Origin of the sequence: Kitasatospora sp. NPDC092286 (assembly GCF_044755565.1) — a bacterium.
Lineage (GTDB): Bacteria > Actinomycetota > Actinomycetes > Streptomycetales > Streptomycetaceae > Kitasatospora.
Genome location: NZ_JBIVRD010000001.1, coordinates 1 through 222,489 on the forward strand (window position 1 = coordinate 1; position 222,489 = coordinate 222,489).

Consider the following 222,489-nt stretch of genomic DNA (forward strand, 5'->3'; position numbering starts at 1 on the left):
TCCAACCCCGGAACAATCCGAGGCCGGGGATGTCAACATATCTGGCGTTGACTTTTGGCACGCTGTTGAGTTCTCAAGGAACGGACACTTCCTTCAGTCCGCCTTCCAGCGGGCCCTCCGGGCGCTTCGTTCTTTCGTGTTCCCAGCTTATCAGATCCGCGCTGCCGGTTTGACCGGCGTTTGTTTCTCTGAATTCCCGCTGGGGGGATTTCCTTCACTTCGCTCCGAAGCTTATCAAAGCTTTCGGTGTGCTCAGTTCCGGAATTTACCTCGTCGGAGGGAGCGCATTCGTAAAACACGCTGGCCTCGTTCGGCGGTGTCGTAGACACTAGCGCCCGAGCCCGACCGTTGTCCAGTCGGTCTCAACCGTTCAAACCTACTAGCCCACCGCCACCACGTCAATGGTTTTGCTGGGATGTGAGAACAGTACCAGGTCAGAGGCCTGTGGATCACATCGGCTCAGGCCGCGACCGGCTGCAGGTCCGCCCGGTCGGCCGCGTCCAGATCGCCGGTTTCGCCGGCCGCGGCGGCCTTCCGGCCCAGGACGAGGGCGTACAACAGGAACGCCACCTCCGCGGCGGCTCCGATCGCGATACGCGCCCAGGTGGGAAGGCCGGACGGGGTCACAAAGGCTTCCAGGACACCGGAGACGGCCAGAACGGTCGTCAGGCCGATGGCCATCCCGATGATGGACCGGCCCTGTTCGGCCAGCGCCGTCCCGCGGGTGCGCGGGCCCGGGTCGATGATCGTCCAGCCGAGGCGCAGGCCCAGGCCGCCGGCCACGAAGACGGCGGTCAGCTCCAGCAGGCCGTGTGGAATGAGCAGGCCGAGGAAGACGTCGAGCCGGCCCGCCGAGGCCATCAGGCCGATGCCGAGGCCGAGATTGAGGACGTTGGTCCACAGCACGAAGAGCACGGGGATGCCGAGCGCGATGCCGTAGAGCAGGCACTGCACCGCGATCCAGGCGTTGTTCGTCCAGACCTGCGCCGCGAAGGAACCGGCCGGGCGGTCCGAGTAGTACGCCTCGTACTCGCCGCCGGGCCTGGTCATCTCCCGCAGCGTCTCCGGCGTGGCCAGGCTGTTGCGGACCTCCGGGTGCGCGGCCACCCACCAGGCGACCACGGCGGTGGCGAGCAGAGAGAGCACGGCGACCGGCAGCCACCAGCGGCGCGAGCGGTAGAGCGCGGCCGGGAAGCTGACCGTGTAGTACCGCGCGACGTCCCGCCAGCCGCTGCTGCGGCTGCCCGTGACCGCGTCGCGGGCCCGGGAGACCAGGCTGGTGAGCCGGCCTTCGAGCGTGGGGTCGGGCGCGGCGGCCTGGACCTTGGCCAGGTGGCCGGTGGCGCGTTGGTAGAGGGTGACGAGCTCGTCGGCCTCCTCACCACTGAGCCGGCGGTTCCTGGCGAGGGCGTCCAGCCGGGCCCACTCCCCCTGGTGGGTGGCGACGAAGACGTCCAGGTCCATTCGGCGGCTCCAGGGTCGGCGCGGGGCGCGCGGGGCAGTCGGGTGCAGGTGCGGCCCAGCATGCCAGCCGACGGGGCCGCCCCGGCCGCCGGGACCTCACTTCCCGCACGGGTGCGCGGCCCCGTATGTTGACGACTGCAGATCGGGGTCGTGGGGGACGATCCGACGGACGTCCCCTCCCCCACGGACCACCAATGGGAACGGACGGGTGTCTTGAGCGACCTGGTGACGGGTGAGGCGGTCGTCCTCGGCCTGCGCACGGCGAAGCTTCCCAGCAGGGCGCTGGCCATCGCACTGGACCTGATCGTGCAGTCGGCCGCACTGGTGCTGTCGTCCCTGATCCTGGGCATCGTCCTCACCGGGCTCGACAGCGCGGCCTTCGCCGCCCTCACGCTCGGGCTGCTGGTGTTCTTCATGGTCGCCCTGCCCGTCATGGTCGAGACCCTCACCCGCGGACGTTCGCTCGGCAAGGCCGCCCTGGGCCTGCGGGTGGTACGCAGCGACGGCGGGCCGGTGCGGTTCCGGCACTCGCTGGTGCGCGGCCTGGTCGGCTTCTTCGAGATCGTCGCGCTGAGCGGGGTGCCGGCCGCGATCTGCTCGGCGGTGTCCTCGGACGGCAAGCGACTGGGCGACATCTTCGCGGGGACGCTGGTGGTCCGCGAGCGGGTGCCGGGCGGCGGCGCCGCGACCGCCCTGCCGGTGGTGCACCCGCAGCTGTTGCAGGCGATGGGCGCCGAGCTGGTCGCGATGGATCTCTCCGCCGTGCCGGAGCCGCTCTGGCTGGCGGTCCGCCAGTTGCTCGGGCGGATCGGCGAGCTGGACCCGGCGGTGGCGCACCAGATGTCCGCCCGGCTCGCCGACGACCTCTCCGCCCGCACCGGGCACCCGGTCCCGTACGGGCTGCACCCGGCGGCCTACCTCGGTGCGGTGCTGACCGAGCGGCAGCGCCGGGAGTGGACCAGGGCGCAGGGCCACGCGTCGTACCGGCAGCCGGCCCCGGCCGCCCCCGCGACACCCACCGCCCCTGCGGCTCCCACGGCGCCCAGCGCGACCGGGGCCCCTGCGGCGCCCGCCCCCGCCCCACCGCAGTCCCCCGGCACGGGCTTCGCCCCGCCGGCCTGACGCCCCGGGCTCAACCGCTCGGCCCACCGCCGCTCAGCCCCCGAACTCGGCCGGCCAGGCGTTCGGCGGCGACGCCAGCTCCTCCAGCTCGACCCCGGCGGCCGCCAGCACCACGTCCCCCGCGAGGTGGACCACCTGCTGCTCGCCCGTCTCCAGGTCGGCCACCTGGTACCGCTCGACCAGCAGCGGCCCCGAGTCGGTCCGGTGCGTCTCCACCCCCTCCAGCAGCCACCCCTGGTCGAAGGTGCGCGGCGCCAGCACCGGTTCGGAGAACGCGACCAGCCGCACCCGCGCACTGGCCCCCTCCCCCAGCCGTAGCAGCCGGGCGGTCGCGACCAGGAAGGCCGGCGAGCGCCCGGTGAAGCCGTGCGCTCGGTCGTGGCCCTCCGTCGCATGCTCCCCGGCCGGGTCCGCCGCGTCGGTGCGCACCCACGCCACCCCGTCGACGGCCCCGCCGCGCACCTGCCAGCCGCCCGCCCGCAGCTCCATCCGCAGCGGACGGCTGCGCGAGTCCAGCGTCAGGTCGACGGTGCCGACGACCTGGCCGTCCGGCCCGTACGTCTTGGAGACGTACCGCCAGCCGGCCGGCCCGGGCGCGCAGCTGAAGCGCTCCTCCCCGAGCAGCACGTGGTCATGGGTGTCGTGGAGCGAGTACCGGCCGTTGGGCATGGTCCGAAGCCTACGTGGGCGGTCCGGCCCGGTCGGCATGCAACGTTTACGGCGGGTGCCCGCATTAGGGGGGTGGGCGGCGCGGATCCGCGCCTCCGATCCGGAGGAAGGGGGGCGGGGATGGCGGGGCAGGCACGCGAAACGGAGTTCACCGAGTACGTGGCGACCAGGAGCGGCTGGCTGCGCAAGGTCGCCTATCTGCTGTGCGGGGACTGGCACCGCGCGGACGACCTGGTCCAGGAGAGCGTGACCAGGCTCTACATCAACTGGCCACGGGCCGGACGGATGGAGAACCTCGACGGCTACGCCCGCAGGGTGCTGGTCAACATCTTCCTGGCCGAGCAGCGCTCGCCCTGGTGGCGGCGGACCACCCGCAGCGGCACCGACCGGGAGCTGGACGCGGCCGCCGTCGGCCCCGACCTCGACGCCTCTCTCGACCTGCGGCAGGCCCTCGCCACGCTGCCCCCGCGCCAGCGGGCCACCGTGGTGCTCCGCTACTACTGCGATCTGACGGTCGACCAGGCGGCCGAGGCGATGGGCTGCTCGTCGGGCAACGTCAAGAGCCAGACCTCGCGCGGCCTCGCGACGCTCCGGCACACCCTCGCCGCCCTCCCCGTCGCCACCGAGAGGACGCCATGACGACCGACGAGCCTCGCGACCTGACCGAGCAGCTGATCGCCCTGGCCGACCAGCCCGCACCGCCCACCGCCCTCGACACCGCCTGGGCGATCGTCCAGGGCCGGGCCCGGCTGCGCCGCCGGCGGCGGGCCGCCGTCGGGGCTGCGGCCGCCGCCACGGTGGTGGCCCTGGCCGCCTCACTGCTCCTCCAGGCGCCCGGTGGCGCCCCGGCGCCCGCCGTGCCGGTCGTCTCCCCGTCACCGCCCATGACGTACCTCGGTGCCGATCCGCTCACCACGGAGGTCCAGTTCGGCTGGCTGCCGGACTGGGTCGGCGGCCGGACCGGCATCAGCTACAACCCGCCGGACGCCGAGATCATCGGCCCGTCCGACGCCGACGGCCACATCGCGGCCCGGGGCAAGGGGTCCGATGCCCCCCAGATCCTGCTCTCGCTCTACCCGGCCGGGTCCGAGCCCGTGGAGAAGGATCCGGGCGGATGGCCACTGGCCGAGGAGGAGGCCCCGCCGGTCAACGGGAAGAAGGCCTACTGGGCGCTCCCCCTCAGTGACCGGGAACCCAACGCCGTGATGCTGCGCTGGCTGACGCCCTCGGGCCGCTGGGCGGAGATCACGGCCCACGGCGGCCGGCCGGAGGACGTCTCCCGGGACGTCCTGCACCGGGTCGCGGCCGACGTCCGGTACGGGCACTGGGACGTCCCCCTGCCGCTGCGGATCACCGACCTGCCCGGCGTGGTCAAGGTGGCCGAGGCGCGCCTCCTGCGGTCGGATCCGGGCACGGACGACTGGTCGTTCGATCTGGTGCTCCGGGTCGACGGCCGGACCCTCGCGGTCACCCTGAGGCCGGACGTGCCCGGGCCGAGCCCCACTCCCACCACCCCCGGCAGCTACGGCCGCTACGTGCCGCTCTGTTCGGTCGACCGCGGCGTGCGGGTCTGCGCCCAGATGACGGAGGACCCGCCGCCGTCGCTGGAGCGGCTCGGCGGCGTGCCGGCGGTGCTCGACCGCATCCAGGCGCTCGGGCTCGACGACAGCACCTGGGTCACCGACGTCCTGCGCTGACACCCGCTGAACGCGGCCGCGGCCGGCACCCCTTGAGCAGGGGCACCGGCCGCGGCCGTCGGGTCAACGGATCAGTAGCGGTACTGGTCCGCCTTGTACGGGCCCTCGACCGGGACGCCGATGTAGTCGGCCTGGTCCTGGCTCAGGGTGGTCAGCTTCACGCCCAGCGCGTCCAGGTGCAGCCGCGCGACCTTCTCGTCCAGGTGCTTCGGCAGCACGTAGACGCCGATCGGGTACTGCTCGGTCTTCGTGAACAGCTCGATCTGGGCGATCGTCTGGTTCGCGAAGGAGTTGGACATCACGAACGACGGGTGGCCGGTCGCGTTGCCCAGGTTCAGCAGACGCCCCTCGGACAGCACGATGATCGTCCGGCCGTCCTCCTTGCGCCACTCGTGGACCTGCGGCTTCACCTCGGTCTTCACCACACCCGGCAGCTTCGCCAGACCGGCCATGTCGATCTCGTTGTCGAAGTGGCCGATGTTGCCCACGATCGCCTGGTGCTTCATCCGGGCCATGTGCGAGGCCATGATGATGTCCTTGTTGCCGGTCGTGGTGATGAAGATGTCGGCCGTCTCCACCACGTCTTCCAGCGTCGCGACCTGGTAGCCGTCCATCGCGGCCTGCAGCGCGCAGATCGGGTCGATCTCGGTGACGATCACCCGGGCGCCCTGGCCGCGCAGCGACTCCGCGCAGCCCTTGCCCACGTCGCCGTAGCCGGCGACGACCGCGACCTTGCCGCCGATCAGCACGTCGGTGGCGCGGTTGATGCCGTCGATCAGCGAGTGCCGGCAGCCGTACTTGTTGTCGAACTTCGACTTCGTCACCGAGTCGTTGACGTTGATCGCCGGGAACAGCAGGTTGCCGTCACGGTGCATCTCGTACAGGCGGTGGACGCCCGTGGTGGTCTCCTCGGTCACGCCCTTGATCGTGGCGGCGACCTCGGTCCACTTGTTCGGCGTCTCGACCAGGGTGCGGTTGAGCAGCTCCAGGATGATCCGGAACTCGTCGTTGTCCGCGGTCGACGGGTCCGGCGCGGCCCCGGCCTTCTCGAACTCCACACCCTTGTGGATCAGCAGCGTCGCGTCGCCGCCGTCGTCCAGGATCATGTTCGGGGTCTTGCCGTTCGGCCAGGTCAGCGCCTGCTCGGTGCACCACCAGTACTCGTCCAGGGTCTCGCCCTTCCAGGCGAACACCGGCACGCCCTGCGGGTTCTCCGGGGTGCCCTCCGGACCGACCGCGATCGCCGCGGCCGCGTGGTCCTGGGTCGAGAAGATGTTGCACGAGCACCAGCGGACCTCGGCGCCCAGCGCCGTCAGGGTCTCGATCAGCACCGCCGTCTGCACGGTCATGTGCAGCGAACCGGTGATCCGGGCGCCGGCCAGCGGCTGCGAAGCGGCGTACTCCGCGCGAATCGCCATCAGGCCGGGCATCTCGTGCTCGGCCAGCTGGATCTCCTTGCGCCCGAACGGCGCCAGGGAAAGGTCGGCGACCTTGAAGTCACCGGTGATGTCGGTCGACATACGTCTGCTCCTCGCTGATGGGGTGGGGCATGGCCACGGTCCTGGAGTGCGTTGCGGCACGGCGGGGCTGCACGGGTGCGCGGCAACGCCGGGGTGCCCGGTCCGTGGAGGACCGGCTCCCTGCTGCGCAGCACAAACCGTCGGAGGACCTCTCTCCCTCGACCGGCGGGCACCCGCACGAGTGCGGACCGCCGATCGACCGCCATCAGCAGCGACGTTCTGGCTCTGGTGACGAATCTACACCGGCGGTCCGGACGGGCGGCTCGGGATGACCGTTTTTCGGCCTGGGGAGGCCCCGCTCTCCAGCGGAACGAGAGCCCGGCCCAAGGACTTTGGGCGAAATATCGTCAGTGCGCCGTGAGCCCCGGGCCGCCGGGGGTGGCCGCCGGGTCGTCACCCTGGGCGGCCTTCTCGGCGCTGTAGACGTCCGGTTCCAGGTAGATCGCCCGGGCGATCGGGACGGCCTGGCGGACCCGTGCCTCGGCGGCGTCGATGGCCTCGGCCACCTGGGCGGCGGTGTCCTCCGCGTTCACCCCGATCTTGGCGGCGACCAGCAGTTCCTCCGGGCCCAGGTGCAGGGTCCGCATGTGGATGACCCGGGTGACGGAGTCGTGGTCCACCAGCGCCTCGCGGATCCTGCGGACCGAGTCCTTGTCGGCGGACTCGCCGAGCAGCAGCGACTTGGTCTCCAGGGCCAGCACCACGGCGATCACCACCAGCAGGATGCCGATGCAGAGGGTGCCGGCGCCGTCCCAGACGCCGTCCCCGGTGATCACGGTGAGCGAGACGCCCAGCAGCGCGAGCACCAGACCGATCAGCGCGCCGGCGTCCTCCAGCAGCACCACGGGCAGCTCGGGGGCCTTGGCGGTACGGATGAACTGCACCCAGCCCTGCCCGCCCTTGGCCTTCGCCGACTCGCGCATCGCGGTCAGGAAGGACCAGCCCTCCATCCCGATGGCGAAGAGCAGCACGCCGACCGCCCAGTACCAGGAGTCCAGCTCCTCCGGGTGGCTGATCTTGTGCCAGCCCTCGTAGATCGCGAACAGACCGCCGACGCTGAACAGCACGATGGCGACCAGGAAGCCGTAGATGTAGCGCTCGCGGCCGTAGCCGAAGGGGTGCTCCTCGTCCGCCTCCCGGCGGGCCCGCTTGCCGCCGATCAGCAGCAGCACCTGGTTCCCGGAGTCGGCGACCGAGTGCACGCCCTCGGCCAGCATCGAGGAGGAGCCGGTGAAGCCGAAGGCGGTGAACTTGGCCACCGCGATCGCAAGGTTCGCGGACAGGGCCGCGACCAGTGCCTTGGTACCGCCTTCGGTGCTCATGCTGAGGAGGGTCCCTCCGTCGGGGGGCCGTCCACACAGCCCGCGCTCCGCTCCGCCGGATCCGTCCCGGTCGGAGTCGTCGAGCGCATACGGTACCGGGCCACCGGGAACGGCCTCAGGACTGCACCGCCGCGAGCCCCAGGTAGACGGCGGCGAAGTCGGTGAGGGCCACGAGGTCGGCCAGCGCGTGCAGCGGATCGGGCCGGGTGCTGGCGTACTCGGTGAGCCGGACGTCGTGGGCGGCGGCCAGCCGGTGCGCCCGGGAGGCCCCGAACCCGCGCGGGCCCTCGTCGTCCTCCGGCACCTCGACCGGGCCGCCGCCGTCCTGCTCGCCGGGATCACCGGGACCGCCCGGACCACCGGACCCGCCCACACCCCCGGGGACGTGGCGCAGCAGCAGGACCTGGAGGTGCAGCGGGTCCGGCTCGTCCACCCGGTCGCGGAAGAAGTCGTCGGGGTCGGCGCCCGCGCCGAGCTGGCCGGTGAACATGCCGCGGTGCGCGGTGAGCACCTGCGGCAGCGGCCCGGCCAGCGCCGGGCGCCCGGCCCGGTCGGCGAGCTGGGCGGCGAACCGGCCGGCGGCGGCCCCGGCCACCGGCCCCTCGGCCCAGAGCAGCGGGACGGTCCCGGCCAGCCGGGCGGCCAGGCTCTTGGCGGGGTTGGTGTACGCGGCGGCGTCCGGGCGGCAGCGGACGGCGGTCGCGTCGAGCAGGTCGGCGGTGGCCGGCAGCGCGTCGTACGGCAGCTGGGTGACCCCGAGCTTCTGGGCGAGCGCGAGCAGCGGGGTGAGGTGGGCCCAGAGCGCGGCCGGGTCCTCGGCCGGCAGGTCCGGCTCGGCGGACGGTCCCGGCGGCGTCTCGGCCTCGGGGAGGTTGGACGGCACGTACGGCAGCGGCAGCGCGCGCACCTGGAGGGCGGCCTCGGCCAGCGGGCTGCCGGCGGGGGCGGTGACGACGAGGGCGCAGCCCCGCGCGTACGCCTGCTCGGCGAGGCCGATCAGGCCCCGTTCGCCGCCGTCGGCGGAGCTGATGACCAGCAGGTCCAGCGGCCCGACCCAGCCGGGGAGCTGCCAGGCCAGCCCGGCGGTGAAGACCGGCGGCGCGGTGGCGCGGTCCACCCGTGGCACGGCCGCGACGTCGGTCGGCGGCAGCGGGGCGACCAGGCTGGCGGTGCCCGCCAGGACGGCGAGGATCTCGCCCGCCGTCAGGGCGCTGCCGTGGCCGGCCACCAGGACGGCGCGCGGACGGCCGTCCGGGCGGAGCCGGTCGACGCCGGCCGCCTCGGCGAGCCGCAGCGCGGTGCGGACCCGGGCGCCGGAGCCGGCCAGGGCGAGCAGGGCCCGGTCGTGGTCGGCGCGCTGGAGGGCGGCCGGGTCGTCGAGCAGGGTGTCGTCGAGCATGCGGCGGGCCTCCGGCTGCTGGCTGGGCGCTGCGGGCTGAGCGGTGGTGCGGCCGACGGGTGCGGGCGTCCGCTCCCGGACCGTCCGCCCCGAGGTGTCCGCCCCAAGGATCAGGCCGGGCGGCGGGCCTCGTCCACCAGCAGCACCGGAATGCCGTCCCGGACCGGGTACGCCAGGCCGCAGGTCTCGCCGGTGCAGACCAGTTCGGGCTGCTCCTCGGTGCCGCCCTCGGTGAGCGCGGCCCGGCACTGCGGGCAGACCAGGATCTCCAGCAGGAAGGATTCGAGCTTCATGAGGTGTCGGGCTCCAGATCTCGGGGGTGGCACGGCGGTGCCCCGGCCAGGAGGAAACCCTACCGGCCGGGGCACGCGGGTTGTGCGTCAGGCGCGGACGATGGCGAGCACGCCGTCCCGCAGCTCGGCCATCCTGGCCGGATCCCTGGCCTCGACGTTGAGGCGAAGCAGCGGCTCGGTGTTGGAGGCGCGCAGGTTGAACCACCAGTCGGGGCCGGCGACGGTGAGGCCGTCCAGCTCGTCCACGGTGGTGCCCTCCAGGCCGGCGTACGCGGCGCGGACGGCGGCCGAGCGGTCGGCCTGGTCGGCGACGGTGCTGTTGATCTCGCCGGAGGCGGCGTAGCGGTCGTACTCGGCGGTCAGCGCGGAGAGCGTGCCGTCCTGCCCGCCGAGGGCGGCCAGCACGTGCAGGGCGGCGAGCATGCCGGTGTCGGCGCGCCAGAAGTCGCGGAAGTAGTAGTGCGCGGAGTGCTCGCCGCCGAAGACGGCGTCGGTGACGGCCATCTCCTGCTTGATGAAGGAGTGGCCGACCCGGGTGCGGACCGGCTTGCCGCCGAGCTCGCGGACCACCTCGGGGACGGTCCAGGAGGTGATCAGGTTGTGGATGACGGTCGGCTCGTCCTCGCCGGCGGCCTTCGCCCGGGCGATCTCACGGACGGCGACCAGCGCGGTGATGGCGGACGGGGAGACCGGCTCGCCGCGCTCGTCGACGACGAAGCAGCGGTCGGCGTCGCCGTCGAAGGCGAGGCCGAGGTCGGCGCCGGTCTCGCGGACCTTGGCCTGGAGGTCGACCAGGTTCTTCGGGTCGAGCGGGTTGGCCTCGTGGTTGGGGAAGGTGCCGTCCAGCTCGAAGTACATCGGGACGAGCTCGATCGGCAGGCCGTCGAAGACGGTGGGGACGGTGTGGCCGCCCATGCCGTTGCCGGCGTCCACGGCGACCTTGAGCGGGCGGATCGTGCTGAGGTCGACCAGGCCGAGCAGGTGGTCGGCGTAGCCGCGCAGGGTGTCCTGCGCGGACAGGGCGCCGGGCTTGACGTCCACGGCCGGGACGGTGACGGTGTCGTCCTCGCCGGTCCAGGACTCGACCAGCTCGCGGATCTCGGCCAGGCCGGTGTCCTGGCCGACCGGGGCGGCGCCGGCGCGGCAGAGCTTGATGCCGTTGTACTGGGCCGGGTTGTGGCTGGCGGTGAACATCGCGCCGGGCAGGTCGAGCTTGCCGCTGGCGTAGTACAGCTGGTCGGTCGAGCAGAGGCCGATCTCGACGACGTCGGCGCCGTAGGAGGCGGCGCCCTCGCCGAAGGCCCGGCTCAGGGACGGCGAGGAGGGCCGCATGTCGTGGCCGACCACGATCGCGGTCGCTCCGGTGACCTGCACGAACGCGGCGCCGAAGGCGCGCGCGAGGGTCTCGTCCCACTGGTCCGGGACAAGGCCTCGTACGTCGTACGCCTTCACGAGCTGCTTGAGGTCGCGCACTGCGGCTCCACCCTGGTCTCTGTCTGATCGGTGTGCGTGTGATCGGCGGGCTGGTCGCCCCCGGTCACGATAGGTCGGGGTACCGCGCCGTTCGGTCGGCGGTAGACGGGCAGCGTACCGGGGCCGGACCAACGGTCCGTGCGCGGTGTGGTCCGGGCCGGGCGTCAGTTGTCGGGCGAGCGCAGCACGCGGAGGTGGCCGCGGCGGCTGCCTTCGATGGATTCGCCTGCGGGCCCGCGGCCCTGACGGGGGGTCTGCGGGCGGGCGGCCTCGCGGACGGCGTTGGCGAGCGCTTCCAGGTCGTCGCTGCTGCGGCGCAGCGGCCCGGCCTCGGCGGCGAGCCGGACGACCTCCCAGCCGCGCGGGGCGGTGAGCCGCTCGGCGTGCTCGGCGCACAGGTCGTAGCAGTGCGGCTCGGCATAGGTGGCGAGCGGGCCGAGCACGGCGGTGGAGTCCGCGTAGACGTACGTCAGCGTCGCGACGGCCGGCCGGCCGCACGCGGTCCGCGAACAACGACGTACAGAGCTCACGAGGGTGGACGGTACCGCACTCCCCGCCGGGGAGCGAAGACCGCCTGCCCGGAGGGTGTGCCGTGTCGCGCTCCGCGCGCCCGTCCGTGCACCCGTCGCCCGGCGCTATTCGCTGTCGGAGTGGTCCACTTCCGACCGTCCAAGGACTACCCTCGGCAGTGATATGGACAGCTCTGCACCGCAGTCATCGACGGGGCCCTCGCGCCGCCCCCGGCACCGCGACCGGCACGGCAGGGGCCTGCGCGGCCCGCTGGCGCCGCCGCAGGTGCCGATCTCGCTCACCCGCTCCGAGTTGTTCGACGACTACGTGCGCGAGTCGGTGGAGCGTCTCGAACGGCGTTGGCCGCAGTTGATCGAGGTCGAGTTCGCCGTCCAGGAGGTGCCGCTGCACGAGGCGGACGGCCCGGACCCGGACGGCGGGGTGCCGCTGGGCCGGGTGTCGCCGGGCCGGCAGGGGCGCAAGAGCCAGATCGTGGTGTACCGGCGGCCGGTGGAGATCCGGGCGAAGTCGCGGGAGGACCGCGCGGCGCTGGTGCACGAGATCCTGATCGAGCAGGTGGCGGAGCTGCTGGGGCTGTCGCCGGACGCCATCGACCCCCGCTACGACGAGGACTGACAGCGCGAAGGGGCGGTACCCGGGTTCGTCCCGGGTACCGCCCCTCGGTGTCGCGGGGTGTCGCGGGGTCAGCGCAGCACGACGTCCGGGTCCTGGGCGGCCTGCGGGACCTTGACGCTGCTGCGGTCGTCGCGCAGGGCCTGGACGGTGAACATCGGCACGTCCTTGGTGGGGATCGCGAGCATCCGGGCGGCCACCACCGGGCCGCCGGAGACGGTCTCCACGGTGAGCGCGAAGCCGCCGTTCAGCCCGCCGGGCTCGGGGGCCGGGAGGGCGACCGTGCCGCCGGGCGGGACCTCGACGTCCTTGGTGGCCGGGGTGCCGCCGCCGGTGCCCGCCGAGGCGGTGACCCGGACGGTGGCGGCGTCACCGGTGGAGGTGAGGAAGAGCGTGGACGCGCCCCCGCCGCGGTTGTCGGCCACGGTGGCGCGGGCGCCGACCGGCACGGTGCCGGTCAGCCAGGCGGCGTCCGACTTGCCGTTCTGGCCGGTGCGGTCGATCCGCAGGCCGGCCACGACCGGGGTGGGGTGCTTGTCGTCGCTGGGCGAGAGCCGCAGACCGGCCACCTCGTCGCGGGTGATCTTGCCGAGGTCGACGGCGGCCACCATGCCGGCCTTGACGTGGATGGACTCGTTGCTGGCCGGGGTGAACCAGCCGTTCTTGCCGGAGAGCTCGATCTTCAGGTCGGCGTCGTCCTCCGGCGGCGCCCAGACGATCAGGCGGGCGGCGGCGGTGTCGGCGGGCAGGCCGGGGAGCACCTGGGTGGGCGCCGGGTCGGCGGAGGCGGGGATCCAGTCGGCGCCCTTGCCGCCGTCGGCGGCGTGCAGGGCGGCGCCGATCCGGCCGCTGCGGGCGACCACGTGCACGGCGAGGTCGGTGACCGCGCCCTTGCTGATGGTCGGCAGCAGCACGGACTGCGAACTGCCGGGAGCGACGGTGATGCCGTTGGCGGCGTCGTTGTCGATCAGGCCCTTGTCGCCGTACAGCTTGATGTCCACGACGGCGGCGGTCGACTCGGTGTTGACCAGGCTGACGTAGTCGGTGCGGTCGCCGGCGGTGCTGGCCCCGGCGAACCAGAAGCCGGTGCCGGCCGGGGTGCAGGTGATGCCGGACAGGCCCAGGCCGCGCTGCTCGGTGACGGTGGTGGTCTGGGTGACGGTGAAGCCGGGCGCGAAGGCGCCGGTGGCGACGGCCCCGGCACCGGGGGCGGTGTCGCCGTTGGCGGCGGGGGCGGCCACGGGGGTGCCGGGCTTGGCCAGGTTCAGCCGGGCGTCGGCGGGAGCGCCGCCCTTGTCCGGGCCGCCGGACGCGGCGGGCGCCGGGGTGGCGGCCGTGGTCGGGGCGGCGGACGGCGCGGCGGTCGGAGCGGTCGCGGGGGCCGCCGCGTCGGCCGCCCAGCCGGCTCCGCCGGTGGCGGCGCCGGTGCCGGGCGGGGTGTACGCGGTGAGGGTGGTCGAGCCGGTCAGGCCCTGGAGCGGCTGCGGGCAGACCACGGCCGTCCGCTCGACCTGCGCGGTACTGGCGGTGCCGCCCTGGTCGGCCTTGGCCGGCGCGGCCGGCGGGCGCAGCTCGGCGACCCCGAAGACCACCGCGAGCACGGCGGCGGCGGCCAGGAACGACTGGGTGGTCTTCGTTCCCCCCGAGGCCCGGGAGGGTCCGGAGGACCCCGACGACCCCGGGGCCCCTGCGGCCGTCCGGGCGGAGCCCGAAGATCCGGCGGACCCGGCGGCCGCGGACTGCTCCGGGGAGAGGTCCGGGGCCCGGCCGTCGACGGCCTCGGCCTTGGGCTTCTTCTTGAAGGCGGGCTTCTTCATCGCGGGTCAGCTCCCCGATCCGTGGTGGTGCGGGTACCGGCCCGGCCCGTTGGGGTTGTTCGGATCATTCGGGTCGTTCGGGTCGTAGTAGGGCTCGGCCTGCGGCTGCCCCGGTACCCACGGCTGCTGCTCGGCCTGCTGGTAGGGGTCGTAGGCGTACTGCTGGTCCTGCTGCTGGTAGGCGTCGTAGCCCGGCTGGCCGCCCTGCGGGTAGGCCTGCGGCTGGTAGCCGTCCTGGCCGTACCCCTGGCCCTGGCCCTGGCCCTGGCCGCCGTACGGGGCGGCCGCGGGCTGCTGGGCGGTGTAGGGGTCGTAGCTGTACGGGTCGGCCTGCTGGTACGTCTGGTACGGGTCGGCGTACGGCTCGGCGTCCTGGACGGCGGCGGCCGCCTCGACCGCCTCGACCGGCGCCTCGCCGGTGGCCTGGTGCGGGATCGCACCCGGCCGGCCCTCGTACACCCCGCCGTCGTCGGGGCCGCCGTCGCCGCCCTCGCCGCGTTCGGCCATCCGGCGGGCCCGGCGGCTGCCGGGGGCGGGCGCCTGCGCCTGGGCCGCGGCGGCCAGCGCGGCGGCGGCCACCACCTCCTCGGGCAGGTCGTCGTCCTTGTGGCTGCGGCGGCCGGGCAGGGCCAGCACCAGGACGGTCAGGCCGAGCAGCAGCTGGGCCCAGATCCAGCCGGTGTGCAGCAGGCTGCCCTCACGGGTGACGACCAGCTTGCCGCCGGCGGCCGGGAGCTTGAAGCCCTGCGCCCAGCCGTCGACGGTGGTGGACTCCAGCGCGGTGCCGTCCAGGGTGGCCTTCCACCCGGGGACGGCCGCCTCGGCGAGGCGCAGCACCCGGCCCTCGGGGCCGGCCGGGACGGTGGTGTCGAGGTCGCGCTCGCCGGAGGGGACCACGACCGGGCCGGTGCCCGGGGCGGTGATCACGGCGCGGGTCGCGGGGGTGCCGCTGACCTGCCAGAGCGCGGCGGCGCCGTCCTGGTTGACCTTGACCAGGCCGGGGGTGGTGTCCAGGACGTCCTTGAAGGTGGCGATCACCGGCTGGTCCACCAGCACGTAGGCGATGCCGTAGCCGGCCAGCGCACCGGCCTGGTCGGCGCCGGAGCCGGCCAGCAGGCTGCCGACCATCTTGTCGAGGCCGCTCCCGGTGCCGGTGGCCGGGTCCACGGTGGACTCGGCCTGGCCCAGGGTCAGGCCTGCCCCGCGCACCAGGGCGTAGCGGACGGAGCCGCCCTTCGGGTCGCCGGTGACGAGCAGGGTGCGGGAGCGGTCGGTGGTGCCGGCCTCCTCCGCGATGAAGGCGGGCACCTGGGCGGACTGGGCGCGGTGCAGCGGTCCGGCGGCGCCGGTGACGGCCCACCAGATGCCGGTGCCCAGCGGGGCGAGCACGGCGGCGGCCACCACCAGCGCGGCGACCGGCTGGCGCCAGCCGAAGGCGATGCCGGCCACCCGGGCGTTGGCGCCGTCGGCGCCGATGGCCGCGGCGGCCAGCAGGGCGATGCCGGCGAGCAGGGTGGCCGGGCCTGCCCAGGCGGGCACGGCCGGGCCGCCGGAGGCGGGGGTGACGGAGGTACCGGCCACCACGACCGCGAAGACCATCCCGGCGCCGGCGGCGCCCCAGGCGGCGAGGACGGCGCGGCGGCGGTCGGCGCGCAGCAGGGCGGCCAGCGCGGCGAGCACCACGCCCGCCGACAGCCAGACCGGCGGCACCCCGGCGCCGCCGGGGTTGACCAGCACCAGGCCGAGCGCGTCGGCGCCGCTGCCGTGCAGTCCGGGCAGGCCGGCCTCCAGCAGCAGCCGCTGGGGGTGCGAGAGCACCTGCAGCGACCAGGGCGCGAGCACCAGGACCGGCACCCCGAGGATCAGCAGGACGCGCAGACCGAGCAGGCGCAGCGCGTCGAGGCCGGAGCCGAACGCCCCGCCGCGGACCACCGCGATGGCCAGCATGGCCAGGCAGAGCGGCACGGCCAGCGCCCAGACCAGCGGGACGAACGCGGTGGCCAGGGTGAGCAGCAGGACGGTCATCCAGGCGGGGCGCCAGCCGGGCCGGGCGCCCTTGGCGGCGGTCTCGGCGCGGATGCCGAGACCGGCGGCGATCGCGGCGGCGCGGGCCAGCGGCGGCAGCAGGACGGCGAGGACGGCGGTGCCGATCCGGCCCTGGGCGAGCGCGCCGGTGGCGGCGGGCAGCAGGGCGTAGGTGGCACTGGCCCAGGCCCGGACCAGCTTGGAGTCGAGCAGCGGCCGGGAGACCAGGTAGGCGCTGACGGCGGCGAGCGGCACCGAGAGGACGACCAGCAGGGTGACCGCGAGGTCGGCGTGGTCGAACAGGATCCAGGAGAGCACCGCCAGCACCCCGAGGTACGGGGGTGCGGCGGCGGTGGATCCGGTGCCGACGGGGTGCCAGGCGCCGGCGTACATGTCCCAGAGACCGGAGGCGCCGTCGGTGGCGGGCAGCAGGGCACCGCCGAACAGGGCACCGCCGCCGAGCAGGCCGCGGCAGGCGATCAGGGCGAACACCAGCAGGGCGGCGAACAGGACCGGCGCCGGGCGCCGGGCCAGCTTCTTGATCAGCGTGAACTGCTCGACGACCAGGTCCTCGGACTCCTCGTCGCCCGGTCCGGCCTCGACCGAGCCGTGCCGGCCGGCCCCGGCGTCGTCGCCGCCGCCGATGCCGAGCGCGCCGACCACGCCCTCGACGGCGAGCCGGGCGGTGGCCCCGGGCGCCGGGAAGAGCGTCCGGTCGTCCAGGGCGTCGGCGGCCCGGGTGCGGGCGCGCCGTTTGCGGGCGGCCAGCAGCCGGGGCAGCCGGATCAGCTCGTGGCCGAGACCGGCGAGTTCGTCGAAGGCCTGCTTCGGGTCCTTGCCGAGCAGGTTGGCGACGACCCGCAGCAGGGTGCCGAGCACCAGCCGCAGCAGGACGTAGGGGAAGAGCAGGCCCCTGGTGTTGGAGAGCAGGGTGAAGACGGCGCCGGCCTTGTCCAGCCGGTGCGGGTGGGAGGGGCCGCAGTCGATGGCGCGGCGCTCGCGGCTGGCGGCCTCGGCGTGCCGCAGCACGGCGTCGGGGGCGACCACCACGCGGTGGCCGGCGGCGTTGACCCGCCAGCAGAAGTCGGTGTCGTCGCGCATCAGCGGCAGGGCCCGGTCGAAGCCGCCGAGCTCCTCGAAGACGTCGCGCCTGACCAGCATGCCCGCGGTGGAGACGGCGAGCACCGGGCGGACCTGGTCGTGCTGGCCCTGGTCCTGCTCGCGGCGGTCGAGCCCGGTCCAGCGGCGGCCGGAGCGGGCGATGGTGACGCCGACCTCCAGCAGCTGGCGGCGGTCGTACCAGCTGCGCAGCTTGGGGCCGACGACGGCGGCGCTGGGGGTGGAGTCGGCCACCTGGAGCAGTCGGCGCAGCGCGTCGGTCTGCGGTTCGCAGTCGTCGTGCAGCAGCCAGAGCCACTCGACCGGCTGGGTCTCGCGGGGGCCGCCGCGGCCGAGGTCGTCCTCGTGGCCGAGCGGGTCGCCGAAGTCGTCCCAGCCGCCGGTGACGGGGTCGTAGCCGGAGGGGTCCAGCCGGTACGGGAGGTCGTCCGGGCGCAGCGGCGCGGCGCCCGCGACGGCCTCGCCGACGGCGGTGCCGAAGCCGGCCCGGCGGCCGAGGATCAGTGGGCCGCTCTCGGGGAGCCAGTCGCCGAGGGTGTCGGCGAGCAACTGCGGAGAGTTGTCGGTGGAGCCGGTGTCGACGGCGAGCACGCGCTGGACCTGGCGGTCCTGGCCGAGCAGGCCGGCGAGGGCCTGCGGCAGCCAGCGGGCGCCGTCGTGCGAGACGATCACGGCGGTGACCAGGTGACGCGGATAGGCGGGCGGCCTGGCAGCGGTGAAGCCGCTCTGGTGGCTGTAGACGGTCATCGCGTGCGCGGGCCCCAGTTCTCGGTGGACACAGCCGGTGAACGGCAACCGGATGGCGCACCACACTAACGGCTCTCGATGGCCTCGTTGTTCGCGGTGTCCGTGCAGAGGCGGTACGCCCGGTCCGGCGGGGATGTCCGGAACGCGAAAGCGCCCCACCAGCACGGTGAGGCGCTCGTCCTGCTGTGCGGTTGTCGAAGAGTCAGAGAGGGTCAGGGGCCGACCCGGTCAGACCGCGCTCTTCTTGAGCCGACGGCGCTCGCGCTCGGAGAGGCCGCCCCAGATGCCGAACCGCTCGTCGTTGGCGAGGGCGTACTCCAGGCACTCGGAGCGGACCTCACAGGCGAGGCAGACCTTCTTGGCCTCGCGGGTGGAGCCGCCCTTCTCGGGGAAGAAGGACTCCGGGTCGGTCTGGGCGCACAACGCGCGCTCCTGCCAACCGAGTTCCTCTTCGTCCTCCTCGATGCCGTCACCGATCAACAGCTCAAAGAGCTCGCTCATGTGGCGCGCCTCCTCTGCCCCTATTGGCGTCCCCGTGGTTGCCGTTGCCTCGTGCGGCGGACGACACGAGTGAAATTACAGTTGCGTCACTCTGGCTCAGTCAAGCCGAGCTCTGGTATTGGGGCCAGGATTCACTCCCCGGCACCAAGCCATTACGAATAGTGTACATATCTGGACACATCGGACTTACCGCCCGAACGCCTCGGATACCGAGGAACCATCCGCAACCATCCGCCGAGTGACACACGGTCATCGCCACAGGTCGGTCATCGGGCTGCCTTCCCGGCGATCTTCCCATCGAAACATAGAGGGTGATTTATCACCCCATCCGGTGGTTCGTGACTGATCTCGCCCGAATGTCCTAGCTCCCGAGTTGACACCGCCCCTAGGGATGCGGTCTCCTTTGTCCCATGTCAGAGTTCGCCAGCCCCCGGAGCGGTTCCGCGCTCCGCCCTGCCGTGAACTCCTGTTGTCGCCTCTGTTCCTGCTGTATCTAGGCGCCCGCAGTCCCACCGCGCGCCGCCCAGGAAGCACAGAGGCCGCCCGCGATTCCCACCCCAGGACATCCCGGATCCGGCTGATCCCCTGACGAACCAGCCGTATACGAGGACGACTCCCGTGCGTATGACCCGCATCCGCAAGCGGAACCGCGACCGCAACAAGCTCGCCCGCCGAGGCCTCGCGCCGACCACCCCGGCCCCCGCGCCCGGCGCCCGCCCCGCCCGCCGCTGGGCCGACGGCCTCAGCGACGTCTCCATCGCCGGCGACCCGCTCGCCTTCCCGCACCTGGCCCGCACCGATCTGCCCGGCCACCCCACCACCGTCGCCGGCTACGCCCAGCTGGCCCGCGAGATCGCCGCCGACCGCGCCCGCTGGGAGCCGCTGGTCCGCTACGACGCGCTCACCCGCTGGTACGCCCGGCTGGAGACCGGCCCCGGCTACGAGGTCTGGCTGCTCAGCTGGCTGCCCGGCCAGAGCAGCGGCTTCCACGACCACGGCGAGTCCTCCGGCGTGATGACCGTCGTCCAGGGCGAGCTGGTCGAGCGCTCGCTGACGCACGCCGGCGAGGGCGCGCGGACCCTGCGCCCCGGCGGGCAGCGGGTGTTCTCCTCCGGCTACCTGCACGAGGTGGTCAACGGCTCGCTGGAGCCCGCGGTCTCCATCCACGTCTACACGCCGGGCCTCACCGCGATGAACCAGTACGCGGCCACCGCCGTCCCCGAGCAGCAGGCCGAGCCGCGCACCCAGGCGGGCGCCGACGCCCACTGACGCCACGCCGTCGACCCGGCCGACGGACCGGGCTGACGGGCAGTCGGACCGTGGCAGGATGGGCGCATGCGCATCGTGGCACTGGCAGGCGGAATCGGCGGAGCGCGCTTCCTGCGCGGACTCCGGGAGGTCGTCGGCCCGCAGGACGAGATCACCGTCATCGGCAACACGGGCGACGACATCCACCTCTTCGGCCTCAAGGTCTGCCCCGACCTCGACACCGTGATGTACACCCTCGGTGGCGGCATCCACGAGGAACAGGGCTGGGGCCGGGCCGACGAGACCTGGTCGATCAAGGCCGAGATGAAGGAGTACGGCGTCGGCCCCGAGTGGTTCGGGCTCGGCGACCGCGACTTCGCCACCCACCTCGTCCGCAGCCAGATGCTCACCGCCGGGTACACCCTGAGCCAGGTCACCGAGGCGCTCTGCGTGCGCTGGAAGCCGGGCGTGCGGCTGCTCCCGATGAGCGACGACCGGGTCGAGACGCATGTGCGGATCACCGACCAGGACGGCACCCGGGCGATCCACTTCCAGGAGTACTGGGTCCGGCTGCACGCCGCGGTGGCCGCCGAGGCGATCATCCCGGTCGGCGCGGACACCGCCAAGCCCGCGCCCGGGGTGCTGGAGGCGATCGCCGCCGCCGACGTGATCCTCTTCCCGCCGTCCAACCCGGTCGTCTCGATCGGCACCATCCTCGCCGTGCCCGGCATCCGGGCCGCCGTGGCCGCCGCCGCCGCGCCCGTGGTCGGGCTCTCCCCGATCATCGGCGGTGCGCCGGTGCGCGGCATGGCCGACAAGGTGCTGGCCGCCGTCGGCGTCGAGGCCACCGCCGAGGCGGTGGCGCTCGACTACGGCTCCGCGCTCCTGGACGGCTGGCTGGTGGACACCGCGGACGAGGCCTCGGTCGCCGCGGTCGAGGCCGGCGGCATCGCCTGCCGGGCCGTCCCGCTGCTGATGACCGACCTCGCGGCCACCGGTGAGATGGCCCGGGCCGCGCTGGCGCTCGCCGAGCAGGTCCGCGCGTGAGCCTGCGGATCCTGCCCGTCACCGGTCTGCCCGAGGTCGAGGCCGGCGCCGACCTCGCCGCGCTGATCGCCAAGGCCGACAGCTACGAGGACGGCGACATCCTGCTCGTCACCTCGAAGATCGTCAGCAAGGCCGAGGGCCGGCTGCTGCACGCCGCCGACCGCGAGGCCGCGATCGACGCCGAGACCGTCCGGGTGGTCGCCCGGCGCGGCCCGGTCCGGATCGTCGAGAACCGCAACGGCCTGGTGATGGCCGCCGCCGGGGTGGACGCCTCCAACACCGCCCCCGGCACCGTGCTGCTGCTGCCCGAGGACCCGGACGCCTCCGCCCGCGCGCTGCGCGCCCGCCTCCAGCACCTCACCGGGCGAAGGCTCGCCGTCGTCGTCACCGACACCTTCGGCCGGCCCTGGCGCGACGGTCTCACCGACGTCGCCATCGGCGCCGCCGGGCTGTCCGTCCTGGAGGACCACCGGGGCCGGACCGACAGCCACGGCAACGAACTGGCCACGACCGTCACCGCCACCGCCGACGAACTCGCCGCCGCCGCCGACCTGGTGAAGGGCAAGGCCACCGGCGTCCCGGTCGCCGTCGTCCGGGGCCTGGCCCGGCTGGTCACCGCCGAGGACGGCGAGGGCACCCGGCCGCTGGTCCGCCCGGCCGCCGACGACATGTTCCGGCTCGGCACCTCCGAGGCGCTGCGGCAGGCCGTCACCCTGCGGCGGACCATCCGCTCCTTCACCGCCGAGCCGGTCGACGGGGCCGCCGTCCGCCGCGCGGTCGCCGCCGCCGTCACCGCGCCGGCCCCGCACCACACCACCCCCTGGCGGTTCGTCCTGCTGGAGTCCGCCGTGGCCAGGACCGGGCTGCTGGACGCGATGCTCGCCGCCTGGCGGCGGGACCTGCGCGAGCTCGACGGCTGGGACGACGCGAAGATCGCCCGCCGCACCGCCCGCGGCGACGTCCTGCGCGACGCGCCCTACCTGGTGGTCCCCTGCCTGGTGATGGACGGCTCCCACGACTACCCCGACGAGCGCCGTGCCACCGCCGAACGTGAGATGTTCACCGTCGCCATCGGCGCCGCCGTGCAGAACCTCCTGGTCACCCTGGCCGGCGAGGGCTACGGCTCCGCCTGGGTCTCCTCCACGATGTTCTGCCGCGACACCGTCCGCGCCGCCCTGGACCTCCCGGCCGGCTGGGACCCGATGGGCGCCATCGCCGTCGGCCGCCCCGCCGAACCCCCGCGCGACCGCCCCGCCCGGCCCGCCGACGCCTTCATCGAGGTGCGGTAGGGCTCAGAGCCGGCGGTACACATCACGACGGTTGCCCACGTGCACGACGAGAATCACCAGCACCTCGCCGTCGATCTCGTAGATCACGCGGTAGTCGCCGGCTCTCAGCCGGTAGAGACCGTCGTGGCCACTCAGCTTCTTGACGTCAGGACCGTCGGTGCAGGGGTCGTCTCCCAGCGCGGTGAGCGCGGTGAGGATCCGCAGCACCTCGACCTGGCCGATCGTGCGCAACTGGCGCTGGGCATGCGTGGTGAAGCGGAACGCGTACTTCACACGGCGCTCCCGGCGGAGCCCGGGGGCGAGTCGAACAGGTCCGCCAGCAGCTCGCCCATGCTCACCGTCGGATCGCCCCGGTGCTGCTCGGCCTCGCGGGCGGCGAGTTCGTCCGCGGCCTCCTCTACGGCGTCGAGGATCTCGATGGGTACCACCGCCCCGACGCGTTCGCCCTTGCGCGTGATCACGGTGATCTCGCCGGCCTCGGCCCTGGTGACGACCTCGGCGAGGTGGGCCCGGGCTTCACGGATGCTCAGTGCGTCAGCCATGCATCGAGCGTACACCCGCAGGTGTACACCAGAGGTTCCGTCGCCTATCGCCCCCGGTGGTCGTTGGGGGTCAGGCGGGGGCCGTAGCGGGGGGCGTGGGAGGCGGTGGCGAGGAGGAGGCGGCAGAGCCGGTGGCGGTGCGGGCGGTAGGGCTCCAGCAGGGCGAGCATCTGGGCGTCGTCGCTGCGGGGGCGGCCGGCCAGGGCCCAGCCGACCAGGTTGGGGAGGTGGTAGTCGCCGACCGAGACCGCGTCCGGGTCGCCGTTGCTGCGCTGGAGCGTCTCGGCGGCCGTCCAGAGGCCGATGCCGGGGACGGCGGTGAGCCGGGCGAAGGCGGCGTCGTGGCCGAGGGCGGACGCCTCCTCCAGCCGGGGTGCCAGCCGGACGGCGCGCTGGACGGTGGCGGAGCGCTTCGGGTCCACCCCCGCGCGGTGCCACTCCCAGCTGGGGACGAGCGCCCACTCGCGGGCCGACGGCGCCACCCGCATGCCCTCGGCGGGGCCGGGCGCCGGGGTGCCGAAGTCCCGCAGCAGAGTGCGCCAGGAGCGGTACGCCTCGTCGGTGGTCACCTTCTGCTCCAGGATCGCCGGCACCAGCGACTCCAGGACCAGGCCGGTGCGCCCGAGCCGGAGCCCGGCCGCCCGCCGCCGGGCCTCCCGCAGCGGGCCGGGCGGCAGCACCAGGCCCGCCGGTTCGTCCTCCGCGCCGAGCAGCGCGGGCAGCCGCTCCAGCAGCCAGTCGGCGCCCGGCCCCCAGGCCCGCGCCTCCACCTCGCCGTCGGCCGGGCGGGCCAGCACCCGCAGCGTGCCGACCCCGGCCGGGGTGCGGGAGGCCCGCCAGATCGCGCCGTCGCCGGTGATCCGGTACGCCGGGTCGGCGGGGCCGCGCCGCAGTGGCAGCAGGGTGCGGGCCGCGTCCAGCGGGAAGCCCGGCCGCCAGCGCCGTACCGCCTCGCCCGTCACCGCCGTACGCCTCCTCCGCTGTCCCGCCCCACCGCCTTCCCCGACCATGGGGGTATGAACGATACGCGGCTGCCCGAACTGTCCCCCGGGGACCGGAGCGCGGTGCGCGCGCTCTACCACCGGGTGCTGGAGGGCTGGAACCTGCGCGACGGCCCGGCCTTCGCCGGACCGTTCGCCGAGGACGGGGAGGTGATCGGCTTCGACGGCACCCGGCACAGCGGACGGTCGGTGATCGCCGCCGAGCTGGGCCGGCTCTTCGCCGACCACGCCACCCCCGAGTACGTGGCGAGGGTGCACCGGGTACGGGCACTCGGGCCGGGGGTGGCGCAGCTGGACGCCGTCGCGGGCCTGGTCCCGGACGACGCCGAGGACCTCGACCCGGCGCTCAACGCCCTGCAGACGGTGATCGCGGTCAACGCGGGCGCCGGCTGGCGGATCGCGCTGCTGCAGAACACCCCGGCCCGCTACGACCTGCGACCGGACCTCGCCCGGGAGCTGACCGCCGAGCTGCGCACCCTGGTCGGGCGCGGCCCGGGGCCGGGTTAGCCCGCAGCCGGAGCAGGAACAGGAGCTGCGTCCGGAGCTGGAGCAGGAACCGGGGCCGAGTCCGGAGCAGGAGCCGGGCCCGAATCCGGAGCCGGGACTGGGTCCGGGGCGCCGTCGGTGTGCTGGAGACGGGCGGCCGCGGCACGGATACCGGGGAGGCGCTCGTAGAGGACCGAACCGGGGCACTCGGTGTTGAAGCCGTCCCGGTGGCCGGAGACGGCGTCGAAGTCGGCCTTGCTGCCCTTGGGGTAGCGGCTGGCGGAGGACGCGGAGACCAGCTGGACGCGGCCGGCCGCGTCCTGGCCGGTGAGGCCGAGCTTCCAGGCGGCCGTCCGGGCGATCCCGTCCAGCAGGGGTTCCGGCGGGACGTCGGTGGTGAACGTGCCGATCGCCGCGACGCCCGCCGAGTCGGTGTTGAAGCCGAGGGTGTGCGCGCCCCGCACGGGCAGGCCGACGCCGCCCGCCCGGCCCTCGTAGACGGTGCCGCAGCGGTCCACCAGGAAGTTGTAGCCGATGTCCCGCCAGCCGTTGCTCTGTACGTGGTACTGGTACAGCGCCCTGATCACCCGGGGCGCGTCGGCGCAGTCGTACTCGGTGGCGGTGGCGGTGTGGTGGACGAAGACCGCCCGGACCGGGCCGGTGTAGACGAAGCCCTCTTCCCGCAGCGACTCGTCGGCGCCCCAGCCGGCCCGGGTGACGACGGTGGGGCGGGGGGCCTGGTGCCCGTCCGCCGGGCTCCCGGGCAGCACCTGGGCGGTGGCCGCGTCCGCGCCCTGCCCGGGGTCGACCAGTTCGACCCGCAGTCCGGGCGGCGGCCCGGCGGGGCCCGGGACGACCTCGACCGCGACACCGTCGCTCGGCCCGGTCCAGAGCGGCGCCGTCGCACCGTGCGGCGGCCCGTCGGGGCCGTCGGCGCCGTCCGTGTCCAGGTCGTGCCAGCCGCTCCAGGCGCCGGTGGCGGCGGACCGGACGCGCACCCGGACCGAGCCGTCCGCGAGCGCCGCCGCGGGGCCGTCCCAGCCGACCCCGAGCAGCTCGAACGGCCGGGTGGCGCGCGCCGCGAGGCCGCGTCCGGCGGGCCCGGCACGCCCGGTGGCCCCGGTGGATATCGCGGTCAGCGGGAGCGAGGTGACCGAGCCGCCGCCGGCCGGGGTCCGTGGCCGCGGGGCCGGTTCGGCGGCGGCGGTGACGGGCTGGAGGAGCAGGACGGCGGTGCAGCCGGCGAGAGCGGCGGCCGGAAGATGAAGGGTCATAGAAGGGATGTTCACCGCAAACAGACAGTGTCGCCACGTCACTCCCACCCGGCCCGCCTCCCCTCCCGGTGGCCCACCCGAAGGCCGTAGGCTGGGGCGCACCATGACTGCGCATTTCGCTGCCGATGCCCGAACCCCCGTCGAGCTGCTGCACGCATACCTGCGAGGTGGCACTCCCTCAGTCGACCCCGCCGCCCCGCTGGTCACCTTCTACGACGACGCGACCGGCGAACGGGTCGAGCTCTCCGCCCGGACCTTCGACAACTGGGTGGCCAAGACGGCCAACCTGCTCCAGGACGAGCTGAACGCCGGCCCGGGCGACCGCGCCGCCCTCCTCCTGCCCGCCCACTGGCAGAGCGCCGTCTGGCTGCTGGCCTGCTGGTCGGTGGGGGTGGCGGCCGTCCCGGGCGGCGAGCCCGGCACCGCCGACCTGGTGGTCAGCGGCCCGGACGGCCTGGCCGCCGCCCACGCCTGCGAGGGGGAGCGGGTGGCCCTCGCCCTGCGCCCGCTCGGCGGACGCTTCCCCCAGCGCCCGGACGGCTTCCTCGACTACGCCGCCGAGGTGCCCGGCCAGGGTGACCGCTTCGCGCCGTACTCCCCCGTCACCCCGGACGCGCCCGCGCTGGAGACCGAGGTCGACGGGCTGCCGCTGAAGCTGACCGGCGAGCAGACCGTCGCGCTGGCCCGCGAGGGCGCCGTCCGGCTCGACCTGGGGCCCGGCGACCGGGTGCTGTCCACGCTCTCGTACGACGACTGGACGGGCCTGGAGGCCGGGCTGCTCGCGCCGCTGGCGGCCGGCGCCTCGGTGGTGCTCTGCCGCAACTCGCAGGACCTGACCGCCGAGCAGTGGGAGAAGCGGGCGGAGTCCGAACGGGTGACACTGCGCCTCGGGTAACCCCCGGGTCCGGCCCGGCGGGTAGGGATCCCTGCCATGGCCGAGGACGACACCGAGCACCCCCCGACCGAGCGCCCCCCGCCCGGGGCCTCCCCGACCCCGGGCCTCCCCGACCCGGACGCCCCGAAGCCGGACGTCCCCCGGCCGGGCTCCCCGACCGCACCCGGACGAGGGCGCCGGCGGTGGCTGATGATCACCGCCGGCGCCTTCGCCTTCCTGCTGGTCGCCTCCGGCGCGCTGCTCTGGATCGCCTACCGCAAGCTCGACGGCAACATCGGCACCGACACCGCCACCGACCGGCTGCTGGCCCAGCTGGAGGCCGAGCGGCCCAGCCGGACCGCCGGGGCCAGGGGTGCCGAGAACATCCTGCTGATCGGCAGCGACGACCGGACGGGCGCGAACGCCTCGTACGGCGAGGCCGGCGGCCGGCGCTCGGACACCACGATCCTGCTGCACCTGGCGGCGGACCGGAAGCACGCGACGGCGGTCTCCATCCCGCGCGACGTCATGGTCACCGTCCCGGCCTGCGAGAAGCCGGACGGCACCCGGAACAAACCCGGGCTGATGCAGTTCAACTGGGCGTTCGAGATCGGCGGCGCGGCCTGCTCGATCCGCACCGTCGAGCAGCTGAGCGGCATCCGGATCGACCACCATGTGATCCTCGACTTCACCGGCTTCAAGTCGATGGTGAACGCCGTGGGCGGGGTCGAGGTGTGCGTCCCCCAGCCGATCCACGACAAGGACGCCAGGCTGGACCTGCCGGCCGGGCGGCTGACCCTGAACGGCGAGCAGGCGCTCGGCTACGTCCGGGCCCGGGAGACCCTCGGCGACGGCAGCGACACCCAGCGAATGGGGCGTCAGCAGCAGTTCCTGGCGTCGCTGATCCGCAAGGCGCAGTCGCAGGGCGTGCTGCTGAACCCGGCCAGGCTCTGGCCGGTGCTGGACGCCGCGACCTCCTCGGTGAAGGCCGACGGGGGCCTCTCCTCGCTGGGCGCGCTCTACGACCTCACCCAGGACCTGCGCGACATCCCCTCGGCGAACGTGGTGTTCCTGACCGCGCCGCGCCGCCCGTACCGCTTCGACTCGGACCGGGACGAGTTCGTGCAGCCGCAGACCACCCAGCTGTTCACCACGCTGCGCGACGACCGTCCGGTCGTCGTCCGCCCGCCGGGCTCCGTCACCGCCCGGGGCACCGGACCCGCCACCGGACCGGGCGCCGGGGCGACCGCGTCCGCCGCAGCCGGCTCGGACGGGACCGCCCAGACTGCCGAGGCGTCAGCCGACCCGTCCGCCTCGCCCACGTTCGAGGGACGCACCGCCGATGTGGACGCCTGCGCGGCGCACTGACCCGCCCGGCACCGGGCACTGATCGCAGGTCAGGGTCACTCTTTTGTGTGCGGATCATTCCTTCGAAGGCTTTCGAGGGAAATTCCCGGACCCTGATTTACCTGGTGAATTGACGCCCGGGAACATGGCGGAGATCACATCAGGAACAATTCCCCCACGCGACTCGTCTAGTGTGTCCGGGTCGGCGCGCGGCATCCGCGCACCGGCCCGTGGACCGGTCGGAGGGAGGGAAGCCCCGTGCAGCAGGACCAACAGGAGGTCGACCCCGCCGACCAGTGGGTGCTCGATCCGGAGACCGGGCAGTACCGGCTCGACCCCGCCGCCGCCATCCCGCCGCAGCGCCGCCGGAAGCCCGCCCCGGAGCCGTCGGCGGCCGCCGCACCCCCGCCGGGCCGTCGCGACGGCGGCGGCCGGGCCGCCCACCGCAGGGCCGGCGCCGCCAAACGGAGCCGTCGGCGGCGGGTGCTGAAGTGGACGGCCGGGATCGGCGCGATGGTCCTGGCGGCCGGCTGCGGCGGCGCGTACTACGTGTACCAGCACCTCAACAGCAACATCACCGCCGTCAAGGTGCAGCTGGGCAGCGAGGAGGAGCGGCCCAAGGCGGCCGGCGACGCGCTGAACATCCTGGTGCTCGGCACCGACAGCCGGGAGGGCCTCGGCCGCGAGTACGGCGACGAGGGCAGCGCCGGACACGCCGACACCACCCTGCTGTTCCATGTCGCCAAGGACCGCAGCAATGCGACCGTGATCAGCATTCCGCGCGATCTGATGGTGCCGATCCCGGAATGCCAGAGCGGTGACGGCAAGAAAATCCCGGGCTCGACGCGCGCGATGTTCAACACCAGTCTCGGTCAGGACGGCCGTGACCCGGGGTGCAGCTGGAAGACCGTCGAGAAGGTGACGGGCATTCGGGTCGACCACTTCGTGATGGTCAACTTCGAAGCCGTGAAGACGCTCTCCACCGCCGTCGGCGGGGTCGAGGTGTGCGCGGCCAAGGACATCAACGACCCCGACTCGCACCTGAAGATGAGCAAGGGCCGGCACGTGGTGCAGGGCGACGAGGCGCTGGCCTTCGTCCGCACCCGGCACGCCGTCGGCCTGGGCGGGGACCTCACCCGGATCCCGCTCCAGCAGCAGTTCATCAGCTCGATGATCCGCGCCATCAAGAGCGGCGACACCCTGACCAACCCGGCCAAGCTGTGGAAGCTCGCCGACGCCGCCACCAAGGCGCTCACCGTGGACTCCGGGATCGGCAGCGTCGACAAGCTGAAGGACCTGGCGCTGGACGTCAGCAAGGTGGACACCAAGAACATCACCTTCGCCACCGTGCCGGTGCTGGACGACCCCAAGGACAAGGACCGGCTGGTGCTCAAGCAGCCGGACGCCGGGCAGCTGTTCTCGATGATCGCGAACGACCGCTCGCTGACCGAGACGGCCACCCCGGCCGCCCCCGCCACGCCCGGGGCCGGCGCCCCGACCGCCCCCGCCCCCGGGCCGACGGCCACCACCCCGGCCGTGGACACCAAGGGCCTCCGGGTGACGGTGCGCAACGGCAGCGGGACGCCCGGGCAGGCCCAGCAGGCCGTCGACAAGCTCCAGGCGAAGGGCTTCACCAGGGCCGCCACCGGCGCCAACATGCCTGCCACACCGGCCAGTTCGGTGTCCTACCCGGCCGGCCGGTCGACCGAGGCGGCCGCGCTGGCCGCCGCCCTCGGCCTGCCCGCCGACGCGGTCAGGGAGGACCCGAAGGCCGGCACCAGGGACGCTCTGGTGCTGGCCCTCGGCAAGGACGTGCTGGCGGCTCCCGCGAACCCGGCCGCCGTGCCGACCGAGGCACCCAAGGACCTTCAGCGCGTCCAGGCCGACGACACCGACGCCTGCGCCAAGTAGGCCGCTCGGGCCTCGGCGAGGAGGCCGCCCGTCTCCCGGCACTCCTCGCCGGTGCGCGGGCAGCGCCAGCGGCCGGGGCCGTCGGGCTCCAGCGGCTCGCCGGCCCGGCCGACCCACTTGATCCGGCGGGCCGGTACACCGGCGACCAGGGCGAAGTCCGGGACGTCCCGGTGGACCACGCCGCCCGCCGCCACCAGCGCCCGGCGGCCGGCCGTCACCCCGGTGACCAGGACGGCGCGGCCGCCGGCCGAGCAGCCCTCGCGGAGCGTCACACCCTGGGCGTGCCAGTCGTCCCCGCGCTTCAGCCGGCCGTCCTCGACCACCGACCGGGGGTGGAGGTCGTTGGTGAGCACGGCCGCCGGGCCGATGAACACCCCGTCCTCGGCCATCGCGGGTTCGTGGACCAGCGCGTGGTTCTGGAGTTCGACCCGGTCCCCGATCCGCACGCCGGGGCCGACGTGGGCGCCGCGTCCGATGACGCGGTCGGCGCCGATCACCGCGTCCTCGCGCACCTGGGCGAGGTGCCAGACCGTCGTCCCGGCGCCGAGCACCGCCCGTCCGTCCACGTCCGCGCTCGGCTCGACACGGGCACCGACGACGGACCCGCCCTCAACTGTCCCCATGGCGACCGACGGTAGCGCCGGGCGGCGGGTCAGGAGGGCGGGTCGGTGGGGTCGGCCGGACTGCGGCCGGCCGGGCTGCGCCGGGTCAGCGGCCCTCGGTCACCACGTCCGTGGCGGACGGGGCGCGGCTGCCGATCACCCGGCGGGCCAGCGAGCTCGGCGAGGTGAGGAAGCCGAAGCCCCAGCTGAGGTGCATGGTCGCGAAGGCCACCGGCAGCATCGCCTTCGCCTTCGGCGCCAGCCCGCGGCCCTCGACCAGCGCGCCGCCGACGATGCCGAGCAGGTAGGCGCCGGGCACCGCGAGGAAGACCGGGTGGACGGCGGCACCGAGCACCAGCCCGAGCGTCACGCCGACGAAGGCGGCCGGCGGGGCGAGGTAGCGGAGGTTGACCGAGCCCTTGTGGTAGCGGGTGACCACCCGGCGCCAGCGGCCGTAGTCCTTGTACTGCTTCGCCAGCGCCCGCACGCTCGGCCGGGGCCGGTAGGTGACCCGCAGCTGCGGGGTGAACCAGACCAGCCCGCCGTCCTGGCGGATGCGGTAGTTGAGCTCCCAGTCCTGGGCGCGGACGAACTCCTCGTTGTAGCCGCCCAGCTTCTCCAGCACCTCGCGCCGGAACACCCCGAGGTAGACGGTGTCCGCCGGGCCGGCCAGGCCTCCGGTGTGGAAGGCGGCGTTGCCGACGCCTATCTTCGAGGTCATCGCGGCGGCGACCGCGTTCTCCCACTCGGTCTCGCCCTCGGCGTGCATGATGCCGCCGACGTTGGCGGCCTCCATCTCGCCGAGCAGCCGGACCGCGGTGGTGATGTACCCCGGGGTGAGCAGGCCGTGCCCGTCGACGCGGACCACGATCGGATGGCTGGAGCCGCGGATCGCGGCGTTCAGCCCGGCGGGGGTGCGGCCGGTGGGGTTCTCCACCGTCCTGACCCTCGGGTCCTCGGCGGTCAGCTCGGCGGCGATCTGCGCGGTGCGGTCGGAGGACGGACCGAGGGCGATCACCACCTCCATCGGCCCGGCGTAGTCCTGTTCCAGGATGTGCCGGACGGCCGTGCGCAGGTGTCGTTCCTCGTTGAGCACCGGCATGATCACGGAGACCGCCGGCAGCTCCTCAGCAGCCTTGGTGTTCATCGGGGCCAACCGTACCGGTGCGGGCGGGTCGCCGTCTTGTCCCGGTCTGGGCGGCTCCTCGTACCCCTCGCTGAAGGAACGTTTCGCCAATCAGGCCCACCGTACTACCCACCCCCGGCGCGCCCTCACCCGGCCTAGTGCGAGCCACCCCTACCATCCGAGAGATGCCCGTCTCCCCCCTCTCCGCCCGTCCCCGGCGGCGCCGCTCCTGGCCCCGCCGGCTGGCCGCAGGCATCGCCTTCGCCGTCCTCACCACCTCCTGCGGCGGCTGGGCGGTGCTGCACGGCCTCGGCTCGATCGACCGGGTCGACGCCTTCGGCGGCGACCAGGCCAGACCGGCCGACGACGGGGCCACCACCTTCCTGGTGGTCGGCACCGACGACCGCTCGGGCATCCCGGAGAAGACCCTCAAGGAGGTGCTGCACGCCGGGGGCGAGTCCTGCCGCTGCACCGACACCATGATGATCGTCCAGCTCGCCAGGGACGGCGCCCGGGCCAGCGTGGTCAGCATCCCGCGCGACTCCTACGTGGACATCCCCGCGCACCGCGACCCGGCCACCCGCAAGGAGGTGCCGGCCGGCAAGGGCAAGATCAACGCCGCGTACGGGATGGGCGGGCCGCAGCTCACCGTCGCCACCGTCGAGCAGAACACCGGGCTGCGGATCGACCACTACCTCCAGGTGGACTTCGCCGGGTTCGTCTCCGCCGTGGACGCCGTCGGCGGGGTGCGGGTCTGCACCGCCAAGCCGCTGAAGGACGAGTACTCCGGGCTCGACCTGCCGGCCGGCACCAGCACCCTGGACGGCGCCGGGGCGCTCAAGTACGTCCGCGCCCGGCACGTCGACGGCAGCTCCGACCTCGGGCGGATGCACCGGCAGCAGCGGCTCGTCGCCCAGCTGATGCACCAGGTGACCAGCGGCGGCACCCTGCTCAACCCGGTCCGGCTGGCGCGGGTCACGGACAGCCTGCTGGGCTCGGTCAAGGCCGACAAGGACCTCACGGCGGACGAACTGATCACCCTGGCGACCAGGATGAAGGACCTCTCGGCGGGCAAGGCGGACTTCGCCACGGTGCCGCTGGCGCAGCTGGACCACCAGGTGAACGGCTGGGGCTCGACGGTGCTCTGGGACCAGGCGGGGGCCAAGGCCCTGTTCGACGCCGTCCGGGACGGGCGGCCGCTGGACGAGGCGGTTCCCACGGCGGCGCCCACCGCCGCCCCCACAGCGGTTCCCCCGACGGCCCCCGCCACCGCGCCGGCCGCCAAGCCCGCCGTGACGCCCGAGCAGGTGCACGTCCAGGTGTTCAACGCGGCCGGGACCGCCGGGCTCGGCTCCCGGGTCGACGGCGACCTGCGACGGGCGGGCTTCGCGACCACCGGCGCGCCGTCCAACGCCCCGGCGGGCGGGCCGGCCGCGCGGACGGCGATCCGGTACGACCCGCGCTGGGACGAGTCGGCCCGGACGCTGGCCGCCGCCCTGCCGGGCGCCGAGCTGACGGCCGTCGCGGGGCTCGGGCCCACCCTCCAGGTGTACGCGGGCACCGCCTACCAGACGCCCCCGAGCCCCACCACCGGCCCGGCCGCCGGCGCACCGTCGGTTCCCCCCGCTCCCCCGGTGCCCTCCGCCGCCACGACCGTGACCGCCGACAAGGCGGCGGACATCCTCTGTCCCTGACCGCCCCGGATCGCCCCGACCTCCCCGACCGTCCCGGCCCGGGCCGGACACGCCGCGGGGGCCGGATGCGGTGTCGCACCCGGCCCCCACGGTCCCCCGTCCCCCCGGTTCCCCCCGTTCCCCCTGCCCCGCCCATGCCCTCCCCGGCGCTGTCCCCCGGCCGGGAAGGCCCCCCGTGGCGGGGTCAGTCCGTCGCGATCGCCGCGAGGACGTTCATCCGCCCGGCCCGGAAGGCCGGGACGAGAGCGGCCAGCAGACCGATGACCACCGAGGCGGCCAGCGTCGCGACGATCGTGCCGACCGGCACGGCCAGCGTCGCCAGCCCCTGGTCCTTCAGCACCTGCTGCCCGGTGATGCCCCAGGCCAGGCCAAGGCCGGTGCCGAGGACGGCCCCGAACAGGGCGATGACCACGGACTCCAGCCGGATCATCCGGCGCAGCTGGCGGCGCGAGAGGCCGATCGCCCGCAGCAGGCCGATCTCCCTGGTCCGCTCGACCACCGACAGCGCCAGGGTGTTGACCACGCCGAGCACCGCGACCACGATCGCCAGGCCGAGCAGGCCGTAGACCATGTAGAGCAGGGTGTTGACCTGGCCCTGCACGAGGTCCTTGTAGCCGGCCTGGTCCTTGATGCCGAGCTGCGGGTACTCCTTGAGGGAGTCCTCCAGCGCGGCGAGCGTCCTGGTGATGTCCGCTCCGGCGGCGGCCGTGCCGTAGACCGAACTGTCGAGCGGCAGCTCGGCCGCCGGGACGGCCTTGGCGACGGTGTCGATGGCCACGAAGACGGCGCCGTCGAAGAGCGAGCCCTTGGCCAGCACGACCCCGACCGGCAGCGACTGGACGTGGCCCTTGGCGTACTCGACCTTGATGGTGTCGCCGACCTTGAGGTTGCGCTCCTTGGCGTACTCCTCGCCGACCGCCAGCGAGCCCTGCTGGACCGAGGCGGCCGTACCGGACGTGACCGGGAGCCGGAAGTCGTCGGTGAAGCGCTCCGACACCGCGGCGAGGAAGGACTTCGTCGTGTTGCCGTCCGGCGTGGTGAGCTTCGCCGGCATGTTCTTCTGCTCGGTGACGTGGTCCAGGCCGGGGGTGTTCCGCGCGGCGGTGACCATCTCGGCGCTGAGGCCGGTCCGGCCGCCCGAGATGATGTAGTCCGCGCCGACCGACTTGTCGATCTGCTCGGTGGAGGACTTGACCATCGAGGAGGTGAACACCGAGGCGCCGATCACCAGCGCCAGCCCGATCATGAGCGCGCCGGCGGTGGCACCGGTACGCCGCGGGTTGCGCATCGCGTTGCGCTGGGCGAGCTTGCCGGACGGGCCGAACAGGGCGGGCAGCAGCGCGCCGAGCACCCGGATCACGGCGGTGGCCAGCAGCGGGCCGAGGACGACGAAGCCGAGCAGGGTGAGCAGGACGCCCAGGCCCAGGTACGCCCCGCCGGTGGCCGCCTTGTCGGCCTTGGCGGCGAGCACCAGCAGTCCGCCGCCGCCCGCCGTCAGGACGAGGCCGATCACCGTGCGGACGGTGTTGGACCGGCCCTCGGCCGGGGTGCCGTGGTCGCGCAGGGCGGCGATCGGTGCGATCCTGCTGGCCCGGCGGGCCGGGAACCACGCCGCCACCAGGGTGACCCCGACGCCCAGCAGGTAGCCGTACACCACCGCGTCCGGCCCGATCTGCAGGTCGTCGGTGTTGAGGTTCATGCCGACGGCCTTCATCAGCTGCATCAGGCCGACGGCGAGGCCGAGCCCCGCGCCGATGCCGATGGTGGAGCCGAGCACGCCGAGGATCAGCGCCTCCACCAGCACCGAGCGGTTCACCTGCTTGCGGCTGCCGCCGACGGCGCGCAGCAGCCCGATCTCCCGGGTGCGCTGGGCGACCAGCATGGAGAAGGTGTTGACGATCAGGAAGCCGCCGACCAGCGCCGAGACGACCGCGAAGCCGAGCATCGCGTTCTTCATGAAGCCGAGGAAGGAGCCGATGCTCTTGTTGTTCTCCTCCTTCTGCTCCGCCGCCGTCTTGATCTGGTAGCCGCCGCCCGTCGTGCCGGCCGCGTCGGCCTTGAGCTGGTCGTTGCTGCGGCTGCCGTCGCCGAAGACCTCGACGGAGGTGTACGCGGTGGTGCCGAGCAGGACCTGCTGCGCGGTGGCGGTGTCCAGGAAGGCCAGCGCCGCGCCCGGGTTGGTGGTCTTGAAGGAGACGATGCCGACGATGGAGAAGTCGTGCTTGCCCTCGACGGTGATGACGCGGAGCCTGCCGCCGAGGCCGAGCCCGGCCTTCTTGGCCGTGTCGGCGTCCAGCACGATCTGGTCGGGGCCCTGCGGCGCATGGCCGCTGGTGACCTCCACCGAGCTGCGCGGGGTGTCCGTCCAGCTGCCGGTCAGGGTCGGCGCACCGCTGGTCGGGCCGACGGCCTTGTTGGTGACCGGGTTGACCAGGGTGGCGTTGGCGATCATGATCTGGCCGATGGCCTGCTTCACGCCGGTGGTGGCGGCCACCTTCTGGACGACGTCCACCGGCAGGGTGGCGGTCCTGCCGCGCGCGTCGTCGTCCTCCTCGCCGTCGAGGCCGGTCTTGGCGGGCTGGACGGATATGTCGGAGGCGGTCGAGGCGAAGAGCCGGTCGAACGTGCCGGTGGCGGTGTTGGAGAACACCAGGGTCCCGGAGACGAACGCGACCGACAGGACGACCGCGATCAGGGAGAGTGCCATCCGCCCCTTGTGGGCGAAGAAGCTTCTCAGTGAGGTCTTGAGCAGCATGGTTCCGGTTCCCCGCTCAGCTCGTGCGCTTGCCGTCGAAACGGCGCATGCGTTCGAGGACGGAGTCGGCGGTGGGGGCGTACATCTCGTCGACGATCACACCGTCGGCGAGGAACAGCACGCGGTCCGCGTAGCCGGCGGCGACCGGGTCGTGGGTGACCATGACGATGGTCTGGCCCAGTTCGTCCACCGAGCGGCGCAGGAAGGTCAGCACCTCGGCGCCGGCCCGGGAGTCGAGGTTGCCGGTGGGCTCGTCGCCGAAGATGATCTCGGGGCGGGCGGCCAGCGCCCGGGCCACCGCGACGCGCTGCTGCTGGCCGCCGGAGAGCTGGGTCGGACGGTGCTTGAGGCGGCCCGCCAGGCCGACGGTCTCCACGACCTGCTCCAGCCAGGCGGTGTCCGGCTTGCGGCCGGCGATGTCCATCGGGAGCGTGATGTTCTCCAGCGCGTTCAGCGTCGGGAGCAGGTTGAAGGCCTGGAAGATGAAGCCGATCTTGTCCCGGCGCAGCCTGGTCAGCTGCTTGTCCTTCAGGCCGGTGATCTCGGTGTCACCGATCCAGATCCGGCCCTCGGTGACGGTGTCCAGGCCGGCCAGGCAGTGCATCAGGGTCGACTTGCCGGAGCCGGAGGGGCCCATGATCGCGGTGAAGCGGCCGCGCTGGATGTCGACGTCCACCGCGTCCAGCGCGGTGACCCTGGTCTCGCCCGAGCCGTAGGCCTTGGTCACCTGCCGGGCCGAGGCCGCGACACCGGCGTCGCCGGCGGGAAGCTGGGGGTCGTACACGGCTGCTGCTGCCGTCGTCACTGAAGTCTCCTAAGAAGTGGGCCCACCCGTTGCCCCCAGCCTCGCCGCCCCCGCCTGTCCTGCGACATGGCGGAGGCGGTAGTCCTCGACCGGGAGTTAGCACCACCCATCGCGTGTGGCCGGCTCCGGTTCCGCTGAGCCTCGCCCTCGTTCGCACGAGTGGGGATAAGGACAACGTTAGGAGCGGCCCGCGGATCACTCGTCATCCGCCGGGATGAAGCGGCCCAACCGGAGATGTACGGGGAGGGGCGCCCCTCCCCCTAGGGGTAGCGGCGCCCCTCCTCAGGGTCGGCCCGTACGGGAGAATTCCTGACGGTGCGTCAATTCTCCTCAGGCGGTGAGGGCGGGTGCGGCGAGCCGCTCCAGCGCGGTCGCGAACGCCTCGACCACCGGCGTGAGCAGCACGTCCGTCTCCCGCTCGATGGTGGTGCCGCCGTCCTCCCCGACGGTGATGTGGCGGTCGAGCACGAACCAGCCCTGGGTGATGTGGCCGGCGCCCATCGAGCTGAGCACCGGGCGCAGCGCGTAGTCCACCGCCAGCACGTGCGCGGCGGAGCCGCCGGTGGCCAGCGGCAGGACGGCCTTGCCGGTCAGCGCGTACTGCGGCAGCACGTCGAGCAGGGTCTTCAACAGGCCCGAGTAGGCCGCCTTGTAGACCGGGGTCCCGATGACCACGCCGTCCGCCCGCGCGAACAGTTCGGTGGCCGCGACTATGTCGGGGTGGGAGAAGTCCCCCGAGAGCAGGGCGTGCGCGGGCAGGCTGCGCACCTCGAACGGGACGACGTGGTGGCCCCGGGCTTCGAGCCGCGCGTCGACGTGGCGCAGCAGGCGGGTGGTGCGGGAGGTCGCGGACGGGGAGCCGGAGACGGACAGGACGGTGGCCATGGGGTTCACCTCGGGGCAGGAAGCGGGGACGGCGCTACGACGGCGGAGCGTCGGGAAGGACGGAAACGGCGCAACGCTGAAGCCGCCGCAAGGCGGCGGCGGAGCGGGGAGGACGGAGAGGGTTCGACGGGCGCGCGTCAGCCACGACAGAGGGAGCAGGACACACGCTGAAGGTCGACGTGACGCCGACGCGTGAGAGTCCATCGCTGATCCATGGCAGTCATGCAAACACGCAGCGTTCCGGCCGGTCAAGGATCGTTCCGGCTGGTGAACACAGGGTGAGACGCATGGTGAGACGGCCACGGCCGCACCGGGCCGGGCCGCGGACCCGGTCGGGGCCCGGCCGCGGGCGCTTCGGGACGATGCGGTGGAACGATCCGGCCCGTGCATCAAAACCGCTACAAGGGGCCTGGTGGGGGCCCCGGGGGGAGTCACCGCGGCCGGCGTCGGGCATCCTCTCCCACATGAACACGTGGCAGGAGGGCCGCCCGGGGGGCGGCGGGAACCCGTACGGCGGCGGCAACGGTGGTGGCGGCGGCGCGTACGGGCGCGGCGGCGGCTCGGGGGCCGAGCCGCCGCTGCCGTCGTCGCTGAACCCGCGCGGCCCGGGCGCTCCGGCGCCGCGCCGGCCGCAGCCGTCCGGGCAGCCGGCCCGGACGCCCGCGCAGTCGCCGGGGGCCCCGCAGGGCTACGGGCCGCCGCCGCAGGGGTACGGGCAGCCGGCCCGGCCCGGGGGCGTACCGCCGCAGGGTCCGGGGGCGCCCGGCCGGCCTGGTCCGGGCGGCCCGGGCGGCCCGGGCGGGCCCGGCGGTCCGATAACCCCGGGCGGCACCCGGCCGCCCGCCACCCCTGGCCCGTCGCGCTGGCCCCGGCGCCGCATCGTCAAGTGGTCGGTCTTCGGCGTCCTGACCGCCCTGATGGTCACCTCGGTCTCCACCTGGTTCTGGGCCGACTCCAAGCTGAACCACGAGAACGTGCTCGCCGACTACCCCGGCCGCCCGGCCGCCGGGAAGGGCACCAACTGGCTGATCGTCGGCTCCGACAGCAGGGACGGCCTCTCCGACTCCCAGGAGGAGGACCTGCACACCGGTCACGCGGGCGGCAAGCGCAGCGACTCGATGATGATCCTGCACGTCGGGGACAACGGGAACACCCTGATGAGCATCCCCCGGGACTCCTGGGTGCCGATACCGGAGCACCCCGGCGACAACGGAAAGACCGTCAAGTCGTCGACGGCGAAGATCAATTCGGCCTTCGCGGCCGGTGGCGGCAGGCTGCTCACCCAGACCGTCGAAACGAACACCGGCATCCACATCGACCACTACGCCGAGATAGGCTTCGCCGGCTTCGTCGGCATCGTCGACTCGATCGGCGGCGTGGACATGTGCATCGAGCAGGACGTCAAGGACAAGGACTCCGGCCTCGACCTCAAGGCCGGCTGCCAGAACCTCACCGGCACCCAGGCCCTCGCCTTCGTCCGTCAGCGCCACCAGATGGCCGACCAGGACCTCGGCCGCATGCGCAACCAGCAGAAGTTCCTCGGCGCCCTCGCCAAGCAGGCCGCCTCCCCCCTCACCGTGCTCAACCCGTTCACCTTCTACCCGCTGGTGGACTCCGGCCTCGGCACCCTGATCGTCGACGACGACGCCGGCCTGACCGACCTCGGCTCCCTCTTCCTCGCGATGAAGGACGTCAACGGCGGTGACGGCAGGAGCATCACCGTCCCGATCGCCGACCCGAACTACCGCACCAACACCGGTGAGTCCGCGGTCAAGTGGGACACCGCCAAGGCCAAGCAGGTCTTCGACGCCTTCAAGAACGACACGGCGGTCCCCGAGTTCAAGTGACCGCTCCCGGGTCCGGGTGACCGGCAGACGTGACGCCGGGTGACCGCACGGACACAATGGGTGGATGCCTCTCGTCACCGCGCTCATCTACCGCCGCCGCCACCGCCTCCTGGGCCGCCTGGTCCAGGAGGCGCTCGCCCTGTACGGGGTGGAGGTGCCCGCGGCGGTCGACATCGGGCCCGGGCTGGCGGTGTTCCACCGCGGCTTCGGCACCGTCCTGCACCCGTACACCACGCTCGGCGCCGGTGTGACGCTCTACAACGGCGTGACGATCGGCCGGGCCGACCCGTGGGTGCCGCAGGAACTCAGCGCGATGCGGCGGGTGGTGGTCGAGGACGGCGCGGTGCTGTGCGCGGGCGCCAAGGTGGTGTGCAAGGCGGGCGTGCTGACCGTCGGCGCCGGCACCGTCGTCGGCGCCAACGCCGTCCTCACCCGCTCCACCGGCCCCGGCGAGATCTGGGCGGGCGTCCCGGCCCGCAAGGTGGGTGTACGCGAAGGGGTCTGGGCCCCGGCCGCCACTCCCTGACCGCACCCCGCGCCCCGGGCCGGCCCGCACGGGACGGTCGGCATGCGGCGGGGCGGGCCCACCCCAGCGGACCCGCCCCGATCACCGGACGCGGCCTCGGACCCGAGGCCCGGGGTCACTTGATGTAGACGCTGGCCCCGAACTCGAAGGTGCGCTCCTCGCCCGGGCGGACGATGCCCAGCACCCGGCCCCGGCAGTCCGCGTGCTCGTAGACGTAGGCGACCTCGTTGGTGTCGTTGGTGACCGACAGCGGCCAGCGCTCGCTGTCGTAACAGCCGCTCGGGTTCTGGTACCGGTGGCCGCTGACGTACAGGTTGCCCGACGCGGCGAGGGCGGCGGCGGGGACGGCCAGGGCCATCGCTCCGGCCGCGGCGAGGGTGGCGCACACGGTTGCGAGACGTCGCATGGTCGATACCTCCGGGGAAGGGGTGACGAAGGAACGGGGGCTCCCGTCTTCGTGGCAGTCCGTACCCGGGTCGCCACGTTCCGAAAGCACAGGTCACCCGCACGCGCATCTCGAACCCGGGGACGTACGGCCGACCGGCCCACCGGCGGCGCCCAGCCAGTGCCCAGGCGGTGCCCAGCCCGTGCCCAGGGAGGGATTACCGGCTGGTCCGTATGCAATTCACCAAAACGGGGGAATTGCTTATCCAGAAGTTTGCCGAGTTCCCGGGTGACCGTCCGGACGGCCAATCGGCCTAACCCTCCACCTGTGCGGGGAATGTGAACTTCCATTCGATTTTTCGTGCGGTTCCAGTGTGTCGTCCGCGTGTTCACACGCCGAAACACGGTCCCCACCTGCGGATTCACCAATTCGGCCGAGTGGCCGACTCCCCCAGGCCAATGGTCGGGATGGATGATGAGAATTTCCTTTGGTCTCGCCATTTCCGCATCCGCGCACGCCCGGGGCGAGTCATGGTGAATGGGCGCGGCATCCGTCCGATACCCCCATCGAGATCGTCGCGCGCTGCCGCTCCCGTGCGGGGGAACGGCTCATCCGCGTCGTCATTCTGTACACGGATCTGAGGAAGAAACTCCTATGGACGCACACGAGAACACGGGCGGGGCGGGCACCTTGCGCCGACCCGCGCCGGGCCGTGCAGCCGGCTGGCCGGTGGCCGAAGCGCCGGAGCCCCGCAGCCTGCTGGACATCCTCGCCAGAACCGCCGGAACCCACCCGCACGCGCCGGCGCTGGACGTCGGCGGAACGGCCCTCGACTACCGGGCGCTGCTGCACGAGGTCGAGCGGTTCGCCGACCGGCTGGCCGCGCACGGCATCGGCACCGGCGACCGGGTGGGCGTCCGGGTCCCCTCGGGCACCGCCGACCTGTACGTGGCGATCCTGGCCGTGCTGCGGACCGGCGCCGCCTACGTCCCGGTCGACGCCGACGACCCGGACGAGCGGGCCGAGTTGATCTGGCAGGACGCCCGGGTCTGCGCGGTGATCGGTGCGGGCAGGCAGCTGACCGCCGATCCGCGGTGCGCGCCCGGCGGCCGGCCCGGACGCCCCTCCCCCGCCGACGACGCCTGGATCATCTTCACCTCCGGCACCACCGGCCGGCCCAAGGGCGTCGCGGTCACCCACCGCTCGGCCGCGGCCTTCGTGGACGCCGAGGCCCGGATCTTCCTGCGGGAGCGCCCGCTCGGCCCCGGCGACCGGGTGCTGGCCGGTCTCTCCGTCGCCTTCGACGCCTCCTGCGAGGAGATGTGGCTGGCCTGGCGGCACGGCGCCTGCCTGGTGCCCGCGCCCCGCTCGCTGGTCAAGGCCGGGACGGACCTCGGCCCGTGGCTGGTCGAGCGCGGCATCACGGCGGTCTCCACCGTGCCCACCCTGCTGGCGCTCTGGCCCGACGAGTGCCTGGACGCCGTCCGGCTGGTCATCGTCGGCGGCGAGGCCTGCCCGGCCGAGCTGGTCGAGCGGCTGGCCGCGCCCCACCGCGAGTTCTGGAACACCTACGGCCCCACCGAGACCACCGTGGTCGCCACCGCCGCCCGGCTGCTGCCCGGCGAGCCGGTGCGGATCGGCGCCCCGCTGGACGGCTGGGAGATCGCCGTGGTGGACGCCACGGGCCACCCGGTGGGCTGGGACGAGACCGGCGAGCTGCTGATCGGCGGCGTCGGCACCGCCCGCTATCTGGACCCGGCCAAGGACGCCGAGAAGTTCATCGCGCATCCGCGGCTCGGCAGCGCCCGGGTGTACCGCAGCGGCGACCTCGTCCGCAACGACCCGCGCGGCCTGGTCTTCGTCGGCCGCGCCGACGAGCAGGTCAAGCTGGCCGGCCGCCGGATCGAGCTCGGCGAGGTGGACGCCGCGCTCCAGGCGCTGCCCGGGGTCCGGGCGGCCGCCGCCGCGGTGCGGACCACCCCGGCCGGGGGCCAGCTGCTGGTCGGGTACCTGGTACCGGGCCCGGGCGGCACGCTCGACCTCGCCGCCGCCCGCCGCACCCTGCTGGAGCGGCTGCCGCAGTCCCTGGTACCGGTGCTGGCGGTGCTGGACGACCTGCCCACCCGCACCTCCGGCAAGGTCGACCGGAACGCGCTGCCCTGGCCACTCGCCCCGGCCGGCCCGCAGCCGGAGGCCGGGCCCCGCCCGGACGGCACGGCCGGCTGGCTGGCCGGGCAGTGGGAGGCGCTGCTCGGCCAACCCGTGGGCGCCGACGGCGACTTCTTCGCCCTGGGCGGCACCAGTCTGGCCGCCGCCAAGCTGGTCTCCGTGCTGCGCGCCCGTTACCCCGACGTCTCGGTCGCCGACCTCTACGCCCACCCCACCCTGCCCGGTCTCGCGGCCCGGCTGGACGAGCTGGGCGGCGGTCCGCACGAGGAGCGCCGGGTGCGCCCCACCCCGCTGCGCGCGGGTCTCTGGCAGACCCTGGTGCTGGCCGCGCTGTTCACCCTCGGCGGGCTGCGCTGGGTGCTGGCCCTGGCCGCGCTCGACAACCTGACCGGGGGCAACCTGACCTGGGCCCCGAAGACGTCCTGGTGGCTCGTCATCACCGGGCTGCTGCTGCTCTCCAGCGCGCCCGGCCGGATGGCGCTCGGCGCCGGTACCGCCCGTCTGCTCACCGCCGGTCTGCGGCCCGGGAGTTACCCCCGGGGCGGCGCCGTCCACCTGCGGGTGTGGACGGCCGAGCGGGCGGCGGTCGCGTTCGGGGTGGCCGGTCTCTCCGGCACACCGTGGGCCCGGCACTACGCGCGGGCCCTGGGCTGCGAGGTCGGCGAGGGCGTGGATCTGCACACCCTGCCGCCGGTGACCGGCCTGGCCCGGCTGGGCGCGGGCTGCACCGTCGAGGGCGAGGTCGACCTGGCCGGCTGGTGGCTGGACGGCGATGTGCTGCACCTCGGAACGGTGGAGATCGGCGAGGGCGCCCGGATCGGCACCCGGTCCACCCTGATGCCCGGCGCCCGGGTCGGGGCCGGTGCGGACATCGCCCCCGGCAGCTGCGTCCTGGGCGTCGTCCCGGCGGGCGGGTTCTGGCACGGCTCCCCCGCCCGGCCCAGCACCGAACCGCGCCCGGCCTGGCCCGCGCCGAACGGGCCGCGGCTGCGCCGCCGCGCCCGTTCCCGCCGCTGGGACCTGGCGTACGGGCTGGGGCTGCTCGGCCTCGGCCTGCTCCCGGTGGTCGCCGCCGCCCCCGCGCTCGTCCTGCTCTACTCGATCATCGACGGTGACCGCACGCTCGGCGGCGCGCTGATCCAGCTCCTGCCCGCCAGCGTGCTGCTGACCGTGGTGACGGTCGCCTGCTACGCCGGACTGGTGGCGCTGCTGGTCCGGCTGTTCAGCCGGCCGATCCGGCCCGGCTTCCACCCGGCGCACGGCAAGGTGGCCTGGTGCGTCTGGGCGGTCAGCCGGCTGACCGACACCGCGCGCCGCTCGCTCTTCCCGTTCTACGCGAGCCTGTTCACCCCGGTCTGGCTGCGGATGCTCGGCGCCAAGGTCGGCCGCCGGGTGGAGGCCTCCACCGTGCTGGCGCTGCCCGGGCTGATGCAGGTGGACGACGGCGCGTTCCTGGCCGACGACACCCTGATCGCGCCGTTCGAGCTGCGCGGCGGCTGGCTGCGGGTCGGCCCGGCGCGGGTCGGGCGCCGCGCGTTCGTGGGGAACTCCGGCATCGTCGGCCCCGGCCGCACCCTGCCCGACCACGCCCTGGTCGGCGTCCTCTCGGACGCGCCGGTGCGCAGCCAGCCCGGCTCCTCCTGGCTGGGCCGCCCCGGTTTCGCCCTCCCCCGGGTGGCGGACGCGGGCGAGGACAGCCGCACCTACAACCCGCCGCGCCGGCTGGTGCTGGCCCGGGCGGCGGTGGAGCTCTGCCGCTTCATCCCGCTGGCGCTCGCCGTCGTCCTCGGCAACCTGGTCTTCGGTGCGCTCCAGGAGCTGCGGGACCGCTACGGGCTGGCCGTCTCGCTGGCCGGCGGCGGCGTGGTGCTGATCGCCGCCGCGATCGCCGCCTGCCTGGTCACCACGGTGGCGAAGTGGCTGCTGGTCGGGCGTTTCAAGGCCGCCGAGCACCCGCTCTGGTCCAGCTTCGTCTGGCGCAACGAGCTGTACGACACCTTCGTGGAGGATCTCGCCATGCCGTGGGGCGGGCAGACGCTGACCGGCACGCCGTACCTCAATTTCTGGCTGCGGAGCCTGGGTGCCGAGATCGGCCGCGGGGTCTGGTGCGAGACGCACTGGCTGCCGGAGAGCGACCTGGTCGCGGTCGAGGCGGGCGCGAGCGTCAACCGGGGCACGGTGCTGCAGACCCATCTGTTCCACGACCGGGTGATGCGGCTGGACGCCGTGCGGCTGCGGGCGGGCGCCACCACCGGCCCGCACAGCATCGTGCTGCCGGGCTCGACGCTGGGCGCCGGCACCACGGTCGGGCCCGCCTCGCTGGTGATGCGCGGTGAGAAGGTCCCGGACGGGGGGCGCTGGCTGGGCAACCCGATCGCCGCCTGGCCGGCGGCCGCGGCCACCGCCACGGCCGTGGCGGAACCGCCGGAGACGCCGCGTCGGGCCGCGGCGGAAGCGGAGTACGTCAGGGTGCGGTAGTCGTCACGGACGGCAGGGCGCACCGGGTGTCGGCCGCCGTACGCGTTCCTCGCGTACGGCGGCCGACGGCGTTCCGGGGCGGCCGCGGGCCGGTCGCCGGGCCGGTCGCGGGCGGCCCTGGTCATCGGGCGGGGCCGTCAGGACGCCGGGCTCTCCGCGCCCTCGACGTCGGCGAGCAGTTTGCGCAGGAGCCCGTCCAGGGCGGCCCGTTCCTCGTCCGAGAGGGCGGAGAGCAGCGCGGTCTCGTTGGCCGCGTGGTCGGTGAAGGCGGCGTCCACGAGGGCGCGGCCGGCCACGGTGAGGGCGATGCGGACGCTGCGCCGGTCCGCCGGGTCGGTGCGGCGTTCCACCAGGCCCGCCGATTCCAGCCGGTCGATCCGGCTGGTCATGCCGGCCCGCGACATCAGCAGCAGCGCGGCGAGTTCGGAGGGCATCAGTTCGTACGGGGCGCCGGAGCGGCGCAGGGTGGCGAGGACGTCGAACTCGCCGCGCCGGAGGCCGTGTTGCTTGAACACCTCTTCGACGGCCCGGCCCGCGAGCAGCGCGAATCGGCCGAGGCGGCCGACGGTGCCGACCGCCGCCAGGTCGAGGTCCGGGCGCTCCCGGCTCCACTGGTCGAGCATGACGTCCACGTGATCCATAGGGGCATATTATTCGATGGGAGATAGTTAGACGTAGTACTATCAGCCAGGGAACTATCGGAGCGCTCACTGTGGGGAGAGGCCAATGACGTTGATCGGACCGGAAGCCGTGGTGGTGCGGGGCGACGAAGCCGAGACCGTCGGAATGCTCGGCGGCAAGGGGCGGCTGCTGGCGGACTCCAGCGCCACCGGCGGCGCCCTGAGCACCCTGCGCGTCACGCTGGGACGCGGAAAGGACGGCGCCACTCCGCACTACCACGGGGGTTCCTCGGAGCTGTTCTTCGTCGTCGACGGCTCGGCCCAGGTGCTGGTCGGGAACGAGGTGGTCACCGCCCGGAGCGGCGACCTCGTGGTGGTGCCGCCCCATCTGCCGCACGCCTTCGCGGCGGCGCCGGACTCCGGGGCGGACCTGCTGATCGTGATCACCCCCGGGGTGGAGCGCTTCGACTACTTCCGCCTGCTGGAGCGCATCCGCGCGGGCGAGGCGACGGTCGAGGAGCTGCTCGCCAAGCAGGACCTCTTCGACAACCACTTCCTGGAGTCGCCGAGTTGGCGCGACGCCCGGGAGGAAGCCGCCCGGTCCGAGCCGTAGACCGCCCGGCACCGGGCCCGGCCCGACAACAGGGGAGGAACCCCGTGACCGACACCCGCACCATCACCAACCCGCCCGGCCTGCACGACCCGACGCCGTTCGGCTACAGCCACGCCGCCTCCGCGCCCGGCGAACCGGTGTTCATCGGCGGCCAGTACGCCTCCGACGCCACCGGCCAGGTCGTGCCCGGCGACTTCGCCGCCCAGGTGGAGCTCGCCCTCGCCAACCTGCGCACCGCGCTCGCCGGGGTCGGCCTCGGCTTCGAGCACGTCGTCCGGCTCGGCTCGTACATCGTCGACCACGACCTGGAGAAGCTGGCCGTCCTCGGCAGGGCCCTGGCCGGGGCCTGGGGCGACCGGCTGCCCGCGCAGACGCTCAGCGGGGTCGCCTCGCTCGCCCTGCCGGGGATGCTCTTCGAGATCGACGCGGTCGCGGTCCGGCCGGCGGCGGCGGGCTGACCCGCCCACGCGAAGGGGTCCCACCGGTCGGTGGGACCCCTTCGCCGTGCCGCCCTGGTCGGCCCGGCGTCGTTCGAGTCGGCGCAGACCGCTCACATGGCCCGGGTCGCCGCGCGCAGCCGTCGTTCCACGGCGCCGGGGTCGTCGCTGAGGAACAGCACCCGCAGGGACGGGCCCACGTCGGTGGCGGCCGTGTCGAGGACCTGGAGCAGGATCGTCAGCTCGCGGACCGGCTCATCGACGAGGACGGCCTCGGCGCCGCTCACCAGGATCAGCAGCCCGGCCGGGTCCGACTGCCGGGGCGGGTAACGGGTGTCGGCGAGGCATTCCTCGAAGGCGTCCCAGTTGTGGCCGAAGTAGGCCGGGAACGCCAGGGCTTTGGCCCACTCGTTGAACAACTCCTGTTTGGTCCGGCAGAGTTCGCCGCGTACGCGGTGCGAGTGGACGGCGCCGCTGGTGCACGGGTCCGCCAGGCCGGCCCACGGACGGCCCGGCAGGAGGTCCCACCGGGCGGCCGCGAGCAGGTCCAGCGGGGTCGGGTCGGTCATGCGATGGCGCCCGTACGGTCGCGGAGGGCGGTGGTGGCGGTCAGCATCCGCCCGCGATCTCACGGAAGTTGTCGTAGTGGTCGTCGGTGTACCAGACCTGCCGGGTGTCCTCGTCGCGGATGATCCGCTCGGCGTCGCGGTGGGTGGTCGGGGTGGGACGCGGGTTGACATCGTACTCGTGGTACTGGCCACCGGCCGGGAGGTCGCCGCTGCGGTTGCCGTACGGGTTGCCGCCGCGGATGTACTCGGGGCCGGGGATCCGGTAGTCCACCGGCCTGGCGGTGGTGGGCCAGTCGAGGTCGCGCCAGATGGCGCAGGCGCGGCCGACCTGCGCCGGGAGGTCCTCCACCGACAGCGGCGGGTAGATGGCGTCGGCGGGTGCGAGGACTGGAGCGACAGCGGGCGCGGCCGAGGCGGGCAGCGCGGCCGCCGCCGGGAGGGCGGCGAGGGCGAGGGAGAGCACCAGCGCTGCCTTGGCCAGTCGGCCGGCCCGGACGGGGAACGTGGTCATACGGGGGTACCTGCCTTGGGATGGAGGTGGGTTGAGGCCGAGAGAAGGAGTACCGCGCGGGGGTGAAAGCCGGTGGGCGACCACGCCGCGCTCAACGGGCTACCACCCGACCGGGTGATGGGCGGGACACCGGTGACTTCGGCCTGCCACTCCGGGAGACCTCGCTCCCCGGGGGCCGGGGCAGGGTGACGCCTCGCCTTCGGAACGGGGGGGGCGGGCGGGATCACCGGAGGCGACCGTCCGGCTGCGGGGAACAGCGGTGCCCCTCGTGGGAGCGTCGGAGACCTGGCGGTTTCCAGACGAATGAGTCCGAAGTCAGGGCTTCAGCGGCGGTCGCCGAGACTGGCGACCACGGCGTCCAGTCGACCCATGGTGTGGGCCACGCCGAGCCCGTCCATGTAGTCGCGGACATGGACGATCCGGCCGTTGCGGACCCGGAGCACCAGGAGGCCGGGAATGCTGAAGGTCTGGCCGGTGGTGGCCACGGTCCCGGTGACGACCTGCTCGACGGTGATCACCTCGGGGTCGGTGCTCTCGTGCACGGCGACTTCGTGGATCTCCCTCGGCTGCGCCGGGCTCGCGCCCCAGGCCGCCCGGTAGCCCGCGCGGACCTCTTCGCTCCCCTGGTAGCGCGCGGGCATGCCGGGGGACAGGAACGGGAACTCGTGGACGGCGTCGACCGCGTACAGATCGGCCAGGTCGTCCGCGGACTTGTCCAGCATCGCCCGCTGGTAGCGGGCCAGGACCTCACGAGGGCCGGGGCTGGTGGAGGTTGTGTCCGGCATGGCGGTCGGGCTCCGTTCGGTCAACGCGCGGCCGGGCTCATACGAGCGACAGGCCGGGACTTCGGGCGTACGGACGTGGCGAAGGCCCCCAAGATCCGGTTGTGACGCCCGACTTGGAGACCCTCTTGACCCCACTTTATGTGAAGGCCGGCGACGGGACCGGAGGAACTCGACGGACGGGACGACCACCCCGGCCCAGCGACTCCGAACTCATCTGCCCGGCGGTGGCACAGCCCCTGCCCGGCTACTGACTCCGCGTCTCCTGCCGGCAGGAGATGATGAACCGCAGCAGGTGTTCATTGACCAGGCCGGGGCGGTCCAGGTTGAGTCCGTGGCCGGCCCGTTGCACGATCTCGGCCCGGACTCCCGGGATCAGCGCGGTGACCCTCTTGAGGGCCTGGCGCGGCCGGAGGAGGGCGCTGCGGCTGCCCAGCAGGACGAGGGTGGGCAGCTCGATGGAGCTCAGCTCCGCGTCGGTGAACGGCCTGGCCGCGGGGCGGGTGTTCGGCTTGTAGGTCCGCATGCCCAGCATCAGGGGGGCGATCATCTCGGGCGGTGAGCCGAGTGCGGGGTTGGCGAGCAGGCGCCCCAGCGCGGGGCGGAAGCGCCGTGGGGCGAGCATTCCGAACAGGCCCCCGATCATGTGCGCGTAGAACCGGGCGGGGACCTTCTCGATGCCACCCGGGTCCAGCGGTGCGATCGAGGCGAGGCGCTCGGGTGCGTGGACGGCCTGGTTGAGGGCCAGCCACCCACCGTAGGACAAGCCGACCAGGTGGATCTTTTCCAGTCCGAGGCCGGCGAAGACCTCGCCGAGCCAGGCGGCGTTCTCCCTGGATCCCGTTGCGACGGCGCGCTGAACGCTGCGGCCGGGGTCGTCCAGCGTGTCGATCGCGTAGACCGGGTGGTGCTCGCCCAGGGCGGCGATCTGCGGGTACCAGTTGGACGCGTGTCCGGCGTGGCCGTGCAGCAGCACGATCGGTTCGCCGGTCCCGGGCCCGTAGTGGTGGACGTGGACGGTGCCGTAGGCGGTTTCGACATCGAGTTCCCGGCGGGGGCGTGGCCACAGTTCCATCGCCCGGTCGTATGCCTCAAGGAACTTCGTCCGGGCTTCCTCGCTGACGAAGTGTCCGACGCCTGTCCTGGTCATGATCCCTCCCGGTGCACGAAACAACAGGGCTTGATGGTATGTTTGTACCATAAAAATATTCGAAGGAGGTCCGGTGCCGAAGCTGGTGGATCACGAGGAGCGGCGAGCCCACATCATCGACGCCCTGCTCCGCACGGCGGCGGACACCGGGCTGCATGCCGTCACCATGCGGTCCGTCGCGATCGAGGCGGGTGTCTCGGTGCGGCTCGTGCAGTACTACTTCGACACCAAGGAACAACTCCTGCTCGCCGCGATGACCCGCCTGGCCGTGCGCATGGGCGAGCGGGTCCGCGACCGGGTGAGGACGGCCGGGCCCTCGCCGGCTCCGCGCGACATCGTCGAGGCGGTCCTGCTCGAAGCCGTACCGACCGACGAGGAGAGCCGGACCTTCCACCTCGTCCACACCGAGTACGCGGTGCTCTCCGTCACCGACCCCGCACTCGCCGGCCGGTCGTTCCTCGCGGCGCCCAACGAGATGGAGGACTTCCTGGCCGGCCGACTGACCGCCGCCCGACAGGCCGGCGACACCGATCCGCGCCTGGACGCCCGCCAGGAGGCCGTCGTCCTCATGGCGGCCTCGGCCGGCCTCGGCCTCAGCGTCCTGCTCGGGCAGCGGACGGCGGACGACGCGACCGCCGTCCTGCACTACCACCTCGGTCGGCTCTTCCCCGGTTCACAGGCCTCCGACGACCGTGGCACAACAGCCATGTGAATCGAAGCGATCTGCGGCTGCGCCGCGTGGGCGCGAGTGACCAGAAGCGATGCCGTAGGCCGGCAGCCGGGCCGGAAGACCCCGGCTGCCCGCCCGTTCGGACGATGGGTCAGACCATGGCGAGCCGGCCCACCAGCAGCTCCACCCTCCGCTCGGCATCCGCCGGCGGCAGCCGTCCCGCCCGGGTCAGGGTGGCCAGCCCGTGCAGGGCCGCCCAGAACACCTCGGTGAACAGTGCCGGGTGGACGCCGTCCCCGGCGACCTCGCCGAGGCTTTCCAGCAGGGCGGCGAAGGCGTCCTTCAGCGGCTCCGGGGTGTCCTCGTGTGCGAACGCCAGGCCGCCGTCGAGCTGGAACATGGCGTCGTAGACCGCCGGGTTGCGCTCGGCGAAGTCGAGGTAAGTGCGGGCGAGGGCGGTGACCCGGGTGCGAGGGCCGTCCGCGGCGGAGGTCGCGGCCCGCAGCGCCGCGGCCATCTCGGCGGCACCCTCGAGGGCGACGGCGCCGATGATCTCGCGCTTGCCGCGGAAATGGCTGTAGAGGACGGGCTGGCTGTATTCGATGCGCTCGGCGAGCCGGCGGGTGGTGACCGCGTCCCAGCCCTGCTGCTCGGCGAGTTCGCGGGCCGTCGCCACGATGAGGCGTTCGCGCTCCGCCCGTTCGCGCTGCTTGCGTTCCTGTACCGACATGGCTCGATCCTAGCATCGCTAGACAAGCAAGCGGCAGCAGTACTAGCGTTGCCTCATCAGCTAGCAACACTAGATGCCAGGAGGGGTCATCATGCTCAACGCACTCGAGGTGTTCACCATCGTGGTCGTCGGCCTGATGGTGGGGGTGGAGTTCTCCGTCGCCTTCGTCATCAACCCGATCCTCAACGCACTCCCCGGTGACAGTGGCCAACTCGGCCGCGCCCACGGGGCCCGGATGCTCGGCGCCGTGATGCCGGTCTGGTACATCGGCTCGCTCGTCCTCGTCGCGGTCTGGGCCATCGCCGGATGGCACCACCACGGCACCGGCCTCGTCGTCACCGCCGCCGCGCTGCTGATCCTCAGCGTGATCATGTCGCTCCTGCTGCTCGTCCCGATCAACAACCGGGGCAAGACGTGGACCCCCGAGAACCGGCCCGAGGACTGGAAGGAGCAGACGAACCGCTGGAACCGCTTCCACTACGTCCGCGTTGCCGTCATCATCGCCGCCTTCGCCCTGCTGGCCGCCGCCCTCGTCTGAGCCCGCGGGCCAAGACCGCGCAGGTGGTGGCACTTCCTCTACTCCGTGGGCGGTGGCCGACGATTCGCACGGATCCACACCGCCCGCGGAACCCAGGACCCCCTCTACCGGAGGTTCTGCCTCTATCGTGATCGCGACTTCCGCGAAAGCCAGGTCGTTCGAGAACCCCGGGCGACGCCTACGGAGTTGTCGAGGACGCCGACAGCGCCGACACCTTCATCCCGCCCGGCGAGGAACTGGAACCACAGACGCAAGCGTGACCGAGCGCTGTCGCCTTTCACCTTCACGGCCCGTCACGTGGGTGCCGACTACCGTGATGCAGGGCCTCGGGCTCCATGTCGCTTTCTCCGCTGTCGCGTCATGACGATGGCAGTCCTGACGCCCTGGCTCACTCCGTCACGGGCAGGCACTCGGCGAGCAGGTCGACGACGTCGCGCCAGGCCCGTTGCGCGTGCCGCGGGTGGTGGCCGACGCCGGGGAGCACGGTCTGGTCGACCGGCGGGTGGTGGAAGGCGTGCTGGGCTCCGCCGTAGACCACGAGGCGCCAGTCGACGCCCGCGGCCTGCATCTCGGCGGCGAAGGCGTCCCGTTGCCCGGCGGGCATGATCGGGTCCTCCGATCCGACCCCGGCCCACACGGGGCAACGGATGCGCGCCGCCTCGCCCGGTCGGCCCGTGGTCAGTGCGTTGACCGTCCCGATCGCCCGCAGGTCGACGCCGTCGCGCCCGAGTTCCAGCGCGATGGCGCCCCCGGTGCCGTAGCCGATGGCGGCGATCCGGTCGGGGTCGGTCCGCGGTTCGGCACGCAGCACGTCGAGTGCCGCGTGGCCGATGCCCCGCATCCGGTCGGGGTCGGCGAGCAGCGGGGTCACGTGCGCCAGCATCTCCTGCGGGTCGGTGAACCAGCGCCCGCCGTTGATGTCGAAGGCCAGTGCCACGTAGCCCAGTTCGGCGAGGGCGTCGGCCCGGCGGCGCTGGAAGTCGTTCAGGCCCGGCCCCTCGGGCCCGATCAGGACTGCGGGCCGGCGATCGGCACCGGCGGGGAGCGCGAGGTGCCCGATCATCGTCAGGCCGTCGGCCGGGTATTCGACCGTGTGTGTGGTGACCGTCGTCATGAGACCGGACTGTAGTGATGGTCGGGCCCGGTCGGGCCGGTCTTCACTATCGGCAGAACAACACGGGTGTGGGCCCATGGGTGGGCGCGGTGGAAGGCCCTGGTTCCGGCGGAGAGCACACGGGCGAGGTCATCGTCCGCACCTCCCCGGCGAAGCGCGCCAAGTTCCTCCAGGGCGTCGAGGCCGGCGAGTTCGGCCACCACGCCGACCCCGACGCCTGACCCGCACCACCACGAGCACCGCGTCATGAGCCGATCCGCCCGGCTCCGCCATGGCCGTCGGGGCCGGACGGACGACCGGCGGACCCCTCGTGGGGCGAGGGGCCCGCTCGACCGGGTGGATCAGACGGGTATGCCACGGGTGGTGGCTCGGGTCGCGGGCTTGGGGTCGTCGGTGGCCGCCTCCTCGACGTCGTGGACCTTGAGGGCGGTGATGACGCCGAGGACGACGGTGAGGATGGCGAGGGCGAGGAGGACCGCGAAGGCGGTGGCGACGAGGAAGCCGGTGGTGCCGGGCCTCATCGGCGGATTCCGAGGACGCGGGTGCCGAGGTGGGCGGCGAGGCCGTGGAGCAGTTCCTCGGCCTGGTCACGGGTCAGCGGGAAGGCGAGCTGTTCGCCGGGGCCGGCGTGGACGTCGAGGTCAACGGCCAGGCGGAGCTGGACGGTGGCGTCGGGAACGTGCTCGACGGTGAGGTAGGGGACGGTGGTGCGCTCGACGTGCACGGCCTGGGTCGAGGAGGTGGCGAGGGGGATCACGACTCCCACGGGTCACCGCCCCGACCGGCGTCGAGGAGGAGGTTCAGGAGGTTGAGGAGAGTCGTGGACGGCGCGGTGCCGAAGTTGACGAGGACCCGGCCGTCCATGGTCCGGTCCGTGCTGGCGGACGGGAAGATGATGCCGAACTTGCGGCCGCGCTCGTGGACTTCGGCGATCAGGCTGGTGATCTGGGCCTCGGTGTAGACGCGGGTGCGCGGGTCGGTGGGCTTGATCGGGTGGCGGCCGCGGCTGTCGTTCACGCGGCGGCGTCCAGCTCGAACCAGACGATTTTGCCGTTCTTGCGGGGCGTGGTGCCGAAGCGGTGGGTGAGCTCGCGGACCAGGTGCAGGCCCCGGCCGGACTGCGCGTACGGGTCGGTCGGCTCGCGCGGCTCGGGCAGCACGGGGTTGTCGTCGCTGACGCAGACGCGCAGGCTGCGGCCTTCGAGGAGGAGGATGACGACGGTCGGCGCGGGGCTCCCGCCGTGCTTCCACGCGTTGAAGTACAGCTCATGGAGGGCGAGTTCGGCGTCGTAGATGGCGCCGTCCGGCCATCCGGCGAGGGACATCGCGTCACTCAGCTCCGCGCGGGCGGCGGACCAGTCGGGCGGTTCGGGCAGGTTGAAGGCACGCATGGGAGACCTCCGTGGGGGTTTGGGATGAGTGCGCGTCGGCGGGCTCATCGCCGTGAGCCAGGCCAGGGCGTGACTGGTTGAGGCCACGCGTGGCTGCTCTGCGGTGCCTGGGCAGCAGGTACCTACCGCCCTTGAAGCAGGCATTACTGACGGTGCATCGGGTGCCGACGGAGACTGACGCTACAGCAAGAGTCCCGCATGTGAGACTCATACGCCCAAACATCACCCGTAAGTGGTGACTAGGAGACTCTTGGTGGACCAAAGCTCCCGCCACGCGGCACACTTGCCTCACATCACGTAAGGACGGAACCAATGCCGCCACGCCGACACCCGACGCTGAGGCAACGCCGACTCGGCGCCGAGCTGCGCAGGATCCGCGAGGCTGCGGCACTCAGTGGTCCCCAGCTCGCCAAGATTCTTGACATTGATGTGAGCCAGATCAGCCAGATGGAGAACGGAAAGGCTGGCGTCAGTCGCCAGAGGATCCGAGCAATCGCTGGAGCCTGCAAGTGCCTCAACGATCCACTCATCTACGCACTGGGCAACATGACACAGGACCGGACGAAGGGTTGGTGGGAGGAGTATCGCGGCCTGCTTCACAGCACCTTCCTCGAATCAGCCGAACACGAAGACTTCGCTGCGGGGTCCATGAAGGTATGGTCGACAACATTCCTTCCAGGACTGTTGCAGACCGGCGACTACGCAAAGGGGGTGTTCGGTCGGAAAATCCCAAGCCTCACGGTCCATGAGATCGACCTGCACACTGCCTTCCGAACGCAGCGCAGAAGCATTCTTATGCGGAACCCACAGAAGAAGATCGAGGCATACCTCAACGAGTCATGCCTCCACACGCGGTTCGGCGGCACCAGCGTGCTGCGGCAGCAACTGAACTGCTTGATCGAGGACTCCCATCGGGAGAACATCAGCATCCGCGTGGTCCCCTTCACCGTTCACACCCACCCAGGGCCCACCGAGAGCTTGATCTACAGCTTCGGCGACATTCCCGAGCTTGACACAATTGAAATTGACACCTCTCGAGGCCCCGCTTTCTTCGATTCCCCAAACGAGCTTGAGAGCTATCGAGCCATCTTCAACCGCATCGAGATGGCAGCCCTCAGCGAAGAGGAGTCGCGCAACCTAATCAGCGAGACGGCTCAAAACCTGAAGGATTGAGATGTTGCAGACCGATTGGCAGAAGTCTTCCTTTAGTAGCGCCACCGACACCTGCATGGAAGTACGAACCGCGGGTGAGGTTGTCGAGCTACGAGAATCCGTCACCGGTGACGTCATCGTTCAGACCACTGCGGTGAAGTTCGCCAAGTTCCTCCAGGGCGTCAAGGCCGGCGAGTTCGACCACCACGCCGACTTCAACAGCTAGCCCGCGCCCACCCTGCGGCCCCTCACTCGTCCGAGTGAGGGGCCGCTTCACTTTGTGTATCACACTTGATTCACTACGCACGGTGGCCATAACGTTGCAGCACGCACAGGCCGCTGGGCTCGTGTGATTCCTTGGGCGCTTCATGCCCTGCCCCGCGAGATGCAAAGGATTAAAAGATGATCAGTTCCGACTGGCAGAAGGCTTCCTTCAGTAGCGCCACCGACACCTGCGTAGAGGTGCGCACCGCCGACGGCGTGGTCGAGATCCGCGAGTCCGACACGGCCGAGGTCATCGTCCGCACCACCCCGACGAAGTTCGCCAAGTTCCTCCAGGGCGCCAAGGCCGGCGAGTTCGACCACTACGCCGGCTTCAACAGCTGACCCGCGCCCGCCCTGCGGCTCCTCACTCGTCCGAGTGAGGAGCCGCTCCGTTTGTGTATCACCCTTGATTCACTACGCACGGTGGCTCTAACGTTGCAGCCCGCACCGGGCGCTGGGCTCGTGTGCTCCCTTGGGTGCTTCATGCCCGCCCCAACAACCTTGAAGGGTTAGGGATGTCCGGCATCAACTGGCAGAAATCCTCGTTCAGCGGCTCGGGCAACGACTGCGTGGAGGTGCGCACCGTCGACGGCATAGTCGAGATCCGCGAGTCCGACACGGTCGAGGTCATCGTCCGCACCTCCCCGACGAAGTTCGCCAAGTTCCTCCAGGGCGCCAAGGCCGGCGAGTTCGACCACCACGCCGATCCCAACGCCTGACCCGCACAACGCCCGTGGGCTCCTCACCAACCGGTGAGGAGCCCACGATCAACCCTCACCCCTCCTCGGAAAGGCGCAGCCCCGTCATGTCCGACGCCCCACCCCTCGACATGCTGCTCGCCAACGCCCTGAGCGCCACCCACTACGCCGTCTCCACCGCCTTCACCGCCCACGCCGAACGCCACCACCTCTCCACCCAACTCCCCTCAGCCCCGGATGACTTCGACTGGCCCCAGCTCGAACACTTCATCCACCATCTCGGCTTCGAGGCGGACGAGTCCGACGCCGTCCTCTCCCTCTATCGCCTCCTCACCGCCGTCCAGCGCATCGCCTACCGCGAAGCCGCCGGCCGCAACAGCACCTGGCACCCCACCCGCCTCCACCCCCGCCCCCACTGACACAGGAAGTCGGCCCCTCCGACTTCCCACTTCGTTCAGCTCCGGTAAGGGCCGCTCTACGGCAGCACCTCGTCGGCGCTGCGCGGTTCCGTGCGCTCCTGACGATTGAGCCGGTGACGCACGATGGAGGAGCGGCGGTAGACCTCCTTGCGCGCCCGCATGATGCTGCCGAGGGGCGCGTGTGCGGCCGTCACCCGCCACGGGGTGAAGGAGAGCGCGTCCATCCTCCTGAGGTTGTCCTCGTCCGAGATGTCCTGCTGCGGGAGGCGCAGCCTGGCCACGGTGACGAACGGGGACAGCTGCTCGGGCCACTCGACGGTGACGTCCTCGACCGGCATCCGGTCCAGGCCGGTGCAGAGCTGCACCTGGATGTCGAACGCGTACGGCCGGTCCCGCAGTTCGGAGACGAGAGCCGGCCGGAAGACCTCTGCCGCCGAGGTCAGGTCGAGGGTGCGCTGGACCACGGCGGCGGCGGAGCGGGGGTCGGGGGCGATCCGCACCTTGGCGATGTGGTCACCGTGCCGGACCGCACCCATCGTCCAGTAGGTCGACAGCAGAATGTTCACCAGGGGCCGCTGTGCCACGGTGAGGAAGGCCAGGAACTCGTCCCACGCCCAATCGTCCTGGTCCAGCGTGCCCATGCCGGTCACGAAGTCGTGGTAGAAGCGATGCCGGCCGGGCGGCCCCTCGGCGAAATAGGTGGGCGCTTCGAGGAAGAGCTCCTGGATGAACAGGTAGTGCTCCACGGTGTTGCAGAAGAAGACCGGCGCGTTGATGAGCGCGTAGTCGAAGGTGCGGGTGTCGGGCTCGTCGTCCAGGAGGGTCGGGCCGCCGACGTCGAAGATCTTGAGCGCCAGTCCGGTCGCGCGGCCGAGTCGCGCGTCGGCTCCGGTATGCGGTGAGCCGTTGGAGAAGCGCAGCAGCGCGTCGTGCCGCCCTGGTGTCGCGTAGATGCCCTGTGCGTACTCGGCGGGGACCCCGTCGAGGATCTCGACTTCTCCCCTGACGAGTCCGTACCCCTTGGCGTGGGCGTCACGCACCGCAAGGCCGGTGCCCTCGGCTGTGACCGACTCGGTGATGTACCGCTCCGTCTTCCCGATCACTGTCCGGAGCTTGTCGTCGAAGTCGGGTTCGGCGACCTCGACGTCCGCGGTGTAGGGGATGAACCGTGATGACATGAGTCGACCACTTCTCATCGGCGGCTCCGCCCGTGAGAGCGGCGCCTGACGTTCGGAGCCGGAGCCGTACGACGCACACGGCCGCCGTCGGCCCGCGGGCTCGGCGATTGCCCGCAACCTCTGGTCACCACCAGCGTAGGCACGGCCGACAGGCTGCCGCGCGGTGAACACGGCCGCCCGGCTCGCCTGTTGTTGATGTCGCGCGGCCTGCCGAGGCGGTCGATGATGTCTGTGGAGGGGTTCTCCACCCGCCCGGCGCGCGTCCGGGTAGCTCACGGAGGAGTTTGGCGGGGGCGGCTCGGCCGAGCCCGGCCGGTCGGTTCATCCCTGATCGCCGCCCGGAGGACGCCATGGGCAAAGTTCTCGGTGATGTGCTGGGCCTGGCGGCCGGTGTCGCGATCAGCCCGCTCCCGATCATCGCCGTCATCCTGGTGCTGGTCACGCCACGAGGACGGCTCAACGGACCGCTGTTCACCATCGGCTGGATCGTGGGGCTCTCCGCGGTGGGCGCGGTGATGCTGGCGATCGGCGGGTCGGGCGGTGCCTCCACCGGGCACCAGCAGCCGGCGGCCTGGGTGGGCGGCCTCAAGACCGGGCTGGGACTGCTGCTTGTGCTGTTCGGTGTGCGGCAGTGGCGTCGGCGCCCCACCGCCGCCACGGAGGCGCAGCTTCCGAAGTGGATGGCGGCGATCGACCGCTTCACACCGATCAAGATCACCGGTCTCGGGCTGGCCCTGTCGGCGGCCAATGTCAAAAACGCCTCGCTGACCATCGCCGCAGCATCCTCGATCAGCGCGGCCGGGCTGCCCGTCGGGCAGCAGGTCGCATCGCTGGCGGTCTTCGTGGTCATCGGATCCCTCGGACTTCTGGCCCCACTCGCGGTCCTGCTGTTCGCGGGCGAGCGGGCGACGAGCGTGCTCAGCAGCTGGAAGGACTGGACCGCCCGGCACAACGCCGCCGTGATGGCGGCCCTGTTCTTCGTCCTCGGGGCGAAACTGCTCGGCGACGGCATCAGCATCCTCGTCTCCTGACCGCGCGGACGGCCGGTGACGGGAATTCCCACTTCCGGCGAATAGACCCCTCACTGGTTGCGGTTGCACGGTCGTTGGGACGGTCATACGTTGGCGAGGCACGAGGATTCGGACTCCGGGAACAGGCGCGAATAAGGAGGGACACCGATGGCTGCGACAGAGACAAGCCAGCCGGAGCGGCCAGGCCTGAAAGATGGGGTGTGCAGCGAATTCACCGTCTGTACCAAGATCAAGCCGGGCCACGCGGATGCGCTGCGCGAGACGCTCGCCAGTATCAGGAACGCGTCCGAGGCGAATCGAGCGGCGCTGCAACAGATCGGCACATTGCACGACGCGCGGCACGTGATATTCGACAACGACACACGGTTCATGTTCGCCAGCGTCTTCGACGGGTCCTGGGACACCTACATCGACGACTTCGCCACGACGGTCGTCGGGAATAACTTCGACAAGGTCTTTTCGCACTCGGAAGGATTCCCCGGCGTTGCCGACCCCAAGGCGAAGGAGTGGTTTGTCGCCCACCAGGCGCCTGCGCTCGCCTTCATCAGTTCCTACCCCGAACTCACCGTCAAACAGATCTGGAAGAATCAACGCGTGAGCGAGGCGTTCCAGGAAGTGCTCGACACCCCCGAGTTCCGGGCGGCGCTCGACAATCCGGCCAACGCGGCACTGCTGGCCACGCCGGCCTTCCAGAAGCTGCTCGACGAAGCCGCGGGCTGAGGCCTGCGAAAAGCTCACGCCCTCCGCGGCCCGGCGCCCCGAAACAAATGCCGTGCTGGTGTCTCCCAGCCAGGCTATTACCCATGAAGACCTACCAGGGAGACACCGCAATCATGGACTCGGCGACAAGCAACAGCGTGCCCGGTGTGAGTCTCGATATCGACGACATCCAGAGTGGAGCGCTCCATCCCCGGCCGGCGCCGTACGTGGGCAGGTTCTTCTTCCTCCGCGTCGACGACCGCCATGCCGGGCGTGCCCTGCTGCGGTGGCTGCTCCCGGCGATCGGTGGTGGACTCCCCGGTGCCGACCCGAATCAAGACGCCTGGGTCGCCGTGGCCTTCACCTACCAGGGACTACGAGCCCTCGGGGTGCCCCAGGACTCCCTCGACAGCTTTCCCCTCGCGTTCCAGCAGGGCATGGCGGCGCGCGCGGACGTGATCGGCGACACCGGCGAAAGCGATCCGGCCCATTGGGAGCCACCGTTCGGAAGCCCCGATGTTCATATCGTGCTGAGTGCGCTCTCACCCGATGGGGCACGTCTGGAGAACGCGCTGAAGCGAGCCCTCGCCGCCCAGAAGGAGCTGCCCGGTGTCGAGGTGATCTGGCAGCACGAGGTCCACCAGCTCCCCACCGGGCGCACCAACTTCGGCTTTCGCGACGGAATCAGCTATCCGAGCATCGAGGGAAGCGGCATCCCCGGCTCCAATCCCCGGGAAACCCCCGTCAAGGCCGGCGAGTTCATCCTCGGCTATCCCGATGAGACCGGCAATCTGCCGCCCATGCCGCGGCCGGAGGTCCTGGGGCGCAACGGAACCTACCTGGCCCTCCGCAAGCTCCACACCAAAGTGGCCGCCTGGCGCCAGTACTTGCGCGCGAACACCTCCAGCCCCGAGGAGGAGACGCTCCTGGGGGCGAAGATGATCGGGCGCTGGCCGAGCGGGGCGCCGCTGACCCTCTCCCCGGAGCACGATGACGCGGCCCTGGGCGCGGATCCGCGCCGCAACAATGATTTCCTCTACCGGAAAGACGACGACCGCGGCTTCAAGTGCCCTGCCAGCGCGCATATCCGGCGCGTGAACCCGCGCGACTCCACCATTGTCGGGGAGGCCCGGCTGCACCGCATCATCCGCCGCGGCACCAGCTACGGCCCGCCGCTGCCGGAGGGCGTGCTCGAAGACGACGGCGCCGACCGGGGCCTCATCGGGGTATTCGTCTGCGCCCACCTGGACCGGCAATTCGAGTTCATCAAGTCCGAGTGGGTCAACGACGGCAACTTCATCGGGTACCCCGGCGAAAAGGACCCGGTGGCCGGCCATCACGACGGGACGGGCAGCGTCACCATCCCGGAGCGGCCCATCCGGCGCCGCCTGCGGAACCTGCCGAGCTTCGTCGTCACCCGGGGCGGCGAGTACTGCTTCCTGCCGGGTCTGCGCGCCCTGCGCTGGCTCGCCGAGCTCGAGAACTGAGCGCCCTGACCGATCAGCTCTTCCGTCCCCGGACAGCCGGCCCACTCGGGCAGCGAAGCCCGTCACGTCGGCCCCGTACGGGGCCCGTGATCACCGACCTGTCGTGGCGATCTTGTCGTGGCCACCGTGTCAACAGGTCGAGCAGGCCGGTCGCGGAACGGAAGACGGTAACTCCAAGGGTCTAGGAACTCGGGGTCCGTCTCTGTTTCTTTTGGTGTGTGGACCGCCCGAGGGCCGAAGTGGGCGGGACAGCCCGGCGGTCAGGGCCGCCGCGGTGCCGTTGTCCCTGAACCGCCGTCTCGGTCCCGCCCCGCTTGACCGGGTTCGGTTTCGTCGGACGCTCCGGGGATCCGACAACGGTGCAGCGCGCCGACAACGAAGCGAACCCAGTCCAGTTCCTCGGACTCCCCCGGCCCCTGCTGCGTGACGAGGTGCAACCGCCCCCAGACTCCCGCCCGGCTCCACTGGTTGAAGCGCCGGTAGACCGTCTGCCAGTGCGGGCCGAAGACCGGGGGCAGCTCCCGCCACGTGCAGTTCGCCGTGACCACGAAGACGATCCCGGCCAGCACTTCACGGTCCCCGGCCCTGCGTCGGCCGCCGCCCTGCGGCCGGGCCACCTCCACCGGAGGTACTACCTTCACGAACGATTCCCACAGCTCATCGGGGACCAGGCGTGCAACGAGACTCACCACGCCCTGCTCAAACGACTCGAAGAGCCATAAGAAACGGCACTCGCCGAGCAGCTTCCGAGGCCATGAATAGTGTGATCTTCGAGCGGACTGAGTCATGCCCTTCGGTCTGCCGCAAAGTTCTGACCCCCACGGACACAAGAGGATGGCAGCAATGTCCGAAATCATCAATGTGCTGATCGCGTTCAATGCCGACGACATCATCAAGGACTACCCGAACCCGTCTCAGAAGTCGTCCGACCCGACGCCGATCGACGAGGCCGACAAGTACGTCTACATGATGGTCAAGACGAAGAACGTCTATTCCGGCCAGACCGGCGCCAAGCTGGACATCAGCGCAGAGGTGGGCGACCTGATCCGGTGGCGCGAGACGACCTACTCGTTCGACTCCGAGTACAGCGTCCTGCTCTACCAGTACGAAGGTGACAGCAAGCTCCTCAGCAAGCCCGAACCCACGTCGACCGAGGCCAACCTTCCCTTCCCGACCCCGACCCCGCAGGACTCGGCCCACTTCGACCCCCAGACGGTGACGGGTCACTACTGGTACGCCAACGTGAAAGCCAGCGGCGAGGGCAACTACCACTTCTACTTCCAGCTCATCGACAAGAAGGGGAAGCCGGTGGGTTACTTCACCTGGGACCCCTACCTCCACATCGAGAAGTGAGCCCTCCGCCCGGCCCGGCCGGCTCGTCCGGCCGGGCCGGGCGGCCTACCGGAGCCGTCGGTCCGCCCACAGAAAACCGGCGCCCAAGAACGTGAGCGTGGAATGCCAGCGAAAGCAGGAGGATCCGTGGAGCCAAAAAAAATTATCGACATTCTCGCCATGTTCGACACTCGTGCGATCCTCGATACGAATGAGGAACATTCCCGCGATGCCGAATATCCGACGAGAGTGGCCCCCGGGTACGTCCACACGGTGAGCCCTGGGGTCGAATTCACCCGCCTCTCCGAAGGAGAGCTCTACATCGGCGTACCGCCCGGCAGTTTTGCCAGGTGGCGTGAGACCGCACTTCCGTTCGACGAAGAATACAGCGCCCTGATGTACCGATGCATCGGCGACAGCGAACTTGTCGACGGGTTCGACCCTCTGGTGTACCTGGTTCGCCAGCCGCACCCGCAAAGCGGCGACGGGGAGAACGGAGAATTCGACACAGATATCGTGAAAGGCCATGCCTGGGGAATGCGGGTCGCCGGGATCGGCAGCGGTGACTTCGAGTTCCACTTCCAGGTCGTCAAAGGCCGGGAAGAAGTGGTCGGCTACTTCTCCTGGCCGGTGAACATCACGTTCATGGGGACCCCTGCCCCGGCCTGATCGGGAGGTGACCACGGTCGCACGCCGGGCAGGGACGCCCTGCGGACGGGCACACCCCCTTGTGGCACATCGGACGGAGCTCCGGAACAGAGCCGTGACAAATGGCTGACAGCCTTTCAATCGCCACCGTCCGGCCAGACTTCAGGGGATGACCAGCATGTCCTTCCGCCTCCGCGGCGCCCGCTCCGCAGCCCTCACGCTCACCGCCGCCTGCGTCCTGACCCTGGCCGCCTGCGGGCCCGACAACTCCCCCTCGGACACCGGCGTGACAACGGCCGCGGCGGCCGGCGCCGGCAGCGCCCCCGCCGGGGCGGCGCCGGACACCGGCACCCCCGCCCCGAGTGCCGGCGCCGGCAAGCCCGCCACGCCGAGCGGGACGAAGAAGCCGTCCGCCGCCCCCACCACGGCGGCCTCCGGCAAGGCCGGCAACGGGACCGCGCCGGCGTGCACCACCGCCATGGTCAAGCTCACCGCGAAGACCATGGCCCGGCCGATCAACCACTTCATGCTCGAAGTCACCAACACCTCAAGCACCAGCTGCGACCTGTACGGCTACCCCGTGATCCGCTTCAGCGAGGACCAGCAGGCCGTCTCCCCGGTGAACGAGGAGAGCAAGCCGCAGTCCCTCGTCCGCCTCCAGCCCGGCGCCACCGGCTACGCGAGCATCCAGACCTCCAGCGCCGCCTCCGCCAACAAGGGGGAGGCCGTCACCTCCTTCGGCGTCCACCTCCAGGGCGCCGACCCCGACGCCGGCACCTCCGGCGCCCCCGCCAAGGTCGCCGCCCCCGGCGGGAAGCTCACCGTCGACTTCGAGAACGTCCGCCTCGGGTACTGGCAGAACGACGCCGCCACGGCCGTCGCGACCAGCTGACCTCTACGGCTGCGCCCGGGTCGCCCCCGGGGCGGGGAGCGCGACGTCGGCCCGGCGCGGGTCGGGCTCGTAGGGGATCACGTCGGCCGTTTCGACCGACCAGCGCAGGACGGCCTCGCGCAGGCGGGCCTCGGTACCGGCGTGCTGCGGGCGGCCGGCGAGGTTGGTGCGCTCGTGCGGATCGGTGGCGCGGTGGTAGAGCTCGGGCTGCTCGTACAGGCGCCAGACGTAGGTCCACTCCTGGTCCCGTACCGCGATCGCCTTGCCGACCAGCGCCGGGTCCTCGTGCTGCAGTGCGGCCTTCCGGTCGTAGGGGAACGGCGCCTGCTCCAGCTGCGGTTCCTCCTCGACGGTGAAACCGCCCTCGGTGAAGGCGTACTGGCGGTGCGGCGCCGCCGAATCGTGCAGCAGCGGTACCAGGCTGCGCCCGAAGTGACGGTGCGGGGCCTGCACTCCGGCCAGTTCGAGGACGGTGGGCAGGATGTCCACCAGCTCCACCATCCCGTCGCAGACCTGGCCCTCGCCGAGGCCGAGGCCGGGGCCGCTGATGACCAGCGGGTCCCGGGTGATGCAGTCGTGCATCGCGGACGGGAACTTCTCGATCAGGCCGTAGTCGCCCAAGTACTCGCCATGGTCGGCGAAGAAGAGCGTGACGGTGCGGTCGGCGGCGCCGGCCCGCTCGACGGCGGACATCACCCGGCCGAGGTGGTGGTCGAGGCGCGAGACCATGCCGTAGTACGTGGCGGTCACCTCCCGCCACTGCTCCGGTTCCACCCGGTCGAGCCCGTAGCTCTCACGGATCGCCCGCATGTAACGGGGCTCGCCGGCCGGGTCGCCCGGCGGCACCGGGTCGGGGACGGCGTCGCGGCCGTACTGGGAGAACCAGGGATCCTGCGCCTGGAACGGGCAGTGCGGCGCGACCAGCGGGAGGAAGAGCACCCAGGGCCGGGCGGGCGGCTCCCGCAGCCACTCCTCGGCGGTGCACACCGCCGCCTCGTCGAAGTCGGTGCCGTCGTCGTCGGGCAGCCGGCCCTTGTAGAACAGCCGGGACCAGATGCCGTCGGGGTAGGGGCGGCGGTAGTCGGAGGTCGGCGGGGCGGCGAAGCCGTACTCGTGGACGCTCTCCTCGGCCACCCCGGGTGCGAAGGTGTCGCCGCGCGCACCGGCGAAGGCGAGGTGGTAGCCGGCGTCCTTGAGGATGCGCAGCAGGTTGGGCTCGTGCGGCTTGAGCAGGTGGGTGAGGGTGCGGTGGCCGGCCGTGTGCGGGTACCAGCCGGTGAGCAGGGAGGCCCGGCTCGGGGAGCAGACCGGGTGCTGGACGTAGGCGTTGTCGAAGCGGGTGCCGCGGGCGGCGAGCGCGTCCAGGTGCGGGGTGCGGACGAGGGGGTTGCCGAAGGTGCCGAGGGCGTCGGCGCGCAGCTGGTCCGGCATGAAGATCACGAAGTTCGGGCGCTGGTCCATGGGCCGTTCCTTGGTGCTGGGGTGGTCGGCGTTGACACGTGTCACCGCCGGAGTGCACCGCCAAGGTGACACGTGTCAACGACACCGGCAAAGCCCCTCAGCCAGCTTTCACCTGGTGTTTTCCGGCATCCACGCCCGTTCACCAACTGTTCGGGTGACACGTGCCGCAGCATCGGTTAGGGTGCGCGCATGACCGCGTACGACACCGCCGACCACGAAACCCCCCGGGTCGGACGGCGGCCCACCAGCGCGGACGTGGCCCGGCTCGCCGGCGTCTCCCGGGCCACGGTCTCGTACGTCCTCAACGGCCGCTCCGAGCGCCCGATCGGGGAGCAGGCCCGCCTGCGCGTCCTGGCGGCCGTACGGGAACTCGGCTACACCCCCCACAGCACCGCGCGCACGCTCCGCTCCGGCCGCAGCGATCTGGTGCTGGCCCCGATGCCCCGGCTGCCCATGGGGCCGACCCGGCACCGGTACTTCGAGGCGCTCAGCCAGGAACTCTCCCGGCGCGGCCTGAACCTCCTGATCCACGGCGACCGGAGGGCCGAAGGCGTGGACGGCGCCAGGGCCTGGGCCCAGCTGCGCCCGGCCGCCGTCGTCGCGGACGCGGACCGCTGCCCGCCCGAGGCCGCCGCGTTCCTGCGCCGCGCCGGAGTGGACGCCGTCCTGCTGACCGGCCCGCGCGCACTGCCGTACGCGCCGACGCTGGTGGTGGCCGGCGCCGCCGTCGCCGAGCTGGCCACCCGTCACCTGATCGACAGCGGCCGCCGCCGCCTCGCCTGCCTCGTGCCCGGGGGCGACATCGCCGCCGTCGGCCGCGCCCGCTTCGAGGCCGTCACCGCGGCCGCCGGAGCCGCGGGCGTGCCGGTCCAGCGGGTCGACTGCGAGCTGGACGACGGAGCCCTCGCCGCCGCGGCGGCCGCCTGGCGCGATCCGGCCCTGCGCCCGGACGCCGTCTACGCGTACAACGACGAGTTCGCCCTGGTGCTGATCCAGGAACTCAGGGACGCCGGGCTCGACGTCCCCGGCGACATCGCCGTGGTCGGCTCGGGCAACCTGCCGCTCGGCGCGGCGCTCCGGCCCGCACTGACCACGACGTACTACGACCCCACCGACACCGCCGCCGCCGTCGCCACCGCGATCGAGCACCTGCTGCAGGGCCCGGGCGGCCCGTCGGTCACCGGCCCCCGCCCCCGCCTCCTGGTCCGCGCGTCCGGCTGACCGCCCGACCGGCCGACCGCGCGGCCGGGCCACGTCGGGCCGGGCCGCGTCGGGCCGGGCCGCGTCGGGCCGGGCCGCGTCGGGCCGGGGTCACAGCGCGGCGGCCCGCCCGCGCACGAGGAAGTTCTGCACCCCCAGGCCCGACGACCGGCACGGCCAGAACGAGGCCGGCGTTCGTACTCTGCATGTCAACTCCCCCTTGTGGCACCGTGCTTCGACGGCAGCCCCGTGCCACCCATTGTGCCCGGAAGCCGATGGGTGGCACGCGACCGGGGCGGCTCCCGCCGCGTTGCCGATCACGGGGGCGCACGGGCGTCACCGCCCACCGGTGCGCCGCACAAGAAACCCGGAATCGCCGTGTCCGCCGCACGCCAACGGGTATGGATCGGCCACCAGAACGGTTCGGACCCGAACCTGCCGATCCGACCCCTCGGGGTGAACGCATCAACACACCGGCACACCCACGACCAGCGGATTCGCCCACCAGCCCGGTTCCACCACCTACCCTGCACACCACCCGCGGGGGCCGCACCGAACCGGTGAGGGCCCCACGGGAGACCCCGCCCCTCCTCGGAAAGGCGCAGCCCGTCGTGTCAGACACCCCAGCCCCGCCCCTCGACCTGCTGCTCACCAACGCGCTAGCCGCCACCCGCTACGCCGTGGCCACCGCCTTCACCGCGCACACCGACCGCCATCTCCTCCCCGCCCTGCTCCCCCCGGCCCCCGACGACTTCGACTGGCCCCAGCTCGAAGCCTTCATCCACGAACTCGGCTACGAGGCCGACGAGTCCGATGCCGTCCTCTCCCTCTACCGCCTCCTCACCGCCGTCCAGCGCATCGCCTACCGCGAGGCCGCCGGCCGCAACAGCACCTGGCACGCCACCCGCGTCCACCCTGCCCGCCCGTCCGGCCCGGACCCGGCTTCCGTCTCCTGAGAGGCTTGGGCCATGTCCGAGAAGCGTTCACAGACCACGACACTGGCAGAGATGATGGCCGCCCTGCCGCCGGCCCGGGACTCGTACGGCAGGGGCATCCCGTCCCCCGCCGGTCGTGAGGAGTTCGTCGACGACACCGGTCAGCGGTGGCGGAAGGTCCGCGGCCCGCTCCAGCGGAATCTCGCCAAGCGTCTGGCACTTCAGGCCGACGAGATGATCATCGGAGAGGGCGGTGGAGGGCACTTCCGCCATGTGCCTTCCACCGGCCGGGCCACGACCTGGCACGCGATCAAGAACCTGCTCGGTGCCACCTGTACGCCGAGCTACCGCCCGTACGAGTTCGCCTCCGGGGACGGCCGGACGCTCCTCTACGTCGAGGAGAGCTGCTGAGCCCGCCCGCCCCGGCCGGCCGCCCGCGATCCGGCCTCAGCCGGTGGCCGCGCACGTCTCGGGCTTCTCCTCCTGCAGGTAGTGATGCTTGATGAGGTTCTCGGGGCTGAACTTCTCGCCCGCGTCCTTCAGCTCCTTCGGCGTCAAGGCCGGGTCCAGCCACTGCTGGACGCCGTTGCCCGGCTGGGCGTACGCCGCCGCGATGTGCCCCTCCTGGACGCTGAACGGATTCAGCACCGAGAAGCAGTGGTACCCGCTCGTCGGCTTCTGGTCGACCTCGTAGTCGAGGCTCTGCGGTGTCAGCGACCGCTGCGCGAAGGAGGTCCCCGCGTCGGCCAGGAACCCGCCGGAGTTCTCACCGAAGCGATCGAGCAGCTTGCCCGTGGGGAGCGAGACCACGGTCTCGTCGAACTTGTCTCCGTCGTCCCTGAAGCCGTTGTTGGCCGGGTACTTCCAGTTCAGGCCCTCCCGGTACCACTTCAGGAAGTCGTCGGGCGTCAACCCCCCGAAACGCCGGTAGTCCTTGAGCAGCGCCGCGACCGGCTGCCCGGCGGGCAGGGTCGCGGGGCCCAACTCCTTGAAACCGCAGTAGTACTTCTTGAGATCGTCCGGCGTCGGCCGGTCGGCCTCCCTCGGGCAGTCCTGGGGTGCCGGGTCGACCATGGCCGTCGCGGCCGCGCTCTCGGTGGCGGCCGCCCCGGTGACCAGCAGGGCGGCCGCCAGGGAACAGGCGGCCAGGGCGTTGCGTCGCATCTACTGCGTCCTCTCGACGGGGAGTTGACGACGCGACAGGACGGTTGTGCGGCAGCCGCGTCGGCACGGAAGCTACACGCCGCCGACGCGGTGATTCGCAGACGAAACGCTGAAAGGGTGAACCCCTTCACCCCTTTGGTCCTGAGCAGAACGGCGAGGCCTCGCCGGGGCCCCCTTCCGGCGCGCGGCGGAGGCACCTGCCGTCACGTACCGTGCACCCGTGGTGACGGTTCCGCGTCGCCACGCGACCGCCGGGCACGACGGCGTGACCGCACTCCCGTGCGCCGCCTCGGCAGGAAGGGACAGCATGCGAGGCAAGAGGTTCTGGCCGGCCGCCGCGGCGCTGGCGCTGGCCGCGCCCACGGCCGTACCCGCCACCGCGGCGGTGCGTGGCGGGGACCACTACACCTGGGTGGCGCTGGGCGACTCCTACACCGCCGGCCTCTTCACCGGGCGGCGCGACGACCACCCCGACGGATGCGAGCGGACCCCGGGCTCCTACCCGGACGTGGTCAACCGGCGGCTCCACGCGTACCCCCCTGAAGGGCTGTTCGTGGAGCTCCGCGACGTCAGCTGCGGCAACGCGGCGATCCCGCACCTCACCAGGGAACCGCAGACCCCGATCGGCCGGGGCGCCGGCGTGGACGACCCGGCGGAGCCGGCCGGCGGCTGGCCGCAGGTGCCACCGCAGATCGAGCGGGCCGGGATCGACGACCGGACCGACGTCGTCACCGTCGGGGTCGGCGGGAACAGCCTGCCGTTCGGCGAGCTGATCACCCGATGTCTCGCGCTCGGCGCCGCCGACGGCCGGGGGCAGCCCTGCCGGGACTACTACGAGAACCCGCCCGCGGGCGTGAAGAGCGTCGCGGACCGCCTCGACCGGATCGAGGACGACTACGTCACCATGCTCGGCGACGTCCACCGCAAGGCCCCGAACGCCAAGGTGATCACGATCGGCTACCCGTCCCTGCTGCCCGCCGACCCCGGTGAGTGCGGCTACGGGGACCCCACCGGGACGTCCACCCTCGCGCGGGCGGACATCCCCTGGCTGCGGGAGCTGGAGCAGCGCCTCAACAGCACCATCCGGGCCGTCTCCGGCTACTTCGGCGACCGCTTCGTCGACACCGACACCGCGAGCCGGGGCCACGACGCCTGCCGGGCCGCCGAGGTGAAGTGGCTGGAGGGGTTCTGCGGCACCGCGGCCCCCGGGAACGACTGGCCGGCCGCGTCCTGCGCCGGCCTCGCCCCGGGCCGGCGGCAGACCTTCTTCCACCCCAACGAGCAGGGCCAGCGCGCGATCGCCGAACTCGTCGAGCCCGCCGTCCGCCAGGCGCTCCTCGACGGCTGACCTTCGACGCCGCTCAGTCGCCGCTCAACCGTGGCGCGCCGCAGCGGACTTCTGCCCCAGCAGCACCGCCTGCGGCCACTTCCGCCCCTCGCACACCAGCCGCGCGGTGACGGCGATCCCGGCCTCGCCCAGCAGTTCGGCAAGGCGATCGGGCTGCGACAGGTAGACGTCGTAGGACACCGCCCGGCCGAACGAGCGCTCCGGGCGCAGGTGCTCGTCACCGACGTGGAACCCCACCAGCAGGTGGCCGCCCACCGCCAGGACCCGGCGGAACTCCGCGAACACCACCGGCAGGACCTCCGGCGGCGTGTGGACGATCGACCACCAGGCCACGATCCCGCCGAGTCCGCCGTCGGGGAGGTCCAGGGCCGTCATCGAGCCCACCTCGAACCGCAGGTCCGGATACGTCCGGCGGGCTATCTCCACCATCCTCGGCGAGAGGTCCACCCCGAACACGGCCGCACCGAGCGCGGCCAGGTGCGCGGTGACATGGCCGGGACCGCACCCGAGGTCGGCCACCGGCTGCCCGCCGTAGGCCTCCACCAGCTCGGCGAACCCCGCCAGCATCGGGCGGCCCACCCGGTCCTCCGCGAACAGCGTCGTCACGCGCGCGGCATAGTCATCGGCGATGCCGTCGTAGGACGAGCGGGTGGCAGCCAGTTGCTGTAAGTCCGTCACGCTGGAGGAGCATAGTGTCCGCACGCGGGTCGGGCCCGGCCGGTCCGGCGGCCCCGGAAGCGGGCCGACCGCCGTGGAAACACCGCCGCCCCGGAGGGGAAGGTCGGCCCAGCCGACTTCCTACTCCGGGGCGGTGCGGAAAGCAGCGCGCGAGGCGGTACTCAGGCGACGATGCCGGACTCGGCGATGGTGATCTTCGCCTTGGTCCTGCCGCTCTGCGAGCCCAGCGACTCGATCTTCGTGACCAGGTCCAGGCCCTCGACGACCTCGCCGAAGACGACGTGCTTGCCGTCCAGCCAGTCGGTCACGATGGTGGTGATGAAGAACTGCGAGCCGTTGGTGTTGCGGCCGGCGTTGGCCATGGACAGCAGGCCCGGCTTGGTGTGCTTCAGCTTGAAGTTCTCGTCCGCGAACTTCTCGCCGTAGATGCTCTTGCCGCCGGTGCCGTCACCGCGGGTGAAGTCGCCGCCCTGGAGCATGAAGCCCGGGATGACGCGGTGGAACGAGGAACCCGCGTAGCCGAAGCCGTGCGCGCCGGTGGCCAGCTCGCGGAAGTTCTTGGCGGTGGTGGGCACGACGTCGTCGTACAGCTTGAAGACGATGCGGCCCGCGGGCTCGTCGTTGATGGTGATGTCGAAGAAAACGTTGGAAGCCATGCAGGGATCATGGCACGGCCGGATCCCCGACGCGCGACAGCCCCGGGGAACACCCCCACGGCGTCGTGGCGTGTACGCCACCGGCGAACACCGGGGGCAGACGGGCCGCGCGCACGGCCGGCGCGACCGCGGCAGGACCGGGCGGCCGGGAGTCGGCCGCCAGCCACGCCAGGCAACCGTACGCCAGCGCGGCCAGCGCCACCGCCGCCAGCAGCACCGGGGCGACGGCCCGCCCCCGGAGCGCGGCCGACGCCAGAGCCCACACCGCGAGCGCGACGGCCGGTACGCCGAACACCATCGCCGGGAGCTCCACGGACAGCAGGCTCAGGTCCCGCTCGCCCTCGAAGCCGCCCCGCAACCCCGGCCGGGCGCCGTACAACCACACCCCGAACCCGGTCACCGCCCCGGCCGCCGCCACCAGGCAGCCGGCCCCGGCCGACCGCTCCGCACGCTTCCCCATGCCCTGGTGGACGCACACCCCTGCGGGCGGGTTCCGGGTCGGGGCTTCCGGGTCAGGGCTTCCGGGCCAGCAGGTACGCCTGCGGGGTCTTCTCCACCCCCGCGACCGGCTCGCGGACCAGGCGGGCGGCGATCCCCAGGCCGGCCGTCCGGGCCAACGCGGTGATGTGGTCGGGCTGCTGGCGGCGGAAGTCCAGCGCGACCGGGTGGCCGAAGGGCCGCTCGACCCGGAGGGGCTCGTCGCCGACCTGGAAGGCGAGCAGCAGATGGCCGCCGGGGGCGAGCACCCGGTGGAACTCGGCGAACACCTCCGGCAGGCGGTCCTGCGGGGTGTGGATGATCGAGAACCAGGCGACGGCCCCGGCCAGGGCGCCGTCCGCGAGGTCCAGGCCGAGCAGCGACCCCACCTCGAACCGCAGCCCCGGGTGGGTGCGGCGGGCCAGCGCGACCATCCCCGGCGAGAGGTCGATGCCGGAGATCTCCAGGCCGAGCCCGTCCAGGTGCGCCGTCACCCGGCCAGGTCCGCAGCCCAGTTCGGCCACCGGACCGCCGCCGGACGCCTGCACCAGCTCGGCGAAGGACGCCAGCATCGCGCGGTCCAGCGGCTTGACGGCCAGCTCGTCGCGGTAGCGGTCCGCGTAGTCGGCGGCGATGGCGTCGTAGAACGCCCGGGCGGTGGTCAGGAACTCCGGCTCGGTCACGATCCGGCACCCTACCCCCGCCGGACAAGCCTTAACATCACCTCGCATCGATCATCCATCTCGCCCAGGGGGAACGGGACATGAGCGCAACGATCGGCCGGGTCGGGGTCTACCTGGCCCACCCGCGGCCGGGCAGCTTCAACCACGCACTGTACGAGGCCGTGGTGGACGAGCTGCGCGGGCGCGGGTGCGAGGTACTGGCGCACGACCTGTGCGCGGAGGGGTTCGAGCCCGTGCTGACCGCCGAGGAGACCGGGACGGTCGCCGACGCCGCCGACCCCCGTGACCCCCAACTCGCCCTGCACCGGGCCGAGGTGGCCACGCTCGACGCGCTGGTGCTCGTCCACCCCAACTGGTGGGGCATGCCGCCCGCCGTCCTCACCGGCTGGGTGCAGCGGGTGCTCGCCCCCGGCGTCGCGTACAAGCTGGGCACGGCGGACGGCGAACCGGCCGGTCTGCTCAAGGCCGGGCGGGCGCTGGTGCTGAACACCTCCGACACCCCGGAGGCGCGTGAGCGGGGCGAGTTCGGCGACCCGCTGCACCGCATCTGGGCCGCCTGCGTGCTCCCCTACGTCGGCGTCGACGACATCCGCCGCGTCGTCTTCCGCACGGTGACGGACTCGACCGGGACCGCCCGCGCGGCCTGGCTCCGCCAGGCCCGGCAGGAGGCGGCCGCCCTGATCGGCTGAGGCGGTCCCGGCCCCCGGTCTCAGGGCGCCGGTGTGAAGACCAGCGAGGCGTTGTGCCCGCCGAAACCGAAGGAGTTGGTCAGGGCCGCGGTCAGGGCACCCTTCCGCGGTGCGCCCGCGACCACGTCCAACTTGACGGCCGGGTCGAGGGTTTCGAGGTTGAGCGTGGCCGGGACGACGCCGTCGCGCAGGGCCAGTACGGCGGCCAGCGCGCCGATCGCGCCGGCCGCGCCGAAGAGGTGGCCGGTCATCGACTTGGTGGCGGTGACGGCCGGGTGGAGGCCGATCGCCTCGGTCACCGACTCCGCCTCGACCAGGTCGCCCAGCTGGGTGGAGGTGGCATGGGCGTGGACGAGGGCGATGTCCTGCGGGGCGAGACCGGCCTCGGCCACCGCCCGCCGCATCGCGCGGACCTGGCCCTCGGCCGCGGCCGCCGTGATGTGGTACGCGTCCGAGGTGACCGCCGCACCCGCGAGGGCGGCATGGGCCCGGGCCCGGCGGGCGGCGGCGAACCCGGCCCGCTCCAGCACGACGACCGCCGCGCCCTCGCCGATCACGAAGCCGTCCCGGTCCACGTCGAACGGCCGGGACGCCCGCGCGGGCTCGTCGTTGCGCGTGGAGTGCGCCTTGGCCTGGGCGAACCCGGCGAGCGGCAGCGGACAGACACATGCCTCGGCGCCCCCCGCGACCACCACGTCCGCCCGTCCGAGGCGGATCAGGTCCAGGCCCATCGCGATCGCCTCCGCGCCGGACGCGCAGGCGCTCACCGGGGTGTGCGCGCCGGCCCGGGCGCCCAGTTCGATGCTGACCCAGGCCGCCGGACCGTTCGCCATCAGCATCGGCACGGTGTGCGGCGACACCTTCCGCACCCCGGACGCCTCCAGTACGTCGTCCTGCGCGAGCATGGTGGTCGCCCCGCCCGTCCCGGTGCCGATCACCACGGCCAGCCGTTCCGGGTCCACCTCGGGCGCGCCCGCGTCGGCCCACGCCTGCCGGGCGGCGACCAGCGCCACCTGTTCGCAGCGGTCCATCCGCCGGGCCCGCACCCGGTCCAGCACCTCGGACGGCTCCACCTTCAGCCGCCCGGCGATCCGCACCGGCAGCCCGGCCGCCCACTCCTCCTCGATCGCGCGGATGCCCGACTCCCCGGCCAGCATCGCGGCCCAGGTCGAGGCGACGTCCCCGCCGAGCGGCGTCGTCGCCCCGAGCCCGGTGACCACCACGCGATTGGTGTCAGCAGTCATCGAACGAACCTCCTGTGGTTGTGGAGATTGTGGTAGAGATACAACCCCCCGCCCGGATCGGTGCGGGGAGCGATCGACTCACCAGCCACTCTGCCAGGGAGTTGGTGACCACTCGGGGGTGTAAGCCAACCGATTCGACTAGGGCAGCCTTGTAGGTTTCTTCTAATTCCCGAAGTGAGTGCCCCGGCCGGCCGGGTCAGTTGACGTCCGTTCCCAGGGTGTCGCCGGTGCGGTGCTCCTGGAAGTACCGCGCCATCCGGTCGTTGCGCATCGCCTCCCAGAGCTGGGCGGCCGCGCGCTCGTCGAGCGCCGTCCTCCCCCGGCGGCCCGAAGATGCCGAGCCCCTCCCGCCGGGGCCCGGCGGGCTCGGCGGGCTCGGCGGATTCGTCCGTGCGCTCGGGCTTCGGATCCATGCGCGCACTGTGCCGTCCGTCACAGCCCACGCGCGGGGGTAATGCCGGGATCGCGCCGCCGCCCGCCCCGCCCCGCCCGAAAACCGCGCCGTCGGCGGCCGAAACATCGGTGCTGGCAGGACGGCCCGTAGGGGCGGATAGCATCGGTGCTCGCAGGTCATGTCAGTCCAGGTCGAGATTCCGCAAAGGGGAACCAGTGACCCTCCGCATCTCCGTGATCGGTACCGGCTATCTCGGCGCCACCCACGCCGCCGCCATGGCGGAGTTCGGCTTCGAGGTCCTGGGCCTGGACATCGACCCGGAGAAGATCGCCACGCTGACCGCGGGCCAGGTCCCGATGTACGAGCCGGGCCTGTCCGAGCTGCTGCTCAAGCACGTGGCCGGACACGAGGGTTCGACCGGCCGGCTGCGCTTCACCACCTCCGCCCAGGAGGCCGCCGAGTTCGGCGACGTGCACTTCGTCTGCGTCAACACCCCGCAGCGCAAGGGCGAGTTCGCCGCCGACATGAGCTATGTCGACGCCGCGATCGATGCGCTCGCCCCGCATCTGACCCGCCCGGTGCTGGTGGTCGGCAAGTCCACCGTGCCGGTCGGCTCGGCGGGCCGGCTGGCCGAGCGGCTGGCCGCGCTCGCGCCGGTCGGCGAGGGCGCCGAACTCGCCTGGAACCCGGAGTTCCTGCGCGAGGGCTTCGCCGTCCAGGACACCCTGCGCCCGGACCGCATCGTCGTCGGCGCCCGCAGCGAGCGCGCCGAGCAGTTGCTGCGCGAGGTGTACGCGGACCCGATCGCGGCCGGGGTGCCGTTCATGGTCACCGACTACGCCACCGCGGAGCTGGTCAAGGCCGCCGCCAACTCCTTCCTCGCCACCAAGATCTCGTTCATCAACGCGATGGCCGAGGTCTGCGAGGCGGCCGGCGCCGATGTCACCCAGCTGAGCACCGCCCTCGCCTACGACGAGCGGATCGGCGGCAAGTTCCTCAACTCCGGCCTCGGCTTCGGCGGCGGCTGCCTGCCCAAGGACATCCGCGCGTTCATGGCCCGGGCCGGCGAGCTGGGCGCCGACCAGGCGCTGACCTTCCTGCGCGAGGTCGACTCGATCAACATGCGGCGCCGCTCCCGGATGGTCGAGCTGGCCCGCGAGCAGTGCGGGGGCGGCTTCCTCGGCCGCCGGGTCGCCGTTCTCGGCGCGGCCTTCAAGCCCGACTCGGACGACATCCGGGACTCCCCCGCGCTCAACGTCGCCGCCCAGATACAGCTCCAGGGCGCGCAGGTCACCGTGTACGACCCGAAGGCGATGGACAACGCCCGCAAGATGTTCCCCGGTCTGGCCTACGCCGGGTCTCCGCTGGAGGCCGCCGAGGGCGCGCACGTGGTGCTGCATCTCACCGAGTGGAAGGAGTTCCGCGACCTCGACCCGGCCGAGCTGGGCGCCGTGGTCGAGGAGCGCCGGCTGCTCGACGGACGCAACGTCCTGGACGCCGCCGCCTGGCGCGCGGCCGGCTGGACGTACCGGGCGCTGGGCCGTCCGAGCTAGGGCGACGGGTCCGGGCGGGAATCCCCCGCCCGGACCCGTCGTTGGCAGCGGCATGACGAGCTACGGCGACGAAGCGACGGTCCGCGACATCCTCACCGCCAAGGGCGACACCTGGGCGGTGGTGGGCCTCTCCAGCAACACCGCCCGCGCGGCGTACGGCGTCGCCCAGGTGCTCCAGCGCTACGGCAAGCGCATCGTGCCCGTCCACCCCAAGGCCGAGACGGTCCTCGGCGAGCCCGGCTACCCCTCGCTCGCCGAGATCCCGTTCCCGGTGGACGTGGTGGACGTGTTCGTGAACTCCGCCCTGGCCGGCGAGGTCGCCGACCAGGCGGCCGCCGTCGGGGCCGGGGCCGTCTGGTTCCAGCTCGGCGTGGTCGACGAGGCCGCCTACGAGCGGACGACGGCGGCGGGCCTGGCGATGGTCATGGACAAGTGCCCGGCCATCGAGATCCCGCGGCTGGGCTGAGCCCCCCTCCCACGGAACGCGCCTACCGCACCGGCACCGCCACGTCGCAGACCGGCTCGGCCGGCGGTGCGGTGGCGACATGGCCGAAGTAGACCTCGCGGGCCGGGCCCGCGGCCTCCAGGCCCCGCTCCGCCACGGCCTGGTAGACCGCGTCGTAGGCGCCGAGGATCTGCGGGTACTCGATCTGGGCCCGGGTGAGCCGGGCGTACAGCTCGCGGTGGGCCGGCTCGACCCGGACGGCGGCGGACCGCCCGGCGAGCGCGGCGAGCGAGGGGTCGATCGGGACGCAGACCTCCACCGGGCCGTCACTGTCCTCGCTCACCTCGCCGTGGAGGACCACGAAGGGCGCGGCGTGGACGCCCCCGTGCGCGTCGGCGACGGCCTGCAGCCGGCCCGACGCGGCCGGGATCCACTCGGGCAACTCACCCACCCTGATGTGCCGTTGCTCGCTCAGTACGGTCTGCTCGGGTACCTCGCGCTGTTCGATCCGGTGCATGCCCCGGCTCCCCTCTCCTCCTGACAGACGGATGCGGAGGTACACCGCCAGCTCCCGCTGCACGGCGATCCGGCGCTCTACGGACGCCCAGTAGTCGGCCAGCCGGTCGGCACCGGCCGGGCCGTCCCCGGCCGCCAGCACTCCGGCGACCTCGGCCAGCGGCATGTCGAGCCGTCGCAGCAGCACGATCAGCCGGGCCCGGGCGACCTGGTCGTTCCGGTAGAACCGGTAGCCGGTCCCGGCGTCGACCCGGGCGGGCGGCAGCAGTCCGAGGCGGTCGTAGAGTCGCAGGGCCTTGAGCGAGAGCCGTGACCGGCGGGCGAACTCGCCGATGCCGAGCAGGGGTTCCGAGGTGTCCTCCACGCCGGTCACGCTCCCGTCTGCCCCAGGGGCAGGGTCAAGCCGCTGGGAAAAAGGGCCTAGCCGTCCAGCTGGGCGATGGTGGCGATGGACGGCCGCCGGGTCTCCCGCAGCCCGGCCGCGACGGCCTCGGCGTCGCGGAGCACGCGCACGGCGTTGTGCCAGGTGAGCTTGGCGAGATCGCCCTCCGACCACTTGCGGCGCAGGAGTTCGGCGATCAGGTTGGGGTAGCCGGCCACGTCGTCCAGGCCCTCGGGGAGGAAGGCGGTGCCGTCGAAGTCCCCGCCGATGCCGATGTGGTCGATGCCCGCGACCTCGCGCATGTGGTCGAGGTGGTCGGCGACGGTCGCCGGGGTGGCGACCGGGCGCGGGCTGGTCTCCTCGAAGGCGCGCTGGCAGGCCATCCCGGCCGGGGTGGTGTCCAGGTGGTCGAAGCCGTGGGCGCGCATGTTCTCGTCGGCGGCGACGGTCCACGCTATGGCGGCGGGCAGGATGAACTTGGGGACGAACGTGGCCATCGCCACGCCGCCGTTGGCGGGCAGCTGGGCGAGCACGTCGTCGGGGATGTTGCGCGGGTGGTCGCAGACGGCGCGCGCGGAGGAGTGCGAGAAGATCACCGGCGCCTCGGTGACCCGCAGCGCGTCCCGCATGGTGTCGGCGGAGACGTGCGAGAGGTCGACCAGCATGCCGAGCCGGTTCATCTCCCGGACGACCTCCTCGCCGAACCGGGTCAGGCCGCCGGCCACCGGCTTGTCGGTGGCGGAGTCGGCCCACGGCAGGTTGTCGTTGTGGGTGAGCGTCATGTACCGGACGCCGAGCGCGTGCAGGGCCCGCAGGGTGGCGAGCGAGCAGTCGATGGAGTGGCCGCCCTCGGCGCCCATCAGGGAGGCGATCCGGCCCTCGGCGCGGGCGGCCTCCATGTCGTCGGCGGTGAGGGCGAGCCGGAGCCGGTCGGGGTAGCGCCCGACCAGGGCCCGGACGAAGTCCATCTGCTCCAGGGTGGCACTCACCGCGTGGTCGCCGGCCAGGCCGGCGCTCACGTACACGGACCAGAACTGCGCGCCGACCCCGCCCGCGGCGAGGCGGGCGAGGTCGGTGTGCAGCCGGGCGCTCTGGTCGGCGGCCAGGTCGAGCGCGTCGAGGTCGTAGCCGGCCTGCTCGCGCATCGCCCAGGGGAGGTCGTTGTGGCCGTCCACCACGGGGGTGGTGCGGAGGACGGACCGGGCCCGGTCCAGCAGGACGGCGGAGTCCAACAGCTCAGATGTCATACGAGCTGTTCTATCCGATTTGACTACTTTCCAAAGCCGAAGGACGAGGACCCGGCCACCTTGGCCCGAAGCTTCTTGCCCTTCTCGGTGGCCTGGCTGTTCAGTTCGGTCTGGAAGTCGGTCATCCGCTCGGCCAGCTCCGGGTCGAACGCGGCCAGCATCCGCACCGCCAGCAGCCCCGCGTTGCGCGCACCCGCCACCGAGACGGTGGCCACCGGCACACCGGCCGGCATCTGGACGATCGACAGCAGGCTGTCCATCCCGTCCAGGTAGCGCAGCGGCACCGGGACGCCGATCACCGGCAGCGGGGTCACGGAGGCGAGCATGCCCGGCAGATGGGCCGCGCCGCCGGCGCCCGCGATGATCGCCTTCAGCCCGCGCTTGTGGGCGTTCTCCCCGTACGCGATCATCTCGTGCGGCATCCGGTGCGCGGAGACGACGTCCACCTCGTACGGGATCTCGAACTCGTCCAGGGCCTTGGCCGCGGCCTCCATGACGGGCCAGTCGGAGTCCGAGCCCATGACGATGCCGACAACAGGGTTGGTCATTCGGTGATCGTTCCTCGCAGGTAGGCGGCCGCGTGGCGGGCGCGCTCGCGGACGTCGTCGAGGTCGTCCCCGAAGACGTTGACGTGGCCGACCTTGCGGCCGGGCTTCACGTCCTTCCCGTACATGTGGATCCGCAGACCGGGGTCGCGGGCCATGCAGTGCAGGAAGGCGTGGTACATGTCCGGGTAGTCGCCGCCGAGGACGTTGACCATGACGGTCCACCGGGCGCGCGGGCGCGGGTCGCCGAGCGGCAGGTCGAGCACGGCCCGCAGGTGGTTCTCGAACTGCGAGGTGACCGCGCCGTCCTGGGTCCAGTGGCCGGAGTTGTGCGGCCGCATGGCCAGCTCGTTGACCAGGATGCGGCCGTCCCCGGTCTGGAACAGCTCGACCGCGAGGTGGCCGGTGATGTCCAGCTCGCCCGCGATCCGCAGGGCCAGCTGCTGCGCCTCGTCGGAGAGCGCCGGGTCGAGGTCCGGCGCCGGGGCGGTGACCTCGGCGCAGACGCCGTTCTCCTGGACGCTCTCCACCACCGGGTAGGCGACGGCCTGGCCGCTGGGCGAGCGGACCACGTTGGCGGCCAGCTCGCGGACGAAGTCCACCTTCTCCTCGGCCAGCACCGGGACGCCCGCCAGGAACGGCGCCTGCGCCTGCCGCTCGTCGTCGACGACCCAGACGCCCTTGCCGTCGTAGCCGCCGCGCACGGTCTTCAGGACGACGGGGTAGCCCGTGCCCTCGTTCGCGAACGCGGTCACATCGGCCGGGTCGGCGACCAGGCGGTGGCGCGGGCAGGGCACGCCGATGGAATCGAGCGTGGCCCGCATCACGCCCTTGTCCTGGGCGTTGACCAGCGCGTGCGGGCCGGGCCGGACGGCCACGCCGTCGGCCTGCAGGGCGCGCAGGTGCTCGGTCGGCACGTGCTCGTGGTCGAAGGTGACCACGTCACAGCCGGCCGCGAAGCGGCGCAGGGTGTCGAGGTCGCGGTAGTCGCCGAGGACGACCTCGGAGACCACCTGCGCGGCGGAGTCCTGGGGCGTGTCGGCGAGGAGTTTGAACCTGACCCCGAGCGGGATGCCCGCCTGGTGTGCCATGCGGGCCAGCTGCCCACCGCCGATCATGCCCACCACTGGAAAATTCGCATTGCCCGGGGAAGTCACCCCGCCAGGATATCCGGGCCGGTGGGAGCCTGTGGAACCGCTGTCCCGGGCGGACCGCCGCCCCGGGAGCCCGGACGATACCCGGGCCCTGGGGGCTGAGCCGATCGGTGGAAGCGGGTAGCCTGGAGCGCTAGGTCCTGGTACGCGTGGTCTGATCATGTGCGTGCACGCAGGGCTCAGGGGCAGCCGCGCAGCCGCGCCGGACCCCCTTCGTCCGCAGGCACATGGAGGCAGCCCGGTATGGCGACGACCGCAGCGTCGAACCCCTCGCTGGCGCAGAGACTGCGCGGCCTGTCGGGCGAAGTGGTGAAGTTCGGCATCGTCGGCCTGAGCGGAGTGGTGGTCAACTTCGCCGTCTTCTGGGTCTGCATCAACGGCCTGCACCTGGCCTCGCTGCGGTCCAACATCGCGGCCACGCTGATCGCCATCGCCACCAACTACCTCGGCTACCGCTACTGGCTGTACCGCGACCGCGACGCCGCCTCCCGCAAGCGGGAGATCACGCTGTTCCTGCTCTACAGCGGCATCGGGATGCTGATCGAGACCGGTGTGCTCGGGTTCTCGGTGTACGTGCTCGGCCTGGACTCGCACTTCGAGCAGCTGGCCGCCAAGGTGGCCGGGCTCGCGGTCGCCACCGTGTTCCGCTTCGTCTCCTACCGGACCTGGGTCTTCAAGGCGCTCCCCGAGCCGGCCGCCGAGGCCCCGGCGGACCAGGTCCAGAGCGCGGGCACGAGCAAGGGCAAGGGCCGGGCCACCGAGGTCGTCGCGCAGGCCGAACTGATGCTGGCCGCCGAGCAGATCCGGTACGCCAAGGCCGAGTAGCCGAGCAGGCCCGGCACCCACCTCGTCTCGTTCGGCCGCCGCGTTCAGTCCTCGCGCTGGCTGCGGCCGAGGAAGATCGCGAACACCGGCGGCCGCAGCGAGAGCAGTTCCAGCCGCCCGCCGTCCGCCTCCGCGAGGTCCCGGGCGACGGCCAGCCCGATCCCGGTCGAGTTGCGGCCGCTGACCGCCCGCTCGAAGACCCGGTTGCCCAGCTCCGGCGGCACCCCGGCGCCCTGGTCCTGGACCTCGACCACCACCGACGTCCCGGAGGTCCGCACCCGCAGGGTGATCGTCCCGGCGCCGTGCATCAGCGAGTTCTCGATCAGCGTGGCCAGCACCTGGGCGACCGTCCCCGGGGTGCCCACGGCGGTGACCCCGCGCAGCCCCTCCACCTGGAGCACCCGGCCGGTGCCGCGCAGCGACGGCCCCCACTCCTCCACCTGCTGCTTGACCACCTCGTCCAGGTCGAAGGCGACGGCGGTGGGGCTGCGCGGGTCGCGCTGGGTGGTGAGCAGCCGCTGGACGACGTCGGTGAGCCGCTCGACCTGCTGGAGGGCGATGGTGGCCTCCTCCTTGACGGTCTCCGGATCCTCGGCGAGCGCGGTGATCTCCTCCAGCCGCATGGAGAGCGCGGTGAGCGGGGTGCGCAGCTGGTGGGAGGCGTCGGCGGCGAGCCGGCGCTCGGCGGTGAGCATGCGGGCGATCCGCTCGGCGCTGACGTCCAGCACCTCGGCGACCCGGTCGAGTTCGGGCACCCCGTAGCGGCGGTCGCGCGGCCGGGGGTCGCCGGAGCCGAGGCGTTCGGCGGTCTCGGCGAGGTCGGTGAGCGGGCGGGCGAGCCGCTTGGCCTGCCAGACGGCGAGGGCCACGGCGGCCTGGACGGCGAGCAGGGCGACCACGCCGAGCAGCAGCAGCATGTTGGCGATCTCGTGGTCGACGGCCTCGCGGGACTGCTCGACGATGACGGTCTCGCCGCTGTTGCCCTTCTCGACGGCCTTCAGCAGGTGGGTCCCGGCCGGCCGCACACCGCTGGAGACGGGGGGCTGGCCGGGGATGTCCACCTCGACGTAACTGCCGTCGGTGACCTGGTTGGCGAACTTGTCGCCGGTGACCGGCTCGCCCGCGGCGAGCCGGTTCTCCACCAGGGCGAGCACCCGGACGGCGGCCGCGTCCACCCGGTCCTGGGCCGAGTTGACGATGGTGCGCTTCTCGACCAGGGCGAGCGGAACGCAGAACACCACGACCACCACCAGGACCACGCCCAGCAGCGAGTTGATCATCCGGCGTTTCACGCTGCCGCTCCCGTGGTGTTCCGCTCCGTCGGCCGCCGCCCCGGCCGCTGTGCCCGTACGGGGCTAATTCTTCTCGAACCGGAAGCCCACGCCGCGCACGGTGGCGATGTAGCGGGGGTTCGCCGCGTCGTCGCCGAGCTTCTTGCGCAGCCAGGAGATGTGCATGTCCAGGGTCTTGGTGGAGGTCCACCAGGTGGTGTCCCAGACCTGCCGCATGATCTCCTCGCGGGTGACCACCCGGCCGGCGTCCCGGACCAGCACCCGCAGGAGCTCGAACTCCTTGGCGGAGAGGGTGAGCTCCTCCTCGCCGAGCCAGGCGCGGTGCGACTCGATGTCGATCTTCACCCCGTGCGCGCCGGTGGTGAGCTGGTCGACGTTGCCGCGCCGGAGCAGGGCCCGGACGCGGGCGAGCAGTTCGGCCAGGCGGAAGGGCTTGGTGACGTAGTCGTCGGCGCCGGCGTCCAGGCCGACCACGGTGTCCACCTCGTCGGCGCGGGCGGTGAGCACCAGGACGGGGCAGCTCTTGCCGTCGGCGCGCAGGCGGCGGCAGACCTCCAGGCCGTCCATCTCGGGCAGGCCGAGGTCGAGGACGACGAGGTCGACCTCCTCGGTGAGTCCGGCGGCCAGTGCGGTCGGACCGTCCTCGCGGACGAGCACCTCATAGCCCTCACGTCGCAGGGCCCGGGCGAGCGGTTCGGAGATCGCCGGATCGTCCTCGGCGAGCAGCACACAGGTCATAAGGGTGATGGTAGTCCGCCGGGGTATCCGCGACGGCGCTGTGAAGTAGTTCACAGACAGTGATCATCAAACGGAAGGAGATCATCCGACACGCCCGCCCGCAGAACCGCTTCTTCGTCGAAGAATCCACCCTCCAGGCTTGAATCCAAAGGAATCTGTGCGGTCAAACCATGGATAGCTCAAGGGAATCTGTCGCAAGCTTTACCATCGCCATACCTTATTCATGGCTTTTGTCATCTGATGGCGCCAAATATCGCCACGTACAGTGGTTAGGTCCCCGTCCAGCCTCCCACCCATTGGCGGACGGGCCGCACAAGAGCAAGGAACCACGACCCATGGCGTCATCGACTCTGGAGGCCGGCGTACAGCGGCCGTCCTCCCCCGGCGGCAAGACCTTCCTGGGACACCCCCGCGGCCTCGCCACCCTCTTCATGACCGAGATGTGGGAGCGCTTCAGCTTCTACGGCATGCGTGCCCTGCTGGTGCTCTACCTGGTCGCCGAGCACGGCGACGGCGGGCTCGGCTACGAGGCGGCCGTCGGCGCCGCGATCTACAGCGTCTACAACGCCATGGTCTACCTGCTCGCCCTGCCGGGCGGCTGGATCGCCGACCGCTTCTGGGGCGCCCGCAAGACGGTGGCCGTCGGCGGGTCGATCATCATGGTCGGCCACTTCCTGCTCGCGGTGCCCGTCACCGCCTCGTTCTTCGCCGGCCTCGGCCTGATCGCCGTCGGCTCCGGCCTGCTCAAGGCCAACATCTCCACCATGGTCGGCCACCTCTACGACGGGCCGACCGACCCCCGTCGCGACGGCGGCTTCACGATCTTCTACATGGGCATCAACGCCGGTGCCTTCTTCGCGCCGCTGGTGATCGGCACCGTCGGCCAGAAGGTCGACTGGCACCTCGGCTTCGCCCTGGCCGGCGCCGGCATGGCCCTCGGACTGATCCAGTACCTGCTCGGCAGCCGGCACCTGAGCCCGCGCAGCAGCACGGTGGCCTCGCCGATCTCCGCCGCCGAGAAGTCCTCCGTGCTCCGCAAGGGCATGTTCTGGCTGGCCCTGACCGGCGTCTTCTTCGGCGTCGTCGCGCTGACCGGCAACTTCAGCGTCGGCTGGGTGATCTGGCCGCTGTCCGTCGCCGGCATCGGGATCCCGGCCTTCTACTTCGCCCGGATCAAGCGGGACAAGGACCTGACCCCGGACGAGCAGTCCAAGATGAGCGGCTACATCTGGTTCTTCGTGGCCGCCGCCGTGTTCTGGATGATCTACGACCAGTCCGGCTCGACGCTCAACATCTTCGCCAGGGAGTCGACCTCCTCGACGCTGTTCGGCACCGGCTTCCCGTCGAGCTGGTTCCAGTCGTTCAACCCGCTCTACATCATGGCGCTGGCCCCGGTCTTCGCCTGGCTCTGGGTCTGGCTGGCCCGGCGCGGCAAGAACCCCAGCACCACCATGAAGTTCGCCATCGGCCTGCTGCTGATCGGCACCTCCTTCCTGGTGATGATGCTGGCGATGGCGGCCGCCTCCGGCGGTGCCAAGGTCACCCCGCTCTGGCTGGCCTCGGTCTACCTGATCCAGACCGTCGGCGAGCTGACCCTCTCCCCGGTCGGCCTCTCCGTCACCACCAAGCTGGCGCCGCCCAAGTACGGCAGCCAGATGATGGGCATCTGGTTCCTGGGCGTCACCGCCGGTGACTGCGTGGCCGCGATCATGCAGCTGATGGTCGGCAAGGGGACGGGATCCACCTGGTACTTCGCCAGCCAGGGCCTGCTGGCGGTGCTCGCCGGTGTGGCGCTGGCGATGTACCGCAAGAAGGTCGTCCGGCTGATGGGCGACATCCACTGACGGCCCCGGCCGGCCACTGACAGCCCGCTCGGGCCCCACGAACACCCGCCCCCGGGGCCGGTGCGCGGTCCCCGGACCCGCGCACCGGCCCCGTCCGAATACCGGGGACAGGCCGCGCCCGGGCGTGCCATGGTGTCAGGCATGCCGACCGACACCCTCCCCCGCCAACTCGCCCGCACCAGGCGCTTCTCCCTCGGCGCACCCACCCACCCCACGGTCTCCGCCGACGGCCGGACGGTCCTCTTCCTGCGCAGCCGGGCCGGCGACGACCCGCTCACCCGGCTCTGGGCGCTGGACACCGACAGCGGCGGGGAGCGGCTGATCGCCGACCCGGCCGCACTCGGCGACGCCGGGCAGGACGTGCCGGAGGCCGAGCTGATCCGCCGCGAACGGGCCCGGGTCTCGTCGAGCGGCATCACCGACTACGCCACCGACGCCACCGCCCGGCTCGCCGCCTTCGCCCTCGGCGGCGCGCTCTGGCTCGCCGACACCGCCGACGGCACGGTGCGGCGGATACCCACCGCCACCGAGGTGTACGACCCGCGCCCCGACCCGGCCGGGCGGCTGGTCGCCTACGTCGGTGGCGGCGCCCTGCGGGTGGTCGGCGCCGACGGCACCGGCGACCGCGCGCTCGCCGAACCGGAGGGCCCCGAGGTCACCTACGGCGTCGCCGACCATGTCGCCGCCGAGTCGATGTACCGCACCCGGGCACACTGGTGGTCGCCGGACGGCACCCGGCTGCTGGTCGCCCGGGTCGACAACAGCCCGGTGTGCCGCCTCCACCTGGCCGACCCCGCCCACCCGGCGCGCCCGCCGCGCGTCCTGCGCTACCCGCTGGCCGGCACCGCCAACGCCGATGTCGGCCTCTGGCTGCTCGGCCTGGACGACACCCGCACCGAGGTCCGCTGGGACCGGACGGCCTTCGAGTACCTGACCGCCGCGGGCTGGGACGGCCACGGCCCGTACGCCGCCGTGCAGAGCCGCGACCAGCGCACCGTCCGCACCCTGGCCGTCGACCCGGCCGACGGCGCCACCCGGACGCTCGCCGAGCGCCACGACGAGCGCTGGGTCGAGCTCGTCCCCGGGCTGCCGGTCCGGACCGGCTCCGGTGCCCTGGTCGACTCCGCCGACCTCGGCGACACCCGTCATCTGACCCTCGACGGCGAGCCCGTCACCCCGCCCGGCCTCCAGCTGCGCACGGTGCTCGGCACCGAGGGCGAGCAGGTGCTCTTCACCGCCTCCGCCGAACCCACCGAAACCCACCTCTGGACGTACGACCCCGCCACGGGCGCCCGGCAGCTGAGCAGCGCGCCCGGCGCACACACCGGCACCCGGCGGGCCGGCACGCTCGTACACACCGCCCGCACGCCCGACACCCCGGGCCCTCGCAGCACCGTCCACCGCGCCGGGCGCCCCACCGCCGAGCTGCGCTCGCACGCCCAGCCGCCCGTCCTCACCCCCCGGCCCGAGCTGCTCCGCCTCGGCCCCCGCGAACTGCGCGCCACGCTCTTCCTGCCGACCGGCCACCGGCCGCAGGACGGCCCGCTGCCGGTCCTGCTCGACCCGTACGGCGGGCCCGCCGGGCAGAAGGCCGTCCGGGCCGGCGGCTGGTCCGACCTGATCTCCCAGTGGTTCGCCGAGCAGGGCTTCGCGGTGCTGGTCGCGGACGGGCGCGGCACCCCGGGCCGGGGCCCGCGCTGGGACAAGACCGTCTTCGCCGACATCGCAGGACCCGCCCTGGACGATCAGGTGGAGGCGGTGCACGAGGCCGCCCGCAGCCGCCCCGGCCTGCTCGACCTGGACCGGGTCGCGATCCGGGGCTGGTCCTTCGGCGGCTTCCTGGCCGCGCTCGCCGTGCTGCGCCGCCCGGACGTCTTCCACGCCGCCGTCGCCGGCGCCGCCCCCACCGACCAGCGGCTGTACGACACCCACTGGAAGGAGCGCTTCCTCGGCCACCCCGACGAGCACCCCGAGCGCTACGAAGCCTCCTCGCTGATCGGCGACGCGCCGCGCCTGGAGCGCCCGCTGCTGCTGGTGCACGGCCTCGCCGACGACAACGTGCTGCCCGTCCACACGCTGCGGCTCTCCTCCGCCCTGCTCGCGGCCGGCCGCCCGCACGAGCTGCTCCCGCTGAGCGGGACGACCCATCTGCCGACCGACGAGACGGTGGCGGAGAACCTGCTGCTGCACCAGCTGGACTTCCTCCGGCGCAGCCTCCGGCGCTGAGCCCGGTCCGCCCGGCCCGGACCTCCCCCGGCTCAGACCTCCCGGACCCCGGCGCGCCAGACGGCGGCGGTCAGCGGGACACCCGGGCGGTAGGCGAGGTGGACGTGCGAGGGCGCGTCCAGCAGCTGGAGGTCCGCCCGGGCGCCCACGGTGACCGTGCCGACATCGGTGCGGCGCAGCGCGTGGGCGCCCCCGGCGGTGGCCGCGTACACGGCCTCGTCGGGGGTCATGCCCATCTCGCGGACGGCGACCGCGACGCAGAACGCCATCGAGCTGGTGAAGCTGGAGCCCGGGTTGCAGTCGGTGGAGAGCGCGACGACGGCGCCCGCGTCGAGCAGACGGCGCGCGTCCGGGTAGGCGGCGCGGGTGGAGAACTCCGCGCCGGGCAGCAGGGTGGCCACCGTCGCCGAGCCGGCCAGCGCGGCCACGTCCTCGTCGGTGAGGTGGGTGCAGTGGTCGGCGGAGGCCGCGCCCAGCTCCACGGCGAGCCGCACGCCAGGGCCGTAGGAGAGCTGGTTGGCGTGCACCCGGGGGGTGAGGCCGCGCTGGATGCCGGCGGTCAGGACCGCCCTGGCCTGGTCGCCGTCGAAGGCGCCGTTCTCGCAGAACACGTCCACCCAGCGGGCGTACGGCGCGCAGGCGTCCAGCATGTCGCCGGTGACCAGGTCGACGTACCCGGCCGGGTCGTCGGCGTACTCGGGGGCCACCACATGGGCGCCGAGGTAGGTGGTCTCGGCGGTGTAGGAGGCGGCGATCCGCAGTGCCCTGGCCTCGTCCACGACGGTCAGGCCGTAGCCGGACTTGCACTCGATGGTGGTGGTGCCCTGGCGCAGCGCCTCGCGGACGAACCGGGCCAGGTTGGCGTCCAGTTCGGCGTCGGTCGCGGCGCGGGTGGCGGCCACCGTGGTGCGGATGCCGCCCGCGCTGTAGGCCTGGCCGGACATCCGGGCGTTGAACTCGGCGGTGCGGTCGCCCGCGAACACCAGGTGGGCGTGCGAGTCGACGAAGCCGGGCAGCAGGGCCCGCCCGGCCGCGTCGTACCGCTCGTCGGCGGCGGGCGCCCCGGCGGCGGGCCCGACCCAGGCGATCGTCCCGCCGTCCACCACCACGGCCGCGTCGGTGAGCAGGCCGAGCGGCCCGGTCCCGTAGCCGGGATCGTTGGTGACCAGGCTGCCGATGCCGGTGATCAGGGTGCTCGGGATGCCCGGGGTGATCGAAGCGGCCGGGGTGCTCGAAGCGGGAGGGGTGCTCGGGGTGCTCAAGGCGGAACCTCTCGGAGGGGGTCACGGTCCCGGGGGCGGGCCCCCGCCCGCCCCCGGGAGGTTCAGGGGGTCAGCAGCTCAGCGCGGCGATCGAGGTGCGCAGAGCACCCGGGACGTCCGGCACCAGCTGGTGCACACCGTCCCTGACCACGTGTCGGCCGCCGACCACCAGGTGCCGCACATCGGCGGCCGAGGCGGCGAAGACCGCGATCTCGGCGCCGAGCCGGGGCGGCGGCCCTGCGGTGCGCACCGAGTCCAGCCCGATCACGGTGAAGTCGGCGAGCGCGCCGGCCTCGATCCGCCCGGCCTCCGGCCAGCCGAGCGAGGCGTGCCCGTCCTCGGTACCGGCCCGCAGCAGCGCGTTGGCCGTCCAGTGGCCCCGGGTGCGGGTGCGCAGCCGCTCGTTCAGCTCCAGCGCGCGGGCCTCCTCGAACGGGTCGACCACCGCGTGGCTGTCGCTGCCGAGGGTGACCGGGCAGCCGGCCGCGGCCAGTTGGCGGGCCGGCCCGACACCGTCCGCGAGGTCCCGCTCGGTGGTGGGGCACATGCAGATGGTGGTGGAGGAGTCGGTGAGGAGCTTGATGTCCTCGTCGGTCAGATGGGTGGCGTGCACGGCCGAGGTGCGCGGGCCGAGCACCCCGTGGTCCGCGAGCAGCCGGGTCGGGGTGACGCCGTGCGCGGTGAGACAGGCGTCGTTCTCCGCGGTCTGCTCGGAGAGGTGGACGTGCAGCGGGGCCCGCCGCATCGACGCCCAGCGCGCGACCGTGCCCAACTGCTCGGCGGGCACCGCCCGGACGGAGTGGATGGCGGCGCCGATCCGGGCGTGCTCGCGCGGCTTGAGGGCGTCCGCCCGCTCGGCCCAGGCGTCGGCGTCACCGTCGCTGAACCGGCGCTGGGGCTTGGTCGGTTCGGCGCCGAAGCCCGACGACAGGTAGCAGGTGTCCAGCAGGGTGATCCGGATGCCGGCCCGGGCGGCGGCCTCGATCAGTGCCTCGCCCATCGCGTTGGGATCGTCGTAGCGGGCGCCGCCGGGCGCGTGGTGCAGGTAGTGGAACTCCCCCACCGCGGTGATCCCGGCCAGCGCCATCTCCGCGTAGGCGGCCGTGGCGAGCGCCAGGTAGTGGTCCGGGTCGAGCGCCCCGGCGAACCGGTACATGGTGTCCCGCCACGTCCAGAAGGTGCCGGAGCCGACCTGGACGTTGCCGCGCAGCGCCCGGTGGAAGGCGTGCGAGTGGGCGTTGGCCTGGCCCGGCAGCAGCAGCCCGTCGAGCCGGACGGCGCCGGGCGGGCAGGGCCCGCTCTCCGGCGTCACCCCGGTGATCCGGCCGCCGGGCCCGGTGGCGATCAGCACGTCGGGTTCGACCACCGGCCCGTTGACGTGCGGCAGCCAGGCGTACGGGGCCCAGTAGGTTACTGACACGCCAGGTCCTCCAGGACGTCGGCCAGGGCGGCGACCCCGGCCAGGCAGTCCGCCTCCTCGGCGTGTTCGGCCGGGGAGTGCGAGACACCGCTCGGGTTTCGTACGAACAGCATGGCGGTCGGAACGGCCGATGCCAGGATTCCGGCGTCGTGTCCCGCGCCGGTCGGCAGGACGGGGGCGGCGCCGCCGTCCCCGCCGATGACCCGCGCGAGCCGGTCGCGCAGCGGCCCGTCGAAGTCCACCACCGGCGTGTACGACTCGCGGGTCAGCTCGACCCGGACGCCGTCGCGGTCGCCCCGCTCGGCGGCGGCCCGCTCGATCTCCGCCACCAGAGCGGTGAGGGTCGGCTCGTCGGCGGCGCGGGAGTCCAGCCAGCCGCGCACCAGCGAGGCGATCGCGTTGGTGCCGTTGGGCTCGACGGCGACCTTGCCGAAGGTGGCCAGCGCGCCCGCCAGCCGGGCCTTCTTCCGGGCGGTGAGCACGGTGTTGGCGTAGGTCAGCATCGGGTCGCGGCGGTCCTCGATCCGGGTGGTGCCGGCGTGGTTGGCCTCGCCGTGGAAGTCGAAGCGCCAGCGGCCGTGCGGCCAGATCGCGCTGGCCACCCCGACCGGCCGGTCCTCGGCGAGGTGGCGACCCTGCTCGACGTGCAGCTCGACGAAGGCGCCGATCCTGGCCAGCCGGTCGCCGTCCGCGCCGATCGCGGCCGGGTCGTGGCCGGCCCGTTCCATCGCGTCGGGCAGCCGGACGCCGTCGGCGTCGCGCAGCTCGAACGCGGCCCCGGGCGACAGCACACCGGCGGTGAGCCGGGAGCCGATGCAGGCCACGCCGAACCGGGCGCCCTCCTCGTCGCCGAAGTTGACGATCGCCAGCGGCCGGGCCAACTCGGTGCCCCGGGCGCGGAGTTCGTCGAGTGCGGCGAAGGAGGAGACCACCCCGAGCGGGCCGTCGTAGGCGCCGCCGTCGGGGACGGAGTCCAGGTGCGAGCCGGTGACGACCGCGCCCGGGCCCTGCGGATCACCCAGCCAGGCCCACTGGTTGCCGTTGCGGTCCAGCTCGTAGGTGAGGCCGCGGGCGCGGGCCTGCCCCTCGAACCAGTCCCGGCACTCGGCGTCGGCGGAGCTCCAGGCGAAGCGGCGGTAGCCGCCGGAGGCGGCGGAGCGGCCCACCGGGAGCAGCTCCGCCCACATCTCCTCGAAGCTCGGGGGCTTGACGGTCACAGCGCACCCGTCGGGCCGTGCTCGTGCATGGGGACGCGCACCCCGCGCTCGTCGGCGACCTCGGCGGCCCGGTCGTACCCGGCGTCCACGTGCCGGATCACGCCCATGCCCGGGTCGTTGGTGAGCACCCGGCGGATCTTCTCGCCGGCCAGCGGCGTGCCGTCGGCGACGGTGACCTGGCCGGCGTGGATCGAGCGGCCGATGCCGACGCCGCCGCCGTGGTGGATGGAGACCCAGGACGCGCCGGAGGCGACGTTGACCATGGCGTTGAGCAGCGGCCAGTCGGCGATCGCGTCGGAGCCGTCCAGCATCGCCTCGGTCTCCCGGTACGGGGAGGCGACCGAGCCGCAGTCCAGGTGGTCGCGGCCGATCACGATCGGCGCGGACAGTTCGCCGGACGCCACCATGTCGTTGAACCGCTCGCCGGCCTTGTCGCGCTCGCCGTAGCCGAGCCAGCAGATCCGCGCGGGCAGGCCCTGGAAGTGCACCTTCTCCTGGGCCATCCTGATCCAGCGGTGCAGCGACTCGTTCTCCGGGAAGAGGTCGAGGACGGCCTTGTCGGTCTTGTGGATGTCCTGCGGGTCGCCGGAGAGCGCCGCCCAGCGGAACGGGCCCCTGCCCTCGCAGAACAGCGGCCGGATGTACGCCGGGACGAAGCCGGGGAAGGCGAACGCCCGGTCGTAGCCGGCCAGCCGGGCCTCGCCGCGGATCGAGTTGCCGTAGTCGAACACCTCGGCGCCGCGGTCCAGGAAGCCGACCATCGCCTCCACGTGCCGGGCCATCGACTCGCGCGAGCGCTGGGTGAACTCGGCGGGCTTCTCTGCCGCGTAGGTCGCCATGTCGTCGAAGGCCACGCCCAGCGGCAGGTAGCTCAGCGGGTCGTGGGCGCTGGTCTGGTCGGTGACGATGTCGATCGGCGCGTCCATCGCGAGCAGCTGCGGGAACAGCTCGGCGGCGTTGCCCAGCACGCCGATGGAGAGCGGCTGCCGCTTGTCGCGGGCGGCGGTGGCCAGTTCCAGCGCGTGCGAGAGGTCCTTGGCCTCGACGTCCAGGTAGCGGTGCTCGATCCGGCGGGCGATCCGGGACGGGTCGCAGTCGACGCAGATCGCCACGCCGCCGTTCATGGTGACGGCCAGCGGCTGGGCGCCGCCCATGCCGCCGAGCCCGGCGGTGAGGGTGATGGTGCCCGCCAGGGTGCCCCCGTAGCGCTTGTTGGCGACGGCGGCGAAGGTCTCGTAGGTGCCCTGGAGGATGCCCTGGGTGCCGATGTAGATCCACGACCCGGCGGTCATCTGCCCGTACATGGTGAGCCCGAGGGACTCCAGCCGCCGGAACTCCTCCCAGTTCGCCCAGTCCCCGACCAGGTTGGAGTTGGCGATCAGCACCCGGGGCGCCCACTCGTGGGTCTGCATCACACCGACCGGGCGGCCGGACTGGACCAGCATGGTCTCGTCCCGCTTCAGCCCCTCCAGCGTGCGCACCATGGCGTCGAACGACCGCCAGTCCCGCGCCGCCTTGCCGGTGCCGCCGTACACCACCAGCTTCGACGGGTGCTCGGCCACCTCCGGGTCGAGGTTGTTCATCAGCATTCGCAGGGCGGCCTCCTGCTGCCACCCCTGCGCCGTCAGCGTCGTACCCCGCGCCGCGCGCACCTCACGCGGCCCGCCCGTCTGCTGCTGCACCATGCTCCCGGCCTCCCTGCGGATGAATTCATTCAGTTTCTACCTGGCTGAATATATCCAATCACTCAGCCTCTGGCCAGGGTTGAGACCGAGGGCATCGGGAGAATTCAGAGCACTCCAGAGCACTCCGCGCACCACCGTGATAGGGTATGCAGCATCGTCGCGCAGAGAGGGGAGACACGCCATGCCGCAGGTCGAGATCGACATCCAGACCGCCCGAGCCCTGGAGTTCGCCGCCCGGATGGCCGGCGTCACGCCCGGCCAGGTGGTCGCCCGACTGGTGGCCGACGCCAGCCTGGCCGCCCCGGCGGCGCGGCAGAACGCGCCGGTACCGCCCGGCGACAAGCGCGTGGCCGTCCACGCGACGTACGAGGGATTCCTCACCAAGGCCCTGTTCGACCCCGAAACCAGCCGCGTGGACATCACTTCAGGCCCACTGGACGGCACCTCGCACAAGACGCCCAGCTCGGCCGCCCGGGCAATCGTCCAGCACTACAACCCGGACGTCTCGGGTTCGAGGAACGGCTGGTCCTTCTTCACCCTCAGCGACGGCAGCAAGCGTCCACTGCAGAGCATCCGGCGCTGACGCAGCACAACCGCAGGCCACGCGCCGGAGGTGTCCCGCACGAGCACCCGTCGCGATGATGCTTGATCCGCAGGATCGCCCGGCGCGGCCCGGGGCGGAAAACAGCAGTGCCCCGGGCGGCATGCACGCAGAGGCGACCCGGGGCTTACCCGCTCGACGGCAGCACCGTCCTCCGGGACCTGAAGGGTCCCGCCGTCCATCGGGGGGCCTTGTGAACACCGGCGAACGGCCGACCTGGATGCTTCGAAGCCTTTCGGAGCCACGGCTGGAGCCCCATGCGCCGGCCACCGGTGCAGGGGAGGAGGCCGCCCGGCTGCACCGGTGGAACATCGAGGTCTCCGCAGCCTTCTACGGCGCTGCACTGCCTGGAGGTCACGCTCCGCAACGCCCTGCACGGCGCAAGTGCGAGCGCCGGATCCGCCACAGGCAGGTGACGGCCGACGACGTTGTCGCGGAGCTCTCGTTCGGGTTCTGGGTGAAGCTGCTCTCCGGACGGCATGCCCGGACGTTCTGGGTTCCCGCGCTCCACCGGGCCTTCCCGAGCGACATCGGGCGCCGTGACGACCTGCACCGGAGGTTCGTCACCATGATGCGGTTGCGCAACCGGATCAGCCACCACGAACCGATCCACCACCGCCACCTCGAAGCCGGCCACGCGACGCTCCACCATCTGCTCGCGTGCCTCGATGCCGAGCCGGCTGCCCAGGCCTTGCGGCTGGACAGGGTCCCGGCCGTCTTGAAGCAGCGCCAGGACACGTGCCCGGGCCTGCGTCCACCGCGGTTCTGACCGAAACGCGATCGCCCGCACGCCCGCCTCCGGGCAGGTCTCAGGCCGCCTCGTCGCCGTCCCAGTCGATGCCGATCTCGGCGAGCCAGCGGCGGTCGGCGGCGTCGGGGGTGGTGGCGGTGGCCGGCGGGCGGGGCGGCCGGGGGATCTCCTGGACGGGACCGAGGCCGTACCTCTCGGCGGCCTCGGCGGCGCGGGCGTCGGGTTCGATGACGCCGACGTGGACGGCGCTCTCGTCCCCCAGGTCGAGGACGGTCAGTTCGGGGTCGGGCAGCCGGCGCAGGGTGACGCGCCGTCCGCAGGTCGGGCAGGACCACTCGTCGGCGCCCGAGGCGAGCCGGCCGACGAACTTCATCTCGTGGATCACGCGCATCACAGGTTCCCCCTGCCGATCGGCCCTGGGTACGGGCCTGTTGACAGGATTCCCGCCGCGCCCCGGGGGCTACTCCAGAAAGAGCCCACGAGCCGTCGCCGACTGCTCGATGGCCTCCAACCGGGCCTCGGCACCGGGGAGTTCGTCGCACATGCGCTGGAGCAGCACCCGGCCGAGCATCATCGGCGCGCAGGCGGTGTCGAAGACCAGGCCGGTGCCGACGGCGGCCGGCAGCATCAGGTCGGAGAGCTTGGCGACCGGCGCGAAGGCGCTGTCGGCGACGGTCAGGACGGTCAGCCCGCACTCCCGGGCCACCGCCAGAGCGTCCATCAGCTCGCGCGGGTAGCGCGGCAGGGCGAAGCAGAGCAGCGCGCTCGCCCCGCCGGCGGCGGCCTGTTCGATGCGGTCGGCGAGCATGCTGCCGCCCTCGTCGAGCAGCCGGACGTCCGGGTGCACCTTGGCCGCGAAGTAGGCGAAGCCGCGCGCCTGGGCGGAGGCGGCCCGCAGGCCGAGCACCGGCAGCGGCCGGGAGGCGGCGAGCAGCCGGGCGGCCCGGGTGACCGGCTCGGGGTCGGCGAGGAGTTCGGCGAGGTGGCGCAGGTGCTCGATCTCGGCCAGGACGGCCTGCTGGTGCTCGTTGCGCACCGCGTCGTCCGGGCTCTCCGGCGCGGCCGGCTCGCCGGCACCGAGTTCACGCAGCTGCTTGCGCAGCGCCGGGTAGCCGTCGTAGCCGAGCGCCACCGCGAAGCGGGTGACGGACGGCTGGCTGACGCCGGCCAGTTCGGCGACCTCGACGCTGGAGAGGAACGGCGCCTCGGTGGCGTGCCGGACCAGCGAGTGGGCGATCCGCCGCTGGGTGGGGGTCAGCCGGTGACCCTCGAACAGCTGGAGCAGCCGCGCGGAGGGGCCGACCGTGCCGGTGTCGTCGGTGGCGGTCATCAGCGGTACCTCCGGATGCGAGCTGTTCGGACGACGACTGTGCAGCAGTGCGCCGCCACTGGCAAAGACGTCTCGTACGCCGGGACGGCCGGTGAGACGCCCCGGCGGGCGGACGAACCCTCGGGGTAACCCTGATTTCTCCCTGAACCCGCCCGGATTACCTGGCGAACCGGTGGACCGGCCCGGCCGCCCGGGCGCACGCTGGTGGCCATGGACACTCGCCAGGACGAACTGAGGCGCGACCTCGACGCCACCCTGCAGGCGCGCAAGGAACTCGGCAAGGAGTACGAAGCGGAGCTGGTCGACTCGTTCCTGTCCCGGCTGGAGTCCCGGCTGGACGCCCGCCTCGACACCCGGCTGGAGCGCCGGCTGGCCGAGCGGCTCGACGAGTCCGGGATCGCGGAGCGCCCGCGCCGCCGCCCGTCCGGCCGCTCGAACTCGAAGCTGCCGCTGGCCTCCCTGGTGCTGGGCATCCCGCTCACCGCCATCGCGACCGGCGGCCCGGGGAACGGCGTCATGGGCCTGATCGTCTGCTGGGCGGGCATCGTCGGCGTCAACGTGGCCGCCGCCATGGGCGACCGCCGCGAGGAGGCCAGGGCCAAGCGGTCGCGGGACGACTGGGACTGAGGCGGGGCCACCGGCCCCGCCTCCGCTCCCGTCCGCCCCGCGACCGCCACGGCTCAGGCCAGCGGCCCGGTGACCTGCTCGACCGCCCGCACCAGCCCGCCGGAGGCGACCAGCGCGGCGGCGGCCTCCAGGTCCGGCGAGAGGAAGCGGTCGCGGCCCGCGCCGCCGACCCCGGCCGCCCGGGCGGCGGCCAGCGCGGCGGCGGTGGCCGGGGCCACCGTGCCACTGGCGTCGGCCTGCTGACGGATCTCCAGCGCGCGGGCGGCGGCGGTGAGTTCGACGGCGAGGATCCGGCCGAGGTTCTCCACCGACTGGCGCAGCTTGCGGGCGGCGGACCAGCCCATCGAGACGTGGTCCTCCTGCATCGCGGAGGACGGGATCGAGTCGACCGAGGCCGGCACCGCGAGCCGCTTGTTCTCGCTGACCAGCGCCGCCTGGGTGTACTGGGCGATCATCAGGCCGGAGTCCACGCCCGGGTCGTCGGCCAGGAAGGCCGGCAGCCCGTGCGAGCGGGCCTTGTCCAGCAGCCGGTCGGTGCGGCGCTCGGAGATCGAGCCCAGGTCGGCGGCGGCGATGGCGAGGAAGTCCAGCACGTACGCCACCGGGGCGCCGTGGAAATTGCCGTTGGACTCCACCCGGCCGTCCGGCAGCACCACCGGGTTGTCCACCGAGGCGGCCAGCTCGCGGGAGGCGACCAGCCGGGCGTGGGTGAGCGTGTCGCGGCCCGCGCCGGCCACCTGCGGGGCGCAGCGGATCGAGTAGGCGTCCTGGACGCGCGGCGCGTCGTCCTGGTGGTGGCCGGTGAGGCCGGAGTCCTTGAGGACGGCCAGCATGTTGGCGGCGCTCAGCGCCTGGCCGGGGTGCGGGCGGATCGGGGCGTGCAGCTCGGGGGCGAGCACCTTCTCGGTGCCGAGCAGCGCCTCCAGGGTCATCGCGGCGGTGATGTCGGCGGTGGTGAACAGGCGCGACAGGTCGGCGATGGCCATCACCAGCATGCCGAGCATGCCGTCGGTGCCGTTGATGAGGGCCAGGCCCTCCTTCTCCAGCAGCTCGACCGGCTCGATGCCGGCCGCGGCGAGCAGTTCGGCGGCGGGGCGCTCCACGCCGTCCGGGCCGGTGGCCACGCCCTCGCCCATCAGGACGAGCGCGCAGTGCGACAGCGGCGCGAGGTCGCCGGAGCAGCCGAGCGAGCCGAACTCGCGGACCACCGGCGTGATGCCGGCGTTGAGGATCGCGGCCATGGTCCGCGCGACCAGCGGGCGGACCCCGGTCCGGCCCGAGGCCAGCGTCTTCATCCGCAGGAAGACCAGTGCCCGGACCACCTCGCGCTCCACCGCGGGCCCCATCCCGGCGGCGTGCGAGCGCACCAGCGACCGCTGCAACTGGGCCCGCAGCTCGGGGCTGATGTGCCGCACGGCGAGCGCACCGAACCCGGTGGAGACGCCGTAGACGGGGCGCGGCTCGGCCGCGAGGGCGTCGATCCGGGCGCGGGCGGCCGCCATCTCGGCGATCGCGTCGGGACCGATCTCGACCCGGGCGTTCCCCCGGGCGACCGCCAGCACGTCCTCGGCGCTGACGTCGGCCTTGCCGACCTGGACGAGCGGCGCGTCGGGGGCCACAGCACTGTGCATATCCATATACACCATCACATCAGGTGAATGAAGATATGACAACCGTCCTGGCTCATCATGGAACCCCCGGCCGGCGGCCGGTCAGGAACCCCAGGCAGGATTCTCGGACACCGGGGCCGTTGACGCACGCTGGTGGCCACGGGACCGTACGGAGGTGGAGGTGCCATGACGCGAGCGACGGCGCGGCGGCGGGTGGTGCGGCTGCGCGGGGACGGGCGCAGTACGCGGCCGGACGCCCTGGCGGCGGAGGAGCCGCTGGAGATCCGGCTCGGCGGCGAGCCGCTGACGGTGACCATGCGGACCCCGGGGCAGGACTTCGACCTGGTGGCCGGGTTCCTGGTGGGCGAGGGCCTGGTCCACACCGCCGACGAGCTGGCGGCGCTGCGCTACTGCGCCGGGACGGACGAGGCGGGCGCCAACACCTACAACGTGGTGGACGCGACCCTGCGCACCCCCGGGGCGCTCCCGCTCTCCGCGCACCGCAACCTGCTCACCACCAGCGCCTGCGGCCTCTGCGGCCGCGACACCGTGGACGCCGTCCGCACCCACGTCCGCCACAAGGTCGCGGACGACCCGCTCACCGTCCCCCCGGCACTGCTGTACGGGCTGCCGGACCGGCTGCGGGAGGCGCAGCGGACCTTCGAGTCGACCGGCGGCCTGCACGCCGCCGGGCTGTTCGACCCGGCGACCGGCGAGCTGCTCTGCGCGCGCGAGGACGTCGGCCGGCACAACGCGGTGGACAAGGTGGTCGGCTGGGCGCTGCGCGCGGGCCGGCTGCCGCTGGCCGGGCACGTCCTGCTGGTCAGCGGCCGGGCCTCGTTCGAGCTGACCCAGAAGGCCGCGCTGGCGGGCGTCCCGCTGCTGGCGGCCGTCTCGGCGCCGTCCTCCCTCGCGGTGGACCTGGCCGAGGAGCTGGGTCTGACCCTGGTCGGCTTCCTGCGCGGCGAGGGCGCCAACGTCTACACCCGCCCCGACCGGATCAGCTGACCCCTCCCGCGCCGCCGCCCGGCAGCCGCGCCTCGACCAGGTCGGCCGCGCGGGCCGCGCCGCCCTACCCCGGGGGCGGCGAGGCCGGGCCGGAGAGGGCCACCGCGACGAGCGCCCGCATCGCGGCGGTGACCTGCCCCAGCGGCAGCGTGGCGTCGTCCGCGAACAGCTCGACCAGCCAGCCGCCGGCCGCGTTCTGCCCGCCCGCCGCGACCATCCCCCGGTAGCCGGAGACCACCAGCATGGCCTCCTCGGCCGGGTCGTTCCCCGCCGCCCCGGAGCGCAGCGCGAACGCGCCACCGCGCACCGCCCGCCGGGTCATCGGGTAGTGCCGCAGGTCGAAGACGGCGTCCGGGGCCTCGATCTGGGCCCGCTGGGTCTCCGCCCGGCTGCTGCTCGGCCCGCTGGTCATCCGGTAGACGGCGTGCCGCACGGTCCGCATCAGCTGCGAGCCCGGCGGCACGTACGAGACCCACCAGCCGACCGTGTCCAGCAGCCGGGCCGAGGTCTCGGCGACGACGACCAGCTTGCCGATGGTGTCCGCGGGGTGGATCGCGCGGACCGAGCCGTGCTGGTCCAGCGCGGACAGCACGGCGGTGAGCAGCTGGCCCGGGTCCGCACTGTGCGCGGCGCCCCGGAACCGCCGCCGGTCGCCCGCCCCCGCCCGGCCGGCGTGCCGGCCCCGCCCGTCGGCCCGGTGGTGCGGGTCGGCGGCGTCGGCGAGCAGCACGGTCGGGTCGGGCGAGAAGCCGGGGCCGTGGCTGCGCCCGGCCACCACCGGGTGGGCGGCGCGGGCGGCCTTGGCTCGGTACTGGGCGGCGTCGGCGAGCCGGAACAGCCGGTCGGGGGTGGTGACCGGGCCGATCGAGTCCCCGGTGGAGGCGACCCCGCAGGCGACGCCCTCGCCCTCGGCCAGCGCCAGCGCCCGCGCGCACAGCTCCTCGGCGACGGCGACCACCTCGTCGGCCTTCTGGCCCTCGACGAGCAGGCAGAACTCGTCGCCGCCGAGCCGGGCGGCCAGGCTGCCGGGGAGCTTGGCGGCGGCCAGCGACAGCTGGTGGGCGAACCGTTCCAGCAGCCGGTCGCCCATCTCGTGGCCGAGCTGGTCGTTGACCCGCTTCAGGCCGTTGACGTCGCAGACCACCAGCGAGACCACCGTGTTGTCCCGGTTGTGCGCCTCCAGCGCGCTCTCCAGCCGGGCGTCCACGGCCCGGCGGTTGGCCAGGCCGGTCAGCGGGTCGGAGAAGGCCAGCTTGCGCAGGTCGGCCAGGCGCTCGGTCTGCGCGAGACCGGCCGAGACCTGGGCGGCCAGCAGGGTGGCGTAGTCGGCGTCCGCCTCGGTGAACTCCGGCTGCCCGAGCGTCCGCGCCAGGTACAGCTCGCCCCAGGCCTGCCCGTGCAGCACGATCGGGGCGACCACGCAGCAGGCCCGCCCGCGCCGGCGCAGCGCGGCCGCGCGCTCCTGGCAGTACGCGCCCGCGGTCGGGTGCGAGTGCCCGGGGTGCGGGATCGAGTTCTCGGCGGTCTGCACCCAGGCGCGGGGCAGCCGGCCGGTGGTCCAGCGCTCCTCCAGATAGGTGACGATCTCGGGAAAGTCGGCCACCGGGTAGGACTCGTCCTCCGGCAGCTCCTCCTCCCCCGGCGCCAGCTCGCCGTGGTTGACCAGCACCCGCAGCCGGCCGGACTCGCGGTCCCAGACCGAGACCGCCGCCATGGTGGCGCCGAGGGCCTCGGTGGCGCGGACGGCCGCCGCTCTGACGGCCTCCAGCGGGGTGAGCGCCCCCGCCATGTCCTGGGCGAGTTCGACCACGGACGTCAGCCGCAGATCGGGAACGACGGGCGGCTGCGGCGCCCGGTCGACGTCGCGGTCCGTCACGATCGCCTCACTGCTCACCGGCTCGCCTCGCTCCCTGTGCTCGGTCCTGCTCGGCCCCCGGGGCGCCCCCTGCCGAGCCCCGCACCCATCCGGCCGCTTGCACCAAGACTATGGCGGTTTCGCTCGGTTATGCCCCGTTTGCCCGGATCGGTCCGCCAGGCCGTACGGGTTTCAGCCGTACGGATACCCACCGGCCGACCGCCGTCCGGCCATCACCGGGCCGGCGTCCGACCGTCACCCGGGCGCCGTCCGAGCAACATCCGCCCCCTTCCTACCCCGGTCCGGCCGCGAGCCCACCTGCGTCCGCGCGGCAACCGTCACCCGTCGGCCACCGGCCGTCCCCGGGGCGGGCCGCTACGGCTGGGTGCGCGGGCGCCGCGACAGCAGCCAGGGCTCGACCAGCCCGAGCCCGCGCACCGGCCGGCGCCACATCGGCTGGAGGTTGAAGCGGTGCCCGGCGTCCGGCCCGGGCACCGGCAGACCAGGGGCGGGCATCCCGGCGGCGGCCGACAGGGCCTCGGCGAGCCCGGGCCCGTCCGCGTCGGCCGGGGCGACGCTGCCGTGCTGCTCCAGCGCGGTGGCGAACTCGCCGTCGATCAGCACCGCGTCCTTGGGCGCGATCGAGGTCAGCCGGCTGGCCAGGTTGACGGTGGTGCCGAAGACGTCGCCCATCCGCGAGGTGACGGTGCCGAAGGCCATGCCGACCCGCAGCGCGGGGATGGTGTCGTTCTCCGCCAGCGCCTCGATCAGGCTGAGCGCGATCTCGGCGGCGGTCACCGGATCCTCGGAGACGTAGAGGATCTCGTCGCCGAGCGTCTTGATCACCCGGCCGCCCTGGCCGGCGATCAGGTCGGAGCAGGTGTTCTCGAAGGTCTCGACCAGCTCGCCGAGCTCCTCCTCCTCCAGCCGGCGCGACAGCCGGGTGAAGCCGACCAGGTCCGCGAAGCCCACCGCCAGCCGGCCGCTGGTGATCTCGGTGTCCTCGGCGGCCTGCACCACCCGGCCGGTGACGGCGGCCAGCTGCCGGCGCCAGACGTACACCAGGAACTGCTCCAGCTCCGGCAGCAGCAGCTCGACCAGCGGGTACGCCACCTCGGCCCGGGTCAGGCCGGGCTCGACGGACTGGGTGAGGTTGTCCAGAAAGGTGTCCATCTGCCAGCCGGCCAGCCGGGCGGTGGTCTGTCCGGTGGAGCGTGCCACCTGGATCGCCATCGTCTCGCTGAGCAGGCCCGACTCCACCAGACCGGCGAGCCGGCGCAGCGCGATCACATCACCGTCGGTCAGCGCCCGGGACTGCCCGATGTCCGGGAAGCCCATCGCGCGCCAGAACCGGGTGGCCAGCTCCATCGGGACGTCGGCGGCCCGCGCGGCCTGGTACGGGGTGTAGCGGCGTGGCGCGTCCAGGATCAGGCGTTCCAGGTCGAGCGCGACCGTCTGGTCGTGGGTGCCCGCCGTACCGCCGTTGCCGCCGTCCTCTGCCACCGGTCCGTCCCCGTGCGGTTGCCGCACTTGCCTCGTGTCCTGCCTGTCCGGGGGCGCGCCCGCCACCCGGCGGGCAGTGGCGCGCCTCACACTGCTGCCAGGTGGAATGTTCGCACGGAATCGCTCGATCCGGGGCATCAGCCCGGGTCAAGGAGAGGTGAAGACTGCCGCTCAGCGCGGCTCGGGGCGCACATGGACGACGTCCCCCGCGCCCACTGCGCGGCGCGCGCCGTCGGGCGTCCGGACCACCAGCCGGCCGTCGCCGTCGATCGCCACCGCCTCGCCGAGCAGCTCCCGGTCGCCCGGCAGCAGGACCTTCACCGGCCGGCCGAGCGTGGTGCAGCGGTCCGTGTACGCGGGCAGCAGGCCGCTGGCGTGCGGGTCCCCGGCGGCGGCCGTCCACTCCGCGTACAGGTCGGCGAACTCGCGCAGCAGCGCGCGCAGCAGCGTGGCCCGGTCGGTCACCGCGGCCCCGGCCAGCGCCAGCGAGGCGGCGGTGGGGACGGGCAGCTCGGCCTCGCGCAGCGAGACGTTCAGGCCCAGGCCGGCCACCACCGCGCCGCCGCTCAGCTCGGTCAGGATGCCGCCGAGCTTGCGCTCCGTGCCGTCCACGACCACCTGGAGGTCGTTGGGCCACTTGAGGCCGACCTCGACCTCGGCGACCCGGCTCAGCGTGCTGGCCGCCGCCACCCCGACCAGGATCGGCAACCAGCCGTACCGTTCGACCGGTACCCCGTCCGGGCGAAGCAGGACGGAGAGGAACAGCCCCGACCGGGTCGGCGCCGTCCACTGCCGCTCCAGCCGCCCGCGCCCGGCGTTCTGTACCTCGGCGACCAGCACCGCGCCCTGCGGCGCGCCCGCCCGGGCCAGGGCGGCCAGGTCGTTGTTGGTGGAGCCGGTCTCGGCGACGACGTCCAGCGAGGTCCAGAACCCGCCCTCCCTGACCAGGTCACGGCGGAGCGCCCCGGCGTCCAGCGGCGGCCGGTCCAGATCGGTCCAGGGCGAAGGACCGCCGTGCCCGAGGCCGCGCAGACCACTGCGGCGGCGGACGACGGGCTCACGCGGTGCATCGTTGGCGTCGGTCATGCGGGAAACCCTAGGTCCCCTAAAGGCCGTAGGCCGCCTTATCGTCCCGCAGAACGCGCGTTAACACACTGTGTCGATGGCCATAACGGGAAACGCCACGCGCTGGCTACGCTACCCAACGGTAGTTCGTTGTGCCGCCCTGCCCTCAAGCGCGAGTCCCGTGCGGACCTGCCCGCCACTGAACAGGACGCGGCCCATGGATCAGGGAGAGCCACCCGATGACCGAGGCGCCGTACGACCCCCACTCCACCGCCGGCAAACTCGCCGACCTGCGGCGCAGGATCGACGAGGCGGTGCACTCCGGCTCCGCGAAGGCCGTGGAGAAGCAGCACGCCAAGGGCAAGCTGACGGCCCGTGAGCGGGTCGCCGAGCTGCTGGACGAGGGCTCCTTCGTGGAGTTCGACGAGTTCGCCCGGCACCGCTCGGTCAACTTCGGCCAGGAGAAGAACCGGCCGTACGGCGACGGCGTGGTCACCGGCTACGGCACCGTGGACGGCCGCCAGGTCGCCGTCTTCGCCCAGGACTTCACCGTCTTCGGCGGCTCGCTCGGCGAGGTCTTCGGCGAGAAGATCGTCAAGGTGATGGACTTCGCGCTGAAGACCGGCTGCCCGGTCGTCGGCATCAACGACTCCGGCGGCGCCCGGATCCAGGAGGGCGTGGTCTCGCTCGGCCTGTACGGCGAGATCTTCCGCCGCAACGTCCACGCCTCCGGGGTGATCCCGCAGATCTCGCTGATCATGGGCCCCTGCGCGGGCGGCGCGGTCTACTCCCCCGCGATCACCGACTTCGTGGTGATGGCCGACCAGACCTCGCACATGTTCATCACCGGGCCCGACGTGATCAAGACCGTCACCGGCGAGGACGTCGGCATGGAGGAGCTGGGCGGCGCACGCACCCACAACACCAAGTCCGGCAACGCGCACTACCTCGCCTCGGACGAGAAGGAGGCGGTCGAGTACGTCAAGAGCCTGCTCTCGTACCTGCCCCCCAACAACCTCTCCGACCCGCCGTCGTTCCCCGAGGAGGCGGACCTCACCGTCACCGACGAGGACCTCGAACTCGACACCCTGGTGCCGGACTCGGCGAACCAGCCGTACGACATGCACACGGTGATCGAGCACATCCTCGACGACGGCGAGTTCCTGGAGACCCAGCCGCTGTACGCGGGCAACATCATCACCGGCTTCGGCCGGGTCGAGGGCCACCCGGTCGGCATCGTCGGCAACCAGCCGATGAACCTGGCCGGCTGCCTGGACATCGCCGCCAGCGAGAAGGCCGCCCGCTTCGTGCGGACCTGCGACAGCTTCAACATCCCGGTGCTGACCTTCGTCGACGTGCCCGGCTTCCTGCCCGGCACCGGCCAGGAGTGGAACGGCATCATCCGCCGCGGCGCCAAGCTGATCTACGCCTACGCCGAGGCCACCGTCCCGCTGATCACCGTGATCACCCGGAAGGCCTTCGGCGGCGCGTACGACGTCATGGGGTCCAAGCACCTGGGCGCCGACCTCAACCTGGCCTGGCCGACCGCGCAGATCGCCGTCATGGGCGCGCAGGGCGCGGTCAACATCGTGCACCGGCGCGAGATCGCCGAGGCCGAGGCCGCCGGGACCGTCGAGACCAGGCGGGCCGAGCTGCTCGCCTCGTACGAGGACACCCTGCTCAACCCGTACCTGGCCGCCGAACGCGGCTATGTGGACGCCGTCATCGCGCCGAGCGACACCCGTCGGCACATCGTGCGCGGCCTGCGGGCGCTGCGCGGCAAGCGCGAGGTGCTGCCGCCCAAGAAGCACGGAAACATTCCGCTGTAGCCCGAGTCGCGAGAGGATTGAGCCATGGCCCCGATCCACGTGCTGCACGGGCAGCCGACCCCCGAGGAGCTCGCCACCGTCCTGGCGGTGGTCCAGGCCCGGGCCGCCGCCGCGCAGGCCGCCGCAGAGGCGGCCCGCCGCGCCGGTGTCGGCCCGGAAGCCCCCTGGAACGACCACGCCCGCTGGATGCGCCCCGTCCTGCGCCCCGGCGCCAACGCCTGGCGCACCTCCGGCTGGGCCGCTTAGGGCGCCCCGCCCGGCGGAGCGGGAGGCCGGCCGGCCTACCGCTCCGCCGCTTCGGCTTCCGCCATGTCCGTTCCGGCGCCGGTTGGCCCGGATTGCCCGAAAGCTGAGTACGGATACTCAGGCGTCCGGCCCGGGCGCGGCGCACCCTGGACTGGTGCTCTGGTCAGACCCCCGCGACGAGCCCTCCCCCGAGGCCCGGCGGATGCAGCAGCGGCTGCACCGCGCCGGCCGGGTGCTCGCCGCCTGCGCCCTGGTGATCGCCGTCCTGCTGCTGCTCTGACCCCCCGGGCCGGGCCGCCGTACCCCAACGGCCCACACCGTCACCCCCTACCCTGGTGGCCATGACCGACCAGCGCACCCTCGTCCTCGCCTCCGCCTCCCCCGCCCGCCTCGGGCTGCTGCGCCAGGCGGGCCTCGACCCGCTCGTGGTGGTCAGCGGCGTGGACGAGGACGCGATCAGCGCCGCCACCCCCGCCGAGCTCGCCCTCGTCCTGGCCGAGGCCAAGGCCAAGGCGGTCGCCGCCGAGCTGACCGGCGGCGAGCTGGTGATCGGCTGCGACTCCGTGCTGGAGCTGGACGGGCAGGCGCTCGGCAAGCCCGCCGACGCGGCCGAGGCGCTGGCCCGCTGGCGGTCGATGCGCGGCCGGGCCGGCGTGCTGCGCACCGGGCACTGCGTGATCGACACCGTCACCGGCGAGCAGTCCTCGGCCACCGCCTCCACCACCGTCCGGTTCGGCACCCCGGACGACGAGGAGATCGCCGCCTACATCGCCTCCGGCGAACCGCTGCACGTGGCCGGCGCGTTCACCCTGGACGGCCGCTCGGCGCCGTTCGTCGAGGGCATCGACGGCGACCCGGGCAACGTCATCGGCCTCTCCCTGCCGCTGCTGCGCACCCTGCTCGCGGAGCTGGGCGTCCGCATCACCGACCTCTGGGCGAAGTAGCACCCGCCGGGGCGCTCCGGCGGCATCGATGGTCGCGGCGGGCGACCGCCGCTAGGCTGACCGCCGCTGTTCGGACGGGGGAGGGGGCGGGCGGATGGCCGACGGTCTGCTCAACGTACTGCTGGGCCTGGTGGCCAGCGCGATCAGCGCCGTGCTCGGCTGGCTGGGACAGAACCTGCGGCGGAGGCGGCGCCAGGAGCGGGTGCGCTCGTTCTTCGGGCTGCCGGCCGGCAGCGAGTGCCTGATCGTGGTCAACCGCAGTGTCGGCACCGGCGCGCACGCCAGAACGGTGACCCGCCGCGACGCCTACGCGCTGATGGAGCTGGCGGCCCTGGTCAAGGAGTGCGGGGCGCAGGCCGAACTGGTCGCGCACGACAGCGTCCACCGCGGCCTGGGCGCCAAGACCGAGCTCTGCTTCGGCGGTCCGAGCAGCAACGAACGGATGGCCGCCCATCTGGCCTGGGGGCTGCCCGGGGTGCGGGTCACCAGCGGGCCGGAAGGACCGAACAACGTCATCGTCGTGGGCGACCGCGAGTTCGTGGTGGACTGGGACCGGCACGTCCACACCCTGCTGGCCCGCCTCGCCACCCCCGGGGGCGGGCGCCCGGTGTTCCTGGTCTCCGGGCAGACCGGGATCGCCAACCACGCCGGCGTCCGCTACCTGATGGCCAACCACCGCGGGCTCGCCCGGCGTTACGGTGAAGACGGCACCTTCGCCCTCGTCCTGCGGGTGGTCAACCCGAAGGCGTACGGACCGGACGTGGTGGAGCTCGCGGCGGACGTCACCGCGCAGGCACTGGAGCGCCCGGCCGACCCGGCGCCGGACGCGGTCACGGACACGGCCCCGGCGCCGGACACGGACACGGCCTCGGGAGCGGCCACGGCCTGAGTGCGGCCAGGGTCACCACACCGCCACGCCGCCCTGTCGCCGTCTGCGAGGATCGGCCCCCGTCGGCACCACCGGCCACGACCTGGGAAGACCCCCCGACGGCCGGCCGACCGGCTCCCTGGGCGCATCACCCTGTGTGTGGGATAGTTCACAACCTGGGGCTACTCGCCGGTACCGTCAAGAACTCCATAAACTCGACCAGGTTCAAGAAGGGAGCCACAGTGCGCAAGGTGCTCATCGCCAACCGCGGGGAGATCGCTGTCCGCGTCGCCCGTGCCTGCTCGGACGCCGGTATCGCCAGCGTCGCCGTCTACGCCGAGCCGGACCGGGATGCGCTGCACGTCCGCGCGGCCGACGAGGCTTACGCGCTGGGCGGCGACACCCCCGGTACCAGTTACCTGGACATCGCCAAGGTGCTCAAGGCCGCCGCCGACTCGGGAGCGGACGCCGTCCACCCCGGCTACGGCTTCCTGTCGGAGAACGCCGACTTCGCCCAGGCCGTCCTCGACGCGGGTCTGACCTGGATCGGCCCGCCCCCGCAGGCCATCCGCGACCTCGGCGACAAGGTCACCGCCCGGCACGTGGCGCAGCGCGCCGGTGCCCCGCTGGTGGCCGGCACGCCGGACCCGGTCACCGGTGCCGACGAGGTCGTCGTGTTCGCCCGGGAGCACGGCCTTCCGGTCGCCATCAAGGCGGCCTTCGGCGGTGGCGGCCGCGGCCTGAAGGTCGCCCGCACGCTGGAGGAGATCCCGGAGCTGTACGAGTCCGCGGTGCGCGAGGCGGTCGCCGCCTTCGGCCGCGGCGAGTGCTTCGTCGAGCGTTACCTGGACAACCCGCGGCACGTCGAGACCCAGTGCCTGGCGGACCAGCACGGCAACGTGGTGGTCGTCTCCACCCGTGACTGCTCGCTGCAGCGCCGGCACCAGAAGCTGGTCGAGGAGGCGCCCGCGCCGTTCCTGACCCCCGAGCAGAACGCCGAGCTGTACCGGGCGTCCAAGGCCATCCTCAAGGAGGCCGGCTACGTCGGCGCCGGCACCTGCGAGTTCCTGGTGGCGATGGACGGCACGATCTCCTTCCTGGAGGTCAACACCCGTCTCCAGGTGGAGCACCCGGTCACCGAGCAGGTCACCGGGATCGACCTGGTCCGCGAGATGTTCCGGATCGCCGACGGCGAGGAACTGGGCTACGGCGACCCGGAGGTGCGCGGCCACTCCTTCGAGTTCCGCATCAACGGCGAGGACCCGGGCCGCGGCTTCCTGCCGGCCCCCGGCACCGTCACGCTGTTCGCGCCGCCGTCCGGCCCGGGCGTCCGGCTGGACTCGGGCGTCGAGACCGGCTCGGTGATCGGCCCGGCCTGGGACTCCCTGCTGGCCAAGCTGATCGTCTCGGGCACCACCCGCAAGCAGGCCCTGGAGCGGGCCCGCCGGGCGCTGGCCGAGTTCAAGGTGGAGGGCATGGCCACGGCCATCCCGTTCCACCAGGCGGTCGTCACCGACCCGGCGTTCGCGCCGGAGGTGCACGGCGGCGAGGGCCCGTTCACGGTCTACACCCGGTGGATCGAGACCGAGTTCGACAACACCATCCCGGCGTTCGCGGGCGCGGCCGGCGAGGGCGAGGAGGCCGAGGGCCGGGAGACCGTCGTGGTCGAGGTCGGCGGCAAGCGGATCGAGGTCTCGCTGCCGTCCTCGCTGGGCGTCTCGGCCGCCCCCGTGGCGGGCGGGGCCGGTGCGGCCAAGGCCAAGCGCCGGGTCGGCGCCAAGAAGGCCGGCTCGGCGGTCGGCGGTGACACCCTGGCCTCGCCGATGCAGGGCACCATCGTCAAGGTCGCCGTCCAGGAGGGCCAGGTCGTCGCGGAGGGCGAGCTGATCATCGTCCTGGAGGCGATGAAGATGGAGCAGCCGCTGAACGCGCACAAGGCGGGCACCGTCGTCGGCCTCAAGGCCGAGGTCGGCGCGAGCGTCAGCAGCGGCGCCGCGCTCTGCGAGATCAAGGACTGACAGGAGCACGAACCGGCGGACCCCGTCGGTACAGCCGGTCCGTACACCCCCCAGGGTGTGCGGACCGGTCGCGTTCGTACCGGTCGTCCCGCGCGGCTCAGCGGCCGCGCGGGACGCCCAGCTCGGCGAGCCGGCCCGGCAGCGGTCCGCCCGGCCCGCCCGGCCCGCCGGGGCCGCCGGGGCCACCGTGCACCGGGGGGCGGCGCTGGCCGGGCAGCGGGGCGCCGCCGGGCGGAGGACCGGCCCGGCGGGGCAGCGGGCCGGGCTGGGTCTGGTGTACGGGCCCACTGCCGGTGCCGTGCACCGGGCCGTCCCCGGCCGGGGCGGCGCCGAGCGGCGCCAGGTCGATCTGCACCCCGCAGTCGGCGAGCGAGTCCAGCTCACGCGCCGTGGCGTCGTCGGCACCGGCGCGCTCGTCGGTGACCAGCCGGGTGATGGTGTCGGTCGGGACGGTCGGGAACATGGTGTCCGCGCCGAGCTTGGTGTGGTCGGCGAGGACGATGACCTCGGCGGCCGACTGCACCAGAGCCCGGTCCACGCTCGCGGAGAGCATGTTCGTGGTCGACAGACCGCGATCGGCCGTCAGCCCGCTGCCGGAGATGAAGGCCTTGGAGACCCGCAGCCCGTGCAACGACTGCTCGGCGCCGCTGCCGACCAGGGCGTAGTTGGAGCCCCGCAGGGTCCCGCCGGTCATCACCACCTCCACCCGGTTGGCGTGTGCCAGCGCCTGGGCGACCAGCAGGGAGTTGGTGACCACCGTCAGCCCGGGCACCCGGGCCAGTCGGCGGGCCAGTTCCTGGGTGGTGGTACCGGCGCCGACCACCACGGCGTCACCTTCCTCCACCAGACCGGCGGCGAGATCGGCGATGGCGCTCTTCTCGGCGGCGGACAGGTGGGTCTTCTGCGGGTAGCCGGGTTCGCGGCTGAAGCCGCCGGGGAGCACCGCGCCGCCATGACGGCGGTCGAGGAGCCCTTCTGCCTCCAGCGCCCGTACGTCACGACGCACGGTCACTTCGGAGGTCTGGACGACGCGGGCCAGTTCACGGAGCGACACGGCTCCGTTGGCGCGCACCATTTCGAGGATCAACTGGCGACGTTCTGCTGCAAACACAGAACCGACGGTAACGTGCGTGACCGTCTGCTTTCAGGCGTTTGCAGCTAGTAGCGGGAATTGCTCACGCCGGAACGGCGCGTGACCGTACAATGCGCGCCGCCGACGATCCGGGACTGCGCCCGCCGTCCGGGTGACGCTCCGGCGCACGCGAAGGGCGGCCACCGAACGGCGGCCGCCCTCAACTGCGCTTCGGATGCTCAGGATTCGCCCTCGGCCCGCTTCCGTATGTGCAGCTGGCGGGCGGCCTCTGCGGTCGAACCGGAGACGGACGGGTAGACGGTGAACGCGCTGGCCACCTGTTCGACCGTCAGATTGGCGTCCACCGCGAGCGCGATGGGGTGGATCAGCTCGCTGGCGCGCGGCGCGACCACCACGCCGCCGACCACGATGCCGGTGCCCGGGCGGCAGAACAGCTTCACGAAGCCGTCCCTGATGCCCTGCATCTTGGCCCGCGGGTTGCCCCGCAGCGGCAGCTTGACCTCGACGGCGTCCATCTTGCCGCACTTCACATCGGCGGCGGTGTAGCCGACGGTGGCGATCTCCGGGTCGGTGAAGACGTTGGAGGCGACGGTCTTCAGGTTCAGCGGCTGCACCGCGTCGCCGAGCGCGTGGTACATCGCGATCCGGCCCTGCATCGCGGCCACCGAGGCGAGCATGAAGACACCGGTGCAGTCACCGGCCGCGTAGACGCCCGGGGCGCTGGTGCGGGAGACCCGGTCCACCCGGATCTGGCCCCAGTCGTTGAGCTTGACCCCGGCCTCCTCCAGGCCCATCCCGGCGGTGTTCGGGATCGAGCCGACCGCCATCAGGCAGTGCGTGCCGGTGATCACCTTGCCGTCGGAGAGCGTCACCTCGACGTGGTCGCCGAAGCGCTTGACCCCCTCGGCCCGGCTGCGGCTCATCACGTTCATGCCGCGGCGGCGGAAGACCTCCTCCAGCACCTCGGCGGCGTCCGGGTCCTCGCCCGGCAGCACCCGGTCGCGGCTGGACACCAGGGTGACCTTCGAACCGAGCGCCTGGTACGCGCCGGCGAACTCCGCGCCGGTGACGCCGGAGCCGACCACGATCAGCTCGCGCGGCAGCTCCTCCAGGTCGTAGACCTGGGTCCAGGTCAGGATCCGCTCGCCGTCCGGCTGGGCGTCCGGCAGCTCGCGCGGGTGGGCGCCGGTGGCGATCAGCACGGCGTCGGCGCGCAGCGACTGGACGGTGCCGTCGGGCGCGTCCACCAGCACCTCGCGGGAGCCGTCCGCGCCCTGGCCGCCGGTGCCGAGCCGGCCCCGGCCGCGCAGCACGGTGACGCCGGCCCGGGTCACCGACTGGGTGATGTCGTGGGACTGCGCGATGGCGAGGCGCTTCACTCGCCGGTTGACCTTGCCGAGGTCCACGCCGACCACCCGGGCCGACTGCTCCTGCGGAGGTGTGTCGTCCGCGACGATGATGCCCAGCTCCTCGTACGAGCTGTCGAAGGTCGTCATCACCTCCGCGGTCGCGATCAGCGTCTTCGACGGCACGCAGTCCGTGAGCACCGCCGATCCGCCCAGGCCGTCGCGGTCGACGACGGTCACCTCCGCGCCGAGCTGGGCGGCGACGAGCGCCGCCTCATAGCCGCCGGGTCCGCCACCGATGATCACGATCCGAGTCACGTCCCCCATTGTCCCGCACGCCGGGACGACTGCCACGCCGGGGTCGGGGGTTCCGTCCGGCCGCCGGTCCGCCCCGGACCGCCCGGGCCCCGCCCGCCGCCCGCCGGACCGTCTAGGCTGCACCCCATGCCCCTTTACGCCGCGTATGCCACCAACCTCGATGCCCGGCAGATGACCCGCCGCGCGCCGCACTCCCCCCTGCGCGGCACCGGCTGGCTGGACGGCTGGCGGCTCACCTTCGGCGGCGAGCAGCTCGGCTGGGAGGGCTCACTGGCCACCGTGGTCGAGGACGAGAAGGAGCAGGTCTTCGTCTCGCTCTACGACGTCGCGCCGATGGACGAGGAGGGCCTGGACCGCTGGGAGGGCGTCCAGCTCGGCATCTACCGCAAGATCAAGCTGCGCGCGCACACCCTGGACGGCGACATCCAGGTCTGGACGTACGTGCTCAACGACTACGAGGGCGGCCTGCCCGCCGCCCGCTACCTCGGCCTGATCGCCGACGCCGCGGAGAGCGCCGGCGCCCCCCACGACTACGTGCTGGACCTGCGCCGCCGCCCCTGCTGAACCGTTCCTACGGCGTCGGGCCCGCGCTCCAGGAGTTCGCGGTGGCGGCCAGTGCCGCCGCCACCGACGCCCGCCGGGCCGGCTCGGTGCGCAGCCCGCTGGCCAGTTCGACGTGGAGCCACGGCACTCCGAGGCCGGCCGCGAACCGGCCCTCGACGTTGGTGGCGCCCTGCAGCTGCCCGCACTTCTCCCGCCAGGCCCGGCAGACCGCGAACCCGGCCCGGCCCAGCCCGCCCGCGGTGAGCTCGGCCGCCGCCCCCGCCTGGCCGGCACCGCTGGAGACCACCGCGTCCGCGCCCGGCAGGCTGTCCTCGTCGAAGCCGTGCACCTGGATGCCGGGCAGGCCCCGCGCGGTGAGCGCCTCGACCACCGCGGCGAAGACGGTGTCGGCGCGGTGCGCCACGTCCGACGAGCCGTCCGCACCCGCCTTGCGGTGCGCCCCCGCCAGCACCAGCACCCCGCCCGGCACGGACCGGAAGAGGTCCACGCCGAGCAGTTCGGTCCGGCTGTCGGAGACCGGGTGCGGCACCTGCACCGTCCAGGAGGCCTTCGCCGCGAGGTCCAGGTAGACCCGGCCCCAGCCGCGCCCGTCCACCGACTGCCCCGAGCCGTCGGCGATCTCGGCCACCCGGCGGCCGCTGCCCGCCTCGGTGAACTCGGTCAGCCGGTAGCCGACCCGCGCCAGCGCCTGCCCGGCCTGCTCCGGCCGGCCCTCCAGCGTCCGCAGCACGCCGTCCGCGACCGCCTGGCGCTGCGCGGCGTCGGGCACCGCGTACGGGGCCGCCGGGCCGAAGCCCGCGGTGTACGCGTCCACCCGCGCGGCCAGGTCCACCGGCGCCGGCCCGGTCGGGCCGCCCGTGACACCGGCCGTGGTGCCCGACGCCGCCCCGGGCTCCCCCGCCGAGCCGCGCGCCGCCACCGTCAGCGCGACGGCCAGCACCACCAGCACCAGAAGCGCCGCCACCGGCAGCACCAGCGCGCGCCGCGAACCCCGTGTCTCCATGGGCCGAGAACCTACCCTGCGGCCCGTCCGGTTCATGATCCGAAGGATCGATCCCGAAGCGTCCCCTGTTCGAAGCCGAAACGTGACTGGATTCCGTGAACCGATTCGTACGCTGGTCCGGTTTGACCAAGGTTTGACCAACCGGCGTCGGTGGACCTCCCGGGGGGTGGGTGCACCGGTCGGCCCGACCGCAGAACGAGGCCCCCGTGAGCACGGCACCCACCCCGCCGCGACAGCACCGCTATCGCCGCCGGGCCGACATGCCGCTGCTCGGGGGCATCCGCCCGCCGATCGCCCTGCTGCTGATCCTGCTGCTGGCCGTCGCCGCGATCACCGCGCTGGCCGTCGGCGGGCTCCGGGTGGACGAGACCCCGCAGGCCGTCCGCGAGTCGCACCAGTACGCCGCCGAGGACACCGCGGCCTCGCTGCGCGCCGGACTGCACGAGAGCGCCACCGACCTGCGCCGGGCCGCCGCCCACTACGACAGCGCCCCCGCCGAGCCCGCCGCCGTGCTGACCGCGCTCGGCCAGGCGTACCGGAAGTGGCGCGGCACGGTGATCGTCCGGCCCGACACCGGCCGGCTGCTCGCCGCCCGCGGCGAGACCGTGCCGCTGGCCGGGCTCGACCTCGGCCAGGTCACCGACACCGCGCCCGCACCGCTGCTGGTGCCCTCCGCCACCGGCACCCGGCTGCTCACCTTCGCCCTGGTCAGCACCAAGGCCGACGGCCGGGCCCTGCTGGTCGCCTCCGACAACCTGCGGCTGCCCGGCACCGCCACCCGCAAGGAACAGACCATCCAGGTGCTCGACGCCGACGGCGCCGTCCTGGACAGCACCGGCGCCAAGCTGACCGCCGACTCCGACCGGCGGCTGGTCGGCCTCGCCCGGGAACGGGCCGCCCGCGAGCGCCCGGCCCCCGGCGGAACCGTCTCCGGCACCCTGGCCGGCGGCCCGGACGAGAAGGGCGCGCGCCGGGTGGCCGGCTACGCGGTCGTCGCCTCCCCCGGCGGCCACGACCTCGCCACCCCGCTCGGCCTGACCGTGGTCTCCACCAGCACCGTCGACGGCAGGCCCGGCTCCCTGCGCCACCCCGCGCTCGGTCTGGCCGCCGCCGGAGCACTGCTGCTGGTCGCCCTGCTGCTCGCCTGGTACCTGATCCGGACGCTCCAGCGCCCGCTGCTGCGACTGTTCCTGGAGTCCCGCCGGCTCACCCGCGGCGAGCAGCTGGACCAGCCGGTCACCGGGCCGAAGCGGGGCGACGCCGGGCGGATCACCCGCGCCCTGGAGGAGCTGCGGCTCCAGCTGCTCGACCCGGCCCGCCCGCCCGCCGCGCCCGCCACCGGCCGGCGCCGCCGCCCGGGCACCGCGCTGCCGCTGGCGCTCTGCGCCGTCGTGGTCCTCGGCTGGTCCGGCCCGCTGCTGCTGCTCGGCGGCGCCGACACCGCCGTCCGCGTCCCGGCCCAGGTGGTCGCCGGCCAGCGCGACCGGACCGACAACGCCGCCGACCGGATACGCCAGGCGCTCAACGAGGGCTACGCCGACCTGCGCTCGCTCGCGCCCGCGCTCACCGAGGCCTCGGTCGGCAAGGCCGACACCCTGCTCCACGACACCCTCGCCGAGCACGACCGCTACCGCTCGCTCTACGTCCTCGGCGCGAACGGCGAGGTGCTCGCCCAGGCCGGCGGGGCCCCGCACCGCACCGGCCCGGACGCGCTCGGCCCGAGCGGTGTCCTGCTGCTCAACAGCTCCGGCAAGGAACCCCGGATCGCCGCCCGGGCCGCGCTCGGCGGCAGCCCCGCCGAACCGGCCGAGGGCGACGCGCCCGAGGCCAAGGGGCCGGTGCTGGTCGGCGAGTTCAGGACGGACTTCCTCGGCGGGCTGCTCACCCGGCCCGGCCTCGGCCGGGTCTGGCTGGTCGACGACCGGCAGCGGGTGCTCGCCGCCAACGAGGGCTACAGCTCCTTCGGTGAACTCCCCGACGGCCGCGCCCGGACCGTCCTGGCCGACGCCAGGAAGGCGGCCACCGCCGATGTCGTCCGCACCGGCGGCGACCCGGCCCTGCTGGCCGCCGCGCCGCTCGGCGGCAACGGCACCGTCGGCAAACTCGGCTGGTCCGTGGTGACCGCCCACCCGGTGGCCTGGCTGCACCTCGACCAGAACCGGGCCGACCGGCGCGCCGTGCTGGCCGGCATGCTCGGCCTCGCCGCCGCCGCGCTCTGCCTCGGCTGGCTCCAGATCGCCGTCGGCCTGCCCCTGCGCCGCCTCGCCGCGAACGCCGAGGCACTGGCCGCCGGGGACCGCCGTACGGTGCTCTACCCCGTCCACCACGACGAGGTCGGAGCCGTCGCCCGCAGCCTGGAACTGATCCGCCAGGACCTGGAGCGCGCCGCCCGCCGCACCCCCGTGCCCACGCCCGACCGCTGAGCGCCCAGCCCCCAGCCCCCTGGCCCCTGGCCCCTGGCCCCTGAGTCGAAGGACCACCGTCCGTGCTCTTCCTCTATGTCGTGCTGCTGGTGTGCTGCGCCGTCCTGCTGGTCGCGGGCATCGTCGAGCAGCGCCGGCACTTCGCCGCGCTGGAGCAGATCCCGACCCGGGTGCTGGTCAACGGCATCCGCGGCAAGAGCTCGATCACCCGGCTCTGCGCGGGCGCGCTGCGCGGCGGCGGCCTGGTGACCGTCGCCAAGACCACCGGCACCGCGGCCCGGTTCATCCACCCCGACGCGACCGAGGAGCCGGTCTACCGCAAGTTCGGCATCGCCAACGTGGTGGAGCAGATCGGCATCGTCCGCCGGGCCGCCACCTACCGGCCGCACGCCCTGGTGATCGAGTGCATGGCGGTGATGCCGGCCCTCCAGGAGGTCAACCAGACCAAGCTGATCCGCTCGACGATCGGCGTGCTCTGCAACGTCCGCGAGGACCACCTCGCCGAGATGGGCCCGACCCTGGACGACGTCGCGCGCTCGCTCTCCCGCTCGATGCCGGTCGGCGGTGTCTGCGTCACCGCCGAACAGGACCGCGTGCACATCCTGCGCGAGGAGGCGGCCCGGCGGAACTGCGAACTGATCGTGGTGGACCCGGAGTCCGTGACCGACGAGGAACTGCGCGGCTTCAGCTGGTTCACCTTCAAGGAGAACGTGGCCATCGCGCTCGCCGTCGCCGAACTCCTCGGCGTGGAACGGCAGACGGCACTGCAGGGGATGTGGCAGGCCCCGCCGGACCCGGGCGTGCTCTCCGTCGAGCGCTACCGCACGGACGACGGCAAGCGGCTGCGCTTCGCCAACGTCTTCGCGGCCAACGACCCCGAGTCCACCCTGATGAACGTCCGCCAGCTGGAGGGCCTCGGCGCGATCCACCGCCCGCTCCACGTGGTGATCAACTGCCGTCCGGACCGGGTGGAGCGCAACGGCCAGATGGGCCAGATCGTGCCGGACCTCGATCCGGACACGGTCTTCCTGATCGGCCACCCGACCAGGAGCGCCCGGGACGGCATCCCGGCCGGCTGGTCGGGGCGGGTGGTCGACCTCGGCGGCGACAAGCGGGACCCGGCCGCGCTGACCGACGAGCTGCTGACCGCGCTCGGCCCGGACTCCTCGCTGGTGGCGATCGGCAACATCCACGGCCAGGGCGAGCTGTTCCTGGAGGAGCTGGCCCGGCTGGCCCCGGACGAGGAGCCGGAGGACCACGGGACCGGGTACGAGCAGCACGGGTACGACCAGCACGGGCACGAGCAACACGGGCACGACCAGCACGGGCACGAGCAACACGGGCACGAGCAACACGGGCACGACCAGCACGGGCACGAGCAACACGGGCACGACCAGCACGGGTACGAGCAGCACGGGTACGAGCAACACGGGCACGACCAGCACGGGTACGAGCAGCACGGGTACGAGCAACACGGCTACGGCCAGTACGGGCACGACCAGTACGGCTACGCCGAGCCGCCGTACCAGGAGCACGCCCACCCGCGGCACGAGTACGCCGAGCCCGGGTACGCGCGGCACGACTACGCCGAGCCCGGCCGCCCCGAACCCGTCTACGTCCCCGAGCCGCTCCCCGACTCCTGGTTCGACCCGGCCCCCTCCCGCCAGCACATCCCCTTCCCCCACGGAGACCAGCAGTGATCCCCACCGAGCTCACCCCCGAGATCGCCGCCATCGGCATCGCGCTCGGCCTGGTCTTCTCCCTGGTCTGCTACCTGACCACCAACCTCTCCCCCGGCGGCATGATCACCCCCGGCTGGCTGGCCCTCACCCTCGTCGAGGACCTCCAGCGGGTGGCCATCGTGATCGGTGTCACCGTGCTGACCTACCTCGCCACCCGGGTCGTCCAGAAGCTGGTGATCCTCTACGGCAAGCGGCTGTTCGCCGCCGTGGTGCTGATCGGCGTGCTGCTCCAGGCCACCGTGATGCTGGTGCTCCAGCGCGAGCTGCCGACCATGTACGCCAACCAGACGCTCGGCTTCATCGTCCCCGGCCTGATCGCCTACCAGCTGGTCCGCCAGCCCCGGGCGGCCACCCTGATGGCCACCAGCACGGTGACGCTCGCCAACTACGTGGTGCTCACCGCCGGTGTCCTGCTCGGTGCCCTCCCCGGCACCTGATCGCGGCGCCCGATCCCGGCCCGACTCCGCCTTCTCTCCCCGCCCCCGCCGGAGGCCCCCATGCCCGTCACCCGGAAGTCCCTGCTCAGCGGCGGCCTGGCCGTCACCCTGCTGGCCACCAGTGGCTACCTCACCGTCCAGCTGCGGGACCGCGACCGACGGCCCGCCGAGGGCGGCACCGCCCCGCTGATCGCCGCCACCGCCGCGCCGGGCACCGCCCAGGCCGGCGCCGGGTACCGGTACGAGCGGCTGACCGGCCCGGACCGCACGGTGGTCCGCGACGCCCGCGGCGGCGTGGTCGCCACCCTGACCGACGGCGCCCGCACCGCCGCCCTGACCGGCCCGAGCCGCACCTTCGCCGAGCCGGGCACCACCACCGCCACCCTGGTCGGCGACACCTGGGTCCGGCTGATGCCGCAGCCGTGGAAGGCCGGCGCCGAGAGCGAGGGCTGGTTCCGCGGCTGGTTCCAGCAGTCGCTGGGCAGCAGCGCGGACGACGTGCTGGCGATCGCCGTGCAGTACCTCGCGGGCGCGCCCGGCGAGAAGGACGCCAAGGGCGTGCGCTACAAGGGGGACGCCTCGTTCGGCCCACTCAACCCCAACGGCTCGGCCGGCAACGACCTGCGGCTGGAGCAGACCGACTTCCTCGACTACCTCGGCACCCCGTACACCTTCGCCGACAAGGTCACCAAGCAGCCCGACAAGACCCGTTACGGCGCCTTCGACTGCTCCGGCTTCGTCCGCATGGTGTACGGGTACCGCTCCGGCTACCCGCTGCTCAGCAAGGACGTGGCCGGCCCCGGCCTGGCCCGCACCGCCAACGGCCTGGCCCGGTTCTCCCCCGGCGTCCCGGTCCTGCCGCTGACCACCGCGCCCGGCTCGGACGTCACCCTGCGGCCCGCCTCGATCGACCCGCTGCAACCCGGTGACCTGGTCTTCTTCGAGATCGACGCGCGCACCGGCGCCCGGCTCGACCACACCGGCATCTACCTCGGCCTGGACACCGACGGCCACCCGCGCTACATCTCCAGCCGGGAGGAGGCGGACGGCCCGACCTTCGGCGACAAGGGCGGCACCGCCCGGCTGGACGACAACGGCTTCTACGCGAAGGGGCTGCGCAGCGCCAAGCGGCTGTGAAGCGCCGGCCCCGCCTTCGCCCGCGCGCCCGTCCCGGCCCGCGGCGGTCCGGACGGAATGACCGGCGCCGGGCCCGAAAACCGCCACCGAGCTGTGTTTTCGGGTCAACCGGGTAACGATCCGGCATGCCGGGGCAGGATTTTCTACGCGCGTAGTCGATTCCCGTCTATTCTCGGACCTGTGAACGCATCTCCTCAGTCGGTCGTCTCCTCCGACCCCTACGCCGCCGCCCAGGCCGCCGCCGCGCGCCTGCGCGAGCTGACCGGTGCCGAGCGCCACGACGTCGCCCTGGTGATGGGCTCCGGCTGGGTGCCGGCCGCCGACGCCCTCGGCGAGACCGTGGCCGAGTTCCCCGTCACCGAGCTCCCCGGCTTCCCCGCCCCCGCCGTGGCCGGCCACGCCGGCACGATCCGCTCGGTGAAGATCGGCGACAAGCGCGCCCTGATCTTCCTCGGCCGCAACCACTACTACGAGGGCCACGGCGTGGCGACGGTCGTGCACGGCGTCCGCACCGCCGCCGCCGCCGGCTGCGGGATCATCGTGCTGACCAACGGCTGCGGCGGTCTGCGCGAGGGCTGGGTCCCCGGCCAGCCGGTCCTGATCAGCGACCACATCAACCTGACGGCGGACTCCCCGATCGTCGGCGCCAACTTCGTCGACCTGACGGACCTCTACTCCAAGCGGCTGCGCGACCTCTGCCGCGAGGTGGACTCCACCCTGGACGAGGCCGTCTACGTGCAGTTCCGCGGCCCGCACTACGAGACCCCGGCCGAGGTCCACATGGCCCGGGTGATCGGCGGCGAGCTGGTCGGCATGTCCACCACCCTGGAGGCCATCGCCGCCCGCGAGGCCGGCTCCGAGGTGCTCGGCATCTCGCTGGTCACCAACCTGGCCGCCGGCATCACCGGCGAGCCGCTCAACCACGCCGAGGTGCTGGAGGCCGGCAAGGCCTCCGCCGAGCGCATGGGCGCGCTGCTGGCGAAGGTCCTTGAGCGGATCTGACCCGGGTCTGGCGCACAATCATGAGCGACGGGGTCCGCGGGCGGCTGTGATCCGCTGATCACACCCACCCGCGGGCCCCGTCCGCGTGCGCGCCCCCTCCCCCTTGCCTACTTGCGGAACCCTCCGGCCGACAACCGACGCACTTCCCGATGGAGCTGCAGCCATGACGCAGGCAACCACCACCGACCTCCTCGCCCGGGCCCGGGCCTGGCTGGCCGAGGACCCCGACCGGCAGACCCGCGAGGAGCTGTCCGCCCTGCTGGCCCTGGCCGAGGGCCCGGACGCCGAGTCGGACAGCAAGCTCGCCTGGTCCCAGCTGGCCGAGCGGTTCTCCGGCCGGCTCCAGTTCGGCACCGCCGGCCTGCGCGGCGAGCTGGGCGCGGGCCCGATGCGGATGAACCGCGCCGTGGTGATCCGGGCCGCCGCCGGCCTGGTCGCGTACGTGCGGAAGCAGGGCCTGGGCGACCTCGTCGTCATCGGCTACGACGCCCGCCACAAGTCGTACGACTTCGCCCGCGACACCGCCGCCGTGGTGGTCGGCGCCGGTCTGCGCGCCGCGCTGCTGCCCCGCGCGCTGCCGACCCCGGTGCTCGCCTTCGCCGTCCGGCACCTGGGCGCGGCCGCCGGTGTCACCGTCACCGCGAGCCACAACCCGCCGCAGGACAACGGTTACAAGGTCTACCTGGGCGACGGCTCGCAGATCGTCCCGCCGGCCGACGCCGGGATCGCGGCCGAGATCGACGCGATCAGCGCGCTCACCGAGGTCCCGCGCGCCGAGGACGGCTGGGAGGTGCTCGGCGAGGACGTCGTCGAGGCGTACCTGGACCGGGCCGTCTCCATCGTGGACGGGCAGAGCCCGCGCGACCTGGATGTCGTCTACACCCCGATGCACGGTGTCGGCCGCGACACCCTGGTCGCCGCGTTCCGCCGGGCCGGCTTCCCCGCGCCCACCGTGGTCGCCGAACAGGCCGAGCCCGACCCGGACTTCCCCACCGTGGCCTTCCCCAACCCGGAGGAGCCGGGGGCGATGGACCTCGCCTTCCGCACCGCCGCCTCGGTCGGCCCGGACATCGTCATCGCCAACGACCCGGACGCCGACCGCTGCGCGGTGGCCGTCCCGGACAACGGCAACGGCGGCAACGGCCCCGGCTGGCGCATGCTGCGCGGCGACGACGTGGGCGCGCTGCTCGGCGCGGCACTGGTCGCCAAGAAGGCCACCGGCACCTTCGCCACCACCATCGTCTCCTCCACCCTGCTCGGCCGGATCGCCGAGGCGGCCGGCCTCGGCTACGCCGAGACGCTGACCGGCTTCAAGTGGATCGCCCGCGCCGACGGCCTGCGCTACGGCTACGAGGAGGCGCTCGGCTACTGCGTCGACCCGCAGGGCGTACGCGACAAGGACGGCATCACCGCCGCCCTGCTGGTCGCCGAACTGGCCGCCACCCTCAAGAAGTCCGGCCGCACCCTGGCCGACCTGCTGGACGACCTGGCGCTGGAGCACGGCCTGCACGCCACCGACCAGCTCTCCGTCCGGGTGCACGACCTCGCGCTGATCGCCGACGCCATGCAGCGCCTGCGCGACCAGCCGCCGACCGTGCTGGCCGGCCTGCGGGTCACCGGGGCCGACGACCTGACCGCCGGCTCCGCCGACCTGCCGCCCACCGACGGCCTGCGCTACCGCCTGGCCGGCGAGGGCGTCCGCTCGGCCCGGATCGTGGTCCGGCCGTCCGGCACCGAGCCCAAGCTGAAGTGCTATCTGGAGGTCGTCCTCCCGGTCGCCTCCGCCGCCGACCTGGCCGCCGCCCGCGAGCGCGCCGCCGGGCTGCTCGCCGCGATCAAGCGCGACCTGGCGGAGGCCGCGGGCATCGACGCCTGACCTCCCCGCACACGACGAAGGGGCCCGCCGTTCGGCGGGCCCCTTTCCGTTCTCCCGTGCTCTCTCCCGTGTTCGGACCGCGGTGCTCAGACCACGATCGCGACGACCAGCGCGACCAGGCCGGCCAGCGTCGGCGCGATGATCCACCAGCACCACCGCACGACCACCGGCCCGGCCGCGTCCGGCCGCGCCGCGTTCCGCTCGGCCTGCTCCTGCAGTACCCCGACCACCTGGTCCGACCAGGCCCGGCTCGGGTCCGGCGCGCCGGCGACCACCGAGGAGCCGGCACCCGGCCGGCCGAAGGCCACTCCCAGCCGGGACGGGTGCCGGTCGACACCGCCGCGCTGCTGGATCCGGTTGGCCCGCTTGCGCTGACGCAGCGACACCGGCACCGCCCACACCTGGTACTTGGCACCGCCCGCGAACAGTTCGACCGAGTACCCCGCCCGCAGCGCCTCCACCGACGCCCAGGGCGCCGTGATCGTCCGCAGCGGATTGCGCACCACCAGCCGCCGGTCGTTGGCCAGCACCGCGGGCCGCAGGGTGTAGGCGATCACCGGGAACGCGAACACCGGCACCGCCGCCAGCGACACGTACGGAGTCTTCCCCGTCCCGCTCAGCGCCGCGTCCCCGATCAGCCACCCGGCCACGGCCAGCAACAGCACACCGGAGATCACGCCGGGAATGGAGCGGTACACGCGGTCCGCGTACACGGGCTCCCCATCGGAGCCGGCCGAGCCCTGGTGAGGCTTGCCGTCGGAATCGGTCATGACCACGATTCTGCCCCATGCCCCCCGCGATCTACAGGGGTGGCGAACACCGTTCCGGACCACGGCCGGGCCACGGCCTCCGTCCGCCCCCGTTCGGGTGAGTCCGTCCGCGACCCGCCCCGCGCGGGGCACCGCGCACGGGACGATCCGTCCGCGACGACCGCACCCGACCACCCGCCCCCCGAAGAACCGACATGGCCACCCCATCGCGCCGGCACCGCTGGTTACTGGGCATCCGCGATGAACTGCAAGCCGGTACCCGCCCGTACGAGATCGAGGTCGAGCCGGAGGTGCGGCTCTGGCTGGAGACCCTGACCTCCGCCGAGTACGCGACGGCCCTGCGCTTCGCCGAGTTGCTCGCCGTGAAGGGCCGCGAGCTGACCGAGCCCTACGCCAAGCGGCTTGAGCACGGAGTCTGCGAACTCCGTCCCGGCCCGTACCGCATCACGTTCTGGCTCCCTGGGGACCGAAGGGCAGCGGTGCTGCTGACGGTCTTCCGCAAGCGCCGCGACAACGAGCGCCGGGAGAAGGACCGGGCGTACCAGGCGTACGCGGTCTGTGCGGCGCATCACCGGGCTCCCGGGGAGCATGATGTGTTCACCAGGAGCAGGAAGGGCGGCGAGTGATGCGCGGCAGTGACGTCCACGGCCGATGGGATCTGTCCGACGGCTGGGAGGACTCCCCCGAGTACGCGGCGGCGGGCTGGCGGATGGCGCTGGCGGGAGCGGTCCACGAGCAGCGCACCGCCCGGGGGTGGACGGAGGCCGAGCTGGCCGAGGCGTCCGGGCTGAGCGAGGAACTGGTGGAGCGGATCGAGTGCAGCGGCGTCGACCCGACCATGGACGTCCTCCAGGCGCTCGGCCGTGCCTTCGGCGCCGACGCGGCCCTCACGCTGGCCGAGCCCGACCCCGGTCTGCGGTTCGTCCCCCGCGCGGCCGCCTGAACTCTCGCGAACGCCTCTCCTCCGCTCGCCGAGGTCTCGGTCGCGCATCGAAAGGTGGGAGGCCTAGCGGTCGACTACGCGCGTAGATATGCTGGTCTGGTGACTATGTCCACTGTTGCAGCCAATGCCCTCCCGCAGCCTGGCGGCCGGGAGGTACTCCCAGGCGTTGCGGGCAGCGGCCTTCAGGACGTCGCGGCGTCCGAGGCCTCGCTCCGCCGCTTCCTGCACGGCCTGCCCGGCGTCGACCAGGTCGGCCTGGAGGCGCGTGCCGCCGCGCTCGGCACCCGCTCGATCAAGACCACGGCGAAGGCCTACGCCATCGACCTGGCCATCTCGATGATCGACCTGACCACGCTGGAGGGCGCGGACACGGTCGGCAAGGTGCGCGCCCTGTGCGCCAAGGGCCGGACCCCCGACCCGTCCGACCCGACCACGCCCCGCGTCGCCGCCATCTGTGTCTATCCGGACATGGTCGCCACCGCGAAGGCCGCGCTGCGGGGCACCGACATCCAGGTCGCCTCCGTCGCCACCGCCTTCCCCGCCGGGCGCGCCGCGCTCCCGGTGAAGCTCGCCGACACCGCCGACGCGGTCGCCGCGGGCGCCGACGAGATCGACATGGTGATCGACCGGGGCGCCTTCCTCTCCGGCCGCTACCTGGACGTCTTCCAGGAGATCACCGCCGTCAGGAAGGCGTGCGAGCGCCCCGACGGCACCTCCGCCCACCTCAAGGTGATCTTCGAGACCGGCGAGCTGCAGACGTACGACAACGTGCGCCGCGCCTCCTGGCTGGCCATGCTGGCCGGCGCCGACTTCATCAAGACCTCCACCGGCAAGGTCGCCGTCAACGCGACCCCGCCGGTCACCCTGCTGATGCTGGAGGCCGTCCGCGACTTCAAGGCGCAGACCGGTGTCCAGGTCGGCGTGAAGCCCGCCGGCGGCATCCGCACCACCAAGGACGCCATGAAGTACCTGGTGATGGTCAACGAGACCCTCGGCGACGACTGGCTGACCCCGCACTGGTTCCGCTTCGGCGCCTCCAGCCTGCTCAACGACCTGCTGATGCAGCGTCAGAAGCTGACCACCGGACGGTACTCCGGTCCTGACTACGTGACGGTGGACTGATCACCATGGCCAAGAAGAAGACCATCGAAGAGCCGGCGGCCCAGCAGCGCGGCGGCCTCTTCGCCTACGCCCCGGCGCCCGAGTCCCCCGCCGCCGCGGGCGACATCGCCACCTCCTACGGCCACTTCATCGGCGGCGAGTTCGTCGACTCCTCGGGCGGCGAGGCCCTGAAGACGGTCAACCCGGCCACCGAGCAGGTGCTCGCCGAGTTCGCCCGGGGCACCGACGAGGACGTGGACCGCGCGGTCGCCGCCGCCCGCCGGGCCTTCGCCGACTGGTCGGCGCTGCCGGGCAGCGAGCGCGCCAAGTACCTGTTCCGGATCGCCCGGATCATCCAGGAACGCAGCCGCGAGCTGGCCGTGCTGGAGTCGATCGACAACGGCAAGCCGATCCGCGAGACCCGCGACTTCGACATCCCGACCGTCGCCGCCTGGTTCTTCTACTACGCGGGCTGGGCCGACAAGCTGGACTACGCGGGCTTCGGCCCGAACCCGCGCCCGCTGGGCGTGGCCGGCCAGGTCATCCCGTGGAACTTCCCGCTGATGATGCTGGCGTGGAAGATCGCCCCGGCGCTGGCCACCGGCAACACGGTCGTCCTCAAGCCGGCCGAGACCACCCCGCTGACCGCGCTGCGCTTCGCCGAGATCTGCCGCCAGGCGGGCCTGCCGAAGGGCGTCGTCAACATCGTCACCGGCGACGGCCGCACCGGCGCCGCGCTCACCGCGCACCCGGACGTCAACAAGGTCGCCTTCACCGGTTCCACCCCGGTCGGCCGGGCGATCGCCAAGCAGCTGGCCGGCAGCCGCAAGAAGCTGTCGCTGGAGCTCGGCGGCAAGGCCGCCAACATCGTCTTCGACGACGCGCCGATCGACCAGGCGGTCGAGGGCATCGTCAACGGCATCTTCTTCAACCAGGGCCACGTCTGCTGCGCGGGCTCGCGCCTGCTGGTCCAGGAGTCGATCCAGGACGAGCTGCTGGACGCCCTGAAGCGCCGGATGTCCACCCTTCGGGTCGGCGACCCGCTGGACAAGAACACCGACATCGGCGCCATCAACTCGGCCGCCCAGCTGGCCCGGATCACCGAGCTGACCGACGCCGGCGAGGCCGAGGGCGCCGAGCGCTGGTCGCCCGAGTGCGAACTGCCCGGCACCGGCTTCTGGTTCAAGCCGACCGTCTTCACCGGCGTCAGCCAGGCCCACCGGATCGCCCAGGAGGAGATCTTCGGCCCGGTGCTGTCCGTGCTGACCTTCCGCACCCCCGCCGAGGCGGTCGAGAAGGCCAACAACACCCCGTACGGCCTCTCCGCCGGCATCTGGACGGAGAAGGGCTCGCGGATCCTCTGGACGGCGAGCCGGCTCAGGGCCGGTGTGGTCTGGGCCAACACCTTCAACAAGTTCGACCCGACCTCGCCGTTCGGCGGCTACAAGGAGTCGGGCTACGGCCGCGAGGGTGGCCGCCACGGTCTGGAGGCCTACCTCGATGTCTGACACCATCACGCGTCTTGACGTCCTCAAGACCTACAAGCTGTACGTCGGCGGGAAGTTCCCGCGCTCCGAGAGCGGGCGGGTGTACGAGGTGACGGACTCGAAGGGCGAGTGGCTGGCCAACGTCCCGCTCGGCACCCGCAAGGACGCCCGCGACGCCGTCGTGGCCGCCCGCGCGGCGGTCAAGGGCTGGGCCGGCACCACCGCGTACAACCGCGGTCAGGTGCTGTACCGGGTCGCCGAGATGCTCCAGGGCCGGCGCGAGCAGTTCGCCGCCGAGGTGGCGCTCTCCGAGGGCATCGGCCCGAAGAAGGCCGCCGCACTGGTGGACGCCACGATCGACCGCTGGGTCTGGTACGCGGGCTGGACGGACAAGGTCGCCCAGATCGCGGGCGGCGCCAACCCCGTCGCCGGCCCGTTCTTCAACCTCTCCACCCCGGAGCCGACCGGCGTGGTCGGGATCGTCGCCCCGCAGGCCGGGTACGGGCACTCGCTGCTCGGCCTGGTCTCGGTGATCGCGCCCGCCATCGCCACCGGCAACACCGTGGTCGTCGCGGCCGCCGCCGACGCCCCGCTGCCGGCCCTCTCACTGGGCGAGGTGCTGGCCACCTCGGACGTCCCCGGCGGTGTGGTCAACATCATCTCCGGCCGCACCACCGACATCGCCCCCACCCTGGCCTCGCACCAGGACGTCAACGCACTGGACCTCACCGGGGCCATTGCCGCCGACGGTCCCGGCGCGGCGGCGGCGCTGGAGGCGGCCGCCGCGGATACCCTGAAGCGGGTAGTCCGTCCGGAGCTGGACCCGTTCGCCCAGGACTGGACCAGTACGCCCGGTACGGACCGGCTACTCTCGTTCCTGGAGACGAAGACGGTCTGGCACCCGATGGGGATCTGACCGCCCCGTCACCGAGTAACAACTCCACAGACTGGCCGTCCCCAGTGCCCTCTCCCCCCCAGGGCCCGGACGGTCATTGGACGGACCCGCGCCTCTCCCCCCCTGGCGCGGGTCCGTCGACTTTCACCCCCGTCGGCTCTCACCGCCCGCCCTGGTCGCACCCGCACCGCGCCGACGGCGCCGGAAGCCGAAAGCGCCGGAAGCAGGTGCCGTCCGCCCGGTTTCGGCATCGGGCCGGGATGCGTCAGACTGGTGTCCCGTGAGTGACTCCCCGCTGAACCCTGTGCCGATAGCCGCCGCCCGGGTGGTCCTGCTCTCCGGGCCCTCCGGATCGGGGAAGTCCTCGCTCGCCGGGCGCAGCGGTCTGCCGGTGCTTCAGCTCGACGACTTCTACAAGGACGGGGACGACCCCACCCTCCCGCTGCTGCCCGACGGCGCGGTCGACTGGGACTCCCCGCTCGCCTGGCACCGTGAGCAGGCCGTCGCCGCCATCCGCAGCCTGCACCGGACCGGCCGGGCCGACGTCCCGGTGTACTCGATCCCGGACAACGGCCGGGTCTCCACCCGGGTCCTGGACCTGGCCGGCGCCCCCGCGTTCATCGCCGAGGGCATCTTCGCCGCCGAGATCACCTCCGACTGCGCCGCCGAGGACCTGCTCGGCGACGCCCTCTGCCTGCGCAACGGCGCGTTCACCACCGCCTGGCGCCGACTGCGCCGGGACGTCCGCGAGGGCCGCAAGTCGCTGCCCGTGCTGCTGCGCCGCGGCTGGCGCCTGCTGCGCGCCGAGCGCTCCATCGTCGGCCGCCAGGTCGGGCTGGGCGCCCACCCCTGCGCCGGCCCGGAGGCCGCCCGCCGGATCCGCACCGCGGCCGGGCCCCGGGAGCTCAGCCCCTCCCGGTAGGGCCCGGCCCGCCCGCGCGACAACGGCCCCGGACACAACGGAACGGCGGGCCCGGTGCGTCTCCCCCGCACCGGGCCCGCCGCCTTCCCTCGGACAACCGCCGGGCTCCCCCCGTGGCGCCGCTCCCCCGAGCCGGCGCCACCGGCCCGTGGCCGTCCTTACCCGTCCCCCGACGGGAGTTCCCTCCTCCGCGGGCGCGGAGGCCCTCGCCCGCGCGGCCGCGGCCGCTACGCGACCAGCTCGCCGAACGCCCGGACGGTGTCGCCCGACTTGTTCAGGTGCTCGTCGTCGCGCAGCCGGCGCAGCGCGCGCCAGATGCTGCTCTTGACCGTGCCGACGCTGATGTTGAGCACATCGGCGATCTCCGGGTCGGTCTTGCCCTCGTAGTACCGCAGCACCAGCATGGTCCGCTGGTTCTCCGGCAGCTTCGCCAGCGCCTGCCAGAGCACGGCCCGCAGTTCGGTGCCGCCCATCGCGTCGGTGTCGCCGACCGTCTCCGGCAGCTCCTCGGTCGGGTACTCGTTGACCTTGCGGCGCCGCCAGGCGGAGATGTGCAGGTTGGTCATGGTGCGGCGGAGGTAGCCCCCGACCGCGGCCTTGTCGGTGATCCGGCCCCAGGCCCGGTAGGTGCTGAAGAGCGCGCTCTGCAGCAGGTCCTCGGCCTCGTAGCGGTCACCGGTGAGGTGGTACGCCGTGGCGTACAGGGAGGCGCGGCGCTCGCGCACGTACGCGGTGAACTCCGTGATGTGGTCCTCCGCGACGGCCGGGTGCTCCCCCTGCGCGCCTCCCTGCCCGGCCTCGGCGGTGCGGCCGGCCGCGGGGGACAACCGCAGCAGCGTCGCACCGGCGGCCTCGCGGCCGGCCGACTCCCCCGGGCCGACCTTCCGCAGACCGCTTCCCCCGTCGCCCCTGAGGGCGTCCTTGCCCTCGACGCGGACGGGGAGGATCCCCCGCAGCGTGAGGGTTCCGGCGGAGTCGGCCGCACTCCCCGTCCGGCCGATCCCGTACAGCTCCCCCGGCCTGCCGCCGCCGCTCACCCGGCGGACGACAGCGTTCCCACCGGTGCTGTGCGCGCATCCCCGTACGGTCACGGCACCCGAGGTCTCGTCGGTCCTGGCCTCGTACCGGGTCCGCGGGGTGGTCGCTGACGAACGCGCGGTGCGGACAGCCGGGTTGGTCCGGGTCTGAAGCATGGCGTTCATCGTGCGCCCCCTGGGTCGGTACGAGCGGTTCCTGTTGCCGCCGTTCAACCGGCCGGTTGGCCCGCTGTCCTGCGGCGACATGGAAAATCCTGCCCGCCGGTTGTGATGGCGCTGTCCGCCGACTGTCACAGGGGTGTCACAGGGGTGGGGCGTTCGCCCGCGCACGCCCTCCCGCCGTACCGGACGCCGACGGGGCGCCCGCCGGTTCCGCCGGACCGGTGCCCGACGCCGGGGGGTGATTCGGCGCCCCGGGTGAGCCAGAATGAGGCCGTGCCTTTCCTCCTTCTGATCGAGGACGACGACGCCATCCGCACCGGCCTCGAACTCGCCCTCACCCGCCAGGGCCACCGCGTGGCCACCGCCGCCTCCGGCGAGGACGGTCTGCGGCTCTTCAAGGAGCAGCGGCCGGACCTGATCGTGCTGGACGTGATGCTGCCCGGAATCGACGGTTTCGAGGTCTGCCGCCGCATCCGGCGGACCGACCAGCTGCCGATCATCCTGCTCACCGCCCGCTCCGACGACATCGACGTGGTGGTCGGCCTGGAGTCCGGCGCGGACGACTACGTCGTCAAGCCGGTGCAGCCACGCGTCCTGGACGCCCGGATCCGGGCCGTGCTGCGGCGCGGCGAGCGCGAGAGCTCGGACTCCTCCGCGTACGGCACCGTGGTGATCGACCGCGCGGCGATGACCGTCACCAAGGACGGCGAGGACCTCCAGCTCACCCCGACCGAGCTGCGGCTGCTGCTGGAGCTCAGCCGCCGCCCCGGGCAGGCGCTCTCCCGCCAGCAGTTGCTGCGGCTGGTCTGGGAGCACGACTACCTCGGCGACTCCCGCCTGGTGGACGCGTGCGTGCAGCGGCTGCGGGCCAAGGTCGAGGACGTCCCCTCGGCACCGACGCTGATCCGCACGGTGCGCGGGGTCGGCTACCGTCTGGACCCGCCGGCCTGACCCCCGCGCTCCTGACCCCCGCCGCTCCTGACACCCGTACGACGACAGGCTCACGTGACTGACCATCAGACGACGACCCGACGGTTCTCCTCGGGCCCGTGGCGACGGCTGCGCTCCCTGCGGGTGCGGCTGATCGCGGTGTTCGCCGCGGTCGCGCTGCTCACCGCCGTCTCGGCCTCCGGCATCGCGTACTGGCTGAACCGTGACGCGGTGCTCAAGCGCGCCCAGGACACCGCGCTCAACGACTTCCGGGTCTCGCTCAGCCGCAACGTCTCCGACCTGCCGCTGAACGCCACCTGCGCGGACCTGACCCAGCTCGCCAACACCGTCGCCAGCTCCGGCCTCAGCTACGACGTGGTCGTCGCCGACCCGGCCCGCCCCGGCTGCGTCGCCTCCTCCTCCCCCGGGCGCTACACGCTCGCCGAGGTCCCGGGCAACCTGCAGGACACCGTAGGCCGCCTGCGCCAGGTCACCGACAGCAACCCGTACGCCTACCACCTCTACTGGCAGCGCCAGAACCTGGACGGCCGGCCGTTCCTGATCGGCGGCACCAAGGTGGTGCCGACCGGCCCGACCGCGTACATGTTCAAGTCGCTGGAGAACGAACGGGCCGATCTCAACACCCTCGGCTGGTCGCTCGCCATCGCCACCCTGCTCGCCCTGATCGGCTCGGCCCTGCTCGCCCAGGCGGCGTCCGCGACCGTGCTGCGGCCGGTCAAGCGGCTCGGCGAGGCGGCCCGGCGGCTCGGTGAGGGCCACCTGGACACCCGGCTGGAGGTCGAGGGCTCGGACGAACTGGCCGATCTGGCCCGGACCTTCAACCGCACCGCCGCGTCCCTGCACGAGCAGGTCGAGGAGCTGAGCGCGCGCGAGGCGCAGAGCCGGCGGTTCGTCGCCGACATGTCGCACGAGCTGCGCACCCCGCTGACGGCGATGACGGCCGTGACGGACATCCTGGAGGACGAGGCCGAGTCGCTGGACCCGATGATCGAACCGGCCGTCCGGCTGGTGGTCAGCGAGACCCGCCGGCTCTCCGACCTGGTGGAGAACCTGATGGAGGTGACCCGCTTCGACGCCGGTACGGCGAAGCTGGTCGCCGACGAGGTCGACATCGCCGACCTGATCATGTCCTGCATCGACGGCCGGGCCTGGTACGACGCGGTCGAACTGGACGCCCCGCGCGGCGTCCTGGCCGTGGTGGACCCGCGCCGGCTGGACGTCGTCTTCGCCAACCTGATCGGCAACGCGCTCAAGCACGGCGGCTCGCCGGTGCGGGTCAAGGTGCGGGAGGCGGACGGCACGGTGGTCGTCGAGGTGTCCGACAGCGGCCCCGGGATCCCGGAGGACGTGCTGCCGCACGTCTTCGACCGCTTCTACAAGGCGGACAAGGGGCGGGCGCGTTCGGAGGGCAGCGGGCTGGGCCTGTCGATCGCGATGGCCAACGCGCAGATCCACGGGGGGGCGATCACGGCGGCCAACGGGGAGGCCGGGGCGGTCTTCACCCTGACGCTGCCGCTGACCCAGCCGCCCACGCCACCGGCCGCCGCCGAGGAGAGTGCCACGTGACCGCCCTGACCTTCCTGACCACCCCGGTCTCCCGGCCGGCCCTCCGCCGCGCCGTGGGCGTGCTCTTCCTGGCCGCCCTCGCCGCCGGCTGCGGCATCCGCCCGACCGCCGTCCCGGTGGACGCGGGCGCCCCCGCCAGCCGTACCGCCTGCCCGACCACGCCGCACATACCGACCGCCCTGGCCACGCCCTCGCCGGCCGGCCCGACGGTGGTACCGCCGCGCACCGCGGCGAAGCCGGGCGTGAGCCCGTCGCCGACGTCCGCGACGGCCTCGCCGGTGCTGCCGCCGTCCGACAACGTGTTCAGCGCGCTGCCCACGCCGTCGGCGCCCACGTCCGCACCCTGCCGGTGATCCGCCCGGCGCGTCCCCGGCCCCGGCCCGGGGGAGCGCCGAGAGGATCACGGTGGACCCGGGAACCGCCGTGCCACCGGGTCACGTCCTTCCCCGCGTGCAGCGAGATGGCACCAGGACACGCGACGAGCGTTCCGGCGTGCGGACCGAGACCGGGCCGGCGGCGGCCGTCCACCGTCCCCTCCAGCTGGCGGGCCTCCTCGGCCTCACCCTCCACCTGACCCTGGTCGGCTGGCTGTTGCTGAGACCCCTGCCGGTGGCCTGGGTCTACGACGCCAACCTGACGCCGCTGGCCTCGCTCCGCTTCTCCTCCGCCGGGCAGGTGCTCGGCGAACTGCTCCTGCTGGCCCCGCTGGGCGTCCTCCTCCCGCTGGCCGGCGGCCGCGTCCGGGCCCGCTGGGTCCCGTCCTTCCTCCGCACCACCGGCGCCTCCGCGCTGCTGGCCACCGCGCTGGAGTTCCTCTCCTCCTGGACCCCGGGGCACGTCCTCGACGTCGACCACATCCTGTTCGCGATCGTCGGCGTCGCCGCCACCCACCTGGCCCTGGTGCCCGCCGCGCGCTCGCTTCTGCTGCGGGCCCGGCACCGGCCCCGCGCGGCCCGGGCGGTCACCCTGCCGGTCCCGGTTCCCACGGCAGTCGTGGCGCCGGCCGTGGCACCGGTGTACGCGGAGTCGGCGCGCCGCCTCGACTGAGGCGGCGCGGCCGAGGCGTCTTCGCCGAGGGCCCTTAAGGCTTGTCTGACAATTCCCGCCGCCGGACCCGGCCGCCGACCTCGACCAGGCCGCCGGGCCGGACCGCCGTGACCAGCTGCGAGCCCCGGCCCTGGGTGATCACCAGGTCCCGGTCGAGACCCGCGGTGAGGAGGAGGGCGGCGGCGCCCGTCGCCTCGTCCTCGTCGATGCCGTCGCCCCGGCCCGGGAAGGCCCGCGCCCGCACCCGGCCCGCCGGTTCGTCCTGCCAGGCCCAGGCGTAGATCCACTCGCCGGGCGGCGGCACCTCCAGGGCGTCCACCTCGGCCGCCGAGGCGTACTGCCGCAGCGTGCGCGGCGGCGCCCACGCGGCGCGGGCCCCGATCCGGGTGAACCCGCCGTCCCGCCGGACGGCCACCACCCCGGCGGGGGTGACCAGCCGGTCCACGCCGAGCAGCCAGGCGGCGCCCACGCAGGGGTGGCCGGCGAACGGGAGGCGGAGCGTGGGCGTGTAGATGTCGATGACGCCACGCTCCGGGTCGTCGACGAACACCGTCTCGCTGAAGCCCAGTTCACGGGCGAACGCCTGCCGGGCGGCCACGTCCGGCACCGCACCGCCGTCCCGGACCACCCCGAGTTCGTTCCCGTGCTCGCCGCCCGGTCCGCAGAACACCCGCAGGACCTCGTACCCGGTCATCCGCTCCACCCCGTCCGGGCCCGCCGCCCGTCGTCGCCTCGGTGCACGGGCGACCGCCGCGACCCCGGCCGGGCCGCCCCGGCACCGCCGACAGTACCTCCGGCCGACGATGCCGGGACCGTCAGCGTCCGGACGGCCGCGCGCCCCGGCGCCGGTGCAGGGTGACGGCAATGGTGCCCAGGCCCAGGACGATCGCGGCGGCGCCACCGATCGCCATCGGCCCGGTGTCGGAACCGCCGCCGGTGGACGCCAGCGTGCTGGTCGGGGCCGGCACCGGAGCCGGCCCCGGGGCCGCCGGCCGGACCGGTTCCTGGCCGGACGCCTGGCCGGACGCCTGACCGGGCGCCTGGCCGGTGGCCTGCGAGACCGGGACGACCCGGGCGGTGGACGGCGACGCCGAGTCCGCCGGACCGCTCGCGGCCGGGCCGGTGGCCCGGGTGGACGGAGCCTCCGGCGACGGCGGGCCCGACGGCGTACCGGCCCCGCCGGGAGCGACGACGGCGAAGCCGGCCGCCGGGCCGGCCGCCCGGATCTCCTTCCCGCCCGGGGTGAGCGGGAGGCTGGAACCCGTGAACAGCACCGATCCGGTACCGACCGGGGCGGCCGCGGTGAAGGACAGCCGGACGTTGACCGTGCGGGCCTCACCGTCGTGCAGGTTGATGATGGTGCTCTCCTTGCTGTCCGCCCGGAGCATCAGCTGCAATTGGCCCGGCTCCTGCTGCGCGTAGCCGGTGGCGGGCAGCCAGACGCCCTCGGGCGTCTGGAAGTCGAGGTGGACCAGCTCGCTGGTGAGCGTGTTCCGCCCCTGGAAGGTGACCTCGGGGTAGAACCGGATGTCCCTGCCGCTGTGGTTGGCGATCGTCAGCCTGAACGGCTTCGCGTCGCCACCGGCGGTGAAGGCGGCGGGCAGCCCGTCGACGCCGAGGTCCGGCAGCGCGGGTGCGGGCGGGGTGGTCGGACCGCCGGCCGGAACGATGGTGAAGTCGCTGCCGAAGGGGCTGGCGGCGTAGAACACCCGCTGCTCCGGGGGCAGGGTGGGATCCAGGACCACGGCCTGGAAGAGGGCCGACGCCCGGCCGCCGTTGGCGTCGGCGGTGACGGCGAGGCGCAGCCGGTAGGTGAGCGAGGCGCCCGCCGGCAGGTGCAGCCGGCCGGCGGACGTGTCGAGCTCCCACGAGGCTCCGGCACCGGCACCGGCGCGGGACGGGGCGCTCTTCCACTGCGTGCTGCCGGGCACCTGGTACTCCAGCCTGAGCTGGGTCTCCTTGATCCCCGAGTTGCCGTCCGCGATGGTGAACCCGGTGTCGGCGGTGACCTCGTGGTCGGCGGAGTTCGTGAGGGTGGCGGTGAACTCGACCGGCGCCGCCCCGGCGGTGACACTGCCGGGGACGCCGGCCAGCCCGATCGTCACCGGCCCGTTCCGGCCCTGGGTGTCCTGGGTGTCCTGAGTGGACTGGCCGGACTGGACGGAGAGCGGGAGTGCGGACGCCCCCGGGGCCGAAGCCAGGACCGTACCGGAGACCAGGGCGGCCGCGGCGGCGAGGACGAGGACTCTGCGGTGCTGAGTGCGCATTGGAACCTCACGGAAGGATGCGGGCCTGGCCCGGCAGAAGGCGGTACACGGGCATGAGGGCCGCTGCGGGCCTTGCCCGTACCGTTCTTTCGCCCCCCAACCCCAGCGATCGCGGCATCATATCCGAACACCTGCACGACCTGCAGAGCATTAGTCCCGCAGCCGATCCACGCCGGCCGCAAAAGTCGCAGCCGCACCAGGCCGGCTGACGCGGCCGCCCGGCCCGTCCGTTCCGCCGGCCGGCGGAACGGACGGGCCACCGGGGCGCGTGGGCCCCGGCACCGTTCAGCGCACGCGGCGGATCCAGAACGCGCAGAAGAGGACCAGCAGGGCGGTGACGGCGAGACAGACGCCGGTCTGGGTCCAGTGCATCGCCCATTCGGCGGCCGGCGGGTGGTAGGTGGCGTAGGCCTGGACGATGGTGTCCTGATGCGCCGAGCACTCGTCGGTCGGGCACACCCCGGTGCCGTCCGGCATCCGCGAGAGCCAGTCGCCGGGCAGCGGGATCCGCTGACCGTCCGAGGTGAGCAGGCCGTTCTCCACGATGTCCGATTCGATCGGCGTACTGGTCGGCAGATGACTGCTGGAGAAGACGAGCTGATGATCGGCCGGCAGCGCGGCCATCCGGATGTCGGCCACCGCCTCGCGCGCCGGCGTCAGGAGGTAGCGGGACGCGTCCACCGCCACCCGCACGACGGCGGTGAGGGCGGCCGTGACGACGATCGAGGCGACCACCCGCCGCACGACCAGGCCGACCGCGGCTCCCAGCGCGACTCCGAGCAGGCTGAACCCGACCACGGAGGGGCCCGAGGTCGCCCGGCTCAGCCAGGTGAACCAGTGGTAGTAGCCGGGCACGGCGAAGCGCCCCTGGATCTGGCCGACCCACCAGGTGGAGACCACGGCGAGCAGGCACGATCCCACCAGGGTCGCGACCAGCGGGACACCCAGGCGAGCCGCCAGCCACCGCTGCCGTGACACGGACTGGGTCCAGGCGAGGCCGTACGTCCCGCTCTCGAACTCCCGTGCCAGCAGGGGCGCCGCGACGAAGAGACCGAGCGCGGGCGGCAGGGCCACCAGGAACCAGCCGGTGATCAGCACCCAGGTCAGCCACCGGGTGTCGAGTTCGATGGCCCGGGAGGTGACCTGCTCGCACTCGGCCGGGAAGTGGACGACGTTGCAGTTCTGGATGTGCTGGGTGTCGACGTAGTCGCCGATCCGCGTACCGAGGAAGAGCAGCCAGGCGCAGACCGCCAGCAGCACGACGCCGCACACGAGGAGCGGGGTGCGCTCCTGGCGGACGCTCAGCCAGACGGTGCCGCGCAGGATCCTCCGCCCGGCGGCCGGCGGCGGCGGGGACAGGGACGGCGGCGGGGATGCCAGGTCGGTCGTACTCATCGCGCACTCACCTCGCGTACTGCGGCCGGGCCGGCGACGGGCCCGGGCACGGATGCGGCCGGGGCGCCGGGCGCCGGGGTACGCAGATAGCCGATCAGGATGTCCTCCAGGCCCGGCCGGCTGACGTCCCACCGGGGGTCCACGGGGCCGGCGGGCTTCAGCAGCGCGGTCGCCTGCCGCCCGGTCCGGCGCAGTTCCACGATGTCGTGCCGGGCCAGGTCGGCCGGCAGACCGTCGCCCTCGTCGACGCCGACGGCGAGACGGTGGCTGTCCAGCAGGTCCTCGACGTCGCCGGTGACCCTGATCCGCCCGCCCTGGAGCACGGTGACGTGATCGCACACCCCGTTCAGTTCGGCGAGGACGTGGGAGGAGATCAGGATGGTGGTGCCGTGCTCGGCCGCCTCGGCCATCAGGATGCCGGTGAGCTCCTGGCGGGCCACGGGATCGACGTCGGCGAGCGGTTCGTCGAGCATCAGCAGGTCCGGCCGCTTGCCCAGGACGAGCGCGAGGGCGACCCTGGTCCGCTGGCCGGCGGTGAGGGTGCCCACCCTGGCGTCCGGTGGGAGGCCCCCGTGACGCACGATCCGCTCCGCGGTCTCCTGGCTCCAGCCCGGGTTGAGCTCCCGGCCCGCCCGCAGCGTCTCGGCGACGGTCAGCCTCGGGTAGAGGGGCTTGTCCTGCCGGAGGTACGCGGTGCGCCGGATGGTCCCGGGCTCGCGCGGGCCGCCGCCGAAGACCGCGACGGAGCCCTCCGTCGGCGCCAGCAGACCTGCGGCGACCGCCATCAGCGTGCTCTTGCCCGCGCCGTTCGGGCCGACCAGGGCGGAGATCCGGCCGGCCGGGAGCCGGAACTCGCAGCCGCGCAGGGCCCAGGATCTGCGGTACTTGAGCCCGAGCCCGACGGTCTCCAGCGCGGGCGACTGCCCGGCCGGTCGGTGGTGCGGGACAGGTTCGGGGTGGTTCACCCGGGCTCCTCGGAGGCCTCGACAGTGGTGGGGTAGGCCCGGTCCAGGGCGGTGTCGACCAGCGCGGTGACGTCTTCGCGTTCCAGACCGGCCGCACGGGCACGTGCAATCCATCCGGCCAGCTCGGCGTGGAGGGCGGAGTCCTCGGCGGCCTGCGGTTTCGCAAGCGTCCGCCGGACGAACGTCCCCACGCCCCGACGGCTGTCGACCAGACCCTCGCGTTCGAGCTCCCGGTAGGCCTTGAGCACCGTGTTGGGGTTGATCGCCGTGGCCGCCACCACCTCTCGGGCGGTGGGCAGTTGGTCGCCCGGGCGCAGCACGCCGAGCCTCAGCGCCCGCTTGGTCTGCTCGATGATCTGCAGGTACGGCGAGAGCCCGCTGCGCCGGTCGATGAGGTATTCAACGATGGCATCCACCATTTCACTAGTTGTCCAGCCGAATCCCACCCCCGGCTGTGACTGCCCATCAAGCCGCCTCCTGGCAGGCAGGATTGATGATAACCACCATTCCACTAGTTATCTAGTGGAATGGTGGTCTGATGATCGGCAACCGGCCGGGCGGGCGCCTGGGTCCGGCTGCCGCCTGGCGAGGCAGGCCGGCACCGCCCTGCCGCCCGTCGTGCCGGCCCCGACCGCGCAGCACGCGACTCCCTCGGTGTGACCCCCGCCACTTCCGCATGGCCCGTGCAGCGAACCGGCCCCGGCCGCCGTCAGGAAGGCAGACACCCACACCGAGGAGACGGACCAGCACATGAGCAGCAGCAACCCGGCGGGCGGCCGAAGGTGAGGCTCGGCCGGCGCTCCGGCGCTCGCGGCACCCCGCCGATCGACTTCGCCGCGTTCGTGCAGCAGCGCTCCGGCGCCCTGTTCCGGACGGCCTACCTCCTGACCGGCAACCGCGAGCTCGCCGAGGACCTGCTCCAGGAGGCCCTGGAGAAGGCCTGCCGGCACTGGAAGCGCGTCGCGGTCGCCGACTCCCCGGAGGCGTACGTCCGTCGGATCGTCGTCAACCTCGCCAACGACCGCTGGCGCAGGCTGAGCCGGGCGGGCGTCCGCACCGAGGCGGTCCCCGAGGACCTCCCCGCCCCGGGCGACGCCTACCGCACGGTCGAACTGCGCGACGAACTCGTCCGGGCCCTGCACGCCCTCCCGATCGGCATGCGCAGCGTCGTCGTCCTCTCCTATCTGCACGACCTGGACGACCGTCAGATCGCCGACGTCCTGAACATCTCGCCCGGCACCGTCCGCTCCCAACTCGCCCGCGGGCTGGCCAGACTCCGCACCGCCGCCCTCCCCGCCCACGAAGGTGCGTGATGACGACCGACCACGACCCCACCCTCGACCCCCATCTCGGAAGGGCCCTCCGCCAGGCCATGAACAGCTACGCCGACTCCGCGCCCGCCCCCGCCTTCGACGCCCCCGCCATCCTCCGCCGCACCCGCCGCCGACGCGGCCTCCTCGCCACCGCGGCCTCGGCGGCGGCCATCGCCGTCGTCGCCACCGGCGCGTTCCTTCTCCAGAGCCCGCCGTCCGGGCCCCGGACGCCGCTCACCCCGGCCGCCCCCATCTCGCCACCGGTCGGTTCGGGCACCCCGTCCCCCTCCCTCGGCTCCGGCACCCCCTCGCCCGTCTCCTCCCCCGGCTACGGAGAGCCCTCGCCAGGGCCCACCCCTTCGCCCGACGCGGCCCGGATCACCGTCCCCGACGTCGTGGGTCGCTCCCAGGCCTCCGCCGAGCAGGCCCTCGCCGCGGCCGGACTCCGGGTCGAGACCCACCTCTTCACCGACTGGAAGGTCCCCGCCGGCAGCGTCATCAACACCCAGCCCGCCGCCGGCGCCCTCCTCCCCCCGGACGCCACCGTCACCGTCTTCGTCTCCAAGGGCAGGCCCTGATCCCGGGAGCGGGACGTCGTCCCGGCGGACTTCCCGCTCCCGACCGTTCCCGACCGAGGCCGGCCCGCTCCCGAACCGCCCGGGGCGGGCCGGCCTCGGTCCGGTCACGCCCGCCCTCCGGGGCGACCCCGAGGGGAACCCCGAGACGCCGCTACGCCTCCTCGACGAGACGCCCCGCGCCCGGATCGGCTTGCGGGGTGAGGCTTCGGCGACCGGCGCGACGGAGCATGGAGATACGCCCACCGGAGAGGCCGGCACCGGGCGCGACACCACGGAGCACGCCATGAGCCGCCTCGCCCGCCCCCGCCACAACCGCGTCATCGCCGGCGTCTGCGCCGGGATCGCCGAGCGCTTCGGCCTGACGCCGTGGACCGTCCGACTGATCTTCCTGGCCTCCTGCCTGCTGCCCGGGCCGCAGTTCCTGATCTACCTGGCGCTCTGGGTGCTCCTCCCCCAGGAGCCGTGAGTCACGAGCCCCGCACCGCAGGGGCACGCCGCGAGCAGCCGACGGGCCGCCCGCACCCGGGGTCTCCGGGGCGGACGGCCCGTCGTGGTGCCGGCGCTGGGTCAGCCGGTCAGGCCCGGCAGCGGGAGGGTCTGGGCCAGCCCGCCGAGCGGGGTCTTGTCGAGGCCCGGGATGCTGGGCACGGCGGCGCGGTCGGTGACGCCGGAGAGCGGGGCGGCGGCCGGCAGGGCCTGGCCGGCGGTCGGGGCGAGGGTCCCGAGGGTGCCGGCGACCTTGTCGGCGCCCGGCAGCTTGGCGGCGGTGTCGACGACGGCGCCGGTCACCGCGGGGTTGGTCACCGCCCCGGTGGGGAGCCCGAGGCCACCGGCGGCGACGGAGTCGGCGGACGCGCTGCCGGCGCCGACCGCAGCGATGGCGATACCGAGCACGGCGGTGCCGGCGGCCTTGAGAGCCTGCTTCATGAGTTCGTCCTTGGGTCCTCGTCGGTGGCCGACGTCCGGGCACAGCGGCTCACCGCCGCCACAACCTGTCAGCAGTGACTGGCACACCGTAGTGACTGGACCGGACCAGGACCAAAGGGAGTTAACCCGCCGGAGTGGATAGTCAGATGAACGCCAACACCCTTGCCGCAGTGCGGCGTTCATCCGGCCACCCGTCGGCGGCGCTCAGGCGCCGACGCTGAACAGCCACTCCGCCTTGAGCTCGGCGTAGCCCGGCTTGATCACGTCGCTGATCATCGCCAGCCGCTCGTCGAACGGCAGGAACGCCGACTTCATCGCGTTCACCGTGAACCACTCCAGGTCGCCCAGCGTGTAGCCGAACGCCTCCACCAGGTGCCCGAACTCACGGCTCATGCTGGTGCCGCTCATCAGCCGGTTGTCGGTATTGACGGTGACCCGGAACTTCAGCCGGCTGAGCAGCCCGATCGGGTGCTCGGCGTACGAAGCCGCCGCCGCCGTCTGGAGGTTGGAGGTCGGGCACATCTCCAGCGGGATCCGCTTGTCGCGCACGTACGCGGCCAGCCGGCCGAGCTCGACGCGGCCGTCCTCGTGCACGGTGATGTCGTCGACGATCCGCACGCCGTGGCCGAGCCGGTCGGCGCCGCAGCACTGCAGGGCCTCCCAGATCGACGGCAGGCCGAAGGCCTCGCCCGCGTGGATGGTGAAGTGGTTGTTCTCGCCCTTGAGGTAGTCGAAGGCGGCCTGGTGGCGGGTCGGCGGGTGGCCGGCCTCGGCACCGGCGATGTCGAAGCCGACCACACCCTGGTCGCGGTAGCGGTTGGCCAGCTCGGCGATCTCGGTGGAGCGGGCGGCGTGGCGCATCGCGGTCAGCAGGGTGCCGACCCGGATGCGGTGGCCGGCCGCGCGGGCGCTGGCCTCGCCGAGCCGGAAGCCCTCGTTGACGGCCTGGACGACCTCGTCCAGGGTCAGGCCGGCCTCCAGGTGCTGCTCGGGGGCGTAGCGGACCTCGGCGTAGACGACGCCGTCCGCGGCGAGGTCCTCGGCGCAGTCGGCGGCCACCTTGATCAGCGCCTCGCGGGTCTGCATCACGGCGCAGGTGTGCGCGAAGGTCTCCAGGTAGCGGACCAGCGAACCGGAGTCGGCGGCCTCGCGGAACCAGACGCCGAGTTCGGCCGGGTCGGTGGTCGGGAGCCCGTCGTAGCCGCAGGCGGCGGCCAGCTCGACGATGGTCTCCGGGCGCAGCCCGCCGTCGAGGTGGTCGTGCAGGAGCACCTTCGGGGCGCGGGCGATCTGGTCGGGGGTGGGGATCCGGGGGCCAGTGCCCGCGGTGGTGACAGGGATCTGCTTCTCCATTGCGGGAGTGTAGCCCCTACGCGCGTAGACCGACTACCGCCCACACGTCCGAATCGGCCAATGCGCACCGGGAATTCCACCGAAGGGGCGAGCCCCGGCACGTCGTGGACACCCCCGGTTCAGTCGTGCTGCAACAGCCTCCCCCGCCGCGACAGCACGAAGTCCCGGAACGCCGCCACCGGCGGGGTGAGCGGCCGGCCCGCCGCCCAGGCCAGACCGATCGCCCGCCGGGTGCGCGGCGCCGTCACCTCCAGCTCCACCACCCCGGGCCGGGGCACCAGCGCGGGCGGCAGCAGCGCCACCCCGAGCCCGGCCGCGACCAGCCCGCGGAGCGTCTCCGCCTCCTCCCCCTCGAACGCGATCCGCGGCACGAACCCGGCCTCCGCGCAGAACCCGTCCGTGATCGCGCGCAGTCCGTACCCGCGCTCCAGCCCGACGAACGGCTCCTCGGCCACCTCGGCCAGCCGGATCCGGCGCCGCCCGGCCAGCCGGTGGTCGGCCGGGACGACCAGGTGCAGCCGCTGCTCGTCCAGCGGGCGGGTGACCAGCGCCGGGTCGTCCGGCAGCGGCGCGACCAGACAGAGGTCCAGCTCCCCGGCCCGCAGCCGCTCCAGCATCGCGCCGACGTAGTCCTGCACCAGCTGGAACCGCACCTGCGGGTGGGCCGCCCGGAACCCGCGCAGCAGCGCCGGCACCGCGTCCGTCCCCATGGTGTGCAGAAAGCCGAACGCCACCCGCCCTGCCGCCGGGTCCGCCTCGGCGCGGGCCGCCTCGGCGCCGCGCTCGACCTCCGCCAGCGCCCGCTCCACCGAGGCCAGCAGCAACCGCCCGGCCCTGGTCAGCCGGACGGTGCGGCCCTGACGGGCCAGCAGGTCGACGCCCAGCTCCTCCTCCAGCCGGGCCACCGCCCGCGACAGCGTCGGCTGCGGCATCCCCAGCAGCGCGGCCGCCTGCGTGACGTGCTCCAACCGGGCCACCGCCGCGAACTGGGCCAGCCGGGGCGCCAGTTGGACGGCCGGCAGCTCCGGCCCCAGCTCGGCGAGCCGGTGCGGCGGCTCGCCGCCCTCCGTACGGTCCGTGCTGTCCGTCACTCTTCCTCCACTCCGACCGCCGCCACCTCGGCTCATACCTGAACGCATTGATTATCGGCGGTTCATGCATTGGACGCATCAACGGCACAGGCCTAGGTTCGACGGTATGCAGCCCTCCGATACCGGGGCATCCGTGGCCACGCCGGATGCCCTCACCACGCCGTCCCCCGCCACCGCGGCCGACGACCGCCACCGCCCCGGCCAGCGCGCCTTCCGCCGCGCCAACCTCGCCCTGTTCGCCGCCGGGGTCGCGACCTTCGTCCTGCTCTACTCCACCCAGGGCCTGCTGCCGGTCCTCTCGGCCGACCTCGACATCACGCCCGGCCAGGCGAGCTGGACGGCCTCCGCCGCCACCCTCGGCCTCGCCCTCGCCCTGCTGCCGGCCAGCGCGCTGTCCGACCGGTACGGGCGCACCGCCGTGATGACGGCCTCCACCCTCGCCGCCTCCGCACTGGCGCTGGCCCTGCCGTTCGCGCCGGACCTCACCACCCTGGTCGCGCTGCGGGTCCTCCAGGGCGCCGCGCTCGCCGGGCTGCCGGCCACCGCGATGGCGTACCTCGCGGAGGAGGTCCACCCCAGCGTGCTGGCCTCCGCGATGGGTCTGTACGTGGCCGGCAACAGCATCGGCGGCATGGGCGGCCGGCTGCTCTCCGGCTGGACGGCCGCCGGCTTCGGCTGGCGCTGGGGCCTGGCCGCCTCCGCCGCCCTCGCGCTGCTGGCCGCACTGGCCTTCCGGCTGCTGATCCCCGCCGCCCGGCACTTCACCCCGGCCCCGGTGGACGCCCGCGCGCTGGCCCGCACCGTCGGACGGCACCTGCGCAACCCGCTGCTGGTGCGGCTGTACGCGCTCGGGCTGCTGTTCATGGCCGTCTTCGGCGCGGTCTACAACACCGTCGGCTACCGGCTGATCTCCGCGCCGTTCCAGCTGCCGGAGTCGGTGGCCGCGTCGATCTTCGTGGTCTACCTGGTCGGCACCGGCACCTCGGCCGCCGCCGGCCGGCTCTCCGGCCGGCTCGGCCGGCGCGGTGCGCTGTACGTGTCGATCGGCGTGACCGCCGCCGGGCTGCTGCTCTCGCTGGCCGGCTCGCTGCTCTGCGCCCTGCTCGGCCTGGTCCTGATCACCGCCGGCTTCTTCGCGGGCCATGCGACCGCCTCCTCCGCCGTCGGCCGCACCGCCACCGAGGGCCGCGCCCAGGCCTCCGCGCTCTACCTGATCGCCTACTACCTGGGCAACAGCGTCGGCGGCACGATCGGCGCCGACGCCTACCACTCCACCGGCTGGCCCGGCGCCGCCACCGTCGGTCTCACCGCGATGGCCCTCGCCGCCGCCGTCACCCTCTACGCCACCCGCCAGGCGCACACCGCCCGCCGCGCGCCCGACGGGCTGCCGGGAAGACTTTCCGCCCGGTAGACATTCGGTATGGCCGGTCTCAAGCGCCGCCGTCGCCCCCACCTGGTGTCCACTCCCGTCCGGAAGAGGGGGGTCGTCACCATCCCGCAGGAGACAAGGGAGCAACTCGATCTCCAAAAGAGTGACCAGTTGGTCGTCACGGTGGAGGGCGGCCGGATCGTTCTGACCCCGGCCTCGGTCGTCCCGGACGACCAGGCGTGGTTCTGGAGCCCCGGCCGGCAGGCCGGGGAGCAGGAGGCCGACGGGGCCGTCGCCCGGGGCGAACGCGGCGAGGTCTTCCAGGACGGCGAGGAGTTCCTCCGGTCCCTGGCGGACGAGGCCGGGCTGGACCTGGAGGAGATCGAGCGCCGGGTCGGCACCCACGACATCTTCAACCGGCCGTGACAGTCGCTCGCGGCGGGCACACCCCGGCGGATACCTGACGCAAGGTGTCAGGTATCCGCCGTAGTTTCCTCTCGTCCCGCCCGAACGACCAGAGGAACCCGCCATGGCCACCTTCGTTCTCATCCCCGGCGCGCTGCACGGCGGTTGGTGGTACCGGCCGCTGACCGAGGGGCTGCGGGCGGCCGGGCACGAGGTGTACCCGGTCACGCTGAGCGGGGTCGCCGAGCGCGGCCCGCTGAACGGCGGGGGCGTCAATCTGGACACCCACAGCGGGGAGGTGCTCGGGCTGCTGGAGGCGGAGCGGATCACCGACGCGGTCCTGGTCGCGCACAGCTACGGCGGCATGGTCGCCTCGGCGGTCGCCGACCGGGCGCCGGAACGGATCACCGCGCTGGTGTACGCGGACGCCTTCGTACCGCGCGACGGCGAGTCGGCGTACGGCATCGTCGACGACGTCTGGAAGGAACGGTACCTGCGCGGCACCGCGGCCGGCGGCGACGGGTACACCATGGTCGGCCTGCACCCCGGACTGGACCCGCGGGCCACCGCGCACCCGCTGGCGACACTGCTCCAGCCGGTGCGGCTGACCGGTGCCGGGGAGGGCGTGGCCCGCCGGACGTACATCCACGCCGAGCGCTTCGAGGACACCCCGTTCCTGCCGACGTACGAACGTCTGCGCAAGGACCCCGCCTGGGCGGTGCACACCCTGCCGGTCGGCCACGACCTCGTCCGCGAGGCCCCCGAGGAGTTCCTGGGGATCGTCCTCGCCGCGGCCGGCTGAGTCCGGGCCGCCCGGAACGCGCGCCGCGCCCGTACCACGGGGGTACGGGCGCGGCGCGGCAGCGGGCCGGGTCAGGCGATGCGGTCCAGCACGATCGGGTTCGGGGTGAAGGCCGTCCCCGCCGGGGCGACCTCGATGCCGCCGGCCAGCGCCTCGATCGCGTAGTCGTAGCGCTCGGGGGTGTCGGTGTGCAGGGTCAGCAGCGGCCGGCCGGCCACCACCGTGTCGCCGGGCTTGGCGTGCAGCTCCACACCGGCGCCCGCCTGGACCGGGTCCTCCTTGCGGGCCCGGCCGGCGCCGAGGCGCCAGGCGCAGACGCCCACCGCGTAGGCGTCCAGCGCGGTGAGCACACCGGAGGCGGGGGCCGGGATGACGTGCTGCTCGCGGGCGACCGGCAGCGGGGCGTCGACGTCGCCGCCCTGGGCGGTGATCATGCGGCGCCAGTGGTCCATCGCGGAGCCGTCGCGCAGCGCGTCGGCCGGGTCCTTGCCGTGCACGCCGGCCGCGGCCAGCATCTCGCGGGCCAGGGCGAGGGTCAGCTCGACGACGTCCGCCGGGCCGCCGCCGGCCAGCACCTCCAGCGACTCGCGGACCTCCAGCGCGTTGCCCGCGGTGAGGCCGAGCGGGGTGGACATGTCGGTGAGCAGGGCGACGGTGTTGACCCCGGCCGCGGTGCCCAGGCCGACCATGGTGCGGGCCAGCTCCCGGGCGTCCGCCAGGTTCTTCATGAAGGCGCCGGAGCCGACCTTGACGTCCAGCACCAGGGCGCCGGTGCCCTCGGCGATCTTCTTCGACATGATCGAGGAGGCGATCAGCGGGATCGCCTCGACCGTGCCGGTCACGTCGCGCAGCGCGTACAGCTTCTTGTCGGCGGGGGCCAGGCCGTCGCCGGCCGCGCAGATCACCGCGCCGGTCGAGCCCAGCACGTCGAGCATCTCCTCGTTGGAGAGCAGGGCGCGCCAGCCGGGGATGGACTCCAGCTTGTCGAGGGTGCCGCCGGTGTGGCCCAGGCCGCGGCCGGAGAGCTGCGGGACGGCGGCGCCGCAGGCGGCGACCAGCGGGGCGAGCGGCAGGGTGATCTTGTCGCCGACGCCACCGGTGGAGTGCTTGTCGCTGGTGGGCAGCGGCAGCGAGGAGAAGTCCATCCGCACCCCGGAGCGGATCATCGCGTCGGTCCAGCGGCTGATCTCGTGCGGGTTCATGCCGTTCAGCAGGATCGCCATGGCCAGGGCGGACATCTGCTCGTCGGCGACCTCGCCGCGGGTGTAGGCGTCGATGACCCAGTCGATCTGAGCGTCGCTCAGCTCTCCGCGATCGCGCTTGGTCCTGATGACGGAGATGGCGTCCATGGCTGCTCCAAGAGGGGTTTCGAAAGCCAAGAGGGGTGTCGGAAAAGCGAAGAGTGTCGCGAGCCGGCCCGGTCACGGCCCACTCGCGACACTCTACGCGCGTAACAAATAGCGGGGCTAGAGCCGCTCCGGCCCGAACGCGTCGGGCAGGACCTCACTCATCGGCTTCACGCCGGACGGCAGGTCGATCAGCAGCTCCGGCCCGCCGTGCTCGTACAGCAGCTGGCGGCAGCGCCCGCACGGCATCAGCAGCCGCCCGGCGCCGTCCACACAGGTGAACGCGGTCAGCCGGCCGCCGCCGGTGGCGTGCAGGGTGGAGACCAGTCCGCACTCGGCGCAGAGCGCGAGCCCGTACGAGGCGTTCTCGACGTTGCAGCCGGTGACCAGCCGCCCGTCGTCCACCAGGGCGGCCGCGCCGACCGGGAAGCGGCTGTACGGGGCGTACGCGTGCGTCATCGCCTCACGCGCGGCCTCGCGCAGCAGCTCCCAGTCGACCGCGGGCGCCGTCACTTGCCCTGGCCCTTGCGGTAGATCTGGCCGTCGGCCTTCGGCGGCCGCAGCCGCTGCGAGGCCAGCGAGAGCACCACCAGGGTGATCACGTACGGCGTGGCCACGATCAGCGGGCGCTGCACCTCGTCGGTGGTGGCGTACCAGGCGGCCAGGCCGCCGGCGACCACGAAGGTGATCAGCGCGGCCGGGAACTTGCGGCGGTACAGGTGCCAGAGGGCCAGCAGGGCCATCGCGATGGAGACCGTCAGGATCAGCACGTGCACCGACTCCGGGTCACGCAGCTGGAGGCTGTCGGTGAAGCCGAACAGGCCGGCGCCGATGGCGAGGCCGCCCGGCATCCAGTTGCCGAAGATCATCGCCGCGAGGCCGATGAAGCCCCGGCCGAGGGTCTGGCCGTCCTTGTAGAAGTGCGCCGCGACCAGCGAGAGGTACGCACCGCCGAGGCCGGCGAAGGCGCCGGAGGCGATGACCGCGAGGTACTTGTACTTGTAGACGTTGACACCCAGCGACTCGGCCGCGGTCGGGTTCTCGCCGCAGGAGCGCAGGCGCAGGCCGAACACGGTGCGCCAGAGCGCGAAGTAGCTGACCACGATCAGCGCGCCGGCCAGCAGCACGACCACCGAGATGTTGGTGACCAGACCGCCGAGCACGCCCGCGGCGTCCGAGACCAGGAACCAGTGGTTGCTCTCGATGTCCTTCAGCCAGGAGGAGAGGCCGGGGATGGTGATGTACGGCAGCGGATCGGCCGGCGGGGACTGGTTCGCACCGGCGCCGACGGAGATGTAGTCCTTGTAGTAGATCCGGTTGACGTACGCGCAGATGCCGGGGATCAGCAGGTTGATACCGACACCGGAGACGATGTGGTCGACGCCGAAGGTCACCGTGACGACCGCGTGCAGCAGACCGCCGAGCGCGCCGCCGAGCGCGCCGGCCACCAGGCCGAACCACGGGTTGACCAGGTAGCCGCCCCAGGCACCGCAGAAGGTGCCGGCGACCATCATGCCTTCCAGGCCGATGTTGACGACGCCGGCCCGCTCGGACCAGAGACCGCCCAGACCGGCCATGCCGATCGGCACGGCCGCGCTCAGCGCGGCGGTGACCTGCCCGGAGGAGGTCAGCGAGTGGTTGCCGGTGGCCAGGCCCACGGCGGAGAAGAGCACCAGGGCGCCTGCGATCAGCAGCAGCACCACCGGCCAGGACAGCTTGCGCTTCTTTGCGGGAGCGCCCGGCGCCTTCGCACGGGCGGCGGTGGCCGTACTCATGCCGACACCTCCTTCTTCACGTTGGCCGCGGCCAGGGCGGCGAGCTCGGCGCCGACCTTCTGCTGCTGGCGCTTGAGTCCGTAGCGGCGCACCAGCTCGTACGCGACGACGACGCAGATGACGATGGTGCCCTTCATGACATCGACGATCTCGAACGGGAAGCTGCCGTTCTTCGGCAGCGGCAGCTGCGAGCCGGTGGAGTCGAGGAAGGCGAACAGCAGCGCCGCGAAGGCCATGCCGAGCGGGCTGTTCCGGCCGAGCAGGGCGACCGAGATGCCGAGGAAGCCCAGGCCGGGCTGGAAGCTCTGGCCGAAGTAGTACGAGTTCTGCAGCAGCTCGGGCATCCCGATCAGACCGGCGATCGCACCGGAGACCGCCATCGAGGTGACGACCATGCGCTTGACGTTCACCCCGGACGCGGTGGCGGCGGACTCGGAGCGGCCGGTGGCGCGCAGGTCGAAGCCGAAGCGGGTGCGGGTCAGGGTGAACTGGAAGACCACGCCGACCAGGGCGGCGATGAAGATGAAGCCCCAGAGCGGGCCGCCGGCCGTGTCGAACGCGAAGAAGTGGCTGGACTGCGAGAGCGGGTCGGTCTGGATCGAGTTGCTGGTGGTGCCCTTCTCCGGCGCGAAGATTCCGGGGACGAGCAGCAGACCGACGATCGCGATCGCGATGGCGTTCAGCATGATGGTCGAGATGACCTCGCTGACGCCGCGGTAGACCTTCAGCAGGCCGGCGATGCTGGCGTAGAGACCGCCGACCAGCATCGCGGTGATCAGCAGCAGCGGGATCTGGATGAACGACGGCAGGTCGAGCCGGCTGCCGACGAAGGCCGCGAACAGCGCCGCGACCTTGTACTGGCCCTCGACGCCGATGTTGAAGAGGTTCATCCGGAAGCCGAAGGCGGCGGCCGCGGCGGCCAGGTAGTAGGTGGTGGACCGGTTGAGGATCGCCACCTGGCCGTCCGACTTGGTGCCGTACGTGATCATCACGTTCCAGGCGTCGAACGGGTTCTTGCCCGAGGTCGCCAGCAGCACCGAGCAGATCGCCACGGAGAGGACGACGGCGAGCACCGGCGCCGCGAGGGCGAGCACGATCCGCTCGCCGTTGAACCGCTGGGCCAGGGTGCTCTTGGCCGCGGGGTTGGGACTGGTCATGGTGGTTACTCCCCCGCCTGCGGGTCGTCGGCGGTGTCGGTGGGGGCGGCGTCCTCGGCCTCGGTGCCCTCGGCGGCGATGGCCCGCTCCTCGGCGACGGCCTCCGCGTCGGACTCGAGGTGGCCGCGGGCCGCACCGGTCATCGCGGTGCCGAGGTCCTCCGCGGTGACGGTGGCCGGGTCGGCGTCGGCGACCAGACGGCCGCGGTAGATGACCCGGATGGTGTCGGAGAGACCGATCAGCTCGTCCAGGTCGGCGGAGATCAGCAGCACCGCGAGGCCGGCCCGCTGGGCCGTCCGGATGTGCTCCCAGATCTGCGCCTGCGCGCCGACGTCCACACCCCGGGTGGGGTGCGAGGCGATCAGCAGCTTGGGCTGGTGGCTCATCTCGCGGCCGATGATCAGCTTCTGCTGGTTGCCGCCGGAGAGCGAGGCCGCGGTGACCTCGATGCCGGGGGTGCGGACGTCGTACTGCTCGACGATCCGCTGGGTGTCCTTGCGGGCCGCGGCCGGGTCCAGCAGCAGGCCCTTGGAGTTGGGGGGCTCCGTGACGTGGCCGAGGATCCGGTTCTCCCAGAGCGGGGCCTCCAGCAGCAGGCCGTGCCGGTGGCGGTCCTCGGGGATGTAGCCGATGCCGGCCTCGCGGCGGGCCCGGGTGAGCGAGCCGGAGAGGTCCTGGCCGTCCAGGGTGACGGCCCCGGCGTCCAGCGGGAGCATGCCCATGATGGCCTCGACCAGTTCGGCCTGGCCGTTGCCCTCGACCCCGGCGATGCCGAGGATCTCGCCCTTGTGGATGCGCAGCGAGATGTCGTCGAGCACGACGCGCTCGATGCCCTCGGCGTCGGTCTTGGCGATCCGCAGGCCGCGGACGTCCAGCATCTCGGTCGTGGTGACGGTGGACTCGCGGCTCTCCGGGGAGGGCAGCTCGGCGCCGACCATCATCTCGGCGAGCTGACGGGCGCTGACGTTCCGCGGGTCGGCGTCGCCGACGGTGGTGCCGCGCCGGATCACGCTGATCGCGTCGGCCACCGACAGCACCTCGTGCAGCTTGTGCGAGATGAAGATGACGGTGACGCCCTCGGCCTTGAGCTCGCGCAGGTTGTCGAAGAGCGCGTCGACCTCCTGCGGGACGAGGACGGCGGTGGGCTCGTCGAGGATCAGGATCTTGGCGCCGCGGTAGAGCACCTTGAGGATCTCGACCCGCTGGCGGTCGGCCACGCCGAGGTCCTCGACCAGCGCCTCCGGGCGCACGCCCAGGCCGTACTGGTCGGAGATCTCCTTGATCTTCGCCTTCGCCCTGGCGCCGATGCCGTGGAGCTTCTCGCCGCCGAGAACGACGTTCTCCCAGACGGTGAGGTTGTCGGCGAGCATGAAGTGCTGGTGCACCATGCCGATGCCGCGCGCGATGGCGTCGCCCGGGGTGTTGAACTCGCACTGCTCGCCGTTGATCGCGATGGTGCCCTCGTCCGGCTTCTGCATGCCGTAGAGGATCTTCATCAGCGTCGACTTGCCGGCGCCGTTCTCGCCCATGAGGGCGTGCACGGTGCCGGTGCGGACGGTGAGGTTGATGTCGTGGTTGGCCACGACGCCGGGGAAGCGCTTGGTGATACCGCGCAGTTCGACGGCCGGTGTCGCCGTCCCCGCGCTGGGGGTACCGCCCTTGCTGAGGGCGGGGTCGGATGCGGTGATGGCGATCTCCTGGTGGTCTGGAGGCGCGTCGTTGCGCTGGAGGGCCAAGAAAAGACGGTGGGGTACGGGACGGGGCCCGGGGGTACGCGTTGAGCGCACCCTGCCGGGCCCCTCCCTGATGCTGTGTCAATCATTGCGCTGCCAGGCAGGTGGCAGCGGCAGCGACGTCCGCTACGCGGCGGCCCTTACTGGGCGGGCGCGGTCGGGACGGTGGTGGCGCCGCTCTTGATGGCCGTGGCGGCCTCGTCGAGCTTGGCCTTGATGTCGTCGATCTTGTTGCCGGTGGTGGCGAGCGAGACACCCTCGGACTTCAGGTCGAAGTTCTTGATGCCGGTGAAGGGAGTGCCCTTCTTGATCGACTCGACGTAGGCGAAGACGGCGTTGTCGACGTTCTTCACCATCGAGGTGAGGATGCTGTTCTTGTACTTCGCCAGGGCCGGCTGGTTGGCCTGGTCGGAGTCGACACCGATGGCCAGCGCGCCGGGCTTGTTGGAGACGGCCTCGATGGCGCCGTTGCCGGAGGAGCCGGCGGCGGTGTAGATGACGTCCGCGCCCTTGTCGAGCTGGCCCTGCGCGGCCTCCTTGCCCTTGTCGGGCGAGTTGAAGCCGGAGAAGTCCGGGGGCGTGGTCAGGTAGGTGACCTCGACCGGCATCTGCGGGTCGACGGACTTCACGCCCGCCTTGAAGCCGGCCTCGAACTTCTTGATCAGCTCGGTCTGCACACCGCCGATGAAGCCGACGTGCTTGGCCTTCGACTTGTTGGCGGCGGCGACGCCGGCCAGGTACGAGCCCTCCTGCTCGGCGAAGAGCAGCGAGGTGACGTTGGAGGGCTGGTCGTCGGCGTGCGAGTCGATGATCGCGAACTTGACGTCCGGGTTCTCCTTGGCGATCTTGTTGACCGCCGGCTGGTACACGAAGCCGACCGCGATGATCGTCTTGTAGCCGCCGTCGATCAGGTTCTTGAGACGGGTCTCCTTGTCGGCCTCGGCCTCGCCGGTCTTGGCGTCGGCCTCGGTGACGGTGGCACCCAGCTCGGCCTTGGCACGGTCCAGACCACGCGCGGCGGAGTCGTTGAACGACTGGTCGCCGCGGCCACCGATGTCGTAGGCCATGCCGACCTTGAGCGAGTTGTCGGAGGAGCCCCCCGAGGAGGTGTTGTCGGTGCTCTTTGCGCCGCAAGCGGCGAGCGAGGCAATGCCCAGGGAACCCGAGAGCACAACCGCGGCGAGCTTAGTTGAACGGCGCAAGGGAGTATCTCCTTCTCACACGCACCCGATGAGCGTGGTCGGACGCCACCGTAACGCGCGTAGAACACGGTTGTATTACGGGGTGGCGGAGCACCCGGGTTGTTACCAAACCGTGGTCTCACGGTCGTCCCGACGCCCCGCTCCCGTCCGCGAACGGTGGTCCGGAACCGGCGACGCCCAGTCTACGTAACCGGGGGAAAGGGCCAGAATCCCGCCAAAACGGGCGGGTGGCTCAGAGCTCGTCCGGCTCCAGCGCCAGCGCGGTGAACAGCTCGACGCCGATCCCGATCGCCCGCTCGTCGACGTCGAAGCGGCCCTGGTGCAGGTCCCGCACGGTCGGGTCGCCGGGGGGCCGGACGCCGAGGCGGGCCAGCGCGCCGGGGGCGTGCTCCAGGTACCAGGAGAAGTCCTCGCCGCCCAGGCTCTGCTCGGTCTCCTCGACCACCTGCCGGCCGCCCTGCCCGAACCGCGCCGTCATGGCGGCCTCCAGCAGCGCCACCGAGACCGCCTCGTTGACCACCGGGGGCACGCCGCGGTGGTAGTCGAGCGTCCACTTCGCCCGGTAGGTCTCGGCGAGCTTGGCGATCAGCTCGTGCAGCAGCTCCGGCGCCTCGCGCCAGCCGGCCAGCTCCAGGCAGCGGACGGTGCCCTCCAGCTCCGCGTGCTGCGGGATGACGTTGGGCGCGGAGCCGGAGGAGATCCGGCCCCAGACCAGGCTGACCCCCCAGCGCGGGTCCATCCGGCGGGCCAGCGCCCCCGGCAGATCGGCCGCCATCCGGGCGATCGCGGTCACCAGGTCGGTGGTCAGGTGCGGCCGGGCGGTGTGGCCGCCGGGCCCGTCCAGGTGGAGCACCAGACGGTCGCAGGCCGAGGTGATCGCGCCGGTGCGCAGGGCGATCCGGCCCGCCTCCACCTTCGGGTCGCAGTGCACCGCGAAGATCCGGCCGACGCCCTCCATCCCGCCCGCGCCGATCACGTCCAGGGCCCCGCCCGGCATGACCTCCTCGGCCGGTTGGAAGACCAGCCGGACCGGGCGGCGCAGCTCGCCGGCGCGGGCGGCCTCGGCCAGCACCAGCGCGGTGCCGAGCAGCACGGAGGTGTGCACGTCGTGGCCGCAGGCGTGGGCCCGGCCGGGCACGGTCGAGCGGTAGGGCACCTCGGTCTTGGCGTCGTCGATCGGCAGCGCGTCGATGTCGGCGCGGAAGGCCAGGAACTCGGCGCCGCGCGGGGTGCCGTCCGGGACGATGTCCGCGATCAGACCGGTGCCGCCCGGCAGCACCCGGGGGGTGAGGCCGGCCGCCAGCAGCCGGTCGCGCAGCAGGCCGGTGGTGCGGAACTCCTGGCGGCCCAGCTCCGGGTGCCGGTGCAGATCACGACGGAAGGCGATCAGCTCGGACTCCAGTCCGCCGACCCGGGCGCGCAGGTCTGCGGCGGGGCGGGCAGCGGTGAGAGTGGTGGCCGACTGGGCGGACTCAGGGCGGTTCATCTCATCAAGGGTAGGCCTGTTGGGGGGATTTGGCCCGACTTCCGGGAAAGAAGTCCCCGGATGGGTGCATACCGGCCGCACAGGTGGGTATGACATCTCGTTTCAGCCGCCTTCCCCGGGGTCACCTGACCTGTGCAACGACCACCCGGGCCGGGGGTCACGGGCAGGCCGGCAAACCCCACCACCCTTGCCTCCCGGGCACCTTGACGTCCGCTCAGAACCGTTCGACGGGCGTGTAGGTGCCCCACACCTCACGCAGCGCATCGCACACCTCGCCGACCGTGGCACGGGCGGCCAGCGCCTCCTTCATCGGGTACAGCACGTTCTCCCGGCCCCCGGCGGCCCGGCGCAGCCCGGTGAGGGCGCGGCCCACGGCCGAGGAGTCGCGCTCGGCCCGCAGCCGGGCGAGCCGGCCCGCCTGCCGCGCCTCGATCGCCGGGTCCACCCGCAGCGGCTCGTACGGCTCCTCGGCGTCCAGCTGGAAGCGGTTGACGCCGACCACGGTCCGCTCGCCGGAGTCGGTCTCCTGCTGGACGCGGTAGGCGGTGCGCTCGATCTCGGCCTTCTGGTAGCCCGTCTCGATCGCGGCCACCGCGCCGCCGAGCTCCTCCACCCTGGCCAGCAGCGCGACGGCGGCGGCCTCCACCTCGTCGGTCAGCGCCTCCACCGCGTACGAGCCGGCGAACGGGTCGACGGTGGCCGTGATGTCGGTCTCGTACGCGAGCACCTGCTGGGTGCGCAGCGCGAGCCGGGCGGCCTTCTCGGTGGGCAGCGCGATGGCCTCGTCGAAGCTGTTGGTGTGCAGCGACTGGGTGCCGCCGAGCACCGCCGCGAGCGCCTGCACGGCGACCCGGACCAGGTTGACCTCGGGCTGCTGCGCGGTGAGCTGCACCCCGGCGGTCTGGGTGTGGAACCGCAGCATCCACGACTTCGGGTTCCTCGCGCCGAACTCCTCGCGCATCACCCGGGCCCAGATCCGGCGGGCGGCACGGAACTTGGCGACCTCCTCCAGCAGGGTGGTGCGGGAGACGAAGAAGAAGGAGAGCCGGGGCGCGAAGTCGTCGACGTCCATACCGGCCGCGACGGCGGTGCGCACGTACTCGACGCCGTTGGCGAGGGTGAAGGCGATCTCCTGCGCGGGGTCCGCCCCGGCCTCGGCCATGTGGTAGCCGGAGATCGAGATGGTGTTCCACTTCGGGATCTCGGCCCGGCAGTAGCGGAACACGTCGGCGACCAGCCGCAGCGAGGGCTTGGGCGGGAAGATGTACGTGCCGCGGGCGATGTACTCCTTCAGCACGTCGTTCTGGATCGTGCCGGTCAGCCGGCCCGGCGCCACCCCCTGTGCCTCACCGACCAGTTGGTAGAGGAGCAGCAGCAGTCCCGCGGGCGCGTTGATGGTCATCGAGGTGGAGACCCCGTCCAGCGGGATGCCGTCGAACAGGACGCCCATGTCCTCGACGCTGTCGATCGCGACGCCCACCTTGCCGACCTCGCCGGCCGCGATCCGGGCGTCCGAGTCGTAGCCCATCTGGGTGGGCAGGTCGAAGGCGACGGACAGGCCCGTGGTGCCGTTGGCGATCAGCTGCCGGTAGCGGGCGTTGGACTCGGCGGCGGTGCCGAAGCCGGCGTACTGGCGCATCGTCCACGGCCGGCCGGTGTACATCGACGGGTAGACGCCCCGGGTGTAGGGGTACTCCCCCGGCCGGCCCAGGCGCTGCCGGGGGTCCCAGCCGGCCAGGTCCTCGGGACCGTACAGGGGCTCGATCGGGAAGCCCGATTCGGTGCGGCGCGGCTCGGCTGCCATGGGACTCTCCACGGGGGTGAGGAGGGGGATCGTCGGCCGGTAGTCGGCTGATCCCGCAATGTAACGGGCCCGCTCCCGGCCGGGCGGCCGCCACGACAGCGGGGTTCCCCGCACGGGGGACGGCCGTCTCCGTTGAGATGATCGGGTGAGCGACTGAAGTACTTCCCAAACCGACGTGTTCCCCCGAGGGAGTGGCAATGACCGAGCAGAAGGTGGCCGTGGTCACCGGCGCCAGCAGCGGAATCGGCGCGGCGACCGCCCGCCGGCTCGCGGCCGAGGGCTTCGACGTGGTGCTGACCGCCCGGCGGACCGACCGGATCGAGGCGCTGGCCAAGGAGATCGGCGGCCGCGCACACACCCTGGACGTCACCGACCGGGCCGCCGTGGACGCCTTCGCGGCCCGGGTCGGCCGGGTGGACGTGCTGGTCAACAACGCCGGCGGCGCGATCGGCGCCGAGTCCGTGGCGACCGGCGACCCGGCCGACTGGCTGGCGATGTACCAGGTGAACGTGCTCGGCGTGCTGCACATGACGCAGGCGCTGCTGCCGGCGCTGCGGGCCGGTGGCGACGGCACGGTGCTGGTGCTCTCCTCCACCGCGGCGCTGGCCGCGTACGAGGGCGGCGGCGGCTATGTGGCGGCCAAGCACGCCGCGCACACCATCGCGGCGACGCTCCGGCTGGAGCTGTGCGGGGAGCCGATCCGGGTGATCGAGATCGCGCCGGGCATGGTGAAGTCCGAGGGCTTCGCGGTGACCCGTTTCCGGGGCGACGAGGAGCGGGCGGCGGCCGTGTACGCGGGCGTGGCCGAGCCGCTGACCTCGGAGGACATCGCCGACACCGTCGCCTGGGCGGTCACCCGGCCGTCGCACGTCAACATCGACCTGCTGGTGGTGCGCCCGCGGGCGCAGGCCGCCAACCACAAGGTCCACCGGGCCTGACGCCGCGCGGGGCGGACGGCCCAGGGGCATGATCAAACGTGTCGCCCGGCAGTGGTACACACGTGCGATGACATCTCTTCGGGCCGCCCGCCCACGGGTGCTGCTGACCGTGCTCGCGGCCGGCACCCTGCTCCTCGCCTCCGCCTGCGACGACGGCGCCACGTCCGGCCAGGACCGGGCCGCCGGCACCACCTCGCCCGCACCGGCCGCACCGGCCGCACCGACGGCCACCCCGACGCCGGCCCCCCGGCCCACCGGGGCCGACGACCCGGCACTGAAGCCCTTCTACGGCCAGCAGATCACCTGGGCCGCCTGCCCCGCCGATCCCAAGGCCGCCGAGGCCAAGATCGACATATCGGGGATGCAGTGCGGCCGGCTGCACGTCCCGCTCGACTACGCCGACCCCGCCACCGACGCGCTCGACCTCGCGCTGATCAAGCTGCCGGCCGCCAGGCCGGACCAGCGGATCGGCTCGCTGATGGTCAACCCCGGCGGCCCCGGCGCCTCCGGCGTCGAGATGGTCAAGTACGGCGCCGAACGGTTCGACGGCACCCTGCACAAGCGCTTCGACGTGATCGGCTTCGACCCGCGCGGCACCGGCGACAGCTCCCCGGTCGTCTGCCTCGACGACAAGCAGCACGACGCGCTCGGCGAGCAGGACGACCTGCCGGACCCCCAGGCCCGCAAGGCCCGGCACCAGCAGCGGAACGCCGAGTTCGCGGCCGCCTGCCAGGCCGGCTCCGGCAGGCTGCTGCCCTTCATCGGCACCCGCAACACCGCCCGCGACCTGGACGTGCTGCGCGCCGCCGTCGGGGACCAGAAGCTCAACTACCTGGGCGTCTCCTACGGCACCTACCTCGGCTCGCTCTACGCCGAGGAGTTCCCGAAGAACACCGGCCGGCTCATCCTGGACGGCGCCGTCGACCCGACCCAGGAGAGGCTGGACAGCAGCATCAAGCAGCAGATCGGCTTCGAGAAGTCCTTCGAGCGCTTCGCCGCCGACTGCGTCGAGAACCACGCCGACGAGTGCTCGCTCGGCAAGGACCCGGCCAGGGCCGCCGAGAAGGCCGCCGACTTCCTGGACGGCCTGCGCGACCACCCGCTCACCGTCAACGGCCGCAGGGTCGGCAGCGGCCAGGGCTGGACCGGCACCATGAGCCTCCTCTACGGCGACGAGAAGACCACCTGGAAGTACCTGCGGCTCTCGCTCAACCTCGCCATGCTGCACGGCAAGGGCGACGGCCTGCTGGCCTTCGCCGACGAGTACAACGGCCGGGACGAGAAGGGCCACTACGACCCCAGCCAGGACGCGCTGAGGGCGATCCGCTGCGCGGACGTCGCAGCCCCGGCCCCCTCGCCCGAGCGGGCCCAGGCGGCGGTGAAGCAGCTCCAGGAGCAGGCCCCGCTGCTCACCAAGGGCACCACCGCCGACGACCTCAGCGAGCCCCAGTGCGCGAACTGGCCGTTCGAGACGCCCGAGAAGCCGCACACCGTCCGCGCCGAGGGCAGCGCGCCGATCCTGGTGGTCGGCACCACCGGTGACCCGGCCACCCCCTACGCGGCGGCCGAGGCGCTGGCCAAGGGCTTCGCCAACGCCACCCTGCTGACCCTGACCGGCGAGGGCCACGGCGCGTTCGGCAAGGGCAACGTCTGCGTCGACCGGGCCATGGAGGCGTATCTCACCGAGGGCACCCTGCCGGCCGCCGGGACGCGCTGTTCCTGACGGCCGCTCCCGTGCGGGGCGGTTATTAGCAGATGAACACGGGGAGGGTGCTGACGCAGAGCTGTCAACGTCACAACTTGATAGCTCGATCGGATGAATTCCGCGTGCACCCTCCCCAACTGATGACCGCTCAACTACCGTTGAGCCGCTGCCCGGCGGGCGCTGGACGCCGCCCCGCAGCTCCATACTTCAGCTGCTCCACCACCCCATTTCACCGGCACCTTCCCGCCCTCACGAGGAGGACCCGCTGGCCAGCGACATCCCGTCACAGCGGCTCGATCCCAGTTCCGAGCCGACCCTCCTCGGGTTGCACCGCTTCAACGAAGCCGACGTCGGCGCCGCCGAGGAGGCCCTGTTGGCCTGCTGCGGCAGTCACCGCTGGGCCCTCCGGCTCACGGCGCACCGTCCCTACCCCGACATCGAGTCCCTGCTGGCCGCCGCCAGCGAGGCCTCCTACGACCTGCGCCCGGCCGACCTGGCCGAGGCGCTGGCGGACGAGAGCTGGATGCCGCAGCCCCTCCTGGGCATGCGCGCACCCGGCAGCCAGGCGGCGCACACCGCGCTGCGGGCGGCCCACGCCGCGTACGAGGCCAGGTTCGGCCACGTCTTCGTGGTCTGCCTGGAGGGCGTGGCCCCCGAGGAGATGCTCGACACCGTGCTCTCCTCGATCCGCACCCGACTGGCCAACGACCCGGACGAGGAGCGGCTGACCGCGGCCGACGAACTGCGCCGGATCGCCCTCACCCGCCTGGAGCACCTGGTCGCCACCCAGACAACGACCGGGGCGCGCTGAGCCCCGGTCACCACGCCCCGTCCCCTCATCCCTCCCTACCTCTCCTCACCGCTTCGTCTGCGCGGCGCGCAGCTTGGCCACCTGCTGCCGGACGATCCGCTCGTCCGGCGCGGCGGCCGGCCCCGCGCCGACGCCGACGGTGGTGAAGACCGCCAGCACCGGACCGACCCGGGCCAGCACCGCACGCTGGGAGAGCGTCACCGTGCCCGATTCATTCGTCAGAGTGAATCCGGTCACGGTGTCCGCTCCCCCGTGCGTGGGCGTGTCGTCCCGGCCCAGCCGGTGCCTGGTCCGCACCCCCCGCTTCCCCTTCTCCGCGGGCGGCGGCGGGGCGGTGGAGGCGAACGACGCGCACGGGCCGAACAGCTTCTCCAGCTCCGCCAGGAGCTGCGCCGCCCGCCCCGCCCGGTAGCCGAGCAGCCCGCCGTACACGCCGCCCCTGGGGTCGGCCGCCCGTGCCACGCTCAGATCGGTCTCGGCGTACGGCCGACCGGGGCCGGGCGAGGCCGAGCCGCCGCCGGCCGCCACGGCCGGGGTCACCACGTCCAGCAACGGCTGGCAGGCGGGCGTGTCCGAGACCTCCCGGCCGCCACCCGAGCCGGTCTCGCCGTGGCCGGGCGTCATCACCGTCACCGTGTAGCCGGGCCCGAGGTCGCCGTCGGCCACCGCGGCCGCCCGCAGCTCGGCGGCGGACAGCTCGCGCCCGGCCCCGGCCTGGTCGGCGGAGCGGCCGACCGTGGTGCAGCCGGCGGCGAGCAGGACAGAGACGAGGACGGCGACGGACGGTCGGGGCGGGCGGAGCGGCACGGGGGCCTCGGCAGGGTGTCGTCGACGGGAGGGGCCGCCACCGTAGCGCAGCCGAACGGTCACCCAGAGCGAGCAATGGCGCCCCGGTTCCCGTCCGGCTAGGCCAGTCGTGCCTGATTGATCACACCTCGGGCCCCCGGAGGCGGTTCCCGACATCGCGTCGATAGGATGCTGGCGGCCGGTGGACCGTACCCGGCCGGGCTGACCGACACCGAAGCCGGCCGAGCCCCCAATCCGCTCCCGGAGGGTTTTTCCGTGCCGGCTGGAACGCTGTACCGCGGCCGGGAAGGCATGTGGAGCTGGGTGGCTCATCGAGTCACCGGCGTCCTCATCTTCTTCTTCCTGTTCGCTCATGTCCTGGACACCGCCCTGGTGCGGGTGTCGCCCGAGGCGTACGACACCGTCATTCAGACGTACAAGACGCCCCTGGTGAACCTGATGGAGTACGGCCTGGTGGCCGCCATCCTGTTCCACGCTCTCAACGGCCTCCGGGTCGTCGCCGTCGACTTCTGGTCGAAGGGCCCGAAGTACCAGAGGCAGATGCTCTGGACCGTGGTCGGGGTGTGGGTCGTGCTGCTGGCCGGCTCGTTCTACAACATCCTGGAACACACCCTGCTCACGTGGTTCGGGAAGTGATCTGAGACATGTCCACGGAAATCTCCGACGCCCTGGTGGTCCCCTCCGCCCAGGCGCACACCGGCAAGGGCCTCGGCACCGGTAACCCGGCCGACGAGTTCGTCATCGAGCCGCCCCGCAAGCGGACCAGGAAGACGCCGCGCCGCACCCGCACCAACTTCGAGATGCTGGCCTGGCTCTTCATGCGCCTGTCCGGCATCGTCCTCGTGGTGCTGATCCTCGGCCACCTGCTGATCATGCTGGTGCTCGACGGCGGCGTCTCCAAGATCGGCTTCGCCTTCGTGGCCGGCCGCTGGGCCTCGCCGTTCTGGCAGGGCTGGGACCTCCTGATGCTCTGGCTCGCCATGCTCCACGGCGCCAACGGCATGCGGACGGTCATCAACGACTACGCCGAGAAGGACTCCACCCGGCTCTGGCTGAAGGGCCTCATGGGCGCCGCCACGGTCTTCACCGTGCTGCTCGGAACCCTGGTGATCTTCACCTTCGACCCGAACATCTAATCGGACATCGGCAGAGGCCAGAGGCGAGTTAGAACCCCCATGCAGATTCACCAGTACGACACCGTCATCGTCGGCGCAGGCGGCGCCGGCATGCGCGCGGCCATCGAGTCGACCCAGCGCAGCCGTACCGCCGTGCTGACCAAGCTCTACCCCACCCGGTCCCACACCGGCGCGGCCCAGGGCGGCATGTGCGCCGCCCTCGCCAACGTCGAGGAGGACAACTGGGAGTGGCACACCTTCGACACGGTCAAGGGTGGTGACTACCTGGTCGACCAGGACGCCGCCGAGATCATGTGCAAGGAGGCCATCGACGCCGTCCTCGACCTGGAGAAGATGGGTCTGCCCTTCTCCCGGACCGAGCAGGGCCGGATCGACCAGCGCCGCTTCGGCGGCCACTCGCGCAACCACGGCGAGGCCCCGGTCCGCCGCTCGTGCTACGCGGCCGACCGTACCGGTCACATGATCCTCCAGACGCTGTTCCAGAACTGCGTCAAGCACGGCGTCGAGTTCTTCAACGAGTTCTACGTCCTCGACCTGCTGATCAACGACGGCAAGACGGCCGGCGTCGTCGCCTACGAGCTGGCCACCGGCGAGATCCACGTCTTCCAGGCCAAGTCCGTCGTGTTCGCCTCCGGCGGCACCGGCAAGTTCTTCAAGGTCTCCTCCAACGCCCACACCCTCACCGGTGACGGCCAGGCCCTGGTCTACCGCCGCGGCCTGCCGCTGGAGGACATGGAGTTCTTCCAGTTCCACCCGACCGGCATCTGGCGCATGGGCATCCTGCTCACCGAGGGCGCCCGCGGCGAGGGCGGCATCCTGCGCAACAAGGACGGCGAGCGCTTCATGGAGCGCTACGCCCCCGTCATGAAGGACCTCGCGTCCCGTGACGTCTGCTCCCGCGCGATCTACACCGAGATCCGCGAAGGCCGCGGCTGCGGTCCGGACGGCGACCACGTCTACCTGGACCTCACCCACCTGCCGCCGGAGCAGCTGGACGCCAAGCTCCCGGACATCACCGAGTTCGCGCGCACCTACCTCGGCATCGAGCCCTACACGGACCCGATCCCGATCCAGCCCACCGCGCACTACGCCATGGGCGGCATCCCGACCAACGTCGAGGGTGAGGTGCTGCGCAACAACACCGACGTCGTCCCCGGCCTGTACGCGGCCGGCGAGGTCGCCTGCGTGTCCGTGCACGGCGCCAACCGGCTGGGCACCAACTCGCTGCTGGACATCAACGTGTTCGGCAAGCGCGCGGGCATCGCCGCCGCCGACTACGCGCAGACGGTGGGCTTCACCGAGCTGCCCGAGAACCCGGCCGAGAAGGTGCAGGCGCTGGTCGACGGCCTGCGCGAGTCCACCGGCACCGAGTCCGTGGCGCAGATCCGCAAGGAGCTGCAGGAGACCATGGACACCAACGCCATGGTCTACCGCACCGGCGCGACCCTGAAGCAGGCCGTCGAGGACATCGCCGCACTGCGCGAGCGCTACAAGCACGTCGCCATCCAGGACAAGGGCTTCCGTTACAACACGGACCTGCTGGAGGCCGTCGAGCTGGGCAACCTGCTCGACCTGGCCGAGGTGCTGGCGGTCTCCGCGCTGGCCCGTGAGGAGTCGCGCGGCGGCCACTACCGCGAGGACTTCCCGACCCGTGACGACGTGAAGTTCATGCAGCACACCATGGCGTACCAGGAGGTTGCCGAGGACGGCACCACCTCCATCCGCCTCGACTACAAGCCGGTCGTCACGACCCGCTACCAGCCGATGGAGCGTAAGTACTGATGAGCACTCCGACTGTGGAGAAGCACTCGGCCGCTCTGGACGCGGTCGAGGCGGGCGGTGTCGAGCTGATCACCGTCACCTTCCGGATCCGCCGGTTCAACCCGGAGGAGCACCCGGACCCGGTGTGGGTCGACTACCAGCTGACCCTGGACCCGAAGGAGCGCGTCCTGGACGCGCTCAACAAGATCAAGTGGGAGCAGGACGGCACCCTCACCTACCGCCGTTCCTGCGCGCACGGCATCTGCGGCTCCGACGCGATGCGGATCAACGGCCGCAACCGGCTGGCGTGCAAGACCCTGATCAAGGACGTCAACCCGGAGAAGCCGATCACGATCGAGGCCATAAAGGGCCTCGCGGTCCTCAAGGACCTGGTCGTGGACATGGACCCGTTCTTCCAGGCGTACAAGGACGTCATGCCGTTCCTCATCACCAAGGGGAACGACCCGACCCGCGAGCGCCTGCAGTCCGCCGAGGAGCGCGAGCGCTTCGACGACACCACCAAGTGCATCCTGTGCGCCGCGTGCACGTCGTCCTGTCCGGTCTTCTGGAACGACGGCCAGTACTTCGGCCCGGCCGCGATCGTCAACGCGCACCGCTTCATCTTCGACTCGCGCGACGAGGGTGCGGAGCAGCGGCTGGAGATCCTGAACGACCGCGAGGGTGTCTGGCGCTGCCGGACCACCTTCAACTGCTCGGAGGCCTGCCCGCGTGGCATCGAGGTCACCAAGGCGATCCAGGAAGTGAAGCGGGCGCTGGTCACCCGCCGTTTCTGATCCCGGCCTGAACCGAGGCCCCGTCCGGTCATCCGACCGGACGGGGCCTCGGCCGTTTCTCAGCTCAGCACGCCGAGGTCCTTCGGGGCACTCCAGCCGCTGTACGTCACCAGGTGCCGGTCGGCCGTGACGGCCCACAGGTCCGGCGCACCGTCACCGTCGCCGTCGCCCGAGCTGCCCAGCGTCGGGTACGCCCCGACGGTGAAGCCGCTCGCCACGACACCGGCGGCGGGGTCGGCGAGGGCGGAGAAGTCGAACAGCCCGTTGGCCTGCTTCGGCACCGGGTACGCGTGCAGCGTGCCGTCGGCCCGCTCACGCGCCCAGAGCGTGAGGCTCCCGGACGCGTCCGGGCCGGGTGCGATCAGGTCGTAGCCGCTCCAGTCGCCGGTGGTCTCGATCGGCTGGGCGAAGGAGTAGTCGCCGAAGCCGTCGTAGTACGCCCAGAGCTTGCCGTGCTCGACCGAGACCAGCACCGGCCAGGACGGCTCGGTGAGGTCGCCGCGGCTGCCGAGCGCGACCAGTTGGTCGGACGCCGACCAACTGTCCGTGTAACCCTCCGGGCAGGTGATCGAAGTCCCCGCCGCGTCGTAGCAGTCGGTGCCCGACGGCTTCCACACGAGGCTCGGACGCTCGTCGCCGAAGTCCCCCTTGCTCCAGTTGGCGTAGGCGTAGATGACGCGCGGGTTGTACGCGCTCAGCACCAGCAGGTCGTCGCCGGCGCCGTGCACCGGCGCCCAGCCACGGTGCAGCACCCGGTCGTTCGCCCAGCCCGCCGCGCCGGGGGCGAGCGCGCCCGGGATGACGGAGGAGGGCGTGGTGCCCGTCGCGGCGGCACTGATGACCTGGAGGTTGCCCGCGCCGTCCGGGAGCAGGATGTCGGGAACGCCGTCCCCGTCGACATCCCCGGGGACGATCGGCTTGGGCCGCGGGTCGGAGGGGGCGTAGAAGTCGTAACGGACCGGCTGGCTGACGTTCCCGGCGTTGTCCATCGCCTGAACCGTGAGGATGTTGGTACCCCACTGCGGGATCTTCAGATCGACGGAGGCCGTCCCGTCGGCCCCCGGCCGGACGGTGCCCGCACTGTCGCAGGTCCAGCCGACGCCGATGGTGCTGAGCAAGGTGTACCGGTAGCAGGCGAGCCCCGAGGGCGCACCGCCGGTGGCCGGCGCCGGGTCACTGCCGCGGAACGTGAAAGTGGCGGTCTCACCGGCGTACTTGGTGGCGCTCTGGCCCGACCCGCTCGGCGGGAAGTCGGTCGACTCGACCGAGTTCGTCGGCGGGGCGAGGTCCAGCCCGAAATGGCACTCGGCGGTGGGCTGTGTGGTCTGGTCGCCCTCGACGGCCTGGACGTTCCAGCTGTAGCTGTGGCCATTCACCAGGCCGGGTACGGTGAGGCTCGCACTCCCGGAGTAGGCCTGGGCAAGGCCGCTGTACACGGCGGTGCCCGATCCGGTGGTGCGGTCCCAGACCGCGAACCGCGCAGAGGGCGTCCCGGCGGTGTCGGAGACGACCTTGGCGTTCAGCGTCGGGCCGTCCGTGGTGAGGCCGATCCAGCCCGGTGCGGTGACGCTGTCACAGGCATCGGTAAAGGCCCCGGTCGACTCGACGCGCGGCTTCGGGGAGGCAGTCGGGTCGGAGACCGTCAGGCCCGTCGCGGCATTCGCGGCGGGTGCCGTCAGCAGCCCCGCCGCGAGAGCCACGAGCCCGGTGCCGGCCAGCATCCGGCGGTATCGCCGGGGTGTCGCCTGTGTCATATGAGATCCCCACCCCTGAAATCGAAGACAGATTCGATATGTGATCAAGCGGTGGGGATCCTGCCAGCGGCCCGGGCGGCCCCGCAACAGGAATAAACCGGTCAGTCGGTGGCCAGGGTGCGGCGGGTCGCGCGCAGGCCGCGGACGCCGACGGTGCCGACCAGGACGCCGAGAACGAAGGAGGTGACGGCCAGCAGGAGGTGGATCCAGAAGAAGGCGGTGGGCTGGGAGTGGTCGCCATTGGTGAAGGCCTGGCCGCCGGAGTCCTTCCAGAGGTTCTTGACGAAGGTAGTCCAGATGATCATGGACCAGACGCCGAAGGCGGTCAGGAACCAGGAGGTACGGCGGCTGAGCTTCATGGTGGTCCTCGGCGGGCGGCGGTGTGCAGACGGTGTGCTCCCAGTATGCGCGGGCGGCCGGTCGGCGTACGGCGGGCCCCTCCTGCGGGGGACAGAGCCGGAGTGGCGAACAACGAATCCCCGGAGTGGGTACGGTCTGCTGGTGCCCACTCGCCGTAAGCTCACGCACCTGCTCGCCGCGGTCGCCGCGGCCCTCCCGACCCTCCTGGCCACCCCCTCCGCCGTCGCGGCCCCGTACGCACCCGCTCCCCCGCCGGCCGCGGTGGGCGGCGAACGGCTGGGGCTCCCCGGGGCCCAGGTGGCCCCACTGGCCGGCGCCCCCGCGTTACCGGGCGGCCTCACCGGGCAGTCCTGGATAGTCGCCGACGCGGCGTCAGGAGACGTGCTGGCGGCCAGCAATCCGCATCTGCGGCTCGCCCCGGCCAGCACCCTGAAGATCCTCTTCGCCGACACCGTGCTGCCCAAGTTCGACCGCAACACGGTGCACAAGGTCCGCGACGAGGAGATCACCGGGATCGGCGCCGGCAGCAGCCTGGTCGGCATCAAGGAGAACCTGGAGTACCGGGTCGAGGACCTGTGGCGCGGGGTGTTCCTGAGCTCGGGCAACGACGCGGTGCACGTCCTGGCCCATATGAACGGCGGCATCCGGCAGACCGTGACCGAGATGCAGGCCCGCGCGGACGCCCTCCAGGCCCGCGACACCAGGGTGATCTCGCCCGACGGCTACGACATGGACGGCCAGGTCTCCTCCGCCTACGACCTCACCCTGTTCGCCCGGTCCGGCCTGCGCAATCCCGACTTCCGGACGTACTGCGCCACCCGGGAGGCCCAGTTCCCCGGCGCGGTCGACAAGAACACCGGCCAGCGCGGCAGCTTCGGGATCGCCAACACCGACCGGCTGCTCGGCAAGTACCCCGGCCTGATCGGGGTGAAGAACGGTTTCACCACCAACGCCGGTTCGACCTTCGTCGGCGCGGCCCAACGGAACGGGCGCACCCTGCTGGTGACGGTGATGCACCCGGACACCTACCAGAAGGTCTACGACGAGACGGCGGCGCTGCTGGACTGGGGCTTCGCGGCGGCCGGCAAGGTCACCCCGGTCGGGCGGCTGGTGGACGAGGCCCCGGCCGACGGCGTCGAGCCCACACCGACCGGGCAGGCGGGCGGCACCACCGGCCAGCCCGCGCCGCCGCCGCGCACCTCGACGGCGGCCCAGCCGGCGGCCGGCGCCGACGGGGAGTCCGGGATCGGCCTGGCCGGCCGGCTGGGGATCGCCCTGGCCTTCGTGGTGGTCGGCGGCGGGGCGCTGGTCCTGCTCTGGCGGCGCGTCCACGCCGACTGATCCGGTGGGGGAGCCCGTGCGGCCCGGCCTCAGCCCTGATCCTGAGGCCGGGCCTTCCCCTGCTCCGCCGCGGCCGCCCCGGCCCGGTCCGCCTCCGTCAGCATCGCCCGGCCCCGCTCGCGGGCCCGGTCCCGGGCGGCGGCCGGGTCGGCCAGGGCCGTCCAGGCGACGCAGTACATCAGCAGCCGGCTGACGAAGTTGATCCACAGGAGCAGCGCCACCGGCACGCCGAAGGCCCCGTACAGGCTCTTGCCGGCGACCGATCCCAGGTAGGAGGCGAGCAGGATCTTCAGCAGCTCGAAGCCGACCGCGCCGATCAGCGCGCCCTGCAGCACGTCACGCCGGTGCTGGCCGCCGATCCGGGGGAAGGGCGCCAGCAGGTAGGCGAAGAGCAGGGTGTCGGAGGCGACCGCGATGAGCAGGCCGACGGCGGTCAGCAGATAGCCGCCGGGCCCGCCGGTGCCCAGGCCGATCCAGTCGGCGATCCGGCCCGCCAGGGTCGTCCCGGCGGCCGAGGCGGCCAGCGAGAACAGCGAGACCACGCCGAGGCCGAACAGCACCGCGCAGTCCCAGGCCTTGCGCAGCACCGGGTTGCCGTCGTCCTCGGGCAGTTGCCAGATGTCCCGGATCGAGGTGCGCATGGTGTCCACCCAGCCGAGGCCGGAAACCAGCAGCAACAGGCCGCTGACCAGCCCGACGGTACCGGCGTTGGCCACCAGCGACGGCAGGTTGAGCGCGTCCGAGATGCCGGGCAGCTGGTCGGAGACGCGCTTCTCGATGTCGGCGACCCGGCTGTCGGTGAGGGTCGCGACCGCGATCGCCAGCGCCACGGTGAGCAGCGGGAACAGCGCGAGGAAGCCGAAGAAGGTGACCGCCCCGGCGAGCCGGTTGCCGCGGGCGGCGCTGAAGTGCTCGTACACCCGGTACGGGCGGCTGCGCAGGAGCCGGGCGACGAGCGGGCCGATCACCGGGAGGCGGGTGAGAAAGTCCACCGTCCGGTTATACCGGCCGCTCACCCGAACGGTCGTCAGGCTCCCCGGCCCGCCCCCGACAAAGGGTCAGCGGCCCACCAGGCGGCGGGCCCGGCCGAGCGCGCGGACCGTCTGGTAGGTGCCGTAGCGGCCCTGGCTGAGCAGCTCGGTGCGCAGGCCGGCCACCCCGGCCGGCGGCCGGTAGCCGGCCGGGCGCAGCCGGGCGCAGTGCGCGGCGGCCCGGCGGAAGTACTCGCGGCGGTCACCGGGCGGGATCCGGCCCGGCCTGGAGACCACGGTGTTGAGGTGGTGCAGCATCCGGCCGTAGACCACCGGGCGCCAGTGGTCCAGGTCGGGGCGGCCGTCCAGGAAGGCGAAGACCAGGTCGTACTGGGCGAAGACGTCGAAGTGCTTGCGGCTGGCGGTGGCGAGGATGTTGCCGCCCTCCTGGCGCTGGCGGTAGTGCACTCCGACCTGGTCGAGCAGGGTGATGCTCGCGGCGGCCAGCAGCGCCGGGTACGTCCAGGGGGTGTCCTCGTAGTAGCCCGCGGGGAAGGTGAGGCCCTGTTCGGTGATGAAGCCGCGGCGGTACGCCTTGTTCCAGACCACCTGGAGCAGGTCGAGCAGGTCGGGGCGGGCGGCGAGGCCGAAGACCTCCGGGGAGGCGGCGCCGAAGACGTGGGCCGAGGCGGCCCGGGTGATCCGGCCGTCGGCGTAGGTGCGGGCGTAGTCGTAGACCAGGATGTCCGGGTCGCCGCCGGCCGCGAGCCGGTCGTCGACGGCCTTCAGCAGGCCGGGGGTGAGCGTGTCGTCGCTGTCCAGGAAGACCACGTACTCGCCGGTGGCGACCGCCAGGCCGGCGTTTCGGGCCCGGCCGAGGCCGACGTTCTCCGGCAGGTGGAGCACCCGGACGCGGGGGTCGCGCGCGGCGGCCTCGTCGAGCATCGCGCCGCAGCCGTCCGGGGAGCGGTCGTCCACCGCGATCAGTTCGAGGTCCGGTCCGCCCTGGCCGAGCACGGAGTCGAGGCACTCGGTGAGGTACTCCTGGACCTGGTAGACGGGGACGATGACGCTGAAGCGGGGCATGGGCACAGCGTAGTGGCCGGGCCCCGGCCCGGGCCCATCGCGTCCGGCCTCCGGCGGCCCGGGGGCCCGGAAGGCCGGACGGTAGGATCGACGGGCACGTACGCACCGGTTCAAAGTGCGGTCAGACCCGACCGGGCTGCCACGCTCCTTCCCAAGAAAGGCCTGCGTAGCCGATGGCTCCCCGCCTCTCCATCGTCGTTCCGATCTACAACGTCGAGCGCTATCTCGTCGAATGCCTCGACTCGATCGCCGCCCAGACCTTCACGGACTTCGAGTGCGTCATGGTCGACGACGGTTCGAAGGACGGCAGCGCGGCGCTCGCCGATGCGTACGCGGCCAAGGACTCCCGGTTCCGCCTGGTCCGCCAGGTGAACAAGGGCCTCGGCGCGGCCCGCAACACGGGTATCCGCCACATCGACCCGGACTCCGAGTTCCTCTGCTTCGTCGACAGCGACGACTCGATGCCGCCGAGCGCGTACGAGCTGATGATCAACACGCTGGACGAGACCGGCTCCGACTTCGCCACCGGCAACGTGCTGCGGTTCCGCGCGGTGGGCTACTACCAGTCCGGCGGCCATGTGAAGCCGTTCAAGGAGACCAGGCTCAAGACCCACATCACCGAGATCCCCGCGCTGGTCACCGACCGCACGGCCTGGAACAAGGTGTACCGCCGTTCCTTCTTCGACGCGGCCGGCCTGCTCTACCCCGAGGGCATCCTGTACGAGGACGCCCCGGTCAGCGTGCCGCACCACTACCTCGCCAAGAGCGTGGACGTGCTCTCCGAGCCGATCTACCACTGGCGTGAGCGCGAGGTCGGCGAGATGTCGATCACGCAGATGCGCACCAACCCCAAGGGCCTGATCGACCGGGTGGCCTCGGTGGAGCTGGTCCGCGGCTGGCTGAAGAAGCAGACCGACCCGCGCTTCGCCCAGTACCTGCACTCCTACGACGAGAACACCCTCGTCGAGGAGATCCCGATGTTCTTCTGGTCCGTCGTGGACGGCGACAAGGAGTACCGGGACGCCTACCTCAAGCACGTCAGCCGGCTGCTCCGGGCGATCGGCCCCGAGCACGTCCGCAAGCTGCGCGCGCCGCTGCGGCTGAAGTACCACCTGACCCTCCAGGGCCGGATCGACGAGTTCGTCGAGCAGATGAAGTTCGAGGGCGAGAGCAACGGCGGCGCTCCGGCGCGCGGCCTGCTGCGCCCGTACGCCGACTACCCGTTCCTGCGCGGCGGGCGCAAGAGCGTGCCGGCCGGCGTCCTCAAGCTGGACAACTCGCTGGTCATGCGCAGCCGGCTGTACGAGTCGGCCTGGGTCGGCGGCAGGCTCCAGCTGACCGGGCACGCCTACCCGGAGCAGCTCGGTGCCGAGAACCGGCACGACATGGTCAAGGTGCTGGTGCTGCGCGAGGCCAAGGGCCGCCGGGTGCTGGCCGTGCCGACGAAGGCGCAGTACAGCCCGGAGGCCACCGCCAGCTCCAAGCACGACCTGTACAACTGCGACTGGGCCGGTTTCACCGCCAGCATCGACCCCAAGCGGCTGAAGCAGCGGGGCCAGTGGAAGGACGGCAACTGGCGGGTGCTGGTGGCCGGCGCCGGCAAGGGCGGCGTCTACAAGGGCCGGATCTCGGCCGGCTGGAGCGACACCGCGCAGTACATCCCGGCGCACTGGGTCGAGCCGGACGTGCGGATCGTGCCGTGGGTCCGCGACGGCCACGTCTACCTGCGGGTGGAGAACGTGCGCGCCCGGGTGACCGGCCTGGCCGGACAGGGCGGCCGGGTGGAGCTCTCCGGCGCGGCCCGCTCCGGCCCGGACCTCGCCGGGGCCCGGTTCAAGCTCACCCACGTCGAGTCCGACCGCGAGCTGCTGTACCCGCTGGAGCTCGGTACCCCCGTCGGGATGCTCCAGCCGTTCAGCACCTCCTTCCCGGTGGACGAGCTGACCGCCGTCCGCGAGGCCTGGGCCGCGCTCGACCCGGTCGCCAACGAGCGCAGCCGCGACCGCTGGGACACCGCCCTGCTGCTCGCCGACGGCTCCACCGTCCCGGTGGCGCTGGACGACCGCAGCGCCCCCGAGCGGCTGCACCTCGCGCTGAACCCGCTGGCCCCGGTCCACGAGCGCCGCGCGCTGTACTCCAAGCCCTCCCCCGGCGGCTACCTCCAGCTCTCCGACCAGCTGCTGCAGCCGGTGGTGGAGGAGGTCGCCTCCCGCGGCGCCGACGGCTTCCTGCTCAGCGGCACCTTCCCGCTGCCCGGCACGCACCGCTGGGAGCTGGTGGTCCGGCACAACTGGCGGGAGGAGGAGCACGCGTACCCGGTGGAGATCGCGGACGGCCGGTTCCGGGCCGCGCTGCCGCCGGTGCCGACGGCCTCCTTCGCCGGCCGGGTGCCGCTCGCCCAGGGCACCTGGGACGTCTTCTTCCGCCCGGTCGGCGCCCAGGCCGGCATCACCGCGCAGTCTCCCGCGCTGATCGCGCCCGAGTGCTTCGGCTCGCTGCCGCTGGAGGTGGAGTCGCGCGGCAAGCGGATCGTGCTGGAGCGCCGCCACTACGACGGCCTCTCGCTGGAGTCGCACTCCGCGCTGCTGCCCGAGGAGCGCAGCGGCTACCGGCAGCGCCAGCTGCGCGGTGTCGACTACCCGGCCGCCCGCCGGCACCCGCTGCGCGACACCGTGCTCTACAACGTCGCGCTCGGCGGGCTCTACGCGGACTCGCCGCGGGCGATCCACGAGGAGCTGGTCCGCCGGGGCCTGCCGCTGGAGCACCTGTGGGGCAGCGACGACCTGCAGGCCGAACTGCCGCAGACGACCGGCGCGATCCGGCTCTGGAGCCCCGAGTGGTTCGAGGCGCTGGCCACCGCCAAGTACATCGTCACCAGCGCGCACCTGCCGGACTTCTTCGTCCGCCGCCCCGGCCAGGTGGTCGTGCAGACCTGGCACGGCAGCCCGCTGAAGCAGATCGGGTACGACTTCGAGAAGATCTGGTTCACCGACGCCAACTACCTGAAGGACGTCGCCAAGGAGGTCCCGAACTGGAACCTGCTGGTCGCCGGGAGCCGCTTCGCGGCGCCGGTGCTGCGCCGCGCGTTCGACTTCAAGGGCGAGATCCTGGAGAGCGGTTCGCCGCGCAACGACCTGCTGTTCGCCCCCGACCGGGAGAAGACCGCCGAGCAGGTCCGCGGGCGGCTCGGTCTGCCCGAGGGCAAGAAGGTGGTGCTGTACGCGCCGACCTTCCGGGAGGACCGCCGCCGTCCGAACGGCGGTTACCAGCTGGACCTGCGGATCGACCTGGAGGCCGCCAAGGCCGCCCTCGGCGACGACCAGGTGCTGCTGGTGCGCCGGCACAGCGTGATGTGCGGTCAGATCCCCGGCGCCGGAAACGGCTACATCTGGGACGTGGGCAGCTACCCCGACATGGCCGAACTGCTGCTGGTCGCCGACGTGTTGGTCACCGACTACACGGCGACGGTGTTCGACTTCGCCGCGACCGGCAAGCCGATGCTGTTCTTCACGTACGACCTGGAGCACTACCGCGACAACCTGCGCGGCTTCAGCATCGACTTCGAGTCGGAGGCGCCCGGCCCGCTGCTGGCCACCTCCGAGGAGCTGGTCGCCGCGCTGGGCCGGGTGGACGAGCTGGCCGGCGAGTACGCCGGCAAGTACACGGCGTTCCGCGAGGCGTACTGCGACCTGGACGACGGCCAGGCCGCCGCCCGCGTGGTGGACGGCATGCTCCGGCAGGAGTAGCGGCGGCGCTCCGCCGCACCCTCCGAGGCGCCCGACGCGACGACCGCGTCGGGCGCCTCGGCGCTCTCCGGCGGCCGGCCACACGCTCGCGGATCCGGGGCGGGCCGGCCTCCGGTCAGGCGAAGGAGTAGCCCCGCCAGGGCCGCCAGACCTCGTCGGCGTCGAACCGGGAGAGGCCGAACCCCGGCACCGGGAAGGACGCCTGGAAGGCCCGGGCCTGCTCGTGGGCCTGGTCCAGCACGTCGTCCGACAGGCCGTGCGCCACCGTGACGTGCGGGTGGTAGGGGAAGGCCAGCTCCCGGGCCAGCGGGCCGGAGCGGATGTCCGCCTCCAGCAGCCGGCACTCCTGCGTGCCCTCCTCGACCCGGACGAAGACCACCGGCGAGACCGGGCGGAAGCTGCCGCCGCCCCGCAGCACCATCCGGAACGGCCGGTGCGCGGCGGCCACCGCCGCCAGGTGCTCTTCGATCTTCGGCAGCAGCGCGGCCGGCACCTCGGTCGGCGGCAGCAGCGTGACGTGCGTGGGTATCGACCGGGCCAGCGGATCGCCGTGCCCGGCCCGCGCGTCCTGGATCGCCGAGCCGTACGGATCCGGGACGCTCACGGACACGCCGATGGTGACGACCTCGGGGAGGTCGCCACCACCGGGCAGGCTCGCGAGCGGCATCACCGCTTGGCGGCCGGGAGGAAGCCGATCCGGTCGTACACCGTCTCCAGCGTCTGCGACGCCACCGCGCGGGCCTTCTCGGCCCCGATCGCCAGCACCCGGTCCAGCTCGGCCGGGTCGTCCAGGAAGGTGTGGGTGCGCTGCTGGAAGGGCGTCACCCACTCGGTGAACAGCTCGGCCAGCTCGGTCTTCAGGGCGCCGTACATCCGGCCCTCGAAGTGCGCGACCAGCTGGTCGATCGACTGGCCGCTGAGCGCGGAGTGAATGCGCAGCAGGTTGGAGACGCCGGCCTTCTCCTCCTCGTCGTAGGAGACGACGGTGCCGGTGTCGGTGACGGCGCTCTTGAACTTCTTGGCGCTCGCCTTCGGGTCGTCCAGCAGGTTCACCAGGCCCTTGGCCGAGGAGGCGGACTTGCTCATCTTGGCGCCCGGGTCCTGGAGGTCCAGGATCTTGGCCGTCTCCTTGAGGATGTACGGCTTGGGCACCGTGAAGGTGGGCCGGTAGCGGGTGTTGAAGCGCTCCGCGAGGTCACGGGTGAGCTCCAGGTGCTGGCGCTGGTCCTCGCCGACGGGCACCGCGTCCGCCTGGTAGAGCAGGATGTCGGCGATCTGGAGGACCGGGTAGGTGAAGAGGCCGACCGAGGTGCGGTCGCTGCCCTGCTTGGCGGACTTGTCCTTGAACTGGGTCATCCGGGCGGCCTCGCCGAAGCCGGTGAGGCAGTTCATCACCCAGGCGAGCTGCGCGTGCTCGGGCACGTGGGACTGGACGAACAGGGTGCAGTGCTCCGGGTCCAGGCCCGCGCCGAGCAACTGGGCGGCGGAGATCCTGGTGTTCTGGCGCAGCGTCGCCGGGTCCTGCTCGACGGTGATCGCGTGCAGGTCGACCACCATGTAGAAGGCGTCGTTGGCCTCCTGGAGATCGACCCACTGGCGCACCGCGCCGAGATAGTTGCCGAGGTGGAACGAGCCGGAGGTGGGCTGGATGCCGGAGAGCACCCGGGGACGGTCCTTGACCGGACCAGTGACCGCTGCGTTGACCATGGGGGTCATTGTTCCAGTTCCACCGACCGGTCAGGAAACCTCTGCCCCGGGAGGTTCCGGCAGTGTGACGGCACTCACCCTGACCCGGGCGATCCGGCGGCCCTCCAGCTTCGCCACCGTCAGCAGGACGCCGTCGGCCCCGTCGGCGATCCGGACGTGGTCGCCGTCGGCCGGCAGCCGGCCGAGCGCCGCCACCAGGCAGCCGGCCACCGTCTCGTACGGGCCCTCGGGCAGGGCGACGCCGGTCTCCTCGGCGAAGTCGCCCAGGTTCAGCAGGCCGTCCAGCTCCATGCCGCCGCCGGCCAGCCGGCGGGTGGTGGTGGGCTCCTGGGAGTCGTACTCGTCGCGGATCTCGCCGATCACCTCCTCGACCAGGTCCTCCAGGGTGACGATGCCGGCGGTGCCGCCGTACTCGTCCACCACGATCGCCAGGTGATGGCCCTCACGGCGCATCTCGCCCATCGCCGCCAGCACCCGTTTGGTGCCGGGCAGCAGCTTGACCGGGCGGGCCAGGTCGCGGACCTTCACGGCCTGCTCGCCGCGGGCGCCGTAGAGGTCGCGGACGTGGACGAAGCCGGTCACCGCGTCGTAGCTGCCCTCGACCACCGGGTAGCGCGAGTGCGGGGAGGAGTCGGCCTGCTCGCGGACCTCGGCCAGCGGGCGTTCGGCGTCCAGGAAGGTCACCTCGGTGCGCGGGACCATCACCTCGCGCAGCTGGCGCTCCCCGGCGGAGAACACGTCCGCGATCAACGCCCTTTCGTCACTGCCGAGTTCGGTGTTGGTGGCGACCAGGCCGCGCAGCTCCTCGGAGCTCATCGAGCCGCGCCCGGCCGCCGGGTCACCGCCGAGCAGGCGGACCATCAGGTTGGTGGAGTGCCCGAGCAGCCAGATCACCGGGCGCAGCGCCACCGACATCACGTCCACCACCGGTGCGGCGAGCACGGCGATGGAGTCGGCCCGCTGGAGGCCGATCCGCTTGGGGGTGAGCTCGCCGAGCACCAGCGAGGCGTAGCTGATCAGCAGGGTCAGCCCGACCAGGGCGAGGGCGTCGGCGACGCCCTCGGAGAGCCCGGCCCGGACGAACAGCGGCGCCACCTTGCCGGCCAGGGTGTCCGCGCCGAAGGCGGCGGACAGGAAGCCCATGCAGGTCACGCCGACCTGGACGGCGGCCAGGAACCGGTTCGGGTCGGCCGCGAGGTGCGCGGCCCGGGCGGATCTGCGGGTGCCGCGCGCCGCCAGCGATCTGATCTGGCCCTCGCGCAGCGAGATCAGCGAGATCTCGGCGACGTTGAACAGCCCGCCCAGCATGATGAAGACGAGGACGAGCGCCGCGTCCTCGAGGGTTTCGGTCACAGCGGGTCAGTGTAGGACCGGCCGGCGGCCGGGGACGGGACGCCGCGTGGACCGGCCGGCGGCCGGTCCGCACGACGGCCCGCCTCCTCCGGAGAGGCGGCGGGCCGTCGGACGTTCCGTGGTGGCGGGGCTCAGATGAGGCCCAGCTCCTGGACCGCGTCGCGCTCCTCGGTCAGCTCCTGGACCGAGGCGTCGATGCGGGCGCGGGAGAAGTCGGAGATCTCCAGGCCCTGGACGATCTCGAAGGAGCCGTCCTTGGTGGTGACCGGGAAGGAGGAGATCAGGCCGGCCGGGACACCGTAGGAGCCGTCGGAGACGACACCCATCGAGGTCCAGTCGCCCTCGGCGGTGCCGTTGACCCAGGTGTGGACGTGGTCGATGGCGGCGTTGGCGGCCGAGGCGGCCGAGGAGGCGCCACGGGCCTCGATGATGGCGGCGCCGCGCTTGGCGACGGTCGGGATGAAGGTCTCCGTCAGCCAGGCCTGGTCGCTGCCGATGGCCTCGAAGGCGGGCTTGCCGGCGATCTCGGCCTGGAACACGTCCGGGTACTGGGTCGCGGAGTGGTTGCCCCAGATGGTGACCTTCTTGATGTCGGCCACGGTGGCGCCGGTCTTGATGGCCAGCTGGCCGACCGCGCGGTTGTGGTCCAGACGGGTCATCGCGGTGAAACGCTCGGCCGGCACGTCCGGGGCGTTGCGCTGGGCGATCAGGGCGTTGGTGTTGGCCGGGTTGCCGACGACCAGGACCTTGATGTCGTCCGCGGCGTGGTCGTTGATGGCCTTGCCCTGCGGACCGAAGATGCCGCCGTTGGCCTGCAGCAGGTCGCCGCGCTCCATGCCCGCGGTGCGCGGACGGGCGCCGACCAGCAGGGCGACGTTGGCGCCGTCGAAGGCCTCGCCCGCGTTGTCGGTGATCTTGATGTCGCGCAGCAGCGGGAAGGCGCAGTCGATGAGCTCCATCGCGGTGCCCTCGGCGGCCTTGAGGCCCTGCGGGATCTCCAGGAGGCGCAGGTTCACCGGCACGTCGGCGCCGAGCAGGTGGCCCGAGGCGATGCGGAAGAGCAGCGCGTAGCCGATCTGGCCGGCCGCTCCGGTGATGGTGACGTTGACGGGGGTGCGGGTCATTTCTACCTTCTCCAGCAAATCGCCAGGTGCCCCAGGCACACCGGCGCACTGGAGCCGAGGACGGTCTCTCGACATCGAGAGACCGGCGTCAGGTTATCGCAAAGGGAAGCGTACGCCGCGGGTGCGGTCGTGGCAGATAGGTCACAGACGGCGGCGGCCCCCGCCCGGGATGCCGGGCAGGGGCCGCCTGGGGCCGGACCGCTCAGTGCTTGGGACGGCCGATCAGGTTGCCGATGTTGTCCAGCAACGGCATCTCCAGCCACGGGTTGGGCTGGGCCACCAGGGTCAGCAGCACGATCGACACGCCGAGGAAGGTCAGCACGATCACGTCGGTGAAGCGGCTGCGCACCGCCAGCATGCCGACCTCGGGCAGGACCAGCCGCAGCACCGCGCCGAGCAGCACACCGCCGCCGAGGATCAGCAGCCCGTACTTGAAGCCGTCCTTGAAGTCGGCGAACCAGGTGACCGCGAGCCCGGCGCCGACCACCAGCAGGACCAGCGTTATCGGCCACTGGCGGACCGGCAGGGCGTGTTCACGGCCCAGGGCCGCCGCCGAGCCCTCGGGCGGCAGGGTGCCGGTGGTCTTGACCGGCGGCCTGCGCCGGGTCCGCACCGGTCGGGGTTCGCTCATGCCTGGCCGCTCCCCCGGTGTCAGATGCCGGCGCGGCGCTCGGCCGCCTCGACGATGTTGTTGAGCAGCATGGCACGGGTCATCGGGCCGACGCCGCCGGGGTTCGGGGAGATCCAGCCGGCCACCTCGGCCACGCCCGGGTGCACGTCCCCGACGATCTTGCCCTCGCTGCGGCTGACGCCGACGTCCAGCACGGCGGCGCCCGGCTTGACGTCCTCCGGCTTGACCAGGTGCGGCACACCGGCCGCGGCCACGACGATGTCGGCCTTGCGCAGGTGGTAGGCGAGGTCACGGGTGCCGGTGTGGCAGAGGGTGACGGTGGCGTTCTCGCTCCGGCGGGTGAGCAGCAGGCCGATCGAGCGGCCGACGGTGACGCCGCGGCCGATCACGACCACCTCGGCGCCGTTGATCTCGACGCCGTGCCGGCGCAGCAGCTCGACGATGCCGAGCGGGGTGCAGGGCAGCGGCCCCTCGATGCCCAGCGCCAGCCGGCCGAGCGAGGTGGGGTGCAGGCCGTCCGCGTCCTTGTCCGGGTCCATCAGCTCCAGGACCGGGTTCTGGTCGAGGCCCTTGGGCAGCGGGAGCTGGACGATGTAGCCGGTGCAGGCCGGGTCGGCGTTGAGCTCGCGGACGACGTTCTCGACGTCCTCCTGGGTGGCGGTGGCGGGCAGCTCGCGCTGGATCGAGGCGATGCCGACCTCGGCGCAGTCCTTGTGCTTTCCGTTGACGTACCAGCGGCTGCCCGGGTCGTCGCCGACCAGGACGGTGCCGAGGCCGGGCGTGACGCCCTTGGCCTTGAGGGCCGCCACGCGGGCGGCGAGTTCGGACTTGATCGCGGCGGCGGTGGCCTTGCCATCGAGAATCTGGGCAGTCATGAGCCCATTCTCCCGGATCGGGGCGGCCGTCCGTGCCAGGCCCCGGCGGGTACCGGACATGCTGAGCACGTTGCGGTTGCGCCACAGTCCGGTCCGGCGCGCGGGCACGGCTGGACATCGCCCGGCCGCCCGGTTGACGATATGCGGGCATTCCCCGCCGCTTCCGGCCCTGTGACGGGCCGACGGAACACCGGCGGGGGCGTAACCGGGGGAAAGAACCAGTGAGCCGACCAGACCAGACAGTGCCGCCCGACCACCGCGGCATCGCGTTGTCAGAACCGCGGCCGTCGATGCTCCTGTTCCCACGTCGCTGAGCCGCGTCCGGCGCCGGGCATCCGCGCCGCCCTGTCAGTGCGCTCCGCTACTGTCCCGTCCGGCCGGTGGTCCGTCCCTCCGGTCCGTCCCGGGTCCTCCGCTGTCCCGTCCCCACGTCCCCATCCTGCCCGGAGGCATCGATGAGCTACCCGTCCGACCCGAACAACCCGTACGGCCAGCAGCCCCCGCCGCCGCAGCAGCCGCCCGGGTACGGCTACCCGCAGCAGGCCCCGCCGGCCGCCGGATACGGCTACCCCCAGCAGGCCCCGCCGGCCGCCGGATACGGCTACCCCCAGCAGCCGCCGCAGCAGCAGGCGTACGGGTACGCGCCGATGCCGGGCACCATCCAGGCCAACAACGGCTACATCAACATCGCGCACCTGGGCACGGTGAAGATCGCCACCATGGGCCAGCGGTTCCTGGCCCGGCTGATCGACTTCGCGGCGGTCGGCGCGGTCTTCGCGCTGGCGGCGGCGCTCGGCCTGGCCAGCGCGGTGGGCATCGCCAAGGACCAGAAGGACTGCGTCTACACCCCGGGCAACCTGACGGCGTACAACGACTGCGTGGCCCAGAACCAGGACGCCGCCAACGGCATCGCGGTGACCTTCCTGATCGGCTTCGGGCTGCTGGCCGCGTTCAACCTGCTGTACGAGTGGCTGATGGTCTCCCTCGCGGGCGCCACGCTCGGCAAGATGGCGATGGGCCTGCGGGTCGTCAAGGAGAGCAACGGCGGGCACCCCGGCGTCGGCGGCGGCTTCATCCGCTTCATCATCCCGATCGTCGGCGGCATCCTCTGCTACATCGGCGCCCTGCTGGTGTACCTGTCGCCGTTCTTCGACAACTCCGGGAAGCTGCAGGGCTGGCACGACCGTGCCGCCGGCACCCTGGTGATCAAGAAGTAACGCGCACCGCACGACAGAGCGGCCCGGTCCCCTCCGCGGAGGGGACCGGGCCGCTCTGTCACGCCGTCACCGGGATCAGTGGAAGAAGTGGCGGGTGCCGGTGAAGTACATGGTCACGCCGGCCTCGGCGGCGGCCGCGATCACCTCTTCGTCGCGGATCGAACCGCCCGGCTGCACCACGGCCTTCACGCCGCCCTCGATCAGGATCTGCAGGCCGTCGGCGAACGGGAAGAACGCGTCGGAGGCCGCGTACGAGCCCTTGGCCCGCTCGCCGGCCCGCTCGACCGCGAGCTTCGCCGAGTCGACCCGGTTGACCTGGCCCATGCCGACGCCCACCGAGGCGCCGCCCTTGGCCAGCAGGATGGCGTTGGACTTGACCGCCCGGCAGGCCCGCCAGGCGAAGGCCAGCTCGGCCAGCCCGGCCTCGGTCAGCGCCTCGCCGGTGGCCAGCGTCCAGGTCGCCGGGTCGTCGCCCGCGGCGTGCACCCGGTCGGCGTCCTGGAGCAGCACGCCGCCGGAGATCGGGCGGACCTCCTGGCGGTTGGCCGGTGCCTCGGGGGCGAGCAGCACCCGGAGGTTCTTCTTGCGGGCCAGCACCTCGACGGCGCCGTCCTCGTACGCCGGGGCGACGACGACCTCGGTGAAGATCGGCGCGATCTGCTCGGCCAGTTCGACGGTGACCGGGCGGTTGACGGCGATCACGCCGCCGTACGCGGAGACCGGGTCGCACTCGTGTGCCTTGCGGTGCGCCTCGGCGACGTCGGCGCCGGTCGCGATGCCGCACGGGTTGGCGTGCTTGATGATCGCGACGGCCGGCTCGGCGTGGTCGTACGCGGCGCGGCGGGCGGCGTCGGTGTCGACGTAGTTGTTGTACGACATCTCCTTGCCGTGCAGCTGCTCGGCGCCGGCCAGGCCCCCGGTGCCGTCCACGTACAGCGCGGCGCCCTGGTGCGGGTTCTCGCCGTAGCGCAGCACGTTCTGCCGCTCCCAGGTGGCGCCCAGGAACTCGGGGAACCGCTCGTCGCTGGGCGCGTAGCCGGCCTCGAACCAGGAGGCGACCGCGACGTCGTACGCGGCGGTGTGCGCGAACGCGGCACCGGCCAGGCGCTTGCGGGTGGCCAGGTCGAAACCGCCCTCCTGGGCGGCCTTCAGGACGTCGCCGTAGCGGGCCGGGTCGACCACGACGGCGACCGACGGGTGGTTCTTGGCGGCGGCGCGGACCATGCTCGGGCCGCCGATGTCGATCTGCTCGACACACTCGTCCGGGGTGGCGCCGGAGGCGACCGTGGCCTTGAACGGGTAGAGGTTCACCACGACCAGGTCGAAGGGCTCGACGCCCAGTTCGGCCAGCTGGGCGCGGTGCGACTCCAGGCGCAGGTCGGCGAGCACGCCGGCGTGCACGCGGGGGTGCAGCGTCTTCACGCGCCCGTCCAGGCACTCCGGGAAGCCGGTCAGCTCGGAGACCTCGGTCACCGGCACACCGGCGGCGGCGATCCGGCCGGCGGTGGAGCCGGTGGAGACGATGGAGACCCCGGCGGCGTGCAGGCCCTGGGCCAGCTCCTCCAGACCGGTCTTGTCGTACACGCTGATCAGCGCACGACGGATCGGACGGATGTTCTCGGAGACAGGGGGGGTGGTGGAGCTGGCACTCATGCCGGGATCCATACCTTTCGGTCCTCGATGCGGTGGCCCTCGCGGGCCAGCCGGCCCACGACGTCGACGAGCAGCTTGCGCTCGACAGTCTTGATGCGCTCGTGCAGCGCTTCGCCGCCATCGGCGTGGTCGGCGTCGGTGACCTCCACGACGCCCTGCGCGATGATCGGCCCGGTGTCCACTCCGGCGTCGACCAGGTGGACGGTGCAGCCGGTGACCTTCACTCCGTACGCGAGCGCGTCGGGGACGCCGCGCGCACCGGGGAAGGACGGCAGCAGTGCGGGGTGGGTGTTGACGATCCGTCCGGCGAAGGCCTCGATGAACCCGGGGCCGAGGATCTTCATAAAGCCTGCCGTGACCACCAGGTCCGGCTCGTACGTCGCGACGGAGGAGGTCAGCGCGCGGTCCCAGCCGGCCCGGTCGGGGAAGTCCTTCACCCGGTGCACAAAGGTCGGCAGGCCGGCGCGGTCCGCGCGCTCCAGGCCCGCGATGGCGTCGCGGTCCGCGCCGACGGCCACGATCTCCGCTCCGAAGGCCGGATCGGCGACGGCGTCGATCAGCGCCTGCAGGTTGGTGCCCGAACCGGAGACCAGCACCACCAGGCGGGCCGGTCCGGGCTTGCGGGGCGGGAAGAGCTGAGCGGGGGCGGCGGCCACTGCGCGATTCTCCGTAGGTCAGGGGCCGCCCGCTGGTACGTCCACCGGCGGTGGGGCCACTACGAACGGCAGGTCGAGCGAGGGGGAACACCCGGGAAACCCGCCGCGACGCGGGCCCGCGGGAACCTGGGTGAGCTGCTGACCGTCACCACGATAACGGCTGGTCGGACGGCCTCCGAAACACCCGGACGGCGCTACGCGCGTAGTTGAGACGGGGATCTCTCCGGACCACCCACCGCGGATCCGGACCCCGACCGCGGGCCCCCGAATCGGCCCACGCGCGGCTGCGGGATCATAGGGTGCGTGGGCACCTGCCCCACGAACCGAGAAGGAATGGCTGAACCATGAGCAGCGGTGACAACACCGGCGAGCGCAACCCCTTCGCGCCGCCGCCGGCGGATGCCCCGGACCAGCCGTGGCAGCCGCGCACTCCCCCGCCCGCCGAGGGCGGGGAGGCACCCGACGACGCGGCCTCCGAGGAGCGTCCGCAGGTCCCGCCGCCGCACCCGTGGAGCCCGGGCCACCAGGGCGGCGGCTGGCACCCCCGGCCGCCCGCGCCGCAGCAGCCCCGGCTCGACCCCGGCGACCCGGCCCAGCGCCGGGCCCGCAACGCGGCCCTGGCCGGGATGGCGTCGCTGGTCTGCGCGATCGCCGGGATCTACTACGTCGCGCTGTTCGTCGGCGCGCTCGCCATCCTCTGGGGCGTCAACGCGATGCGGGCGCCCAAGCCGGCCACCGGCACCACCACCGGCGGCACGCCCACCGCGGCCGCCGCCGTGCCCGCCACGCCGAACCCGCTGACCCCGGCGGCGCTCGGCGGTGTGCTCACCGGGGCGGTGACGGTGGTCTTCGTGTCCTGCGTGATCGGGCTCAGCCTGTACTACAACGACTACGTCACCTGCGTCCGGGACTCGCTCACCGCGACCGGCGAGCAGGGCTGCGACCGGCTCGCGCCCAAGTGGTACGTGGACATCGCCACCAAGGGCGAGTAGGCAGCGGCCCGTCGAGGGGGCAGGTCGGCCGGGGCGGTCGGCGGCGGGAACGGTCGGCGACAGGGGGGCGGGTAGGGCTCAGCCCGCGCCGTCCGCGCGCCCGCCCAGCCGCACCACCACCGCGTACGCCCGGGCGCGCAACGCCAGCGCGCTCCGGCGCGCACGACCCGCGAGCGCCGGGCCACCACGCAGCGCCCCGAACCGCACCAGCAGCGCGCCCGGCACCGCCACCGCGGCGACCCAGCCCGCGGCCGCCAGGCCCGTCCGCCACGGCACCGGGCCCAGCCGAGCCATCCGGCCGCCGGCCAGCGCGCCGCCCGAGAACCCGCCCAGCACCGCCGCCGCGGCGCCGGTCAGCAGCGCCGTCGCCAGCACCGCCGCGACCGTCGCGACCGGATGCCACGGGGCGCCCTCGCCGCGCCGTCCGGCCGCCGCCCGGCCCAGCAGCAGGGCCGGCACCACCCCGGCCAGCGCGGGCAGCAGGCAGGCGAGCAGCCGCCAGCCGCCCGCGCCCGACTCCGGCAGCAGCGCGAACAGCGGGAACTCGGGCACCGGCCCCAGCACCGTGCCGGACGGCGCCACCACCGTCCCGGCCCCGGCGGCGAAGCCCGGGCCCAGCGCGTACGCCGTGCCCCAGAGCACGGCGTTGGGCAGCAGGACCAGACTGAGCAGAACCAGTCCGGCCACGGCGGCCGGGCCGCCGGCGAGCGGGGTCGCCCCGCGCCCGCCGCCGGCCGCCGCGTCCAGCAACGCCGCCACGGCGACCACCACCCCGCCCGCGGCCACCAGGGCCGCCCCGGCCGCCAGCGCCGCCGCACGGACCACGGGCGCGCCGCCGGTGGCGCGGGCCCAGACCGGCACCCGCCCGTAGAAGGCCGACCAGCACGCCCGGCCGCGCTCCCCCGACCGGACCGAACGGACACCCGCGGCGGTCGCGGCGGCGGCCAGCAGCGCCACCGCCAGCACGTCCGGCAGCACCCGGCTGCGGAACGCGCCGCCGCCCGAGCACTGCACCACCACCCCGGCCGCCACCGCGCAGTAGCCGGCCCAGACCGCCACCGGACCGCTCCGGCGCGCCCGCAGGCCCCGGCGGGACGCCACCCGGGCGCCCATGCGGTGGAGCTGACCCACCGCCAGCAGGCCGAGCAGCAGCGGGGTGACGGTCAGCGGGGCGTCCGCACCCCCGCGCAGCACCGGCGCGCCGTGCCCGAGCAGCCAGAGCGCTCCGGCCAGCCGGGCGGCGCCGGGCGCACCGTCGTCCGCGTACGGGGTCACCACCCAGAGCCCGAGCACCGGCACCGCGACCACGGCCAGGCCGAGCAGCGCCGTCCGCACCCCGACGAACAGGTCGGCCAGCACGGGTCTGGCGCCCAGTTCGCCCGGCACTTCCAGGATCGGACGGCCCATCAGCTGCGTCATGCGCCTCATGGTGCCAAGGCGACTCGCCATGCTCCGTGAAGGGGCAAACCGCCGTCGTGTCCCAGATTATTAGCTTATGCGCATTTTCAGACCATGCCCTCACGCCGCCGCCCCCACTTCGGCGCGGAACGTCTGATGACCACCCCGCCGACCGCCGAGCGCCCCGACGGCTCCCCCGCCGACGGCCAGCCCGCGCCGCAGGACCGTTCGGGAAAGGGCCGGTCCGGACCCGGCCGCACCGCGAAGGCCGCCGGAGACACCGGCGCCACCGCCCGCACCGAGGAGGAAATTTTCCGGCTGCTACGGCGGCTGACGCCGCGTGAGGTCCAGGCGCTGGCCCACCTCGCGGCCGGCCAGGACCTCGCCCGGTCGGCGGCGGCGCTCGGGGTCACCCCGGACACCGTCCGCGGCTGGCTGCACCGGGCCATGCGGAAGCTCGGCACCCGGACCCCTGCCGAGGCCGCCGCCCTCGCCGCCCTGCTGAGCCCCGCGCGGACCGCGCCCGCGGGGAACGGGCCGGACGGAACCGCCGGGCCCGACGAACCTCCGGGCGTACGCACCGCCGGGCCGGGCGCCGCGACCGCCGGGGACCGCCCGGAGCCGGGTGGCGGCCCCGCCCGGCGGCCCCCGGTGGTCGGCACGGAGCGGAGGCGGCAGCCGCCCGGTACCGGCTCCCCCGACGGGGCGGGCACCCGGCCCGCGGACCCGGCCCGGCCGGGCGACGGGCGACAGCCCGTCGCCGGCACCGGGCAGCGGCCCGCTCCGACCGCGCCGACGGACGCCAGGCCCCCCGGTGAACCGGCCTCCCGTCACGGCGCCCATGACGGCTACGGTGCCCACGACCGTCAGGGGGCCGGCGCCGGGCACCCGCCCGCGTGGTCCGCGGTCACCCCGGCCCCGCCGCCCGCCCCGGCGGTCCGCGCCCCCGTCGCCTCGTTCGAGGAGTCGTACGAGACCGCCCACACCCGGCTGGTGCAGCAGGTGTTCCTCGTCGCCACCTGCAGGCACCGGGCCGTGCACTGCGTCGGCCGGGCCTTCGGGGAGGCCCGGCGGCGGTGGGAGGAGGTGGTGGCCGGCGGCGACCCGGAGGTCTGGGTCCGGGTGCGCGCCTGCGACCTGGCGCTCTCCCCCTGGCACCGGGGCGGTCCGCGCCGGGCGCACGTCTGGCGGCTGCCGCACCGGCGGATCAGGGTCCGCCCGGCCGACGAGTCCCAGCCGGTGCTGCCGGACCACGACCGTCTCACCGACCGCGACCACGCCCTGCTCAAGGCGCTCAAGCGGCTCTCCCGCCCGCAGCGCCGGGCGCTGGTGCTGCACGACGGGCTGGGGCTGCCCGCCACCGCCGTCGCGGTCGAGGTGGAGTCGACGCTGACGGCCGCCGAGGGCCGGGTCTGGGCCGCCCGGACGGCGCTGGCGCACTGGGTGCCGGACCTGGTCGGGCCGGATCCGACGGCGGACGGCTTCGCCGACCGGCTCAGCGGGCTGCTGCACCGGGCGGCCGTCCGCGCCTGCCCGGAGCCGCACCGCTCACCGGTCCCGGTGCTGCGCGCACGCAGCGGGCTGCGCAACGCCGCCCGGACCGGGGCGGCGGCGCTGCTCACGGTGGCGGTGAGCGGTGCGGCGGTGGCGACCCTGGCCGGCGAAGGGCCGTCGGTGCTGTTCCGCCCGTCCGCGCCGCCCACCCCGGTGCTCTGCGTCCCGGCCGAGAAGGACACCGTCCCGGCCCTCCCCGACGGCCCGGAGCCCGGTGTCCGCAGTTTCTGGTGCAGCACCGCCCCGGGCGTCGAAGCCGTCATGGTGGCCCCCCCGCCGCCCCGGGCCGCCCGCCCGTGGGAGCTGACCACCACCAGGCACGCCGCGCCGCTGCCGCCGCCGCCCGGGCCGGTGGACTGCACCCGCCGGCCGCTCCGCCCCTGCGCGGCGGACGACGGCTGAGCACGGCGGAGGCGGAAACGTCGAGCGCCCCTGCCCGGACCGGACAGGGGCGCTCGACGAGCGGGGCGAGCGTCAGCCGATGAGCTCGCGCGCCAGGCGGGCGGTCTCGGACGGCGTCTTGCCGACCTTGACACCGGCGGCCTCGAGGGCCTCCTTCTTCGCCTGGGCGGTGCCCGAGGAGCCGGAGACGATGGCGCCGGCGTGGCCCATGGTCTTGCCCTCGGGGGCGGTGAAGCCCGCGACGTAGCCGACGACCGGCTTGGTGACGTGCTCGGCGATGTAGGCCGCGGCACGCTCCTCGGCGTCGCCGCCGATCTCACCGATCATGACGATCAGCTCGGTCTCCGGGTCCTCCTGGAACGCCTTGAGGGCGTCGATGTGGGTGGTGCCGATGACCGGGTCACCGCCGATGCCCACGGCCGAGGAGAAGCCGATGTCGCGCAGCTCGTACATGAGCTGGTAGGTCAGGGTGCCGGACTTCGAGACCAGGCCGATCTTGCCGGACGTGGTGATGTCGGCCGGGATGATGCCGGCGTTCGACTGTCCGGGGCTGATCAGGCCGGGGCAGTTCGGGCCGATGATCCGGGTCTTGTTGCCCTTCGAGCCCGCGTACGCCCAGAAGGCGGCGGTGTCGTGCACCGGGACGCCCTCGGTGATGACGACGGCCAGGCCGATCTCGGCGTCGATGGCCTCGACGACGGCGTCCTTGGTGAACTTCGGCGGCACGAAGATGACGGTGACATCGGCACCGGTCTTCTCGATGGCCTCGGCGACGGTGCCGAAGACGGGCACCTCGGTGCCGTCGACGTCCACGGTGGTGCCGGCCTTGCGCGGGTTCACACCGCCGACGATCCGGGTGCCGGAGGCGAGCATGCGGCGGGTGTGCTTCATGCCCTCGGAGCCGGTCATGCCCTGGACGATGACCTTGCTGTCCTTGGTAAGGAAGATAGCCATGGTGTTAAGTCCCCTTCCTTACTTGTTGGCCAGCTCGGCGGCGCGGTCGGCCGCACCGTCCATGGTGTCCACCTGCTGCACCAGCGGGTGGTTGGCGTCGGTCAGGATCTTACGACCCAGCTCGGCGTTGTTGCCGTCGAGGCGGACGACCAGCGGCTTGCTGACCTCCCCGCCCTTCTCCGCCAGCAGGGCCAGCGCCTGGACGATGCCGTTCGCGACGGCGTCGCACGCGGTGATACCGCCGAAGACGTTGACGAAGACCGACTTGACGTCGGCGTCGCCGAGGATGATCTCCAGGCCGTTGGCCATGACCTCGGCCGAGGCGCCGCCGCCGATGTCGAGGAAGTTGGCGGGCTTCACGTTGCCGTGCTTCTCGCCGGCGTAGGCGACGACGTCGAGAGTGCTCATGACGAGACCCGCGCCGTTGCCGATGATGCCGACCTCGCCGTCGAGCTTGACGTAGTTCAGGCCCTTGGCCTTCGCCGCCGCCTCCAGCGGGTTGGCGGCGGCCTTGTCCTCGAGCGCCTCGTGCCCGGGCTGACGGAACTCGGCGTTCTCGTCCAGGGAGACCTTGCCGTCCAGCGCGATGATCTTGCCCTCACCGGACTTGATCAGCGGGTTGACCTCGACGAGGAGCGCGTCCTCGGCGATGAAGACCTTCCACAGCTTCTGCAGGACCTCGGCGACCTGGTCGGCGACCTCAGCCGGGAACTTCGCCGCGGCGACGATCTCGGCGGCCTTCTCCGGGGTGCAGCCCTCGTTGGCGTCGACCGGGATCTTGGCGAGCGCGTCCGGGTTCTCCTCCGCGACGACCTCGATCTCCACGCCGCCCTCGACGCTGGCCATGGCCAGGAAGGTGCGGTTGGTGCGGTCCAGCAGGAACGAGACGTAGTACTCGTCCTTGATGTCCGCGGTCTGGGCCAGCATCACCTTGTGAACGGTGTGGCCCTTGATGTCCATGCCGAGGATCGCCTCGGCCTTGGCGACGGCGTCCGCCGGGTCGGCGGCGAGCTTCACGCCACCGGCCTTGCCTCGGCCACCCACCTTCACCTGAGCCTTGACGACGGCGCGGCCGCCGAAGCGCTCCGCGATGGCGGCAGCGTCTGCGGCAGTCTCGATGACATCGCCGTCAAGCACGGGCACACCGTGCTTGGCGAAGAGGTCCCTCGCCTGGTACTCGAACAGGTCCACGTGTTTGTCCTTGTTCGTGGTCGCGGATTGTGTCTCTACGAGCGTGCCACGGCAGGATCTTCGCTGCGGGTCGTCGGGGCGGTGCGGGTACGCAGAAGAACGGCCTTGCGGCCCACACAGCCACGGGCGCACACGTCAATCAACACGCGCGTCACGTCCGTCTGGCAGGTTATCCCCGGACGACGGGAGTGTTTCGCCCGGGACCGGCCAGTCTTTGGTGAGAACCGTCACAGCCAGCCTACGAGGGTCTGTCACAGGCCCTGTCCTGCGGCGGACCGGGTTCGCGCATCCGGGTGAATCCGCGCCCCCGGCCGTTACACCCCCTGGTCGGGCACCGGTATCGGGCGCTTCTCGATCGCCGCCGCCATGATCTCCGGGAAGACGTCCGGGGTGCAGGCGAACGCCGGGGCGCCGAGCGCGGCCAGTGCCGCGGCGTGCGCGTGGTCGTACGCGGGCGCACCTTCGTCGGAGAGCGCGAGCAGCGCGATGAACTGGACGCCGGCCGCCTTCATCGCCGCCACCCGCTTGAGCATCTCGTCGCGGATTCCGCCCTCGTAGAGGTCGCTGATCAGCACCACGACGGTCTCGGACGGGCGGGTGATCCTCGACTGGCAGTAGGCGAGCGCCCGGTTGATGTCGGTGCCGCCGCCGAGCCGGGTGGCGAACAGGACGTCCACCGGGTCGGTGAGCTGCTCGGTGAGGTCCACCACCGAGGTGTCGAAGACGACCAGCCGGGTGTCCAGGCTCCTCATCGAGGCGAGCACCGCGCCGAACACCGCCGAGTGCACCACGGACGGCGCCATCGAGCCGGACTGGTCGATGCAGAGGATGACGTCCTTCTTCACCGCGCGCTGCGCACGGGCGTAGCCGACCAGCCGCTCGGGGACGACCGTGCCGTACTCGGGCAGGTAGTTCTTCAGGTTGGCCCGGATGGTGCGGTCCCAGTCGATGTCGCGGTGGCGCGGGCGGTTCACCTTGGCGCTGCGGTCCAGCGCGCCGCCCAGGGTGGCCCGGGTGCGGTCGGCGAGCCTGCGCTCCAGCTCGGCGACCACCTTGCCGACCACCGCGCGGGCGGTCTCCCGGGTGGTCTCCGGCAGCGCGTGCTTCAGCGAGAGCAGGGTGCCGACCAGGTGGACGTCCGGCTCGACGGCCTCCAGCATCTCCGGCTCCAGCAGCAGGTGGTCCAGGCCGAGCCGGGTGATGGCGTCCTGCTGCATCAACTGCACGACGGTGGAGGGGAAGTACTCGCGGATGTCGCCCAGCCAGCGCGCCACCTGCGGCGCCGAGCCGCCCAGGCCGGCGCTGCGGCGGCCGCCCGTCGCGGCCCTGCCCTCCGGCGGAGCCCCGCGGTACAGCGCGGCGAGCGCACCGTCCATGGCGGCGTCCCGGCCGCGCAGCGCACAGCCCGTCCCGTCCGCCTCGCCGCCGAGCACCAGCCGCCAGCGGCGCAGCCGTTCCTCGGCGGCGGGGGAGGTGGTCACTGCCATCGGACGCTCCTTCGGTGGGTGCGGATCAGGTGTCGCGGCCGGCGGCCTGCAGGGGAATCCGCGGCAGTCCGCCGGGGAGGCCGAGCAGGAGGGCGAGGGTGGGCAGCGCGGCGTCGGCCCTGGCCTGGTCGAGCAGGGCCCCGTCCGTCCCGGCCGGGGCCGCAGCGGCGTCGAGCGGGCCGGCCGCGACCCGGCTGCCGACCGTGGTGCGCACCCCCGCCTCCAGCGCGGAGAAGGTACGGCGCAGCAGTGGCAGCACATCGGTGAAGACCTCCGCCGGCACCGCCGTCAGCCAGGCGTCGAGCAGGCCGAGCAGCCGGGGGTCGTGCAGCAGCAGGGCCCCGCCGCCGGTGAGGAAGCCCTCGACCCAGCCGGCCGCGTCCGCCGGGACGTTGGCCACCGAGAGGACCAGGCCCATCCGGCGGCCGGCCTCCTCGGAGCCGAGCCGGCCGTCGTCGAGCAGCAGCCGGACGGCGCGGCCGCGCAGCAGGCCGGGGACGCCCGTCGCCGGGCCGCCGGTGGGCTCGCGACGGGCGAGCGAGCGCAGGGCGGCGGCCCACCGGTCGGCGAGGTCGCCGGAGGCATCGGGGGCGTCGGGGGAGTCAGGGGCGTCGGCCGGTTCCAGCAGGCCGATCGCGCCGTGCACCTCGTCGAGGTGGCCGCGCATCGCCGTGGCGCCGGCCGCGTCAAGACCGGTGCAGGCGGGCGGCAGCCCGACGCAGATCCGGTCGGCGAGACCGGTCGCGGCCTCGGCGAGCGCGCCGTTGTCGGTGCCCCGGACGTCGCCGTAGCGCAGTGCGCGGACCAGGGCGGGCAGGGCGCCCGCGAGGTGGGCGACATCGGTGTCCAGGGCCGCGCAGTCGGCGAGCACCCGCATCACGGCGGGCAGCGCCCCGCCCAGCCCGGCGAGCAGGCAGGTCTCCACCAGGCCGGTGAGTTCGGCGAGTTCGACGGCGGCCCGGGCGGTGCCGACGGCCTTGCCGACCGCCGCGTCCTCGACCGTGGTGCCCCACTGGGCGGCCTCGGCGATCCGGACCGCGAACTCGGGCTGCCAGCAGAGCCGCCAGCTCTCCCGGAAGGTGCCCGTCGAGTGGACGGCGGACCGCACCGGCACGCCCCACTCGACGCCGAGCAGGCGCAGCCGGTGCAGCAGCCGCGAGCGCGCCGCGTCGTTCTCCCTGCGCAGGTCGAGGTCGAGGTCGCGCGGCTCGACGTCCGGCTTCAGCCGCAGGGAGCGCTGCAGCCGGGACAGGTCCCGTTGCAGCGGCACCGCCGGTGCGGCGTCCGGCACCGTGCCGAGCGCGTCGCCGATCACCAGCCGGTCCCGGACCAGCTCCAGCGCGACGTCCGACCCGTCGCACATCACCGACCGGACGGCGTCGAGCGTCTCGGTCAGCCCGGCCAGCGGCCGGCCGCGCATCACCGCCAGCGTGCGGGCCAGCCGGACGGCCTCGATGACGTGCGCGGAGGAGACCGGGTGGTCCTCGGCCCGCAGCAGCTCGGCGGCCCTGGCCAGCCACTTCGGCAGCGGATCGCCCGACGCGGCGAACAGGTGGTGGTACCAGCCCGGCGAGGCGATCCCGGCGCCGTACCCGGTGAGTCGGGAGAGCCGGCGGTGCGTCCAGGGCACCCAGGTGATGTCGGTCCTGACCTTCTTCGGCAGGCCGGCGAGCAGCGCGCGGTCATGGGCGACCGTCGGCATGGCGGCCAGGGCCGGGACGTGGAAGGCGCCGCAGACCACCGCGATCCGCCGGTGGCCGGCCCGCCGGGCGGCGCGGATCTGCTGGCGCATGTACGCCTCCCGCAGCTCGTCGCGCCGCCGCTCCCCGACCCCCTCCTCGCGCAGCGCGGTCATCGCCTCCGCGACGGCCGCGAACGGGGCGAACTCGTCGGCGCCGGGCGTGCGGTGCTCGATCACGTCCTCCCACCAGCGCTCCGGGTCGTCGTGGCCGGCCGCCTCGGCGAGCAGCGCGATCGGGTCGCCGGGTACCGCCTCGTCCGGCCCGGGATCCGCCTCCTCCGTCACGGCGAAGCCGTACGCCGCCGGGAGGTCGATGAAGCGGACCGGGAGTTCGCGCTCGACGCCGTAGCGGATCGCCACCCACTCCGGGGAGAACTCGGCGTACGGCCAGAACGCGGCCCTGGCCGGATCGTCCACGGCGTGGGCGAGCAGCGCGACCGGCGGCACCATGTCCTTCTCGCCCGCCAGCCCGATGATCGGATCGGCCTCCGGCGGGCCCTCGATCAGCACCGCGTCCGGCCGCAGTCGCTCCAGCGCGGCGGCCACCGCGCGGGCCGAGCCCGGACCGTGGTGCCGTACGCCCAGCAGCGTCACCTCTGCGCTCATCGCGCCCTCCCTCCCTGGAACTCGAACGACGGCCGTCTCAGCGGGTGTGCTCGCGGGCGGCACGGTAGAAGTCCTTCCAGCCGTCCCGCTCGCGGACGACGCCCTCGACGTACTCGCGCCACACCGCCTGGTCGGCCACCGGATCCCGGACGACGGCCCCAAGAATGCCCGCCGTGACGTCGCCGGCCCGCAGCACGCCGTCGCCGAAGTGGGTGGCCAGGGCAAGCCCGTTCGTCACGACCGAGATCGCCTCCGCGGTCGACAGCGTCCCGCTCGGGGTCTTCACCTTCGTCCGGCCGTCCGTCGTGATCCCGGCCCGCAGCTCGCGGAAGACGGTGACCACACGCCTGATCTCCTCGGCGCCGCCGGGCAGTTGGGGCAGCTCCAGCGAGCTGCCGAGCTGGTTGACCCGGCGGGTGACGATGTCCACCTCCTCCTCCAGCGAACCGGGCAGTGGCAGCACCACGGTGTTGAACCGCCGGCGCAGGGCGCTCGACAGCTCGTTCACGCCCCGGTCCCGGTCGTTGGCGGTGGCGATCAGGTTGAAGCCCCGCACCGCCTGCGTCTCGCCGCCCAACTCCGGTACCGGCAGCGTCTTCTCCGACAGGATCGTGATCAGGCTGTCCTGCACGTCCGCCGGGATGCGGGTCAGCTCCTCGACCCGGGCGATCTTCCCGTCGGCCATCGCCCGCATCAGCGGCGACGGCACCAGCGCGTCCCGGCTCGGGCCGTGGGCCAGCAGCTGGGCGTAGTTCCACCCGTACCGGACCGCCTCCTCCGGCGTGCCCGCGGTGCCCTGCACCAGCAGCGTCGAATCACCGCTGATCGCGGCCGCGAGATGCTCCGACACCCAGGTCTTCGCGGTACCCGGCACGCCGAGCAGCAGCAGCGCGCGGTCCGTCGCCAGCGTCGTCACCGCGACCTCGACCACCCGGCGCGGGCCGATGTACTTGGGCGTGACCACGGTGCCGTCCGGCAGCTCGCCGCCCAGCAGATAGGTGGCGACGGCCCACGGCGACAGCTTCCAGCGCTCGGGGCGCGGACGGTCGTCCTGCGCGGCCAGCGCGGCCAGTTCGGCAGCGAACGCGTCCTCCGCGTGCTGCCGCAGAACGTCGGTCATAAGGGCTCCTTCGGGTCGGCCGCCGGACACACCTGTGGCAGGCGGCGAGGTGATCGGGGGGAGCCAGGTCGGCGTCCCGGCCTGCGAGAACCACCATGCACCGGGCCACTGACAATCCTGATCGGCCCTCAGTTCGACTGCTCCGGCTGTCAGTCCCCCCGCCTACCGTCGTCGGCATGGAGGAACGCTGGAGCACCGAACACGTCCTGTCCCTCGCGCCCGACGCCGCGTCGCGGAAGGCGGCGGGCAAACTCTCCTCGGCCGCGCCCTGGTCCGGTACCGGCACCGACGGCACCGCGCTCTGGGGCGCGTGCAAGGGCAGCGGCAGCACGCCGTACCGCACCGCCGTGGAGCTGGCCACGCCCGCCTACACGTGCACCTGCCCGAGCCGGAAGTTCCCGTGCAAGCACGCGCTCGGACTCCTCCTGCTCTGGAGCGGCACCCCGGAGGCCGTCCCGGACGGCGCCGAGCCCGCCGACTGGGCGTCCGAGTGGCTGAAGGGCCGCCAGAACCGCGCCGAGCAGCGCGCCGCCAGGGCCGACACCCCGGCCGACCCGGCCGCCGCCCGCCGCCGGGCCGAGAAGCGCTCCGCCCGGGTCGCCGCCGGCGCCGGCGAACTGCGCCTCCGGCTGGCCGACCGGATCCGCCACGGCCTGGCCGACGGGAGCAGCGCCGGCCCCTGGGACGAGGTCGCCGCCCGCATGGTCGACGCCCAGGCCCCCGGCCTCGCCACCCGCGTCCGCGAACTCGACACCACCCCGCAGGACAGCCTCCTGGAGGAGTACGCCATGCTCCACCTGCTCGCCACCGCCGCCACCCGGGTCGACGAACTGCCCGACCCGCTCGCCGCCACGGTCCGCGCGCGGGTCGGCTACACCACCGACACCGCCGAACTCCTCGCCGGACCCACCGTCCGCGACCGCTGGCACGTCCTCGGCAGCCGCGACACCGCCGACGAACGCCTCACCACCCGCCGGCTCTGGCTGCGCGGCGCCAAGACCGGCCGGCTCGCCCTCCTCCTCGCCTTCGGCCGCCCCGGCCAGGCCCCCGACCTCGCCCTCCCCACCGGCCACCTGCTGGAGGCCGACCTCGCCTTCCACCCCGGCGCCCGCCCCCTGCGCGCCGCCCTCGGCGCCCGCTACGGCACCCCCGAACCCGGCCCCGCCGCACCCCCCTCGGGCCTCAGCCCCGCCGAGGCCGTCGCCACGTACGGCGCCGCCGTCGCCGACGACCCCTGGCTCGACACCTGGCCCACCGTCCTCACCGCCGTCGTCCCCGTCCTCACCCCCGACGGCTGGCACCTGACCGACGGCCACCACACCCTCCCCGTCCGCCGCACCACCACCCCCGAACCCGCCCTCTGGCGCCTCGCCGCCGTCTCCACCGGCCGCCCCCTCACCGTCTTCGGCGACCACGGCCACCAGGGCTTCACCCCCATCACCGCCTGGGGCCAGGACACCCGCCCCATCAGCCTCACCACCCCGTAACCCCCGGCCTCCCTTCCCCCCACCGCTCACCCACCCACCCGCTCCCGCCCCTTCCTTCCCCCCTCCTCCCGCCCCCCTTCCCGCCCCTTCCCTCCCTCCCACCCACCACCCGACCAGGGCGAGAGGGACGCGCTGCGGGAGGGGGCGGCGTACGGGGTGGTCGCGGAAGGGGGCGTGGCGGGTGATTTTCAGACTGCCAACGGCGAAAGCGCCCACCAACAGAATCGGCAGTCTGAAAATCATCCAGCCCCCGGAGCGACCACCCCGGGAGCCGCCCCCGCCACCACCCTCCCGAGAGCCCCCCGAACAGCAACCACCAACCCACAGGAGCCCCCGTGCCACCCACCACCCCCGCCGACCCCTGGGAGACCCTCCACACCACCGCCCTCCTCGGCACCGACCGCCGCCCCCTGCCGGCCGATCCCCCCACCGGCTCCCCCGCCCACCGCACCACCGCCCAGGCGGTGGACCGCACCGACCCGGCCACCGCCCTCCTCGAACTCGCCGCCCTGGCCGCCGTCCGCCGCCGCGCCGGTGCCCTCCCCGCGCCCGCCACCGAACCCCCCGGCCCGCCCGCTCCCGAGGACCCGCGCCCCGAACTCCCGCCCCCCGCCGCCCGTCGGCTCTCCCTGCTGCTCAGCAACCGCGGCGCCGGAAGCAGCTCGAGCCACGCCCTCGCCAACCTCGCCGAGCTGCTCCCCCAATGGCTCACCACCGCCCGCTCCCGCGGCTACCACCCGCCCGCCGCTCTCGTCCCGGCCCTGCTGGACGCGGCCCGGGCCCGTAGCGAACTGCGCCCCGACGCGGTCGCACTGGCCGGCCCGCTCGGCCGCTGGCTCGCCGCCCAGAACCCGGACTGGCGCTTCGTCCTGCGCACCACCACCGACCCCGCGCCCGCCGCCGAACTCCCCGAGGACGACCGCCTCTGGCACGAGGGCCTCTTCGCCGAACGCGTCACCCACCTCACCGCGCTCCGCCGGAGCGACCCCGCCGCCGGCCTGGCCCTGCTCCGGAGCAGCTGGCCCACCGAACGCGCCGAGGACCGCCTGCTCTTCCTGGACGCCCTGCAGGAAGGCCTCTCCCTCGCCGACGAACCGTTCCTGGAGGCCGCCCTGGGCGACCGCAGCAAGAACGTCCGGGCCACCGCCGCCGAGCTGCTCTCCACCCTCCCCGGCACCGCCCTCGCCCACCGGATGGCCGAGCGCGCCCGCACCGCCGTACGCCTCTCGGAGCGCGGCACGCATCTGCTGGTCAGCCCGCCCGCCGCGTGCGACGCCGCCATGCAGCGCGACGGCATTGCGCTCAAGTCGCCCACCGGGCGCGGCGAACGGGCCTGGTGGTTCGGCGAGGTGATCGCCGCCGCCCCGCTGGCCGTCTGGTCCGGGACCACCGGCCTGACGCCGGATCAGCTGCTCGCCCTCCGGGTCGGCGACAGCATCGACGAGACCAGCAGCAGCTGGGCCGACGACCTGCGGGAGGCCTGGGCCAGGGCCGCCGTCCGCCAGCAGGACGCCGGCTGGGCGCGGGCGCTGCTCGGCCCCGCGCCCGCCCCGGGGAGGGGCACCCGGACGGGCCGCGCACCCCGGACGGCCGGCGCTCCCGCGAAGCTGCTCTCGGTGCTCCCGGCCGCCGAACGGGCCGCCTGGACGGCCGCCTTCGTCGAGGTGCACGGCCTCGGCGAGGCCTTCCAGCTGCTCGGCGCCTGCGCGACCCCGTGGACCCCGCCGCTGTCGACCGCCGTGGTCGCGGCGCTGGACCGGGCGGCCGCCTCCGGCGCGTACCCGTGGAGCCACAGCGGGGTGCTCGGGATGACCGAGCGGGCCCTCGCCCCCGGGACGGCCACCGCCGTCGAGGCCCTGGCGGCCTCCGCCACGCCCGCCTCGGCCTGGGGCGAGACCTTCGCCCGGCTGGCCGGCACCCTGCGCTTCCGGGAGGCGATGCTCGCCGAACTCGACGGCTGAGCGGCGGTCGCCGACATGCGACCGGGCCGGTACGGAGCGGGAAGCTCTCCGTACCGGCCCGGTCGGCGTGGACTCAGCCGGCGGCCCGCAGGTTGGCCTCGACCCAGGCCACCACGTCCCGGGTCGGCGTGCCCGGGGTGAAGATGTCCGCGACGCCCAGGGCCTTGAGCTCGGCGATGTCGTCGTCCGGGATGATCCCGCCGCAGAAGACCTTGATGTCCTCCGCGTCGCGCTCCTTCAGCAGTTCCAGGACGCGCGCGCAGAGCGTCATGTGCGCGCCGGAGAGGATCGACAGGCCGATGCCGTCCGCGTCCTCCTGGATGGCGGTGTCGACCACCTGCTCGGGCGTCTGGTGCAGCCCGGTGTAGATGACCTCCATACCGGCGTCGCGCAGGGCGCGCGCGATGACCTTGGCGCCCCGGTCGTGACCGTCGAGCCCCGGCTTGGCGACCACCACGCGGATCGGCCCTGACACACCCATCACTGCCTCCTGGACCTCGTCGTCCACCACCCCACCGGACCTCGTCGGGCGCGGGCGCGGTTAACCAGCAATAACAAACCTGAGGGGAGGTTAGCGCCACCCGGCCCGGTTGGCCGTGCCGCCCGGCAAGAGGAGGGGAAAGTCACAGCTTCGCCTTTCGCCGCCCGCTTTCCGCCCCTCCGTCACCGTCGGTGTCCCCACGGCCCTGCCTCTTGACATCCGGACTTTTGTCCGGATGTCGGCGTTACGACTACAGTCTCGGCTGTTTTCCCCTGTCCGTCGACGTGCCCGAGGCCCACCGAGGAGGCAGCCCCCGATGGCTCCCGAAGCAGCCGCCCGTCCGACCCGCGCCGAGCTGCGCGTGGCCGCCCGCGAACAGTCGCGCGCCCAGCGCCGCGACGCCGCCAAGGCCGCCACCAGAACGGCGCTGCTGCGGGTCGCGCTGCCGTCGGTGGCCGCGCTCGGAGTGGCCACGGCGGCCGCCGTGACCGTCCAGGGCGAAGCGGCCGACCAGCAGCGCGCGCAGGCGGCCGGCCGGGGGCCCGAGCAGGCCGCCGCCGACCCGGCCGGCGCCGGTGCGGCCGCCGGGACCACCGTCCGGCAGGCCTCCGCACCGGGCGACGCCGCTCACGCCTCCCGCGGCGACGCCCGCCAGCCGCTGTCCGGCACCCAGCCCGCCGCCGACCCGGCCGCACAGCCCACCACGGACCCGGCCGCGCAGCCAACCGCCGATCCCACCGCCGACCCGACCGCCGACCCGACCGCCGAGGCGCCCAAGCCACCCGAGCGCCCCAAGATCTCCCTCCCGGTCGCCCAGCGCGGTCTGGGCGAGACCTTCGGCGCGTCCGGTACGCACTGGGCCGCCCGGCACACCGGCATCGACTTCCCGGTCGACGGCGGCACCCAGGTGCTGGCCGTCACCGACGGGACGATCCGCACCCAGTGGAATCCGTCGTACGGCTATATGACGATCCTGAAGACGGCCGACGGCACCGAGGCCTGGTACTGCCATCTGCGCTCGTACAAGATCCGCAAGGGCACGGTGAAGGCGGGCGACGTGATCGCCTTCGTCGGCAGCAGCGGCAACAGCACCGGCCCGCACCTGCACTTCGAGATCCGCCCGGCCGGCGGCGGCGCACCCGTCGACCCGCTGCCCTGGCTGCTCGCCCAGGGCATCGACCCGCGCTGACCCACCGGCCGCCGGCGCGGGCCCCGCCGCCCCGGTCCTACAGCTTCTCCACCGGCGCGTACCGCAGCAGCAGCTGCTTGCGCCCCTCCGAACCGAAGTCCACCGTGGCCTGCGCCTTGTCGCCGACGCCGGTGGTGGCCACCACCGTGCCCAGCCCGAAGGTGTCGTGGGTGACGCGGTCGCCCACCGCCAGCCCGACGACCTCGCGCTCGACGGCGCCGCCGGAACGCCGCGCCGACTGCCCCCAGCCCGCCTTCGGCGCAGCCGCCGCGGCGCCCCGCGAGGACCCGCGCGAACCGCCGCCGCTCGCGGCGAACCCGCGCCCGCCGAACGAGCCGGACGACCCGGACGAGCCCCCCGCGTACCCGCGCGGGGCCGGCGCCGACGCCGCCCCCATCCGCTTCCACTCCACCAGCGGCTCCGGGATCTCCTCCAGGAACCGCGAGGCCGGGTTGTACGAGGGCTGCCCCCACGCGCTGCGCAGCACCGAGCGGGTCAGGTAGAGCCGCTCCCGGGCGCGGGTCAGCCCGACGTACGCGAGCCGCCGCTCCTCCTCCAGCTCCTTGACCTGGTTGAGCGCCCGCATGTGCGGGAAGATGCCGTCCTCCATACCGGTGAGGAAGACCACCGGGAACTCCAGGCCCTTGGCGGTGTGCAGGGTCATCATCGTGATGACGCCCTGCCCCTCCTCGTCCTCGTCCGGGATCTGGTCCGAGTCGGCGACCAGCGCCACCCGCTCCAGGAAGTCGGCCAGCGAGCCGACCGGCGGTGCGCCGTCCTCGCCCGCGTCCGGCCGCTCCCCCGGGTCCTGCTCGTACTCCAGGGCCACCGAGGCGAGCTCCTGGAGGTTCTCCACCCGGGTCTCGTCCTGCGGATCGGTGGAGGACTGCAGCTCGGCGAGGTAGCCCGTCTCCTCCAGCACCGCCTCCAGCACCGCCGCGGGGCCCGCTCCGGACTCCACGACCTGCCGCAGCCCGGCCATCAGCGTGTTGAACTTCTTCACCGCGTTCGCCGAGCGCGCGGCCATGCCGTACGCCTCGTCGACCCGCTGCAGCGCCTGCGCGAAGGAGATCCGCTCCCGCGCGGCCAGGGCGTCGACCATCGCCTCGGCGCGGTCGCCGATGCCGCGCTTGGGCACGTTGAGGATCCGGCGCAGCGGCACGGTGTCCTCGGGGTTGGAGAGCACCCGCAGGTAGGCCAGGACGTCCCGGACCTCCTTGCGCTCGTAGAAGCGCACCCCGCCGACCACCTTGTACGGCAGCCCGACCCGGATGAACACCTCCTCGAACACCCGGGACTGGGCGTTAGTCCGGTAGAAGATCGCGACGTCGCCGGGCCTGGCGTCCCCGGCGTCGGTCAGCCGGTCGATCTCGTCGGCGATGAACTGGGCCTCGCCGTGCTCGTCGTCGGCGACGTAGCCGATCACCTTCTCGCCGTGGTCACCGGCCGTCCAGAGCTTCTTCTCGCGCCGGTTGGCGTTGCGCTCGATGACGGCGTTGGCGGCGCTCAGGATCGTCTGGGTGGAGCGGTAATTCTGCTCCAGCAGGATCGTGACCGCGTCCGGGTAGTCCTCCTCGAACTGGAGGATGTTGCGGATCGTCGCGCCGCGGAAGGCGTAGATCGACTGGTCCGCGTCACCGACCACGCACAGCTCGGCCGGCGGCACCTCGGCGAGCCGCCCGGCCGCCGGGTCCACCAGGTCCCCGTCGACGGTGCGCTTCGGCGCGGCGGTGACCGAGCCCCCGCTCAGCTCCCGGACCAGCATGTACTGGGCGTGGTTGGTGTCCTGGTACTCGTCGACCAGGATGTGCCGGAACCGCCGCCGGTAGTGCTCGGCAACGTCGGGGAACGCCTGGAGCAGGTTGACGGTGGTCATGATGATGTCGTCGAAGTCCAGCGCGTTGGCCTCGCGCAGGCGCCGCTGGTAGAGGAAGTACGCCTCGGCGAGCTTCTTCTCCATCGGGTTGGCGGCCTGGTCGGCGTAGGTCTCCTCGTCGATCAGCTCGTTCTTCAGGTTGCTGATCTTCGCCGTGAAGGACTTCGGCGGGAACTGCTTCGGGTCCAGGTCGAGATCGCGGCAGACCAGCGACATCAGCCGCTGCGAGTCCGCCGAGTCGTAGATCGAGAACGAGGAGGTGAAGCCGAGCAGCTTGGACTCGCGGCGCAGGATCCGTACGCAGGCGCTGTGGAAGGTGGACACCCACATCGCCCGGGCCCGCGGCCCGACCAGCTGCTCGACGCGCTCGCGCATCTCGCCGGCCGCCTTGTTGGTGAAGGTGATCGCCAGGATCTCGCCCGGCTGCACCCCGCGCGCGCCCAGCAGGTGGGCGATCCGGTGGGTGAGCACCCTGGTCTTGCCGGAGCCCGCGCCGGCCACGATCAGCAGCGGCGAGCCCGCGTGCAGCACCGCCTCGCGCTGGGGGTCGTTCATCCCCTCCAGCAGCTGCGCCGGGTCCACCACCGTCCGGGCGGCGCCGTTGCGGTACCAGGAGTCCCGCTCGGCCTCGGCGGCGTGGTCGGTCTCGAACAGCCCCTGCGGAATCGCCTCCTCGTACGCGTCGTACGGGACGTCGTCCTCGTACGGCGGCGGCTCCTCGTCGGCGGGGGCGGCGGGCTGCTGCTTCGACCCGGCGGCGGGGGCCTCGAAACCGGGGAGCGGGAGGTCGTCAAAGAGGCTACTCATGGCACTCCGAGTCTATGGCCACCCACTGACAAGCCCGCCCGGCCGGAGGAACCGGGCCGGGCGGGCAACGGGGCGGCGAGGTCCCGGGGCTCAGACCAGCCGACGCGCGGTGGCCCAGCGGGTCAGCTCGTGGCGGTTGCTCAGCTGGAGCTTGCGCAGCACCGCGGAGACATGGCTCTCCACCGTCTTGACCGAGATGAACAGCTGCTTGGCGATCTCCTTGTACGCGTAGCCGCGGGCGATCAGCCGCAGCACCTCGCGCTCGCGCTGGGTGAGGCGGTCGAGGTCCTCGTCCACCGGCGGGGTGTCGGTGGCCGCGAAGGCGTCCAGCACGAAGCCGGCCAGCCGAGGCGAGAAGACCGCGTCGCCGTCGGAGATCCGGAAGACCGCGTTGACCAGGTCGGTGCCGGTGATGGTCTTGGTGACGTAGCCGCGGGCACCGCCGCGGATCACCCCGATGACGTCCTCGGCCGCGTCGGAGACGGACAGCGCCAGGAACTTCACGCCGCCCTGTTCCCCCATCAGCCCGGCCGAGCGGCGCAGCACCTCGACCCCGCCGCCGCCGGGCAGGTGGACGTCGAGCAGCACCACGTCCGGCCTGGTCTCGGCGACCACCCGGACCGCGGACTCCACGTCGTCGGCCTCGCCGACCACGTCGATGCCGGTGGCCTCGGTGCGCCCGATCTCCGCCCGTACCCCCGTCCGGAACATCCGGTGGTCGTCCACCAGGACGACCCGCGCGATCCTGCCCGGGCCTTCGGCCTGGGACGCCACCGCCGGCGCTGCCTCAGTCATCCGTTCTCTCCATCTCCAGCTCGACCTCGGTGCCGCCGTCCGGCGCGGACCGCACCCGTGCGGTGCCGCCGTTGCGCTTCATCCGGCCGATGATCGACTCGCGTACGCCCATCCGGTCCTCGGGCACCGTATCGGGGTCGAAGCCGGGGCCGTGGTCGCGGACGAACACCGACACCGTCCTCCCCTCCACCTCGGCGTAGACCTGGACCGGTCCCCCGCCACCGTACTTGGCCGCGTTGACCGTCGCCTCCCTCGCGGCCTGCATCTGTGCCGAGATCCGCTCGTCCATCGGGCAGTCGCCGACGATGACCACCTCGACCGGTACCCCGTGCCGGTCCTCGACCTCGGCGACCACCGCGCGCAGGCTCTCGGCCATGGTGTCCGGCGCGGCCTCGGCGGCGGCCTCCGGGCGGTAGAGCCAGAGGCGCAGCTCGCGTTCCTGGGCCCGGGCCAGGCGCAGCACCTCCTTGGGGTCCTCGGCCCGGCGCTGGATCAGGGTCAGGGTGTGCAGCACGGAGTCGTGGACGTGCGCGGCGATCTCGGCGCGCTCCTGGGCGCGGATGCGGGCGGTGCGTTCGGCGCCGAGGTCCTGCCACATCCGCAGCGCGTACGGGCCGACCAGCACCAGCACCCCGGCCAGCACCGCGAGCGAGGCCTCCACCACCGAGCCCAGGGTGGAGCCGCTGCCCTGCATGGCGAGGAAGGCGATGGTGCCGGCCACCACCAGCAGCACTCCGGCACCGACGCGGGTGTAGGCGCCGCGCCGCTTCTCGCTCTCCTCCAGGCCGAACCAGCGCTGCCAGCGGGAGTCGTCGGCCTGCCGCCAGACCAGCGCGACGCCGACGCCGATCGCCAGCAGCGGCCAGGTGTACGGCTTGGCGGTCTGCACGCCGAGCGAGCTGAGCAGGGCGATCAGGCCGATCACCACCATGACCAGCGCGGCGAGCTGGCCGAGGCCGGCCTGGCCGCTCCCGGCGGCCTGGGCCGGTGCCGCCCCCTCCTCGCCCGTCTCGGCGGGCGGCGCCCCGGCGGGCTCGCCGTGGAAGGTGTGCTGCAACTGCTCCCGCAGCCGGTCGAGCCGCCCGCGCCGGCCCTTGCTCAGGGCCGCCCCCGGTGCCTGCCCGAGCCCGGTGGGCACGAAGGCGCCGTTGAGGTAGACCCAGTGGGCGCCGCGCTGCGCGGGCTCGCCGATGCCGATCGGCACCACGAACCAGAACGCCGCGTACAGCGGCACGCCGATGCCCTGCGCGAAGAACAGCAGCACGAAGGCGACCCGGACCCAGGTGACCGGCAGACCGAGGTGCACCGCGAGCCCGTGCGCGACCCCGCCGAGCATCCGGCCCTGCGGGCTGCGGTAGAACCGGCGGTACGGCGGCCGGCCGTCGGCGGGCACGGCCGGATCGGGGCCGGCCGACGGCGCTGCGTCGGGGACGAGGGGTCGGGAGTCGGAACCGGGGGCTGCCACGCCACGATGGTTCCACGCGGGCGGGGCCGGACGCATCAGGGTGCCCCCCTACCCTCTCTCAGGGACAAGTCAGGGTCCGGACAGGGCTCGGACCGGTTGGGCCGGGGCCCGGCAGCCACCAGGATGGTGGACATGACCGAAGACCACCCCCTCCAGGAGACCGGGCCGAACTCCCCGCCCGAGCCGGAACGCCCCCCGCTGACCCGGACCGAGCACCGCCGCGTGGTGGCCGGTGTCTGCGGCGGCCTGGGCCGGCATCTGGACATCGACCCGGTGGTCTTCCGTGTCGTGACGGCCGTGCTCTGCCTCTCCGGCGGCCTCGGGCTGTTCCTGTACGGGCTGGCCTGGCTGATCGTCCCGACCGAGCCGGTCCCGGACGGCAAGGGCGGCCGCACGGCGGGCCGCACCGAGCTCCAGCGGGTGCTCACCGGCCGGGTGGACGGCCAGTCGGTCGGCGCGGTGCTGCTGACCGTGATCGGCACCGGGGTGTTCTTCTCCTCCATGGGCGACGGGGACCAGATGTTCCCGCTGCTGCTGCTCGGGGCCCTGGTCTTCCTCGCGGTCCGCTACGACCCGGAGCGCCGCCGAGGCCGCCGGCGCGGCCGGGAGCGCCGCGGCGGCCCGTTCGACCGGCACTTCCCGGAGCAGGAGCCGTCGGGCTCCGCCTACTCCTGGCCGCGGCCGGCCGAGGACCAGCGGGCGCGGGCGCGGCACGCCGAGGAGCGGGCGGCCGGAACGGTCCCGGCCGACACCCCGCACACCGGGCCGAGCGGCTACCTGTGGGATCCGCGCCACCCCGAGCGCAACCCGTACGACGGCGCCGCCGCACCGCACGGCACACCCGTCCCGCCGGCCGGGCCGCAGGCGGAGCCCTGGTGGCGGCGCCCCGACCTGCCGCAGGGCGATCCGCTGCGCAAGGGCGGCCCGGCGGCGCCCCCCGCGGCCCCCCCGGTGGTGCACCGCCGGTGCGAGCGCTCGGCGCTCGGCTTCTTCGGCCTGCTGGTGGCGGTGGGTGCGGCGACCGCCGTCTGGTCGGCCTCGGCGGACCGCAGCACCACGGTGCTGAACGCCACCGTGCTGGCGACCGCCCTGCTGGTGGTCGGTCTGACGCTGCTGGTCGGCGCGAAGTTCGGCCGGGCCCGGCGGCTGACCGTGGTGGGGCTGCTGCTCACTCTGGCGCTGAGCTTCGTCGGTCACTCGTCGGTCTCGATGCAGAACGCGGCCGGCCATCGCAGCTGGAGCGTCGTCTCGGCGAGCGAGCTGGAGCCCACGTACGTCCTCGGGGCCGGCGACATCGAGCTGGACCTGGCCGGGCTGGACCCGGCCGGTGCCGCCGTGGGCACCACCGTGCAGCTGGGCATGGGCAACCTGACCGTCACGCTGCCGTCGGACGTGACGGTGAACCTGCGGACCCGCGTCGTGCTCGGCAACGTCCGGGCGCCCGGTGAGCCGGTCACCAGTGACCGGACCACCCGTACGTACCAGTACCAGCCGTTGAACGGTCAGACATCCAAGGGCACGCTCGACCTCCAGCTGACGGTCGGGCTCGGCGAGATCAAGGTGGTCCAGTCGTGAGGAAGCACCAGCTCGACCTGTTCTCGCTGATCGCGGGCGGACTGTTCACCGTGATCGCGGTGCTCTACCTGGTGGCGTCGCTGAACGACATCACGGTGAACGGCCGGATCGTCATCCCGGTGACGTTCATCGTGCTGGGCGTCGGCGGCCTGGCCGGGGCGGTCGCGGCGATGACCCGGCGCGGCCGCTGCGACGAGCCCCGCCGGGACTGAGCACGCCCTGGGGCGTCAGCTCTGCAGCGGCCCGAGGTTCAGCTTGTCGCCGTCCTTGGTGACGCCGTACCTGGGCAGCGCCTTGGTGGCCGGCCCGTTGACCACGGCGCCGGTGGCCGCGTCGAACCGGGAGCCGTGGCACGGGCAGTACAGCTGCCCGTTCTTCGGCGCGTCGACCGCGCAGCCGGAGTGCGTGCACACCGCGGAGAAGGCGCAGTACTGGCCCGCCTTGGGCTGGACGATGTAGACGGCGTCGCCGGTGGCCGGGTCCTTGACCTGGGCCGAGCCGCCGACCGGGACGCTCGCGGCGGCCACCGAGACGGCCGGCGCGGCGGGACCGGCCGGGGCGGACCGCTGGGGCACGGCCGCCTGCTTGGGGCGCCCGAAGGTGGCCGTCAGCGAACCGGTGAGCAGCCCCCCGCCGCCGATCGCGACGGCCGCGATGCCGCCGTCCACCACCGACCGCCGCCTGACGTGCTGCTCACGCAGCCCGCGCGCACGGTCCCGGGCCGACCGCCGGGCGAGGTAGCCGTCCACCGACAGGTACGGGGTGCCGGCCAGCACCAGCGGCGTCCAGGCCATCAGGTAGGCCAGGTCGTTGCCGAGGTAGTACGGCGAGACGTTCCAGCTGACGGTCAGCCAGAGGCTGAGGCTGATCAGCGCCCCGCCGAGCGCCGCGGCCCGGCCCCAGAGGCCGACCAGGGTGCCGAGGCCGACCGCCAGCTCGCCGAAGGCGATGGCCAGCGCGAACGGGGTCGGCGCGTGCAGGGCGGCGCCGAGCAGGAAGGAGACCGGGCTGCTGTCCCTGACCGCCTGGGTCTGCGAGACGAACGACGCCGGGTCGCCCGCGCCGGCCAGGTAGTGCGAGTCGGAGAGCTTGTCCAGCGCCGCGTAGACGAAGGTGACGCCGAGGAAGATCCGCACCGGCAGCAGCGCGTACCGCGAGGCGAGGTTCTTGCGCCGGACCGCCCGGCCGGCCGCTCCCCCGCCGGCCACCATGGAGCTGCTGGCCTCCGACATCGCTCACACCTTCCTTCCCTGCCTGCCACGCCCGGGCAGGTCCGGTCCGCATTCTGCACGGTCGCGAGCGCTTTCGGTGGGAGGTCCCACCCGCCCGGCGCCCGGTACACCGCGAACGGCCGCGCCGCCGCTCCCTTGTCCACGGGAACGACGGCGCGGCCGCTCAGTGCCGGCGGGGAGCGGTCACTCCCACTCGATGGTGCCCGGCGGCTTGCTGGTGACGTCCACCACCACGCGGTTCACGTCGCGGACCTCGTTGGTGATCCGGGTGGAGATCTTCGCCAGCACGTCGTACGGCAGCCGCGACCAGTCGGCCGTCATGGCGTCCTCGGAGGACACCGGACGCAGCACGATCGGGTGACCGTAGGTACGGCCGTCGCCCTGGACGCCGACGCTGCGCACGTCGGCGAGCAGCACGACCGGGCACTGCCAGATCTCGCGGTCCAGACCGGCCGCGGTCAGCTCCTCGCGGGCGATCGCGTCGGCGTCGCGGAGCAGGTCCAGGCGCTCCTTGGTGACCTCGCCGACGATCCGGATGCCCAGGCCCGGGCCCGGGAACGGCTGGCGCTGGACGATCTCGTCCGGCAGGCCGAGCTCCTGGCCGACCATCCGGACCTCGTCCTTGAACAGCTTGCGCAGCGGCTCGACCAGCTGGAACTGCAGGTCCTCGGGCAGGCCGCCGACGTTGTGGTGGGACTTGATGTTGGCGGTGCCGGTGCCGCCGCCGGACTCCACCACGTCCGGGTACAGGGTGCCCTGGACCAGGAACTCCACCGACTCGCCGTGCTCGCCGGCCTCGGCCACGATCTCGGCCTGGGCCTGCTCGAAGACCCGGATGAACTCCCGGCCGATGATCTTGCGCTTCTCCTCGGGGTCGCTGACCCCGGCGAGCGCGGTCAGGAACCGCTCCTGCGCGTCGACGACCTTCAGCTGGACGCCGGTGGCCGCGACGAAGTCCTTCTCGACCTGCTCGGTCTCGCCCTTGCGCATCAGGCCGTGGTCGACGTACACGCAGGTCAGCTTCTCGCCGATGGCCTTGTTGACCAGGGCCGCCGCGACCGCGGAGTCGACGCCGCCGGAGAGGCCGCAGATGGCGCGCTTGTCGCCGACCTGGGCGCGGATCAGCGCGACCTGCTCCTCGACGACGTTGCCGGTCGTCCAGGTCGGCGCCAGGCCGGCGCCGCGGTAGAGGAAGTGCTCCAGGATCTGCTGGCCGTGGTCGGAGTGCAGCACCTCGGGGTGGTACTGGACGCCGTAGAGGCGGGCCTCGTCGTTCTCGAAGGCCGCGACGGGCACCACGCCGGTGGAGGCGGTGACCACGAAGCCCTCGGGGGCGGCGGAGCAGGCGTCGCCGTGCGACATCCACACCGAGTGCTGCGCCGGGACGCCCTCGAACAGGGTGGAACCGGCGCGGGAGACGGTCAGCGGGGTGCGGCCGTACTCGCGGGCGCCGGTGTTGTCGACGGTGCCGCCGAGCGTCACGGCCATCAGCTGGAAGCCGTAGCACATGCCGAAGACCGGCACCCCGGCCTCGAAGATCGCGCGGTCGATCCGCGGCGCGCCCTCCTCGTAGACCGACGACGGGCCGCCGGAGAGGATGATCGCCTTCGGGTTCTTGGCGAGCATCTCGGCGACCGGCATGGTGCTCGGCACGATCTCGCTGTAGACCCTGGCCTCACGCACCCGGCGGGCGATGAGCTGGGCGTACTGGGCACCGAAGTCGACGACCAGGACGGTGTCGGTCTCAGGTACGGACTGGTCGGGAATAGCAGAGGACACGGACGGCCTTCCGGCAGCGGTACGAAAGGTGTCGCGCGCCACGCGTCCTACAAGGGTGGCGGCGGGCGACGGGCTGGGGGTCTGAGGCCGAGTCTACCGGGCGGCCCGGTTTCACTCGTCTGCCCGCCGCCGGGACCGTGACCGGCCGGGTGGCCGGTTCGTTGCTCCAGACGACCGTACGACCGCGCCGCGCCCGCCAGGTGCGCCGCCTCCGCCCCGGCAGGGGCGCTGCCGTACGGGCTTGCAGGACCACGCGTGGAGCTCATCCCAGTCCACCGGCGCGCGTGGCGCCGCCGCGGCCCCGGCCCCGCCGGGAGCGGTGCGCCGTGGGACCGTGCGCCGGTGCGGCGGTCGGCCAGCAGGGGACAGCGAACCCGGCCGCGACTGGAATCAGGAAGGTGGGGCGGTCGGTCCCCGGGGACGCCCGGAGGCCGACCGTCGCACCCCGGCGCATGCCCTTTGCCGTCCCACGCCGCTACGCGCGTCCCCGTGCGCTCCGGCCGACCACCATCACTACGCACCGTGATCATCGCTGTGCCCGTCGGAGCCTCCCACGCGGACGGGCACAGCCCTCCCGAACCGGCCGGGCCGAAAATGGACTGTGCCGAAGTACGCCGAATCGGTTGCAGAACAAGCCCTTCGTCCAGCACGATGCTGCTTGGAAGCAGTTCTCCCGGCGGGCCCGAGGCCCTTCGCGGAGGCCGTCCCCCGATGCCGCCAAGACCCGAGGCGGCAACGATTTTCACCTCACGCTCCGTGAGCGAAGGCCCGGCGCAGACATGCGCGCCGAACCGCCGCGCCGCGAGCGTGCGCGCCCCGCGCGACCGGCCCATCCACGCCGGAGCCGCGACGGCGCGACCCAGAATCCGACCGACCCGACGGCGCTCCTCCCCCGGCGCCGTCACCTCCAGCACCGGCGCCGCCCTGACGCCGAGTGCTGAGCGACAAAGGGCCCCGTTCCCCCGCGGGGCCCTTTGCCCTGTCCGGGCCCGGGTCGGCCTGGTCCCGACGGCTCGGGGTCACCGCGGACCCTGCGGCGGCACCGGCCCTTCAGGGCCGCTTCCTCGGAACCTCCGGCACGGCGAGCAGCGGCAGCCGCAGCGCGCCGAAGGCGTCCTGCGGAACGGCCGGCCGCACCGGCGCCACCGGGGCGACCCGCCGGTACTCCTCGCCCGGGGCCGGGCGCGGGTCCTCCTCGCCCTTGTTGGGCCACATCGACATCGCCCGCTCGGCCTGCGCGGTGATCGTCAGCGAGGGGTTCACCCCGAGGTTCGCGGAGACCGCCGAGCCGTCCACCACGCTGATCCCGGGGTGCCCGTGCAGCCGGTGGTACGGGTCGACCACGCCGTTCTCCGGGGTGTCGCCGATCGGGCAGCCGCCGAGGAAGTGCGCCGTCATCGGGATGTCGAAGATCTCGCCGACGGTGCCGCCGGCGAAGCCGTTGATCTCGTCGGCCAGCGCCCGGGCGCCCTGCTCGGCGGCCGGGATCCAGGTCGGGTTGGGCGCGCCGTGGCCCTGGGTGGACGTCAGCCGGCTCCTGCCGAGGCCCTTCTTCTTCAGCGAGACGGTGATCGAGTTGTCCAGGGACTGCATCACCAGGCCGATGATGGTCTTCTCCGACCAGCGGTGCTGGTTCATCGACCGGGCGAAGGTCACCGGGTGCCGGGCCGCCGCCCCCAGGTAGCGCAGCCAGCGCGGGGTCCGGCCACCGCCCTTGACCTGCATGATCGACAGCGCGCCCATGGCGTTGGAGCCCTTGCCGTAGCGCACCGGTTCGATGTGGGTGTTCTCGTCCGGGTGGATCGATGAGGTGATCGCGACGCCCCGGGTGAAGTCCGCCCGGGAGCCGTACCGCCGGTCCGTGGTCTGCGCGCCGACCAGCGCCTCGGAGTTGGTGCGGGTCAGTTCGCCGAGCCGGCCGGAGATCCGCGGCAGGTGGCCGCCGTCGCGCATCCGGTGCAGCAGCGACTGGGTGCCGTAGGTGCCGGCCGCGACGACCACCCGGGCGGCGGTGACGGTCCGTGCCCCCGCCTTCACCCGGTCGGTGGTGGAGCGCGCGTCGGTCCGGCGTATGTCCACCGCGTAGCCCGGGCTCCCGTCCGCGCCCCGGTGCTCGCGGATCCGGGCCACCGTGGTGAGCGGGTGGATCTCGGCGCCGCCGCGCTCGGCCAGGTACAGGTAGTTCTCGGTGAGCATGTTCTTGGCGCCGTGCCGGCAGCCGGTCATGCACTCGCCGCACTCCACGCAGGCCCGCCGCTTCGGGCCGGCGCCGCCGAAGTACGGGTCCTCGGTCTCGGCGCCCGGGGCCGCCCTGGCCCTCCCTTCGGCGTCCTTTCCGTCACCGAAGAAGACCCCGACCGGTGCCAGGTGGAAGGTGTGCCCGACGCCCATCCGCTCGGCGGCCGCCCTGAGGTGGACGTCGGACGGGGTGACGGTCGGGTTGAGCCGCACCCCGAGCATCCGCTGCGCCTGGTCGTAGAAGGGCGCCAACTCCTCCTGCCAGTCGGTGATGTGGCGCCACTGGCGGTCCTCGAAGAACGCCTTCGGCGGCACGTACAGGGTGTTGGCGTAGTTCAGCGAGCCGCCGCCGACCCCGGCGCCGGCCAGGATCAGCACATTGGCCAGCAGATGGATCCGCTGGATGCCGTACAGGCCGAGCCGGGGAGCCCACAGGTAGTCGGCCAGGGCCCAGGAGTTCCGGGGCAGTTCGTCGCGGTCGAAGCGCCGCCCGGCCTCCAGGACGGCCACCCGGTAGCCCTTCTCGGTCAGCCGGAGCGCGGCGACCGAGCCGCCGAAGCCGGAGCCGACCACGACCACGTCGTAGTCGAAGTCCGCCGCACCGCTGGACCCCACCATGTGCCACCGCTCCTTCGGGAAAAGAACTGACGTCGGGGACGGACCGGACGAGCCGCCCGGCGGGCGCGGCTACCGGAAGCGCAGCGCCTTCAGCACCCGCAGCCCGCCGGTGAACACCGCGGCGAACTGCCGGTCGTCCAGGCCGAACGCGGGCGCGAGCGGCACCAGCCGCTGGCCGGCGATGGTCTGCGCCTCGGTGAACCGCAGGATGCCGTCGGCGCCGTGCCGCCGGCCGAGCCCGGACTCCCCCATCCCGCCCATCGGCGCGGAGACCGAGCCGTACGCCGCCGCGTAGCCCTCGTTGATGTTGACCGTGCCGGTGCGCAGGCGGGCCGCGACGGCCCGGCCACGCCGCGAATCCCTCGTCCAGACACTGGAGTTCAGCCCGTACGCGGTGGAGTTGGCGGCGGCCACCGCCTCCTCCTCGGTGTCGAAGCGGTAGACCGAGACCACCGGGCCGAAGGTCTCCTCGGCGCAGACCGCCATCTCCGGGGTGACGCCGTCCAGGATGGTCGGCTCGTAGAAGAACGGGCCGAGGTCCGGCCGGGCCCGGCCGCCGGCCAGCACCGTGGCGCCGCCCTTGACCGCCTCGTCCACGTGCCGCGTGGTGGCGTCCAACTGCCGTACCGAGACCAGCGATCCCATGTCCGCGCCGTACGCGAGGCCGCCGCCCAGGCGCAGCGCCCGGGTCCGCTCGGCGAACCTCGCCAGGAACTCCTCGGCCACCGAGCGGTGCACCAGCAGGCGTTCGATCGCGATGCAGAGCTGGCCGGCCGAGGAGAAGCAGGCCCGGACGGCGCCCTCGGCGGCCCGGTCCAGGTCGGCGTCGGCGAGCACCAGCATGGCGTTCTTGCCGCCGAGTTCGAGCGAGGCGCCGACCAGCCGGGCGGCGGCGCGCTGGGCGACGTCCCGGCCGGTCCGGGTGGAGCCGGTGAACGAGACGTAGTCGGCGTGCTCGACCACGGCCGGGCCGACCACCGGGCCGTCGCCGACCACGATCTGCCAGAGGTCGGCCGGCAGCCCGGCCTCGACCAGCAGTTCCCGGGCCCAGAGCGCGGTCAGCGCGGTCTGCGTGTCCGGCTTGTTGACCACCGCGTTGCCGGCCACGAAGGCGGGCAGGGCGTCGCCGATGGACAGCTCCAGCGGGTAGTTCCAGGGCGAGATGTGCCCGATGACACCCTTGGGCCGGCGGGCCTCGACCGCCCGGGTCAGCACCGGCAGCGCCCCGCCGTGCCGCTTGTCGCGCAGGTACGCGTGGGCGGCGCGCCCGTAGTGCCGGGCCGCCATGGCGACGGCCAGCACCTCCTCGAAGGCGTGCAGCCGGGCCTTGCCGGTCTCGGCCTGGATCAGGTCCAGCACCTCGTCCTGCCGCTTGAGCAGCAGGTCGTGGAAGCGCAGCAGGACGGCGGCCCGGCGGCGCACCGGCAGCGCGGCCCAGGCGGGCTGGGCGCGCCGGGCCAGCTCGTACGCGACCTCGACGTCGGCCGGGGTGGACTGCGGCAGGCTCGCCAGCCGCTCGCCGGTCAGCGGGGCGACGGTCTCCACCAGGTGCGGCTCGCCGCTGGCCGTGACGCCGCCGGCCAGGCGGGAGACCAGCGAGGCCGGGACGGCCGAGGCGACGGTGCGGCCGCCGCCGGGCGCGACCGGGTTGCGGGCCGCCGAGCCGTCGCCGGTGTGCTCAGTGGCCGCTGCATCTGCTGTGAGGTCCGTCATACGGCGCAGCCTAGGCGCTCGGCGGCCGGTTCGGTACCCGCCGGTAACAAGAAACCGCCCGTGTCGGGCGCGCGCGCCGCCGCGCGCGCCCGCCGAACGGGTTCAGCGGGTCGGGGTGAAGTCGTTGAGCACCGTGGTGAACCGCCGCTCGCCCTCGGGCCAGTCCGCGTCCGGGCAGGACAGGTAGACGGCGTAGCCGGTGCCGTCGCCGTCGATGAACTCCGCCTCGATCGCCCGCCGCCGGCCACCCTCCTTGGCCGCGTAGCTGAACTCCCAGACCGCCGCGTCGTGGCCGTTCACCCCGACGCTGGTCAGCTTGTGCTGGCGGTAGTCCTTCAGCTTGGAGACGGTGGTCTCCATCTGCCGCAGGTGCTCCAGCGGCTTGACCGACTGGCCGACGGTGACGGCGAACTGCAGGTAGTGCGTCTTGTTGTCGGGGCTGTAGAAGATCTGGTTCGCGTTGTCCGTGCTGCGCTGCCAGGCCGGGGTGGCGACCGGCAGCGGGAAGCGGAAGCCCGCCGGGTCGTCCACCCAGCGGTAGCCGGGGGGCGCCGGTTCCGCGTTGCCGGGGGCGCCGGCCTTCGGCTCGCCGGAGACGGCCGGGTTGAGCTCCGTGACCGGGGCGTCGTGGTGACGGGTCACCAGGAAGGTGGCCCCGGCCGCGAGCACGGCGACGGCCAGGCCGATCAGGGCGAGCCGCAGTACGGTGCGGCGCTTGGCCGGGCCGCGCGCGGGCGCGACGGGGTGCACCACCGGCGCGGTGGGCCCGGTGGGTACCTCCACGGGCGCCGGGGAGCCGACGACGGCGCCGCCCGCGCCGTCCGTCCCGTCCACCCCGCCCGCGCCGTCCGCCCCTGCCGCGGCCGGCTGCGACCCGGTCGGTGGCTCCGGCTCGACGGCGGAAGCCGACTCGGACGGCTCCCCGTTGCGGTCCACCAACGGCACCGACCGGGTCGGCATCTTGAGCGGCGCGACGGCCTTCAGGCCGATGGTGTGCCCGGCCTGCACCTCGGCCAGCATCCGGGCCGCCTCGTCCGCGGCCGGACGGTCGGCCGGGTCCTTGGCCATCAGCGCGGCCAGCACCGGGCCCAGCGGCCCGGCCCGGCGCGGCTCCGGCAGCGGCTCGGCCACCACGGCGGCCAGGGTGGTCAGCGGCGAGGTCCGGCGGAACGGCGACTCGCCCTCCACCGCGGCGTACAGGGTCGCCCCGAGGCCCCACAGGTCGGAGGCCGGTCCCGGCCGCTCGCCCTGGGCCCGCTCCGGCGCCAGGTAGTCGGGCGAACCGACCAGGTCCCCGGGCCGGGTCAGCTCGGCCGAGCCCTCGTAGGTGGCGATCCCGAAGTCCAGCAGCACCACCCGGCCGGTCCCGCGCTCCAGCAGCACGTTGGCCGGCTTCACGTCCCGGTGCAGTACGCCCAGTTGGTGGCCCCGGTGCAGCGCGGCCAGCACCTGGCTGCCGACCTCGGCGACGGCGCGCGGCTGCAAGGTGCCGTCCTGGCTGATCACGTCGGCCAGCGAGCGGCCGTCGACCAGCTCCATCACGATCCACGGGCGGCCGTCCTGCTCCAGCACGTCGTGGACGGTGATCACGCCGGGGTGCTTGATCCGGGCGGCCGCGCTGGCCTCCCGCTTCATCCGGGCGTGCAGGATCTGCAGCTCCTCCTCGGGGAGGTGACTGACAGTGAGCTCCTTGACCGCCACCTCGCGGTCCAGCATCCGGTCCCAGGCCCGCCAGACCGTGCCCATGCCGCCCCGGCCGAGCCGGTCGCCCAGCTCGTAGCGCCCGGCCAGCAGCCGCTCCACCTCGGCCGCCTCCGGCCGGTCCTGCACGCCCATCGGCGACCGCTCCCCCTCATCCACCGCCGTCACCGCGACGGAGGGCCTGGTGCAGACCACAGTTCGAACAAATCCCACGCACACACTAGGCGCACCGCCCCCACCCCGGTAATCACCCCCGTCCGCCGTACCGCGACGGCTTCCCGGGCGGGCACCGTCAGCCTGCGAACAGCACCACAGCCGCCACCCCGAGCACCAGCAGCAGGAACACCCCGGCGACCAGCAGCGGGCCCAGCAGCGCTGGCGGCACCCGCGGCGGCCGGGCCGGCTCCGGGCCGGTCTCCGCCGCCACCGGCTCCCGGCCGGGCCCGCCCCGGCCGCGCCGACGCGGTGTCAGCGGCACCAACGGGCCCTCCGGCTTCACCGTGAGCAGCCCGGCCGCCCGTTCCTCGTCGACCGGCTCCGGCGCGCCCGCCAGCAGGTCCGCCAGCTCCCGCTGGATCTGCGCCGCCGTCGGCCGCAGCGCCGGATCGGGCTGGAGCAGCCGCTCCACCAGCGGCGCCAGCGGCCCGCACACCGCGGCCGGCTCCCGTCGCCCGTCGCGCACCGCCGTCACCAGCTCCGGCACCCCGTGGTCCGGGAACGGCGAACGGCCGGTCACCAGCCGCTGCATCAGCACGCCGAGCGCCCAGCAGTCGCCCGCCGGGCCGCCGTCCAGCGGCCAGCGCTCCGCCACCGGGCCGACCAGGGTGGCCCGCACCTCGTACCGGCGGCGCCCACCGGGCCCGCCCAGCTCCTCGGCCAGCGCCTCCTGCGCCACCCCGGACAGCAGCCCGCCCAGCAGCGCCGCGCCGTCCTCGCAGACCAGCACCGACTCGGTGGTCAGGTTGCCGTGCGCGAGACCCGCCTCGTGCAGCGCCCGCAGCGCGCCCGACAGGTCCGCCGCCACCTCGGCCACCCGGTACGGCGGGACCGGCCCGGCCGCGGCCTGCTCGGACAGCGGCACCCCGGCCGGCCACTCCTCGACCGTCCAGAGCAGCTCGCCCTCGACGAACGCCCCGACCCCCTGCAGCAGCCGGGGATGCGTCGCCGCGGCCGCGCCCACCGCCCCCACCCGGCGGACCAGCCGCTCGCCCTGCTCGGGCACCGGGTCGTCGGGATCGTGACCGCTCGTCAGCAGGCCCGGCAGCTCCAGGCCGCGCAACAGGACGAGGGCTCCCGTCCGCTCGTCCACGGCGAGCGCGCGCGCCGCCTCCGGATGATCCGTCAGCCGGTAACGACCCGCCAGCATCTGCCCCGGGACCGCTCGCATGCGTGTTCCTCTCGCTCGCCGCCCAGCCTAATTGTCTGCCGCATTACGCTCGATCCCATGGACTGGACCGATCTGATCGACGCGGCCTTCGACGTGGCCGGCAACAACAACAGCGACACCCGGGCGGAGGCCCTGCGCACCGTCGAGGCGAACGTCGCACCCGACGAAAAGCCGGTCGCATCCACGGCCGGGCGCCATCCCGACCACTTCCGCAAGGGCGTGCTGGTCCTCACCACCCACCGGCTGCTCTTCCTCAAGGACGGAAAACCGCCGGTCCCGGTTCCGCTTTCGGCGGTCACGGACGCCACCGTGACCAGGACCCGGTTCAACGGCGAGGTGCTGCTGGTGGTCGCGCTCACCGGCTCGCACCGGTTCGAGGACGTGGCCAAGGCCGAGGTCTTCGCCGAGCAGATCCGGGCGGCCGCCCGGCTGTCCCGTAACGCTACGCCCAAGTCCCTCGCCCCCGCCCCGGCCGCCGCGCCCTCCACCGGTACCGAACTGCTCGACCAGCTGGAGCGGTTGGCCGCCCTGCACACCGCGGGGGCCCTCACCGACGAGGAGTTCGGCCGCGCCAAGCAACGCCTGATCGGCTGAGCACCCCGGCTACGGCGCGGGCTGGAAGGTCGCGAAGGCGGTCTCCCTGGCCTGGACGTTCTGCGGTGCGTTCCAGTCCGTGTCCGGGGTGGTCCAGTAGATGGCGTAGCCGTACTTGGCCGGGGTGCCGGTGACGAAGCCCCGGTTGAGCGAGTGCGTGCGGGGGCTGCCGGACGTCCACTCCCAGTCGGCGGCGTTGGTCCACTCGCGGTAGTTGACGGCCTGCAGCGCCACCCGCTGGTAGTTGGTGACGCGGCCGCGGAGCCCGGGCTCGGACTCCTTCCAGTCGGCGAGGGCGTCCGGGCCTGGGCTGGTGGTCCACTCGACGGTCAGGGTGCTGCCGCCGCCCTTGAAGATGTGCCGGACGGAGTCGGAGCCGGCCGATTCCAGCCAGTCCGGCAGCACGATCGAGAAACCGGACGGGTCCTTGTACGCGTGGTACCCGGCCGGCACGGCCGCACCGGCCGGGGCCGGCGGGGCCGACGACGGCGCCGGGGCGGGCGGGGCGACGGTCTGCTCGGCGGGCGTGGTGACGGCGGACGGCGTGGTCGGGGCGGTGCTCGGGGCGGCGGGCGTGGTCGCCTCCGGGGCGCCGCTCGCCGGTTCCGTCCCGGCCGGGGGCGTGTCCGCCGGGGGCGTGTCCACCGGCGGGGCGTCCGCGCCGGTCGACAGCCCGACGGTGACTCCGGATCCCTGCGCCGCCCCGTTGTCGGAGCCGCCGAACGCCCGCACCAGCGCCACCGCCCCGGCGATCAGCAGCAGCACCAGGACCACCGCGACCACGGCCAGCCGCCGCCGGCCCTTGCGCGGGTCCGCACCGGCCGCCTGGGTCGCGCCCAGGGTCCACTCCCCGCTCACCGGCTGGACCGGCTCGGGCCCGGCCGCGGCCTCCGCCGCGGCGACGGGCTCCTCGTCCTTGGCCCGGCTGCCCACCCGGACGGTGCCGAGCAGCCCGCCGACCGGCCGCTTGCCGGTGGCCCCGCCCGCGTTCTCGGTGTTCTCGGTGTCCTCGCCGCTCCCGCCGACCTTGCCGTCCTCGCCGGCGCCCTTGACGTCCCCGGCGTCCTCACCGCTGCCGGACGCGCCCTGGCCGGCCGCACCGGCCGCAGCGGTCACCCCGGCCGCACCCGCCGCCCGCACCGGCATCGCGTGCTCGGTGGTCGACTCGGCCCGCGCGGTGTCCTCGGCGACCACCCGCTTGAGCATCGACCGGGTCTGCGAGGCGTCCAGCCGCTCGACCGGGTCCTTCGCCAGCAGCCCCTCGATCACCGGCAGCAGCGGGCCCGCGTTCGTCGGCGTGGTGAGCTCCTCGGTCATCACCGCCGTGAGGGTGGCCAGCGCCGAACCCCGGTCGTACGGCGGCCGGCCTTCGACCATCGCGTACAGCGTGCCGCCCAGCGACCACAGGTCGGCCGGCGGGCCTGGCTTCTGCCCCCGGGCCCGCTCCGGCGAGATGTACGAGGGCGCGCCGACCAGCATTCCGGTGGAGGTGACCGAGGCGTCGCCCTCGACACTGGCGATGCCGAAGTCGGTGAGCACCACCCGGCCGTCCTCGCCGATCAGCACGTTGGACGGCTTCACGTCGCGGTGCAGGATGCCGAGCGCGTGCGCGGCGCTCAGCACCCCCAGCACGTCGAGCGCGATCTCGGCGGCCCGGACGGGCTCCAGCGGCCCGTCCTCCTTGATCACGTCCGCCAGCGAGCGGGACTCGACCAGCTCCATCACGATCCACGGCCGGTCGTCCTCGTCGACCACGTCGAAGACGGTGACCGCCGAGCTGTGCCGGATCCGCGCCGTGGCCTTGGCCTCGCGCAGCGTACGGACGATCAGCCGGTGCTTCTCGTCCTCCTCGACGCTGGCGTTCATCCGCAGTTCCTTGACCGCGACGATCCGGCCCAGCATTTCGTCCTCGGCGCGCCAGACGGTGCCCATACCGCCGCGCCCGAGCACCGCGTCCAGCCGGTAACGGCCGGCCAGAAGGCGGCCGGTGGAACCCTGCGCCTGGGTCATTCGGAACGTTCCCCCATGTGCTGCTGGCGGTCGAGGTGACGGCGCGTCGGCCCGGCGTCGGGCCCGAACGCCAAGCCTCCATCATCCCCTGTCCCGAGGGCCCTCGACCACCCGGCCCCCGGCCACACCTCCGGCGAACCGGACGACGGTCGCGCTCCGTGCCCGATCTGTGATCGAAACCCCTGTCCGGCCGGGCCCGGGCGCTGCTAGCGTTCGGCAGCTCACAGTCTTTCCGGGGGGATTCGACGCCCATGACCGCACCCACACCGGGCGCTGACGGCCAGTCGGGACGGCCACGAACGGCTCAGCACTACTCGGTCGCGCCCGAACCGGACACCCCCGAGGGCTATGTCGCCCCCGGTATGCCCGGCGCCCCGGTGGCCGGTTACGAACCCGCGCCCGCGCCCGCCGCCGACGGCCGGCACCACCGCACCGGCCTGGCCGCCGCGACCGCCGCCGCCGCGATGCTGCTCGGCGCCCTGGCGTACGGCAGCGCGCCGGCCCGGGTGCAGGACACCATCGGCTGGCTGGCGATCGCCCCGGCCGCCGCCGTCGCCTGGCCGCTCGGCCGGCTGGGCGGCCACAGCCGGGTCCTGCCGCTGCTCGGCGCGGCGCTCGCGGCCGGCGCGCTCTTCCTCGGCCAGCTGCTGGGCCAGACCCGGCGTCTGCACGAGCTGGCGGGCACCCCGTACGGCGAGCTGCTCGGCGACGCGCTGACGCTCTGGCGCGAGGACCGCCGGCTGCTGGACGTCGCCTTCTACGGCATCGCCCTGATCGGCGGCTTCATCCTGACCCGCCGCACGGCCTCCCGGGACTGACCCGGAGCGACGAGGCCCCCACCGGGCGATGTCCGGCGGGGGCCTCGTCAACCGTGCGTGACCGGGCTCAGCGGTGGTTGAGCGCCGGGTTGACGGTCACCTCGACCCGCTGGAACTCCTTGAGCTCCGAGTAGCCGGTGGTGGCCATGGCACGGCGCAGCGCGCCGAACAGGTTCATGGTGCCGTCGGGGGTGTGCGACGGGCCGGTGAGGATCTCCTCGGTGGTGCCGACGGTGCCGAGGTCCACCCGCTTGCCGCGCGGCAGCTCCTCGTGGACGGCCTCCATGCCCCAGTGGAAGCCACGGCCGGGGGCGTCGGTGGCCCGGGCCAGCGCCGCGCCGATCATCACCGCGTCGGCGCCGCAGGCGATGGCCTTGGCCAGGTCGCCGCTGTAGCCGACGCCGCCGTCCGCGATCACGTGGACGTAGCGGCCGCCGGACTCGTCCATGTAGTCGCGACGGGCGGCGGCCACGTCGGCGACGGCGGTGGCCATCGGCACCTGGATGCCGAGCACGCCGCGGGTGGTGTGGGCGGCACCGCCGCCGAAGCCGACCAGCACGCCGGCCGCGCCGGTGCGCATCAGGTGCAGCGCGGCGGTGTAGGTGGCACAGCCGCCGACGATGACCGGGACGTCCAGCTCGTAGATGAACTGCTTGAGGTTGAGCGGCTCGGCGGCGCCGGAGACGTGCTCGGCGGAGACGGTGGTGCCGCGGATGACGAAGACGTCGACACCGGCGTCGACGACGGCCTTGGAGAACTCTGCGGTGCGCTGCGGGGAGAGCGCGGCGGCGGTGACCACGCCGGAGTCGCGCACCTCCTGGATCCGCTGCTTGATCAGCTCGGCGCGGATCGGCGCGGCGTAGATCTCCTGCAGGCGGCGGGTGGCGGCGGCCTCGTCGTCGAGCCGGGCGATCTCGTCGAGCAGCGGCTGCGGGTCCTCGTAGCGGGTCCACAGGCCTTCGAGGTTGAGCACACCGAGACCGCCGAGGCGGCCGATGGTGATGGCCTGCTGCGGGGAGACCACGCTGTCCATCGGGGCGGCCAGGAACGGCAGCTCGAAACGGTAGGCGTCGATCTGCCAGGCGATCGAGACCTCCTTCGGGTCCCGCGTACGACGGCTGGGGACGACGGCGATGTCGTCGAAGGAATACGCCCGGCGGCCGCGCTTGCCTCGCCCGATCTCGATCTCAGTCACTTCGAGCCCTTCTGGTTTGTTGCTCGTACCCGCCGGGTCACCCCGGCCGTCCCCAGTATCCCGCACGCGCTGTTACTCGCGCGCTCGCCTCCGGGGCGCCCCTTCGGCTCGGCACGCTCCTTCGGCTCGGCGAGGGGCGCGCCCCTCCCGGCGCAGGAGCCGGACACGCCTGAGGGGCCCGCGGTGGCGGGCCCCTCGGGCGGACGGTGTCAGCGCGTGGTGTAGTTCGGCGCCTCGACGGTCATCTGGATGTCGTGCGGGTGGCTCTCCTTGAGGCCCGCCGAGGTGATCCGGACGAACCGGCCCTTGCTCTCCATCTCGGCGATGGTGGCGGCGCCGACGTAGCCCATGGTCTGGCGCAGACCGCCGACCAGCTGGTGCAGCACGGCGGACAGCGGACCGCGGTAGGGCACCTGGCCCTCGATGCCCTCGGGGACGAGCTTGTCGTCCGAGGCCACCTCGGCCTGGAAGTAACGGTCCTTGGAGTACGAGCGGCCCTGGCCGCGGGACTGCATGGCGCCCAGCGAGCCCATGCCGCGGTAGGACTTGAACTGCTTGCCGTTGATGAACTGCAGCTCGCCCGGGGACTCCTCGCAGCCGGCCAGCAGCGAGCCCAGCATCACGGTGTCGGCGCCGGCGGCGAGCGCCTTGCCGATGTCGCCGGAGTACTGCAGGCCGCCGTCGCCGATCACCGGCACGCCGGCCGCCTGGCAGGCGAGCGCGGCCTCGTAGATCGCGGTGACCTGCGGGACACCGATGCCGGCGACCACCCGGGTGGTGCAGATGGAGCCGGGGCCGACGCCGACCTTGACGCCGTCCACGCCGGCGTCGATCAGCGCCTGGGCGCCGTCACGGGTGGCGACGTTGCCGCCGACCACGTCGACCTTGACGGCCGACTTGATCTTGGCGATCCAGGCCAGCGCGTTGTGGCTGTGCCCGTGCGAGGTGTCCACGACCAGGAAGTCCACCCCGGCCTCGACCAGGGCCTGGGCCCGGTCGAACGCCTCGGCGCTGGCGCCGACGGCGGCACCGACCAGCAGCCGGCCCTCGGCGTCCTTGGCGGCGTTCGGGTACTTCTCGGCCTTGACGAAGTCCTTGACGGTGATCAGGCCCTTGATCCGGCCCTCGTCGTCGACCAGCGGGAGCTTCTCGATCTTGTGGCGGCGGAGCAGCCCGATCGCGTCCTCGCCGGAGATGCCGACCCTGCCGGTGATCAGCGGCATCGGGGTCATGATCTCGCGGACCTGGCGGCTGCGGTCCGACTCGAAGGCCATGTCACGGTTGGTGACGATGCCGAGCAGCTTGCCCGCCTCGTCCGCGATCGGCACACCGCTGATCCGGAACTTCGCACAGAGCGCGTCGGCCTCGGCCAGGGTGGTCTCCGGGCCGACCGTGATCGGGTCGGTCACCATGCCGGACTCGGAGCGCTTCACCAGGTCGACCTGGTTGGCCTGGTCCTCGACGGAGAGATTGCGGTGCAGGACGCCGACGCCGCCCTGGCGGGCCATCGCGATCGCCATCCGCGACTCGGTGACCTTGTCCATCGCCGCGGAGAGCAGCGGGATGTTGACGCGCACGTTCCGGGAGACTCGCGAGGAGGTGTCGACCTGGTTCGGCAGCACCTCGGAGGCCCCGGGCAGCAGCAGGACGTCGTCGTACGTGAGCCCGAGCATCGCGAACTTCTCGGGTACGCCTGCGGCGTTGTAAGACATTTCGGGGTACCTTCCGTGGCCGGCCTATTCCGCTCGCGCCCTGAGGGTGGGGGCGCTGTCATCGCTCACTCGCTCAGGCCGCCGAAACGCTCGGTGCCTTGGAGGAACCTCCAGGGGAACCCCGCCCGCACCC

Annotated in this window: 204 protein-coding genes and 2 pseudogenes; 93 read left to right on the forward strand and 113 right to left on the reverse strand. The window is 73.1% G+C overall.

Annotated elements, in window-relative coordinates; genetic code table 11:
- Positions 1 to 459: 459 nt before the first annotated feature.
- Complete coding sequence (locus ACIQIB_RS00005) at positions 460 to 1,464, reverse strand: stage II sporulation protein M (RefSeq protein WP_363613092.1); 1,005 nt, start codon at positions 1,462 to 1,464, stop codon at positions 460 to 462.
- A 213-nt stretch (positions 1,465 to 1,677) separates the two neighbouring features.
- On the opposite strand from ACIQIB_RS00005, the gene ACIQIB_RS00010 reads away from it, so the two are divergent.
- Positions 1,678 to 2,586: an RDD family protein gene (locus tag ACIQIB_RS00010; protein WP_400756029.1), complete on the forward strand. Its 909-nt coding sequence runs from the start codon at positions 1,678 to 1,680 to the stop codon at positions 2,584 to 2,586.
- Between the two features lie 33 nt (positions 2,587 to 2,619).
- Here ACIQIB_RS00010 and ACIQIB_RS00015 read toward each other — a convergent pair whose 3' ends face one another.
- Positions 2,620 to 3,255, reverse strand: coding sequence for a hypothetical protein (locus tag ACIQIB_RS00015; RefSeq protein WP_363613096.1), 636 nt, complete (start codon positions 3,253 to 3,255; stop codon positions 2,620 to 2,622).
- Between the two features lie 120 nt (positions 3,256 to 3,375).
- On the opposite strand from ACIQIB_RS00015, the gene ACIQIB_RS00020 reads away from it, so the two are divergent.
- Together ACIQIB_RS00020 and ACIQIB_RS00025 are read left to right on the forward strand one after the other, a co-directional pair.
- Positions 3,376 to 3,894 carry a SigE family RNA polymerase sigma factor gene (locus tag ACIQIB_RS00020; protein WP_363613098.1) on the forward strand — a complete coding sequence of 173 codons (519 nt, stop codon included), beginning with the start codon at positions 3,376 to 3,378 and terminating at the stop codon, positions 3,892 to 3,894.
- On the forward strand, positions 3,891 to 4,952 hold the full coding sequence (locus ACIQIB_RS00025; protein WP_400756031.1) for a hypothetical protein: 1,062 nt from the start codon (positions 3,891 to 3,893) through the stop codon (positions 4,950 to 4,952). Before ACIQIB_RS00020 ends, ACIQIB_RS00025 begins: the two co-directional genes overlap by 4 nt.
- Positions 4,953 to 5,023: 71 nt before the next feature.
- Here the strand turns inward: ACIQIB_RS00025 and ahcY are convergent, their stop codons facing one another.
- From ahcY to ACIQIB_RS00055, 6 genes are all read right to left on the reverse strand, one after another.
- Positions 5,024 to 6,472: an adenosylhomocysteinase gene (gene ahcY / locus ACIQIB_RS00030; protein ID WP_363613101.1), complete on the reverse strand. Its 1,449-nt coding sequence runs from the start codon at positions 6,470 to 6,472 to the stop codon at positions 5,024 to 5,026.
- Between the two features lie 347 nt (positions 6,473 to 6,819).
- Positions 6,820 to 7,794 (reverse strand): cation diffusion facilitator family transporter, encoded by a 975-nt coding sequence (locus tag ACIQIB_RS00035; RefSeq protein ID WP_363613103.1) that lies wholly within the window; start codon positions 7,792 to 7,794, stop codon positions 6,820 to 6,822.
- Between the two features lie 115 nt (positions 7,795 to 7,909).
- Positions 7,910 to 9,193 (reverse strand): SIS domain-containing protein, encoded by a 1,284-nt coding sequence (locus ACIQIB_RS00040; protein WP_363613105.1) that lies wholly within the window; start codon positions 9,191 to 9,193, stop codon positions 7,910 to 7,912.
- A 110-nt stretch (positions 9,194 to 9,303) separates the two neighbouring features.
- Positions 9,304 to 9,486 carry a Trm112 family protein gene (locus tag ACIQIB_RS00045; protein WP_363613107.1) on the reverse strand — a complete coding sequence of 61 codons (183 nt, stop codon included), beginning with the start codon at positions 9,484 to 9,486 and terminating at the stop codon, positions 9,304 to 9,306.
- A gap of 87 nt (positions 9,487 to 9,573) precedes the next feature.
- Positions 9,574 to 10,959, reverse strand: a complete 1,386-nt coding sequence (locus ACIQIB_RS00050) for a phosphomannomutase/phosphoglucomutase (protein WP_400756032.1) — start codon at positions 10,957 to 10,959, stop codon at positions 9,574 to 9,576.
- Between the two features lie 164 nt (positions 10,960 to 11,123).
- Positions 11,124 to 11,489, reverse strand: coding sequence for a DUF3499 domain-containing protein (locus ACIQIB_RS00055; RefSeq protein ID WP_363613111.1), 366 nt, complete (start codon positions 11,487 to 11,489; stop codon positions 11,124 to 11,126).
- A 163-nt stretch (positions 11,490 to 11,652) separates the two neighbouring features.
- On the opposite strand from ACIQIB_RS00055, the gene ACIQIB_RS00060 reads away from it, so the two are divergent.
- On the forward strand, positions 11,653 to 12,105 hold the full coding sequence (locus ACIQIB_RS00060; RefSeq protein ID WP_400756034.1) for a metallopeptidase family protein: 453 nt from the start codon (positions 11,653 to 11,655) through the stop codon (positions 12,103 to 12,105).
- Positions 12,106 to 12,173: 68 nt separating this feature from the next.
- Here the strand turns inward: ACIQIB_RS00060 and ACIQIB_RS00065 are convergent, their stop codons facing one another.
- The 3 genes from ACIQIB_RS00065 to ACIQIB_RS00075 form a co-directional block, all read right to left on the reverse strand.
- Positions 12,174 to 13,919, reverse strand: a complete 1,746-nt coding sequence (locus ACIQIB_RS00065) for a DUF5719 family protein (protein ID WP_400756035.1) — start codon at positions 13,917 to 13,919, stop codon at positions 12,174 to 12,176.
- Between the two features lie 6 nt (positions 13,920 to 13,925).
- Positions 13,926 to 17,810, reverse strand: coding sequence for a glycosyltransferase (locus tag ACIQIB_RS00070; RefSeq protein ID WP_400756037.1), 3,885 nt, complete (start codon positions 17,808 to 17,810; stop codon positions 13,926 to 13,928).
- Positions 17,811 to 18,038: 228 nt separating this feature from the next.
- The gene (locus ACIQIB_RS00075) at positions 18,039 to 18,311 is read right to left on the reverse strand and encodes a WhiB family transcriptional regulator (RefSeq protein ID WP_238862849.1); all 273 of its coding nucleotides are present in this window, start codon (positions 18,309 to 18,311) and stop codon (positions 18,039 to 18,041) included.
- A 618-nt stretch (positions 18,312 to 18,929) separates the two neighbouring features.
- Between ACIQIB_RS00075 and ACIQIB_RS00080 the strand changes: the two genes are divergently transcribed.
- The 3 genes from ACIQIB_RS00080 (at position 18,930) to ACIQIB_RS00090 (ending at position 21,895) form a co-directional block, all read left to right on the forward strand.
- Positions 18,930 to 19,580, forward strand: coding sequence for a cysteine dioxygenase family protein (locus ACIQIB_RS00080; RefSeq protein ID WP_363613121.1), 651 nt, complete (start codon positions 18,930 to 18,932; stop codon positions 19,578 to 19,580).
- Between the two features lie 66 nt (positions 19,581 to 19,646).
- On the forward strand, positions 19,647 to 20,606 hold the full coding sequence (gene cofD / locus ACIQIB_RS00085) for a 2-phospho-L-lactate transferase (RefSeq protein ID WP_363613123.1): 960 nt from the start codon (positions 19,647 to 19,649) through the stop codon (positions 20,604 to 20,606).
- Positions 20,603 to 21,895: a coenzyme F420-0:L-glutamate ligase gene (locus ACIQIB_RS00090; protein WP_400653294.1), complete on the forward strand. Its 1,293-nt coding sequence runs from the start codon at positions 20,603 to 20,605 to the stop codon at positions 21,893 to 21,895. The genes cofD and ACIQIB_RS00090 overlap by 4 nt, the downstream gene beginning before the upstream one ends.
- Positions 21,896 to 21,898: 3 nt before the next feature.
- Here ACIQIB_RS00090 and ACIQIB_RS00095 read toward each other — a convergent pair whose 3' ends face one another.
- Genes ACIQIB_RS00095 through ACIQIB_RS00105 form a run of 3 tightly spaced genes read right to left on the reverse strand, consistent with a single transcriptional unit; the run spans position 21,899 to position 23,447 of the window.
- Positions 21,899 to 22,168: a type II toxin-antitoxin system RelE/ParE family toxin gene (locus ACIQIB_RS00095; RefSeq protein ID WP_363613127.1), complete on the reverse strand. Its 270-nt coding sequence runs from the start codon at positions 22,166 to 22,168 to the stop codon at positions 21,899 to 21,901.
- A complete protein-coding gene (locus tag ACIQIB_RS00100; RefSeq protein WP_400756039.1) occupies positions 22,165 to 22,437 on the reverse strand; it encodes a type II toxin-antitoxin system Phd/YefM family antitoxin in 273 nt (90 codons plus the stop codon). Before ACIQIB_RS00100 ends, ACIQIB_RS00095 begins: the two co-directional genes overlap by 4 nt.
- Positions 22,438 to 22,481: 44 nt before the next feature.
- Positions 22,482 to 23,447 carry a DNA-3-methyladenine glycosylase family protein gene (locus ACIQIB_RS00105; RefSeq protein WP_400756041.1) on the reverse strand — a complete coding sequence of 322 codons (966 nt, stop codon included), beginning with the start codon at positions 23,445 to 23,447 and terminating at the stop codon, positions 22,482 to 22,484.
- A 6-nt stretch (positions 23,448 to 23,453) separates the two neighbouring features.
- On the opposite strand from ACIQIB_RS00105, the gene ACIQIB_RS00110 reads away from it, so the two are divergent.
- Entirely contained in the window at positions 23,454 to 23,945 is a 492-nt protein-coding gene (locus tag ACIQIB_RS00110; RefSeq protein WP_400756042.1) for an SgcJ/EcaC family oxidoreductase, read from the forward strand.
- Here ACIQIB_RS00110 and ACIQIB_RS00115 read toward each other — a convergent pair.
- Positions 23,942 to 25,198, reverse strand: coding sequence for a peptidoglycan recognition protein (locus ACIQIB_RS00115; protein WP_400756044.1), 1,257 nt, complete (start codon positions 25,196 to 25,198; stop codon positions 23,942 to 23,944). The genes ACIQIB_RS00110 and ACIQIB_RS00115 overlap by 4 nt on opposite strands.
- Before the next feature lie 103 nt (positions 25,199 to 25,301).
- Here ACIQIB_RS00115 and ACIQIB_RS00120 point away from each other — a divergent pair, with 103 nt between their 5' ends.
- The 3 genes from ACIQIB_RS00120 to ACIQIB_RS00130 all read left to right on the forward strand — a co-directional run bounded on the left by ACIQIB_RS00120 (position 25,302) and on the right by ACIQIB_RS00130 (position 29,330).
- Positions 25,302 to 26,093, forward strand: coding sequence for a TIGR03089 family protein (locus ACIQIB_RS00120; protein ID WP_363613137.1), 792 nt, complete (start codon positions 25,302 to 25,304; stop codon positions 26,091 to 26,093).
- A 36-nt stretch (positions 26,094 to 26,129) separates the two neighbouring features.
- A complete protein-coding gene (locus ACIQIB_RS00125; protein WP_400756045.1) occupies positions 26,130 to 27,440 on the forward strand; it encodes an LCP family protein in 1,311 nt (436 codons plus the stop codon).
- 237 nt (positions 27,441 to 27,677) lie between these two features.
- Positions 27,678 to 29,330 (forward strand): LCP family protein, encoded by a 1,653-nt coding sequence (locus ACIQIB_RS00130; protein WP_400756047.1) that lies wholly within the window; start codon positions 27,678 to 27,680, stop codon positions 29,328 to 29,330.
- On the opposite strand, the gene ACIQIB_RS00135 is transcribed toward ACIQIB_RS00130, so the two are convergent.
- A complete protein-coding gene (locus ACIQIB_RS00135; protein ID WP_400756049.1) occupies positions 29,288 to 29,953 on the reverse strand; it encodes an N-acetyltransferase in 666 nt (221 codons plus the stop codon). The genes ACIQIB_RS00130 and ACIQIB_RS00135 overlap by 43 nt on opposite strands.
- Positions 29,954 to 30,038: 85 nt before the next feature.
- Positions 30,039 to 31,079 (reverse strand): glycosyltransferase family 2 protein, encoded by a 1,041-nt coding sequence (locus tag ACIQIB_RS00140; protein ID WP_363613145.1) that lies wholly within the window; start codon positions 31,077 to 31,079, stop codon positions 30,039 to 30,041.
- A 164-nt stretch (positions 31,080 to 31,243) separates the two neighbouring features.
- On the opposite strand from ACIQIB_RS00140, the gene ACIQIB_RS00145 reads away from it, so the two are divergent.
- On the forward strand, positions 31,244 to 32,752 hold the full coding sequence (locus tag ACIQIB_RS00145) for an LCP family protein (RefSeq protein ID WP_363613147.1): 1,509 nt from the start codon (positions 31,244 to 31,246) through the stop codon (positions 32,750 to 32,752).
- 184 nt (positions 32,753 to 32,936) lie between these two features.
- Here ACIQIB_RS00145 and ACIQIB_RS00150 read toward each other — a convergent pair whose 3' ends face one another.
- From ACIQIB_RS00150 to ACIQIB_RS00165, 4 genes are all read right to left on the reverse strand, one after another.
- A complete protein-coding gene (locus ACIQIB_RS00150) occupies positions 32,937 to 35,507 on the reverse strand; it encodes an FtsX-like permease family protein (protein WP_363613149.1) in 2,571 nt (856 codons plus the stop codon).
- Between the two features lie 16 nt (positions 35,508 to 35,523).
- The gene (locus ACIQIB_RS00155; RefSeq protein ID WP_363613161.1) at positions 35,524 to 36,291 is read right to left on the reverse strand and encodes an ABC transporter ATP-binding protein; all 768 of its coding nucleotides are present in this window, start codon (positions 36,289 to 36,291) and stop codon (positions 35,524 to 35,526) included.
- A 351-nt stretch (positions 36,292 to 36,642) separates the two neighbouring features.
- A complete protein-coding gene (ssuE, locus tag ACIQIB_RS00160) occupies positions 36,643 to 37,197 on the reverse strand; it encodes an NADPH-dependent FMN reductase (protein ID WP_363613151.1) in 555 nt (184 codons plus the stop codon).
- Positions 37,198 to 37,334: 137 nt separating this feature from the next.
- Entirely contained in the window at positions 37,335 to 37,421 is an 87-nt protein-coding gene (locus ACIQIB_RS00165; protein WP_352297720.1) for a putative leader peptide, read from the reverse strand.
- 240 nt (positions 37,422 to 37,661) lie between these two features.
- On the opposite strand from ACIQIB_RS00165, the gene ACIQIB_RS00170 reads away from it, so the two are divergent.
- Both ACIQIB_RS00170 and ACIQIB_RS00175 read left to right on the forward strand, forming a co-directional pair.
- Positions 37,662 to 39,044 carry an LCP family protein gene (locus tag ACIQIB_RS00170; protein WP_400653278.1) on the forward strand — a complete coding sequence of 461 codons (1,383 nt, stop codon included), beginning with the start codon at positions 37,662 to 37,664 and terminating at the stop codon, positions 39,042 to 39,044.
- Between the two features lie 64 nt (positions 39,045 to 39,108).
- A complete protein-coding gene (locus ACIQIB_RS00175) occupies positions 39,109 to 39,570 on the forward strand; it encodes a hypothetical protein (RefSeq protein WP_400756052.1) in 462 nt (153 codons plus the stop codon).
- A 115-nt stretch (positions 39,571 to 39,685) separates the two neighbouring features.
- Here the strand turns inward: ACIQIB_RS00175 and ACIQIB_RS00180 are convergent, their stop codons facing one another.
- Positions 39,686 to 39,976 (reverse strand): hypothetical protein, encoded by a 291-nt coding sequence (locus ACIQIB_RS00180; protein WP_363613157.1) that lies wholly within the window; start codon positions 39,974 to 39,976, stop codon positions 39,686 to 39,688.
- A 633-nt stretch (positions 39,977 to 40,609) separates the two neighbouring features.
- Here ACIQIB_RS00180 and ACIQIB_RS00185 point away from each other — a divergent pair.
- Positions 40,610 to 44,602, forward strand: a complete 3,993-nt coding sequence (locus ACIQIB_RS00185; RefSeq protein ID WP_400756053.1) for a Pls/PosA family non-ribosomal peptide synthetase — start codon at positions 40,610 to 40,612, stop codon at positions 44,600 to 44,602.
- A 137-nt stretch (positions 44,603 to 44,739) separates the two neighbouring features.
- Here ACIQIB_RS00185 and ACIQIB_RS00190 read toward each other — a convergent pair whose 3' ends face one another.
- Positions 44,740 to 45,243: a MarR family winged helix-turn-helix transcriptional regulator gene (locus tag ACIQIB_RS00190; RefSeq protein ID WP_400756054.1), complete on the reverse strand. Its 504-nt coding sequence runs from the start codon at positions 45,241 to 45,243 to the stop codon at positions 44,740 to 44,742.
- Positions 45,244 to 45,328: 85 nt separating this feature from the next.
- Here ACIQIB_RS00190 and ACIQIB_RS00195 point away from each other — a divergent pair, with 85 nt between their 5' ends.
- Both ACIQIB_RS00195 and ACIQIB_RS00200 read left to right on the forward strand, forming a co-directional pair.
- Entirely contained in the window at positions 45,329 to 45,835 is a 507-nt protein-coding gene (locus ACIQIB_RS00195) for a cupin domain-containing protein (RefSeq protein WP_063352400.1), read from the forward strand.
- Between the two features lie 44 nt (positions 45,836 to 45,879).
- A complete protein-coding gene (locus ACIQIB_RS00200) occupies positions 45,880 to 46,293 on the forward strand; it encodes a RidA family protein (protein WP_400653271.1) in 414 nt (137 codons plus the stop codon).
- A 92-nt stretch (positions 46,294 to 46,385) separates the two neighbouring features.
- On the opposite strand, the gene ACIQIB_RS00205 is transcribed toward ACIQIB_RS00200, so the two are convergent.
- From ACIQIB_RS00205 to ACIQIB_RS00220, 4 genes are all read right to left on the reverse strand, one after another.
- A complete protein-coding gene (locus ACIQIB_RS00205; protein ID WP_400756056.1) occupies positions 46,386 to 46,841 on the reverse strand; it encodes a barstar family protein in 456 nt (151 codons plus the stop codon).
- Between the two features lie 40 nt (positions 46,842 to 46,881).
- Positions 46,882 to 47,352, reverse strand: coding sequence for a ribonuclease domain-containing protein (locus ACIQIB_RS00210; RefSeq protein ID WP_363605785.1), 471 nt, complete (start codon positions 47,350 to 47,352; stop codon positions 46,882 to 46,884).
- Positions 47,353 to 47,675: 323 nt separating this feature from the next.
- Complete coding sequence (locus tag ACIQIB_RS00215) at positions 47,676 to 48,137, reverse strand: nuclear transport factor 2 family protein (RefSeq protein ID WP_400756058.1); 462 nt, start codon at positions 48,135 to 48,137, stop codon at positions 47,676 to 47,678.
- A gap of 244 nt (positions 48,138 to 48,381) precedes the next feature.
- Positions 48,382 to 49,284, reverse strand: a complete 903-nt coding sequence (locus ACIQIB_RS00220) for an alpha/beta fold hydrolase (protein ID WP_400756059.1) — start codon at positions 49,282 to 49,284, stop codon at positions 48,382 to 48,384.
- A 73-nt stretch (positions 49,285 to 49,357) separates the two neighbouring features.
- Here ACIQIB_RS00220 and ACIQIB_RS00225 point away from each other — a divergent pair, with 73 nt between their 5' ends.
- Positions 49,358 to 49,996, forward strand: coding sequence for a TetR/AcrR family transcriptional regulator (locus ACIQIB_RS00225; protein ID WP_363605781.1), 639 nt, complete (start codon positions 49,358 to 49,360; stop codon positions 49,994 to 49,996).
- Between the two features lie 109 nt (positions 49,997 to 50,105).
- On the opposite strand, the gene ACIQIB_RS00230 is transcribed toward ACIQIB_RS00225, so the two are convergent.
- Positions 50,106 to 50,684 (reverse strand): TetR/AcrR family transcriptional regulator, encoded by a 579-nt coding sequence (locus ACIQIB_RS00230; RefSeq protein ID WP_400756061.1) that lies wholly within the window; start codon positions 50,682 to 50,684, stop codon positions 50,106 to 50,108.
- Positions 50,685 to 50,775: 91 nt separating this feature from the next.
- Between ACIQIB_RS00230 and ACIQIB_RS00235 the strand changes: the two genes are divergently transcribed.
- Complete coding sequence (locus ACIQIB_RS00235) at positions 50,776 to 51,222, forward strand: anthrone oxygenase family protein (protein ID WP_400756063.1); 447 nt, start codon at positions 50,776 to 50,778, stop codon at positions 51,220 to 51,222.
- 388 nt (positions 51,223 to 51,610) lie between these two features.
- Here the strand turns inward: ACIQIB_RS00235 and ACIQIB_RS00240 are convergent, their stop codons facing one another.
- A complete protein-coding gene (locus ACIQIB_RS00240) occupies positions 51,611 to 52,336 on the reverse strand; it encodes a dienelactone hydrolase family protein (protein ID WP_400653258.1) in 726 nt (241 codons plus the stop codon).
- An 89-nt stretch (positions 52,337 to 52,425) separates the two neighbouring features.
- Between ACIQIB_RS00240 and ACIQIB_RS00245 the strand changes: the two genes are divergently transcribed.
- Positions 52,426 to 52,557 carry a hypothetical protein gene (locus ACIQIB_RS00245; RefSeq protein ID WP_400756065.1) on the forward strand — a complete coding sequence of 44 codons (132 nt, stop codon included), beginning with the start codon at positions 52,426 to 52,428 and terminating at the stop codon, positions 52,555 to 52,557.
- A gap of 120 nt (positions 52,558 to 52,677) precedes the next feature.
- Here ACIQIB_RS00245 and ACIQIB_RS00250 read toward each other — a convergent pair whose 3' ends face one another.
- Genes ACIQIB_RS00250 through ACIQIB_RS00265 form a run of 4 tightly spaced genes read right to left on the reverse strand, consistent with a single transcriptional unit; the run spans position 52,678 to position 53,727 of the window.
- A complete protein-coding gene (locus ACIQIB_RS00250; RefSeq protein ID WP_400756066.1) occupies positions 52,678 to 52,857 on the reverse strand; it encodes a hypothetical protein in 180 nt (59 codons plus the stop codon).
- A complete protein-coding gene (locus tag ACIQIB_RS00255; RefSeq protein ID WP_400756068.1) occupies positions 52,854 to 53,093 on the reverse strand; it encodes a hypothetical protein in 240 nt (79 codons plus the stop codon). Before ACIQIB_RS00255 ends, ACIQIB_RS00250 begins: the two co-directional genes overlap by 4 nt.
- A complete protein-coding gene (locus tag ACIQIB_RS00260; protein WP_400756070.1) occupies positions 53,090 to 53,353 on the reverse strand; it encodes a hypothetical protein in 264 nt (87 codons plus the stop codon). Before ACIQIB_RS00260 ends, ACIQIB_RS00255 begins: the two co-directional genes overlap by 4 nt.
- Complete coding sequence (locus ACIQIB_RS00265; RefSeq protein ID WP_400756071.1) at positions 53,350 to 53,727, reverse strand: ATP-binding protein; 378 nt, start codon at positions 53,725 to 53,727, stop codon at positions 53,350 to 53,352. Before ACIQIB_RS00265 ends, ACIQIB_RS00260 begins: the two co-directional genes overlap by 4 nt.
- 312 nt (positions 53,728 to 54,039) lie before the next feature.
- On the opposite strand from ACIQIB_RS00265, the gene ACIQIB_RS00270 reads away from it, so the two are divergent.
- The 5 genes from ACIQIB_RS00270 to ACIQIB_RS00290 all read left to right on the forward strand — a co-directional run bounded on the left by ACIQIB_RS00270 (position 54,040) and on the right by ACIQIB_RS00290 (position 56,260).
- On the forward strand, positions 54,040 to 54,900 hold the full coding sequence (locus ACIQIB_RS00270; RefSeq protein ID WP_400653251.1) for a helix-turn-helix domain-containing protein: 861 nt from the start codon (positions 54,040 to 54,042) through the stop codon (positions 54,898 to 54,900).
- Position 54,901: 1 nt separating this feature from the next.
- The gene (locus ACIQIB_RS00275) at positions 54,902 to 55,105 is read left to right on the forward strand and encodes a DUF397 domain-containing protein (protein ID WP_400653249.1); all 204 of its coding nucleotides are present in this window, start codon (positions 54,902 to 54,904) and stop codon (positions 55,103 to 55,105) included.
- A gap of 176 nt (positions 55,106 to 55,281) precedes the next feature.
- The gene (locus ACIQIB_RS00280; protein ID WP_400653247.1) at positions 55,282 to 55,485 is read left to right on the forward strand and encodes a DUF397 domain-containing protein; all 204 of its coding nucleotides are present in this window, start codon (positions 55,282 to 55,284) and stop codon (positions 55,483 to 55,485) included.
- Positions 55,486 to 55,658: 173 nt separating this feature from the next.
- The gene (locus ACIQIB_RS00285) at positions 55,659 to 55,862 is read left to right on the forward strand and encodes a DUF397 domain-containing protein (RefSeq protein ID WP_400653245.1); all 204 of its coding nucleotides are present in this window, start codon (positions 55,659 to 55,661) and stop codon (positions 55,860 to 55,862) included.
- An 86-nt stretch (positions 55,863 to 55,948) separates the two neighbouring features.
- Positions 55,949 to 56,260, forward strand: a complete 312-nt coding sequence (locus ACIQIB_RS00290; RefSeq protein WP_400653243.1) for a hypothetical protein — start codon at positions 55,949 to 55,951, stop codon at positions 56,258 to 56,260.
- 56 nt (positions 56,261 to 56,316) lie between these two features.
- On the opposite strand, the gene ACIQIB_RS00295 is transcribed toward ACIQIB_RS00290, so the two are convergent.
- The gene (locus ACIQIB_RS00295) at positions 56,317 to 57,438 is read right to left on the reverse strand and encodes a catalase family protein (protein ID WP_400756073.1); all 1,122 of its coding nucleotides are present in this window, start codon (positions 57,436 to 57,438) and stop codon (positions 56,317 to 56,319) included.
- Between the two features lie 350 nt (positions 57,439 to 57,788).
- On the opposite strand from ACIQIB_RS00295, the gene ACIQIB_RS00300 reads away from it, so the two are divergent.
- The 3 genes from ACIQIB_RS00300 to ACIQIB_RS00310 all read left to right on the forward strand — a co-directional run bounded on the left by ACIQIB_RS00300 (position 57,789) and on the right by ACIQIB_RS00310 (position 60,655).
- A complete protein-coding gene (locus tag ACIQIB_RS00300) occupies positions 57,789 to 58,469 on the forward strand; it encodes a GAP family protein (protein ID WP_400756074.1) in 681 nt (226 codons plus the stop codon).
- A 147-nt stretch (positions 58,470 to 58,616) separates the two neighbouring features.
- Positions 58,617 to 59,189 (forward strand): hypothetical protein, encoded by a 573-nt coding sequence (locus tag ACIQIB_RS00305; protein ID WP_400756075.1) that lies wholly within the window; start codon positions 58,617 to 58,619, stop codon positions 59,187 to 59,189.
- An 83-nt stretch (positions 59,190 to 59,272) separates the two neighbouring features.
- The gene (locus tag ACIQIB_RS00310; protein WP_400756077.1) at positions 59,273 to 60,655 is read left to right on the forward strand and encodes a Dyp-type peroxidase; all 1,383 of its coding nucleotides are present in this window, start codon (positions 59,273 to 59,275) and stop codon (positions 60,653 to 60,655) included.
- Between the two features lie 260 nt (positions 60,656 to 60,915).
- Here ACIQIB_RS00310 and ACIQIB_RS00315 read toward each other — a convergent pair whose 3' ends face one another.
- Entirely contained in the window at positions 60,916 to 61,548 is a 633-nt protein-coding gene (locus tag ACIQIB_RS00315; RefSeq protein WP_400756078.1) for a transposase, read from the reverse strand.
- Between ACIQIB_RS00315 and ACIQIB_RS00320 the strand changes: the two genes are divergently transcribed.
- The 3 genes from ACIQIB_RS00320 to ACIQIB_RS00330 all read left to right on the forward strand — a co-directional run bounded on the left by ACIQIB_RS00320 (position 61,499) and on the right by ACIQIB_RS00330 (position 63,527).
- Positions 61,499 to 62,008 carry an inclusion body family protein gene (locus ACIQIB_RS00320; protein WP_363605751.1) on the forward strand — a complete coding sequence of 170 codons (510 nt, stop codon included), beginning with the start codon at positions 61,499 to 61,501 and terminating at the stop codon, positions 62,006 to 62,008. The genes ACIQIB_RS00315 and ACIQIB_RS00320 overlap by 50 nt on opposite strands.
- 126 nt (positions 62,009 to 62,134) lie before the next feature.
- Positions 62,135 to 62,656, forward strand: a complete 522-nt coding sequence (locus tag ACIQIB_RS00325; RefSeq protein ID WP_363605749.1) for an AidA/PixA family protein — start codon at positions 62,135 to 62,137, stop codon at positions 62,654 to 62,656.
- 148 nt (positions 62,657 to 62,804) lie between these two features.
- Positions 62,805 to 63,527, forward strand: a complete 723-nt coding sequence (locus tag ACIQIB_RS00330; RefSeq protein ID WP_400756079.1) for a DUF4232 domain-containing protein — start codon at positions 62,805 to 62,807, stop codon at positions 63,525 to 63,527.
- A gap of 3 nt (positions 63,528 to 63,530) precedes the next feature.
- Here ACIQIB_RS00330 and ACIQIB_RS00335 read toward each other — a convergent pair whose 3' ends face one another.
- The gene (locus ACIQIB_RS00335) at positions 63,531 to 64,988 is read right to left on the reverse strand and encodes a sulfatase-like hydrolase/transferase (protein WP_400653234.1); all 1,458 of its coding nucleotides are present in this window, start codon (positions 64,986 to 64,988) and stop codon (positions 63,531 to 63,533) included.
- Between the two features lie 189 nt (positions 64,989 to 65,177).
- Between ACIQIB_RS00335 and ACIQIB_RS00340 the strand changes: the two genes are divergently transcribed.
- The 3 genes from ACIQIB_RS00340 to ACIQIB_RS00350 all read left to right on the forward strand — a co-directional run bounded on the left by ACIQIB_RS00340 (position 65,178) and on the right by ACIQIB_RS00350 (position 67,534).
- On the forward strand, positions 65,178 to 66,209 hold the full coding sequence (locus ACIQIB_RS00340) for a LacI family DNA-binding transcriptional regulator (RefSeq protein WP_400756081.1): 1,032 nt from the start codon (positions 65,178 to 65,180) through the stop codon (positions 66,207 to 66,209).
- 590 nt (positions 66,210 to 66,799) lie between these two features.
- Positions 66,800 to 67,144: a hypothetical protein gene (locus ACIQIB_RS00345; protein ID WP_363605741.1), complete on the forward strand. Its 345-nt coding sequence runs from the start codon at positions 66,800 to 66,802 to the stop codon at positions 67,142 to 67,144.
- Positions 67,145 to 67,156: 12 nt separating this feature from the next.
- On the forward strand, positions 67,157 to 67,534 hold the full coding sequence (locus ACIQIB_RS00350; protein WP_363605739.1) for a hypothetical protein: 378 nt from the start codon (positions 67,157 to 67,159) through the stop codon (positions 67,532 to 67,534).
- Between the two features lie 36 nt (positions 67,535 to 67,570).
- Here ACIQIB_RS00350 and ACIQIB_RS00355 read toward each other — a convergent pair whose 3' ends face one another.
- The gene (locus ACIQIB_RS00355) at positions 67,571 to 68,287 is read right to left on the reverse strand and encodes a TNT domain-containing protein (protein ID WP_363605737.1); all 717 of its coding nucleotides are present in this window, start codon (positions 68,285 to 68,287) and stop codon (positions 67,571 to 67,573) included.
- 307 nt (positions 68,288 to 68,594) lie between these two features.
- Between ACIQIB_RS00355 and ACIQIB_RS00360 the strand changes: the two genes are divergently transcribed.
- Complete coding sequence (locus ACIQIB_RS00360) at positions 68,595 to 69,635, forward strand: SGNH/GDSL hydrolase family protein (RefSeq protein WP_400756082.1); 1,041 nt, start codon at positions 68,595 to 68,597, stop codon at positions 69,633 to 69,635.
- A gap of 24 nt (positions 69,636 to 69,659) precedes the next feature.
- Here the strand turns inward: ACIQIB_RS00360 and ACIQIB_RS00365 are convergent, their stop codons facing one another.
- From ACIQIB_RS00365 to ACIQIB_RS00380, 4 genes are all read right to left on the reverse strand, one after another.
- Positions 69,660 to 70,313: a class I SAM-dependent methyltransferase gene (locus ACIQIB_RS00365; RefSeq protein WP_363605733.1), complete on the reverse strand. Its 654-nt coding sequence runs from the start codon at positions 70,311 to 70,313 to the stop codon at positions 69,660 to 69,662.
- Between the two features lie 161 nt (positions 70,314 to 70,474).
- Positions 70,475 to 70,969: a peptidylprolyl isomerase gene (locus tag ACIQIB_RS00370; RefSeq protein ID WP_400756083.1), complete on the reverse strand. Its 495-nt coding sequence runs from the start codon at positions 70,967 to 70,969 to the stop codon at positions 70,475 to 70,477.
- A gap of 7 nt (positions 70,970 to 70,976) precedes the next feature.
- Entirely contained in the window at positions 70,977 to 71,429 is a 453-nt protein-coding gene (locus ACIQIB_RS00375) for a hypothetical protein (RefSeq protein ID WP_400756085.1), read from the reverse strand.
- 52 nt (positions 71,430 to 71,481) lie between these two features.
- Positions 71,482 to 72,129: a class I SAM-dependent DNA methyltransferase gene (locus ACIQIB_RS00380; RefSeq protein WP_400756086.1), complete on the reverse strand. Its 648-nt coding sequence runs from the start codon at positions 72,127 to 72,129 to the stop codon at positions 71,482 to 71,484.
- Positions 72,130 to 72,209: 80 nt separating this feature from the next.
- Between ACIQIB_RS00380 and ACIQIB_RS00385 the strand changes: the two genes are divergently transcribed.
- Positions 72,210 to 72,818: an NAD(P)H-dependent oxidoreductase gene (locus ACIQIB_RS00385; protein ID WP_400756087.1), complete on the forward strand. Its 609-nt coding sequence runs from the start codon at positions 72,210 to 72,212 to the stop codon at positions 72,816 to 72,818.
- A gap of 20 nt (positions 72,819 to 72,838) precedes the next feature.
- Here the strand turns inward: ACIQIB_RS00385 and ACIQIB_RS00390 are convergent, their stop codons facing one another.
- The gene (locus ACIQIB_RS00390) at positions 72,839 to 74,062 is read right to left on the reverse strand and encodes a beta-ketoacyl-ACP synthase II (RefSeq protein WP_363605723.1); all 1,224 of its coding nucleotides are present in this window, start codon (positions 74,060 to 74,062) and stop codon (positions 72,839 to 72,841) included.
- A 196-nt stretch (positions 74,063 to 74,258) separates the two neighbouring features.
- Positions 74,259 to 74,483 (reverse strand): hypothetical protein, encoded by a 225-nt coding sequence (locus tag ACIQIB_RS00395; RefSeq protein ID WP_400756088.1) that lies wholly within the window; start codon positions 74,481 to 74,483, stop codon positions 74,259 to 74,261.
- Positions 74,484 to 74,671: 188 nt separating this feature from the next.
- On the opposite strand from ACIQIB_RS00395, the gene ACIQIB_RS00400 reads away from it, so the two are divergent.
- Together ACIQIB_RS00400 and ACIQIB_RS00405 are read left to right on the forward strand one after the other, a co-directional pair.
- A complete protein-coding gene (locus ACIQIB_RS00400; RefSeq protein ID WP_363605721.1) occupies positions 74,672 to 76,009 on the forward strand; it encodes a UDP-glucose/GDP-mannose dehydrogenase family protein in 1,338 nt (445 codons plus the stop codon).
- Between the two features lie 52 nt (positions 76,010 to 76,061).
- A complete protein-coding gene (locus tag ACIQIB_RS00405) occupies positions 76,062 to 76,475 on the forward strand; it encodes a CoA-binding protein (protein ID WP_363605719.1) in 414 nt (137 codons plus the stop codon).
- A gap of 22 nt (positions 76,476 to 76,497) precedes the next feature.
- On the opposite strand, the gene ACIQIB_RS00410 is transcribed toward ACIQIB_RS00405, so the two are convergent.
- The 4 genes from ACIQIB_RS00410 to ACIQIB_RS00425 are packed head-to-tail and all read right to left on the reverse strand — an operon-like array spanning position 76,498 to position 80,301.
- Positions 76,498 to 77,343 (reverse strand): MerR family transcriptional regulator, encoded by an 846-nt coding sequence (locus ACIQIB_RS00410; RefSeq protein WP_400756089.1) that lies wholly within the window; start codon positions 77,341 to 77,343, stop codon positions 76,498 to 76,500.
- Between the two features lie 47 nt (positions 77,344 to 77,390).
- Positions 77,391 to 78,599, reverse strand: coding sequence for a dipeptidase (locus ACIQIB_RS00415; protein WP_363605715.1), 1,209 nt, complete (start codon positions 78,597 to 78,599; stop codon positions 77,391 to 77,393).
- 23 nt (positions 78,600 to 78,622) lie between these two features.
- A complete protein-coding gene (gene purE, locus ACIQIB_RS00420; RefSeq protein WP_400653216.1) occupies positions 78,623 to 79,147 on the reverse strand; it encodes a 5-(carboxyamino)imidazole ribonucleotide mutase in 525 nt (174 codons plus the stop codon).
- Complete coding sequence (locus ACIQIB_RS00425; protein ID WP_363605711.1) at positions 79,144 to 80,301, reverse strand: 5-(carboxyamino)imidazole ribonucleotide synthase; 1,158 nt, start codon at positions 80,299 to 80,301, stop codon at positions 79,144 to 79,146. The genes purE and ACIQIB_RS00425 overlap by 4 nt, the downstream gene beginning before the upstream one ends.
- 240 nt (positions 80,302 to 80,541) lie before the next feature.
- Here ACIQIB_RS00425 and ACIQIB_RS00430 point away from each other — a divergent pair, with 240 nt between their 5' ends.
- Entirely contained in the window at positions 80,542 to 81,123 is a 582-nt protein-coding gene (locus ACIQIB_RS00430) for a GtrA family protein (protein ID WP_400756090.1), read from the forward strand.
- A gap of 44 nt (positions 81,124 to 81,167) precedes the next feature.
- On the opposite strand, the gene ACIQIB_RS00435 is transcribed toward ACIQIB_RS00430, so the two are convergent.
- Together ACIQIB_RS00435 and ACIQIB_RS00440 are read right to left on the reverse strand one after the other, a co-directional pair.
- Positions 81,168 to 82,415: an ATP-binding protein gene (locus ACIQIB_RS00435; protein WP_363605707.1), complete on the reverse strand. Its 1,248-nt coding sequence runs from the start codon at positions 82,413 to 82,415 to the stop codon at positions 81,168 to 81,170.
- A 63-nt stretch (positions 82,416 to 82,478) separates the two neighbouring features.
- Complete coding sequence (locus tag ACIQIB_RS00440) at positions 82,479 to 83,153, reverse strand: response regulator transcription factor (RefSeq protein ID WP_030290974.1); 675 nt, start codon at positions 83,151 to 83,153, stop codon at positions 82,479 to 82,481.
- Between the two features lie 335 nt (positions 83,154 to 83,488).
- Here ACIQIB_RS00440 and ACIQIB_RS00445 point away from each other — a divergent pair, with 335 nt between their 5' ends.
- Positions 83,489 to 84,997, forward strand: coding sequence for a peptide MFS transporter (locus tag ACIQIB_RS00445; RefSeq protein ID WP_400756091.1), 1,509 nt, complete (start codon positions 83,489 to 83,491; stop codon positions 84,995 to 84,997).
- 141 nt (positions 84,998 to 85,138) lie between these two features.
- Entirely contained in the window at positions 85,139 to 87,223 is a 2,085-nt protein-coding gene (locus ACIQIB_RS00450; RefSeq protein ID WP_400756092.1) for a prolyl oligopeptidase family serine peptidase, read from the forward strand.
- A gap of 32 nt (positions 87,224 to 87,255) precedes the next feature.
- On the opposite strand, the gene hutI is transcribed toward ACIQIB_RS00450, so the two are convergent.
- The 4 genes from hutI to hutU all read right to left on the reverse strand — a co-directional run bounded on the left by hutI (position 87,256) and on the right by hutU (position 92,807).
- Positions 87,256 to 88,425: an imidazolonepropionase gene (gene hutI, locus ACIQIB_RS00455; protein ID WP_363605804.1), complete on the reverse strand. Its 1,170-nt coding sequence runs from the start codon at positions 88,423 to 88,425 to the stop codon at positions 87,256 to 87,258.
- A 130-nt stretch (positions 88,426 to 88,555) separates the two neighbouring features.
- Positions 88,556 to 89,905 carry a formimidoylglutamate deiminase gene (locus ACIQIB_RS00460; RefSeq protein WP_363605702.1) on the reverse strand — a complete coding sequence of 450 codons (1,350 nt, stop codon included), beginning with the start codon at positions 89,903 to 89,905 and terminating at the stop codon, positions 88,556 to 88,558.
- A complete protein-coding gene (locus ACIQIB_RS00465; RefSeq protein ID WP_400756302.1) occupies positions 89,896 to 91,092 on the reverse strand; it encodes an allantoate amidohydrolase in 1,197 nt (398 codons plus the stop codon). Before ACIQIB_RS00465 ends, ACIQIB_RS00460 begins: the two co-directional genes overlap by 10 nt.
- A 26-nt stretch (positions 91,093 to 91,118) precedes the next feature.
- The gene (hutU, locus tag ACIQIB_RS00470; protein WP_400756093.1) at positions 91,119 to 92,807 is read right to left on the reverse strand and encodes a urocanate hydratase; all 1,689 of its coding nucleotides are present in this window, start codon (positions 92,805 to 92,807) and stop codon (positions 91,119 to 91,121) included.
- A gap of 181 nt (positions 92,808 to 92,988) precedes the next feature.
- Between hutU and ACIQIB_RS00475 the strand changes: the two genes are divergently transcribed.
- Together ACIQIB_RS00475 and ACIQIB_RS00480 are read left to right on the forward strand one after the other, a co-directional pair.
- The gene (locus ACIQIB_RS00475) at positions 92,989 to 93,390 is read left to right on the forward strand and encodes a hypothetical protein (RefSeq protein ID WP_400653206.1); all 402 of its coding nucleotides are present in this window, start codon (positions 92,989 to 92,991) and stop codon (positions 93,388 to 93,390) included.
- A gap of 211 nt (positions 93,391 to 93,601) precedes the next feature.
- Positions 93,602 to 94,177, forward strand: coding sequence for a hypothetical protein (locus tag ACIQIB_RS00480; protein WP_400756095.1), 576 nt, complete (start codon positions 93,602 to 93,604; stop codon positions 94,175 to 94,177).
- 40 nt (positions 94,178 to 94,217) lie between these two features.
- Here ACIQIB_RS00480 and ACIQIB_RS00485 read toward each other — a convergent pair whose 3' ends face one another.
- Both ACIQIB_RS00485 and ACIQIB_RS00490 read right to left on the reverse strand, forming a co-directional pair.
- Complete coding sequence (locus ACIQIB_RS00485; protein ID WP_363605696.1) at positions 94,218 to 94,550, reverse strand: hypothetical protein; 333 nt, start codon at positions 94,548 to 94,550, stop codon at positions 94,218 to 94,220.
- Between the two features lie 69 nt (positions 94,551 to 94,619).
- A complete protein-coding gene (locus ACIQIB_RS00490; RefSeq protein ID WP_363605694.1) occupies positions 94,620 to 95,489 on the reverse strand; it encodes a MurR/RpiR family transcriptional regulator in 870 nt (289 codons plus the stop codon).
- 210 nt (positions 95,490 to 95,699) lie between these two features.
- Between ACIQIB_RS00490 and ACIQIB_RS00495 the strand changes: the two genes are divergently transcribed.
- Complete coding sequence (locus ACIQIB_RS00495) at positions 95,700 to 96,116, forward strand: hypothetical protein (RefSeq protein WP_363605692.1); 417 nt, start codon at positions 95,700 to 95,702, stop codon at positions 96,114 to 96,116.
- A 53-nt stretch (positions 96,117 to 96,169) separates the two neighbouring features.
- On the opposite strand, the gene hutH is transcribed toward ACIQIB_RS00495, so the two are convergent.
- Positions 96,170 to 97,753 carry a histidine ammonia-lyase gene (gene hutH, locus ACIQIB_RS00500; RefSeq protein ID WP_363605802.1) on the reverse strand — a complete coding sequence of 528 codons (1,584 nt, stop codon included), beginning with the start codon at positions 97,751 to 97,753 and terminating at the stop codon, positions 96,170 to 96,172.
- A 159-nt stretch (positions 97,754 to 97,912) separates the two neighbouring features.
- Here hutH and fdhD point away from each other — a divergent pair, with 159 nt between their 5' ends.
- A complete protein-coding gene (gene fdhD / locus ACIQIB_RS00505) occupies positions 97,913 to 98,734 on the forward strand; it encodes a formate dehydrogenase accessory sulfurtransferase FdhD (RefSeq protein WP_363605690.1) in 822 nt (273 codons plus the stop codon).
- A gap of 652 nt (positions 98,735 to 99,386) precedes the next feature.
- On the opposite strand, the pseudogene ACIQIB_RS00510 reads toward fdhD, so the two are convergent.
- The 3 genes and pseudogenes from ACIQIB_RS00510 to ACIQIB_RS00520 all read right to left on the reverse strand — a co-directional run.
- A pseudogene (locus tag ACIQIB_RS00510) lies at positions 99,387 to 100,523 on the reverse strand (diguanylate cyclase domain-containing protein); the annotation flags it as partial.
- A 441-nt stretch (positions 100,524 to 100,964) separates the two neighbouring features.
- Positions 100,965 to 102,230: an adenylate/guanylate cyclase domain-containing protein gene (locus ACIQIB_RS00515; RefSeq protein ID WP_400756097.1), complete on the reverse strand. Its 1,266-nt coding sequence runs from the start codon at positions 102,228 to 102,230 to the stop codon at positions 100,965 to 100,967.
- A 33-nt stretch (positions 102,231 to 102,263) separates the two neighbouring features.
- A complete protein-coding gene (locus ACIQIB_RS00520) occupies positions 102,264 to 103,178 on the reverse strand; it encodes a biotin--[acetyl-CoA-carboxylase] ligase (protein WP_363605686.1) in 915 nt (304 codons plus the stop codon).
- 218 nt (positions 103,179 to 103,396) lie between these two features.
- Here ACIQIB_RS00520 and ACIQIB_RS00525 point away from each other — a divergent pair, with 218 nt between their 5' ends.
- The 6 genes from ACIQIB_RS00525 (at position 103,397) to ACIQIB_RS00550 (ending at position 109,062) form a co-directional block, all read left to right on the forward strand.
- Positions 103,397 to 104,986 (forward strand): acyl-CoA carboxylase subunit beta, encoded by a 1,590-nt coding sequence (locus tag ACIQIB_RS00525; protein ID WP_363605684.1) that lies wholly within the window; start codon positions 103,397 to 103,399, stop codon positions 104,984 to 104,986.
- A 24-nt stretch (positions 104,987 to 105,010) separates the two neighbouring features.
- Positions 105,011 to 105,232, forward strand: coding sequence for an acyl-CoA carboxylase epsilon subunit (locus ACIQIB_RS00530; protein ID WP_363605682.1), 222 nt, complete (start codon positions 105,011 to 105,013; stop codon positions 105,230 to 105,232).
- 154 nt (positions 105,233 to 105,386) lie between these two features.
- Entirely contained in the window at positions 105,387 to 105,512 is a 126-nt protein-coding gene (mmpB, locus tag ACIQIB_RS00535; protein ID WP_363605680.1) for a morphogenic membrane protein MmpB, read from the forward strand.
- A 61-nt stretch (positions 105,513 to 105,573) separates the two neighbouring features.
- Complete coding sequence (locus ACIQIB_RS00540) at positions 105,574 to 106,176, forward strand: nucleoside triphosphate pyrophosphatase (protein WP_363605678.1); 603 nt, start codon at positions 105,574 to 105,576, stop codon at positions 106,174 to 106,176.
- Positions 106,177 to 106,270: 94 nt separating this feature from the next.
- Positions 106,271 to 107,065 carry a hypothetical protein gene (locus ACIQIB_RS00545; RefSeq protein ID WP_400756098.1) on the forward strand — a complete coding sequence of 265 codons (795 nt, stop codon included), beginning with the start codon at positions 106,271 to 106,273 and terminating at the stop codon, positions 107,063 to 107,065.
- Between the two features lie 221 nt (positions 107,066 to 107,286).
- The gene (locus tag ACIQIB_RS00550) at positions 107,287 to 109,062 is read left to right on the forward strand and encodes a biotin carboxylase N-terminal domain-containing protein (protein ID WP_363605674.1); all 1,776 of its coding nucleotides are present in this window, start codon (positions 107,287 to 107,289) and stop codon (positions 109,060 to 109,062) included.
- Positions 109,063 to 109,159: 97 nt separating this feature from the next.
- On the opposite strand, the gene ACIQIB_RS00555 is transcribed toward ACIQIB_RS00550, so the two are convergent.
- Positions 109,160 to 110,137, reverse strand: coding sequence for a DeoR/GlpR family DNA-binding transcription regulator (locus ACIQIB_RS00555; protein ID WP_400756304.1), 978 nt, complete (start codon positions 110,135 to 110,137; stop codon positions 109,160 to 109,162).
- Between the two features lie 236 nt (positions 110,138 to 110,373).
- Positions 110,374 to 111,828, reverse strand: a complete 1,455-nt coding sequence (locus ACIQIB_RS00560; RefSeq protein WP_363605670.1) for an NAD(P)H-quinone dehydrogenase — start codon at positions 111,826 to 111,828, stop codon at positions 110,374 to 110,376.
- Between the two features lie 117 nt (positions 111,829 to 111,945).
- Here ACIQIB_RS00560 and ACIQIB_RS00565 point away from each other — a divergent pair, with 117 nt between their 5' ends.
- Positions 111,946 to 112,383: a gamma-glutamylcyclotransferase gene (locus ACIQIB_RS00565; RefSeq protein ID WP_363605668.1), complete on the forward strand. Its 438-nt coding sequence runs from the start codon at positions 111,946 to 111,948 to the stop codon at positions 112,381 to 112,383.
- 7 nt (positions 112,384 to 112,390) lie between these two features.
- Here ACIQIB_RS00565 and ACIQIB_RS00570 read toward each other — a convergent pair whose 3' ends face one another.
- Positions 112,391 to 113,386, reverse strand: coding sequence for a hypothetical protein (locus ACIQIB_RS00570; RefSeq protein ID WP_400756100.1), 996 nt, complete (start codon positions 113,384 to 113,386; stop codon positions 112,391 to 112,393).
- 206 nt (positions 113,387 to 113,592) lie between these two features.
- On the opposite strand from ACIQIB_RS00570, the gene ACIQIB_RS00575 reads away from it, so the two are divergent.
- From ACIQIB_RS00575 to ACIQIB_RS00600, 6 genes are all read left to right on the forward strand, one after another.
- Positions 113,593 to 115,809, forward strand: coding sequence for a HAMP domain-containing protein (locus ACIQIB_RS00575; RefSeq protein WP_400756102.1), 2,217 nt, complete (start codon positions 113,593 to 113,595; stop codon positions 115,807 to 115,809).
- A gap of 62 nt (positions 115,810 to 115,871) precedes the next feature.
- The gene (gene pgsB / locus ACIQIB_RS00580; RefSeq protein ID WP_400756104.1) at positions 115,872 to 117,509 is read left to right on the forward strand and encodes a poly-gamma-glutamate synthase PgsB; all 1,638 of its coding nucleotides are present in this window, start codon (positions 115,872 to 115,874) and stop codon (positions 117,507 to 117,509) included.
- Positions 117,506 to 117,988, forward strand: coding sequence for a poly-gamma-glutamate biosynthesis protein PgsC/CapC (locus ACIQIB_RS00585; RefSeq protein WP_363605660.1), 483 nt, complete (start codon positions 117,506 to 117,508; stop codon positions 117,986 to 117,988). The genes pgsB and ACIQIB_RS00585 overlap by 4 nt, the downstream gene beginning before the upstream one ends.
- A 60-nt stretch (positions 117,989 to 118,048) precedes the next feature.
- Positions 118,049 to 119,125 carry an NlpC/P60 family protein gene (locus ACIQIB_RS00590; RefSeq protein ID WP_400756106.1) on the forward strand — a complete coding sequence of 359 codons (1,077 nt, stop codon included), beginning with the start codon at positions 118,049 to 118,051 and terminating at the stop codon, positions 119,123 to 119,125.
- Between the two features lie 180 nt (positions 119,126 to 119,305).
- Positions 119,306 to 120,127 carry a purine-nucleoside phosphorylase gene (locus ACIQIB_RS00595; protein WP_363605656.1) on the forward strand — a complete coding sequence of 274 codons (822 nt, stop codon included), beginning with the start codon at positions 119,306 to 119,308 and terminating at the stop codon, positions 120,125 to 120,127.
- 163 nt (positions 120,128 to 120,290) lie between these two features.
- On the forward strand, positions 120,291 to 122,003 hold the full coding sequence (locus ACIQIB_RS00600) for a phospho-sugar mutase (RefSeq protein ID WP_363605654.1): 1,713 nt from the start codon (positions 120,291 to 120,293) through the stop codon (positions 122,001 to 122,003).
- A gap of 86 nt (positions 122,004 to 122,089) precedes the next feature.
- On the opposite strand, the gene ACIQIB_RS00605 is transcribed toward ACIQIB_RS00600, so the two are convergent.
- Positions 122,090 to 122,773: a PH domain-containing protein gene (locus tag ACIQIB_RS00605; RefSeq protein ID WP_400756108.1), complete on the reverse strand. Its 684-nt coding sequence runs from the start codon at positions 122,771 to 122,773 to the stop codon at positions 122,090 to 122,092.
- Between the two features lie 194 nt (positions 122,774 to 122,967).
- Here ACIQIB_RS00605 and ACIQIB_RS00610 point away from each other — a divergent pair, with 194 nt between their 5' ends.
- The 6 genes from ACIQIB_RS00610 to ACIQIB_RS00635 all read left to right on the forward strand — a co-directional run bounded on the left by ACIQIB_RS00610 (position 122,968) and on the right by ACIQIB_RS00635 (position 128,121).
- Positions 122,968 to 123,399 carry a type II toxin-antitoxin system RelE/ParE family toxin gene (locus tag ACIQIB_RS00610; RefSeq protein ID WP_400756109.1) on the forward strand — a complete coding sequence of 144 codons (432 nt, stop codon included), beginning with the start codon at positions 122,968 to 122,970 and terminating at the stop codon, positions 123,397 to 123,399.
- Positions 123,399 to 123,716: a helix-turn-helix transcriptional regulator gene (locus tag ACIQIB_RS00615; protein ID WP_363605648.1), complete on the forward strand. Its 318-nt coding sequence runs from the start codon at positions 123,399 to 123,401 to the stop codon at positions 123,714 to 123,716. Before ACIQIB_RS00610 ends, ACIQIB_RS00615 begins: the two co-directional genes overlap by 1 nt.
- A gap of 105 nt (positions 123,717 to 123,821) precedes the next feature.
- Positions 123,822 to 124,838 (forward strand): deoxyribose-phosphate aldolase, encoded by a 1,017-nt coding sequence (gene deoC / locus ACIQIB_RS00620; RefSeq protein ID WP_363605647.1) that lies wholly within the window; start codon positions 123,822 to 123,824, stop codon positions 124,836 to 124,838.
- Positions 124,839 to 124,843: 5 nt separating this feature from the next.
- A complete protein-coding gene (locus tag ACIQIB_RS00625; RefSeq protein WP_363605646.1) occupies positions 124,844 to 126,325 on the forward strand; it encodes an aldehyde dehydrogenase family protein in 1,482 nt (493 codons plus the stop codon).
- Positions 126,318 to 127,220, forward strand: coding sequence for an aldehyde dehydrogenase family protein (locus ACIQIB_RS00630; protein WP_363605645.1), 903 nt, complete (start codon positions 126,318 to 126,320; stop codon positions 127,218 to 127,220). The genes ACIQIB_RS00625 and ACIQIB_RS00630 overlap by 8 nt, the downstream gene beginning before the upstream one ends.
- 259 nt (positions 127,221 to 127,479) lie before the next feature.
- Positions 127,480 to 128,121: an ATP-binding protein gene (locus ACIQIB_RS00635; protein ID WP_363605644.1), complete on the forward strand. Its 642-nt coding sequence runs from the start codon at positions 127,480 to 127,482 to the stop codon at positions 128,119 to 128,121.
- A 227-nt stretch (positions 128,122 to 128,348) separates the two neighbouring features.
- Here ACIQIB_RS00635 and ACIQIB_RS00640 read toward each other — a convergent pair whose 3' ends face one another.
- Positions 128,349 to 129,323 (reverse strand): SigE family RNA polymerase sigma factor, encoded by a 975-nt coding sequence (locus ACIQIB_RS00640; protein WP_400756111.1) that lies wholly within the window; start codon positions 129,321 to 129,323, stop codon positions 128,349 to 128,351.
- Between the two features lie 270 nt (positions 129,324 to 129,593).
- Between ACIQIB_RS00640 and ACIQIB_RS00645 the strand changes: the two genes are divergently transcribed.
- The 4 genes from ACIQIB_RS00645 (at position 129,594) to ACIQIB_RS00660 (ending at position 132,884) form a co-directional block, all read left to right on the forward strand.
- Entirely contained in the window at positions 129,594 to 130,271 is a 678-nt protein-coding gene (locus ACIQIB_RS00645) for a response regulator transcription factor (protein ID WP_363605641.1), read from the forward strand.
- Between the two features lie 54 nt (positions 130,272 to 130,325).
- Positions 130,326 to 131,837, forward strand: a complete 1,512-nt coding sequence (locus ACIQIB_RS00650) for an ATP-binding protein (RefSeq protein WP_400756113.1) — start codon at positions 130,326 to 130,328, stop codon at positions 131,835 to 131,837.
- The gene (locus ACIQIB_RS00655) at positions 131,834 to 132,190 is read left to right on the forward strand and encodes a hypothetical protein (RefSeq protein ID WP_363605638.1); all 357 of its coding nucleotides are present in this window, start codon (positions 131,834 to 131,836) and stop codon (positions 132,188 to 132,190) included. The genes ACIQIB_RS00650 and ACIQIB_RS00655 overlap by 4 nt, the downstream gene beginning before the upstream one ends.
- 139 nt (positions 132,191 to 132,329) lie before the next feature.
- Positions 132,330 to 132,884: a VanZ family protein gene (locus tag ACIQIB_RS00660; RefSeq protein ID WP_400756115.1), complete on the forward strand. Its 555-nt coding sequence runs from the start codon at positions 132,330 to 132,332 to the stop codon at positions 132,882 to 132,884.
- Between the two features lie 34 nt (positions 132,885 to 132,918).
- Here the strand turns inward: ACIQIB_RS00660 and ACIQIB_RS00665 are convergent, their stop codons facing one another.
- The 5 genes from ACIQIB_RS00665 to ACIQIB_RS00685 form a co-directional block, all read right to left on the reverse strand.
- Positions 132,919 to 133,578 carry a PhzF family phenazine biosynthesis protein gene (locus ACIQIB_RS00665; protein ID WP_400756116.1) on the reverse strand — a complete coding sequence of 220 codons (660 nt, stop codon included), beginning with the start codon at positions 133,576 to 133,578 and terminating at the stop codon, positions 132,919 to 132,921.
- 121 nt (positions 133,579 to 133,699) lie between these two features.
- Positions 133,700 to 135,151, reverse strand: a complete 1,452-nt coding sequence (locus tag ACIQIB_RS00670; RefSeq protein ID WP_400756118.1) for a hypothetical protein — start codon at positions 135,149 to 135,151, stop codon at positions 133,700 to 133,702.
- 285 nt (positions 135,152 to 135,436) lie between these two features.
- A complete protein-coding gene (locus ACIQIB_RS00675; RefSeq protein WP_400756119.1) occupies positions 135,437 to 136,546 on the reverse strand; it encodes a hypothetical protein in 1,110 nt (369 codons plus the stop codon).
- On the reverse strand, positions 136,543 to 137,511 hold the full coding sequence (locus tag ACIQIB_RS00680; RefSeq protein WP_400756120.1) for an ABC transporter ATP-binding protein: 969 nt from the start codon (positions 137,509 to 137,511) through the stop codon (positions 136,543 to 136,545). The genes ACIQIB_RS00675 and ACIQIB_RS00680 overlap by 4 nt, the downstream gene beginning before the upstream one ends.
- Positions 137,508 to 137,930, reverse strand: a complete 423-nt coding sequence (locus tag ACIQIB_RS00685; protein WP_363605631.1) for a GntR family transcriptional regulator — start codon at positions 137,928 to 137,930, stop codon at positions 137,508 to 137,510. Before ACIQIB_RS00685 ends, ACIQIB_RS00680 begins: the two co-directional genes overlap by 4 nt.
- A 405-nt stretch (positions 137,931 to 138,335) precedes the next feature.
- Between ACIQIB_RS00685 and ACIQIB_RS00690 the strand changes: the two genes are divergently transcribed.
- The 3 genes from ACIQIB_RS00690 to ACIQIB_RS00700 all read left to right on the forward strand — a co-directional run bounded on the left by ACIQIB_RS00690 (position 138,336) and on the right by ACIQIB_RS00700 (position 139,868).
- Positions 138,336 to 138,824, forward strand: coding sequence for a SigE family RNA polymerase sigma factor (locus ACIQIB_RS00690; RefSeq protein WP_400653314.1), 489 nt, complete (start codon positions 138,336 to 138,338; stop codon positions 138,822 to 138,824).
- Positions 138,824 to 139,402: a PASTA domain-containing protein gene (locus ACIQIB_RS00695; RefSeq protein WP_400756122.1), complete on the forward strand. Its 579-nt coding sequence runs from the start codon at positions 138,824 to 138,826 to the stop codon at positions 139,400 to 139,402. The genes ACIQIB_RS00690 and ACIQIB_RS00695 overlap by 1 nt, the downstream gene beginning before the upstream one ends.
- Before the next feature lie 283 nt (positions 139,403 to 139,685).
- Positions 139,686 to 139,868 (forward strand): PspC domain-containing protein, encoded by a 183-nt coding sequence (locus tag ACIQIB_RS00700; protein WP_363605627.1) that lies wholly within the window; start codon positions 139,686 to 139,688, stop codon positions 139,866 to 139,868.
- Positions 139,869 to 139,969: 101 nt separating this feature from the next.
- Here ACIQIB_RS00700 and ACIQIB_RS00705 read toward each other — a convergent pair whose 3' ends face one another.
- The 3 genes from ACIQIB_RS00705 to ACIQIB_RS00715 all read right to left on the reverse strand — a co-directional run bounded on the left by ACIQIB_RS00705 (position 139,970) and on the right by ACIQIB_RS00715 (position 142,821).
- A complete protein-coding gene (locus ACIQIB_RS00705; protein ID WP_363605625.1) occupies positions 139,970 to 140,329 on the reverse strand; it encodes an ATP-binding protein in 360 nt (119 codons plus the stop codon).
- 204 nt (positions 140,330 to 140,533) lie between these two features.
- Positions 140,534 to 141,682: an adenosine deaminase gene (locus tag ACIQIB_RS00710; protein ID WP_363605624.1), complete on the reverse strand. Its 1,149-nt coding sequence runs from the start codon at positions 141,680 to 141,682 to the stop codon at positions 140,534 to 140,536.
- 119 nt (positions 141,683 to 141,801) lie between these two features.
- On the reverse strand, positions 141,802 to 142,821 hold the full coding sequence (locus tag ACIQIB_RS00715; RefSeq protein ID WP_400653161.1) for a LysR family transcriptional regulator: 1,020 nt from the start codon (positions 142,819 to 142,821) through the stop codon (positions 141,802 to 141,804).
- A gap of 58 nt (positions 142,822 to 142,879) precedes the next feature.
- Between ACIQIB_RS00715 and ACIQIB_RS00720 the strand changes: the two genes are divergently transcribed.
- From ACIQIB_RS00720 to ACIQIB_RS00730, 3 genes are all read left to right on the forward strand, one after another.
- Complete coding sequence (locus tag ACIQIB_RS00720; protein WP_400756123.1) at positions 142,880 to 144,184, forward strand: MFS transporter; 1,305 nt, start codon at positions 142,880 to 142,882, stop codon at positions 144,182 to 144,184.
- A gap of 9 nt (positions 144,185 to 144,193) precedes the next feature.
- A complete protein-coding gene (locus tag ACIQIB_RS00725; RefSeq protein WP_363605622.1) occupies positions 144,194 to 144,568 on the forward strand; it encodes an AbrB/MazE/SpoVT family DNA-binding domain-containing protein in 375 nt (124 codons plus the stop codon).
- Between the two features lie 103 nt (positions 144,569 to 144,671).
- Positions 144,672 to 145,349 carry an alpha/beta fold hydrolase gene (locus tag ACIQIB_RS00730; RefSeq protein WP_400756125.1) on the forward strand — a complete coding sequence of 226 codons (678 nt, stop codon included), beginning with the start codon at positions 144,672 to 144,674 and terminating at the stop codon, positions 145,347 to 145,349.
- A 71-nt stretch (positions 145,350 to 145,420) separates the two neighbouring features.
- On the opposite strand, the gene ACIQIB_RS00735 is transcribed toward ACIQIB_RS00730, so the two are convergent.
- From ACIQIB_RS00735 to ACIQIB_RS00770, 8 genes are all read right to left on the reverse strand, one after another.
- On the reverse strand, positions 145,421 to 146,698 hold the full coding sequence (locus tag ACIQIB_RS00735) for a thymidine phosphorylase (RefSeq protein WP_363605620.1): 1,278 nt from the start codon (positions 146,696 to 146,698) through the stop codon (positions 145,421 to 145,423).
- 117 nt (positions 146,699 to 146,815) lie between these two features.
- Complete coding sequence (locus ACIQIB_RS00740; RefSeq protein ID WP_363605619.1) at positions 146,816 to 147,208, reverse strand: cytidine deaminase; 393 nt, start codon at positions 147,206 to 147,208, stop codon at positions 146,816 to 146,818.
- A complete protein-coding gene (locus ACIQIB_RS00745) occupies positions 147,205 to 148,470 on the reverse strand; it encodes an ABC transporter permease (RefSeq protein WP_363605618.1) in 1,266 nt (421 codons plus the stop codon). Before ACIQIB_RS00745 ends, ACIQIB_RS00740 begins: the two co-directional genes overlap by 4 nt.
- Complete coding sequence (locus tag ACIQIB_RS00750) at positions 148,467 to 149,627, reverse strand: ABC transporter permease (RefSeq protein ID WP_400653154.1); 1,161 nt, start codon at positions 149,625 to 149,627, stop codon at positions 148,467 to 148,469. Before ACIQIB_RS00750 ends, ACIQIB_RS00745 begins: the two co-directional genes overlap by 4 nt.
- 5 nt (positions 149,628 to 149,632) lie before the next feature.
- Positions 149,633 to 151,156 carry an ABC transporter ATP-binding protein gene (locus ACIQIB_RS00755; RefSeq protein WP_400653312.1) on the reverse strand — a complete coding sequence of 508 codons (1,524 nt, stop codon included), beginning with the start codon at positions 151,154 to 151,156 and terminating at the stop codon, positions 149,633 to 149,635.
- A gap of 344 nt (positions 151,157 to 151,500) precedes the next feature.
- The gene (locus ACIQIB_RS00760) at positions 151,501 to 152,562 is read right to left on the reverse strand and encodes a BMP family ABC transporter substrate-binding protein (protein WP_363605615.1); all 1,062 of its coding nucleotides are present in this window, start codon (positions 152,560 to 152,562) and stop codon (positions 151,501 to 151,503) included.
- A gap of 232 nt (positions 152,563 to 152,794) precedes the next feature.
- On the reverse strand, positions 152,795 to 154,048 hold the full coding sequence (locus ACIQIB_RS00765; RefSeq protein WP_363605613.1) for an amidohydrolase: 1,254 nt from the start codon (positions 154,046 to 154,048) through the stop codon (positions 152,795 to 152,797).
- 214 nt (positions 154,049 to 154,262) lie between these two features.
- Positions 154,263 to 155,852 (reverse strand): methylmalonyl-CoA mutase, encoded by a 1,590-nt coding sequence (locus ACIQIB_RS00770; RefSeq protein WP_400653150.1) that lies wholly within the window; start codon positions 155,850 to 155,852, stop codon positions 154,263 to 154,265.
- Positions 155,853 to 156,049: 197 nt separating this feature from the next.
- On the opposite strand from ACIQIB_RS00770, the gene ACIQIB_RS00775 reads away from it, so the two are divergent.
- From ACIQIB_RS00775 to ACIQIB_RS00785, 3 genes are all read left to right on the forward strand, one after another.
- A complete protein-coding gene (locus ACIQIB_RS00775; protein WP_363605610.1) occupies positions 156,050 to 156,790 on the forward strand; it encodes an SDR family oxidoreductase in 741 nt (246 codons plus the stop codon).
- Positions 156,791 to 156,857: 67 nt separating this feature from the next.
- A complete protein-coding gene (locus ACIQIB_RS00780; RefSeq protein ID WP_400653146.1) occupies positions 156,858 to 158,513 on the forward strand; it encodes an alpha/beta hydrolase in 1,656 nt (551 codons plus the stop codon).
- Positions 158,514 to 158,820: 307 nt separating this feature from the next.
- Positions 158,821 to 159,306 carry a 2-oxo-4-hydroxy-4-carboxy-5-ureidoimidazoline decarboxylase gene (locus tag ACIQIB_RS00785; RefSeq protein WP_363605607.1) on the forward strand — a complete coding sequence of 162 codons (486 nt, stop codon included), beginning with the start codon at positions 158,821 to 158,823 and terminating at the stop codon, positions 159,304 to 159,306.
- 45 nt (positions 159,307 to 159,351) lie between these two features.
- On the opposite strand, the gene ACIQIB_RS00790 is transcribed toward ACIQIB_RS00785, so the two are convergent.
- Positions 159,352 to 160,113, reverse strand: coding sequence for a hypothetical protein (locus ACIQIB_RS00790; RefSeq protein ID WP_400756127.1), 762 nt, complete (start codon positions 160,111 to 160,113; stop codon positions 159,352 to 159,354).
- Positions 160,114 to 160,368: 255 nt separating this feature from the next.
- Between ACIQIB_RS00790 and sdhC the strand changes: the two genes are divergently transcribed.
- Genes sdhC through ACIQIB_RS00810 form a run of 4 tightly spaced genes read left to right on the forward strand, consistent with a single transcriptional unit; the run spans position 160,369 to position 163,804 of the window.
- On the forward strand, positions 160,369 to 160,749 hold the full coding sequence (gene sdhC, locus ACIQIB_RS00795; protein ID WP_363605604.1) for a succinate dehydrogenase, cytochrome b556 subunit: 381 nt from the start codon (positions 160,369 to 160,371) through the stop codon (positions 160,747 to 160,749).
- 8 nt (positions 160,750 to 160,757) lie between these two features.
- Positions 160,758 to 161,249, forward strand: coding sequence for a succinate dehydrogenase hydrophobic membrane anchor subunit (locus ACIQIB_RS00800; RefSeq protein ID WP_363605603.1), 492 nt, complete (start codon positions 160,758 to 160,760; stop codon positions 161,247 to 161,249).
- Between the two features lie 39 nt (positions 161,250 to 161,288).
- Complete coding sequence (gene sdhA / locus ACIQIB_RS00805; protein ID WP_363605602.1) at positions 161,289 to 163,031, forward strand: succinate dehydrogenase flavoprotein subunit; 1,743 nt, start codon at positions 161,289 to 161,291, stop codon at positions 163,029 to 163,031.
- Positions 163,031 to 163,804: a succinate dehydrogenase iron-sulfur subunit gene (locus ACIQIB_RS00810; RefSeq protein WP_363605601.1), complete on the forward strand. Its 774-nt coding sequence runs from the start codon at positions 163,031 to 163,033 to the stop codon at positions 163,802 to 163,804. The genes sdhA and ACIQIB_RS00810 overlap by 1 nt, the downstream gene beginning before the upstream one ends.
- A 59-nt stretch (positions 163,805 to 163,863) precedes the next feature.
- Here ACIQIB_RS00810 and ACIQIB_RS00815 read toward each other — a convergent pair whose 3' ends face one another.
- Positions 163,864 to 165,558: a hypothetical protein gene (locus ACIQIB_RS00815; RefSeq protein WP_400756129.1), complete on the reverse strand. Its 1,695-nt coding sequence runs from the start codon at positions 165,556 to 165,558 to the stop codon at positions 163,864 to 163,866.
- 101 nt (positions 165,559 to 165,659) lie between these two features.
- Positions 165,660 to 165,917 (reverse strand): SCO4848 family membrane protein, encoded by a 258-nt coding sequence (locus ACIQIB_RS00820; RefSeq protein ID WP_400756130.1) that lies wholly within the window; start codon positions 165,915 to 165,917, stop codon positions 165,660 to 165,662.
- 142 nt (positions 165,918 to 166,059) lie between these two features.
- Between ACIQIB_RS00820 and ACIQIB_RS00825 the strand changes: the two genes are divergently transcribed.
- Positions 166,060 to 167,259, forward strand: a complete 1,200-nt coding sequence (locus ACIQIB_RS00825; protein WP_400653117.1) for a D-alanyl-D-alanine carboxypeptidase family protein — start codon at positions 166,060 to 166,062, stop codon at positions 167,257 to 167,259.
- A 29-nt stretch (positions 167,260 to 167,288) separates the two neighbouring features.
- Here the strand turns inward: ACIQIB_RS00825 and ACIQIB_RS00830 are convergent, their stop codons facing one another.
- Both ACIQIB_RS00830 and ACIQIB_RS00835 read right to left on the reverse strand, forming a co-directional pair.
- The gene (locus ACIQIB_RS00830; RefSeq protein ID WP_400756132.1) at positions 167,289 to 168,251 is read right to left on the reverse strand and encodes a YihY/virulence factor BrkB family protein; all 963 of its coding nucleotides are present in this window, start codon (positions 168,249 to 168,251) and stop codon (positions 167,289 to 167,291) included.
- Positions 168,252 to 168,317: 66 nt separating this feature from the next.
- Positions 168,318 to 169,316, reverse strand: a complete 999-nt coding sequence (locus ACIQIB_RS00835; RefSeq protein WP_400756134.1) for a glycosyltransferase family 2 protein — start codon at positions 169,314 to 169,316, stop codon at positions 168,318 to 168,320.
- Positions 169,317 to 169,489: 173 nt separating this feature from the next.
- Here ACIQIB_RS00835 and ACIQIB_RS00840 point away from each other — a divergent pair, with 173 nt between their 5' ends.
- Entirely contained in the window at positions 169,490 to 173,062 is a 3,573-nt protein-coding gene (locus ACIQIB_RS00840) for a CDP-glycerol glycerophosphotransferase family protein (RefSeq protein ID WP_400756135.1), read from the forward strand.
- Between the two features lie 115 nt (positions 173,063 to 173,177).
- On the opposite strand, the gene ACIQIB_RS00845 is transcribed toward ACIQIB_RS00840, so the two are convergent.
- The 6 genes from ACIQIB_RS00845 to ACIQIB_RS00870 all read right to left on the reverse strand — a co-directional run bounded on the left by ACIQIB_RS00845 (position 173,178) and on the right by ACIQIB_RS00870 (position 178,752).
- Positions 173,178 to 173,729 (reverse strand): 2'-5' RNA ligase family protein, encoded by a 552-nt coding sequence (locus ACIQIB_RS00845; RefSeq protein WP_363605588.1) that lies wholly within the window; start codon positions 173,727 to 173,729, stop codon positions 173,178 to 173,180.
- Complete coding sequence (gene trpS, locus ACIQIB_RS00850) at positions 173,729 to 174,769, reverse strand: tryptophan--tRNA ligase (RefSeq protein WP_363605586.1); 1,041 nt, start codon at positions 174,767 to 174,769, stop codon at positions 173,729 to 173,731. Before trpS ends, ACIQIB_RS00845 begins: the two co-directional genes overlap by 1 nt.
- Positions 174,770 to 174,799: 30 nt before the next feature.
- Positions 174,800 to 176,122: a hemolysin family protein gene (locus tag ACIQIB_RS00855; RefSeq protein WP_363605585.1), complete on the reverse strand. Its 1,323-nt coding sequence runs from the start codon at positions 176,120 to 176,122 to the stop codon at positions 174,800 to 174,802.
- 131 nt (positions 176,123 to 176,253) lie between these two features.
- Positions 176,254 to 177,246, reverse strand: a complete 993-nt coding sequence (locus ACIQIB_RS00860) for a malate dehydrogenase (RefSeq protein ID WP_363605583.1) — start codon at positions 177,244 to 177,246, stop codon at positions 176,254 to 176,256.
- A 202-nt stretch (positions 177,247 to 177,448) separates the two neighbouring features.
- Positions 177,449 to 177,877: a DUF3017 domain-containing protein gene (locus tag ACIQIB_RS00865; protein ID WP_363605582.1), complete on the reverse strand. Its 429-nt coding sequence runs from the start codon at positions 177,875 to 177,877 to the stop codon at positions 177,449 to 177,451.
- Positions 177,878 to 177,897: 20 nt separating this feature from the next.
- On the reverse strand, positions 177,898 to 178,752 hold the full coding sequence (locus ACIQIB_RS00870) for a bifunctional methylenetetrahydrofolate dehydrogenase/methenyltetrahydrofolate cyclohydrolase (RefSeq protein ID WP_350593833.1): 855 nt from the start codon (positions 178,750 to 178,752) through the stop codon (positions 177,898 to 177,900).
- 455 nt (positions 178,753 to 179,207) lie between these two features.
- On the opposite strand from ACIQIB_RS00870, the gene ACIQIB_RS00875 reads away from it, so the two are divergent.
- Positions 179,208 to 179,969 carry an RDD family protein gene (locus ACIQIB_RS00875; RefSeq protein WP_400756136.1) on the forward strand — a complete coding sequence of 254 codons (762 nt, stop codon included), beginning with the start codon at positions 179,208 to 179,210 and terminating at the stop codon, positions 179,967 to 179,969.
- A gap of 75 nt (positions 179,970 to 180,044) precedes the next feature.
- Here the strand turns inward: ACIQIB_RS00875 and purH are convergent, their stop codons facing one another.
- Entirely contained in the window at positions 180,045 to 181,622 is a 1,578-nt protein-coding gene (purH, locus tag ACIQIB_RS00880; RefSeq protein WP_363605579.1) for a bifunctional phosphoribosylaminoimidazolecarboxamide formyltransferase/IMP cyclohydrolase, read from the reverse strand.
- On the reverse strand, positions 181,619 to 182,278 hold the full coding sequence (gene purN / locus ACIQIB_RS00885; RefSeq protein WP_363605578.1) for a phosphoribosylglycinamide formyltransferase: 660 nt from the start codon (positions 182,276 to 182,278) through the stop codon (positions 181,619 to 181,621). The genes purH and purN overlap by 4 nt, the downstream gene beginning before the upstream one ends.
- 344 nt (positions 182,279 to 182,622) lie before the next feature.
- Here purN and ACIQIB_RS00890 point away from each other — a divergent pair, with 344 nt between their 5' ends.
- Positions 182,623 to 183,270, forward strand: a complete 648-nt coding sequence (locus tag ACIQIB_RS00890) for a hypothetical protein (protein ID WP_363605577.1) — start codon at positions 182,623 to 182,625, stop codon at positions 183,268 to 183,270.
- A 78-nt stretch (positions 183,271 to 183,348) separates the two neighbouring features.
- Here ACIQIB_RS00890 and ACIQIB_RS00895 read toward each other — a convergent pair whose 3' ends face one another.
- Complete coding sequence (locus ACIQIB_RS00895; protein ID WP_400756138.1) at positions 183,349 to 184,689, reverse strand: DUF6350 family protein; 1,341 nt, start codon at positions 184,687 to 184,689, stop codon at positions 183,349 to 183,351.
- A gap of 135 nt (positions 184,690 to 184,824) precedes the next feature.
- Between ACIQIB_RS00895 and ACIQIB_RS00900 the strand changes: the two genes are divergently transcribed.
- Positions 184,825 to 186,624, forward strand: coding sequence for a LuxR C-terminal-related transcriptional regulator (locus tag ACIQIB_RS00900; protein ID WP_400756139.1), 1,800 nt, complete (start codon positions 184,825 to 184,827; stop codon positions 186,622 to 186,624).
- A gap of 72 nt (positions 186,625 to 186,696) precedes the next feature.
- On the opposite strand, the gene sucD is transcribed toward ACIQIB_RS00900, so the two are convergent.
- The 5 genes from sucD to ACIQIB_RS00925 all read right to left on the reverse strand — a co-directional run bounded on the left by sucD (position 186,697) and on the right by ACIQIB_RS00925 (position 193,723).
- Positions 186,697 to 187,578, reverse strand: a complete 882-nt coding sequence (sucD, locus tag ACIQIB_RS00905; protein ID WP_363605572.1) for a succinate--CoA ligase subunit alpha — start codon at positions 187,576 to 187,578, stop codon at positions 186,697 to 186,699.
- Between the two features lie 18 nt (positions 187,579 to 187,596).
- On the reverse strand, positions 187,597 to 188,769 hold the full coding sequence (gene sucC / locus ACIQIB_RS00910; protein ID WP_363605571.1) for an ADP-forming succinate--CoA ligase subunit beta: 1,173 nt from the start codon (positions 188,767 to 188,769) through the stop codon (positions 187,597 to 187,599).
- Between the two features lie 314 nt (positions 188,770 to 189,083).
- The gene (locus ACIQIB_RS00915) at positions 189,084 to 190,256 is read right to left on the reverse strand and encodes a VWA domain-containing protein (protein ID WP_363605570.1); all 1,173 of its coding nucleotides are present in this window, start codon (positions 190,254 to 190,256) and stop codon (positions 189,084 to 189,086) included.
- Positions 190,257 to 190,281: 25 nt separating this feature from the next.
- A complete protein-coding gene (locus ACIQIB_RS00920; RefSeq protein WP_400756141.1) occupies positions 190,282 to 192,603 on the reverse strand; it encodes a DUF5682 family protein in 2,322 nt (773 codons plus the stop codon).
- 37 nt (positions 192,604 to 192,640) lie between these two features.
- Positions 192,641 to 193,723, reverse strand: coding sequence for an AAA family ATPase (locus ACIQIB_RS00925; RefSeq protein WP_400653096.1), 1,083 nt, complete (start codon positions 193,721 to 193,723; stop codon positions 192,641 to 192,643).
- A 176-nt stretch (positions 193,724 to 193,899) separates the two neighbouring features.
- Between ACIQIB_RS00925 and ACIQIB_RS00930 the strand changes: the two genes are divergently transcribed.
- Both ACIQIB_RS00930 and ACIQIB_RS00935 read left to right on the forward strand, forming a co-directional pair.
- Positions 193,900 to 195,210: an SWIM zinc finger domain-containing protein gene (locus ACIQIB_RS00930; protein ID WP_400653094.1), complete on the forward strand. Its 1,311-nt coding sequence runs from the start codon at positions 193,900 to 193,902 to the stop codon at positions 195,208 to 195,210.
- Between the two features lie 335 nt (positions 195,211 to 195,545).
- Positions 195,546 to 197,171, forward strand: coding sequence for a DUF5691 domain-containing protein (locus ACIQIB_RS00935; protein WP_400756143.1), 1,626 nt, complete (start codon positions 195,546 to 195,548; stop codon positions 197,169 to 197,171).
- A 73-nt stretch (positions 197,172 to 197,244) separates the two neighbouring features.
- Here ACIQIB_RS00935 and ACIQIB_RS00940 read toward each other — a convergent pair whose 3' ends face one another.
- A complete protein-coding gene (locus ACIQIB_RS00940) occupies positions 197,245 to 197,652 on the reverse strand; it encodes a cobalamin B12-binding domain-containing protein (protein WP_363605564.1) in 408 nt (135 codons plus the stop codon).
- Positions 197,653 to 197,968: 316 nt separating this feature from the next.
- Here ACIQIB_RS00940 and ACIQIB_RS00945 point away from each other — a divergent pair, with 316 nt between their 5' ends.
- On the forward strand, positions 197,969 to 198,841 hold the full coding sequence (locus ACIQIB_RS00945; protein WP_363605562.1) for a peptidoglycan DD-metalloendopeptidase family protein: 873 nt from the start codon (positions 197,969 to 197,971) through the stop codon (positions 198,839 to 198,841).
- Between the two features lie 37 nt (positions 198,842 to 198,878).
- Here ACIQIB_RS00945 and pcrA read toward each other — a convergent pair whose 3' ends face one another.
- From pcrA to ACIQIB_RS00960, 3 genes are all read right to left on the reverse strand, one after another.
- Positions 198,879 to 201,524 (reverse strand): DNA helicase PcrA, encoded by a 2,646-nt coding sequence (pcrA, locus tag ACIQIB_RS00950; protein WP_400653088.1) that lies wholly within the window; start codon positions 201,522 to 201,524, stop codon positions 198,879 to 198,881.
- Positions 201,525 to 201,614: 90 nt separating this feature from the next.
- Positions 201,615 to 202,319 (reverse strand): response regulator transcription factor, encoded by a 705-nt coding sequence (locus ACIQIB_RS00955; protein ID WP_363605560.1) that lies wholly within the window; start codon positions 202,317 to 202,319, stop codon positions 201,615 to 201,617.
- The gene (locus ACIQIB_RS00960) at positions 202,312 to 203,784 is read right to left on the reverse strand and encodes a PspC domain-containing protein (protein ID WP_400756145.1); all 1,473 of its coding nucleotides are present in this window, start codon (positions 203,782 to 203,784) and stop codon (positions 202,312 to 202,314) included. The genes ACIQIB_RS00955 and ACIQIB_RS00960 overlap by 8 nt, the downstream gene beginning before the upstream one ends.
- A gap of 132 nt (positions 203,785 to 203,916) precedes the next feature.
- On the opposite strand from ACIQIB_RS00960, the gene ACIQIB_RS00965 reads away from it, so the two are divergent.
- Positions 203,917 to 205,359: a PspC domain-containing protein gene (locus tag ACIQIB_RS00965; RefSeq protein ID WP_400653084.1), complete on the forward strand. Its 1,443-nt coding sequence runs from the start codon at positions 203,917 to 203,919 to the stop codon at positions 205,357 to 205,359.
- Positions 205,356 to 205,571 carry a hypothetical protein gene (locus ACIQIB_RS00970; RefSeq protein WP_363605558.1) on the forward strand — a complete coding sequence of 72 codons (216 nt, stop codon included), beginning with the start codon at positions 205,356 to 205,358 and terminating at the stop codon, positions 205,569 to 205,571. The genes ACIQIB_RS00965 and ACIQIB_RS00970 overlap by 4 nt, the downstream gene beginning before the upstream one ends.
- A 15-nt stretch (positions 205,572 to 205,586) precedes the next feature.
- On the opposite strand, the gene ACIQIB_RS00975 is transcribed toward ACIQIB_RS00970, so the two are convergent.
- The 7 genes and pseudogenes from ACIQIB_RS00975 to ACIQIB_RS01005 all read right to left on the reverse strand — a co-directional run bounded on the left by ACIQIB_RS00975 (position 205,587) and on the right by ACIQIB_RS01005 (position 216,027).
- Positions 205,587 to 206,030, reverse strand: a complete 444-nt coding sequence (locus tag ACIQIB_RS00975; protein ID WP_400756305.1) for a Rieske (2Fe-2S) protein — start codon at positions 206,028 to 206,030, stop codon at positions 205,587 to 205,589.
- Between the two features lie 45 nt (positions 206,031 to 206,075).
- Positions 206,076 to 206,570, reverse strand: a pseudogene (locus ACIQIB_RS00980) (DoxX family protein); the annotation flags it as partial.
- A gap of 204 nt (positions 206,571 to 206,774) precedes the next feature.
- Positions 206,775 to 208,370: a glutamine-hydrolyzing GMP synthase gene (gene guaA / locus ACIQIB_RS00985; protein ID WP_363605556.1), complete on the reverse strand. Its 1,596-nt coding sequence runs from the start codon at positions 208,368 to 208,370 to the stop codon at positions 206,775 to 206,777.
- 1,050 nt (positions 208,371 to 209,420) lie between these two features.
- Entirely contained in the window at positions 209,421 to 211,226 is a 1,806-nt protein-coding gene (locus tag ACIQIB_RS00990; RefSeq protein ID WP_400756146.1) for a GMC oxidoreductase, read from the reverse strand.
- Positions 211,227 to 211,295: 69 nt separating this feature from the next.
- Positions 211,296 to 212,939: a succinic semialdehyde dehydrogenase gene (locus tag ACIQIB_RS00995; protein ID WP_400756147.1), complete on the reverse strand. Its 1,644-nt coding sequence runs from the start codon at positions 212,937 to 212,939 to the stop codon at positions 211,296 to 211,298.
- 102 nt (positions 212,940 to 213,041) lie between these two features.
- The gene (locus tag ACIQIB_RS01000) at positions 213,042 to 214,775 is read right to left on the reverse strand and encodes a protein kinase (protein WP_400653079.1); all 1,734 of its coding nucleotides are present in this window, start codon (positions 214,773 to 214,775) and stop codon (positions 213,042 to 213,044) included.
- Between the two features lie 157 nt (positions 214,776 to 214,932).
- Complete coding sequence (locus tag ACIQIB_RS01005) at positions 214,933 to 216,027, reverse strand: protein kinase domain-containing protein (protein ID WP_363605550.1); 1,095 nt, start codon at positions 216,025 to 216,027, stop codon at positions 214,933 to 214,935.
- Positions 216,028 to 216,084: 57 nt separating this feature from the next.
- On the opposite strand from ACIQIB_RS01005, the gene ACIQIB_RS01010 reads away from it, so the two are divergent.
- Complete coding sequence (locus ACIQIB_RS01010) at positions 216,085 to 216,621, forward strand: SHOCT domain-containing protein (protein ID WP_400653075.1); 537 nt, start codon at positions 216,085 to 216,087, stop codon at positions 216,619 to 216,621.
- A gap of 9 nt (positions 216,622 to 216,630) precedes the next feature.
- Here the strand turns inward: ACIQIB_RS01010 and ACIQIB_RS01015 are convergent, their stop codons facing one another.
- Positions 216,631 to 218,631, reverse strand: coding sequence for a protein kinase (locus tag ACIQIB_RS01015; protein ID WP_400756149.1), 2,001 nt, complete (start codon positions 218,629 to 218,631; stop codon positions 216,631 to 216,633).
- A gap of 251 nt (positions 218,632 to 218,882) precedes the next feature.
- Between ACIQIB_RS01015 and ACIQIB_RS01020 the strand changes: the two genes are divergently transcribed.
- Positions 218,883 to 219,449 carry a hypothetical protein gene (locus ACIQIB_RS01020; RefSeq protein ID WP_400653071.1) on the forward strand — a complete coding sequence of 189 codons (567 nt, stop codon included), beginning with the start codon at positions 218,883 to 218,885 and terminating at the stop codon, positions 219,447 to 219,449.
- A 67-nt stretch (positions 219,450 to 219,516) separates the two neighbouring features.
- On the opposite strand, the gene ACIQIB_RS01025 is transcribed toward ACIQIB_RS01020, so the two are convergent.
- Together ACIQIB_RS01025 and guaB are read right to left on the reverse strand one after the other, a co-directional pair.
- Positions 219,517 to 220,644, reverse strand: coding sequence for a GuaB3 family IMP dehydrogenase-related protein (locus ACIQIB_RS01025; protein ID WP_363605544.1), 1,128 nt, complete (start codon positions 220,642 to 220,644; stop codon positions 219,517 to 219,519).
- 209 nt (positions 220,645 to 220,853) lie between these two features.
- Positions 220,854 to 222,356 carry an IMP dehydrogenase gene (guaB, locus tag ACIQIB_RS01030; protein ID WP_363605543.1) on the reverse strand — a complete coding sequence of 501 codons (1,503 nt, stop codon included), beginning with the start codon at positions 222,354 to 222,356 and terminating at the stop codon, positions 220,854 to 220,856.
- Positions 222,357 to 222,489: the final 133 nt, after the last annotated feature.

Bases quoted from the DNA above. Each gene is read 5' to 3' on its own strand.
- ACIQIB_RS00610 (WP_400756109.1), top strand. From the start codon at position 122,968: ATGGCCACCCCATCGCGCCGGCACCGCTGGTTACTGGGCATCCGCGAT.
- ACIQIB_RS00800 (WP_363605603.1), top strand. From the start codon at position 160,758: ATGTCCACGGAAATCTCCGACGCCCTGGTGGTCCCCTCCGCCCAGGCG.
- ACIQIB_RS00870 (WP_350593833.1), bottom strand. From the start codon at position 178,752: ATGACTGCCCAGATTCTCGATGGCAAGGCCACCGCCGCCGCGATCAAG.
- pcrA (WP_400653088.1), bottom strand. From the start codon at position 201,524: ATGAGTAGCCTCTTTGACGACCTCCCGCTCCCCGGTTTCGAGGCCCCC.
- ACIQIB_RS00475 (WP_400653206.1), top strand. From the start codon at position 92,989: ATGCCGCAGGTCGAGATCGACATCCAGACCGCCCGAGCCCTGGAGTTC.
- ACIQIB_RS00545 (WP_400756098.1), top strand. From the start codon at position 106,271: ATGGCCGACGGTCTGCTCAACGTACTGCTGGGCCTGGTGGCCAGCGCG.
- ACIQIB_RS00590 (WP_400756106.1), top strand. From the start codon at position 118,049: ATGCCCGTCACCCGGAAGTCCCTGCTCAGCGGCGGCCTGGCCGTCACC.
- sucD (WP_363605572.1), bottom strand. From the start codon at position 187,578: ATGGCTATCTTCCTTACCAAGGACAGCAAGGTCATCGTCCAGGGCATG.
- ACIQIB_RS00735 (WP_363605620.1), bottom strand. From the start codon at position 146,698: ATGGACGCCATCTCCGTCATCAGGACCAAGCGCGATCGCGGAGAGCTG.
- ACIQIB_RS00845 (WP_363605588.1), bottom strand. From the start codon at position 173,729: ATGCCGCTCGCGAGCCTGCCCGGTGGTGGCGACCTCCCCGAGGTCGTC.
- ACIQIB_RS00495 (WP_363605692.1), top strand. From the start codon at position 95,700: ATGGACACTCGCCAGGACGAACTGAGGCGCGACCTCGACGCCACCCTG.
- ACIQIB_RS00215 (WP_400756058.1), bottom strand. From the start codon at position 48,137: ATGCCGGACACAACCTCCACCAGCCCCGGCCCTCGTGAGGTCCTGGCC.
- ACIQIB_RS00025 (WP_400756031.1), top strand. From the start codon at position 3,891: ATGACGACCGACGAGCCTCGCGACCTGACCGAGCAGCTGATCGCCCTG.
- ACIQIB_RS00355 (WP_363605737.1), bottom strand. From the start codon at position 68,287: ATGCGACGCAACGCCCTGGCCGCCTGTTCCCTGGCGGCCGCCCTGCTG.
- ACIQIB_RS00065 (WP_400756035.1), bottom strand. From the start codon at position 13,919: ATGAAGAAGCCCGCCTTCAAGAAGAAGCCCAAGGCCGAGGCCGTCGAC.
- ACIQIB_RS01010 (WP_400653075.1), top strand. From the start codon at position 216,085: ATGGACTGGACCGATCTGATCGACGCGGCCTTCGACGTGGCCGGCAAC.
- ACIQIB_RS00170 (WP_400653278.1), top strand. From the start codon at position 37,662: ATGAACACGTGGCAGGAGGGCCGCCCGGGGGGCGGCGGGAACCCGTAC.
- ACIQIB_RS00865 (WP_363605582.1), bottom strand. From the start codon at position 177,877: ATGAGCGAACCCCGACCGGTGCGGACCCGGCGCAGGCCGCCGGTCAAG.
- hutU (WP_400756093.1), bottom strand. From the start codon at position 92,807: ATGGTGCAGCAGCAGACGGGCGGGCCGCGTGAGGTGCGCGCGGCGCGG.
- ACIQIB_RS00005 (WP_363613092.1), bottom strand. From the start codon at position 1,464: ATGGACCTGGACGTCTTCGTCGCCACCCACCAGGGGGAGTGGGCCCGG.
- ACIQIB_RS00730 (WP_400756125.1), top strand. From the start codon at position 144,672: ATGGCCACCTTCGTTCTCATCCCCGGCGCGCTGCACGGCGGTTGGTGG.
- ACIQIB_RS00350 (WP_363605739.1), top strand. From the start codon at position 67,157: ATGTCCGAGAAGCGTTCACAGACCACGACACTGGCAGAGATGATGGCC.
- ACIQIB_RS00780 (WP_400653146.1), top strand. From the start codon at position 156,858: ATGACATCTCTTCGGGCCGCCCGCCCACGGGTGCTGCTGACCGTGCTC.
- ACIQIB_RS01000 (WP_400653079.1), bottom strand. From the start codon at position 214,775: ATGGGCGTGCAGGACCGGCCGGAGGCGGCCGAGGTGGAGCGGCTGCTG.
- ACIQIB_RS00165 (WP_352297720.1), bottom strand. From the start codon at position 37,421: ATGACTGCCATGGATCAGCGATGGACTCTCACGCGTCGGCGTCACGTC.
- ACIQIB_RS00900 (WP_400756139.1), top strand. From the start codon at position 184,825: ATGACCACCCCGCCGACCGCCGAGCGCCCCGACGGCTCCCCCGCCGAC.
- ACIQIB_RS00525 (WP_363605684.1), top strand. From the start codon at position 103,397: ATGACCGAGGCGCCGTACGACCCCCACTCCACCGCCGGCAAACTCGCC.
- ACIQIB_RS00625 (WP_363605646.1), top strand. From the start codon at position 124,844: ATGGCCAAGAAGAAGACCATCGAAGAGCCGGCGGCCCAGCAGCGCGGC.
- ACIQIB_RS00390 (WP_363605723.1), bottom strand. From the start codon at position 74,062: ATGACTGCTGACACCAATCGCGTGGTGGTCACCGGGCTCGGGGCGACG.
- ACIQIB_RS00015 (WP_363613096.1), bottom strand. From the start codon at position 3,255: ATGCCCAACGGCCGGTACTCGCTCCACGACACCCATGACCACGTGCTG.
- ACIQIB_RS00115 (WP_400756044.1), bottom strand. From the start codon at position 25,198: ATGACCCTTCATCTTCCGGCCGCCGCTCTCGCCGGCTGCACCGCCGTC.
- ACIQIB_RS00705 (WP_363605625.1), bottom strand. From the start codon at position 140,329: ATGAAGCAGGCTCTCAAGGCCGCCGGCACCGCCGTGCTCGGTATCGCC.
- ACIQIB_RS00765 (WP_363605613.1), bottom strand. From the start codon at position 154,048: ATGAACCGCCCTGAGTCCGCCCAGTCGGCCACCACTCTCACCGCTGCC.
- ACIQIB_RS00190 (WP_400756054.1), bottom strand. From the start codon at position 45,243: ATGGATCACGTGGACGTCATGCTCGACCAGTGGAGCCGGGAGCGCCCG.
- ACIQIB_RS00360 (WP_400756082.1), top strand. From the start codon at position 68,595: ATGCGAGGCAAGAGGTTCTGGCCGGCCGCCGCGGCGCTGGCGCTGGCC.
- ACIQIB_RS00605 (WP_400756108.1), bottom strand. From the start codon at position 122,773: ATGACCGATTCCGACGGCAAGCCTCACCAGGGCTCGGCCGGCTCCGAT.
- ACIQIB_RS00725 (WP_363605622.1), top strand. From the start codon at position 144,194: ATGGCCGGTCTCAAGCGCCGCCGTCGCCCCCACCTGGTGTCCACTCCC.
- ACIQIB_RS00180 (WP_363613157.1), bottom strand. From the start codon at position 39,976: ATGCGACGTCTCGCAACCGTGTGCGCCACCCTCGCCGCGGCCGGAGCG.
- ACIQIB_RS00540 (WP_363605678.1), top strand. From the start codon at position 105,574: ATGACCGACCAGCGCACCCTCGTCCTCGCCTCCGCCTCCCCCGCCCGC.
- ACIQIB_RS00275 (WP_400653249.1), top strand. From the start codon at position 54,902: ATGTTGCAGACCGATTGGCAGAAGTCTTCCTTTAGTAGCGCCACCGAC.
- ACIQIB_RS00070 (WP_400756037.1), bottom strand. From the start codon at position 17,810: ATGACCGTCTACAGCCACCAGAGCGGCTTCACCGCTGCCAGGCCGCCC.
- ACIQIB_RS00445 (WP_400756091.1), top strand. From the start codon at position 83,489: ATGGCGTCATCGACTCTGGAGGCCGGCGTACAGCGGCCGTCCTCCCCC.
- ACIQIB_RS00300 (WP_400756074.1), top strand. From the start codon at position 57,789: ATGGGCAAAGTTCTCGGTGATGTGCTGGGCCTGGCGGCCGGTGTCGCG.
- ACIQIB_RS00210 (WP_363605785.1), bottom strand. From the start codon at position 47,352: ATGACCACGTTCCCCGTCCGGGCCGGCCGACTGGCCAAGGCAGCGCTG.
- ACIQIB_RS00715 (WP_400653161.1), bottom strand. From the start codon at position 142,821: ATGCGTTCAGGTATGAGCCGAGGTGGCGGCGGTCGGAGTGGAGGAAGA.
- ACIQIB_RS00135 (WP_400756049.1), bottom strand. From the start codon at position 29,953: ATGGGGACAGTTGAGGGCGGGTCCGTCGTCGGTGCCCGTGTCGAGCCG.
- ACIQIB_RS00945 (WP_363605562.1), top strand. From the start codon at position 197,969: ATGGCTCCCGAAGCAGCCGCCCGTCCGACCCGCGCCGAGCTGCGCGTG.
- ACIQIB_RS00750 (WP_400653154.1), bottom strand. From the start codon at position 149,627: ATGACCAGTCCCAACCCCGCGGCCAAGAGCACCCTGGCCCAGCGGTTC.
- deoC (WP_363605647.1), top strand. From the start codon at position 123,822: ATGTCCACTGTTGCAGCCAATGCCCTCCCGCAGCCTGGCGGCCGGGAG.
- ACIQIB_RS00280 (WP_400653247.1), top strand. From the start codon at position 55,282: ATGATCAGTTCCGACTGGCAGAAGGCTTCCTTCAGTAGCGCCACCGAC.
- ACIQIB_RS00630 (WP_363605645.1), top strand. From the start codon at position 126,318: ATGTCTGACACCATCACGCGTCTTGACGTCCTCAAGACCTACAAGCTG.
- purE (WP_400653216.1), bottom strand. From the start codon at position 79,147: ATGACCAACCCTGTTGTCGGCATCGTCATGGGCTCGGACTCCGACTGG.
- ACIQIB_RS00310 (WP_400756077.1), top strand. From the start codon at position 59,273: ATGAAGACCTACCAGGGAGACACCGCAATCATGGACTCGGCGACAAGC.
- ACIQIB_RS00955 (WP_363605560.1), bottom strand. From the start codon at position 202,319: ATGACTGAGGCAGCGCCGGCGGTGGCGTCCCAGGCCGAAGGCCCGGGC.
- ACIQIB_RS00745 (WP_363605618.1), bottom strand. From the start codon at position 148,470: ATGAGTACGGCCACCGCCGCCCGTGCGAAGGCGCCGGGCGCTCCCGCA.
- sdhA (WP_363605602.1), top strand. From the start codon at position 161,289: ATGCAGATTCACCAGTACGACACCGTCATCGTCGGCGCAGGCGGCGCC.
- ACIQIB_RS00565 (WP_363605668.1), top strand. From the start codon at position 111,946: ATGCCCCTTTACGCCGCGTATGCCACCAACCTCGATGCCCGGCAGATG.
- ACIQIB_RS00315 (WP_400756078.1), bottom strand. From the start codon at position 61,548: ATGATGTCGTCGGCATTGAACGCGATCAGCACATTGATGATTTCGGAC.
- ACIQIB_RS00485 (WP_363605696.1), bottom strand. From the start codon at position 94,550: ATGCGCGTGATCCACGAGATGAAGTTCGTCGGCCGGCTCGCCTCGGGC.
- ACIQIB_RS00175 (WP_400756052.1), top strand. From the start codon at position 39,109: ATGCCTCTCGTCACCGCGCTCATCTACCGCCGCCGCCACCGCCTCCTG.
- ACIQIB_RS00895 (WP_400756138.1), bottom strand. From the start codon at position 184,689: ATGACGCAGCTGATGGGCCGTCCGATCCTGGAAGTGCCGGGCGAACTG.
- ACIQIB_RS00675 (WP_400756119.1), bottom strand. From the start codon at position 136,546: ATGAGTACGACCGACCTGGCATCCCCGCCGCCGTCCCTGTCCCCGCCG.
- ACIQIB_RS00720 (WP_400756123.1), top strand. From the start codon at position 142,880: ATGCAGCCCTCCGATACCGGGGCATCCGTGGCCACGCCGGATGCCCTC.
- ACIQIB_RS00940 (WP_363605564.1), bottom strand. From the start codon at position 197,652: ATGGGTGTGTCAGGGCCGATCCGCGTGGTGGTCGCCAAGCCGGGGCTC.
- ACIQIB_RS00640 (WP_400756111.1), bottom strand. From the start codon at position 129,323: ATGAACGCCATGCTTCAGACCCGGACCAACCCGGCTGTCCGCACCGCG.
- ACIQIB_RS00270 (WP_400653251.1), top strand. From the start codon at position 54,040: ATGCCGCCACGCCGACACCCGACGCTGAGGCAACGCCGACTCGGCGCC.
- ACIQIB_RS00555 (WP_400756304.1), bottom strand. From the start codon at position 110,137: ATGGTGCGCGCCAACGGAGCCGTGTCGCTCCGTGAACTGGCCCGCGTC.
- ACIQIB_RS00330 (WP_400756079.1), top strand. From the start codon at position 62,805: ATGACCAGCATGTCCTTCCGCCTCCGCGGCGCCCGCTCCGCAGCCCTC.
- ACIQIB_RS00100 (WP_400756039.1), bottom strand. From the start codon at position 22,437: ATGGCTGACGCACTGAGCATCCGTGAAGCCCGGGCCCACCTCGCCGAG.
- ACIQIB_RS00120 (WP_363613137.1), top strand. From the start codon at position 25,302: ATGACTGCGCATTTCGCTGCCGATGCCCGAACCCCCGTCGAGCTGCTG.
- ACIQIB_RS00965 (WP_400653084.1), top strand. From the start codon at position 203,917: ATGACCGAAGACCACCCCCTCCAGGAGACCGGGCCGAACTCCCCGCCC.
- ACIQIB_RS00035 (WP_363613103.1), bottom strand. From the start codon at position 7,794: ATGAGCACCGAAGGCGGTACCAAGGCACTGGTCGCGGCCCTGTCCGCG.
- ACIQIB_RS00875 (WP_400756136.1), top strand. From the start codon at position 179,208: ATGAGCTACCCGTCCGACCCGAACAACCCGTACGGCCAGCAGCCCCCG.
- ACIQIB_RS00305 (WP_400756075.1), top strand. From the start codon at position 58,617: ATGGCTGCGACAGAGACAAGCCAGCCGGAGCGGCCAGGCCTGAAAGAT.
- ACIQIB_RS00775 (WP_363605610.1), top strand. From the start codon at position 156,050: ATGACCGAGCAGAAGGTGGCCGTGGTCACCGGCGCCAGCAGCGGAATC.
- ACIQIB_RS00685 (WP_363605631.1), bottom strand. From the start codon at position 137,930: ATGGTGGATGCCATCGTTGAATACCTCATCGACCGGCGCAGCGGGCTC.
- ACIQIB_RS00335 (WP_400653234.1), bottom strand. From the start codon at position 64,988: ATGGACCAGCGCCCGAACTTCGTGATCTTCATGCCGGACCAGCTGCGC.
- ACIQIB_RS00600 (WP_363605654.1), top strand. From the start codon at position 120,291: ATGACGCAGGCAACCACCACCGACCTCCTCGCCCGGGCCCGGGCCTGG.
- ACIQIB_RS00700 (WP_363605627.1), top strand. From the start codon at position 139,686: ATGAGCCGCCTCGCCCGCCCCCGCCACAACCGCGTCATCGCCGGCGTC.
- ACIQIB_RS00710 (WP_363605624.1), bottom strand. From the start codon at position 141,682: ATGGAGAAGCAGATCCCTGTCACCACCGCGGGCACTGGCCCCCGGATC.
- ACIQIB_RS00490 (WP_363605694.1), bottom strand. From the start codon at position 95,489: ATGACCGCCACCGACGACACCGGCACGGTCGGCCCCTCCGCGCGGCTG.
- ACIQIB_RS00075 (WP_238862849.1), bottom strand. From the start codon at position 18,311: ATGAGCGAGCTCTTTGAGCTGTTGATCGGTGACGGCATCGAGGAGGAC.
- ACIQIB_RS00925 (WP_400653096.1), bottom strand. From the start codon at position 193,723: ATGACCGACGTTCTGCGGCAGCACGCGGAGGACGCGTTCGCTGCCGAA.
- ACIQIB_RS00220 (WP_400756059.1), bottom strand. From the start codon at position 49,284: ATGACCAGGACAGGCGTCGGACACTTCGTCAGCGAGGAAGCCCGGACG.
- ACIQIB_RS00755 (WP_400653312.1), bottom strand. From the start codon at position 151,156: ATGGGCGAGAACGGCGCCGGCAAGTCGACGCTGATGAAGATCCTCTAC.
- ACIQIB_RS00105 (WP_400756041.1), bottom strand. From the start codon at position 23,447: ATGGTCGGGGAAGGCGGTGGGGCGGGACAGCGGAGGAGGCGTACGGCG.
- ACIQIB_RS00520 (WP_363605686.1), bottom strand. From the start codon at position 103,178: ATGACCGACGCCAACGATGCACCGCGTGAGCCCGTCGTCCGCCGCCGC.
- guaB (WP_363605543.1), bottom strand. From the start codon at position 222,356: ATGTCTTACAACGCCGCAGGCGTACCCGAGAAGTTCGCGATGCTCGGG.
- ACIQIB_RS00385 (WP_400756087.1), top strand. From the start codon at position 72,210: ATGAGCGCAACGATCGGCCGGGTCGGGGTCTACCTGGCCCACCCGCGG.
- ACIQIB_RS00340 (WP_400756081.1), top strand. From the start codon at position 65,178: ATGACCGCGTACGACACCGCCGACCACGAAACCCCCCGGGTCGGACGG.
- ACIQIB_RS00250 (WP_400756066.1), bottom strand. From the start codon at position 52,857: ATGAGGCCCGGCACCACCGGCTTCCTCGTCGCCACCGCCTTCGCGGTC.
- ACIQIB_RS00465 (WP_400756302.1), bottom strand. From the start codon at position 91,092: ATGTGGGCGGAGCTGCTCCCGGTGGGCCGCTCCGCCGCCTCCGGCGGC.
- ACIQIB_RS00770 (WP_400653150.1), bottom strand. From the start codon at position 155,852: ATGGCAGCCGAGCCGCGCCGCACCGAATCGGGCTTCCCGATCGAGCCC.
- ssuE (WP_363613151.1), bottom strand. From the start codon at position 37,197: ATGGCCACCGTCCTGTCCGTCTCCGGCTCCCCGTCCGCGACCTCCCGC.
- ahcY (WP_363613101.1), bottom strand. From the start codon at position 6,472: ATGTCGACCGACATCACCGGTGACTTCAAGGTCGCCGACCTTTCCCTG.
- cofD (WP_363613123.1), top strand. From the start codon at position 19,647: ATGCGCATCGTGGCACTGGCAGGCGGAATCGGCGGAGCGCGCTTCCTG.
- ACIQIB_RS00370 (WP_400756083.1), bottom strand. From the start codon at position 70,969: ATGGCTTCCAACGTTTTCTTCGACATCACCATCAACGACGAGCCCGCG.
- ACIQIB_RS00240 (WP_400653258.1), bottom strand. From the start codon at position 52,336: ATGACGACGGTCACCACACACACGGTCGAATACCCGGCCGACGGCCTG.
- ACIQIB_RS00670 (WP_400756118.1), bottom strand. From the start codon at position 135,151: ATGCGCACTCAGCACCGCAGAGTCCTCGTCCTCGCCGCCGCGGCCGCC.
- ACIQIB_RS00020 (WP_363613098.1), top strand. From the start codon at position 3,376: ATGGCGGGGCAGGCACGCGAAACGGAGTTCACCGAGTACGTGGCGACC.
- ACIQIB_RS00890 (WP_363605577.1), top strand. From the start codon at position 182,623: ATGAGCAGCGGTGACAACACCGGCGAGCGCAACCCCTTCGCGCCGCCG.
- ACIQIB_RS00185 (WP_400756053.1), top strand. From the start codon at position 40,610: ATGGACGCACACGAGAACACGGGCGGGGCGGGCACCTTGCGCCGACCC.
- ACIQIB_RS00320 (WP_363605751.1), top strand. From the start codon at position 61,499: ATGTCCGAAATCATCAATGTGCTGATCGCGTTCAATGCCGACGACATC.
- ACIQIB_RS00860 (WP_363605583.1), bottom strand. From the start codon at position 177,246: ATGACCCGCACCCCCGTCAACGTCACCATCACCGGAGCGGCCGGCCAG.
- ACIQIB_RS00205 (WP_400756056.1), bottom strand. From the start codon at position 46,841: ATGACCGACCCGACCCCGCTGGACCTGCTCGCGGCCGCCCGGTGGGAC.
- ACIQIB_RS00125 (WP_400756045.1), top strand. From the start codon at position 26,130: ATGGCCGAGGACGACACCGAGCACCCCCCGACCGAGCGCCCCCCGCCC.
- ACIQIB_RS00415 (WP_363605715.1), bottom strand. From the start codon at position 78,599: ATGACATCTGAGCTGTTGGACTCCGCCGTCCTGCTGGACCGGGCCCGG.
- ACIQIB_RS00295 (WP_400756073.1), bottom strand. From the start codon at position 57,438: ATGTCATCACGGTTCATCCCCTACACCGCGGACGTCGAGGTCGCCGAA.
- ACIQIB_RS01005 (WP_363605550.1), bottom strand. From the start codon at position 216,027: ATGCGAGCGGTCCCGGGGCAGATGCTGGCGGGTCGTTACCGGCTGACG.
- ACIQIB_RS00995 (WP_400756147.1), bottom strand. From the start codon at position 212,939: ATGACGGACCTCACAGCAGATGCAGCGGCCACTGAGCACACCGGCGAC.
- ACIQIB_RS00140 (WP_363613145.1), bottom strand. From the start codon at position 31,079: ATGAACACCAAGGCTGCTGAGGAGCTGCCGGCGGTCTCCGTGATCATG.
- ACIQIB_RS00405 (WP_363605719.1), top strand. From the start codon at position 76,062: ATGACGAGCTACGGCGACGAAGCGACGGTCCGCGACATCCTCACCGCC.
- ACIQIB_RS01020 (WP_400653071.1), top strand. From the start codon at position 218,883: ATGACCGCACCCACACCGGGCGCTGACGGCCAGTCGGGACGGCCACGA.
- ACIQIB_RS00285 (WP_400653245.1), top strand. From the start codon at position 55,659: ATGTCCGGCATCAACTGGCAGAAATCCTCGTTCAGCGGCTCGGGCAAC.
- ACIQIB_RS00570 (WP_400756100.1), bottom strand. From the start codon at position 113,386: ATGGAGACACGGGGTTCGCGGCGCGCGCTGGTGCTGCCGGTGGCGGCG.
- ACIQIB_RS00235 (WP_400756063.1), top strand. From the start codon at position 50,776: ATGCTCAACGCACTCGAGGTGTTCACCATCGTGGTCGTCGGCCTGATG.
- trpS (WP_363605586.1), bottom strand. From the start codon at position 174,769: ATGGTCAACGCAGCGGTCACTGGTCCGGTCAAGGACCGTCCCCGGGTG.
- ACIQIB_RS00060 (WP_400756034.1), top strand. From the start codon at position 11,653: ATGGACAGCTCTGCACCGCAGTCATCGACGGGGCCCTCGCGCCGCCCC.
- ACIQIB_RS00820 (WP_400756130.1), bottom strand. From the start codon at position 165,917: ATGAAGCTCAGCCGCCGTACCTCCTGGTTCCTGACCGCCTTCGGCGTC.
- ACIQIB_RS00930 (WP_400653094.1), top strand. From the start codon at position 193,900: ATGGAGGAACGCTGGAGCACCGAACACGTCCTGTCCCTCGCGCCCGAC.
- ACIQIB_RS00615 (WP_363605648.1), top strand. From the start codon at position 123,399: ATGCGCGGCAGTGACGTCCACGGCCGATGGGATCTGTCCGACGGCTGG.
- hutH (WP_363605802.1), bottom strand. From the start codon at position 97,753: ATGGATATGCACAGTGCTGTGGCCCCCGACGCGCCGCTCGTCCAGGTC.
- ACIQIB_RS00430 (WP_400756090.1), top strand. From the start codon at position 80,542: ATGGCGACGACCGCAGCGTCGAACCCCTCGCTGGCGCAGAGACTGCGC.
- ACIQIB_RS00110 (WP_400756042.1), top strand. From the start codon at position 23,454: ATGAACGATACGCGGCTGCCCGAACTGTCCCCCGGGGACCGGAGCGCG.
- ACIQIB_RS00145 (WP_363613147.1), top strand. From the start codon at position 31,244: ATGCCCGTCTCCCCCCTCTCCGCCCGTCCCCGGCGGCGCCGCTCCTGG.
- ACIQIB_RS01015 (WP_400756149.1), bottom strand. From the start codon at position 218,631: ATGACCCAGGCGCAGGGTTCCACCGGCCGCCTTCTGGCCGGCCGTTAC.
- ACIQIB_RS00560 (WP_363605670.1), bottom strand. From the start codon at position 111,828: ATGGGGGACGTGACTCGGATCGTGATCATCGGTGGCGGACCCGGCGGC.
- ACIQIB_RS00450 (WP_400756092.1), top strand. From the start codon at position 85,139: ATGCCGACCGACACCCTCCCCCGCCAACTCGCCCGCACCAGGCGCTTC.
- ACIQIB_RS00150 (WP_363613149.1), bottom strand. From the start codon at position 35,507: ATGCTGCTCAAGACCTCACTGAGAAGCTTCTTCGCCCACAAGGGGCGG.
- ACIQIB_RS00265 (WP_400756071.1), bottom strand. From the start codon at position 53,727: ATGCGTGCCTTCAACCTGCCCGAACCGCCCGACTGGTCCGCCGCCCGC.
- ACIQIB_RS00810 (WP_363605601.1), top strand. From the start codon at position 163,031: ATGAGCACTCCGACTGTGGAGAAGCACTCGGCCGCTCTGGACGCGGTC.
- ACIQIB_RS00230 (WP_400756061.1), bottom strand. From the start codon at position 50,684: ATGTCGGTACAGGAACGCAAGCAGCGCGAACGGGCGGAGCGCGAACGC.
- ACIQIB_RS00290 (WP_400653243.1), top strand. From the start codon at position 55,949: ATGTCCGACGCCCCACCCCTCGACATGCTGCTCGCCAACGCCCTGAGC.
- ACIQIB_RS00695 (WP_400756122.1), top strand. From the start codon at position 138,824: ATGACGACCGACCACGACCCCACCCTCGACCCCCATCTCGGAAGGGCC.
- ACIQIB_RS00440 (WP_030290974.1), bottom strand. From the start codon at position 83,153: ATGACCTGTGTGCTGCTCGCCGAGGACGATCCGGCGATCTCCGAACCG.
- fdhD (WP_363605690.1), top strand. From the start codon at position 97,913: ATGACGCGAGCGACGGCGCGGCGGCGGGTGGTGCGGCTGCGCGGGGAC.
- purH (WP_363605579.1), bottom strand. From the start codon at position 181,622: ATGAGTGCCAGCTCCACCACCCCCCCTGTCTCCGAGAACATCCGTCCG.
- ACIQIB_RS00915 (WP_363605570.1), bottom strand. From the start codon at position 190,256: ATGGCAGTGACCACCTCCCCCGCCGCCGAGGAACGGCTGCGCCGCTGG.
- ACIQIB_RS00040 (WP_363613105.1), bottom strand. From the start codon at position 9,193: ATGCTCGACGACACCCTGCTCGACGACCCGGCCGCCCTCCAGCGCGCC.
- ACIQIB_RS00815 (WP_400756129.1), bottom strand. From the start codon at position 165,558: ATGACACAGGCGACACCCCGGCGATACCGCCGGATGCTGGCCGGCACC.
- ACIQIB_RS00045 (WP_363613107.1), bottom strand. From the start codon at position 9,486: ATGAAGCTCGAATCCTTCCTGCTGGAGATCCTGGTCTGCCCGCAGTGC.
- ACIQIB_RS00195 (WP_063352400.1), top strand. From the start codon at position 45,329: ATGACGTTGATCGGACCGGAAGCCGTGGTGGTGCGGGGCGACGAAGCC.
- ACIQIB_RS00515 (WP_400756097.1), bottom strand. From the start codon at position 102,230: ATGCCCCGGATCGAGCGATTCCGTGCGAACATTCCACCTGGCAGCAGT.
- ACIQIB_RS00840 (WP_400756135.1), top strand. From the start codon at position 169,490: ATGGCTCCCCGCCTCTCCATCGTCGTTCCGATCTACAACGTCGAGCGC.
- ACIQIB_RS00665 (WP_400756116.1), bottom strand. From the start codon at position 133,578: ATGACCGGGTACGAGGTCCTGCGGGTGTTCTGCGGACCGGGCGGCGAG.
- ACIQIB_RS00920 (WP_400756141.1), bottom strand. From the start codon at position 192,603: ATGAGCGCAGAGGTGACGCTGCTGGGCGTACGGCACCACGGTCCGGGC.
- ACIQIB_RS00375 (WP_400756085.1), bottom strand. From the start codon at position 71,429: ATGGGGAAGCGTGCGGAGCGGTCGGCCGGGGCCGGCTGCCTGGTGGCG.
- ACIQIB_RS00835 (WP_400756134.1), bottom strand. From the start codon at position 169,316: ATGCCCCGCTTCAGCGTCATCGTCCCCGTCTACCAGGTCCAGGAGTAC.
- ACIQIB_RS00530 (WP_363605682.1), top strand. From the start codon at position 105,011: ATGGCCCCGATCCACGTGCTGCACGGGCAGCCGACCCCCGAGGAGCTC.
- ACIQIB_RS00990 (WP_400756146.1), bottom strand. From the start codon at position 211,226: ATGGTGGGGTCCAGCGGTGCGGCGGACTTCGACTACGACGTGGTCGTG.